Origin of the sequence: Alteromonas hispanica (assembly GCF_010500915.1) — a bacterium.
Classification (GTDB): domain Bacteria; phylum Pseudomonadota; class Gammaproteobacteria; order Enterobacterales; family Alteromonadaceae; genus Alteromonas; species Alteromonas hispanica.
Genome location: NZ_JAAAWP010000007.1, coordinates 57,672 through 263,720 on the forward strand (window position 1 = coordinate 57,672; position 206,049 = coordinate 263,720).

173 protein-coding genes, 3 tRNA genes, 1 other RNA gene and 1 pseudogene (1 of these 178 cut by a window edge) are annotated in these 206,049 nt (G+C 44.1%); 97 read left to right on the forward strand and 81 right to left on the reverse strand.

Annotated elements, in window-relative coordinates; all coding sequences use genetic code 11:
• Positions 1–608, reverse strand: the 5' portion of a protein-coding gene (locus GTW09_RS11865) for a DUF2989 domain-containing protein (RefSeq protein WP_420809553.1). It extends 319 nt beyond the left edge of the window; the window shows 608 of its 927 coding nt (coding positions 1–608); the start codon lies at positions 606–608; its stop codon lies off the left edge, out of view.
• Between the two features lie 90 nt (positions 609–698).
• On the opposite strand from GTW09_RS11865, the gene GTW09_RS11870 reads away from it, so the two are divergent.
• The 7 genes from GTW09_RS11870 to GTW09_RS11900 all read left to right on the forward strand — a co-directional run bounded on the left by GTW09_RS11870 (position 699) and on the right by GTW09_RS11900 (position 9,155).
• On the forward strand, positions 699–2,144 hold the full coding sequence (locus GTW09_RS11870) for a glyceraldehyde-3-phosphate dehydrogenase (RefSeq protein ID WP_163112188.1): 1,446 nt from the start codon (positions 699–701) through the stop codon (positions 2,142–2,144).
• Positions 2,145–2,329: 185 nt separating this feature from the next.
• The gene (locus tag GTW09_RS11875) at positions 2,330–3,463 is read left to right on the forward strand and encodes a M14 family metallopeptidase (protein WP_163112063.1); all 1,134 of its coding nucleotides are present in this window, start codon (positions 2,330–2,332) and stop codon (positions 3,461–3,463) included.
• 105 nt (positions 3,464–3,568) lie between these two features.
• Positions 3,569–5,227 carry an alanine/glycine:cation symporter family protein gene (locus GTW09_RS11880; RefSeq protein ID WP_163112064.1) on the forward strand — a complete coding sequence of 553 codons (1,659 nt, stop codon included), beginning with the start codon at positions 3,569–3,571 and terminating at the stop codon, positions 5,225–5,227.
• Positions 5,228–5,482: 255 nt separating this feature from the next.
• The gene (locus GTW09_RS11885) at positions 5,483–5,809 is read left to right on the forward strand and encodes a zinc ribbon domain-containing protein (protein ID WP_163112065.1); all 327 of its coding nucleotides are present in this window, start codon (positions 5,483–5,485) and stop codon (positions 5,807–5,809) included.
• Entirely contained in the window at positions 5,810–6,103 is a 294-nt protein-coding gene (locus tag GTW09_RS11890; RefSeq protein WP_071979884.1) for a YeaC family protein, read from the forward strand.
• Positions 6,093–8,936, forward strand: a complete 2,844-nt coding sequence (locus GTW09_RS11895) for a DUF349 domain-containing protein (protein WP_163112066.1) — start codon at positions 6,093–6,095, stop codon at positions 8,934–8,936. The genes GTW09_RS11890 and GTW09_RS11895 overlap by 11 nt, the downstream gene beginning before the upstream one ends.
• On the forward strand, positions 8,937–9,155 hold the full coding sequence (locus tag GTW09_RS11900) for a hypothetical protein (RefSeq protein WP_163112067.1): 219 nt from the start codon (positions 8,937–8,939) through the stop codon (positions 9,153–9,155).
• A 154-nt stretch (positions 9,156–9,309) separates the two neighbouring features.
• On the opposite strand, the gene GTW09_RS11905 is transcribed toward GTW09_RS11900, so the two are convergent.
• Together GTW09_RS11905 and GTW09_RS11910 are read right to left on the reverse strand one after the other, a co-directional pair.
• Positions 9,310–9,558 (reverse strand): hypothetical protein, encoded by a 249-nt coding sequence (locus GTW09_RS11905; RefSeq protein ID WP_071979881.1) that lies wholly within the window; start codon positions 9,556–9,558, stop codon positions 9,310–9,312.
• 54 nt (positions 9,559–9,612) lie between these two features.
• Positions 9,613–9,789: a DUF1328 domain-containing protein gene (locus GTW09_RS11910; RefSeq protein WP_071979880.1), complete on the reverse strand. Its 177-nt coding sequence runs from the start codon at positions 9,787–9,789 to the stop codon at positions 9,613–9,615.
• 260 nt (positions 9,790–10,049) lie between these two features.
• Between GTW09_RS11910 and yfbR the strand changes: the two genes are divergently transcribed.
• Positions 10,050–10,700, forward strand: coding sequence for a 5'-deoxynucleotidase (yfbR, locus tag GTW09_RS11915; RefSeq protein ID WP_071979879.1), 651 nt, complete (start codon positions 10,050–10,052; stop codon positions 10,698–10,700).
• Between the two features lie 101 nt (positions 10,701–10,801).
• On the opposite strand, the gene GTW09_RS11920 is transcribed toward yfbR, so the two are convergent.
• From GTW09_RS11920 to GTW09_RS11975, 12 genes are all read right to left on the reverse strand, one after another.
• Positions 10,802–11,446 carry a phosphoribosyl-AMP cyclohydrolase gene (locus tag GTW09_RS11920; RefSeq protein WP_163112068.1) on the reverse strand — a complete coding sequence of 215 codons (645 nt, stop codon included), beginning with the start codon at positions 11,444–11,446 and terminating at the stop codon, positions 10,802–10,804.
• 220 nt (positions 11,447–11,666) lie between these two features.
• Entirely contained in the window at positions 11,667–12,245 is a 579-nt protein-coding gene (locus GTW09_RS11925) for a CC0125/CC1285 family lipoprotein (RefSeq protein WP_163112069.1), read from the reverse strand.
• A gap of 25 nt (positions 12,246–12,270) precedes the next feature.
• Positions 12,271–12,555, reverse strand: a complete 285-nt coding sequence (locus GTW09_RS11930) for a hypothetical protein (RefSeq protein WP_239059370.1) — start codon at positions 12,553–12,555, stop codon at positions 12,271–12,273.
• Positions 12,556–12,632: 77 nt separating this feature from the next.
• On the reverse strand, positions 12,633–13,151 hold the full coding sequence (locus tag GTW09_RS11935) for a hypothetical protein (protein WP_163112070.1): 519 nt from the start codon (positions 13,149–13,151) through the stop codon (positions 12,633–12,635).
• 12 nt (positions 13,152–13,163) lie between these two features.
• Entirely contained in the window at positions 13,164–13,496 is a 333-nt protein-coding gene (locus GTW09_RS11940; protein ID WP_071979875.1) for a DUF883 domain-containing protein, read from the reverse strand.
• A gap of 161 nt (positions 13,497–13,657) precedes the next feature.
• Positions 13,658–15,793 (reverse strand): response regulator, encoded by a 2,136-nt coding sequence (locus GTW09_RS11945; RefSeq protein ID WP_163112071.1) that lies wholly within the window; start codon positions 15,791–15,793, stop codon positions 13,658–13,660.
• Positions 15,794–15,804: 11 nt separating this feature from the next.
• Positions 15,805–16,257 (reverse strand): response regulator, encoded by a 453-nt coding sequence (locus GTW09_RS11950; RefSeq protein WP_071979873.1) that lies wholly within the window; start codon positions 16,255–16,257, stop codon positions 15,805–15,807.
• Positions 16,247–17,773, reverse strand: a complete 1,527-nt coding sequence (locus GTW09_RS11955; protein WP_163112072.1) for a sensor histidine kinase — start codon at positions 17,771–17,773, stop codon at positions 16,247–16,249. Before GTW09_RS11955 ends, GTW09_RS11950 begins: the two co-directional genes overlap by 11 nt.
• Complete coding sequence (locus tag GTW09_RS11960) at positions 17,770–18,003, reverse strand: hypothetical protein (protein WP_163112073.1); 234 nt, start codon at positions 18,001–18,003, stop codon at positions 17,770–17,772. The genes GTW09_RS11955 and GTW09_RS11960 overlap by 4 nt, the downstream gene beginning before the upstream one ends.
• A 14-nt stretch (positions 18,004–18,017) precedes the next feature.
• Positions 18,018–19,352 carry a sigma 54-interacting transcriptional regulator gene (locus GTW09_RS11965; protein ID WP_163112074.1) on the reverse strand — a complete coding sequence of 445 codons (1,335 nt, stop codon included), beginning with the start codon at positions 19,350–19,352 and terminating at the stop codon, positions 18,018–18,020.
• A 628-nt stretch (positions 19,353–19,980) separates the two neighbouring features.
• Positions 19,981–20,913 carry a LysR family transcriptional regulator gene (locus GTW09_RS11970; protein ID WP_071979869.1) on the reverse strand — a complete coding sequence of 311 codons (933 nt, stop codon included), beginning with the start codon at positions 20,911–20,913 and terminating at the stop codon, positions 19,981–19,983.
• 96 nt (positions 20,914–21,009) lie between these two features.
• On the reverse strand, positions 21,010–21,360 hold the full coding sequence (locus GTW09_RS11975; RefSeq protein ID WP_071979868.1) for a rhodanese-like domain-containing protein: 351 nt from the start codon (positions 21,358–21,360) through the stop codon (positions 21,010–21,012).
• A gap of 174 nt (positions 21,361–21,534) precedes the next feature.
• On the opposite strand from GTW09_RS11975, the gene GTW09_RS11980 reads away from it, so the two are divergent.
• Complete coding sequence (locus GTW09_RS11980; RefSeq protein WP_163112075.1) at positions 21,535–21,846, forward strand: ArsR/SmtB family transcription factor; 312 nt, start codon at positions 21,535–21,537, stop codon at positions 21,844–21,846.
• 61 nt (positions 21,847–21,907) lie between these two features.
• Here the strand turns inward: GTW09_RS11980 and GTW09_RS11985 are convergent, their stop codons facing one another.
• Together GTW09_RS11985 and maoP are read right to left on the reverse strand one after the other, a co-directional pair.
• Positions 21,908–22,651 (reverse strand): PRC-barrel domain-containing protein, encoded by a 744-nt coding sequence (locus GTW09_RS11985; RefSeq protein ID WP_163112076.1) that lies wholly within the window; start codon positions 22,649–22,651, stop codon positions 21,908–21,910.
• Positions 22,652–22,863: 212 nt separating this feature from the next.
• The gene (gene maoP / locus GTW09_RS11990; RefSeq protein WP_163112077.1) at positions 22,864–23,217 is read right to left on the reverse strand and encodes a DUF413 domain-containing protein; all 354 of its coding nucleotides are present in this window, start codon (positions 23,215–23,217) and stop codon (positions 22,864–22,866) included.
• 363 nt (positions 23,218–23,580) lie between these two features.
• On the opposite strand from maoP, the gene GTW09_RS17480 reads away from it, so the two are divergent.
• The 6 genes from GTW09_RS17480 (at position 23,581) to GTW09_RS12015 (ending at position 32,937) form a co-directional block, all read left to right on the forward strand.
• Positions 23,581–23,748 (forward strand): hypothetical protein, encoded by a 168-nt coding sequence (locus tag GTW09_RS17480; RefSeq protein WP_198033554.1) that lies wholly within the window; start codon positions 23,581–23,583, stop codon positions 23,746–23,748.
• A 125-nt stretch (positions 23,749–23,873) separates the two neighbouring features.
• On the forward strand, positions 23,874–24,713 hold the full coding sequence (locus tag GTW09_RS11995; RefSeq protein ID WP_163112078.1) for a LysR family transcriptional regulator: 840 nt from the start codon (positions 23,874–23,876) through the stop codon (positions 24,711–24,713).
• A 10-nt stretch (positions 24,714–24,723) separates the two neighbouring features.
• Entirely contained in the window at positions 24,724–25,074 is a 351-nt protein-coding gene (locus tag GTW09_RS12000) for a DUF2750 domain-containing protein (protein WP_071979863.1), read from the forward strand.
• A gap of 221 nt (positions 25,075–25,295) precedes the next feature.
• The gene (locus tag GTW09_RS12005) at positions 25,296–26,669 is read left to right on the forward strand and encodes an MBL fold metallo-hydrolase (protein WP_163112079.1); all 1,374 of its coding nucleotides are present in this window, start codon (positions 25,296–25,298) and stop codon (positions 26,667–26,669) included.
• A gap of 187 nt (positions 26,670–26,856) precedes the next feature.
• Positions 26,857–31,038, forward strand: coding sequence for an EAL domain-containing protein (locus GTW09_RS12010; protein WP_163112080.1), 4,182 nt, complete (start codon positions 26,857–26,859; stop codon positions 31,036–31,038).
• A 219-nt stretch (positions 31,039–31,257) separates the two neighbouring features.
• Positions 31,258–32,937 (forward strand): AMP-binding protein, encoded by a 1,680-nt coding sequence (locus tag GTW09_RS12015; RefSeq protein ID WP_163112081.1) that lies wholly within the window; start codon positions 31,258–31,260, stop codon positions 32,935–32,937.
• 216 nt (positions 32,938–33,153) lie between these two features.
• Here the strand turns inward: GTW09_RS12015 and GTW09_RS12020 are convergent, their stop codons facing one another.
• Positions 33,154–33,813 carry a dUTP diphosphatase gene (locus GTW09_RS12020; protein WP_163112082.1) on the reverse strand — a complete coding sequence of 220 codons (660 nt, stop codon included), beginning with the start codon at positions 33,811–33,813 and terminating at the stop codon, positions 33,154–33,156.
• Between the two features lie 539 nt (positions 33,814–34,352).
• Here GTW09_RS12020 and recC point away from each other — a divergent pair.
• From recC to GTW09_RS12040, 4 genes are all read left to right on the forward strand, one after another.
• Positions 34,353–37,988: an exodeoxyribonuclease V subunit gamma gene (recC, locus tag GTW09_RS12025; RefSeq protein ID WP_163112083.1), complete on the forward strand. Its 3,636-nt coding sequence runs from the start codon at positions 34,353–34,355 to the stop codon at positions 37,986–37,988.
• Positions 37,985–41,869 (forward strand): exodeoxyribonuclease V subunit beta, encoded by a 3,885-nt coding sequence (gene recB, locus GTW09_RS12030; RefSeq protein WP_163112084.1) that lies wholly within the window; start codon positions 37,985–37,987, stop codon positions 41,867–41,869. Before recC ends, recB begins: the two co-directional genes overlap by 4 nt.
• A gap of 1 nt (position 41,870) precedes the next feature.
• Positions 41,871–43,862 (forward strand): exodeoxyribonuclease V subunit alpha, encoded by a 1,992-nt coding sequence (gene recD, locus GTW09_RS12035; RefSeq protein ID WP_163112085.1) that lies wholly within the window; start codon positions 41,871–41,873, stop codon positions 43,860–43,862.
• 65 nt (positions 43,863–43,927) lie between these two features.
• Positions 43,928–44,344, forward strand: coding sequence for an energy transducer TonB (locus GTW09_RS12040; RefSeq protein WP_163112086.1), 417 nt, complete (start codon positions 43,928–43,930; stop codon positions 44,342–44,344).
• A gap of 89 nt (positions 44,345–44,433) precedes the next feature.
• On the opposite strand, the gene GTW09_RS12045 is transcribed toward GTW09_RS12040, so the two are convergent.
• On the reverse strand, positions 44,434–44,820 hold the full coding sequence (locus GTW09_RS12045) for a hypothetical protein (RefSeq protein WP_239059371.1): 387 nt from the start codon (positions 44,818–44,820) through the stop codon (positions 44,434–44,436).
• Between the two features lie 156 nt (positions 44,821–44,976).
• Here GTW09_RS12045 and GTW09_RS12050 point away from each other — a divergent pair, with 156 nt between their 5' ends.
• From GTW09_RS12050 to GTW09_RS12060, 3 genes are all read left to right on the forward strand, one after another.
• Positions 44,977–45,381 carry a hypothetical protein gene (locus GTW09_RS12050; RefSeq protein ID WP_338024954.1) on the forward strand — a complete coding sequence of 135 codons (405 nt, stop codon included), beginning with the start codon at positions 44,977–44,979 and terminating at the stop codon, positions 45,379–45,381.
• Positions 45,382–45,568: 187 nt separating this feature from the next.
• Positions 45,569–45,790 (forward strand): TIGR02450 family Trp-rich protein, encoded by a 222-nt coding sequence (locus GTW09_RS12055; RefSeq protein WP_163112088.1) that lies wholly within the window; start codon positions 45,569–45,571, stop codon positions 45,788–45,790.
• A 63-nt stretch (positions 45,791–45,853) separates the two neighbouring features.
• Positions 45,854–47,389, forward strand: coding sequence for a BCCT family transporter (locus tag GTW09_RS12060; RefSeq protein WP_163112089.1), 1,536 nt, complete (start codon positions 45,854–45,856; stop codon positions 47,387–47,389).
• 107 nt (positions 47,390–47,496) lie between these two features.
• On the opposite strand, the gene GTW09_RS12065 is transcribed toward GTW09_RS12060, so the two are convergent.
• Complete coding sequence (locus tag GTW09_RS12065; RefSeq protein WP_163112090.1) at positions 47,497–48,672, reverse strand: saccharopine dehydrogenase family protein; 1,176 nt, start codon at positions 48,670–48,672, stop codon at positions 47,497–47,499.
• Between the two features lie 168 nt (positions 48,673–48,840).
• Positions 48,841–50,043 (reverse strand): aminotransferase class I/II-fold pyridoxal phosphate-dependent enzyme, encoded by a 1,203-nt coding sequence (locus GTW09_RS12070; protein ID WP_163112091.1) that lies wholly within the window; start codon positions 50,041–50,043, stop codon positions 48,841–48,843.
• Positions 50,044–50,373: 330 nt separating this feature from the next.
• On the opposite strand from GTW09_RS12070, the gene GTW09_RS12075 reads away from it, so the two are divergent.
• A complete protein-coding gene (locus tag GTW09_RS12075) occupies positions 50,374–52,737 on the forward strand; it encodes a zinc-dependent metalloprotease (protein WP_239059382.1) in 2,364 nt (787 codons plus the stop codon).
• A gap of 221 nt (positions 52,738–52,958) precedes the next feature.
• The gene (locus GTW09_RS12080; protein ID WP_163112093.1) at positions 52,959–54,116 is read left to right on the forward strand and encodes a M14 family metallopeptidase; all 1,158 of its coding nucleotides are present in this window, start codon (positions 52,959–52,961) and stop codon (positions 54,114–54,116) included.
• Between the two features lie 21 nt (positions 54,117–54,137).
• On the opposite strand, the gene GTW09_RS12085 is transcribed toward GTW09_RS12080, so the two are convergent.
• Together GTW09_RS12085 and GTW09_RS12090 are read right to left on the reverse strand one after the other, a co-directional pair.
• Complete coding sequence (locus GTW09_RS12085; protein ID WP_163112094.1) at positions 54,138–54,332, reverse strand: hypothetical protein; 195 nt, start codon at positions 54,330–54,332, stop codon at positions 54,138–54,140.
• A complete protein-coding gene (locus GTW09_RS12090; protein ID WP_163112095.1) occupies positions 54,304–54,621 on the reverse strand; it encodes a DUF2834 domain-containing protein in 318 nt (105 codons plus the stop codon). Before GTW09_RS12090 ends, GTW09_RS12085 begins: the two co-directional genes overlap by 29 nt.
• A 144-nt stretch (positions 54,622–54,765) precedes the next feature.
• Here GTW09_RS12090 and GTW09_RS12095 point away from each other — a divergent pair, with 144 nt between their 5' ends.
• From GTW09_RS12095 to GTW09_RS12110, 4 genes are all read left to right on the forward strand, one after another.
• The gene (locus tag GTW09_RS12095) at positions 54,766–55,578 is read left to right on the forward strand and encodes a helix-turn-helix transcriptional regulator (protein WP_163112096.1); all 813 of its coding nucleotides are present in this window, start codon (positions 54,766–54,768) and stop codon (positions 55,576–55,578) included.
• 67 nt (positions 55,579–55,645) lie between these two features.
• Positions 55,646–56,062, forward strand: coding sequence for a hypothetical protein (locus tag GTW09_RS12100; protein ID WP_163112097.1), 417 nt, complete (start codon positions 55,646–55,648; stop codon positions 56,060–56,062).
• Positions 56,063–56,463: 401 nt separating this feature from the next.
• Positions 56,464–57,513: an ADP-ribosylglycohydrolase family protein gene (locus tag GTW09_RS12105; RefSeq protein ID WP_239059383.1), complete on the forward strand. Its 1,050-nt coding sequence runs from the start codon at positions 56,464–56,466 to the stop codon at positions 57,511–57,513.
• Positions 57,514–57,796: 283 nt separating this feature from the next.
• Positions 57,797–60,391 carry a zinc-dependent metalloprotease gene (locus GTW09_RS12110; RefSeq protein ID WP_163112098.1) on the forward strand — a complete coding sequence of 865 codons (2,595 nt, stop codon included), beginning with the start codon at positions 57,797–57,799 and terminating at the stop codon, positions 60,389–60,391.
• Between the two features lie 65 nt (positions 60,392–60,456).
• Here the strand turns inward: GTW09_RS12110 and GTW09_RS12115 are convergent, their stop codons facing one another.
• Positions 60,457–61,212, reverse strand: coding sequence for a HesA/MoeB/ThiF family protein (locus GTW09_RS12115; RefSeq protein WP_163112099.1), 756 nt, complete (start codon positions 61,210–61,212; stop codon positions 60,457–60,459).
• A 139-nt stretch (positions 61,213–61,351) separates the two neighbouring features.
• On the opposite strand from GTW09_RS12115, the gene moaB reads away from it, so the two are divergent.
• The 7 genes from moaB (at position 61,352) to GTW09_RS12150 (ending at position 66,449) form a co-directional block, all read left to right on the forward strand.
• On the forward strand, positions 61,352–61,858 hold the full coding sequence (gene moaB / locus GTW09_RS12120; protein WP_071979846.1) for a molybdenum cofactor biosynthesis protein B: 507 nt from the start codon (positions 61,352–61,354) through the stop codon (positions 61,856–61,858).
• Positions 61,855–62,343 carry a cyclic pyranopterin monophosphate synthase MoaC gene (moaC, locus tag GTW09_RS12125; RefSeq protein ID WP_163112100.1) on the forward strand — a complete coding sequence of 163 codons (489 nt, stop codon included), beginning with the start codon at positions 61,855–61,857 and terminating at the stop codon, positions 62,341–62,343. The genes moaB and moaC overlap by 4 nt, the downstream gene beginning before the upstream one ends.
• Positions 62,344–62,428: 85 nt before the next feature.
• Positions 62,429–62,665, forward strand: coding sequence for a MoaD/ThiS family protein (locus GTW09_RS12130; protein ID WP_232230475.1), 237 nt, complete (start codon positions 62,429–62,431; stop codon positions 62,663–62,665).
• A gap of 2 nt (positions 62,666–62,667) precedes the next feature.
• A complete protein-coding gene (locus tag GTW09_RS12135; RefSeq protein WP_163112101.1) occupies positions 62,668–63,141 on the forward strand; it encodes a molybdenum cofactor biosynthesis protein MoaE in 474 nt (157 codons plus the stop codon).
• A gap of 10 nt (positions 63,142–63,151) precedes the next feature.
• On the forward strand, positions 63,152–64,528 hold the full coding sequence (modA, locus tag GTW09_RS12140) for a molybdate ABC transporter substrate-binding protein (protein ID WP_163112102.1): 1,377 nt from the start codon (positions 63,152–63,154) through the stop codon (positions 64,526–64,528).
• Positions 64,516–65,223, forward strand: coding sequence for a molybdate ABC transporter permease subunit (modB, locus tag GTW09_RS12145; RefSeq protein WP_163112103.1), 708 nt, complete (start codon positions 64,516–64,518; stop codon positions 65,221–65,223). The genes modA and modB overlap by 13 nt, the downstream gene beginning before the upstream one ends.
• Positions 65,223–66,449, forward strand: a complete 1,227-nt coding sequence (locus GTW09_RS12150) for an ATP-binding cassette domain-containing protein (protein WP_239059372.1) — start codon at positions 65,223–65,225, stop codon at positions 66,447–66,449. The genes modB and GTW09_RS12150 overlap by 1 nt, the downstream gene beginning before the upstream one ends.
• Here GTW09_RS12150 and hemN read toward each other — a convergent pair.
• Positions 66,436–67,845 (reverse strand): oxygen-independent coproporphyrinogen III oxidase, encoded by a 1,410-nt coding sequence (gene hemN, locus GTW09_RS12155; RefSeq protein WP_163112104.1) that lies wholly within the window; start codon positions 67,843–67,845, stop codon positions 66,436–66,438. The genes GTW09_RS12150 and hemN overlap by 14 nt on opposite strands.
• 145 nt (positions 67,846–67,990) lie before the next feature.
• Here hemN and GTW09_RS12160 point away from each other — a divergent pair, with 145 nt between their 5' ends.
• The 6 genes from GTW09_RS12160 (at position 67,991) to GTW09_RS12185 (ending at position 73,775) form a co-directional block, all read left to right on the forward strand.
• On the forward strand, positions 67,991–68,749 hold the full coding sequence (locus GTW09_RS12160; RefSeq protein WP_163112105.1) for an SGNH/GDSL hydrolase family protein: 759 nt from the start codon (positions 67,991–67,993) through the stop codon (positions 68,747–68,749).
• A gap of 160 nt (positions 68,750–68,909) precedes the next feature.
• Entirely contained in the window at positions 68,910–69,560 is a 651-nt protein-coding gene (locus tag GTW09_RS12165; RefSeq protein ID WP_163112106.1) for a DsbA family oxidoreductase, read from the forward strand.
• 212 nt (positions 69,561–69,772) lie between these two features.
• The gene (locus GTW09_RS12170) at positions 69,773–70,459 is read left to right on the forward strand and encodes a histidine phosphatase family protein (protein ID WP_163112193.1); all 687 of its coding nucleotides are present in this window, start codon (positions 69,773–69,775) and stop codon (positions 70,457–70,459) included.
• Positions 70,460–70,470: 11 nt separating this feature from the next.
• Complete coding sequence (locus tag GTW09_RS12175; RefSeq protein WP_163112107.1) at positions 70,471–71,685, forward strand: acyl-CoA dehydrogenase family protein; 1,215 nt, start codon at positions 70,471–70,473, stop codon at positions 71,683–71,685.
• A 9-nt stretch (positions 71,686–71,694) separates the two neighbouring features.
• Complete coding sequence (locus GTW09_RS12180) at positions 71,695–72,756, forward strand: phosphotransferase (RefSeq protein ID WP_163112108.1); 1,062 nt, start codon at positions 71,695–71,697, stop codon at positions 72,754–72,756.
• A gap of 44 nt (positions 72,757–72,800) precedes the next feature.
• Entirely contained in the window at positions 72,801–73,775 is a 975-nt protein-coding gene (locus GTW09_RS12185; RefSeq protein WP_100972083.1) for an NADPH:quinone oxidoreductase family protein, read from the forward strand.
• A gap of 695 nt (positions 73,776–74,470) precedes the next feature.
• On the opposite strand, the gene GTW09_RS12190 is transcribed toward GTW09_RS12185, so the two are convergent.
• Both GTW09_RS12190 and GTW09_RS12195 read right to left on the reverse strand, forming a co-directional pair.
• Complete coding sequence (locus GTW09_RS12190; RefSeq protein WP_071981276.1) at positions 74,471–75,235, reverse strand: SDR family NAD(P)-dependent oxidoreductase; 765 nt, start codon at positions 75,233–75,235, stop codon at positions 74,471–74,473.
• A gap of 38 nt (positions 75,236–75,273) precedes the next feature.
• Positions 75,274–76,182, reverse strand: coding sequence for a haloalkane dehalogenase (locus tag GTW09_RS12195; RefSeq protein WP_163112109.1), 909 nt, complete (start codon positions 76,180–76,182; stop codon positions 75,274–75,276).
• A gap of 244 nt (positions 76,183–76,426) precedes the next feature.
• Here GTW09_RS12195 and GTW09_RS12200 point away from each other — a divergent pair, with 244 nt between their 5' ends.
• From GTW09_RS12200 to GTW09_RS12215, 4 genes are all read left to right on the forward strand, one after another.
• The gene (locus GTW09_RS12200) at positions 76,427–78,565 is read left to right on the forward strand and encodes a 3-hydroxyacyl-CoA dehydrogenase NAD-binding domain-containing protein (protein ID WP_163112110.1); all 2,139 of its coding nucleotides are present in this window, start codon (positions 76,427–76,429) and stop codon (positions 78,563–78,565) included.
• Positions 78,558–79,739: an acetyl-CoA C-acyltransferase gene (locus GTW09_RS12205; RefSeq protein WP_163112111.1), complete on the forward strand. Its 1,182-nt coding sequence runs from the start codon at positions 78,558–78,560 to the stop codon at positions 79,737–79,739. The genes GTW09_RS12200 and GTW09_RS12205 overlap by 8 nt, the downstream gene beginning before the upstream one ends.
• Before the next feature lie 9 nt (positions 79,740–79,748).
• Positions 79,749–81,548, forward strand: coding sequence for an acyl-CoA dehydrogenase C-terminal domain-containing protein (locus GTW09_RS12210; protein WP_163112112.1), 1,800 nt, complete (start codon positions 79,749–79,751; stop codon positions 81,546–81,548).
• A gap of 92 nt (positions 81,549–81,640) precedes the next feature.
• Complete coding sequence (locus GTW09_RS12215) at positions 81,641–82,555, forward strand: alpha/beta fold hydrolase (protein WP_163112113.1); 915 nt, start codon at positions 81,641–81,643, stop codon at positions 82,553–82,555.
• A gap of 82 nt (positions 82,556–82,637) precedes the next feature.
• Here GTW09_RS12215 and GTW09_RS12220 read toward each other — a convergent pair whose 3' ends face one another.
• Both GTW09_RS12220 and GTW09_RS12225 read right to left on the reverse strand, forming a co-directional pair.
• Entirely contained in the window at positions 82,638–83,036 is a 399-nt protein-coding gene (locus tag GTW09_RS12220; protein ID WP_071979830.1) for a DUF3718 domain-containing protein, read from the reverse strand.
• Positions 83,037–83,329: 293 nt separating this feature from the next.
• On the reverse strand, positions 83,330–84,232 hold the full coding sequence (locus GTW09_RS12225) for a LysR family transcriptional regulator (protein ID WP_100972075.1): 903 nt from the start codon (positions 84,230–84,232) through the stop codon (positions 83,330–83,332).
• Positions 84,233–84,441: 209 nt separating this feature from the next.
• Between GTW09_RS12225 and GTW09_RS12230 the strand changes: the two genes are divergently transcribed.
• Positions 84,442–84,888 (forward strand): MaoC family dehydratase, encoded by a 447-nt coding sequence (locus GTW09_RS12230; protein WP_071979828.1) that lies wholly within the window; start codon positions 84,442–84,444, stop codon positions 84,886–84,888.
• 122 nt (positions 84,889–85,010) lie between these two features.
• Here GTW09_RS12230 and GTW09_RS12235 read toward each other — a convergent pair whose 3' ends face one another.
• Both GTW09_RS12235 and GTW09_RS12240 read right to left on the reverse strand, forming a co-directional pair.
• Entirely contained in the window at positions 85,011–85,169 is a 159-nt protein-coding gene (locus tag GTW09_RS12235) for an entericidin A/B family lipoprotein (protein WP_071979827.1), read from the reverse strand.
• Positions 85,170–85,228: 59 nt separating this feature from the next.
• Positions 85,229–86,134, reverse strand: a complete 906-nt coding sequence (locus tag GTW09_RS12240; RefSeq protein ID WP_163112114.1) for a mechanosensitive ion channel family protein — start codon at positions 86,132–86,134, stop codon at positions 85,229–85,231.
• A 409-nt stretch (positions 86,135–86,543) separates the two neighbouring features.
• Here GTW09_RS12240 and GTW09_RS12245 point away from each other — a divergent pair, with 409 nt between their 5' ends.
• The 12 genes from GTW09_RS12245 (at position 86,544) to rpsO (ending at position 101,766) form a co-directional block, all read left to right on the forward strand.
• A complete protein-coding gene (locus tag GTW09_RS12245) occupies positions 86,544–89,258 on the forward strand; it encodes a TonB-dependent receptor domain-containing protein (RefSeq protein WP_163112115.1) in 2,715 nt (904 codons plus the stop codon).
• 203 nt (positions 89,259–89,461) lie between these two features.
• On the forward strand, positions 89,462–89,764 hold the full coding sequence (locus GTW09_RS12250) for a 4a-hydroxytetrahydrobiopterin dehydratase (RefSeq protein WP_163112116.1): 303 nt from the start codon (positions 89,462–89,464) through the stop codon (positions 89,762–89,764).
• 193 nt (positions 89,765–89,957) lie between these two features.
• A tRNA-Met gene (locus GTW09_RS12255) sits at positions 89,958–90,034 on the forward strand.
• Between the two features lie 54 nt (positions 90,035–90,088).
• Positions 90,089–90,165, forward strand: a tRNA-Met gene (locus tag GTW09_RS12260).
• Between the two features lie 346 nt (positions 90,166–90,511).
• Positions 90,512–93,952, forward strand: coding sequence for an MHYT domain-containing protein (locus GTW09_RS12265; RefSeq protein WP_163112117.1), 3,441 nt, complete (start codon positions 90,512–90,514; stop codon positions 93,950–93,952).
• A 12-nt stretch (positions 93,953–93,964) separates the two neighbouring features.
• Positions 93,965–94,969: a response regulator gene (locus tag GTW09_RS12270; RefSeq protein WP_163112118.1), complete on the forward strand. Its 1,005-nt coding sequence runs from the start codon at positions 93,965–93,967 to the stop codon at positions 94,967–94,969.
• Positions 94,970–95,310: 341 nt separating this feature from the next.
• Positions 95,311–95,769 carry a ribosome maturation factor RimP gene (rimP, locus tag GTW09_RS12275; protein WP_163112119.1) on the forward strand — a complete coding sequence of 153 codons (459 nt, stop codon included), beginning with the start codon at positions 95,311–95,313 and terminating at the stop codon, positions 95,767–95,769.
• Between the two features lie 45 nt (positions 95,770–95,814).
• Entirely contained in the window at positions 95,815–97,311 is a 1,497-nt protein-coding gene (gene nusA, locus GTW09_RS12280; RefSeq protein WP_163112120.1) for a transcription termination factor NusA, read from the forward strand.
• A gap of 24 nt (positions 97,312–97,335) precedes the next feature.
• A complete protein-coding gene (gene infB / locus GTW09_RS12285; protein ID WP_163112121.1) occupies positions 97,336–99,918 on the forward strand; it encodes a translation initiation factor IF-2 in 2,583 nt (860 codons plus the stop codon).
• 90 nt (positions 99,919–100,008) lie between these two features.
• A complete protein-coding gene (rbfA, locus tag GTW09_RS12290; protein ID WP_071979820.1) occupies positions 100,009–100,410 on the forward strand; it encodes a 30S ribosome-binding factor RbfA in 402 nt (133 codons plus the stop codon).
• Positions 100,411–101,382: a tRNA pseudouridine(55) synthase TruB gene (gene truB, locus GTW09_RS12295; protein WP_163112122.1), complete on the forward strand. Its 972-nt coding sequence runs from the start codon at positions 100,411–100,413 to the stop codon at positions 101,380–101,382. It abuts the gene before it with no gap.
• Between the two features lie 114 nt (positions 101,383–101,496).
• Entirely contained in the window at positions 101,497–101,766 is a 270-nt protein-coding gene (gene rpsO / locus GTW09_RS12300) for a 30S ribosomal protein S15 (protein ID WP_032096567.1), read from the forward strand.
• 166 nt (positions 101,767–101,932) lie between these two features.
• Here the strand turns inward: rpsO and rluF are convergent, their stop codons facing one another.
• The 3 genes from rluF to GTW09_RS12315 form a co-directional block, all read right to left on the reverse strand.
• Positions 101,933–102,679: a 23S rRNA pseudouridine(2604) synthase RluF gene (rluF, locus tag GTW09_RS12305; RefSeq protein WP_071979818.1), complete on the reverse strand. Its 747-nt coding sequence runs from the start codon at positions 102,677–102,679 to the stop codon at positions 101,933–101,935.
• A gap of 26 nt (positions 102,680–102,705) precedes the next feature.
• On the reverse strand, positions 102,706–103,521 hold the full coding sequence (locus GTW09_RS12310) for an AAA family ATPase (RefSeq protein ID WP_163112123.1): 816 nt from the start codon (positions 103,519–103,521) through the stop codon (positions 102,706–102,708).
• A 230-nt stretch (positions 103,522–103,751) separates the two neighbouring features.
• A complete protein-coding gene (locus tag GTW09_RS12315; protein WP_071979816.1) occupies positions 103,752–105,305 on the reverse strand; it encodes a bifunctional GNAT family N-acetyltransferase/carbon-nitrogen hydrolase family protein in 1,554 nt (517 codons plus the stop codon).
• A 216-nt stretch (positions 105,306–105,521) separates the two neighbouring features.
• Between GTW09_RS12315 and GTW09_RS12320 the strand changes: the two genes are divergently transcribed.
• Together GTW09_RS12320 and GTW09_RS12325 are read left to right on the forward strand one after the other, a co-directional pair.
• Complete coding sequence (locus GTW09_RS12320; protein WP_163112194.1) at positions 105,522–106,211, forward strand: 2OG-Fe(II) oxygenase; 690 nt, start codon at positions 105,522–105,524, stop codon at positions 106,209–106,211.
• A gap of 292 nt (positions 106,212–106,503) precedes the next feature.
• Positions 106,504–108,258 carry a response regulator gene (locus GTW09_RS12325; protein WP_163112124.1) on the forward strand — a complete coding sequence of 585 codons (1,755 nt, stop codon included), beginning with the start codon at positions 106,504–106,506 and terminating at the stop codon, positions 108,256–108,258.
• A 95-nt stretch (positions 108,259–108,353) separates the two neighbouring features.
• On the opposite strand, the gene GTW09_RS12330 is transcribed toward GTW09_RS12325, so the two are convergent.
• Positions 108,354–110,960 (reverse strand): ExeM/NucH family extracellular endonuclease, encoded by a 2,607-nt coding sequence (locus GTW09_RS12330; protein ID WP_163112125.1) that lies wholly within the window; start codon positions 110,958–110,960, stop codon positions 108,354–108,356.
• A gap of 283 nt (positions 110,961–111,243) precedes the next feature.
• Positions 111,244–112,563 carry a DUF2252 family protein gene (locus tag GTW09_RS12335; RefSeq protein WP_239059373.1) on the reverse strand — a complete coding sequence of 440 codons (1,320 nt, stop codon included), beginning with the start codon at positions 112,561–112,563 and terminating at the stop codon, positions 111,244–111,246.
• Between the two features lie 280 nt (positions 112,564–112,843).
• Here GTW09_RS12335 and ahpC point away from each other — a divergent pair, with 280 nt between their 5' ends.
• On the forward strand, positions 112,844–113,401 hold the full coding sequence (gene ahpC / locus GTW09_RS12340) for an alkyl hydroperoxide reductase subunit C (RefSeq protein ID WP_442855912.1): 558 nt from the start codon (positions 112,844–112,846) through the stop codon (positions 113,399–113,401).
• 137 nt (positions 113,402–113,538) lie between these two features.
• Positions 113,539–115,128, forward strand: a complete 1,590-nt coding sequence (ahpF, locus tag GTW09_RS12345) for an alkyl hydroperoxide reductase subunit F (RefSeq protein WP_163112126.1) — start codon at positions 113,539–113,541, stop codon at positions 115,126–115,128.
• A gap of 134 nt (positions 115,129–115,262) precedes the next feature.
• Here the strand turns inward: ahpF and efpL are convergent, their stop codons facing one another.
• The 3 genes from efpL to GTW09_RS12360 all read right to left on the reverse strand — a co-directional run bounded on the left by efpL (position 115,263) and on the right by GTW09_RS12360 (position 117,292).
• Positions 115,263–115,829, reverse strand: a complete 567-nt coding sequence (gene efpL, locus GTW09_RS12350; RefSeq protein WP_163112127.1) for an elongation factor P-like protein EfpL — start codon at positions 115,827–115,829, stop codon at positions 115,263–115,265.
• Between the two features lie 444 nt (positions 115,830–116,273).
• Complete coding sequence (locus tag GTW09_RS12355; protein ID WP_239059374.1) at positions 116,274–116,876, reverse strand: demethoxyubiquinone hydroxylase family protein; 603 nt, start codon at positions 116,874–116,876, stop codon at positions 116,274–116,276.
• Positions 116,876–117,292 (reverse strand): DUF4149 domain-containing protein, encoded by a 417-nt coding sequence (locus GTW09_RS12360; RefSeq protein WP_163112128.1) that lies wholly within the window; start codon positions 117,290–117,292, stop codon positions 116,876–116,878. Before GTW09_RS12360 ends, GTW09_RS12355 begins: the two co-directional genes overlap by 1 nt.
• A 239-nt stretch (positions 117,293–117,531) precedes the next feature.
• Here GTW09_RS12360 and GTW09_RS12365 point away from each other — a divergent pair, with 239 nt between their 5' ends.
• The 3 genes from GTW09_RS12365 to GTW09_RS12375 all read left to right on the forward strand — a co-directional run bounded on the left by GTW09_RS12365 (position 117,532) and on the right by GTW09_RS12375 (position 121,088).
• A complete protein-coding gene (locus GTW09_RS12365) occupies positions 117,532–118,617 on the forward strand; it encodes an SMP-30/gluconolactonase/LRE family protein (protein ID WP_239059375.1) in 1,086 nt (361 codons plus the stop codon).
• A gap of 246 nt (positions 118,618–118,863) precedes the next feature.
• Positions 118,864–120,534 carry a S41 family peptidase gene (locus GTW09_RS12370; RefSeq protein WP_163112129.1) on the forward strand — a complete coding sequence of 557 codons (1,671 nt, stop codon included), beginning with the start codon at positions 118,864–118,866 and terminating at the stop codon, positions 120,532–120,534.
• A gap of 173 nt (positions 120,535–120,707) precedes the next feature.
• Positions 120,708–121,088 carry a hypothetical protein gene (locus tag GTW09_RS12375; RefSeq protein WP_163112130.1) on the forward strand — a complete coding sequence of 127 codons (381 nt, stop codon included), beginning with the start codon at positions 120,708–120,710 and terminating at the stop codon, positions 121,086–121,088.
• Positions 121,089–121,225: 137 nt separating this feature from the next.
• On the opposite strand, the gene GTW09_RS12380 is transcribed toward GTW09_RS12375, so the two are convergent.
• Positions 121,226–123,514 carry a YgiQ family radical SAM protein gene (locus GTW09_RS12380; RefSeq protein WP_163112131.1) on the reverse strand — a complete coding sequence of 763 codons (2,289 nt, stop codon included), beginning with the start codon at positions 123,512–123,514 and terminating at the stop codon, positions 121,226–121,228.
• 169 nt (positions 123,515–123,683) lie between these two features.
• Here GTW09_RS12380 and GTW09_RS12385 point away from each other — a divergent pair, with 169 nt between their 5' ends.
• Positions 123,684–124,154: an EVE domain-containing protein gene (locus GTW09_RS12385; protein ID WP_163112132.1), complete on the forward strand. Its 471-nt coding sequence runs from the start codon at positions 123,684–123,686 to the stop codon at positions 124,152–124,154.
• 14 nt (positions 124,155–124,168) lie between these two features.
• Here GTW09_RS12385 and GTW09_RS12390 read toward each other — a convergent pair whose 3' ends face one another.
• Positions 124,169–124,636 carry a hypothetical protein gene (locus GTW09_RS12390; protein WP_239059376.1) on the reverse strand — a complete coding sequence of 156 codons (468 nt, stop codon included), beginning with the start codon at positions 124,634–124,636 and terminating at the stop codon, positions 124,169–124,171.
• Between the two features lie 155 nt (positions 124,637–124,791).
• On the opposite strand from GTW09_RS12390, the gene GTW09_RS12395 reads away from it, so the two are divergent.
• From GTW09_RS12395 to GTW09_RS12435, 9 genes are all read left to right on the forward strand, one after another.
• The gene (locus tag GTW09_RS12395) at positions 124,792–127,152 is read left to right on the forward strand and encodes a TonB-dependent receptor (RefSeq protein ID WP_163112133.1); all 2,361 of its coding nucleotides are present in this window, start codon (positions 124,792–124,794) and stop codon (positions 127,150–127,152) included.
• A 19-nt stretch (positions 127,153–127,171) separates the two neighbouring features.
• Complete coding sequence (locus GTW09_RS12400; RefSeq protein WP_163112134.1) at positions 127,172–129,325, forward strand: FAD-dependent oxidoreductase; 2,154 nt, start codon at positions 127,172–127,174, stop codon at positions 129,323–129,325.
• Between the two features lie 47 nt (positions 129,326–129,372).
• On the forward strand, positions 129,373–130,287 hold the full coding sequence (locus tag GTW09_RS12405; protein ID WP_239059377.1) for a DUF547 domain-containing protein: 915 nt from the start codon (positions 129,373–129,375) through the stop codon (positions 130,285–130,287).
• A 119-nt stretch (positions 130,288–130,406) separates the two neighbouring features.
• Entirely contained in the window at positions 130,407–131,531 is a 1,125-nt protein-coding gene (locus GTW09_RS12410; protein WP_239059378.1) for an ABC transporter substrate-binding protein, read from the forward strand.
• Positions 131,531–133,321: an ABC transporter permease gene (locus GTW09_RS12415; protein WP_163112137.1), complete on the forward strand. Its 1,791-nt coding sequence runs from the start codon at positions 131,531–131,533 to the stop codon at positions 133,319–133,321. The genes GTW09_RS12410 and GTW09_RS12415 overlap by 1 nt, the downstream gene beginning before the upstream one ends.
• Positions 133,322–133,960 carry an ATP-binding cassette domain-containing protein gene (locus GTW09_RS12420; RefSeq protein WP_420809554.1) on the forward strand — a complete coding sequence of 213 codons (639 nt, stop codon included), beginning with the start codon at positions 133,322–133,324 and terminating at the stop codon, positions 133,958–133,960. It abuts the gene before it with no gap.
• The gene (locus GTW09_RS12425; protein ID WP_163112138.1) at positions 133,954–134,589 is read left to right on the forward strand and encodes a CDP-alcohol phosphatidyltransferase family protein; all 636 of its coding nucleotides are present in this window, start codon (positions 133,954–133,956) and stop codon (positions 134,587–134,589) included. Before GTW09_RS12420 ends, GTW09_RS12425 begins: the two co-directional genes overlap by 7 nt.
• Before the next feature lie 44 nt (positions 134,590–134,633).
• Entirely contained in the window at positions 134,634–135,455 is an 822-nt protein-coding gene (locus tag GTW09_RS12430) for a sterol desaturase family protein (protein WP_163112139.1), read from the forward strand.
• A gap of 141 nt (positions 135,456–135,596) precedes the next feature.
• On the forward strand, positions 135,597–137,057 hold the full coding sequence (locus tag GTW09_RS12435) for a diguanylate cyclase domain-containing protein (protein ID WP_163112140.1): 1,461 nt from the start codon (positions 135,597–135,599) through the stop codon (positions 137,055–137,057).
• Positions 137,058–137,096: 39 nt separating this feature from the next.
• On the opposite strand, the gene GTW09_RS12440 is transcribed toward GTW09_RS12435, so the two are convergent.
• The 3 genes from GTW09_RS12440 to ssrA form a co-directional block, all read right to left on the reverse strand.
• Complete coding sequence (locus tag GTW09_RS12440; RefSeq protein WP_163112141.1) at positions 137,097–139,559, reverse strand: TonB-dependent receptor; 2,463 nt, start codon at positions 139,557–139,559, stop codon at positions 137,097–137,099.
• 275 nt (positions 139,560–139,834) lie between these two features.
• The gene (locus GTW09_RS12445; protein ID WP_163112142.1) at positions 139,835–141,028 is read right to left on the reverse strand and encodes an MFS transporter; all 1,194 of its coding nucleotides are present in this window, start codon (positions 141,026–141,028) and stop codon (positions 139,835–139,837) included.
• 449 nt (positions 141,029–141,477) lie between these two features.
• Positions 141,478–141,834, reverse strand: a transfer-messenger RNA (tmRNA) gene (ssrA, locus tag GTW09_RS12450).
• 131 nt (positions 141,835–141,965) lie between these two features.
• On the opposite strand from ssrA, the gene GTW09_RS12455 reads away from it, so the two are divergent.
• Complete coding sequence (locus tag GTW09_RS12455; protein ID WP_163112143.1) at positions 141,966–143,204, forward strand: NADH:flavin oxidoreductase/NADH oxidase family protein; 1,239 nt, start codon at positions 141,966–141,968, stop codon at positions 143,202–143,204.
• A gap of 23 nt (positions 143,205–143,227) precedes the next feature.
• Here GTW09_RS12455 and smpB read toward each other — a convergent pair whose 3' ends face one another.
• Positions 143,228–143,707, reverse strand: coding sequence for an SsrA-binding protein SmpB (gene smpB / locus GTW09_RS12460; RefSeq protein ID WP_163112144.1), 480 nt, complete (start codon positions 143,705–143,707; stop codon positions 143,228–143,230).
• A gap of 210 nt (positions 143,708–143,917) precedes the next feature.
• On the opposite strand from smpB, the gene GTW09_RS12465 reads away from it, so the two are divergent.
• Entirely contained in the window at positions 143,918–144,349 is a 432-nt protein-coding gene (locus tag GTW09_RS12465; protein WP_071979789.1) for a type II toxin-antitoxin system RatA family toxin, read from the forward strand.
• On the forward strand, positions 144,346–144,690 hold the full coding sequence (locus tag GTW09_RS12470) for an RnfH family protein (protein WP_163112145.1): 345 nt from the start codon (positions 144,346–144,348) through the stop codon (positions 144,688–144,690). Before GTW09_RS12465 ends, GTW09_RS12470 begins: the two co-directional genes overlap by 4 nt.
• 5 nt (positions 144,691–144,695) lie before the next feature.
• Here GTW09_RS12470 and GTW09_RS12475 read toward each other — a convergent pair whose 3' ends face one another.
• Together GTW09_RS12475 and GTW09_RS12480 are read right to left on the reverse strand one after the other, a co-directional pair.
• On the reverse strand, positions 144,696–145,175 hold the full coding sequence (locus tag GTW09_RS12475) for a MarR family winged helix-turn-helix transcriptional regulator (RefSeq protein ID WP_071979787.1): 480 nt from the start codon (positions 145,173–145,175) through the stop codon (positions 144,696–144,698).
• A 41-nt stretch (positions 145,176–145,216) separates the two neighbouring features.
• The gene (locus GTW09_RS12480; RefSeq protein ID WP_338024955.1) at positions 145,217–147,184 is read right to left on the reverse strand and encodes a BCCT family transporter; all 1,968 of its coding nucleotides are present in this window, start codon (positions 147,182–147,184) and stop codon (positions 145,217–145,219) included.
• A gap of 338 nt (positions 147,185–147,522) precedes the next feature.
• Between GTW09_RS12480 and GTW09_RS12485 the strand changes: the two genes are divergently transcribed.
• On the forward strand, positions 147,523–150,225 hold the full coding sequence (locus GTW09_RS12485) for a TonB-dependent receptor (RefSeq protein WP_163112147.1): 2,703 nt from the start codon (positions 147,523–147,525) through the stop codon (positions 150,223–150,225).
• Positions 150,226–150,328: 103 nt separating this feature from the next.
• The gene (locus GTW09_RS12490) at positions 150,329–152,314 is read left to right on the forward strand and encodes a tetratricopeptide repeat-containing sulfotransferase family protein (protein WP_163112148.1); all 1,986 of its coding nucleotides are present in this window, start codon (positions 150,329–150,331) and stop codon (positions 152,312–152,314) included.
• Positions 152,315–152,394: 80 nt separating this feature from the next.
• On the opposite strand, the gene ppsR is transcribed toward GTW09_RS12490, so the two are convergent.
• Positions 152,395–153,207 carry a posphoenolpyruvate synthetase regulatory kinase/phosphorylase PpsR gene (gene ppsR, locus GTW09_RS12495; RefSeq protein WP_071979168.1) on the reverse strand — a complete coding sequence of 271 codons (813 nt, stop codon included), beginning with the start codon at positions 153,205–153,207 and terminating at the stop codon, positions 152,395–152,397.
• Positions 153,208–153,469: 262 nt separating this feature from the next.
• Here ppsR and ppsA point away from each other — a divergent pair, with 262 nt between their 5' ends.
• Positions 153,470–155,842: a phosphoenolpyruvate synthase gene (gene ppsA, locus GTW09_RS12500; protein ID WP_163112149.1), complete on the forward strand. Its 2,373-nt coding sequence runs from the start codon at positions 153,470–153,472 to the stop codon at positions 155,840–155,842.
• A gap of 126 nt (positions 155,843–155,968) precedes the next feature.
• Here the strand turns inward: ppsA and GTW09_RS12505 are convergent, their stop codons facing one another.
• The 7 genes from GTW09_RS12505 to GTW09_RS12535 all read right to left on the reverse strand — a co-directional run bounded on the left by GTW09_RS12505 (position 155,969) and on the right by GTW09_RS12535 (position 162,033).
• Entirely contained in the window at positions 155,969–156,190 is a 222-nt protein-coding gene (locus GTW09_RS12505) for a PGPGW domain-containing protein (protein WP_163112150.1), read from the reverse strand.
• A gap of 170 nt (positions 156,191–156,360) precedes the next feature.
• On the reverse strand, positions 156,361–156,819 hold the full coding sequence (locus GTW09_RS12510; RefSeq protein WP_163112151.1) for a GNAT family N-acetyltransferase: 459 nt from the start codon (positions 156,817–156,819) through the stop codon (positions 156,361–156,363).
• A gap of 21 nt (positions 156,820–156,840) precedes the next feature.
• Positions 156,841–157,953, reverse strand: a complete 1,113-nt coding sequence (locus tag GTW09_RS12515; protein ID WP_163112152.1) for a cupin domain-containing protein — start codon at positions 157,951–157,953, stop codon at positions 156,841–156,843.
• A gap of 108 nt (positions 157,954–158,061) precedes the next feature.
• On the reverse strand, positions 158,062–159,429 hold the full coding sequence (gene purB, locus GTW09_RS12520) for an adenylosuccinate lyase (protein WP_163112153.1): 1,368 nt from the start codon (positions 159,427–159,429) through the stop codon (positions 158,062–158,064).
• 43 nt (positions 159,430–159,472) lie between these two features.
• Positions 159,473–160,099, reverse strand: a complete 627-nt coding sequence (gene hflD, locus GTW09_RS12525; protein WP_163112154.1) for a high frequency lysogenization protein HflD — start codon at positions 160,097–160,099, stop codon at positions 159,473–159,475.
• Positions 160,099–161,220, reverse strand: coding sequence for a tRNA 2-thiouridine(34) synthase MnmA (gene mnmA, locus GTW09_RS12530; protein WP_338024956.1), 1,122 nt, complete (start codon positions 161,218–161,220; stop codon positions 160,099–160,101). The genes hflD and mnmA overlap by 1 nt, the downstream gene beginning before the upstream one ends.
• Positions 161,221–161,484: 264 nt before the next feature.
• The gene (locus tag GTW09_RS12535; protein ID WP_163112156.1) at positions 161,485–162,033 is read right to left on the reverse strand and encodes an rRNA large subunit pseudouridine synthase E; all 549 of its coding nucleotides are present in this window, start codon (positions 162,031–162,033) and stop codon (positions 161,485–161,487) included.
• Between the two features lie 656 nt (positions 162,034–162,689).
• Here GTW09_RS12535 and GTW09_RS12540 point away from each other — a divergent pair.
• Positions 162,690–164,909 (forward strand): NADP-dependent isocitrate dehydrogenase, encoded by a 2,220-nt coding sequence (locus GTW09_RS12540; RefSeq protein WP_163112157.1) that lies wholly within the window; start codon positions 162,690–162,692, stop codon positions 164,907–164,909.
• Positions 164,910–165,141: 232 nt separating this feature from the next.
• On the forward strand, positions 165,142–166,002 hold the full coding sequence (locus tag GTW09_RS12545) for a polyphosphate kinase 2 family protein (RefSeq protein ID WP_163112158.1): 861 nt from the start codon (positions 165,142–165,144) through the stop codon (positions 166,000–166,002).
• 197 nt (positions 166,003–166,199) lie between these two features.
• On the opposite strand, the gene cspD is transcribed toward GTW09_RS12545, so the two are convergent.
• Positions 166,200–166,418, reverse strand: coding sequence for a cold shock domain-containing protein CspD (gene cspD, locus GTW09_RS12550; protein WP_032096523.1), 219 nt, complete (start codon positions 166,416–166,418; stop codon positions 166,200–166,202).
• Positions 166,419–166,626: 208 nt separating this feature from the next.
• Between cspD and clpS the strand changes: the two genes are divergently transcribed.
• Together clpS and clpA are read left to right on the forward strand one after the other, a co-directional pair.
• A complete protein-coding gene (clpS, locus tag GTW09_RS12555; RefSeq protein WP_071979158.1) occupies positions 166,627–166,947 on the forward strand; it encodes an ATP-dependent Clp protease adapter ClpS in 321 nt (106 codons plus the stop codon).
• Positions 166,948–166,971: 24 nt separating this feature from the next.
• Positions 166,972–169,248, forward strand: a complete 2,277-nt coding sequence (gene clpA / locus GTW09_RS12560; RefSeq protein WP_163112159.1) for an ATP-dependent Clp protease ATP-binding subunit ClpA — start codon at positions 166,972–166,974, stop codon at positions 169,246–169,248.
• 72 nt (positions 169,249–169,320) lie between these two features.
• Here the strand turns inward: clpA and infA are convergent, their stop codons facing one another.
• From infA to trxB, 4 genes are all read right to left on the reverse strand, one after another.
• Positions 169,321–169,539: a translation initiation factor IF-1 gene (gene infA / locus GTW09_RS12565; protein WP_008844395.1), complete on the reverse strand. Its 219-nt coding sequence runs from the start codon at positions 169,537–169,539 to the stop codon at positions 169,321–169,323.
• Positions 169,540–169,614: 75 nt separating this feature from the next.
• Positions 169,615–170,352, reverse strand: a complete 738-nt coding sequence (locus GTW09_RS12570) for an arginyltransferase (protein WP_071979156.1) — start codon at positions 170,350–170,352, stop codon at positions 169,615–169,617.
• Between the two features lie 65 nt (positions 170,353–170,417).
• Positions 170,418–171,164, reverse strand: coding sequence for a leucyl/phenylalanyl-tRNA--protein transferase (aat, locus tag GTW09_RS12575; protein ID WP_163112160.1), 747 nt, complete (start codon positions 171,162–171,164; stop codon positions 170,418–170,420).
• 39 nt (positions 171,165–171,203) lie between these two features.
• Positions 171,204–172,169, reverse strand: a complete 966-nt coding sequence (gene trxB / locus GTW09_RS12580) for a thioredoxin-disulfide reductase (protein WP_163112161.1) — start codon at positions 172,167–172,169, stop codon at positions 171,204–171,206.
• 376 nt (positions 172,170–172,545) lie between these two features.
• On the opposite strand from trxB, the gene yfbV reads away from it, so the two are divergent.
• Entirely contained in the window at positions 172,546–172,995 is a 450-nt protein-coding gene (yfbV, locus tag GTW09_RS12585) for a terminus macrodomain insulation protein YfbV (RefSeq protein WP_163112162.1), read from the forward strand.
• Between the two features lie 23 nt (positions 172,996–173,018).
• Here yfbV and GTW09_RS12590 read toward each other — a convergent pair whose 3' ends face one another.
• The 3 genes from GTW09_RS12590 to GTW09_RS12600 all read right to left on the reverse strand — a co-directional run bounded on the left by GTW09_RS12590 (position 173,019) and on the right by GTW09_RS12600 (position 175,766).
• Positions 173,019–173,513: a SprT family zinc-dependent metalloprotease gene (locus GTW09_RS12590; protein ID WP_163112200.1), complete on the reverse strand. Its 495-nt coding sequence runs from the start codon at positions 173,511–173,513 to the stop codon at positions 173,019–173,021.
• A 76-nt stretch (positions 173,514–173,589) separates the two neighbouring features.
• Entirely contained in the window at positions 173,590–175,455 is a 1,866-nt protein-coding gene (sppA, locus tag GTW09_RS12595; protein WP_071979151.1) for a signal peptide peptidase SppA, read from the reverse strand.
• A gap of 134 nt (positions 175,456–175,589) precedes the next feature.
• Positions 175,590–175,766, reverse strand: coding sequence for a hypothetical protein (locus tag GTW09_RS12600; RefSeq protein ID WP_239059379.1), 177 nt, complete (start codon positions 175,764–175,766; stop codon positions 175,590–175,592).
• 219 nt (positions 175,767–175,985) lie between these two features.
• On the opposite strand from GTW09_RS12600, the gene GTW09_RS12605 reads away from it, so the two are divergent.
• Positions 175,986–176,540 (forward strand): NAD(P)H nitroreductase, encoded by a 555-nt coding sequence (locus GTW09_RS12605; protein WP_071981190.1) that lies wholly within the window; start codon positions 175,986–175,988, stop codon positions 176,538–176,540.
• Between the two features lie 183 nt (positions 176,541–176,723).
• On the opposite strand, the gene GTW09_RS12610 is transcribed toward GTW09_RS12605, so the two are convergent.
• From GTW09_RS12610 to leuS, 15 genes are all read right to left on the reverse strand, one after another.
• Positions 176,724–177,566: a DUF2797 domain-containing protein gene (locus GTW09_RS12610; protein ID WP_163112164.1), complete on the reverse strand. Its 843-nt coding sequence runs from the start codon at positions 177,564–177,566 to the stop codon at positions 176,724–176,726.
• Between the two features lie 11 nt (positions 177,567–177,577).
• Positions 177,578–178,585, reverse strand: coding sequence for an asparaginase (gene ansA, locus GTW09_RS12615; protein ID WP_163112165.1), 1,008 nt, complete (start codon positions 178,583–178,585; stop codon positions 177,578–177,580).
• Positions 178,586–178,710: 125 nt separating this feature from the next.
• Positions 178,711–179,673, reverse strand: a complete 963-nt coding sequence (lipA, locus tag GTW09_RS12620) for a lipoyl synthase (RefSeq protein ID WP_071979146.1) — start codon at positions 179,671–179,673, stop codon at positions 178,711–178,713.
• Complete coding sequence (gene lipB, locus GTW09_RS12625) at positions 179,666–180,250, reverse strand: lipoyl(octanoyl) transferase LipB (protein WP_232230634.1); 585 nt, start codon at positions 180,248–180,250, stop codon at positions 179,666–179,668. Before lipB ends, lipA begins: the two co-directional genes overlap by 8 nt.
• Before the next feature lie 84 nt (positions 180,251–180,334).
• A complete protein-coding gene (gene ybeD, locus GTW09_RS12630; RefSeq protein WP_071979144.1) occupies positions 180,335–180,598 on the reverse strand; it encodes a DUF493 family protein YbeD in 264 nt (87 codons plus the stop codon).
• Between the two features lie 89 nt (positions 180,599–180,687).
• The gene (locus GTW09_RS12635; protein WP_163112167.1) at positions 180,688–181,872 is read right to left on the reverse strand and encodes a serine hydrolase; all 1,185 of its coding nucleotides are present in this window, start codon (positions 181,870–181,872) and stop codon (positions 180,688–180,690) included.
• A gap of 232 nt (positions 181,873–182,104) precedes the next feature.
• On the reverse strand, positions 182,105–183,058 hold the full coding sequence (locus tag GTW09_RS12640; protein ID WP_163112168.1) for a septal ring lytic transglycosylase RlpA family protein: 954 nt from the start codon (positions 183,056–183,058) through the stop codon (positions 182,105–182,107).
• Positions 183,055–184,170, reverse strand: coding sequence for a rod shape-determining protein RodA (gene rodA, locus GTW09_RS12645; protein ID WP_163112169.1), 1,116 nt, complete (start codon positions 184,168–184,170; stop codon positions 183,055–183,057). The genes GTW09_RS12640 and rodA overlap by 4 nt, the downstream gene beginning before the upstream one ends.
• Positions 184,170–186,065, reverse strand: coding sequence for a penicillin-binding protein 2 (mrdA, locus tag GTW09_RS12650; protein ID WP_163112170.1), 1,896 nt, complete (start codon positions 186,063–186,065; stop codon positions 184,170–184,172). Before mrdA ends, rodA begins: the two co-directional genes overlap by 1 nt.
• Before the next feature lie 27 nt (positions 186,066–186,092).
• Entirely contained in the window at positions 186,093–186,563 is a 471-nt protein-coding gene (rlmH, locus tag GTW09_RS12655; protein ID WP_163112171.1) for a 23S rRNA (pseudouridine(1915)-N(3))-methyltransferase RlmH, read from the reverse strand.
• 94 nt (positions 186,564–186,657) lie between these two features.
• Positions 186,658–186,975, reverse strand: coding sequence for a ribosome silencing factor (rsfS, locus tag GTW09_RS12660; RefSeq protein WP_071979139.1), 318 nt, complete (start codon positions 186,973–186,975; stop codon positions 186,658–186,660).
• Between the two features lie 17 nt (positions 186,976–186,992).
• A complete protein-coding gene (gene nadD, locus GTW09_RS12665; RefSeq protein WP_338024957.1) occupies positions 186,993–187,652 on the reverse strand; it encodes a nicotinate (nicotinamide) nucleotide adenylyltransferase in 660 nt (219 codons plus the stop codon).
• 2 nt (positions 187,653–187,654) lie between these two features.
• Positions 187,655–188,683 (reverse strand): DNA polymerase III subunit delta, encoded by a 1,029-nt coding sequence (gene holA / locus GTW09_RS12670; RefSeq protein ID WP_163112172.1) that lies wholly within the window; start codon positions 188,681–188,683, stop codon positions 187,655–187,657.
• Positions 188,684–188,699: 16 nt separating this feature from the next.
• Positions 188,700–189,224, reverse strand: a complete 525-nt coding sequence (locus GTW09_RS12675; protein WP_163112173.1) for an LPS-assembly lipoprotein LptE — start codon at positions 189,222–189,224, stop codon at positions 188,700–188,702.
• Positions 189,225–189,238: 14 nt separating this feature from the next.
• Positions 189,239–191,842: a leucine--tRNA ligase gene (gene leuS, locus GTW09_RS12680; RefSeq protein WP_163112174.1), complete on the reverse strand. Its 2,604-nt coding sequence runs from the start codon at positions 191,840–191,842 to the stop codon at positions 189,239–189,241.
• A 484-nt stretch (positions 191,843–192,326) separates the two neighbouring features.
• Between leuS and GTW09_RS12685 the strand changes: the two genes are divergently transcribed.
• Positions 192,327–194,723, forward strand: a complete 2,397-nt coding sequence (locus GTW09_RS12685; protein ID WP_163112175.1) for a Lon protease family protein — start codon at positions 192,327–192,329, stop codon at positions 194,721–194,723.
• Between the two features lie 56 nt (positions 194,724–194,779).
• Here the strand turns inward: GTW09_RS12685 and GTW09_RS12690 are convergent, their stop codons facing one another.
• On the reverse strand, positions 194,780–195,556 hold the full coding sequence (locus GTW09_RS12690) for a 3-hydroxyacyl-CoA dehydrogenase (RefSeq protein WP_071979134.1): 777 nt from the start codon (positions 195,554–195,556) through the stop codon (positions 194,780–194,782).
• 103 nt (positions 195,557–195,659) lie between these two features.
• Complete coding sequence (yhbY, locus tag GTW09_RS12695; protein ID WP_163112176.1) at positions 195,660–195,953, reverse strand: ribosome assembly RNA-binding protein YhbY; 294 nt, start codon at positions 195,951–195,953, stop codon at positions 195,660–195,662.
• Between the two features lie 95 nt (positions 195,954–196,048).
• Between yhbY and rlmE the strand changes: the two genes are divergently transcribed.
• From rlmE to GTW09_RS12740, 9 genes are all read left to right on the forward strand, one after another.
• On the forward strand, positions 196,049–196,678 hold the full coding sequence (gene rlmE / locus GTW09_RS12700) for a 23S rRNA (uridine(2552)-2'-O)-methyltransferase RlmE (RefSeq protein WP_163112177.1): 630 nt from the start codon (positions 196,049–196,051) through the stop codon (positions 196,676–196,678).
• 101 nt (positions 196,679–196,779) lie between these two features.
• The gene (gene ftsH, locus GTW09_RS12705) at positions 196,780–198,726 is read left to right on the forward strand and encodes an ATP-dependent zinc metalloprotease FtsH (protein WP_163112178.1); all 1,947 of its coding nucleotides are present in this window, start codon (positions 196,780–196,782) and stop codon (positions 198,724–198,726) included.
• A gap of 108 nt (positions 198,727–198,834) precedes the next feature.
• Positions 198,835–199,656: a dihydropteroate synthase gene (gene folP / locus GTW09_RS12710; RefSeq protein WP_163112179.1), complete on the forward strand. Its 822-nt coding sequence runs from the start codon at positions 198,835–198,837 to the stop codon at positions 199,654–199,656.
• Positions 199,657–199,668: 12 nt separating this feature from the next.
• Positions 199,669–201,012 carry a phosphoglucosamine mutase gene (gene glmM, locus GTW09_RS12715; protein ID WP_163112180.1) on the forward strand — a complete coding sequence of 448 codons (1,344 nt, stop codon included), beginning with the start codon at positions 199,669–199,671 and terminating at the stop codon, positions 201,010–201,012.
• 95 nt (positions 201,013–201,107) lie between these two features.
• A complete protein-coding gene (tpiA, locus tag GTW09_RS12720) occupies positions 201,108–201,851 on the forward strand; it encodes a triose-phosphate isomerase (RefSeq protein ID WP_163112181.1) in 744 nt (247 codons plus the stop codon).
• Positions 201,852–201,861: 10 nt separating this feature from the next.
• The gene (secG, locus tag GTW09_RS12725) at positions 201,862–202,314 is read left to right on the forward strand and encodes a preprotein translocase subunit SecG (RefSeq protein ID WP_163112182.1); all 453 of its coding nucleotides are present in this window, start codon (positions 201,862–201,864) and stop codon (positions 202,312–202,314) included.
• Between the two features lie 9 nt (positions 202,315–202,323).
• Positions 202,324–202,409 (forward strand) — tRNA-Leu (locus GTW09_RS12730).
• Positions 202,410–202,710: 301 nt separating this feature from the next.
• Positions 202,711–205,071, forward strand: a complete 2,361-nt coding sequence (locus GTW09_RS12735) for an EAL domain-containing protein (RefSeq protein WP_163112183.1) — start codon at positions 202,711–202,713, stop codon at positions 205,069–205,071.
• Positions 205,072–205,255: 184 nt separating this feature from the next.
• Entirely contained in the window at positions 205,256–205,414 is a 159-nt protein-coding gene (locus tag GTW09_RS12740; protein ID WP_032096492.1) for a YqaE/Pmp3 family membrane protein, read from the forward strand.
• A gap of 81 nt (positions 205,415–205,495) precedes the next feature.
• Here the strand turns inward: GTW09_RS12740 and GTW09_RS12745 are convergent.
• Positions 205,496–205,921, reverse strand: a pseudogene (locus GTW09_RS12745) (hemerythrin domain-containing protein); the annotation flags it as partial.
• Positions 205,922–206,049 lie beyond the last annotated feature (128 nt).

The window sequence follows — 206,049 nt, forward strand, 5'->3', positions numbered from 1 at the left end:
TGCACAGAAGCTAGAGACACAAGTAACTCAGGATCACTCACTCGGTCGCTTGCAACATAGCGCTCAAAGCGATGGAAAGCTTCTTTGTCATTGAAACGAGTCCAATGATAATAGCTAAGGTAAGGGTCTAAGGAAGCTTTAGTTTCACGGGCTAAGCGTTCTAGTTCTCGTCTTGCGGTAATAACGCCTTTTAGGCGAGTCGCTTCTTTGCCTTTTCGTTTGACGTGCTCGATGTGCTGAACTTCTTGAACACACTCAAGATACGATTCAAAAGCAAGTAGAAGGGGGTACTTGAAGGCGTCGTTAGCCGGTTCTTGGTTGTAATAACGAAGTCGTATGATTTCTGCTCGCTGAGGTGTGCATCGTGCATCAAGGCTTAAGTCTGTACACATCTCACTCTTTTCACTGCATATTTCTTTTATGGTGGGCTCGAACCAATCACTACAACTTGGTACAAACAATATCAGTAAAGTAAAAAAGCAAGCTTTAGGTAAGAGTGTTGGAAATTTACTAAATAATGGGTGTCTATTCATATAAAGTACTGCAATTTTGAAATTTATCGACAATTTGGTCTTCCCTGCGTGATTAATTAAGATATGCGCCATCATCGTCAGACAGAACCTCACCTACGTGTACCCTAAGAATAATAAAAAGCTGACGTGAAACCAACGTTAATTTATATCGATGAAGGCTTAAGAATGAATCAACAGTACGAGCAGGAGTTACAAAGTAGCTGGCAAGAGCGTCAAGAGTACGCGGAAATCATGTTGCCATTAGTAGGGAAGCTTTACCGCAACAAAGCGGTGGAAATTTCTGTATATGGTCGCTCTCTTCTTAATGCGAGCGCTATCGACATTATAAAGGCACACCGTAAAGTGCGCTTACACGAGGGTATTAAACTTCGTTTGCGTGAAAGTTATCCCATACTAGAAGCCTTAAGCGAGATGGAAATTGCGCCAGCGCAAATCGACATCGGCAAACTGGCTTTCGATTTTCATTATGGCTCTGCGGTAGATAATGACGACCTTAAAGGCTACTTGACTGAAAAGCTCAGCGAAGTTGTTAATAAAGAAGACAACCAGCAGCCTCAAGACGTCGTGCTTTATGGTTTTGGTCGCATTGGTCGTTTACTTGCTCGCCTTCTTATCGAGCGCCAGGGTAAAAATAATAAGCTTCGCCTGAGAGCAATCGTTGTGCGCGGTGGACGCGACGGCGACCTAGAGAAGCGCGCCAGCCTGCTACGTAGAGACTCGGTACACGGACCTTTCAACGGCAGCATTACGATTGATCATGAACGCAATGCACTTAAAGCCAATGGCTCTTTTATTCAAGTTATCTATGCCAACAGCCCGGATGAAGTGGATTACACCCAGTATGGCATTGACAACGCTATTATTATCGACAACACGGGGATTTGGCGTGACCGCGAAGGTCTAGGTCTTCACCTCAAGGCAAAAGGAGCGGCTAAAGCGATTCTTACTGCACCTGGCAAGGGCGACATCAAGAATATCGTTTACGGTGTTAACGATAGTGAAGTGACGTTAGACGATACTATCGTTTCAGCTGCGAGCTGCACTACAAACGCTATTACCCCGGTGTTAAAAGCGTTAGACGAAGAGTACGGTATTAAAAACGGCCATGTCGAAACCGTTCACTCTTATACTAACGATCAAAACCTTATTGATAACTACCACAAAGGTGACCGTCGCGGTCGCAGCGCGCCACTCAACATGGTTATTACGGAGACGGGAGCAGCAAAAGCGGTTGCCAAAGCATATCCTAAGCTAGGTGGAAAACTTACGGGTAATGCTATTCGTGTTCCTACACCTAACGTTTCCATGGCAATATTGAACCTGAACTTAGAAAAGGCTACAGACAAGCTTTCAGTGAACGAGTTTTTGCGCGACACCGCGCTGTTCTCTAAGCTTCAGCACCAAATTGACTACACAGCCAGCAAAGAAATCGTGTCTACCGATTTGGTAGGCTCTAGAGCCGCGTCGGTTGTTGATTCGCAGGCCACAATCGTGTCTGAAGACCGCTTAACGCTTTATGTTTGGTACGACAACGAGTTCGGCTATAGCTGCCAGGTACTTCGCGTTGTTCGTGATATGGCAAACTTGAGCTTTCCAACGCTGCCGCTTTAACACTTGATGTCGTAAGCGTTTAAATACAGCACTAAAAATGTATAAAAACCGACCTATGGGTCGGTTTTTTTATAAGTGTAAAGAAAATCTATACTGTAGCGCTGGTAAAACCAGCCTATTCACATGGTATTTGTGTTAATGACTATGCTAAATTAGCGCACAAATAATAAGGGAAACGACAGTCTATGCATATTTCCAGTCAGTTCGACAGTGGCAACATTAACGTTGTTCACGCCAAATCTCCTGAAGACATTCTTCTTAGCATCCCTAAAGACAACCAATCAGAGTTTGCTCAATGGTTTCATTTTCGTTTGATGGGTGAAACCTTTGTAACGCATAAAATGACGATTCAGGGGCTAGCAACATCTGCATACCCAGAAGGTTGGAAGGACTATAAGGTATTGGCCTCTTACGATAGGCAAACCTGGTTTCGAGTGCCAACCTCTTTCGACGGTGACAACTTAACTTTCTCACTAACACTCGAGCAATCGAGCGTTTACTTTGCCTACTTCATTCCGTACAGCTACGAACGTCATCTAGACCTTATCTGCGATGCGCAGATGTCATTATTATGTGAGCATCGTTTTCTTGGACTCACGCTAGACGGTCGCGATATGTCTTTGTTGGTTATAGGTGAAGAAGCACCTAATAAAAAGAAAGTGTGGATTACGGCAAGACAACACCCTGGTGAAACCATGGCAGAGTGGTGCGCTGAAGGTATCATTTACCGGTTACTTGATGAGCAAGACGGTTTGGCGCGACAGTTGCTTGATAACGCCGTGTTTTACATTGTTCCGAATATGAATCCAGATGGTGGTGCGAGAGGACATTTGCGTACTAACGCTGTGGGTACCAACTTGAATCGAGAGTGGGCGACACCTTCAGCAGAAAAAAGCCCTGAAGTACTTTACGTGCTAAATGCGATGGAAGAGACAGGTGTCGACATGTACCTAGATTTGCACGGTGATGAGGCGCTTCCGTACAATTTTGTGGCAGGCGGTGAAGGAAACCCCAGTTACAATGATGAAATTAAAGATTTAGAAAACACCTTTAAGACAGCGCTATTGAATGCCACCCCTGAATTTCAGGATGAATTTGGTTACGAGAAAGATGCACCCGGTGAAGCAAATCTAACCGTAGCGTCAAACGCTGTAGGTGAAAAATTTACCTGCATGGCGTACACCGTTGAAATGCCATTTAAAGACAACGCGAATGTGCCAGATGACGTTTATGGTTGGTCTGTTCAGCGCAGTCGCCAATTTGGTGAAGATATACTTATTGCTGTAAATGCAGTGGTAAATAAGCAAAATAATAAGTAAAACGACAAGTTCGATTTTACACATTAGACCTCGCCTGGATGAGGTCTTGGCCATACATTGTTGGCAACACATTACAAAACAACAAAATAATAAAGGGGAATTACCTTGGAAGGGTTATACGGTTTACTTATCACGCTTGATAGCTTTTTAGGAGGAGCGCGCTGGTTTCCTTTCGTGCTTCTTGGCGTGGGCTTATTTTTCACGATTTATTTAAAATTTCCGCAAATTCGCTTCTTTAAGCACGCGTGGCAGGTAATAACAGGAAAGTTCGACAAAGAAAGCGATCCTGGTGACACCACTCACTTTAGGGCGCTTACCACTGCACTTTCTGGAACTGTAGGAACGGGTAACATATCTGGGGTGGCATTCGCTATCTTTTTGGGTGGTCCAGCGGCCTTATTTTGGATGTGGGTGACCGCATTTTTAGGTATGACGACTAAATTCGTCGAGGTTACGCTTTCACATAAATATCGCGTAAAAACCGAAGACGGTACTATGGCGGGTGGCCCCATGTATTACATGGATCGTCGCCTTAACATGAAATGGTTAGCTGTAGCGTTTGCTATTGCAACAGTTGTTAGCTCTTTTGGCACCGGTAACTTGCCGCAAAGTAACGGTATTGCACAGAGTATTGAAGCGACATTTGGATTTGAACCATGGCTAGTGGGTAGTGTACTTGGCATATTGCTGGCACTGGTTATATTAGGCGGAATTCAACGTATCGCTGCTTTCACGGCCCGCGTTGTGCCTGTTATGGCGGTAATTTACCTCATTGGGGCAATGGCCGTAATATTCGCTAACTTAGAGAATATTATACCGTCTTTTATGTCTGTTATTGGTGATGCCTTTACCGGTTCGGCAGCGGCTGGCGGGTTTTTAGGAGCGTCGCTTGCGTACGCCTTCAACCGTGGCGTAAACAGGGGCTTATTTTCAAACGAGGCGGGGCAAGGTTCTGCGCCTATCGCTCACGCGGCAGCGAAAACAAAGGAGCCGGCTTCGGAGGGAATGGTGTCGTTGCTAGAACCCTTCATCGACACAATTTTGATTTGTACTATTACCGGGCTTGTTATCCTCTCTTCTGGTGTTTGGAAAGAGAAGCATGAAAATGTTTTCGACCGCTCAGATATGTTCTTCGTAGACGGCCAGTACGACGATAGCGAGAAGAAAGATGTGGAATCGCTGTATGGCTTTTTGAACGATGTCGAAGGTAATGAGATTAAGCCTTACACGGGTACAATCACAGTGGTAAACGGAACGGCAGTAAGCGGTGATTTTACGCTTATTAACTCGCGCTCTGTGGCGGAAGACGTTAAATATTCTGTGGGCAGCGAAGACCTCTTTACTGGCACACTGAAAATAGAAGACGGAAAACCACTTAAAGATAACTTAGAAGTAAGTGGTAAGTCGTTAGTACATTCAGCCGCACTTACCACTATTGCATTCACGCGAGGCTTCTTCGGTGACTTTGGGCAGTACATTGTTTCTATTGGTCTGTTGTTGTTTGCGTTCTCAACCGCTATTGCGTGGTCTTATTACGGTGACCGTGCTATGACCTACCTTTTAGGCCCCCGTTCTGTTATGCCTTATCGTGTAATCTACGTTGCCGGTTTCGTATGGGCTGCTTTCTCAGATACAACCCTTGTATGGGCGCTGTCGGCGGTAGCAATTGTGGTTATGACACTGCCTAACTTGTTTGGCATATTGCTATTGAGCAAAGAAATGAAAGAAACGGTCAATGACTACTGGTCGAGAGCCAAGAAATAATTTGATGCAACGACTTCAGGATTAATTATTATTTAGGTAATGGATTAGTCTTAATACTGTTGCAATAAGTAAAAAGTGCGAGCGCAGGCATTGCTTAGTTGGTGGCAATGCAATTCTCGCATTTTTTGTTTGTGAAGTAGGTAATCCGACTTCATTGTTGCAACCAACTTCAGTATGATACCCGTCCGCGAGACAGAGAGGCTAAGACGTATTCTCTGTTGTTTTTTACTCGCAGCGTATTAACAGGAGCAACGCATGGCATTAGTTGACTGCCCGTCGTGTAAGAAAAAAACCTCTGACAAGGCGAAGGAGTGTCCTCATTGTGGATTTAAGGTGGGTGACGCAACGTCTGAAGACGTTGAAAGAAAGCAAAGCCTACACAGATTTCAAAAACTCCAAAGCATTCAAAATCAGTCTTTACTTGCTATGCTAATTTTCGTGGCGAGTTTTGGTTTTATGTATTGGGGAGGGACTAGGCCAGGAGACCTTCAGCACAACCTTGCTATTTTAGGAGCGGTTGTCGGGTTTGTTTGGTACCTAGTGAATAGAGCACGTATTGTAATGATAAAGCGTTTTTCTTAGATGAATATAGATGCATTAGTAAGCAGTATGACGCCAGAGGTTTATGAACGCTTGCGTCAAGCAGTAGAGACAGGTAAGTGGATAGATGGAACGCCACTTAACGAAGAGCAAAAAGCCAGCAGTATGCAGGCGGTTATGTTGTATCAGGCGAAAATAGAAAAATCCTCTGAACACATGACAGTAGGCGAGAGCGGTGAAATCGTGCATAAAAGCAAAGCCGATTTTAAACGTTCTCTTTCGGACCAAAATAATGATAACAACACGATAGCGCGGTTCAAACAGGATGATATTTAGTCGTATATTTGCTCCTTCTCACACCAGTCCAAAGTCAGAAAAAAGACTGGAAGCCATTAAAAATCTCTCACCGGAAAAACAACAAGAAAAAACAATACTGCACGAGTTGGCCTTCAATGATGAAAGCGCTGATGTGAGCCTTGCTGCGCTAGAGAAACTTAATAGCTTTGTTCTTTGGCTTAAAATGGCGCAGATTGCAAAATCATCAAACGTGAAAAAAGCCGCGCAGCAGCGTGTAAATGACGCTATTGCTGGAAAAGGCTCACTAGCGTTATCTCGCGAAGAAAAAGCGACTTTTCTATCAGAAACCGCAAGCCCAGACTTAATCATTGAAGTAGTGCAACAAGATGTGGCCAATCAGGATTTCGCGCTACTCAGTGAACCTTCACTTGCGCACACTTTACTGGAGAAGGTCGATAAACCGTCTTTTACCCAGTTTGTATTTTTAAACTGTAATAACCCTCTATTACAGCAGCAACTGATTAATGCACAGTCGCAGATCTCATTGTTGCAGAAGTGGGCTAAAAAGGCAGGTGATGACAAACTATTAGCTGACTTAAATGCACGTATAGATGCAATCAGAGAGGCTGAGCAAAAACCTGTCGAGCTGAAAAAGCAGCTTACGTTGTGTTTGTCAAAATACCGCGCTTTGTTAGACAAAACAGATGTGGAGCAAATTGTAGATTTGCAATCTGTGTATGAAAGTGAGTTAACCGGCTTATTCGCCAACGTTGAAATTCTCAACGCTGATGATCGCGAGGAATACCAGGAAAAACACAGTAAGATAGCGGAGCAAGTTTCTCGCTATCTAGATAGAATTCGTCCGGCGTGGGAAGAAAAACAACAGCAGTCGCTACTTGCCAATACGCAAGCCCTATGCGAGCAGCAACTAACCCATGCCAAGCAGCAAGTTAACTGGCTTTATAATACCCGTCTTTGTGAGGCGACATTAGCAGATGTCGCTACAGTCAACGAGAGCGTTCGTGGTGTTGAAGCCACTATTGAGCATTTAAATCAGCTCGATAATAGCAACAAAAGAATGAAAGAAGTTCAGCTAGCTGTTGACGAACTCAACGCAAAGCTAGAGGCCTTTTCTCTTCAGCAGCAGTATGGGCAGAAGCTGTTATCCCGCTTGCACACTGTTGAAGATATCGCGCAAAAGCTCACTGATGATGCGTTAGAGGAAGTAGAGCTTCGAGACATTAGAAGTGCTTTTGATACGGCGGTGGAGGAATACACCGAGCTTAGCAAAGAGCTCATTATGCAACCGCAGGTTATTTTACAACGTTTTAAAGCCGCTACTAAACAAGTTAGAGCAGAGCAAAAGGCATTGAAATCGAAGCATCTCGATGAGTTACGTCAAGTAAGAAAGCAAATCAGCATTGTCGATAACCTGGTGTCTCAAGGTAAATTTCGCGCTGCAATGTCAAAGTTTAAAAAGCTTTCAGAAGAGGTACAAGGCCTACCTGCTGATATAAAAAGAGACATTGAAAAGCGCTATCAAAAAACCGCTGATGATATTGCTCGCCTTGAAGGTTGGCAGAGCTACATTGCAGAACCGCGTAAGCCCGCGCTGGTTGAAGAAGCACAAACTCTTGCAGCGACGCCAGCCGAAAACATCAAGCAGCGAAGCGAAGCCATTAAATATCTCCGCAGCCAATGGCTGTCATTGAGTGCACCTGCACTGTCTGACTCACAAAATAGTACTGGCGAGCAGACAGAGGAGCTACAGAAAGCTTTTGATACTGCGCTTGAAAAGGCCTTTGAGCCATGCAGAGAGCATTATGCCAAACTTGATGCAGAGCGAGCTGCAGCACTAGAGCTGCGTCGCTCAATTATTGTCAAAGCAAAAGATATCGACCCAGACACGCCGCCATCGGAGCTAAGCAAAATACTCGACAGGCTTGCCAAACAGTGGCGAGCCTGTGGTCAAGTTGAAAAGCAAGACTACGAGCAGCTAAAGCAAGAGTGGAAGGCTGTAAACTCACCACTTCAAAAAACTGTTCGCGAATGGCAGAGTCAAAATCAAGCGCTTAAGCAAGCCTTAGTAGATAAGGTAGATGCATTGCAAAGTGCTGAAGATATGGAAGCTGCTGCCCAATCCGCTCAGACATTACAGCAAGAGTGGAAGCAAATTGGACATGCAGGAAAACGCGAAGAAAGCAGATTATGGGCAGAATTTAAAAAGCGCAATGACGAAGTATTTGAACGTATTAAAAGTCAGCGCAAAGCCCAAAATAATGCTTTTGCTCAGCGTGCGGAAGCACTGGTTGCTATTTTAGCCTCCATTGCCGTAGAGGCTGATGAAGATACCTATAGCAGCGCTCTCAAACCAGTGGAAGATGGGTTAGCAGAACTTACAGGTGCCAACCGCACAAAAGTTGAACGCAAAATCAGTGAGCTAAATCGAAAGAGAGAAAATTATCTGCGCGAAAACCTCAATGAGCGGAAAACAGCACGTGCGCAGGCGTTAATATCACTATTACAAAATAATGAACCCGGTGAGCGAGAAGCGCATCTAGAAATTTTAGGTAAGCGCTGGTCGAGTATATACACCAATGCAAGCAACTCAGACACTTCGCGTCATGATAGACAATGGCTAACCGTGGCACTAGAAGTAGCGTGTGAGATGCCAAGTCCAGAGGCAGATTCGTCAACTCGTTCAAGCGTACAGCTTCAAATGATGACCGCGAAGCTGGAAAGTGGCGAGGCTCCGTCTCCTGCCGACATTCTGGGAGATTGGTTATCTCATGGTGAGGTGAAAAGCAGTGAGCACGGGTTACTGCAGCGAGTTATCAGTGTTATCGATAACAAACCAGGTGTGCTTGCGTAGATGGAAAATAGTGTTGAGTTTGAATTTGGTTCCGAGATGTCAGCCTATCGGTTTCTCAATACTGTGAAGCATATTGATGCTGAAGGTCTTCGGGTTAAGTTTGGGCAGACAGATCACCATGTGAGCGTCAAATACACATATATCTTGGGAGAGTTTGATCAAACTCTCTCAACGCTAGACGATTTAGCGCGAGAAATGGGCGGTATTGAAGTGTCTTAACCGATCCTAAGTGGCGTTGTATCGCTAGGTGACAAACGTAAAAAAATAGCCGGTAACGTCTACCGGCTATTTTTTATTTTTTCACATAGCGATTCTCATGTGGCGAGAGAGAGTTGTTACTAACAATCCATCCCGCTAGTGAGTCACCTAGTGGTTAGCAATCGTCGTCTTCTGCATCTACGCCTTCTTTGACGTCTTCACAAGCGTCTTCAACGGCGTTTCCTGCGTCATCGGCCATATCACCGATTTCTTCGCCACCGTCTTCGAGAGCGTTACCCGCGTCGGTGACCATTTCATCAAGTTCTTCACCTGCGCTTTCAGCGTCGTTTTCACTGCATGCTGCTACAGACAATACAAATATTGATGCCGCTGCTACCTTTGCTAAATCTTTAAATGAAATCATATCCTTACTCCTTTTCTTTAACTATCTAATTTAACTGCTTAATTTGAGGGCGTGTTACGCTTTTGGCGCTTTGCCACGAAGAGCGTTTGCGATTAGCGAGATGACAAGAAACGCTACAAATACGAAAAATAATATTTGTGCAATTCCTGTTGCCGCACCTGCTATGCCCGAGAAGCCAAAAACTGCTGCAATAATGGCGATAATAAAAAATGTGATTGCCCAGCCTAACATAGTAAGTTCCTCTTGTTGCTTCCGTTTCGTTCAGTAAAGGTGATGCTATGTTAGTGCCATATTTTTAAGTGTATGTTATTAATGATAAAAATTTAATTTTTATCATTCTGGACAGTAATTATTGTGCGTCTCAACAATAATAATTACAGGTGATTTGCAGTTTTTACAGTCGACAAACTGCGAGAGAGATAATTTACATTGTGTTAATGGGCAGCCAAAAGGTAAGATCGGAAACTTAAAATATGTGAAGGAACAGACTAATGGCAAATACACACTCGGCGTTTATCGGACTAATGCAGCGGGCTCGTAACGTAAAGCGATGGCCATTAATGGCTCAGTTTCAAGACGAAATGCTTTCTACTCACATTTACGAGGCTTCTGTTGTTGGACATATGCTAGGCGCTATAGCGTGCGATATCTTTAAAGAAGATATTGATCCAGATAGGGTGGCCGCCATGGCGATTTTCCACGAGGGTAGTGAAATTGCAGGGATGAGCGATATACCTAGCCCGGTAAAGTATCACGATCCCGAGACAACATCGGCAATCAAGAAGCTTGAACGCCGTTTTGAGGCCATGTTAATCAAAACGTTACCTGAAGCGCTGCAGCATCGCTATCAATCATTAATAGAGCAAGACAAGGAAGACGCACATGTGACCCTTGCGAAAGCGGCCGACGTTCTATGCGCTTATCTAAAATGTGATTATGAGCTATCCAAATCAAATTCTGAGTTTGCTAATGCGATGCAGGAAATGGAAGTGCAACTAAAACGCTACAAAGAAAAGCTGCCCGCTGTGAGCTATTTTTGCCAGATTTTTCTTGAAGATGCTAAAGGTACTCTTGATGAACAAACAAAGGATTTAGAGTGGATAGAGCGAGCTAATACGCTTCATTTAGATAGCGATGATTAGATAATTTGCGCTAAAAAAGCCGGGGTAAAACACGAGTTGTTGTTTTACCCTAGCTGGCTATCTAGTTTGCTTCTTGAGCTATATAGGTCACTGGCTCTTAATTAGCTGCCCGAGGGGTTGTAGGGCAGCGAAGATTGGTGAGCGACAATGCGTAACTTATTATCACTGTCTTTTACGTAAGCAAAGGTATATTCCACTTTGGTTTCATCGCCTTTTGTGTCAGTAAAATAATAGTTTCCCATTGCCACAGCCATTCTGCAGCTATTGTTGATAATGCCCACGTTATCAAACTTCACATTTGTGTAAGGTTTAATGGCAAAGCCTTTATCTTCCGCATAAGCATCATTTCCGCCAACAAAGTAAGACAGAGCAGCATCAAAACTAGATCTAAACTGATCGTTGGCTGCAAGTGTGGGTTTGAAAAGCACACTGCTCAAATCGTACCCATACATGTCTTGGATGAAGTCGGCAGCTTCATTAGAATAATCGCCGTTATTGGAATATACCGAGCCTATTTCAACAATACCGTCGCCCCACATTTTTTGTGCGGCAATAACTTCGCGCTCAGTAATACATGAGTTTGAATAGAGTAGCGAATTATCCAGTGCTTGTGCTGTAAGGGAAGGCGATGCGCTTGTTGTGCTACCTGCTTTCTGAGGGTTTGCAACCGCACTGCATCCCGAAGCAAGTAGTATCACGGCTGTTGTAGCGATAGTTTTTGAGCTAATGACGTTTAATTTATTCATCTCATAAATCCTTCATCTTGTGTCAGTGAGTCACAATTGCAATTTCAGGTTTATTGCATTGCTTACTGTCAAGCATATAGCGAAGTGATTACGGCTACTTTTGTAGCAGATTAAAAACAGATGAACATGGAATTAAGAGCAGATTCACGAGGAATAAAGTAAGTTTACGCCTCGTAAAGACGGTGTTTTAGTTAAGCCAATATCGGCTTAACCGTTTGTATTAATAGTTCTGATTTTTTTCTTCTAGGGGTTGTGCAAGCAACTCGCTAACCGAAAATGCGTTATTGCCAAGACTAACTTTGTCATTCGACATCTCGGCGACAATTGAAAAATAAATATCTTTCATCGCTTTCTTTTCAATATCGCTGGGATTTGGCAATGTTGAAGGTTGTGCAACGTTTGAACATCCAGACATGGTGCACTGTTTATCAGAGGGAAAAGTGACCTGGTCGTTTTTGGTCATTGATATTTCGCGGGCTATAACCCGTTTCTTTTCAATGTTTGTAGATGCGACAGCAACAAAATCAAATCCATTAGTCTGCGCGATTTCTGCTGCCCTTCTCAGTGCATACTGCTGCACCTTATCAGCAGGCGTCTTGTCAGAAGCTTTAAACAGAATTCGGTATTCTGCGTCGCTTATTTTTTCACTTGAATAACCGTAGCTTTGCTCTGATTTGGCCGATTTATAAGGTGTAGGCGATGCTACTGGAACCGACGCACAACCGGCTAAAATGTTGCTTGTGATAATTGTGGCACCTACGACAGCGTGAATATTTCTTATTTTAAATTTATGACGCATCAATAACTTCCTTTTGCCATATTAATTACATTTTAAATAGCGATAGCAACGCGGTTCTGCCTATCGTTGTTAGTGCTGTTTTACGATTCTTTTTCACTTTTGGTTTCGCGTCAGATGCACCTTTACAGGCGCCTAAACCCACAATAGAAAGAATAACTTCAGGTTTGCCAAATAAAAAACTGCACTGCAATTTGGCGTTTTCTTCCGCTAACGATGCGTGATGCTTTTGGGCATACAGATCTCTTTCTCTTTTCTCGATATCAAGCAACTGTTCTTTCAGTAAAACGTTTTTCATCAGTGCGTTAATCATAACGTTTATCCTATACTATAGCGTAGTTTCAGACTAATGACGTCTTATGGGAGTCTTATGAAAATATTATGCAAATTTTATGAAAGAAGGCTGCGTTTTATTAACCCTATCACCCTTTCAAAGCTAACTAGTTGAGATGCATTTTTTGCCAGTCTAAACAACAATATTGCTGCAGCTACATTAATGCACAGAAGTATGCAAATAATGACAAACACGCTGAGGTTTACAGAATACAGCGCTATGCTCAAGCCAACATTGAGAATTACCCAGCACACCATAGATATGACGAAAACAGCCATCGAGGCCACTATAGTAATGAGAAGAGAGCGCTTGATGAGCATTAATTCACTGTTGAAAAGGCTTAAAAAGGCTGTCCCTTGCTTTGTACGCTGCTTAACGGCATTTTTTAGCGCGTCGAAAACGTCTTCATATTCAGGGTTGGGGTAGGGATGGGACGCGTTACGGCCCGATGATGCCCTCTTACTGGCGTCGGCAACATTATCGAAATTCGCCTGATCCCTTGGGGGAGTCAGGCGAAACGGATTTTCATCGCTCACGGTAAAATGAGCATGCCGAAAATCAGGTAATTCACTCATAGTGGCGAGCTACTACTTTTTACGAAATAGCGAAGTCACTAACACGCCCGCCGCAAATGCGAGTCCCGCTGTTGCCACTGGATTTTCAATCGCGTAATTACGCACTTTTGACGATTGCCACTTTTGTTCGGCAAGACGCTTGCGTTCTGACATGTTTTCTGCAGACGCTGTTGCTGTGCGACGTATATTTTCCTCAGCCACGCTAGCATTATCTGCAAGCTTATCTACAGACTCATGGAGTGATTCTTTTAGTTGGTCCGTAACGGGGTGGCTAGGTTCTGATGTTGCTTTACCATTTGCCGATGTATTTTTCGCCGCTGTGGTTTTCGCAGTTTGTGTAGCCATAGTAGTCTCCTTGATTTTACTAGGTTCAAATAGATAGGAGCAACTGTTATGCCATAGGTTAGGTAATTGATTTTGCTGGCTTTTAGATATTTTGATTTAGAAAGTTAAGTAGAATGCACACAGATTTGTGAGCACTCTGTAAGAATTGCGCAGTTGGTCAGTTATACTAGTATGCTCTCTAGATCGTTTTTAGTAACCGGTTTAAGCAAAGCATTGTCTATACCAATAGACCGCATAGTGCTTTCATCAGCTTGGTGCCCACTGACTATGGTTAATTTACATGATGTCTGCTGCAGTTTAATTTTTTTGGCCAATTCATAACCATCGTAGTCCGGTAGGGTTAAATCCATCAGAATATGATCGAAACTTTGTTCATCAACAGCGTCTAGTGCATCACTACCACACAAACTCTTCACTACCTCGCATCCCAAGTGAGTAAGAAATAATTGCAGTAACTCCGCAGCATCTTCATCATCCTCAACAACAAGCACTCTTTTGGCACTCGGCTGAGTTTGCTTTTCCTCATGTTCAGCGCGCTTAACCTTTGAGGTAGGTAGTTTTTCTTGCTGAGACTTCAGCGGGCTAGGCACATCTAGCTTAACCCTAGGCTCTGGGCGCTCAGGTGCAAAAGGTTTGTTGATTGGCATACCTGAAACTTGCGTCTCGACATTTGAAAACGTCACTGGGTTATCTTCAGGTAAATAAAGTGTCAATAAGCTTGCCAGGGCAAACCTATCAATGGGTTTCCCAATAACGTCGTTAAAACCTTCGCGAATGAGAGATTCTTTTAATCCTTTACGGCTCGCCGCAGTAACTGCAATAACGGGTAGGTCTTTGCCGTGACGCCTTATGGCATGTAGTGCCTCTATGCCATTCATAACTGGCATATGGATATCCATGAGAACTAGGTTAAAAGGAGCATTTTGTTCATCTGCTTGTAATACTGCCTCGAGGGCTTTTACGCCATTCTCGGCGTAACTGATATCGGCTTTAGACTGGCTCACTAAGTGTCCGGTAAGCCTTCTGATTTCGCGCAAGTCATCCACAATAAGTACTTTGCCGGTGAGCTGCATGTTCAGGTTACTGGGCTCAACAGGAGCAACTTGCCCAAGTGAGAGCTCATCAAATGTTTGATCGCTGAGACTTCCGGGGTTGATGAAAAAACTAAAGCTGCTGCCTTCACCCATTTTAGAAGAGACAGATATATCGCCTTCCAGCTTACAAACCAGTTCTTTACATATGGCAAGCCCAAGACCCGCGCCACCATGATTAGCACGCATAACATCTTCAATTTGTTCAAACGGGTGGAAGATGTTGTCCAACTTATCCGGCGCCATTCCAATACCAGTATCATCAACAGTAAATCTTAACACGCTCTCTAGCGCTTTAGACTCTGCGTAGTTTTCGCTCTGCTGACTTACCTTCGATGGCTCCATTTCTATGGTAAGCGTAATGCTGCCTTTGTCTGTGAATTTCACAGCGTTGGTTATCAAATTGATTAAAATTTGACGCAGACGAGTGGGATCGGTTCGAATAAACTCTGGCAACTTCGTCTTAGGCACGACATTTAAACTCAGTCCCTTATCCTTAGCATTCAATTGCATCAACGAGTGTATATCAGTAAGAAACGCAGCTAAGTTAATTTCTTTCATATTCAACTCAAGCTTATCGGCCATTATGCGCGACATGTCGAGCAAGTCATTTAGCAGACTCAACAGGTGTTTACCGTTTGAATGAATGATAGAAAGTTCTTGTTGAAACGGGCTATTTCTGGCGTCGTCTATCAATAGTTCCGTATATCCTAGAATGGAGGTGAGCGGCGTTCTTAATTCGTGTCCCAAATGAGCAAGAAATTTATCCTTCGCCTTGTTTTTTTGTTCTACCTTATTGCGTTCCATTCGTTCGTTTTCGATATCTCGACGAACGAGTGCGTAACGAATAGTTCGCATGAAACGCGGCGATTCAATTTCAGATTTTTGAAGATAATCGGCAGCGCCTGCGCGCATCACCATCTCATCGACAGTTGAGTCAGATTGACCTGTAAGGATCACAACGGGTAAGTTGTACTGATTTGCTTTTAATTTGTCTATGACGTCAAGGGCGTTTTCGGCGCCCAGCAAAAAGTCTAGAAGGCACAAGTCAAATGTGTCTTGTTTTAGTGCCTCGATGGCCGAGTCACTGTCGGTAGCCCACGTGAGCAGGAACTTAGGAGAGTCGCAACGCTCTAGATAATCAGAGGTAAGGAAGTAGTCATCTTCATCATCCTCTATCAATAGAATTTTTATTACCTCTGTCATCTAGTACTCCGCTACTCGTGTGGTAGTTCTACAAATTCAATCCAATACCGACCGAGTGCCCGCATTAGGTCTACTAAACCTTCAAAGTTAACAGGTTTAGTAATATAAGAAGCGCAACCCAAGTCGTAGCCTCGAAGCATGTCTTCTTCTTCCTTTGAAGTGGTTAAAATAACCACAGGAATGCTGCGCAATTTCGGATCATTCTTTAACTCTTGTAGCGCTTCACGACCGTCTTTACGAGGCATGTTGAGGTCTAGCAAAATAAGACTGGGGCGAGGGTATTTTTCAGCATCGCTATATTTCCCCTCGTGACGAAGAAATTCGAGCAACTCAACACCGTCTTCGACGCAAAAAAGCGTATTTAAAACCCGCGACTCTTTCAGCGCGTCAACAGTGAGTAAACGATCATCCTCATCGTCATCGGCCATTAAAATATTAATTGATTGTGCTTGCTTACGCGTCATGCGAAGGATCTCCATTATCGTTATTAGAGCCGAAAGGCTCGCTATCTAGGGGCAAAATAATTTCAAACTTAGCGCCATTGCCGGGCTCACTGCTTGCGGCTATTGTACCGTTATGTCGCTCTACAATGCGCCGGCATACGGCAAGACCTATCCCAGTGCCTTTGTATTCGCTTCTGCCGTGCAATCGTTGGAACGGCGCAAATATTTTCTCAGAGAAGGTTTGATCAAAACCGATACCGTTATCTTCAACGGTAATTTTTATCCATTGGTATTCATCAGACTTGAGTATGTTTTCAAGCTCTACGCTATCTGAATCTGGGTCCAGCTTGGCGCAATTTACCTGCACTTTTGGCACGATATCCGCTGGCTGAAACTTCAGTGCATTAGACAGTAGATTCAAAAACAATTGCTCTAACTGTGATTTATCACCGCGTATCTTTGGCATATCCGAAACGGTTATTTCAGCCGATTTTTCTTCAATGGCAATTTCTAAATCGCTCAATACTGAGTTGAGTACAGTGTTTAGCTCTACCTCTGAAAAATCTTTTCCACGGGTTGATACACGAGAGAAAGAGAGCAAATCAGAAATTAGCATTGACATTCGCTCTGCTGCATTTAGCATGCGGGCAAGAAAGTCTTTACCTCTTTCATCTATCACATCACCATAGCCAGATTCTATTCTGTTGCCGAAGGCGCGAATTTTTCTAAGTGGTTCTTGAAGGTCGTGGGAGGCAACAAATGCAAAGTCTTCTAACTCTCTATTACTCCTAGCAAGTTCATCAGAATACACACTTAACTCTTGAGTACGCTCTTCAATTTTCACTTCTAATTCTTCATTGATTGCCTCAAGCTCGGCCTGGTGTTTTTCGTTTTCTCTGGTATTGATTTTAAGTAACAGAAAAATAGTAACGATGAGCAGAAGGGTGGTCGCCGATGAAATGATCAGGGTATTCACCGAGTCGCGGCGTAGCTTCATCAAGTTTGCTAAATGGGTACCCTGTATATTCCGTTCTGAACTATCTACCTCTTCGAAAATCTTCTCGAATTGGTTGTATAACTCAAGACCTCGGTCAGATTTAAGTAAGCTTAATGCTTCTCTTTTATTGTTTTCGCGAGCGAGTTCTACAACCTCGACCATGCGGTTTATTTTTTCTTTTGTCAGTGCCAGCAAGTCGTTGACGCGTTTGCTTTGCTCTGGCGAATCTGATGCAAATACACTTACCTCCACTTCATCTGCAAGGGCGGCAAACGTATTCAGGGTTTGCGTATATTCGTTTAAGTAGGCTTCGTCTTCTGTCAACAAATAGCCCCGTTGCCCAGATTCAGCGCGCAATAGCGCAACATGGAGTTTGTTTACCGCACCAATAATACGATTTGTGCTAAACAGTTTAGCTTCTAACGCAGACAGGTCATCTAGTGTATCTACTACGTAAAAAGAATTGGCTGTGATAACAACGATCACAAGCACGACCATCAGGATCCAGCTGTAAAGCGAAGATAAAACTTTATTTATCATTTAGCTGAATCCGATACTGTCTCGCTTAACTCTGAAGTCATTTCAGAAAGGGTGTTACTGCAATCTTTAGAGCTCGCAATAATTTTATCCAATGCATCCACAGCTTTTTGTGTAGGAATATCGCCGTTCAAAGCCATTTTTATCAACTCTGCTTGCATGGATATTCTATTTAACGGTTTACGTGCATCGTGAACATACACACTCATTTTTGAAAATTCTTCATTGGTCATAACTTCGCCTTTAATTACTGCTCGTCTTTACTTAAATCGCCATAGGCATGAAGACGGTTGTAAAGCGTTTTTGTGCTAATCCCTAGCATCTCAGCAGCCATGGTTTTATTACCGTTCACTTTTTCAAGAGTCGCATAAATAAGCTCTTTCTCTACATCTTCTATTGTGCGGCCTGCTTGAAGAGAAGGTGTTGTACTCTGCTTTTGAGCGAATGGCGATTCGATAGTTTTAGGAAGCTCTAAAGCGTTGCTTTCCGGATCGCTCATAATTGCCGCGCGGTGAACGAAATGACGGAGTTCCCGCACATTCCCTGGCCAGTCATATGCTTTTAAGGTTTCAAGTTGTGCTTCATCCCACTCAAAACTGGCGTTATTGTCTTTATTAAACTCTTCAATAAACGTCTTTGCTAATAAAGTAATATCTTCTTTTCTATCGCGAAGGGGAGGAATAGTGATAGGAAAAACGGCTAGTCGAAAGTATATGTCTTCCCGTAATACTTTGCTTTGAGCGATTTCTTCCATTGTTCTGTTTGTAGCAGATACCACACGGCAGTTAACAGGAATTGTTTTGGTACCGCCTACTCGAATTACCACTTTGTTTTCGAGCACCCGCAGCAGGTTAGGCTGCATATCGATGGGCATCTCTGTAATTTCGTCTAAAAAGAGCGTACCGCTTTCGGCTTGCTCAAATACGCCTTCTTTACGTCCCACAGCGCCGGTAAATGCCCCTTTTTCGTGGCCAAATAGCTCGCTGGCAATTAATTCTTTCGAGAAAGCACCGCAGTTTGTCGCAATATAATTACCTTCGCTGTCTGAGGCTTTATGAATAGCCGCAGCTACGACTTCTTTACCAACTCCGCTTTCGCCCAATAACATGACGTTGGCACTGGTTTTACTTACTCGAGAAATTAATTTATACAGCTCCTGCATGGCAGGCGACTCACCAATAAGTAAGTCAAAGTGCTTTTCAATTTTGTCTCGCTTGGGGGCTGCTTTTTCGGGTTTTCTGCTAAGAACGGCTTCAATATCTTCTCGTTGAATAGGTTTAACAAGATAGTCTATATTCGGTCCGCACAAACCTTTGATGACACTTTTCACTGATGGGTGGCCGGTAATAAGCGTCACCCGTGGACGCTTTGGCAACATGTCTAGCTCATCGAACAAGTGAGCTCCACTACCGTCTGGCAGCATAAAATCAAGCAGAATATGATCAAAAGTTTCTTTTTGTAACCAGTCTCTCGCCTCTTGAAGTGTGGCGGCTGTTAAAACGTCGTGCCCTAAAAATTCAATAATGGTACAAGCTACTTCAGTAAATTCAGCATCGTCGTCGACAAGTAATACGGTAAGCACGTGGGATTCCTTCTCTATCTAATCCGTTGATATAAAAATTAGAACAATATCAATAATATAAATTCCTACTTATACAAAAGTCTATCATTAAGTTAAGCAAATGTAGCTTTTATATTTCTACTTTTTTAAGCGTGTTCAAATCTTGAAAACTATACGGGGGCTGTGGTGATGAATTTTAACCCTGCGTTAATTCAGCATTCTTTTAGTGCTTATCCAATATTTATATAAGCGCATAGAATTAACCATTACTCAGGTCACAAGTGTTAAACGTTAACATGTTGCGCCTTTTTTCTTATGGTCTGTATAGCCTGTTTATGTTTTCGCGCCGTAGAGTATTGGAAAAGCCGTTGCAAAATTCATTCCTTCAATTTGCCGGCTTTTTTCTGCGCAATTGGCTTCCATTCACTCCTTGCAATACGAGCCAGAGAGAGAGGATCGCAATCTTTAGCGGATGCAATACGCGCTGTCTTAGCAACATCATATTTTGCGTTGTCATGACAAATTTACTTGATTGTCTGCAAATATTACTCGGTGGGTACTTTTTATGACTTGTACTTTACTCTCATATTACCCGCTCGCATCGGGAAATATTTTACTTAATAGGGTTTGTGAAGCACTAAGGAGAACTTTAGGGATCACATGCACCATTTTCCATGGCGATGAAGTCAGAAGACGGTAAGCTCATCGCCTGATAGCGAAGCTCCCCAATAAATGAACGTGCTGCCGGGCCGAGTGCGTCACCATCTTCAAAAGACAAATAAAGTAAGGTTTTTCGTAGCGCTGCATTATTATTTAGCGGGAGTGGTTTTAATGTGCCACTTTCCAATTCTTTTTTGATAATGGCAATGGGGAGCCATGCGAAGCCAAGCCCTTGAGCGATAATATCGAGGGACGTTCTTACATGGCTGACAGTCCAGCGCTGGTCAGCACCTAACCAACCTGCATCGGCTTTACGTTCAGCAGACGAATCCCGTACTACAATTTGTCTGTGAGATTTTAAATCTTCCAACGTAAGCACTCTGTCAAGTTGATGCAGAGGGTGATCTTTATGGGCGACAGCTGCAAATTCTATTTCACATAGGTCTTCGCTAAATCCACTGGGATAAGGGAAGGGAGAAATGCCGATATCAACATTGCCGCTTGAGAGCATAGAGTTTGTTCCGCTCAGCACGGTCTCTTCAAGCTCTACCCGTAATAAAGGAAACTCTTGAGATACTTTGTTGAGAACATTATAAAGAAGCTGAGAGGGGAAGATAATATCTGCCGCTACTCTAAGCGTTGTTTCTGTGCCATACCGAAGACTATTGGCCACCGATTCTAACTTTTGGGCCTCGTCGAGCAAAAATGACGCTCGACGGTACATGAGCTCTCCTTGCGGCGATAGCTTTACCTTGCGGCCACTATTTTCAAACAGCACCACGCCAATAGCATTCTCGAGCTTCTGTACGGCATGATGAACGCTAGACTGGCTTTTATGGACGACTGCCGACGCCTGATTAAAACCTCCAGCGTCTACTACCGCTTTAAACATTCTCCATTGTTCTAATGTAGATTTCAGCATATATCGTCCACTGTAATTTCAAGACTAACCTAACCGAATAAACGATTTAGTAATATGGAATGAGAGCTAACGCTACAGTGCGTAGGTCGCATTTTACTAAGCTCGATGAACTTGCTTTATGGTTGCCAATGAACACGTTACTACAGAAACATTCTCATAACCCATCTTTATAAGCTGTTCGGCGGACAGTTTCGCTCTTGCACCAGAAGCACAGTGCAGATAAATCGGTGTGGATGGATCTTTTGCCTTTTCTAGCATCTGCATCTCCAATACGCCTCTTGGAATATGCAGCGAGGCTTCGACATGATTTTCTGCTACCTCTGCTGGCTCTCTCACGTCAATCAACATACCCTGATTGCTTTCAATTTCTTGTGCAGCTTGCTTTGCTGACACTGTTCTAATATCCACGTCGATATTTTCTAGGCGTGTTTTTAAATCAATAAGCATATGATTATTCCAAATTTTATAATATAAGTTTAAACTAATGTATATTTGAGATTATTCAAACGCAAGATAATATAACTCATCGAATCCTGATTTTAGGTAATTTATGAAAAAAATCTTATACTTTAGTATAATATTGAAGTACTTTGTCACTTTCAGCAAAAGCAGGGATTCATAATGTCTGAGGAAATGTTGCTAAGCCCCACCGAAATGATGGAGCATTCTGCAGAAGCAGAGTTATTTTTAAAGCAGTTTGCTAACAAAACGCGACTTATGATTCTTTGCTCTTTATTAAAGCAAGAAAAGTCGGTTTCTGAGCTGTTGCAAGTAGTTACCGTCTCACAGCCTGTGATTTCGCAACATTTAGCCCTTTTGCGAGAATCGAATATGGTTGCAACACGAAGGGAAGGGCAAACCATTTATTATCGGCTATCCGATGAGAGGGTAAAGCGGCTAATTGGATTAATGTATGAGTTTTTCTGTGAGTAAATAAAAACGTCCGCAGAGGTGCGGACGTTCTCATTAAACCTTTGTCTCAATTAGCATTAAGCTACATATCATTGATTTGGGCGGCCAGAGCAGCAATGTAATGGCCATCGCCCAATCGCTCCTCATCTACTTCTGGTCGCTTCATAAGGGCATCGTGACTTAAATTCACGGCTATATGATGAGCAGCCCAATCAATTTCTTTTATATCAGTAGGTAGAAGTGCTAAATGCTTTCCTCCAGGTAGCCAATTATTTGTATCTACCACGAGCATTACCAATTTCCATGTTTCTGTATCAATCAGAAAATCACTAATATGACCTACATTGTCATCGGTAGTTGCAACTTCGTAACCATCAATCTCACCGCAGGCCCGTAAATGGTTAGTTGACTCTGGCGGTAAATCACCTTCTTTGGCTTCATCGGTAGGTACGCTTACCAATTCGTTCGGATAGGCATATTCGCCCCACGCCCCTGGACCTATCCAATAATATCCGTAACCAAAATACTTAAATAGATGCTCTTCATATTCACGGGATACGGGTTTGTGTTCGTCGATAGAGGGGCTGTTTTTAAGCGTTTCTACTGTCATGTCCACATGAACAGAACTATCGTCTACATCAACTTGCGTTACCGAGACAGGTGAAATAACCACTTTTCGGCTAAGCGGAAGCCACGTATTTGTATCGGCCACTAAATAACGCGTAGTGTAGGTTTCATCGTCAAAGAGTATGTCTTTAACACCACCAATTTTGTCGTCTGTGGCGTGGATTGAATACTGTGTGAGTTTCTTTGAACTTAAAATCATCTTTGCGCCTCCTTTGCTTGGCAGATAGTGATAAAAAGTCTGAGCCAACGTAATGTTAGTTTAGGCTTATTACCTTGCATTAAGTGTAGTTCCTAAATGCTAAAAAACATCATGTTTTCAATTTGTTCTGCCTATAGATTGATTGAGATCAGTTCAGAATAAACAAAAAAGCCCGCATTCAGCGGGCCTGTTTCTAAATAGACTGTAACCTGTTAAGCCACGTCAAATTCGTCGTCTGAATAGGAATCGTCGTAATCTGCCTGGTTACTCGCGCTGCTATGCAGGGTGTAAAAGTGTTTTTTTCCCCTGGCAAGCTGAACGTACTTCGACCACGCTTTTTCGATACTTGAAGATGCTTCTGCCTTGCCTTTAGTGAAGTCGACAAAATGCATCTCTTCAGCATTTTCAGGGTCTAAATCTCCACGCTCTAGCGATAATAATGTGAGGCCGTATGTGGTAAGTAGATTTGCTTCGGAAATACTAAAGTCTCCCGACTTTTTAAAGCCATAAGGAAATTTTTGGCGATCAATAAATGGTTTTGTTGACGGACGAATCGTTGTGCTCATAAGGAAATTTCCAACGTTGTTTATTCCACGTCGCACTTTTAAATGAAGTTTGCGTTTAGATAAAGCAAAAGATTTTTTTCTTATCAATAAAAAAAATTTATCTAATTATTCATAGACCTGTTACATACCTATGTTTTTAAACCGTCTTTCACTGAGTGTTTAGTTTTGTTCGCGCAACGCGGTGTAGCGGCGGCTTTCAGTACTGAAATGCTTCCATTTAGCCCGAAATTCGCAAAGCAAAGATCACCACGCCCTAAAGTAAAAATTATTATCGATACGATAATTAAATTTCATTTCCAATTCCCCCCACTCAAGCAATAATCAAAGGGTAGTTATACTTTCTAGAAAATTTTTGAGATTGTAATGAGTAAAGATTATCGTTTTCAAAGTGAGGAGTGGGATGCGTCGGATGACGGAGAGTTTCACTCTAAGAAACCGAATTCACTGAGAGAAAAAAGTGTAAAAGCGATGCGAAAACGCGCTATGTTGCGCCGAGACAAGCAGCGTCGCTCGCACGAAGAAGCTCACTAAAACAAGCTTTCGGTTAAAAAATCATCGTGCGCTATCTATTGATAGCGCATTGCTGTGCTTTTTGCTGCAATTGACGTATTATTTAAGCCTCTCAGATCTTAAATTACGCTGGTTGTACTGCAAGTATGGATATACGCTTTCTCACCACATTCATTGAGGTGACTAAAACTCGTCATTTCGGCAAAGCCGCTGAAAATCTTTATCTTACGCAATCGGCGGTGAGCGCCAGAATTAAACTTCTTGAAGAATATTTTCATACTACGCTATTCATCCGTCAGCGAAATAGTATTCAGCTTACTCAGTCCGGTGAGAAGCTGCTGCCTTACGCGCGTCAGTTATGTAACACACTGAGCGATGCAAAGCAGGAACTCCAAGTGCAAAGCTCTGAATACGCGGTTTGTGGTGCCACGCAACTAGCCAGCGATCTTTTTTTACCCCATGTACTGGCAAACTTGCACACGCATTTTCCAGATTGGTCTGTAAAAGCCGATGTTTTAACACTCGACACCCTTTCGCGGCAGCTTCACGAGCGTGTTACTGACCTTGCATTTTCTACTGAACCATTGAAGTCTGAAGACGTAAACAGTGTCGTTCTATTCGAGCAACCACTGGGGTTGTACAGAGTCGGCAAATCATCTGACTCTATTAATGCTGAAGAGTTTGTTGCTATTGATTGGGGGGCAAAGGCAAGAGATTGGTTACTCACGGCCTACCCACAGCTTAGAGATGCAAAATTGAGAACAAACTCTTTGTCGCTTGCACTCAATAACTTGTGCGAGGAAGGCGGAATCGCGGTTTTACCGGCAAATATAGAGACACAATTACGCGGGCGTGCAGAAGTCACTCTCATCGCTTCTATCGATAATACGTCGTTGAAAGTATATCTTCACACCATGAAACAAATTAGACGGGTAGGGTTAGCTGACATCATAGCGAGTGTCTCTTCCATCGCCTCAATTACATAGCGAGAAAAAAATGTCATCAATACACCCAATGTTAGAGAAAAATACATTTCAACGATTGGAGGCAAGCCTTGCTTCCATAAAAGAACAAAAGAAACTTTTCATTCTCACCGACGAGCATGGCTGCGTCATGCTAACTACCGATGAGGACGACGGCGTGCCAGTATGGCCAGAGGCTGAACTAGCACTTCTTTGGGCCACAGACGATTGGTCGCATTGTGAGGCTATGGCGCTGACTACCGATGAATTTTTGACGAAATGGGTACCAGGCATGTCTCAAGACAACTTAATGGTAATTGTATGTCCAGTGCCAGAGGAAGAAGGAGAGGTGATAACACCGCAAGAGTTCGCTCAGTCTCTGTAGAGTGATCTAAGCATTGAGAACTGCGTTTACAAGATATCATCTGCATGCGGGTAAAAATGTGGTTATTCAGGGCTTATTCCAGTACAAACGAGCTCGCCTCAGCACCTAAGACGTGCCAGCAGCACATACTCGTAGCGAAGTGTTAAAAAAGCCATCCTTTGTCAGGCTGAGCTTAAATGGGTCGAATTTTATAATAGCGTTACATTATTGAGGTAAATAACGTGTTAGAGCCGGGCATTGATGATCTGTGGTTTGCTCCGCTAGGAGGAACCGGTGAGATAGGAATGAACCTAAACTTATATGGTCATAATGGACAGTGGCTGATGGTTGATTGTGGCGTTTCTTTTGACGAACCTCTCGTTGCTCCCTATAAAAAAAATTCGACTCAGTCTAGCAAGACAACCCACAGAGTTGTGGCACCAGATCCCGCTTTTATTGCCGGCCAAAAAGACGCACTGGCGGGAATTGTTATTACTCATGCACATGAAGATCATGTGGGTGCAATTCCCTATTTGTGGCAACGCTTTAGAAAGCCAATTTATACCACGTCTTTTACTGCGGAAGTGCTAAGACGCAAATTATCAAAAAGTAAGCTCGCAAATAAAATACCTATTGTTGAGGTTTCTGCGGGCGATTCAGTGAACATTGGTGTGTTTACAGTGAAGTGGTTAGAAATAACCCATTCATTACCCGAGCCTTTCGCATTAAAAATAGAAACCCCGGCAGGCGCTGTCCTGCACACCGCTGACTGGAAAATAGATGCCGCGCCGATAACAGGGAAGCCTTTCGAACCCAAACTTTACAAACAACTTGGGAATGAGAATATTCTTGCGTTAGTTGGTGACTCAACGAATGCGAACAAGCCAGGTTTTTCTGTTTCTGAGCGCAATTGTTACGACGGTCTTCTCAGTACAATTCTACCGCTAAAAGGACGTGTGGTAGTTGGGTGTTTTGCCAGCAATATAGCGCGACTTATCACTCTTGCTAAAATTGCACGAAAAACCGGTCGTTACATGGGACTTTACGGAAGGTCATTAATGAACATGTATGGCATTGCTCGTCAGCAAGGCATCTGGCCCGACGATTTGCCTGTAGCAGATGCTCATCACCTCGGTTATCTTCCTCCCAAGGAAGTTTTGGTGGTAGCCACAGGAAGCCAAGGAGAGAAAAACGCCGCTCTTGCTCGCTTTGCCCATGATACGCATCCACACTTACAACTAGAAAAAGGCGATACGGTTATTTTTTCTAGTATCGTTATACCGGGTAATGAAGAGACGGTAGCGCGCCTAGACAAAGCATTTAAAGGTAAAGGAATATCAACTGTTCACAGTGAGTCCAGTCCACTGCCTATTCACGCGAGTGGCCACCCCTGCGCGGAAGAGCTCAAGTTAATGTATAGTTGGGTAAAGCCTCAAATAGCCATTCCAGTTCACGGAGAGCAGACTCATTTACTCGCACACGCTGAAATTGCAAAGTCTGTCGGTGTTATGAAAACTTATGTTGGCGAAAACGGTGATCTCTATCGATTGGCACCACAGCCGAGTATACGTAGAAATGTTATTCCTGTTGGACGATTACCGGTTCAACAAGAGTGACGATCAGTAAACGGCCAAAGTTATCGCGCATTCGGCTAAAAAATAATGCCGCTAATAAAACTCTGCGGTGAATCAAAGGCTTAACTTTTATATACTTTATTACTAATGTATATTTTATAGTCTGCCCAAAAGACTTTCCTTCTGTTACACTCCTCCTGAATCATTTCTGCCTACAACGACCTCGGGTATGCATCGGTATATATACATCAGTTTATGTTTCGTTTTGTTCAGCACGCTAGCTGCGGCTGAGCCGAAAATACAAAACCCGGTTTTCCAACCGCTGTCCACAAAAAATGGCCTTCCTCAGGATGTGGTTAACGATATTGTAGTCGATAACGAGGGCTTTGTTTGGATTGCGACAGACGGAGGATTAGTTCGATGGGATGGTGTAGAGACAAAAGAAATTGATAATAGCGACAATCTTTTTTCAAACAGCTACATCTCACGCCTAACCATTCAAGAGGGGGAGGCGCTCTTTGTTAGTGTGTACGGCAAAGGAATTTATCGCGTCGACCTTGATACCCAAGCGATTGAGCAGTTAACGCCTACGCCCTATAAATATTACCAAGACTACATACAATTTGCCGATGCCTTTCACTGGCAAGACAGCACACACCTTATTATTACTTTATCGGAAAACGTTCAGCGTCTGAATACGCAAACCGGTGAGATTGAAAACCTAGCCACGCTTCCGGATGACCTCATCCAGCTTTCTCAAGGTATTCGTTATGCCATCACTGTTGATGAGATACTTTTAGTGGCAACTTCGGCGGGCGTTTTCACTCTGGACACATCCAAAACCTCTGCAACGCTTGAAAAGCTTGATTACCTAAACGGTATCGCTGCCACCGAAGATAACCAAAACGCAAAGTTTCTTATGCAAGACGATAGCGATAGAGTTTGGATTGCCACAGTTAACGGCGTTTTTACAACTGATAAAGAGAGTTTTCTGGCGCAGGTTCGCGAAGGAAAAAATAGCCGATTTGAACAAGCCATATCAGGCCCTAACGTATGGACGATGGAGCAGTCGAAGGAGAATGCGTTCTGGCTAGGTACAAACAGGGGCTTGTACGAGCTGAGTAAAAAAGAAGGCAGGTGGACTTACGAGCATATTCTTGAGCCCAACAACGGTCGCTCGGCATTGTCAGATAAGAAAATTGCTGCAATAGCAACAACCAGTGATGGGAACCTTTGGCTTAGCAGCATATTTGGTGGAGCTTTGCATTTTGTAGTGCAAAGCTCTGAGATTTACACTATTCAAAATGAAAGACAAGCCAAGACCGATAAGCTTAGCGACAATGTGGTATGGGCGCTTGCAGAAACCACACCAGGTAAACTGTGGATAGGAACTGCTAACGGCCTAACTCACCATGATTTGTCTACGGGAACGTCTACGCATTATTTTAAAAAGGCCGTTGAAGATTCTTTGCTTGGGTTGAATAACATCGACCGAATAGCCCCCGCACCTGACGATAAACTCGTTATCCAAAGATATGAAGGCATGAGTTTATTTGATCCAAAAACCGGTCTGGCGAGCTCATTACCGACAAAGGATAGCAGTGATAAAAATTTACTGGATGCGTGGAACGCGGGCTTCTCGATAACCTCAGATGGGCAACTGTATTTCATCGGAGAAAACGAGTTTTACAAGTATGATTTTGCTAATCAGACGCTGACAGCACTGCCCTTTGATCCCGCCATCTTAGATGTAAAATTTGCGAGTAGGTTTCTGGGAGAGTCTGAATATCACAACAATGATATGTTTTTGGCTATGGAAGGAGGGCTCTGGTTAATCAACAGGAAAACCAACGAGCCAAAACTTGTATATCGGTTTTCTGAAGGTGACCGATTGAATGAACAGTCTGTAAATTCTTGGGTGATTGATAATACCGGTGTTTTATGGCTAGCCCACAGCGGGATTGGTTTAATTGGGCTTGATGCTGATACGTTTGAACCTTTGTATAAGTTGAACGATACCAATCTGTTAAAGACCAATATTGCCTATGGGTTGCAAAAAGATCGCGACGGTAATATTTGGTTTAGCTCTCACAAGGGTCTTCATCGCTACGACCCTTATGCCGGTAAAATACAGAATTTTATCTATGGAAGAGAACTGTCGGTATCAGAATTTAACGAGGGGGCATCCATTCTCTTAGAAGATGGGCGTTTGGCGTTTGGTTCTACCAGTGGGGTTATTATATTTGCTCCAGAGCAATTAGACACTGCCGAGGCTGGGCGAAGTTTATCGGCGCGGCAAACCGCTATTACAGAAGTTTCTCTTGGTCAGCGCCAACTGCCCCAAGCGCTTAAAAATTTAAATGGCCAGCATTTTGAGTTGGCCCATGATGATTATGGCTTAACCATTCACTTCTCATCGCTGGTTACATCAGGTGTCGGCGAGATAGAGTACTATTACAAACTCCTCAGTGGTAACAAACTTATCTCAGAGGGTATCACCGAGGACGCTAAGATAACCTTAGCCAATTTAGACCCAGGAAAGTACAGTTTCTCAGTCGCACCCACGCCCAGCAGTTTTGAAACTAGCTACAGACCAGCGCAAATAACACTGACTGTTCCTTATGCACCGTATCGCTCCCCAGCAGCCTACACTGTGTATGCTGTCTTGATTTTAGCGTTGGTGGCGTCGTATTTATTCTCTCGTCACAAGGCATTGGTTACGCTACGCAAAGCGCAGCAGCAAGTATCACTCTTTAGTGACGCATTTAAGCAAACGCGTGATTGGGTTCTTATCTTTGATGAAAACAAAGAACTTGTAGCGGCCAACCCGGCCTTTGAGCAGGTGTTTGGATTTAATCAAAAAGAACCGTTGAAGAAGCAGTTAAATCGACTTTATCTTCGTTACCCAAATTTAGCTCGGCATCTCTCTGACAAACTGGTTAACATGCAGGGTGGAGATTTTTGGAAGGATGAAGGCGTCATCGACGGAGCCGACGGCAAACGTTACGACGTCCTCATAGACATCAGTGCCATAAGCAGAAGCGGTCATGTGCCAGGACACTATTTAATTGTTATTTCAGATATTTCAGAACAAAAGCAAGCTGAGCGGAAGCTTCTGAAAATTGCAACCTACGACAGTTTGACCGGCTTGGTGAATAGAACACTATTGCTAGACCGTCTAGAGCACGCCATTGCCCTTGCTCGTCATCACGGCCATCGAGTGTCTGTCATGTTTGTTGATTTAGATAGGTTTAAAGGAATAAACGACTCTTTAGGGCACGACTATGGTGATAAGCTGCTTCGCATTGTGGCCAATAGAATGCGCAATTTGGTTGCAGATTCCGGCACAGTTGCCCGCTTAGGGGGGGACGAATTTGTTATTGTTATTGAAGAGGTAGAAAACGATGATGATTTAAGCCCATTTGTTGGGCAGATTATCGAAGCCGTGGAAACCCCTATATCCCTATCAAGTGAAGTACTGCGAGTGTCTTGCAGTATCGGAGTTGCGTTTTACCCTGACGATGCTCATGAGCCTGCGGAACTCATCAAGCAGGCTGACGTAGCAATGTATACGGCGAAAAAAGACACCCTCAATGGTTTTGCCTATTTCACCAATGATATGAATGAAAAGGCGAAATCACGGCTGCTGTTAGAGAATAGGGTAAAACGCGCCTATTCTGATGATTGTTTCTTCAACTACTATCAACCCATTATAAATGCGCAAACCAACCAAACCGTTGGCGTGGAGCTGCTGCTGCGAGGAAAGTTAGACGACAAGCCTTTGTTCCCAGACCAGTTCATTCCCGTGCTAGAAGAGCTAAGATACATTATAGAAGTCACGCGAAAGGCAATGCGCAGAGCGGCGTCGGATTTGTCTGAATGGTATCAAGACGGATTTACTGGATATGTTTCTATAAACCTTTCTGCTCTGCATTTTAAAACTGAATTTGACCTAAACAGTGTCTTTGATCTGCTAAAGGAGTTCGATTTACCTGAACAGGCATTCCGTTTTGAAATAACGGAAGGGGTATTGATAGATTATACAGACAATGCACTTCTCCAAATTCAACGTTTTGTCGATGCCGGATTTGTACTGGCCCTTGATGATTTTGGTACAGGTTTTTCGTCTTTGAGTTACCTTAAGCGTTATCCTCTCTCGGTACTAAAAATTGATAAGAGTTTTGTGAATGAAATGGCGCCTGGAAATGCCAACGAGGCTTTGGTGTCTACCACTATTTCACTTGCCAGCAATCTGAAGATGAAATGCATAGCAGAGGGGGTAGAAACAGGCGGCCAAGCTACGGCATTACTCAATAGAGGATGTATATTCCACCAGGGCTATTATTATGCGAAACCGGCATCTGCTAAAGAGATAAAACCGTTATTATTTAAACAGTGGAAAAAACATTGAGGTTAATGATTTCGCTCAATGTTTCAGCAATCCCTTCATAATAAAACTATAGCGGCGACTATAAAAAAACTAAATTGTGCTCGCCATCCCACGGTCTGTGCAGGTTGTAAAGTAAACGCCAGTTTAAAAAGCTTGTCATTCTATAAAAAATAAGGCTTATTATACTTCTGTGAAATCATTGTAAAAATGAGCTACATTATAACAACAAATGAGTGAACTATGCCGCTAGATATGACAGCAAATGCAAAAAGCACGGAAGTAATCGAATCGCCATTAAGTATGTTGTACCACTGGGAAAAGAGCCGTGGGGATGACGTATTCCTTACTCAGCCTATCAAGGGCGAATACCATGATTTTACATGGAAGCAAGTAGCCAATCTTGCAAGACGAGTGGCCACCAGACTCTGCGAAATGTCGCTACCACCAGGTAGTCGAATTGGCATATTTTCTAAAAACTGTGCCGAATGGTTTATCACAGATTTAGGTATCATGATGGCAGGGCACATTTCGGTGCCTATATTTTCTACCGCGGGTCCAGATACCGTTCAGTACGTACTTCAGCATGCTGACGTACAGCTTCTGTTTGTCGGTAAATTGGATAATACAGAGCAACAGGTGGCTTCTATTCCGTCAACCTATAAAACGGTGGCGTTCCCATATCCTAATATCCCAGCGACTCAGCAGTGGAACGAATTTATTGATTGTGAGCCGTTGCAAGCTTCACCGGTGCACGACATGAACGATGTAATGACTATCATTTACACGTCTGGCAGTACGGGGCAGCCGAAAGGGGTGGTTCACAGTTACAATACAGCCTGTTGGGCAGCGAGACGCTCGCTAGATCAGCTAGGTATTAATGAAAACGATAGAACACTCAGCTACCTTCCTCTTGCGCATATTACAGAGCGGGTGCTGGTTGAATTGTCGAGCTATTACAGCGGTGGAAAAATCCACTTTGTAGAAGACCTGGCGACGTTTCAGCGCGATGTGGCACATTGTCAGCCTACGCTGTTTATCTCGGTGCCTCGCTTGTGGACTAAGTTCCAAATGGGCGTGCTCGCTAAAATGCCACAGAAGAAACTCGATACACTTCTCAAAATTCCTATCTTAAATAAAATCGTGGCGAAGAAAATTCGCAATGGACTAGGTATTAATAATGCTAGGCTGTGGGCAAGTGGTTCCGCGCCGTTAGCCCCTGCTGTTATCGAATGGTTTGCAAAAATCGGCATCAATATCTCTGAAGGGTGGGGCATGACCGAAAATAGCGCTTACGGTACGGGCAGTGTGCCTTTCAGGCACGACAAAATTGGCTGTATTGGCAAGCCCTATGAAGGCGTAGACATTCGAACGTCAGACGAAGGTGAAATTCAGGTTCTGTCGCCGTGCAATATGATTGAGTACTACCGAGAGCCAGAGAAAACTGCAGAGGTATTTACCGAAGACGGGTACCTGCGCACCGGGGATAAGGGCGTGATAGATAGCGATGGTTACGTGAAAATCACCGGTCGTCTCAAAGATATCTTCAAAACAGCGAAAGGGAAGTATGTAACGCCAGCGCCTATTGAAGCGAAGTTTATGGAAAACCCTGTGGTAGAACAGGTGTGTGTGACCGGTACAAACCTTCCTCAACCTGTTGCGCTTCTGGTGCTTAGTGAAGAGGCGCAGAAAAAAGACAAAGCGGCTATTGAAGCAAGCCTGACGAAAACTTTCGAGAATATTAACGCCAAGCTAGAAAGCCACCAAGTTATGGACAGGGTGGTGATTATGCGTAATGAGTGGAGCATTGAAAACGACCTTCTTACACCGACACTCAAGGTGAAACGTCATGTTCTAGAAGAACGTTTTGTTGATGTAATTCAAGGCAATTACACTAAAAAGTTAGTTTGGGTAGATGCTTAGCGCAAAGTGCAAAGTAAAGAGCGGCTAAATTAGGGTTTAGCCCTCGACCAAAAATTGTAAGAGAAAAGCGAAAGCAAAGTATAAAACGAAAAAGAAACGGGGCTTCTTATCAAAAGAGCCCCGTTTTTATATGCAGTGTTTGTCTAAAAAGCTTGCAGGTGGCAGTGCTAATGCATAGCTAATTGTGTACTTATAATGTCAAAATATTGGATATGATTACTGCGTTTCTTCGTAGCGCTGCTGAAGACCTTGATACACCAAATCGCTGAAATTGGGTTTTGATAAATCAAGCGAGTTCATTACTTCTACCAAGTGTTCGTTATCTTCTCTACCGCCCCATAATTTAATATAGGTACCCTCTTTGTATCCGTTATCTTGTCGGAAAAAGTTAAGTACATTTTTTCCAACGTATTGCCGATAAAGTTCATCAGGCGACATCTCGCATTGCGCGACAATATGCATAAATAGCGGTACGCTAAATCGCTTGGCGGCACACAAACCCGTCATTAGTTCTAAATTGTCTAATAACGACTGGTTGGCGACGTCGTAGTTGGTATTGTCGAAGGTTACATTAAGATTGCCGGCTGCTAACTCTGCCGCAATGCTCTCTGCCGACGCAGAAATATCGCCTTTAAAATCGATAATGCAGGCGCTTAGCGCAAAATGCCAAATGTCGACTAGTTCCATTTGCAGCTGTGGCAGGTCTTTTTGCTGCGCTTTCCACCATTTCCAGCCGTGATGCTCTATGGCTTCTACCGATTCTACCATAGCAGCTCTTAAATAACCGTAGCCAGCATTCAGCCAGTCGGGATTTACTTTTGCATTCATTTTATCTTGAAGTGAAAGCATGGTGGCTAGCTGTTGTGCGCTTAACATTGAGGCTCCTGTTAATCAGTTTTTGCGATAGGAATCGCCATTCGTCTATTGCGGTGATTATGTGGTTGTGAAGTTTACTGGAAGGGCGCCTTGGTATAAATACTTTTTGCATATCAATGGTGCATTTGCACCAAAGAAAAACTAGGGTTTCATTTATTATCGATTGCAAAGTTTTTATGTTATTGATAATTAGAGGTTTTAAAGTTGGCATCTTACCTGCTAAAGCTATTGTGTTAACTGAGCTGCGTAATTGCAGATAATCTGACTGGGTGCCAGGCAACACGCATTCAGATGGTAATTATGTGGTCCGTAAACCTTACCCATACAGAATTTTCGTGTCCTGAGGTCTGTATGGGTTTTTTTATTCTCTGCACATTTTCCCTCCTTTCGTCTTCATACCTAGCCGTTGCCACAAAAAATAAATCACTTAACACCGAGTTGAATTGCGATACACTAAAATATCTCACTACAAAAAGGGCTCAGTCATTTTATGCTCTGCATGAAATGGACTAAATGCTGATAACAAAAGGATTTTTAGAGTGCTTGCGCTATATCCATCAAACAAATTAGAGCATCTTAGCTTTCTGCTAACGTCCCTGCTAAAACAACAGCCTTCAGGTGTTTTTTCTCCTGAAACCATTCTTGTTGAAAGTCCCGGAATGCAACACTGGATTAGTATGCAGCTTGCCCGTGAGCAGGGCATAGCTATGAACCTCGATTTTCCTCTGCCTGTAAGATTTATGTGGAACACTGCAAGAGTGGTGCTAGGCAGCGAAAAGGTTCCTCGTCAGTCTCCTTATCGACGTGAAGTTCTCACGTGGCGAATCGATAACATTTTGCAAGATGATGAGCTGATGCAGTCCGATGCGTTCGAGCAGGTTCGTCGTTATTGGATCGGTGCAGGTAGTGAACAAGAACAGGGTGTCCAGCGATTACAACTCGCAACTGCGCTTGCAGACGTTTATGAACAATATTTGCTTTATCGACCAGACTGGCTATTTGCTTGGGAGCAAAGTGAGCGAATTGTGTTTGACGATATGGAGTTGTGGCAAAGCGAAATATGGCGAATGCTTACAAAAAATCAGCCGCTACATCCCGCTAGACTTCACAAAATGACGCTTGAGGCGCTTGAAGCCGGTCAGATACCTGCTGACTTACCGTCGCGTATTGTCGTGTTCGCCATTAATACCATGGCGCCGCAGCTAATTGCGTTTTTTGATGCGTTGGCTCAGCATATCGATATCCATATCTTCCATTTGAATCCTAGCGTCAATTACTGGGGAGACGCAAAAAGTGATAATGAACTTGCTAGACAGCTTCGTATGGAAGGGCTTGAAAAGTGGATGTCACAAGAACAAAGCAACCCCTTGCTTGGTAATTTGGGTAAACAAGGTAGAGAACTGTTTAATTTACTTACCGATTTAGACACTTTCGAGATAAGTGCTTTTGATGCTCCTGAACTAGACGACTTAGGCGCTAACATACTAGGCGATACCTTACTAGACGATAATACAGACGCAAACGGCGAAAAAGCACGCAATACCTCTAATTTGCTCACCCGCATTCACAACGACATATTGCATGCTGCGCCTGCAGAGCCTATAAACGAGTTCGAAGTCGCAGAGCAAGACGATAGCGTGACTATTATGTGCACTCACTCAGCCCTGCGAGAGGTGCAGGTGCTGCACGACCACCTTTTACACTGGCTTTCTCAAGACAGTGCGCGTACTCCGTCAGATATTTTAGTTATGTGCCCTGCTATAGAAAACTACGCACCCTTTGTAGATGCTGTTTTTCATAGAGTGGGAACTAAGCCGCAACGCAGGGAGGGAACCACACGCTTACCCTGTTCGATAGCAGATAGAAGCCCTATGGACACCGAGCCGTTAATTGCAGCCTACATGGCGCTATTGCAGCTGCCAGATAGTCGGTTTGGCGTGTCGGATATTATGGACTATTTACAGCTAGACTCTGTGCAAAAGCGCTTTAACGTTTCCCAAAGTGATATTGATCAAATGATCGTGTGGTTAGAGCAGGCGCATATTCACTGGGGGCTTAACGCTAAGCATAAATCTGCCGTTTCCGAAGGTGTCACAAAAGAAAATACGTACAGCTGGTGGTGGGGCATTCGCCGTTTATTGATGGGAATGTTAGCCCCAGACAGTGAAGTAGTGATTGATGAAACACTCACAATTCCTGATGTAGAGGGCCAAAGTGCGTTGATCCTAGGCAAATTAGTGCAAGTTATCGAGTTACTTGGACGGTTTGCCAATGAGCTCACCACTCCACGCACACCTAAAAAATGGGCCGAGGATTTATTAACACTGCGAGACGCGTGTTTCGTATCTACTAAAGAGCAGGAGCAAAGTTGGGATTTAATCGCCAAAGTATCAGCCGATTTATACGCACGCTGCCAAGAAGCGGATTACGAGCATGAACTTAGTTTGCGCCAAATTAAAGATCTGTTGCTTAGCCGCTTCTCCTCACCTGATGCGGGAAATCACTTTATGACGGGGCAGGTAACGGTTTGCTCCATGCTTCCGATGCGCAGCATACCGTTTAAGAAAGTATGTATTTTAGGTTTGAACGACAGTGAGTTTCCGCGAAAAGCAACCCCGCTAGGACTCGATTTAATGGCGGGGCCAGCGAGACGATTGGGCGATCGCTCTCGACGTTTAGAAGACAGGTACCTTTTCCTAGAAGCCATTATCTCTACTAGAGACAGCCTATACTTGAGCTATCAAGGTAATGACGTAAAAAATAACAGCGAGCGTCAGCCCAGCTTAGTGCTGGCTGAATTTATAGATATGTTAGAGAACGGCTATGAACTCGATGTATCTCTGTACACAAAATTTGCACCGCTGCACCCCTTTAGTGAGTCTGCATTTACGGGGGCTTTACCCAGTTATGAAACCGGTTGGTTACGCTTGGCAGATGCATTACAGCAAGCAAAGATAGCAGCAGACGAAAAGAGTAAAGCATCAGAAGAGAATGCAAATTCATCAGCTAACGAAAACAGCGCAATTGCGCAGAATAGTGCTTCTGAACTTAGTGCTACATTAGATGACGCTCATAGTGCTACAGACACCCGGCTGTCCACAATGCAGGTTGCAAGGGCATTTAAAGATCCTTTGGCGTACTTTTCACAGCAACGTTTGGGTGTCAATCTTTCGCATTCTTTTACATTACTTGAAAATAGTGAACCCTTCGAAACTAACGCTCTTGTGCGATACCAAGTGTTAGACGCTATTTTCTCGGTGCCCACAAGTCAGGAGCAGCCAACAAGCTATGATAATGTCGGCGAGCAAATAGCGAAATTTGCGATGTTGCGTGGCGATATTCCAAATAACCCGGTAGCCCACGAAGAACTTCAAGTGTGGAAGGACGGTGCGCTGGCCCTGAACCAAGCCATTGGGCCCCATGACGCTGAAGCCAAAACGGCCTCTTTTACAGGTCAATATATCACCTTCACAACAACTGCTTTTGAGGCTGCTGATAGCCTAGTTCAGCGTTGTGCAGGTAAAATTAATGATACAAGAGCGCTGTCGTATTTCATGTCTCAGCTGGTTTTTAGTGCCAATACCGACACTCATACCTATAGCGGCTACCCACTGGATATTTATTATTGCAGTTGGGAAAAGGGTGAAACCACATTAATTAAGCGACGGTATGCTCCGTTTGATACCAGCACAGCGCAGAATATTCTGCTGTTTATTGAGCAACTGTACATTTCAATTTTCACGGCTCCCACACCGCTTTATGCCAGTCAGTTTAATGATTTGGTGCCAGGAAAGCGAAACTCTGAAAGTAAAGCATTGGTAAGTGACATTACGCCGGCAATATTTAATGAAGTTGTTCAAGCGCTACAGCGCTACTCACAACTACCTGGAGCACGTTTACGCGTTAAGAATGGTTGTGCATTTGAAGAAGATATAGGCTCAGAGAAACCTGAGCAGATAATACAACGCACAATCGATTTGTTTGAAAGTTCAACGGCGCAGCGGTTGTTGCGAAGCTGGGAACAGTCTACGTCTCAGTACGGACCAAAAATGGCTGACGATCCCTACTTAAAATGGCTATTCCCCGATGGTATATCGTGGCAAAGTTTGCCCTGTGTTGAGGGGTTTATTTTGTTTGCCATGGTGGCCAATTCAGCTGAGGAGGAAAAGCTATGAGCAATGCAAATCACAACGCTGCAGTATCTCAACTTCTCGATGTACCAAACATGCCGCTCTACGGGCGTCACCTCATTGAAGCCAGTGCAGGAACCGGTAAAACATTCAATATCACTCGCTTGTATTTACGGCTGCTGCTAGAGAAAAAGCTTACGGTAAAAGAAATTTTGGTCATGACTTTTACCAAAGCGGCAACCGAAGAAATTAAGGGAAGAGTTGCAGCCACGCTTCGCGATGCAACGGCTGTGTTTCAGCAGGTGAGTAGCAACGAAGGTGATATTCCCGAAGGACTCGATCCCGTCTATGAGCATCTTCTAAAACTCGGTGATATAGAAGAGAGTTTAGGTCGCTTAAAAGCAGCACAGCTCGAACTCGACGAAGCCTCGGTGTTTACAATACACGGATTCTGTCAGCATGTTATTGGACAACTTGCCTTTAACAGCGGCTTTGCGATGTCGCTAAACTTGAGTAAAGACACGAGTGAGCTTTACCTGCAGGCATGTGAAGACTGGATACGAAAAGTAAGTAGTGGTGTTGATAATTATACAGAGAATGATTTTTTGCTATTAGCCTCGTCGAGCTGGCATGTGCCTGAACGTTTACTCAGTGAGTTCTACACCAGTTTACACAGTAATTTAACCCCGCTGTTGCTTGATGAGGAGTCCGTCGAGACTTCGTTTCAACATAATTTAAATAGTCACCCTGATACGCATCAGGCTCAATTCAGCGTATTTTTAAACAGTATTGAAGAAAACGAGTCACTGATTTATCAAGAACTGATAAAAACACCTGCGCATAAAAAGACACGACCGACTGAACTTGAGGCTCTCAAAGTATGGTTGAGAGGAGGGGAGTTTACAGACGCTCCAGATGAGGCGAAAGCGTTTCTAGATAAGAGACGCTATTCACGCAATTCATCGGGCATAAAAGACATTCTCAGTCCGATAAAAGATTTCACTAAAGCAATTGAGCTAGAGATTGCTGAAAGAGATAAAACGTTGGCTCAGCTACCGGTTTTCACGCTCATTAATGAAGCTATTTCATTTGTTAAGTCAACGGTAGCAAAACAGAAAAAACAGCGGGGTATTATTGATTTCGATGACCTTATCAATATGTTAGCGGCAGAAGTTGCTAGGCCAGGCAACTCGCTGGTAGGTGAACTTCGCAAAAAATTTCCAGTGGCGCTGATTGATGAGTTCCAGGATACGGATGCCAATCAATATGCCATCTTAGATGCGGTTTACCCAAATATCCGTAAGCAGAAAGACGCCATAGAGCCAAATGCAGAGCCAACTATTGAAGGCGATTATGTAAATGAGAGAAATACTTATGCGCTGTTGATGATTGGTGATCCAAAACAGGCAATCTATCGCTTTCGAGGAGGCGATATCTTTACCTATTTAAAAGCAGGTAAACAAGCAGACTTTCGCTGGGTAATGAATACAAATTGGCGTTCTGTCGAAGGTATGGTGAGTGCTTATAATCGCCTATTTTACGGTGCTCCCCTTGCCTCTGAAGAGCCAACCGATGTTTTTGGCTTCGGCATTAACTATACGCAGGTTGAATTTACGCAAAAAGCCGCCGCGGCTAAACATCCGCTGTATGATCCCTGTGAGCATCGTCGTGCGATGAATTACGTCAGCATGTTTTTAGATGACAAACAGGATGCCGACACCATGCGTCGTCAAATGGCACTGTGGATTGCACAAGAAATTTATCGTTTATTGAATGAGGCGAAGTTTGACGAGGCGTCGTCCCGTCGTCCCGTGAAACCAGCAGATATAGCGATTTTGGTGAAAGACCGAAACGAAGCAAGTGTTATAAAATACGTGCTACAACAGCACGGGTTAGCCTGCGTTTATTTAAGCGACAGAAGTAACTTATTTCTTACTCCAGAGGCAAAAGACGTACTGCGTTTACTCAACGGTATTTGGCACGCCAGTGATAGTGACAAAGTTGCGGCGTGTCTAGCGTCGCCATTATGGGGATACACCCCCAAGCTTTTAGTTGATTTACTGTTTCACGAAGATGACGGCCTGTGGGATATTGCGTATGACCGCGTGCTTACATTGCGTGAGCTATGGCTGCAAAAGGGGTGTATGAGTGTATTACTGCAGCTAATGCAAGAGAGTTATACGCCCTTTGGAAACGACGTAGAGAGAGCGCTCACAAATTACCAGCATCTTGCTGAAGTACTTGAAAAAGCAAGTACCACGCATCAAAGGCCAGAACAGTTGCTCGATTGGCTAAATAAACAAATCCATCAGCCTGAGTCTGACGAGGAAATGACCCTTCGCTTAGAAAGCGACAGTGAACTTATTCGCCTTATCACCCAGCACGGCTCTAAAGGATTAGAATATCCCATTGTATTTGTTCCTTTTGCAACCGGATATAAAGATCCTGCTAAAAATGGCAAATCCATGTCTCAAATTTTCACCTATTACGATGAAGACAAGCAAGGGCTGCAGCTGCAACTAGGTCAAACCAAACAAGCCATTGCGAGAGTGCGAGATGAAGGGGCTGCCGAAGATATGCGACTGGCCTATGTGGCTGTTACTCGAGCAGCCCATCGCTGTTACATGGGCGTGATCCCGCTAGATGGAAATGAGAAAAGCGCATTAGCGCGTGCTCTTGGTATTACTAAAGAAACTGACGCAAAAGATAATACTGCTGCGTCAGAGGGCGACAACGCATGGATAAACGCGCTTAACAGTGTGAGCGCGGAGACGGATGCTCACAGCTGCCATATTAGCGCAGATGAAATTGATATTACGTATTCCAGTTTCAATCGCGAAGACGCTGTACCTCAGCTTTACACGCTTCAATTCACTGGTACTGAAAGCGAAAACTGGCGACTGTATTCCTTTTCAGCGTTGAGCCGACTTACTACTCAGGGCAATATTCCTATAGCTAATAATAACGTGCAAACGATTCCCGTTATCCAAACCGCCCGTGACGAGGAGTTTTCTACTTTTGCTGACGGTCGCAGTGAAAGTTCAGATTTGAATCAATACGATGCGGCTAATGCCGCGTTGACCCCTCACGTTGAGGCGGCTAACCAGTTGCGATTTACGCTTACTAAAGGGGCAAGTGCGGGCAATCTTTTACATGATCTGCTAGAGCTCAATGACTTTAGCGCACCTGAGTGGGAAGAGCATGGCCCTGAATTACTAAATCGATTTGGTCTTGAGGAAGACAAAGCCGACTTTTTATATGAGTGGTTAAATGAAGCGCTTGAAACGCCGCTTTATCCTCAAGAGAATTTGACCTTGAGCACTCTTCAACTGGGGCAAACGCTAAGAGAAGCTGAGTTCTATTTTCCTATGAATGAGAGTAAGTGGTCGAAGCTAAGCCGAGTTTTACAAGAGCACAGAGCAGATCTTGCCAGCCACTTTAATGTGCAAGCTCTCACGGTCCCCCGGCTTATGACAGCAAGTCTAGCGGGCATGATGCACGGCTTTATCGATTTATTGTTCGAGCATGAAGGTAAATATTATGTGGCAGATTATAAATCTACTTGGTTAGGTGACGAGATTGCCAATTATAATCCTGGTGCACTTTTTGAGAACAATCAGCATCATTTGTACGATTTGCAGTACCTTATTTATAGCCTTGCACTGCATCGCTATTTGAAAAATACGCTAGTGGGCTACCAACCAGAGCAACATTTTGGCGGCGTGTATTACTTATATTTGCGAGGAATGCACCCAGAGAATCGAGAGGGAGAAGGGGTATTTTTCACGCCAATTTCAAAGCATGCTTTGCACGCGTTAGATAGTCTTTTTGATGGCGAAGACTTTCAGTCTACCCCATCACCCCAGACATCAGACGCAGGGCATCAGCATTCCTTTGGCTTTTCTGACGAAGAAGGGGAAGAGTGATATGGACTCAACCTTAACCAGCACCGACTCTGTGGTAATTGACAAGAACGCTTTGTTCGAACAACTGCACGGTATTGAAGCCATTGATAAATTTATTGCTTCAGAGTTTTCTCCACTACCTGCACTAAGTGAAAAAGAAAACATTGTTTGGCTGCACGTGCTTGTGGCGCTTTCGTTTATGCAAAGGCATGGCCACAGCTGTATTTTGCTCAGTGATATAGCCAGCAAGCTTCTTTTCAACCGCTCAGAGCCGACGTTAGACAGTTCAGATACTGCAAAAAAAGGTTATATGTTCGATGAGCTTACTCCGCTTATTGGTGTGGTGAAGAAGGCGTTGAAAGACGAACGAATTACTCAGCTTTTTGTGTACAGCAATGGGCTCTTTTACAGCCGCAGATACTATGAATTTGAACAAGAAATTGCCCATGGCATAGTGGCCAGAACAGCGTTTTCTCCCCTTACTGACGAGGCGTCTTTGAAGGTTAAAGCCCTGTGGCCCGCGATGTTCCAATTAGCATCTGCAAACACCGTTCACAACCAGACCAGCGGAGTGCAAGACTGGCAGCAGATAGCGGTGGCAAAAAGTCTTGTACAACGATTTAGCGTAATTAACGGCGGGCCTGGCACCGGGAAGACTTACACGGTTTTGCGCTTGCTACTGGCCCTTCAGGCCTGTGAAGAGAATGTCAATATTGTACTTGCCGCTCCGACGGGTAAAGCGCAGCAGAGAATGACAGAATCTATTTCAGACAGTATTTCTGCCCTTAGAGGTAAAATCGATGATGCGTTGCTAAACCGGGTTCCTACCCATGCGGTGACAATTCATCGACTGTTAGGTTTACGGGAACACACAGTTTCAACTAAGTACAACACGCAGAATCAACTCGCCCTTGATGTGTTAATAGTAGATGAAGCCAGCATGGTAGATCTAGCGCTTATGGCACGAATAATACGAGCGCTTCCACCTCATGCTAGGCTGTATTTCATTGGCGATGCTGAGCAGCTACCCGCGGTAGAGCTTGGCAATGTACTAGAGCAACTGGTAGACACCAGTGATGAACTCGATGGTTTTGATGAGGAAAGAATAGGGGCTGTACCCAGTGCTTTGCGACAGCATATTGCGACCTTATGTCCGCACCTTCCGCTGTTACCTGTGGATGAAGAGGCAAAAACATGGGTACATACGTTACAAGCACCACAGCGATTTAAAGGTCAAGTGGCAGCTGTGGCAAGTGCCATTCAAAAGGGTGAGGCAACGACTGCGTTAAGTGCTATCAATAAGGAAGATCATAAAGAAATTGCAGAGCAAGAGCCTGATATTAAGACATTGCGAGAGGGCGTTTATTTGTGGTCTGAAAATAGCGTGTCCGAAAAGTTATTACGCAAAATGGCAACTCAGTGCTTTGCACCCATTTTTGATGCATCAGATGCAAAATCAGCATTAAAGCAATTAAACGCAGTGCGATGGTTAACGCCAGTACGTAAAGGTAATATGGGTGTTGAACGATTAAACGCGCTTGTCTTCGACGCTATCAAAAGCAAAATAACACGTCGAGAAGGAGCATTTTATCAGGGCCAGCCAATTATGATTGTGAAGAACAATCATCCTCAGCGATTATCAAATGGTGAGGTAGGCATTATCTGGCCAGATAGTAACGGAAAACTATTTGCTTGGTTTGAAGCTTCTAACGGAGAGTTACGTCATATCTCGTTATCTAGGGTCCCGCAGTTTGACACTGTTTATGCCATGACAATTCACAAGTCTCAGGGTTCTGAATTCTCTCATGTTGTATTGATACTACCAAAACCAGAAACAGAAAAGTCGGCAGCACTATTTCATAGAGGGTTAGTGTATACGGGCTTAACAAGAGCCAAAAAAGGCTGCTTGATTGTGTCAAATACCACCACCTTTAGTGACATGGTTTCTAAAGTAGACAGGCGCTACTCAGGCTTATCCGGTGCCATTCGCGATGCCGCTATCGATAGTATGTGAACATTATTTATATTGGTTGTGACATGCAACCCACAAATTCGAGTCATTAAAATTTAAGGAAGAATATGAAAAAAATACTTTTATTTGCAACCACTATGCTTGTGATAGGTTGTTCATCGACAGACAAGAATGCTGTCGCCCCACTAGATTTAACGAGCAGTGAAGAGTTGGTCAAAGACTATTGGGTTCTATCGGAGAGAGCTTATCCAAGTTATCCCGTATCAGCCGCAAAGCGAAAGTTAAATGGTTGTGTTGTTTTTCAATATGTAATAGACAGCGAAGGTGAACCACAAAATATAAAAACGATTAAATTTTTACCCGATAATACTTTTGTACCTGAAGGCAAGAAAGCGCTTAAAAAACTCCGTTGGAAACCATCAGAATCAAATACATCAGCTCAGCCTGTGTTAACCACCGTAGAATGGAGCTTTACCCTAGATGATGTAGCGGGGACACCTGACTGTAAGCTTGAAAGCTTATAAAAAGCGGCTTGTAAGTTGAGGTGTCACGTTAGTATGTCCAGTTGTTTTTAGTGTTGGCAAGACACTATCAAAAATTATCAGTCACAAACTCACATTGGTGTGAAATAAAAGGCGCCGTGTTTGAGAGCCTCAGATGAGGTCTTTGCTATTGGATAAAAGCGTGTTGGTGTATTAACCCGTAAAATCCCGCCGTCACAGTGTAAAAACTGAGACGGTAGAAAAGGCGGCGCTGTCTCATCCTGGTTGAACTGAATACCCTCTTCAACGCACAAATAGGCAAGCCCTCCTAGATCTAGCCAACCAATTACGCTATCTGGGTTGGCAATAAAGCTTGCATGCTCGATAATGTCACTGTGTAGGGTAACATTGGCACCGAAAACAGGTTTTGTTTGAATAGCCAAGTTTACCGACGGTTTTAACGTAAGCTTGTAAAGGCCATGCACCATGGGTGTAATAGCGTTGCTTGGCTTATTCATCGTTTTTAACGTATGCATTCTCATTAACGCGACAAAGTGTGATTAATTGTAGTGTGGCGTATCGTTGAAGAAGATGCGTTGATGTGGATCAACGGGATGTTTTGTTAGTAAATCATTGGCTAATAGTCATTTCAGTAATACAACTTTGAGAGTTCTGTGAGTGAATTAAATACCAACCCGTTTAGTGCAAATGATGCAAGTGAGAGCACGACGGCCAGCTTTAGATTTTTACGTCTAGATCGAATGCAAGCATATACGCTTAAAAGAGAAATCGCGGAAGCATCGTTTTACGAAAACACCGACACCGGTGATTTTGTAGGGCTGCTGCCGCTAAAAGAGCCTGTTTTCGATGCGTTAAACGACTTCTTAATTCGTCAGCAAATTAGTTATGACGCGTGTGATCTTTTTGTACAGACTAAACTAGCAAGCGCGGGCGCTGAGGTTAGTTCAGGGTCCAGAACACTCTGTAAATCAGAGCACAAACCAGAAGTTAGTATTCCTCGTGAAGTGAATAAAATTCTGAAATATATTGATTGTAGAATTACCGTTGCTGTTCAATAGCATTACAGATAAACAACTACTACATATCGACAAACGAGATTCTGCCGCATTTATTATCTGAATTTGTGCCAAACAGCTATTTTTTCAAGCCGTTATTTAACTAAGCTTTTATTAAACAAGCTGTTATTAAACAAGTGCAATGCTGTGGCATTCACGACTTACAACCCCATCAAGTAAGAGTTCTCTTATGTCATCACATCAAATCAATCCAAAAAAGTTACATCATAGTAAATGGACATCAACATCGCCCGTGAACAAAGAAAAGCATTTTATGGTTACAGAAGTTAACTTTGACGAAGACGGTTTAATTACTGCATGCCTATTAGAATCGGTGATGTCAGAAACTGAGTATTCAATTGACTGGCGAGAGCTAAAAGACACAACAAAGTGGCGACAGGGCTGGAAGTAGCTCGAGTAAAACTGTTGGCACACCGTCTAAATTTTAAAACGCAAAAGGCGCTTCACAGATAGCATGAATTTTGAAAATAATGTAAACCCTAGACCTAAAATAAACATTCCGCTTTTCGCTATTACTGCGGGCTTTATTACCCTGTTTTGTCTAATGGCATTGATAGATGTTAAAACACTCGCTCAATGGGTAGACAGCAGTTTTGATTGGTCGGTAAGGCATTTTGGGCTGTACTGGCAGTTGCTTTTACTTGCCACGTTTTTAATTGGCATTGTAATGGCCTGCATGCCTGGGGCTCGCTCAGTCATGGGGAATATAGACAAGCCCGAGTTCTCAAACTTTCAGTGGGGCTCCATGATCATGAGTACGCTGCTAGCCGGCGGCGGTGTATTTTGGGCTGCGGGCGAGCCCATGGCCCATTTCTTGAGCGTTCCTCCGGTATTTGGCGATGTCAAAGCGGGTACTGAAGAGGCCACCGTCTATGCGTTGGCGCAATCTTATCTTCATTGGGGGTTTCTCGCGTGGGCTATTTTAGGCAGTCTTACTACCATCATGTTAATGCACTATCACTATGAAAAAGGTTTACCATTAGCCCCTAGAACTCTGCTTTATCCGGTGTTCAAGCACCGGGCAATCGAAGGACCTATTGGTACAGTCACAGATGCGGTATGCATTATCGCAGTGGTTGCAGGAACCGTTGGGCCAATTGGCTTTCTGGGGTTACAAGTAAGCTATGGTTTAAACTCCTTGTTTGATATAGCCGATAATGCAACTACACAAACTATTGTGATTGGTGTACTTACGGTAATTTACGTTGCCTCGGCCATAACAGGTGTTACCAAAGGAATACAATTATTGAGTCGGCTAAATATGATTTTAGCGGTGGTTTTGCTGGCCTTTTTAATGATCTCCACCAGTGCGTTGGTGATTCTATCTAGCTTTTTCGATGCCTTAGTGATTCACGTTACAAACTTTTTTCAAATGGCGCTATACCGAGGAGACGCTGGCGTTTTTGGTGATGCAGGCTGGCTTGGCTGGTGGACAGTGTTTTTTTGGGGGTGGTTTATTGGCTACGGCCCTATGATGGCTATTTTCATTGCGCGTATAAGTAAGGGCCGTTCTATCCGCGCTATTATTTTCATGCTGTCTATCATTGCACCGCTTATTACTATGTTCTGGTTTACCATTGTTGGGGGAACTGGGCTGTCTTTAGAGTTATCTTCACCCGGCACTATCTCAACGGCATTTGAGGGCTTTAATCTGCCTGCGGCGTTGCTTGCTATTACACAGGCGCTGCCTCTAGGTGCCATTGTGTCGTTCATGTTTTTATTACTTACCATGACCTTTGTAGCCACCACAGGTGACTCTATGACTTATGTGTTGTCTGTATCTATGTCGAATTCCGACCAGCCAGCCACCTTTGTAAGGGTATTTTGGGGCATTGCAATGGGACTAATGGCAGCTATTCTTATCATGATTGGCTCTGGCGGTATCGATAAACTACAGGCATTTATTGTGGTGAGCGCTGTACCTGTATCGCTTATTTTACTTCCTTCGCTGTGGGATGCTCCGCGAATTGTAAAATCTAAAAAGCCGTGAAAACGGCTTGCGCCTTTCTCACGGCTTTAATGTATTTATGTTTCAGCGCCAGCGATATTGCTAATGCAAGTCGCTAGCACATCGGTCATCGCAAATGCGGGAAAACGTTACTTTTCAATGGTAAACGTAAGGCCTGCATTTGCTTCCAACCTGCTTATAAGGTGATCACCTAGCGCAGAGGCTGGCGTGAAAAACCCGCCTGAAAGGCTAACGTCTTTACACAAGCACAGCGCAGATTCGGAAATCATTTTACTGGTAGAACCATAGCCTGGGTCTTTGTCACCCTTAACTGATACAGCAAGCATATCGCCACTGGTTGCAGTGCCTACAAACATAACGTCATAAAAGCCGTTTTCACGCTCTTCTTTACTTGGGCCTTCTCCGGGTTTTGGGCCATCATCACTGGCTAACGATTTATCATTGGCTACGTGTTTGGCCATCGCTTCACCTTTTTCACCCGGTCCGGTCATTAGCATTTCATCGTATTTGAAAGCTTTGCCATATGCATAGTTGCTAAGATAGTTAGCGCGGTGAACATTTTTCGTATTGATGGCAGCCATGATAAAAGGTGCTACCCAGGTCCCTAACTCTTCATCGAAATAGGGCTTATTGCCATCTGGCTGCTCTGTAGCCACATTGGTGTCGGCAAGTGAAAAAGGATTGATAAGTGCAGCCATTATTGATTTGTCTTTTTTCGCTGCAACCATGGTGGCCTTTAGGCTAGCAGCAGTGCCGCCAGAAAAGGTTCCCTGCATCTTGCGTACTCGGCCTTTCACATATTCAATCGGGTTACCAGTTTGTTTTTTAGCGTGTTGCTGAAGGTAATGCACACCAAGGTCGAAAGGTACAGAGTCGAAGCCACATGAAAAGACGATGTTTGCGCCTGTCTCTTTTGCTTTATCATTGTACTTATTGATCATTTGGTGCATCCACGCTGGTTCACCGCATAAGTCTGTATATCCGGTGCCGTTATCAACACAGGCAGAGAGCAGTTTTTCACCGTAAATTTGATATGGGCCAACAGTGGTGAGTACAACTTGTGTTCTTTGTGCAAGGGCGTTTAATGCCGTTTCGTCATCGCCGTCTGCAACAATGGTTTCAATTTCATCACTAATACCTAACTCTTGCTTTACATCGTTGAGTTTTTGCTCGTTCCGACCCGCAATGGCCCACTTAACGCTACTGTCGTTTCCGTATTGTGACTGGAAATATTCTGCAACTAACTTTCCTGTAAACCCTGTGGCACCAAAAATAACCACATCAAAATCTCGTTCAATACTCATAATTGCGTCCTGTTGTCTGATAGTTCTAATTTCTGTAACTCAAATATACCTATCTCGTACTCGTACCATTATTTTTTTGCATAATATTTGTATATTCATGAAACCGCTGAACCGTTTTCTTACCAATTTAGCGACAGCTTATTAAGCGAAAGATTCTTTAGCAAAAGATCATTCAGCAGCAGAGCACTCAGCGACAAATCGCGCCAGTCTCTCAAGCCCCTTAATTAAGTCACTTTCATTAGTGGCAAACGATAAACGAACATAGTTGTCTGCGTTATGCTCTCCAAAATCGTTACCCGGAGTTAGAGCGACATGGTATTTCTCTAATAATTTGTCGCAAAACTCGATAGCTGTAAGACCGGTTATTTGAATGTTGATATACGCATAAAAGGCACCGTCTGGATTAGCATCAACAGGTAGTCCCATAGTGGTTAATGCTGAAAATACCAAGCTGGCCCGTTTGCTCAGTGTTTGTCTATTTTCCTCACATTGCGCCAGTGCCTCTGGCGTAAAGCACGCAAGCGCTGCCTTTTGAGAGAGTGTAGATGGGCATATAAAAAGATTTTGAGCTAGTCGCTCTACAATGGCGGTCATTTCTGCTGGCACTACACACCAGCCTAGGCGCCAACCCGTCATACCAAAATATTTAGAAAAGCTATTTATCACAATGACGGTATCTTGTAACTGCGCATTTTTCAGCACAGTGGTGGCTGCGTTGATGTCACTGTTATCTTCATTGTTTAAAAGTAAATCTAAATAGATTTCATCGACAATTAAAAAGCCATTGCGCTGCTTACACAGCTGACCAATTGCAAGCAGTTCAGCAGCATCAATTGCCGTTCCAGTGGGGTTTGCCGGCGTAGCAATGAGTACGCCCTTAGTATTTTGTGACCAGTGCTTTTCAACATCGTTGGCGGTAAGTTGAAAATTATGTTCGCTCACCGTTGGCACTAAACTAACGTCGGCACCAAAGGCATTAAGGAAGCGTCGGTTACAAGGGTAAGAAGGGTCTCCCAAAATTACGTTATCGCCAGGCTCAACTAATGCCGCGCTAGCTAACAGCAACGCGGCGCTTGCGCCTGCGGTTACAACAATACGGCTAGGCTCAATATCGATTTTGTGTTTTTGGTGATAAAAATTTGCGATGGCGGCCCGCAACTCTGGTGTGCCTAATGCCGAAGTGTACGGATAGTGTGGGGCGTCTAATGAAGATTTCATCGCTTCTATAACTGGTTTAGGGGCACCAAAATCGGGTTCTCCTAAGTTAAGGCGTATAACATCGTGGCCATTCTCTAGCAGAGCCGTTGCTTTTTCACCGTAAGCCATGGCGAGGAAGGGGGAAATGGCAGTTGCTCGATTAGTAAATTTCAAAATACAAACCTTAGTGTGGGAAGCAATAAGCTATTGCTTGAAAAAAATTCCATACGATACCAGCACGTTACCAAAAGCCGACAATCTCTTACAGTCTTTTGCTTATTCCCGCAGTGTGATGGGGTGTGATTTCAGTCTATTCAACAAATCGTCGTATTTTTGCGACCGCGATGATAGGCAAAGATAGGCAAACAGGATTGCTTGGGGTAGGCTAACCTAAAGCACCCACTCAGAAGGAATTTACAAATGCAGCGTTCCACTTGGTTTAAAAAGTACAAGCAACGCGTACTTTCTATCAGACAACCCCTCACAATTTTGTTTGCGCTTTTAATGACAAGCTCTTCACTGGCTTGGGCTGCTGTGCCCAGTATTAGTGAATTTACTCAGGGGATGACGAAAAAAAGTGGTTTAATACCCATGTATTATGATGATACTGCGGGAAAGGTATTCTTGGCTATTCCGGCATCTGATGAACAATATCTGTTCCAGAGTAGTCTGCCTTACGGTGTTGGTTCCAACGATATTGGGTTAGATAGAGGGCAGCTAGGCCGCACGCGACTCGTTTCTTTTGAGCGCTTTGGTAATAAGTTAATGCTTACCCAGCACAATACTAAATACCGTGCAGCACATGGCTCTGCCGCTGAAAAGCAAAGTATCAACGAAGCCTTTGCAAGTTCTGTTATCGCGGGTTTTACTATAGTGGCAAAAAACGATGCCACGAACCTGATTGATTACACCGATTATTTGCTAAGTGATGTTCACGGCATAGGCAATCGTTTGTCTGGGCGTGATCAAGGCAGCTATAGCGTTGATAAAATGCGAAGTGGTGTTTACCTGCCTCGCACAAAAGGTTTTGAAAAAAACACAGAGCTTGAAGCACTGGTAACATTTAAAGGGAAGAACCCGGGGGGCTATGTTCAGCAGGTCACTCCAGATGCCGAAAGCTTAAGTGTTCATTTACATCATTCATTTGTAGCTCTGCCTGAACCAGGATATACCCCTCGCGTTTATCACCCGTACTCGGGCTATTGGAAATTCAATTATTACGATTATTCCACTGCTATTACGGAGGCAACAGAGCAGCGATTTATTACTCGCCACCGCTTAGAAAAGAAAACTCCCCACGCAGCAATGAGCGAAGCGATAGAGCCTATTGTTTACTATTTAGATCCGGGTATTCCCGAGCCGGTAATGTCTTCGCTTAAAGAAGGAGCAAGTTGGTGGAATCAGGCTTTCGAAGCTGCCGGTTTTAAAAACGCATTTCAGGTTAAAGTGTTGCCTGAAGGTGCAGACCCCATGGACGTGCGCTATAACGTTATAAACTGGGTCCACAGAGCAACACGAGGATGGTCTTATGGTTCGTCTGTCGTTGACCCAAGAACTGGCGAAATTATAAAAGGCCACGTTACGCTAGGCTCGCTTAGGGTGCGACAAGACTATTTAATAGCGCTTGGACTCACTAGCCCGTTTACTGACGGCAATGCCGACACAAGCGCCCAGCAAGAAATGGCGCTAGACAGAATAAAACAGCTTTCAGCTCATGAAGTAGGGCATACATTGGGAATTGCTCATAACTTTGCAGCCAGTGAAAACAGCCGCGCCTCGGTTATGGACTATCCACACCCGCGCATAACGCTAGTCGATGGTAATATAAGTTTGGAAAACGCCTATGACAAAGGAATAGGTGATTGGGATAAACATGCAGTAACCTATGGCTACGCCACCTTTGCAAACGATAAGGAAGAGGTCGAGGCGTTATCAAAAATTATTGTTAAGGCTAGAAACGCTGGCTTAGCCTTTAAATCTGATTCAGATACACGCAGCTCTCGTCATGGTTCAGCAAATGGGCACATGTGGGAAAATGGTGACGACCCGCTAGATGCTTTCGATGATATTTCTAATATTCGCAATGTGGCGCTGAAAAACCTCGGCATCAACACGCTAGCGGAGAATGCCAGTTTATCCTCACTTGAAAATAGCTTAGTGCCTATTTATTTGCTTCACAGGTACCAGCTAGAAGCTGTTGCTAAGCAGGTAGGTGGTTTGCATTATGAATATGAACGAAAGGGGGATTATGTCACACCACAAGGCCAGACATTTGTGGCGCCTCAGGTACAACAGCGTGCAATGCAGCAGTTAATTAAGGCCTCTACTACAAGCTACTTGGCGATGCCAGATAGCGTGTTATCGCTTATTCCTCCTACGGCTTATGGTGATGATGTTACCCGAGAGCAGTTTAAGGGCAAGATGGGACTAATGTTAGATCCGGTTTCAGCTGCTGCTTCGGCTGCTGACTTTTCGCTGTCACTTTTGCTTCACCCTGAGCGTTTAAACCGTTTAGAGTGGCAAGCAACAAGTAGCAAAGACAGACGCAAAAAAGTAGGTGTTAAGTTACTGCTTAAACAAATACTCAATGTTCATTGGTACAAAAACGACAGCGACGGCCCATTAGCTAAACGCCTGCAATTAGTTGCGCTTAATGCCATCATGAAGGCAGTAACTAACGACAGTCTTGCCCCTGAAGTTAAATTGGCGGCTGACGAAACTCTTCTGGAGTTTGCTGAGTGGCTAGACGACAACGCAGACGATGATAAGTATGAAATTCTGCATGGCTATTTTGATACTTACTTCGCTAGTGGCTCTTGGCCTGCAGCGTTTGAAGTAATGCCATTGCCGCCGGGCTCTCCTATTTAAGCAAGGTGCTAAACTGAGACGGCGAAAAATCGGCCGCACACACTATTATGTAATTGCACAGGTTAAAACCGCTTTTGTTATCAAGGGCGGTTTTTTTATACCTGTGCGGACGGGCATAAAGCCAGTTTAGGTACAGTCTCAATAGCAACAAATGTATATAGTTGAAAAATACTGCTTTGTTGATACTCTTCGTCCCATATTATTAAGTTATAGAAGTGAATATGTCGCTAAACCAATTTCATTCAACAAAGCATCAGTCTGAAAAAGTACAGCTAAAAAAAGATTATTTAGTTGTGGCTCAAAATGCGTCAGGCCGTAATTTAAACGTACCTATTTATACGTTTACCGGCAGCAAACCGGGACCTACGGTTTACATACAGTCTTCTATCCACGGGGCCGAGGTTCAAGGCAACGTAGTGATTTATCACTTAATAAAAACGCTTAAAGACACTGAAATAAAGGGTAAAGTAATACTTGTACCCAACTGTAATCCCGTGGGAACGAATATAAAGTCTGGCGAGTACACGCTTGGTCGCTTTGACCCAGTAAACGGCACCAATTGGAACCGCGGTTACTTTTATGATCAGCAGGCCGTAGAACAATTCGCTAAAACCGTGACCCCGGAAGAGCCTGTTGAGGTTATTAAACAGCGGTTTCGCGCTCATTTATTGGCGTCTATTGCTAACAAACTGGCTGAGCCTTGGGGGCTTGGACTTGCACAACAGCTGAATTTGAAACTTCAGCAGCTAGCGGTAAATGCAGACTACGTGTTGGACTTACACAATGGCCCTGTGTCTACTAGACACATCTATGTTCCTGAATATGCCAAAGATAGCGCCCGTTTGTTTAATATTCCGCACAATATTTTTATTCCAAATGTGTTCGCGGGTGCCTTAGACGAAGCAACGTTTTGCCCGTGGTGGACATTACATGACTCAGTAAAGCAGCATCTTGGCCGCGACATACAGTTTGATGTAGAAGCATTTACTCTTGAAATGGGCAGCCAAGAGGTTATTAACTTTGATGAGGGGCTTGTAGACGCTATCAGCATTTTAAGTTATCTCAATCAAAAAGGTGTGTTGTTAAATAGCGATTTTTCACCAGCTGAAATGGTGCGTTTAGGCGTATATTTGAAAGATTATAAGACGTTATATACTGATTTTGGCGGAATGGTGGAATACATCGCCAAACCGGGACAAAAAGTAAAGAAAGGCGAGGCACTGGCACAGGTCCTTAATATTGACGAGTTAGACAACAGTAATGGAAGTAGGGTGCTTTATGCCCCGTGCGACCTTATTCCTATGCTTAACTTCCCATCTGCATCGGCTCTAAGCGGTACTCAGCTATTTAAATGTTTTACTAACTACTTTGAGCTTTAGCGAAAAACCTGACGGGGTTGCTTAGTAACAAAACCCGTCGGGGAGAGCAAAAGGCACTCGCACCGATGCTTTGGGTTGCGGCTTAATAGGAGATTTATCCCCTTTAAGCTCAGCCAAACCCACTGCAATGGCTTTGTCGAGTTGAGGGTCTTCGCCTTTTACTGTTTTGTTGGTCCATTGCCCCACATCAATGTCTAGATTGATGTCTGGTGCCATTTTTTATGGTGTCAGTTTCTGTAGCCAAATATAGTAAGGGGCCAATTGAACCCATGCAAATGGTTGCAATTACCCACGGCCAAGGGTTTCGATTATTTTTTCTCGCATCTGGAATTAGCCAGATTAAAACGATGATGAGCGCTACAACTAAGTCAGTAAAAACTTGCCAACCCGCTGGGCTACGCAAATGGTAGGTAAAAATTTCGACAATTCCTACTCGAACTACCGCATAAGCAGTGAGTATCGAAAAAGGAATTAACAGTGTAATTGCAACAGTTTTACGAGACATACGTGTACCTTATTTGGAACAACTGATGGTGTAAAATGTTAACTCCTTGTGTACTGAAATCAATAACCTCGCAGGTTATAGACATAACGCATCCTTTGATAGAACATAAAAACGAACTTTCCATTTACCAAAATGAGTTAACAATTGATTTTAACGTTAGGAACTGAGCTGATACGCTGGCGCAATCACCGTAACTTGTCTCAATTAGCGCTCGCAAACGAAGCCAACGTGTCGCAGCGCCATATTAGCTATATCGAAAACGGTCGTTCGAAGCCAAGCCGTGAGATGTTGATGCGATTATGTGAAGCTATGTTTATCCCTTTACGTGAGAGAAATAGCTTGTTGGCACTAGCTGGATTTTCAGCTGCTTATCAAGAGACAGGGTTAGATGAACCTGTAATGCGACCTCTTCTCGATGCCTTGGAAAGCATGTTACAAACTCATAACCCTCTGCCAGCGCTTGCTGTGGACCGATTCTGGAATATAGTAAAACAAAATTCGGCGAGTAATATCTTCTTTGCAAGGCTTTTTGATACTGAGGAAATTAAATTAATTAACAGACAGGAGGGTGTTGTAAATTTGGCGCTGTTGACGATGCATCCTCAAGGGCTTAGGCAGTATATAAAAAACTGGGATGAAGTTTATCCGTTATTCGTTACGCGTTTGAGTAACGAAGTCAACTCGTCGGGAGACATTGAAGTTCGCCAAAAGCTGGCTTCATACCTAAAAATTTCAGAGCTTGCAACTAAGGATTTGGTTGACTTAAAAACTGGATTAATGCCAGTAGTGCCACTTAGACTTTGTGTTGATGGAAAAGAATTGAGCCTGTTTTCAATAATATCAACGGTGGGAACACCGCAAGATATCACTGCTGACGAGCTGCGCGTTGAATGCTTCTATCCGACGGATGAAAGTACCAGAGACTATTTCACTTGCGCTTCATTTAATGCGCAATAGAGTCGCCTTAGTCATTTGTTAATTACTTAGCCTGATTATTTTGAGCGGAATGTAACGGAGTGGTCCAGTGAAATTCAAACCCAGTTATTGGTACTATTTTATTTTTGCGTTATGTTTCGCCGGCTTTCAGTTTCTTGAAGACTCGATCAGAAAAAATTATATTGGTACTTCAGAGCTTGTAACCTATGTTTTAGGATTTATCCCGAACTTCTTACCCGCCATTGGGATACCGTGCTTACTTTACGCCGCTTTACCTCATTTGGTTGGCAAGAGTCGAACGCAGTTTATTGCGCCTAAAGCTCACATTTACGCGTTGATAGTGAGTCAATTTGGGCTTATTTCATGGGAGTGTGCACAGTTGTTACTGGACGGTGGAACTTTTGATATGCACGATATTCTCTGGACTATCATCGGTGGAGTGGCTTTTTATTCAATATGGTATCTCCATTCAGCAAGATATGGAGACGTCGCTAAATTCACTTAGGCAGGCGATATTGTATTCAACAAGTCTTACACAATTTTATTGGGGTTTGCACATAGCGATTGCTGTGAGGCGGCTGTCTGCCGACGGTTAACATTGGCTAATAATTAGCGTATTAGGGTTATTAACCACACTTCATTCGGCTAAAAAATTTACAAAGATCATTCTCTTTTACTCTGGCGTATATATTTAAAATCTAAAAACCGTTCAGTCTTCATACTTTCTTGCAATCATTTGAGTGAACGACAAAGAAAGTAGGGGGAAGAGGAGAATACGCCTTGAGTTCACATTTATCGAATTTAGAGACTGGAAGCAGTTCGCACGGCGAGGCAGCTAAAAGCCATGCGCCAAAGCATACGGAAAACCAAGTTGAAAGCCATGTAGAAAAACGTGCTGAAGCGGCATTGAAAAATGCATTTATTGGCGACGCTTTAGCCATGCCCGTGCATTGGTACTACAACCCAGCAGATATCTACAAAGCGTTTAAAGGCGGGATTACACAATTTGAGGATGCGCCGTCTTTTCATCCCTCCTCCATTATGTCCCTGCACTCGACAAGCGAAGGGGGACGAGCACGGTCGTCGAACAGCAATAAAAAGGAAATCGTTGGCGATGTTATCCTTAAGGGCAAACGCCAGTATTGGAAAGGGGCCAACCAGCATTACCATCAGGGCATGAAAGCAGGAGAAAACACGCTTAATGCACATTGCGCAAGAGTGATGTTGAGATGTTTGTCTGAGGGTTATCAGCGAGATGATTTCTTAGATAGCTATATCAGATTGCTTTGTGCATCAACACCTGCCCATCCTGACACCTATGCTGAATCGTATCATCGTGGATTTTTTGCCAACCTTGAGGCGGGAAGGCCTGCCCACAAATGCGGAGCAGTTACCCATGATACTGCCTCTATAGGTGGCTTCGTCACCATTGGTCCGCTGGCGCTTTGTTGTGCTAAACGAGGCGATGCACTAGAAGAGATACAAAAACTTTGCAGAGACCATCTAATGTTGACTCATCCAGATGATTCTCTGGCCATGGTGTGCGATTTCTATGTGGAACTTTTGTTTCGACTGCTGCATCGAGATGGTAAGCACCCCACAGACAGTGCAAAAGAAATATTAGAAGACATCGCCAGTCGCTCGATGGGGTTATCTTTACCCAAGCTTGTAGCCAAGAAAAAAAGCAATATAGAAGTAGTGGGACATCAGTATTCCCCCGCTTGCTACATATCTGGCGCGTGGCCAAGTATTTTGTACTTCGCATATCGCTATGCAGAAGACGGTAGAAAAGCATTGATAGCCAATACTAATGTAGGTGGAGATAACGTCCATCGTGGGTTTGTGCTAGGCACAATAATAGGGCTGATTACCGAAACGCCCATTTCTGCCCTCTATAGCAAATTATGCGATGAAAAGGAGTTAACTGCAGAAATTTCTAATGCGCTAAAACCATGAGCGCTAAAACCATTTGACTAAGTCATAACAGTTCGCTTTTTGTTTTTAAAATCTAAAGCATTGGTCATACCGGTTTTGTCTTTGCTTAGTTCTTACTTCAAACATTATCGAAGACACAATTTGCAACATTTTGCGCGTTAAACATACGGTTAAACAAGATAACTAGCAGAAATAACACCGCTTAATGTTACACACTATGAATGTTAAAAATTTGAAAACCCAAAATAAAAATAATAACTCAGGCAGTCGCTCTTGCATTAGGGCACTAACAACAGGAAAAGTTATGAGATTCAACAAAATCAAAAAGGCCTTAATGATGGGCCTGCTCGGCGTGTCTGTAATAAGTGTGCAGGTTCACGCTCAAGACGAGAAGCAAGATGCGAGTGAAGCATCAAAAGCTGAAGCATCTAAAGAAGAAAAAACATTTTCTCAGTTATTAGAAGATAAAACCCCATTTGAGGGTTATCTGCCGGTCTACCAAAATAGTGAAGATGGCTCGGCCCTTATGGTGATTGATGAAAGCCAGCTTAATAAACCTTTTTTATATTTTGCTAAAACCGTTGACGGGGTTGTAGACGCGGGTCATTACCGCGGTAGTTTTCGTCAGCATAGACTAATTGAAATGCGTCGGGTTTTTGATCGCATCGAAATTGTTGCTATGACTCCGCGATATTACTTCGACCCAGATACAGCAATTAGTAAGGCGGCAGACGCCAATATCAGCGAAGCGGTGTTGGTTTCGGCGAAAATTGTTAACGAGGAAGGCTCGCGCGTCGCTATAAAGCTTGATGAAGTAGTTGAGAATGAAAAACTTCATCGCATAGCGCCTATGCCTGCAACAAAGCCAGAGGTAGAGAAAAAGCGTTACAAATTAGGTAAGCTCAGCGCCGATAAAACTAAAATTGCGGCCATTGACAACTTTCCGGCTAATACCCACATTGTTGTAGATTACGTGTTTGAGAATGATACGCCGAAAGTACGCGGCGGTAACTACATCACCGACCCGCGATACACAACAATAAGTTTACAGCACGCTTTCATTGAATTGCCAGAAAATGACTTTAAGCCCCGTCGCGACGACCCGCGTATTGGCTACTTTGGCAAGCAATTTGACGATTTAACCACCGACCAAACTTTCATTGGCCGCGACGTAATCAACCGTTGGCACTTGGAAAAGAAAGATCCTACGGCAGAAGTATCAGATCCCGTTGAGCCTATTGTTTGGTGGATTGAAAATACAACTCCGTTAGAGTGGCGAGATACTATTCGTGACGCTACGTTGAGCTGGAATTCTGCATTTGAGAAAGCCGGTATTAGCAATGCTATTGAAGTGAAAATTCAGCCTGACGATGCAGATTGGAAAGCAGAAGATGTGCGTTATAACGTATTGCGTTGGACCTCTTCACCGCGACCACCGTTTGGTGGCTATGGGCCAAGCGTAGCTAATCCGTTAACGGGTCAAATCATCGCGTCAGACATTATGCTTGAGTACAGCTTTATGAAAGGGCGCTGGATAGCGGGAGAAATGTTCACTGATGGCGCAACGTCACTTGCGTCAGCAATGCCTGAATCCTTAAGTGATGAAGAAGCGCAGTATTGTTCGTTGGGGCATCAATTAAATGCAGGTCTGCTGTTTGGTCAATATGCTTCTTTAGCAAAGGGGATGGGGGATGTTGAAAAAGACAAGCTACTCCGTCAAGCAATGCATTACCTGATTTTACACGAAGTGGGCCACACACTAGGGCTTAATCACAATATGAAAGCTTCGCAATTGCATGGTCATGACGAAGCGCACAATGTTGAGGTTACTCAAGGGATCTTGGCTGGCTCTGTTATGGATTATCCGGCAGTTAACTTTGCGCCAGATGGTGTTGAGCAAGGGGACTTTTACACTGAAAAGCCAGGCCCCTACGACGATTGGGCCATTGAGTACGGTTACTCCATTGCATTAGACAATCCGGAAGCTGAAGAAGAGCGCTTGCAGGCTATTTTATCGCGCAGTGCCGAGCCAGAGTTAGCATTTGGCAACGACGCAGATGACATGCGTGCACCAGGGCGTCACCTCGACCCTCGTATCAATATATTTGATATGTCTGGCGATGCGGTTGAGTACGCACGAGATCGTTTCGATCTGGTTAAATCCACAGCAACTGAAATAAAGGATAAAACGCTGGCGGATAATCGCTCGCATAACGACCTAGCAGTTGGTGTTAACGCTGTATTTGGTGAGTTTGCACGTCAGGCTAGCGTGGTATCACGGTATGTAGGCGGCGTTTATGTCGACCGTACTTTTGTTGGGCAAGAGGGGTATGAGCAACCTTTTACACCGGTCCCTAAAGCGCTTCAGCGTAGAGCCATGGAAACCCTTAATGAGTATGTATTTGCACCAGATGCCATTGATACGATGGAACCTTTGTTCGCGTACATTCAGCGCCAGCGTCGTGGCTTCGACAACTTTGGTAAGAACGAAGATCCTAAACCCCATAAAATGCTTCTTGGGGCGCAGAAAAATGTGCTGAGTCACTTACTCCATCCTGCAGTTCAAATGCGTATGAGCGATACTGCATTGTATGGCAATGAATATAGCCTTGAGCAAATGATGGGAGAGTTAACCAAAGGTATTTTTGAAGCCGATATCAAGCGTGATGTAAATAGCTATCGTCGCAACTTGCAAACAGAATATGTTGAGCAGTTGATAAAAATTAGCGGCCTAGAAAAAGCCAGTGCTTATGATCACCTTGCCAAGGCTGCAGCGCTGTATGAGTTGAACAGGATTAAAGACATGGTAGATAACTCAAGAGGCGACAGAGCCAGTAAGGTACACAAATTTTATCTTACCGATAGGATTGAGCGAGCATTTTACAAAAGTAAAAGTTAAGCCTTCGCTATTTTAACGAAAAACAAACCGGTATTGTTGATTAACATTACCGGTTTTTTTACGCCCTAGTTACAAATTTCGCAGGTCTTATTATTGGGAAGTTGCCAGCGTTGCCATTCGTGGGTAAGTGCATCAAACGTGAGAAGTGTATTTAAGGGAATATCTTTGAATTCCATCATTATTTGCATTGCCAGCATCGCTTGGTAAGTGCCAATGATATTAGCAACGGGCGAAAATATCCCAGATTCAACGCAGCTTAAGTCAGGGGCAGTAAATAACTTTCTCAAGCATCCATAGCATTTGCTTTTACCCGGAATGGCCACAAACAATTGCCCTTCAAAGCGAATGGCAGCACCGGATACCAAGGGGGTGTTATTGGCATAGCACAAGGTGTTAATAAGGTCACGAGAGTCGGCATTATCAGTACAATCTAGCACAATGTCACAGCGTTTGATTAACGCCTCATGTTCTAAAGAAAATGCTTCTTCTATGGCATTAATAGCGCAATGAGAGTTCATTTTTACCAATTGCTCACGGGCTGCTTTCACCTTGCTTGAACCTGCCGAGGTTTCGTTAAACAGGGTTTGGCGATGCAGATTAGTCACGTCTACTTTATCAAAATCAACCAGCGTAATTTCGCCCACACCGCTCGCACATAGGCTCGTTGCCGCCGCGTTACCTAAACCGCCCATTCCAACAATAAGTACACGTGCGTTTAACAGTGACTCTTGTCCACCCAAGTCGATATTTGGGAGCACAATATGGCGGTTGTATCGCATAGCATCTTCGTTGGAAATTGTGTTACGGCTAATTTTAGGCATTGGTTAAGTTAACTTAAGTGTTGAATTCATGGCGCACACCCTTATAAAGTGTCTACTCATAAAATGATTGTACTAGTTGCACGTAATTCTACACTTTATCAAAACCAGACGAGATGTCGCACGCAAAATAGGATTTTATATGTCTGTTGTTAGCCAGCCGCTAAACATTGCCGTACTCACTATTTCAGATACCAGGTCGCTGGATAATGACAAATCTGGAGATTTTTTAACTCAGGCTCTCACTCAAGCGGGCCATTCGCTTGCCGACCGCGCTATAGTAAAAGACGATATCTATCAGCAGCGTGCAGTTGTGTCTGGTTGGATTGCCGATGCAAATATTCATGCAGTGTTGATAACCGGTGGTACGGGCTTTACTCATAGAGACTCAACGCCTGAAGCAATAAGCGTATTGTTTGATAAAGAAGTCGATGGCTTTGGTGAGCTATTTCGTCAGCTTAGCTATGAGGAGATAGGAACCTCTACTATCCAGTCGAGAGCGCTTGCAGGCTTTGCAAATAATACCGTAATATTTTGTTTACCGGGCTCTACTGGGGCTTGTCGTACCGGGTGGGAGAAAATTATTGCCAGCCAACTTAACGCAGACTTTAAACCCTGTAATTTTGTTAAACACCTGGTACAAGCATGACTACATCTGAAAATAAATTTAGCCATATCGATGCTGGCGGCCAGGCAAATATGGTTGATGTAAGTGACAAAAGTGAAACTAAGCGAGAAGCCGTTGCCGAAGGCTTTTTGTATGTAAACGATAGCGTTATTAAGCAAATCAGCGAAGCGAAGATAGCCAAAGGCGACGTGTTTGCTGTAGCACGGGTAGCCGGTATCCAGGGTGCAAAACGCTGTAGCGACCTCATTCCACTATGTCACCCGTTAGCTCTGTCGAAAGTTGACGTAGACTTCGAAATTCAAGCTTCGCAACAACGCATAAGAGCAAGCTGTTACTGTAAGCTCAGTGGAAAAACAGGCGTTGAAATGGAGGCGCTTACTGGCGTGAACGTTGCTCTACTCACCTTATTTGACATGTGTAAGGCCATCGATCCTGCCATGTATATGAATGGCGTGCGAGTTGTTGAGAAAAAAGGCGGAAAAACCGGTCATTGGACCTATCCATGATAAAAGCACTTCATGGTCTCGTGTTGAGCTTTTCGCTCAGTACTACTTTGCAATTTTTAGAGATAGCTCACTCATGCAGATAACAGTGAAAACATTCGCACAGACTCGCGAACTTTCAAAAACTCCTAGCTTACATCTTGAAATTGAAGAGGGCGAAACGGTAGCTAACGTTACATCGCGTTTAAAAAATATGGACAGCAACTGGGCGCTTGCCTTAGAGGGAAGTGTTTTGACCGCCCGAAATCAGCAGCTATGCGACAGTAAAACAGTACTGGGTGCCAACGATGAATTGGCCTACTTTCCGCCCGTCACGGGAGGCTAGGGGTGTTTTCTTTTATTCAAGAGCACGATTTCAACCAAGCTGAACTTTACACAAAACTTCAGCAAGATGCTCAGCACCGAGCACCAGGTAACACAGGCGCAATCGTAACGTTTACTGGTTTGGTTCGAGACTTTAATATGGCTGGGGACATTGATGGTATAACGCTGGAGCATTACCCAGAAATGACAAAGAAAGCGCTTGATCTGTTAGTAGAAAAAGCAGTTACTCGATTTTCTCTAACAAGTGCCGCGGCTGTTCACAGAGTGGGGCGAATTTATAATAACGAGCAAATAGTTTGGGTGGGTTGTGCTGGAGCTCACCGACAAGAGGCGTTCGATGGGGCCTGTTTTTTGATGGATATGCTAAAACAATCGGTTCCTCTTTGGAAAAAAGAGTTCAAGGGCAACACATCGAAATGGGTAGAGGCAAAGCGCTCTGACGATGCTGCCGCTTTAAAATGGATGACTAAACCTTGATACAAGTACGATGAAGTATTTCAATATTCACCTCATCGGTATCTTACTCTTACAGGTAATGCTGATAGCGCCCTCAACGAATGCCGCTGCCTTGGCTCAAAATAAAGCAGCTCAAAATAAAGCAGCTGAAAATAAAGCAGCTGAAAACAAAGTAGTTGAAAATATAGCAGCTGCAAATGCACTACGAAACATTGAAAAGAGCACGGAAAACGGTACTGAAAAAGGCACCGAAAACAGCCTCAGCAACGATAAACATTCACTCAGCACAACTGATTTGTTAAATACATTGCGAATGAGGTTTTCCGAATCACCGCCGTTAAAAATTGCTGTAGCGGCTAACTTTTCAGAGCCATTGCATGCTCTTGCATCTTCGTTTACCGAGCTCACAGGTATTCAAGTATCGATTACCACCTCCTCTAGCGGTACTCTTTATGCGCAAGTTCTTCACGGCGCAGGTTTTGATATTTTTATGTCTGCAGATTCAGCAAGACCAGTAGCTCTAGCTGAGAATGAAAAAGTGCATATAAATAATGTAGTGAACTATGCACAAGGACGGTTAGCATTGGTCTCCTCAGTTTTATCTGCTGAAAACAAGGCGTTTAATGCAGCTGCCATTCAACGAATTCTAGATAAGCCAAACGAAAAGCTTGCTATCGCTAACCCTAAACTTGCACCCTACGGGGTGGCAGCAAAACAAGTGTTGCAGAGTCTATCGCTTTATAGCGCAATAGAGCGTCGATTAGTGAAAGGGAAAAACGTATTGCAGACTTATCAATATTTAAGCTCTGGTAATGTCAGCCACGCCCTTGTTGCCTATTCTACAGTGCTTTCCCAATACGGAGGGCTTGAGCAAGAGCTTTTAAATCAGAAGCCACAAAAACAGGAGCTTCTCAAACAAGGTCGACAGTTACAACACGGTGATTTTTCAAAGCAACCAAATGGAGAAGCTGGCAAAGATAGCAATAACGCTGGAAATTGGGTGCTAATAGATAAATCGCTGCATGAACCTATCATTCAGTCTCTTGTTATCAACAGCAAAAAAGCGGCATCACTGAGTCCCAATCTGTTCGATAACGAAGCCGTTTATAACACGCCCTTTAATTATAAAAACGCTAAAAGCAAAAGCAGAGAAAATAAGGTAAGTCGAAAAGACAGCGTAACTCACGTAGATCTTGAGCAGGTAATGTTAGCGAAGCTAACCACGGCGAGTGTGTTTGTTCAGTACCTAATGTCGAGTAACGTGCAGATGTCTCTTAAACGCTGGGGTTATGAACCGGCGATAAATGCTAAAAATAAAAGTTCTTCGGAAATAGCCGTGTATATAAATAAGGCAAATGAGGCGAATTGTGCAAATGGAGCAAATGGAGCAAACGCATGGAGTATGTGAATACTGATATGCTAAATGCGGTGTCTCTAACGTTTAAACTTGCGCTAGTAACGAGCGTATTGCTTTTGCTCATCGTAATGCCATTAGCTTGGTTCTTAGCAAATTGGCGTCATAGCGCAAAATCATTCGTTCTTTCTATTTTTGCACTACCTTTGGTGCTGCCACCCACGGTGCTTGGCTTTTATTTGCTCATCGCTTTTTCGCCTGAAAGTGCGCTAGGTGCGTGGTGGTTGGACTTGTTTGGAAGCACGTTGGCGTTCAGTTTTGAAGGCCTTGTGCTGGGGTCGCTTATCTATTCTCTGCCATTCGCATTGCAACCACTTTACAGTGGCTTTACTCAGCTCAATAAGGGCTATTTAGAAGTAGCAACTTCTCTTGGCTTTTCACCTTTAGAAACTTTTTTTCGCATTGTATTACCTCAGTGCAAGGCCGCTGTTATTGTCGCGTTTGGTTTAAGCTTCGCTCATACTGTTGGTGAGTTCGGCGTTGTGCTTATGATTGGCGGTAATATACCCACCGAAACTCAGGTGCTTTCTATTGCATTATATGAGCAGGTGGAGGCGCTAGAATATGAACGCGCGCACGTTATGTCACTAGGGTTGCTCGTGTTTTCATTCGTCGCGCTGGCGCTGTTATATCGATTTGATGGAAATAAGCGCCACTCTGCGGTATCCCAGCATCGGGTGGATTCTTGATGAATTACTCGATGAATTTGTCGTTGAATGTGGCTTTACATGGCAGAATAGAAGGCGAAGCGACGTTTTGTGAAACTTCACGCTTTATTGGCATAACAGGGCCTTCAGGGGCAGGCAAAAGCAGCTTCTTGCGCTGTATTGCTGGCTTTGAAAAAGAGGCAAAGGTTCGGGCTTCGTGGCCAAGCCAGATAGCCTCAAAAGAAGCACAGCTAAAAATTGGGATCGTTTTCCAACAGCCCTTATTGTTTCCCCATGTTAATGTGCAAGGTAATTTAGGGCTTGCTCGACGCCATGCAAGTAAAAATGCTATTTCTATTGAAGAAGCGCTGACTGGATGCTGTTGCTCGCACTTAGTCCATAAATCGATAGATTCCCTATCAGGCGGGGAGGCACAGCGAGTAGCTATTGCTAGAGCCTTGGTGAACGGGCCAGATATTCTTTTACTCGATGAGTCGTTAAGCGCTATTGATAGCCAAACCCGCCGAAAAATCTATAGGTTTTTGCATAAACTTTGCGCATCGAGTTTACTCACCTGTTTAGTTGTTTCTCACGATATTGATGATCTTTTACTGTTTAGCGATGAACTTGTTTACATTCACAACGGCAACATTGCAGCGGTAGGCGAGGTCAATAATGTGATACAAGCCATGTTCCAATATGGTGGCATGGAAAGTATGGAAACACCCTCTGCGGTTATAGACGCTGTTGTGGAGCATTTGATTGAGCCTGAGGCTGGCAAAATCGCTGAGCCAGATTCTTCGCTAAACATAGCCAACAAGGTTTATAGCGTAATGGCACTCGGGCAGCGCCTGTATGTTTCAGAAAAATCGCTTACTCCTGTATCTGCATATTCACACACAAGCTCAGAAAGTAAAGACGCCGAAAATAAGCCCCTCACAAATGGCCAGCCAGTGCGAATATCGATAAAAGCGAGTGATGTGAGTATAGACACAAACGTTTCTGGGACCAGCGAGCAAACTACATCGAGTATTTTAAATGCACTGACATGCCATATTGGCGATATAACATTCTTTGATAGTCATCAGCAGGGAAGAGTGTTGTTAACGCTAGGTATTCAAGACACTAGCGCACAGGGATCAGATAATGACAAAAACGGTTCCCAAATACACCAGGAACCGCTTTATGCTGTTATTAGCGCATTATCTTTTCATCGATTAGCGCTAGAGCGCAACATGCCAGTAGTTGCGCGCTTTAAATTGCTTTAGAGAAACGCGGTATTGTTTTGTTGTCTTTTGCCTGAGCGTTTGAATGAGCTTCCATATGTCCGTCTAAGTAAGCGTCGAAGGTTGCACATATCGCTCTAATAAATATTCTTGCATGTTCTGGAACCACAATGCCATGTTCCATATGCAAAACTAATCCGTCTTTTTGTAATAAGCGAAGCGCGTTAAGTTCGCTGGCAAAATAGTCATTAAAGATAATATTGTGCTTTCTCTCGATGTTATTTATGTCCAGCGATAAATTACACATTAAGCTTGATATTACGTCTCTTCTAATGAGGTCATCACTGGTTAACGACAGCCCTATTGTGGCAACAGGTTCGTTGTTATCTATCTTAGTGTAATAGTCTTTTAATTGTTTAGGGTTTTGCGCGAAGGCATTTCCTATTGTGCTTATTGCAGACACGCCAAAACCGATTAAATCGGTGTTGCCATGCAGCGTGTAACCCTGAAAATTTCTATGTAGTTTGCCCGCTTTTTTTGCCAACGCCAGGTTATCTGATTTTTTAGCAAAATGATCTAGCCCTATCATTTCATATCCAATCTTTTTGAATTCTTTTACCGCCAAGTCATAAAGTTCTGCTTTAAGCTCCGCATTAGGTAAAATGTCGTCGGCGAACTTACGTTGCGCGGCAAAACGCTCCGGTAAATGTGCATAACTAAATAGCGATATTCTGTCTGGTGAAATCGCTTTTGTTGCAGCTATGGTTGTCCTGAACGTGTGGATAGACTGGTGGGGGAGGCCGTAAATAAGATCCAAGTTAATAGAGTTGAACCCTAGGTTTCGGGCTTCGAACACTAAATCTGAAATATGCAGCGTACTTTGCACACGGTTTATGGTTTGCTGAACTTGAAAGTCTGTATCTTGTAGCCCAAAGCTTAGCCTGTTGTAACCTAAGTCTTTTAGCGTATTGAGGTAATGCAAATCTACATTGCGCGGATCGAGTTCAATAGACATTTCAGCGTCTTCATCAAACGATATGTATTTTTTTAGCAATGCCATTAAGGTAGTTTGTTGCTCAGCACTGAGAAAGCTCGGCGACCCGCCGCCAAGGTGCAGCGACACAGCCATTTTATCCTTATACAAGTTTGATTTAGCGACTATCTCTTTTTCAATATACGCGAGATACTCATCTGCTTTGCTGTTGTGTCGAGTCACAATTTTGTTACAACCGCAGTAATAGCAAAGAGTTTTACAAAAAGGGATGTGAATATACAGGCTTATGCTATCAGCTTTAGTGGCTTTATTTGCAATGCTAAGAATGTCATTGTTTACTGGCGAAAAGTTTAGAGCAGTAGGGTAGGAAGTATAACGTGGCGCATGCTTGGCGTATTTCTCAATGGTAGTGGTGCGAGCCTGGCTCACCTGTTTCACTGTCATGACATTTCTTCTTGTTGAGGGTTTTGAGTAGACATGGGTATGTTATCGAGTAACAAAGGATGATGAGTTGATCTGGTTCAATATTTTGTATTTTTACTGCTGTTTTTTTGCGCTTTTTCCTGTGATTTCCTTTCAGGCACTTTGGGTGAGAAAAAAGGCACTTAGGCTGCCCGAACCCGTGGGTGCACGAGAAATACCTAGCGAAGTAGAGGTAGAGAGTGAGAAGCAAGAAGCTGAACAAGAAGCCATACAAGAGGCTATACAAAAACCCATAAAAATACTACTTACAGGTGATTCAGCAGCGGCAGGCGTGGGAGTTGAGACACAAAACGATGCTTTGCTAGGCAATCTTCAACAGCAGCTATTAAGTGAAGATAATATCGCGGCATCTATCTGTTTATTAGCAAAAGGGGGGCTTGCTACTCAGGGGTTACTGGAGTTGCTTCAAAAAGAAAACCCGCGGCGTTTCGACATTGCCGTAGTTTCTATTGGTGTTAATGATGTCACTCGGTTTACGTCACTGAAAGCGTGGAATACTAACGTGAGTCTTATCTACCAATTGCTCGTACAAAAGTTTGGGTGCAAATTAGTGATTTTCTCGGGTTTACCTCCGATGGCTGAATTTCCTGCGATACCTCAACCTTTGCGATATGTATTGGGGCTGCGTGCGGCTATGCTCAATAACGCACTAGAAAAAAGCCTGATTTCACTGCCGTTTGGCCGTTTATTGACAGTGAACTTATTGAACAATAATTTTCACACTTATAGTCATTTAGTTAAAAGAAAGCCTCTGCTAAATGCAAACATGATGGCCATTGATGGTTTTCATCCGTCATCTGCAGGCTACGCAATTTGGGCAAAGCAAATTGTTACTCTTATCAGAGAAAATAACACGCCCTGGTAAAGAAATATGAACTGTTCGTTGTCTCGCTAATTTGCATACCTGGTATAAACCATTTACGGTGATTGTGGTCACTAAATATTCGGGGCGATAAATTTTGGTTTGTAGCCCCAAAAATTCTTTTTTTTATTGCGTTTATTTTACGAACGTTAAACGAGGCCAAATGCGAACAATAACAATTGATATGGTGTCTGACGTAGTGTGCCCTTGGTGCATTGTAGGTTATAAACATTTACAGCAGGCCATCGATTCACTGGCGCAGGAAAATATAACGGTTGACGTAAAGTTTCACCCTTCTGAACTAAACCCTGCTATGACAGAAGAAGGCCAAAATTTACGTGAGCACGTGATGGAAAAATATGGCATCACCGAGCAGCAAAGTGGTGCGAACAGACAGAGGTTAGTGGAGGCAGGTAAAGCCATTGGGTTTGAGTTTAACCTTGCCGATGATGCAACAATGCAAAACACCTTTAAAGCTCACCAACTTATCCACTATGCAGAGGAAGCAGGGTTGGCGCTAGCAATGAAGATGCGTTTATTCGAAGCTTATTTTTCAGAGGGAAAAAACATTAATAATTTAGATGTTTTAGTTCAGGAAGGCGGTATTGTCGGTTTAGATAAGCTGGGCATTACAGAGGCGCTTGAGAGTGAACGCTATGCAGATATTGTTCGGCAAAAGGAGTCGGCTTGGATGCAGCGTGGTATTCAGAGCGTGCCAACATTCGTTATTGGAAATCAGGGAGTTGCTGGTGCGCAAGAACCCGCAACGTTAGCAGCATTTATAAAGGACGCTGCAAATAGCGCTAACGCCTAGCTTTCCTCTGCTAGTTTTACCAACCCCGGCTAACACCACCTCTAACGCTGCTGCAGCTTCTCTGCTTACAGCCTTGCTTATTTTGGGAGAGTCAGCATCACTGACATTCTCCCAATAGCTTCACATGATGAACCCCCATTCAAAATATCAATTAAACTTATGCAAGTAGTTTTCTTAGTATGTTTAACATATTAGTAACATACGAGCATGAAATGACAGATATCTATTTAGTTCGTCACGGACAAGCGTCTTTTGGCAAGGCTAATTACGACAAACTAAGCGAGCTTGGGGCGCAGCAAGCCATATGGCTGGGCGACTATTTTCATCATCGCGATATACATTTCGATTCTGTATTTATGGGAGACATGGTAAGGCATCGAGAAACTAACGAGGGGATTGCAAAAGGATTGTCTGCAGGGGGGAAATCACTTCCTGAGGCGACACGAGATAGCTCACTCAATGAATTCAACTTCCAAGCGGTTGCCGCTGCCTATCTCAATCTCTTTCCCGAAGACAGAGTGCCTGAGGGATCGTCACCCGCCGAATTTTATCGTTTATTAAAAAAAGCCATGCTTGCTTGGTCGCAAGACAAACTTCCTCATGAACTTCTAGACGAAACATGGGCACAGTTCGAGGGACGGGTAAGTAATATGCTCACGCACCTGCAAAATATGGATGCCAAACGTGTATTGGTTGTAAGCTCGGGCGGAGCCATTGCCATGATGCTAAAACACATTTTGGGCTACGACTCCGCCACAGTTATCAATATGAATTTGCAGATACGCAATGCTAGCTTTTCACAATGCTTCGCCAACAAGCGGGGTGTTCATCTAAATAACTTCAACAGCGTACCTCACCTGGATGTGATCGACAGGTTGCACGCCATTACCTACAGCTAAACGGGACAGCTATGAACTTTGAATATAATGAAAAAACACAGGCGCTTTTGGAAAAATTAAGAGCCTTCATGAAAGAAGAAGTGTACCCCATAGAACAGGAGTACATTCACGCGGTAGAAAATGGTGAGAACCGATGGAAGACACCAGAGTTGATGCAAACGCTCAAGCAAAAGGCTCGAGATGCAGGCTTGTGGAATCTGTTTTTGCCAGAAGAATACAAGCCTTACGGCGCAGGGCTTACTAATGCCGAGTATGCGCCATTATGTGAAGAGATGGGGCGAGTACTATTTAGTTCTGAAATATTCAACTGCAGCGCGCCAGATACAGGCAATATGGAAGTGTTGGCAAAATACGGAAACGAAGAACAAAAAGAAAAGTGGTTGGTTCCGCTGTTAAACGGCGAAATTCGTTCTGCTTTTGCAATGACCGAGCCAGCGGTAGCATCTAGCGATGCAACAAATATTGAGACGTCTATTACACGCGAAGGTGATGAATACGTTATTAACGGTAAAAAGTGGTATACCAGTGGTGCCATGAATGAAAACTGCAAAATCATGATAGTGATGGGGAAAACCGATTTTGATGCTCCTCGTCATCAGCAGCAATCGCAGATATTAGTTCCTGTCGATACTAAAGGCGTGACGATTGTAAGACCTATGGCAGCGATGGGCTTTTATGATGAGCCTATTGGTCACGCTGAAGTTCTGTTTGAGAATGTTAGAGTGCCTGCCGAAAACTTGCTTGTGGGCGAGGGTAAAGGCTTTGAAATTGCCCAAGGTCGTCTAGGCCCAGGCAGAATACATCACTGCATGCGTTTAATTGGTTGTGCTCAACGCGCCCTCGATATGGCGTGCGAGCGTGTGGAAGCACGTGTAGCCTTTGGCAAGCCTCTAGCAAAACAGCAATCGGTTCGCGAAAGCATTGCTAAAATGCATTGTGACATTGAGCAAGCTCGATTACTCACATTGAAAGCTGCGGACAAAATGGACAGGTATGGAAATAAAGTATCTAGAGATCTTATCGCAGCCATAAAAATTGTTGCACCTACTATGGCATGTAACGTTATTGACGAGTCTATTCAAATGCACGGTGCGGCCGGGACTAGCCAAGATTTCGTGCTATCTGCAATGTATGCCTACGCGCGTACAATTAAGCTAGCAGACGGTCCAGATCAAGTGCATATGATGCAGCTGGGCCGCAATTTAATTGCTGATAAAAACGCATAGGGAATTAGTGTGAGTGAAGAAAAAGCAACAGCGCCTCATGCGTTAGATTTAGAAGTTCTTAATCACTATTTAGCCGCTGCATGCGCCGAAATTGGGCATGTAAGCAGCGCTGATAAGTTTTCCGGTGGTCAGTCAAATCCTACCTTTAAGCTGAGTTCTGAAAAGGGAACGTTTGTACTGCGAAGACAGCCGCCTGGCAAATTATTAAAATCTGCCCATGCAGTAGATAGAGAATTTAGAGTTATAAACGCCTTGCAAGAAAGCAACGTGCCGGTTCCTAAAGCATACCACCTGTGCGAAGACACCAGCGTAATAGGCAGTATGTTTTACATTATGGCTTACGTAGAGGGTGAGATTTTTTGGAACAGTGCGTTACCTGAAATAGCGTCGGCAAAAACTCGCGGTGCAATGTACGACGAAATGAACAGAGTGTTAGCGTCTTTGCACAGCGTGGACATTCAAGCGGCGGGTCTAAGCGATTACGGTAAACCTGGCAGTTATTTTGAGCGACAATTGAGCCGGTGGACCAAGCAGTATCGCGCGTCAGAGCTAGAGCATATCGAAGAAATTGAACAGCTTATTAGTTATCTTGAAGCAAATTTACCGGAGGATGATGGTCAGACATCACTAGTTCATGGAGATTTCAGGCTCGACAATATGATGTTTGATATGAGTGATAGCGACAACCCAAGAGTGATTGCGGTGCTCGACTGGGAGTTATCGACTTTAGGGCACCCCTATGCAGACTTAGCATATCAATGTATGCAGCTTAGACTACCCTCTGATATTGCACACGCGGCAGGATTAGGCGGGCTAGATCGGGAAGCCTTGGGTATTCCGTCAGAGCAGGCCTATGTGAATGCCTACTGTCAGCGTCGAAATATTGAGAAAATAAACAATTGGACCTTCTATCTAGCTTTTAGCTTTTTCCGCTTAGCAGCCATTTTGCAGGGCGTGGTAAAACGTGCTCACGACGGCAATGCGTCGAGCGAAAAAGCAATGCAGTTAGGCGCCATGGTGCGTCCATTAGCACAAATAGCTAACCAAACCATACATCAAGATAGCGAATAAAATGCAAAACGAGCGTTTGGTGTAAAACAGAATACGGAGTAAACATGAAAGCCATAGTATGCGAAGCCTTTGGGCCTGTAGAGGATTTACGAGTACAAGACGTTGCTGACCCAGTAGCGAAACCCGGCTATGTAGTGGTTGACGTTCAAGCCGCAGGAGTGAATTTCCCCGATGGACTTTTGGTTCAGGGGTTATATCAAATGCAGCCAGATTTTCCGTTTATTCCAGGGAACGAGGTGGCTGGTGTGATTTGTGAAGTGGGTGAGGGTGTTAGTCACGTTAAGAAAGGGCAGCGAGTCATTGCACTGTCTAACTTAGGTGGTTACGCAGAAAAAGTTGCGGTACAAGCCAGCCATGTTATGCCACTGCCAGACTCGATTGATGTGAATGAAGGAGCGGCGCTAGTGACCGCCCACGCCACTGCACATCACGCCTTAAAACAGCGTGCTAAGCTGCAGCCCGGTGAGACACTAGTTGTTACGGGCGCTGCGGGGGGTACTGGTCTGGCGGCGGTGCAAATTGGCAAAACCATGGGGGCTAAGGTTATTGCTGTGTGCTCAACAGACGAAAAGCTTGCCTTAGCTAAAGAGCACGGCGCTGATATTCTTATTAATTATAAAGAGAAAGACTTAAAAGAAACGTTAAAAGAAGTGACTGAAGGTAAAGGTGCTGACGTCATTTATGAGTGCGTCGGTGGTGATACTTTTCACGCATGTAGCAGAAGTATGGCGTGGGAAGGTCGGTTGTTAGTTGTCGGGTTTGCTGGTGGCGAGATACCAAAGTTCCCTGTTAATTTGGCGTTGGTAAAAGGCTACTCGGTAATGGGCGTATTTTGGGGGTCCTTCACCCAGCACGATCCAAAAGGGTTTGCAGCAAATATGCAAGAGCTTCTTACTTGGTATGTTCAGGGCAAAGTGAAGGTGGTGGTCGATGAAGCTCTTCCGTTAGAACAAGCTACAAAGGCAATGACCAAAGTGATGAATAGAGAAGTTAAAGGGAAAATGGTGATTGTTCCTTAATTCAGGCTTCGTTCAAGAGAAGTAAATTTTTGTGCTGAAAAGTGCCTAAGGTTCTAGAGTGCAAAAACCAAGAGCCGCATAATGAAACGTTATGCGGTTTTTTTATGGATGGTATTCGCTTCCATTGAGAATGGGCGCTATGCGGACTAATGGTATAAAGAGCGAGTAAAGAGTCAAAAACGAACTAACAGGTGAGATTATCAAGAGAGCGCTTTCACGTCTAATTTGTCCATAGCTGTTAGCCCAAAAACAATTAATCAGACTTTTGATTGACGTTTTGAAGTAAAGGATGGATAAACGGTGTGCTATGGTTTTTTTGACCGCTTTTTGCCGTGACCGATAACAGTTTCAATATGGTACTTGGCGATGTTTGGGTAATACGGCGCACCTTCTTGGTGGTCGAATGCGCTTGCAACGTCGATACCCCAGCCGAAACGCTAGTCTTATTTTCAGCAGCGTGGGCGTTCAAAGGGGAAACCAAAGTAACGAAGCAAAAGACAGAGCAAATAGTAGATATGTTGTACACGAACCGTGTTGTCATAAGTTGATGTCTCTGCGATACGAAAGGAGAGGAACGTCGGAGGCGGTTGCACGCGCCTCGTCAGTCACACTTTGTTTGTTCCTCTCTATTAAAACTAAAGCCCTAACAAAACAAAATAGATAAGCTTATACCTAGGTATAAAAAGCTATACTCATTACCAGGCAGTTACACCACCGTCTACGGCAACTGTTTGTCCGTTCATATAGCTGTTGCCTGGAGACAGCATCAACAGCATGGTATTTACTATTTCCTGAGGTTCGCCCAAACGCTTCATTGGGCTGCCTTGCCCCAGCTGAGCTTGGGCCTCTGGCGTATTGTAGCCATCAACATTTAGAATGTTTGTGGGGCTGTAAAACGGGCAAATGGCATTTACACGTACATTTTTCCTTCCATATTCAACAGCAGCGGTGCGCGTAACGCCTGCAACGGCGTGTTTAGCGGCGGCATAGGCAGCGCCTTTAGGGGCTCCACCAAGCCCTGCGAGAGAACTCACATTCAGCACATGTCCCTTCTTTTGCGACAGCATGGCTGGAATTTGGTATTTCATACCAAACATCACTCCTTTAACGTTTACTGCAAACTGACTGTCCATAATTGCTTCTGTCATTTCATGAACTGGCGCAGGGGTATGGGCAATACCGGCATTATTTACGGCAATATCTAGGCGTCCAAATTTTTCTATGGCTAATTCTACCAGCGCCTTATTTAGTGTCTCTTCCGCAATGTTACCCGCGATCACTTCTACAGCAGTCAGCGGCTGCAATTCAGTTTGCACTTCTTCAAGGGCCGTTTCATTTATATCACTGAGTACTAATTTTGCTCCTCGCTCAGCTAGCCCTTTTGCTAAAAGACGTCCAAAACCGCTTGCTGCGCCAGTTATAAGTGCCACTTGTCCGGTGAAATTAAGAAGTGGATCCATAGTCATGTTATTTTCCTTTTATAATTTGTGTGATTTAGTTATTGGTAGCTGCGTATGAAAGAGATAAGCAACTGAGCCAACTCTTCCCCTTTGTCCTCTTGCACAAAGTGCCCGCCGGATTTTATCGAAGCGTGTTTTAGTCCTTTGCAGCCAGGTATTTGCTTTTGTAAATACTTTTCGCCGCCAGCAGTGACAGGGTCTCCGTCACTAAATGCCGTCATAAAGGGTTTATTAAACTGTTTTAAAGACTGCCATGCGTTTCGGTTAGCCTGTGAATCTGGGCTATCTGGTTCGGTAGGTACAAGTAGCGGAAACATTCGCGCGCCCATTTTATAACTCTCATCGGGAAAGGGCGCGTCGTAAGCCGCCAAGGCATGTTCATCTATGCCGGAAAGGGTACCGTTGTTAATAATGTTTGAGGTTGGGAACTCTTCAACATCTTGTGAAAAGCGACGCCACCGTGTGAATGCTTCCGTTGGCTTCACATCGCCAGTGGGTAGCCCAGTATTTGATGCCATCACACCCGCGAAACGTGTCGGCATGTCTGCCACCATTCTAAGGCCTAAGAGGCCGCCCCAATCTTGACAAAACAAGGTTGCAGGCCCTTTGACTACCTGATTGAACCAGTCTTTTAGCCAAATTAAATGCCTGCCATAGGTGTAGTCGCTTTTCAATGTCGGTTTATCTGAGCGACCAAAACCAATTAAGTCAGGGACAAAAACACAAAAACCCGCTTCGGCAAGTAGCGGCATCATTTTTCTATACAAATATGCCCACGTGGGTTCTCCATGCAGAAGTACAACGGGATGACCTTCTGTTGGCCCCAGTTGATAATAAGCCATACACAGTTCACTACTCACCGTATCGGTAACTTCAATAAAATGTGCCGGATAGGGAAAATCAGAAATATCGGCAAAGGCATTTTCGGGTGTTTTAAGTACTTTCATGACATAACGCTCCTTGTAAAAATGATGATCAAAGCATTAACGTTAGCGTAACAAAAGCGCTCGCAGATAATTCTGTCAATCGATCTGTATCTAGCGCGATACGTGCTCTTTAGCCAAATGTGAAGAAGAAAAAGGCTTTCAACCCCGTATTCAATATTGTGATAAATGTCTATAACACCAATAAACTTGGATGATTGACAACACTGCAATAACATCCGATTAACGTGATAAACAGGAAATGGTTATGACTCAGACGGAAAATAACGCAGTAGCGTATGAAGTAACGCAGGGTGTTGCCACTCTCACGATGCAAAGCGCGCCGGTAAATGCACTATCAAGAGCGCTTCGCATAGGCCTGATTGAGGGTGTCGACAATGCGATTAAAGACGACAGCGTAAGTGCAATCGTTATCACTTCATCGCTTCCCATATTCTCAGGCGGTGCTGACATCAGCGAGTTCTCTGGTGGCGACTTATCACCAATGCTACCTGAAGTTCTCGACAAAATTGAGAACGCATCGAAGCCTGTTATTGCCGTTCTTCCTGGGCCGGCTTTTGGCGGCGGTTTGGAAGTTGCACTTGCATGTCACCATCGGGTGACATTTGCCGATAACAAGGTTGGTCTCCCAGAAGTCAATCTTGGTATCTTACCTGGGGCAGGTGGCACACAGCGCCTACCTAGACTTGCCGACGCTCAAACAGCTCTTACCATGATAGTTACGGGTAAACCCACATCGGTACTCAAGTTACCGGGTGTATTCGATAAAATATCAGACAAACCTGAACACCTTTTAGAAGACACCAAAGCCTATTTAGCATCGCTTAGCGGACCAAACGCCGTTAAGCGTGCTTGTGACATTACACTTTCCATGTCTGAGGAAACTCAGGGAGTGTTTGAAGCAGTCACTGCTCAGACCAAAAAAGCATCAAAAGGCTTTTTCGCACCGCTTAAATGTATAGAGGCGGTTCGTGGCGCTTATACCTTATCGTTTGAGGATGGCCTTAAAAACGAAGGCAAGCTATTTATGGAGTGTATGAATACACCCCAGGCGAGAGCTCAGCAGCACTTCTTCTTTGCAGAGCGCGCAGCCGGTCACGTAAAAGACTTCGATAAAACAACGCCAGAACGCAATATCGAGAAAGTTGCAATCATTGGTGCAGGCACTATGGGCGGTGGTATAGCGATGAACTTCGCCAATGCCGGTATTCCAGTAACTATGCTTGAGCTAAAAGAGGAAGCACTGGAAAAGGGCTTGGCACTTATTCGTAAGAATTACGAAAACAGCGCTAAAAAGGGCAAGCTGACTCAAGAACAAGTAGAAACGCGAATGGCATTGCTTTCAGGCACTACCACTTACGACGATTTAAGCGACGTAGATTTAGTGATTGAAGCCGTTTTTGAAAAAATGGAAGTCAAGAAGGCCGTTTTTTCAACCCTCGACAAAGTATGTAAGCCAGGTGCCATATTAGCGTCTAATACATCGACGCTTGATATTGATGAAATTGCGACAGCAACGTCTCGTCCTGAAGACGTCATTGGCCTTCATTTCTTCTCTCCAGCAAACGTTATGCGTCTGCTAGAGGTTGTTAAGGCCGATAAGACATCACCTGAAGTAATCAAAACCTGCATGAAAATGGCCAAGCGTATTAAAAAGGTCGCCGTGTTAGTGGGTGTATGTTTTGGATTCGTTGGTAATCGAATGATTGAGCCATATGGTCGCGAGGCTAATCGTTTGCTATTAGAAGGGGCGTCACCTGAGCAAGTAGACAAAGTGCTTACTGACTTTGGTATGCCAATGGGGCCATTTACGATGGGTGATATGGCTGGGTTAGATATTGGCTACTATGTTCGCCAGTCTCGTCAAGAGCACATTGCTCATGATCCAGCATATGGCGCTGTTGCCGACCGTCTTGTTGAAATGGGACGCAATGGTCTTAAAACAGGCCGCGGTACTTATAACTACGAACCCGGTAGTCGAGTTCCCATTCCAGATCCCGAAGTGTTAGAGATTGCCAAAAAAGAAGCCGAACGTTTAGGGGTTCAGCAACGTTCAGACATAAGCGATGAAGAGATTTTAGTTCGCGTGATGTTTTCTCTGATAAACGAAGGCGCGATTATTCTTGAAGAAGGTATTGCGGCTAAATCAAGCGATATTGACGTGATTTACGTCTATGGTTACGGCTTCCCAGTGTTCCGTGGTGGCCCTATGCAATATGCAGATGAAGTGGGATTGAAAACCATATTAGACAAGCTGACAACGTATCGTGACCAGCTTGGCGATTACGGCAAAATGTGGTTAGAGCCAAGCGATCTACTAGTCAAACTGACGCAAGAAGGCGGCAGTTTCAAAAGTTACAAAAATAAGGAACAATACAATGCGTGATGCAGTAATTGTTAGCACAGCAAGAACGCCTATAGGGCGTGCCTACAAAGGCGTCTTAAATAACTTGCCTGCGCCTTCGCTTGGTGGCCACGCCATCAAAAATGCGGTTGAGCGTGCAGGTATAAATCCAGCCTCTGTTGATGATGTCATTATGGGCTCTGCGCTCACCCAAGGGAGTGGCGGAATGAACATCGGTCGTTTAGCAGCACTTGCTGGCGATTTACCTGTTTCGGTTGCGGGAATGACCCTCGACAGGCAGTGCAGCTCGGGGATGTATGCCATTGCTACCGCGGCTAATACTATCCGCTCCGGCGAAACAAACATTATGGTTGCGGGTGGGCTAGATTCAATCTCGTTAGTGCAGAATAAAAATATGAACACCTACCGTGCGGTAGACCCAGCACTAGTGGCTAAACACAACGATATTTACATGCCAATGCTGCAAACAGCAGAAGTGGTGGCTAAGCGCTATAACATTAGCCGCGATGCACAAGACGAATACGGATATCAAAGCCAGATGCGTACTGCGGCAGCGCAATCTGCAGGCAAATTTGATGATGAAATTGTACCTATCACTGCCACACAGCAACTGTTCAACAAAGAAACAGGCGAAACCAGTGAAAGGGAAGCTACGTTGTCGAAAGATGAAGGTAACCGTCCTGAAACTTCATTAGAAGGGCTGCAAGGCCTTAAACCGGTCATTGAAGGCGGTTGCATAACAGCGGGTAACGCCAGTCAGTTGTCTGACGGTGCCAGCGCTACCGTAATTATGGATGAAAACACAGCCGCAAAAGGAAGCACACAGCCTCTTGGCGTTTATCGCGGCATTGCGGTTGCGGGTTGTGAACCTGATGAAATGGGAATAGGCCCTGTTTTTGCCATTCCTAAGCTATTAAAGCAGCATGGATTGACCATGGATGATATAGGTCTATGGGAACTCAACGAGGCGTTTGCGGTACAAGTTTTATACTGTCGCGATAAATTGGGCATTCCAGACGAATTATTAAATGTAAACGGCGGTGCCATTTCTATTGGTCACCCCTATGGCATGAGCGGTGCTCGTATGGTGGGTCACGCACTCATCGAAGGTAAAAGACGTGGTGCGAAATTTGTCGTTTGCACTATGTGTATCGGTGGCGGCATGGGCGCTGCTGGTTTATTTGAAGTTCTATAGGTATTTAGTATGGAAGGTTATAAAGCTCCACAACGCGACGCCATGTTTGTAACACATGAGCTACTCGACTTTCAAAGTCACTATCAAAAGTTAGGTTTCGACGAAGCCTCCGAAGACTTGGTTTCAGCAATCTTTGCAGAGGCGGCTAAGTTTTCAGAAAACACGCTTGCACCTATTAACCAATCTGGTGATGAAGAAGGTTGTAAGTGGGACAACGGTGTGGTTACTACACCTAAAGGTTTCAAAGAAGCTTATCAGACCTATGTTGAAGGCGGATGGCCAAGTATGGCGCACCCAGAAGAGTTTGGCGGACAAAACCTTCCTTACTCACTTGCTTCAATAATTGCTGAATGGTTTTCTGGTGCAAACCACTCGTGGGCTATGTATCCAGGTCTAAGCCAAGGTTGTATGGAAACACTTAAAGCGCACGGCACGAAAGAACAGCAAGATATGTTTCTTCATAAGCTAATCAGCGGAGAATGGACAGGCACAATGTGTTTAACAGAGGCACACTGTGGATCTGACCTTGGTATGCTGAAATGCCGCGCAGAACCGCAAGAAGATGGTAGTTACAGCCTAACCGGCACGAAGATCTTCATCTCTGCCGGTGAGCATGACATGTCTGAAAACATCGTGCATATCGTATTGGCTCGCCTGCCTGACGCGCCTGAGGGCACCAAAGGTATTTCTCTTTTTGTTGTGCCAAAATACAACGTGTCGCAAGACGGTGAGAAGCAAGATCGCAATGCGGTAAATTGCGGCAGTATAGAACACAAGATGGGTATCAAAGCTAGCGCAACTTGCGTAATTAACTTTGATGGCGCTAAAGGGTTCCTTATTGGTCCTCCTAACCGCGGCCTTAACTGTATGTTTACCTTTATGAACACTGCACGGATAGGCACTGGCCTTGAAGGTCTGGCAGCGTCAGAAACGGCATTCCAAGGTGCGCTTAAGTACGCGAAAGACCGAGTGCAGTTTCGCTCAATGACAGGGCGTAAGAACCCAGACGGTCCTGCTGATCCCATTATTGTGCACCCAGACGTGCGTCGTATGTTGTTAACGCAAAAAGCATTTGCCGAAGGCAATCGTGCATTAGCCGCATACTGTATGCAAATGGTAGATGTAACCTTATATGGCGAGGATGAAGTTGCTAAGCAAACAGCAGAAGCAAAACTTGCATTCTTGACGCCGATTGTTAAAGCGTTTTTGACTGAAACTGCTCAAGAAACCACAAGCTACGGTATGCAGGTATACGGCGGCCACGGTTTCATTAAAGAGTGGGGCATGGAGCAGCTTGCACGTGATACACGTATTTGTACCATGTACGAAGGCACTACGGGTATTCAGGCAGTGGATTTACTTGGCCGTAAGGTGATGGGATCTAACGGTGAATTGCTCAATGTATTTGTGCAGGAAGTTCGCGATTACTGTAACTCTCTTCGCGACAATGCACAGTTTAGCGCATGGACAAATGCACTAAACTCGCATTTAGATGAGTGGCAGCAAGTAACCATGGATATTGGCAAAGCGGCTGCGTCTAACCCAGACGAAATCGGTGCGGCTTCCGTTGATTACCTTATGTACTCAGGTTACGTGACTGTTGCATATTTCTGGTTACGTATGGCAGTTAAGGCACAAGAACAGCTTGATGCCGGAAGCACAGAAACGGAATTCTACAAGAGTAAAATACTGACTACAGGGTTCTACTTTGATCGTTTGCTTACGCGCACGCGTTCACTGGTTTCTGCAATGCAGTCTGGTTCGGACAACCTGATGTCTATGCCTGAAAGTATGTTTGCTGTTGAATAATTAGCTTTTAGCAAACCTAGTGTGCCGGGTAACGAGAGTGTGTGAATCAATCGCCACTTTTGTTACTCGGCTTTTTTATTGGTGCTTACATAATGTTAGATTCACGATATGTCTCCATTGATGGCAAGAAAATTCATTATCTCAGCCGAGAATCACAGCGCGGAACTAACGCGCCTGAGTCTGAAAGTGACGAACAAAAAACACTGTTAATTTTGTTTCACGGCTTCCCTGAAAATTCTCACGCATGGGAGCCGTTTATACGCTGCACTCCCGAACATGTTGATGTTATTGCCCCTGACTTACCCGGTTATCACTTGTCTGAGGTATTGCCCTCCCAGCGAGACTATGAAGTGCCTGCGTTGATAAAGCGCATGGTTTTATTTATTGAATCAGTTAAAAAGGGCAGAAAAATTGTGTTAATAGGGCACGACTGGGGCGGTGCTATTGCATGGCCACTTGCGGCTTTTCACAGTGAGTTAATTGATAAACTTGTTATTCTCAATGCTGCGCACCCTTCAACATTTACACAGTCGTTAATAACAAGCAAAACCCAGCGTGAAAAGAGTCAATATATTGATGCGCTTCGAGATAACGGCGCTGAGAACATGTTGGCAGACACAAATTTTAGCCTATTGAGGGAAATGCTGGGCGCCAGCTTTTTCAAACGAGAACATGAATATGCCAACTCACTTTTAAATGACTGGCAAGATAAAAATAAACTCAATGCTATGTTGAGTTACTACAGAAATATGCCACAAAAAATACCCGGTATTAACGCATCGCCAGATGAGTTAGCGAACATACACGTTCCCAATATCAACATTTCTCTGGAAACTTTGGTTCTGTGGGGTAGAGAAGATAAAGCTTTTGATACTGCTGTACTTCAAGGTATTGAACACTATGTTCCGCACTGCAAGGTGATTTACCACGATACGGCAAGCCACTGGATCCACCGAGAATATTCAGACTGGGCAGCTATAAACGTCATCGAATTTATAGAGGCGTAAAAAGCGTTAGAGGCATTCAGAAATAGCAGAGGCTCCATAAAAGAGCCTCAGATATTAAGATGGTATTGTTATGCTATTGAAATTAAATACGGCTGGCTAACTCTTCAGATATCGGTGAGTTCTGTAGCCCTTTTTCAGCAATCCAAGCTTGCAGTGTTTTACCGTCTGCCTCTGGCTGCTTTAGATCCTTACTTGGCATTTTCTTTACCAAAAGCGTGCCCACTTCCACAGCATTACTTTCAAGAGCGGTACGAATTAAGCTCTGTCCACCACAAGACACACCAGTGTAATAATCTCTAAGCTTTAATCTGAAGTCAGACTGTACGCGACGCATTTTCTTGCGCAATTCATCTTTGTCATCTGCCTGAACAATAGTGCAGATATTCGCAAGTGCATCGTTGATGTCGTCTGCTTGCGCCGCATGTGAGAACGCTAGTGTAGATGCAGCAATAACTAACGAAGATTTAACTATTTTCAACATGGTTAAAGTTCCCGATAAGTTTGATTGGTGTTTTTGTGTTCGGTTTTATTAAACGCATTACATTGGGCATCAAAAACATGCTGAAAAATAACTTAGTATGAATATACATACGTTAGACTAAAGTTTAGTCTGTCGTTTAATCAAAATTAGTCTTTTGTATTAGGTGCTTGCATGGAGATTTAGAAAATTTTTGTGCATTTGTCACGGCTACAAAAAAGTCTCAATGTACCGTGCTCGGGCATATTGAGACTTCAAAAGTTGGTTAACGTTTACTGAAGATGTGCGCAGGCGCGTTAATGAGGTTTGAAATTGCTCGCCACTTCCATAATTTGTTCGCGCATCCACATATGTGCATAGTCATGATCGGCACTCACATGCCAATACAGGTAATACTCTACTGGAGGTAAGTCAAAAGGCACTTCGTATATAGCTAAATCGTAATGTTTAGCTAGGTGAAATGGTAAACAAGCAATAAGGTCGGTTTTTACGATAGTGCTTGGAACTGTGAGAAAGTGTTGGCCTCGCATGACTTCTTTTCTGCGTTTTCCCATTTTGTCTAAAGCAATATCAATGGGCCCAGCCCCTGACTTTCTTTGCGATACATTGATATGACCTAGGCGTAAGAATGTTTCTAAATCGAGTCCATTCTTTAGTGCAGGGTGATTCTTTCTCGCCAGCACAACAAAACGGTCTTGCGCTATTTTCTCTTTGCACAAATGAGGGTCGGTAAAGGTAGATGCGTCTGCAAAGAAATCAAGAGTGCCGCTCGCCATCGCGGACACAACCTGACTGCGCGGAATTTCGTAGTTTGTTATGCCAATGTTTGGCGCCAAATTCTGAAGGCGAGCAACAAGGCGAGGCATAATACTGGCCTCTAGCAAATCTCTACTTGCAAAGTTAAATGACTTCTCTGCGGTAAGTGGGTCGAAGGTGTGACTCTCTTGAACACTCTTGCGCAGTAAAGCTAGTGCTTGCCTTGCAGGAACGATAATATTTTGCGCCACGGGAGTGGGCGTCATGCTATGACCCGTGCGAACAAATAGAGGGTCGTTCAGCATTTCTCTTAGCCTGGCAAGTGAATTACTTACCGCAGGTTGCGTAATACATAGAACATCGGCGGCTTTCGTTAAGCTGCCTGCGGTATAAATAGCATCAAACACCGCGAAAAGGTTCAAGTCGACTCTATTGAGATTCATAATTAATCCTTCAGTGGGGCGAGTGCCCAGAAAAAGCCAATAGATAATAACAGGCTACAATGTCACAATTGTGTACATAGTAACCACGCATTGTTAACGATAGTGTAACAAGAATACTTATAAATACCTATTATTAAAAGTTAATTGAAACATTCAGATTGCTAATAGTAGTGTAGTAAAATTAAAAATAAGTCAGGGAATTTAGAAAAATGAAATCACTCATTGATTTAGCTGTAGGTGACACGCTTGAGCAGGCCGACTGGACGACCGTTTCGCAAGATATGATAAACCGGTTTGCCGATGCTACGGGTGACCATCAGTGGATTCACTTAGATGAAGAACGGTGTGCTAAAGAGAGCCCTTTTAAAACCACTATTGCCCATGGCTTTTTATCGGCGTCACTTATGCCTCAAGCGTTCTCACAAGTTATTGCTGCCAGCGAAAAAGTGGCTTCCACAATTAATTATGGAATAGATAAACTTCGCTTTTTAGAGCCTGTGAAAAGTGGCGATGCTATTCGATATCAATTCAAGGTTATTGATGTGACAGACAAGCCTCAAGGGAAACTTTACAAAGTAGAAGCCAGCTGCATGTTGAAGTCGAGTGGGAACCCCGCACTGGTAGGAAGCTTTCTAATGCTTGCTGTAATTGTCTAAGGCCGAGCTTTCCCTATTGTGAAAAGAAGGTAGTTCACCACAAAACAAATAAACCCTTTCGACGCGAGTTTGCACTTGCGTGGAAAGGGTGTTTTGTTTTTAACAGCTATGTGGTTTAACGATTAATTTGACGCATCTTCAGCGGTATCTTCAATAGCATCGCCCGCACTTTCAATGTCTTCGCCTGCGCCTTCAATTGTAGCGCAGCCACCGAGCGAAGCGCCCATTACCAATGCAACAAATAGGGCTCTTACTGTTTTTGACTCTATTAAAGTATTCATAGATTTCTCCATTTTCTGTGATGAATATTGCAACGTTTACTTATTTAAACGGCAACGGTTTACTGCGTTTCTTTGGAATCTTTTAACATCGTGTTTAAGTTATCGCTTCCTTTCGAGTTGAAATCGAGAGTGCGAATAGGGAACGGTATGAGAATATCATTATCTTCAAGTACCGTTTTAACTGTACTTACTGCGTCGTGACGCACTTGCATAAATGAATGTTCACCAGGATATTTAATCCAAAACCATAAAAGTAAGTTAATACTCGAGTCGCCGAAGGACTCTGCATACACAGAGGTATCTTCCTTCATGATTACGTAATCTTTTTCTTTCATCGCATCGACAATGACTGACACTGCTTTTTCGATATCGTCTGCATATGAAATTCCGACTGGCACTTCAATTCGTCGATGTCCGAGTGTGGAATAATTTGTAAGAATATTTCTAAACAAAATCTTATTTGGAATAACTTCCAGTTGGCCGTAAAAAGTTTCTACAAGCGTATTGCGCAGGTTGATGCCTTTTACGTTGCCAAACACACCTTCTGCTTCAATAACATCACCAATCTCAAAGGGCTTGCGAATACCCATCGCGATACCGGCAATTAAGTTTTCGGTCATATCCTGAAATGCAAAGCCTATGGCCAAGCCCACGATCCCCGCTCCGGCTAATAAAGAGGTGACCGTACCCTTCAAGCCAACAAAATCGAGGGCTATAAATATGCCGGCTATTAATACCAGTGACTTAACAATTGAAGTGAGTAACCCTGCTATTTGGCGAGATTCAAACGTGCGGCGCATTACTCTGCCAACCACATTACCCACAACACGAGCTAAAACGCCAAATGCAATGGCAATTAAAATTGCGACGACGATATTTGGGAGGATGGTTATTGCACCTTCCATCCATGACTCAAGTTTATCGCTTAATAGTTTATAGATATCGTCAATTTGCGGTATTTCCATGGCGAATAGTGCAACTCTCGTTTGTTTTGTAATTGACTTGGGAGTTACAAGAAATGTTCCGTTTTGTGAGTTTTTTAAAGTATTGAAAGATATAAGCTTTTTATTTTCTGAGGTTTCCGAGCAACAAGGTTTGTGAATCAATTTCACAGGTGATCAGCAATTTATACTCACAAGCGTCTGAGTTAACCAAATAATACTTAAGTATAACTGGTAAGACCATGTGTAAAATTAATGTAAACATATTATTCACAATAAATTTACAAACTTAGGATTCAGGCATAGTATCAAATTGTGGCCATAGGTTGTTTATGGTTGCACACAAAAATAACAGAAAATCGAATAGCAGGTCGCTAGCGGAAAGCGAGAATACACATACCGGTAGTGAAACGCCCAGATTTGGAATCACACTATGAAATTGAACACGCGTAAAACGGCAGTTGCCGCCTTTGTAGGCGCTGCATTGCTTTGCTCACCAATTATTGCAACAGCTCAAGAAACTCAAGAGACTCAAGAGACTGGGGCCGAAAGCGAGAAAGAAGCAAAAAGGGATGTTGAGCTAATTCTTGTTACAGGTAGTTTTGTACGCCGAAGCGAAAACTTCGAATCTCCTTCTCCGCTAGCAGTAGTCGATAGTGTGGCAATTGATGCGATTGGTGCCAAGAATATTGCTGACATCACGCAAACGCTAACCATTAACACAGGCGCGGAAAATAATCCAGACGCCTTTACTCAAAATGCCACAGCAGGTACCTCGAATATTAACCTCCGTGGTCTTGGCGTTGCGTCTACGCTAGTACTGCTTAATAACAAGCGCCAAGTTGTTACTGCACAACCTACAAACCAAGGTCTCAACTTTGTTGATACCAGCTCACTCGTGCCAATGATAGCCATCGACAGAATGGAAGTAGTGAAAGATGGTGCGTCGGCTTTATACGGTTCAGATGCTGTTGCTGGTGTTGTTAACTTTATAACAAAGCGCAATTATGACGGCGCAATGATAACTGCTGATTATCAAGACGGTGCACATGGAGACAACAGCGAGTATGTACTTCAGGGTCTTTGGGGAGCATCAGGAGACAATGGTAATGTAATGGCGGCGATAAGCTTTACAAACCGTTCACCGCTGTTCATTGCTGACAGACGACTCAGCCGACCACAAGACGATACCAGTGCATTAGGTAACCCGGGGTCGTATTTCTTACCTACTGGAACGCCAATAATTGACCCGTATGGGTGTGAAGAATTTGGTGGTTCAGAAAGGTTATTAGCGCCGAGTGGCACTGCGCCAGGTGGTCTTGAGGTGGGTTTCTGCCAATTTGACTTCGGTAAGTTTTATTCTTACGTTCCTGATGAAAGCCGATTGAATACTTACGTTAGTGCTAATTATGAGTTTGATAATGACATAACATGGTCTGCCGAATTCGGTATGGCGAGAAACCGCGCTGAGCGTGGCGGGGCACCGAGCTTCCCTATTCTTACTTCGCCTATTGTTCCAGATTACCACCCACAAAACCCATTCGGCACAGGCGTTGCGTTCTTCGGTCGTGCAGAGGGTAATGGTTTCGCTGGCGACCCTGCAAATACCGAATCAGATACGTTTAGATTTAGCACGAACCTTCAGGGCGTAACAGACACCGGTTTCTGGGAAGTCAGTTACACCAGAGCGGTTAACGACTTTATGTTCCAAGTACCAGACGTTCTTAACACAGAGTTTCAGTTAGCCTTGTTTGGTTTTGGTGGTTCAGATTGTAATCCGGTTACAGGCACACCAGGCGCAGGCAGCTGTGAGTTCTTTAATCCGTTTTCAACGTCTTACACATCGGCGCCAAACTCTGATTACGTAGTCGACTCTTTCACGGCAAAGCAAGTTATTGACTCGAAATCTGATTTAGAGGTTATAGAAGCGTTTACTTCGTTTGATGTTTTTGAGATGGGAGGCGGTTTTGCAGCGCTTGCTCTAGGTCTACAGTATCGAGACCAGCAGCTAAGCATGGATTACGACGCACTATCTAATCAAGATAGCTTTACCTTTGTCATTGGTAACCCTGATATTGACGGAAGCCAAGATGTTTGGGCTGCGTTTGGTGAATTAGCGTTACCAGTAAACGATAATTTAGATGTTCAGGTAGCCCTTCGATACGAAGACTACGGTGGCACAATTGGTAGTACAGTTGACCCTAAATTAGCGGTTTCGTATCGCGCTAGCGATGAGTTCTCTCTTCGTGGTTCGATTTCAACATCATTTAGAGCGCCAACGGTTTTCTTAGCTCAGGGTGGTGCTACCACATTGCAGCAACTTCAAGATCCTGTGCAGGGGGCAACGGCATTCGTTGCGGTGAGAACAGAGGGTAATGAAGATCTTAAGCCAGAAGAGTCAACGGCTTATAATATCGGTTTCTCGTACGAGCCATTCCGAGATTTATCAGTAGAAGTCGATTACTGGAACTTTGAATTTGAAGACCTCATTATTCAAGAAAATGCGCAAGCCGTATTAAATGCCGATCCGACGAACACAGATAGAGTTATTCGCGCAGGAGACCCGGTATCAGGGCCAGTTCTGCAAATCAACAACACCTATGTTAACGCGAGTTCGCTAGAAACATCCGGTATTGATTTTGTTACTAGCTATAAGATTGAATCTGATGCGGGTATCTTTACGCCTACGCTAAACGCCACATACATCACCAAGTATGACTTGTCTGACCCTCAGGCAGGGAATATTGATGGTGCGGGAAGACGTAACTTTAACAATATTGGTACATCGTCACCCGAACTGCGTATGAATTTAGGCTTGGCATGGAAACATGACGTCCATGCGGCAAATATATTTGTTCGCTATATCTCGTCTTACGATGATGACCAGAACTGTGCTGACGGAACTGCCAATGCAGGCGGCTGTGCAAATGGTTTCTTCGAGGTTGATAGCCAAGTTACTGTAGATGCCCAATACAATATCGATATTGGTAGCTTGTACGATACGGAACAAAGATACGTCCTTACAATTGGTGGTATCAACTTGTTCGACGAAGAGCCACCTAGATTGTTCACAAACAGTGGTTTCGACTCGAAGGTTCATGACCCAAGAGGACGTCAGATATACGCAAGACTGGCGGTTGAGTTCTAATTGCGTTTGACGTAAAACAATTATACTAGCACCTGACAGCCGGCCCTTAATTTTAAGGGCCGGCTTTTTTGTAAACATATATCACCACTAAAGAGTGGGCCTTCTTTGCCTAATTGCAGCAACAGCTTTTCTTTATTGCTCAAACTTCTTTAAAGTCTTCTATGTTGTCGATAGTAAAAGATAGATAAATCAGGAGTTCGATTATGACCACTAAATTAGATGATAACGCCATTGAGGCCAAATTAACTGCACTAAACGAGTTAGTTGTTGATGGTGACTCTTGGATAAGGGAAGGCGATGCCATTACCAAAACGTTTTCTTTTAAGAGTTTTATTCGTGCATTTGGGTGGATGTCGCAAATCGCCATCTGGGCTGAGAAACTTAAGCATCACCCTGAATGGTTTAATGTTTATAACAAAGTGGAAGTGAAGTTAACTACCCACGATGTTGACGGATTGAGTGAATTGGACTTTTCGCTTGCCGAAAAAATGGAAAAATTTAAATAAAATAAAGAGATATTGACGTTAAAAGCATGCGCTTTGTATTAAGTTTGCACAATTTGTTTAATTAACCTGCGAACGATAAGAAAAATGCAATATTTCGATGATAGGGACTTGTGTTAGTAAAGTCCCTATGTATAATACGCACCACGTTGAGGCGAGGAAGAAAAGCCAAGCAATCTCAACGGGTATTTTCTGGCGCGGGATGGAGCAGTCTGGTAGCTCGTCGGGCTCATAACCCGAAGGTCGTAGGTTCAAATCCTGCTCCCGCAACCACAGAAAATAGTCCAGAATTTAAAATTGTGACGCAGTCATGATTTACCGTACAGACGCGGGATGGAGCAGTCTGGTAGCTCGTCGGGCTCATAACCCGAAGGTCGTAGGTTCAAATCCTGCTCCCGCAACCACCTTAAAAAGCCTAGCATTTGCTAGGCTTTTTAGTTTTTTCCGCCTTTTCATCGTTATTGTAAAAAACTCGCTCTTAATTAAGCGCTAAATCAGTACAACACGCCTACATTTTGCTTCGTAAAGTACCCCTATATTCTCAACTGGCTTTGTTAAACAGAATTTCATTTGCGCTGTTAAGCCTTTTTCATGTCTTACGTTAAATTAATACTAAAGATATGGATTTTGTTGTGGTTAGACCTATTTGGGACATCAATTAGTCTAGTTTTTTGTAATGCGCGTCACGGGCATTTCAAGATGTGCTATTTTGCAAAAGTAGTAACATGACTTTGCGGTTTAATTTTTAAAATGTCGTTTTTTAATATTTTCGCTTTTGACAATGATGCCTCATTGCTTGAAAGCTCATATCACTTTCCTCTTATTCTTTTATCTCTGCTGATTGCAGTGTTTGCGTCTTTTATGGCTTTCAACGTAGCAAGCCAAGCTGCGGTAACCAAACACAAATTAAGAAAAAATATTTTGCTCGCCACAGGAAGCTTTGCCCTAGGGGGCGGTGTGTGGTCTATGCACTTCCTAGGCATGTTGGCTTTAGAGCTTTGTACGCAAGTAAATTACGACGTTTCAACAACTATGGTATCTGCTATACCCGGGGTGGCGGCGTCTTGGGTTGCATTACATCTGTTAACAAAGAGGAGGGTTTCTGCTGTTGAAATTATGCAGGGCGGAGTGTTAATGGGCTCGGGTATCGGTAGTATGCACTACATTGGCATGGGGGCGATGGATATGGCGCCCTTGTTACGTTATGACCTACCTATGTTTCTATTTTCCATTGCTGTAGCCGTTGTCTTGGCAATGCTCTCTTTGTGGATAAAGTTTGGCATTCGAGCCAGCGTCAACAACACACGGGTATCATTGAGGCATGTCAGTTTGGCCAGTGTCGTTATGGGGTTTGCTATTGCGGGTATGCATTACACTGGCATGGCTGCAGCACGGTTTGTACTCCCACCTGGGTTTGAAATGACTTCTCAGCCATCGGGTATCACAACATATTTAGCTGTGGCAACCGCGGTAGTGACTACTGTGCTGATTGCATCGGCGCTAGGCGTGAGTCTATTGTTTAAATATCGAGATACAATGACGCGAGCTATTGAAAGTGAGCGAGTACAGAGAGCTATTACAGACACTGCCGTAGATGCCATTATTACCTTTGGCGACGACGGGATTATTCGCACTGCTAATCCTGCGGCAGAGAACGTTTACGGATACAAAGTCTCAGAGCTAATTGGCATGCACGCTAATGAGTTAGTTACGCCGGAGCGCAGACATCTCTACGGGCCAGACTTTTTCAAAAAAACTTCCTTTGAAGAAGAGCGGGCAATTGGCAGAGGGATTGAAGCTGAGGTGCTGAGAAAAAGTGGAGAAAGGATCCCTATAAGAGCAGGGATTGGACACACTCGAATTAATGGGCGCGCCATCTTTGTCTCCCTTGCCTCAGACTTGAGAAAGCGAAAAGCGATTGAGAACAAGTTAAGAGAGAGTGAGGCTAAATTTAGAAGTTTAATTGCTAACATACCCGGTATGGCCTATCGCAAACTTGCGGGTCCGAAACGGCAGATGATTTTCTTAAGCGACGCTGTAAAAGATCTCACAGGATATGATGCAGAAGAGTTTATGCTACCTGACCCTAAGCGCACCTTCGCTTCTCTTTATCATCCAGAGGATAGAAAATATATTGAAGAAAAAAGAGCAGGCGAAGGCACTTTTACTCTTGAGTATCGAATAATTACCAAGTGTGAAGAGGTTAAATGGGTTATTGAGCAGGGGGTCTTCGTTGATAACGAGCATGATGAAGTGAAATATATAGATGGTTTTATTTCAGATATCACGCCTAGAAAAAATATGGAGAACGCGCTTAAGGCTGCTCGGGATAAGGCGCAAGGAGCAGCAGCTGCTAGAGCTGCGTTCCTCGCCAACATGAGTCACGAAATTCGAACCCCCATGAACGCCATAATTGGTTTTAGTGACTTGATGTTAAGCGAAGCTACAAATCAAGATCAAAAAGGACATCTTACTACTATCAATCGCTCTGCTCGGTCTTTGTTGCATTTACTCAACGACATTCTTGATAGCGCCAAACTCGATAAAGGCAAGCTCGATATTGAGCTCAGAGAGTTTTCTTTACGAGAGGAGTTAGACCTGGTTGTTTCCACCTTTTGGTTAGAGGCAAAGCGAAAGCAAGTTGATTTGCGCTTATCGGTAGATGCTCAAATAGGTGACGCTTTTATTGGCGCTCCAGAGCGAATAAGACAAGTACTCAATAATCTCATTGGCAATGCAGTTAAGTTCACGCATGAAGGAAAGGTTGTCATCTCTGTTTATGAGCATGGTGATGATATTATTTTTGAGGTAAGTGATACCGGTATCGGTATGACCAAAGAGCAAGTAGAGCGTGTGTTCGATCCTTTTTCTCAGGCAGATGCCTCAATGAGCAGAAAATATGGAGGCACTGGGCTAGGCACAACAATATCAAAACAGTTGGTTGAGTTAATGGGAGGTTCAATATCTGTTTCTAGTGAAAAGAACGAAGGATCTTCTTTCATTTTTTCTTTGCCACTTAAGCCTGCTGATGTTTCGGTAAAGACAAAATCTTCGCACACCTCTCATTCGAACATAATACGGGCTTTGAAAGTTTTGGTTGCCGATGATGTCCAACAAAATATAGAGCTTCTTACTCTATTCCTTACTCGCGCTGGTCATGACGTAACGTCAGCTGAGGACGGAGAGGAAGCGCTGAAAAAGATGAAGGAGCATGATTTCGATATTGTGCTTATGGACTTACAAATGCCTAAGTTAGATGGGCTTAGTGCAGCAAAACAGCGTCGTCAATTTGAAAAAGACAACAAATTAGACCATGTACCCATGATAGCACTCACTGCTAGCGTTCTCGTACAAGATAAATTGGCAGCTGAACATGCTGGCATGGAAGGTTTTGCGAACAAGCCTGTCGACTTTACTTCACTAATGCACGAGGTAGCGAGAGTTCTAAAAGCAGACACTAAAGACGTTCTTTCAAAAGCGTTTGATAACGCATTGTTGTCAGATGCAAAAGAACCACTGGTTAGTGAGGTTTTGTCCAGTCGAACAATTGGCGTTCTTCAAAATCGAGACATTATTGATTTGGAGCGAGCTATCTTAATGTGGGGTGACGAAAAGATTGTACTCTCTGAATTAACCAAATTTTTAAATCTTGCGCGTACTAAATTAATTGCGCTTGGTAATGCTGTATCAAACAATCACACAAACGATGCGATTGCCGCTTTACATGCGCTAAAGGGAACCTCTGGAAACCTATGTTTAACTACGTTCTATCGGCATGTTAAAACCATCGAATCGCAAGCGCTTAAGCAGCAAATAGACGACCACCAATTAGCGTTGTTGAAGCACGATCTAGACGATGTCGCTTCTTTCATAGCTGCCCTAAACAATGCAGAAAAACACGTTCACACCTTTCCTGAAGGTTCAAATAATGGCACCAAGGCAGATAGCCTTAAAGATAAAAGCGCAGACAGCATCATGGCAAACAATGCAGTGCTGACTGAGCATCTTGTTAAGTTAAAGCAAAGCCTGCTTCAAAACATGATAGATGAGAGTGAGTTGGTTTTTCTGCGTAACGAGGCCGCCTCTCTACACGAGGACGCCATATCTCAAGTGCTGCTCCATATTGATAACTTCGATTTCAAATCGGCGTTAAAATATGTAGATGAACTGCTAAAAACGTTAGAAACATAGTAGAGGCTGACTATGCTTGATACTAAAATTGCCGATCCGGTTTTGTTACTTGTTGATGATGAACCTGCTAATTTGCGGGTTCTAAAGCAACTTCTATCTAGTCAATATCAATTAGTTTTTGCTCGTGATGGTCATGAGGCACTTGAGATTGCCTCATCTCGTAAGCCCGACCTCATTTTACTGGATGTCATGATGCCTGGAATGACGGGATTCGAGGTTTGTGAGTCACTTAAAAACAATGAAGTTACTGAACATATTCCTGTTATCTTTGTTACCGCTCTCAACGACGATATGGATGAAGCGAGGGGCTTTGAAGTTGGTGCAGTAGATTACATTACTAAACCTATATCACCTGCTGTGGTTAAAGCACGAGTAAAAACCCATTTAAGTTTGGTTCGTGCTGAGGCGCTTATGGAGAGTCGACTGCATGTGGTTCAGCGGCTTGGCCGCGCAGCTGAGTATAAAGACAACGAGACTGGCATGCACGTAATGCGTATGAGTCATTTCTCAAAAGAGTTAGCGTTGGCTTATGGGTTATCTGAAGAGCAAGCCACAACTTTACTCCATGCTGCTCCTATGCACGATATAGGGAAAATAGGTATTGCTGATAGCATTATGCTCAAACCTGGAAAGCTGACGGATGAAGAATTTAAAGATATGCAGCGACATCCGGAGATTGGGGCAGAAATTATTGGTGATTGCGGCGATTCATTACTTTTGAAGGTTGCCAAATCCGTTTCAATGACGCACCACGAAAAATGGGATGGCACGGGTTATCCAAAAGGTTTGAAGGGGGAAGAGATTCCTATAGAGGGTCGCATCTGTGCGCTTGCTGATGTTTTCGATGCTTTAACAAGCAAAAGGCCTTATAAAGAGGCGTGGAGCATAGAAAAGGCGGTAGAGTTTATTCAAAGTCAGAAAGGCAAACACTTTGAACCAAAGCTTGTCGATCTTCTTATTGCAATGCTGCCAAAGATTATTGAAATTAAAGAGACGTTTAAAGAAGAAGGGGAGTAATACCACTTTGCATAGATACTTAGCCACACAGCGAGACTTAAAATGTTGTCCCGCTGTTGCTAAATGAGGCAGCTGCCAGTATAATGCTTGAATTAAGTAATAAGAGCGGGCTCCCTCAAATTTTCAGGAAAGTAACGCACTTATTCATAGTAAGCTATCACCTAACGGTGTTTTTACCTACATAGATGTCGCTTTCTAAGACGTTATGTATGGGTTCAGAATTACAACAAAAAGCCCCGCTAGTCCGGGGCTTTTTGTTGTATTAAAACCTAGAGAAATTCGTTTTTCTTAGGTGATGACAGGTGGGCTTTATGCCCTTTTTTTGTTTTTGGAGGTTTGGATTGGCAAAACTTGAAGATAAGCTGACCGAAATGCTTAACCCTGGTGTTGAGGCCTTGGGTTTTGAATTGGTTGGTGTCGAGTTTGTACGTGCGGGGAAACATTCGATTCTTCGCGTTTTTATTGATCACGAAAACGGTATAACCGTAGATGATTGTGCAGATGTTAGTCATCAAGTGAGCGCAATATTAGACGTAGAAGATCCGATCAGCACCGAATATAACTTAGAAGTGTCATCACCGGGAATGGATAGACCGCTTTTCAAGGAAAAGCACTATCAAGATTCTGTAGGTGAAGTAATTCAAGTTCGTTTGTCTATGCCAATGGATGACAGACGTAATTTCAAAGGCAAATTACTTGCGTGCGAAGACGGCATAGTAAGTATTGAAGTGGATGGCCAGCAGTTCCAGTTAGCTGTGGCGAATATCGAAAAAGGTAACGTTGTTCCCACGTTCGATTAACGGAACAGCTCTGCTTTCATCGAAGAAAGCAAAAGTGAGGCGAAAATGAATAAAGAAATTTTGTTAGTGGCGGAAGCCGTTTCAAATGAAAAACAAGTGCCTAGAGAAAAGATTTTTGAAGCGCTGGAGTTCGCAATTGCAAGCGCAACAAAAAAGAAAAACGAAGGCGAAATTGAAGTTCGTGTAAGCATTGACAGAACGTCAGGCGACTTCGATACATTTAGACGCTGGCTAGTCATTCCTGATGATCAAGAACAGGAAAATCCGTATGCCGAAATTACGATTTCTGCGGCGCAGATTGACGAGCCGGAAATTGAACTTGGTGAATTTGTTGAAGAACAAATCGAATCCATTAAGTTCGACCGCATAACAACGCAAACGGCGAAACAAGTTATCGTACAAAAAGTTCGCGAGGCAGAACGTCAGCAAATGATTGCTGAGTACGAAGATAGAGTCGGCGAGTTGGTAACGGGTACAGTTAAGAAAGTTAACCGCGACAATATCATTATTGACCTAGGTAATAACGCAGAAGGTGTTATCTACCGTGACGATATGCTCCCAAGAGAGACATTCCGTCCAGGAGATAGAGTGCGTGGTCTACTTTATGTTATTCGTCCTGAGGCTCGTGGTGCACAGTTATTTATCAGCCGTACGCACCCAGATATGCTTGTTGAGTTGTTTAGACTAGAAGTTCCAGAAATTGCGGAAGAGACTTTAGAAATAAAGTCTGCGGCACGAGATCCAGGTTCACGCGCGAAGATTGCCGTTAAGACTAACGACAAGCGTTTAGACCCAGTAGGTGCCTGTGTTGGTATGCGTGGTTCACGCGTACAAGCAGTATCTGGTGAATTAGGCGGTGAGCGTGTTGATATTGTGCTTTGGGATGAAAACCCAGCTCAATTTGTTATCAATGCCATGGCACCAGCAGAGGTTGCATCGATTGTTGTTGATGAAGATAACAATACGATGGATGTGGCGGTTGAGGCTGATAACCTTGCGCAAGCAATTGGAAGAAGCGGCCAAAACGTACGCCTAGCCAGCCAATTAAGTGGCTGGGAGCTTAACGTGATGACGGTTGACGATCTCAACAAGAAGCACGAAGAAGAAAATGCGAAGGTACTTAACCTATTCACAACTGGATTGGATATTGACGAAGATTTTGCGTTAGTACTTGTCGATGAAGGCTTTACCACACTAGAAGAGGTAGCCTACGTTCCAGTGAGTGAACTTTTAGCGGTTGAAGGATTAGACGAAGACACCGTTGAAGAATTGCGCACAAGAGCGCGTGCCTTCCTAACAACGCGAGCACTTGCAGACGAAGAGTCTCTTGAAGGTGCAGAACCAACAGAAGCCTTATTAAATCTTGAAGGTATGAGTAAACACGTGGCTTATGTGTTGGCCAGCCGCGGTATTACCGACCTAGAAGAGTTAGCAGAACAAGGTACCGATGATATCAATGATATCGATGAACTTAACGATGAGTCGGCGGGTGCATTAATCATGGCTGCTCGAAATATCGTTTGGTTCAGTGAAGAAGAGTAAGGTCAACAGGGGGATAATTACGTAATGGCAGATGTATCTATAGAAAAGCTCGCCAGCGACATTGGTACGACCGTTGACCGATTGGTTGGCCAATTTAAAGACGCGGGTATTGTTAAAAGTGCCGGCGCTCAAATTAACGAAGAAGAGAAACAAAAACTGTTGGATCATTTAAGTAAGCAACACGGTAGCTCCGCAGAGCCCACGCGCATGACATTAAAGCGCAAGACGACCAGTACACTAAGCGTTGGAAAGTCGAAAGAAGTAAAAGTTGAAGTACGCAAAAAACGTACTTACATAAAACGTACTGACATTGAAGAAGAAGCGAAGCGTCAGGAAGAAGAACGTCTGAAGCGCGAGGCTGAAGAAAAAGCGGCTGCAGAAGCGAAGAAAGCAGCAGAAGAGAAAGCGCGAAAAGCCGCAGAAGCAAAGAAAGCGGCTGATGAAGAGCGTGCTCGTCGAGCGGAACAAGCGAAGAAAGAAGCTGAAGCGCGTAAGAAGAACGAGCCTGAGTTATCTGAAGCTGAAAAAGCTAAGCAAGAAGAAGCGCGCCAAGAAGAAGAGCGTTTGCGTAAGGCTCAAGAAGAAGAGTCTCAGAAAAAGCTTGAAGAAGATGCTAAGAAAGCAGCTGAAGAAGCGCGTAAGCTAGCTGAAGAAAATGAGCGTCGCTGGAAGGAAGAAGAAGAGCGTCGCAAGAAAGCTGAGGCCGAAGAAGTTCACTTGCACTCAAATCGTTATGCTCAAGAAGCAGAAGACGAAGAAGACATGCAAGTAGAGCGCTCGTCACGCCGTCGTCGCAAGTCTAAAAAGCATGCTGGCGAACATCTTAAGCAAGGCTTTAACAAGCCAGCACAACCTGTGGAGCGCGTAGTTAAACTTGGCGCAACCATTACGGTTGGTGAGTTAGCGAGCAAACTTGCAATAAAATCTAACGAAGTTATCAAAGCCATGATGAAAATGGGTGAGATGGCTACAATTAACCAAGTACTTGACCAAGATACAGCAGTTCTCGTTGTTGAAGAAATGGGTCACAAGTACGAGCTAGTTAACGACAATGCGTTAGAAGATGAATTACTAGCAGAAGGCATGGACGGGGTTAAAACCACTCGTGCTCCAGTAGTGACTATCATGGGTCACGTTGACCATGGTAAAACATCATTACTCGATTTCATTCGTCGTGCGAAAGTTGCTGACGGAGAAGCAGGTGGTATTACTCAGCATATCGGTGCATACAAAGTAGAAACTGATAACGGCGAGATTACGTTCCTTGATACACCAGGACACGCGGCATTTACAGCAATGCGTGCACGTGGTGCAACTGCTACTGATATTGTTATCTTGGTTGTTGCTGCAGATGACGGCGTTATGCCGCAAACAAAAGAAGCGGTTCAGCATGCTAAAGCGGCTGGCGTACCTTTGATTGTTGCAGTGAACAAAATGGATAAAGAGTCTGCAGACCCTGATCGCGTTAAGAGCGAACTTCTGCAACTTGAAGTTATTCCTGAAGAATACGGCGGTGATCACCAGTTCTGTAACGTATCAGCGAAAACTGGTATGGGTGTTGAAGAGTTACTAGAAGCCATCGTGCTTCAAGCAGAACTACTTGACCTGAAAGCAGTGCCAGAAGGTCCATGTCGCGGTATCGTTATTGAATCACGTCTAGATAAGGGCCGTGGTCCTGTTGCGTCTGTATTGGTTCAAGAAGGCCAACTTCGCCCAGGTGATATTTTGCTATGTGGTGAAGAGTACGGTCGTGTTCGTGCAATGCGCGACGAAAACGCCAAGGAAATGAAATTTGCTGGTCCATCAACACCGGTGGAAGTACTCGGTTTATCTGGTGTACCGGTTGCTGGTGAAGATGCAGCGGTCGTTCAAGACGAGCGTAAAGCTCGTGAAGTAGCGGCCAAGCGTCATCAGAAGAAACGTGAGCTTAAACTAGCACGTCAGCAAAAAGCGAAACTTGAAAACATGTTTGCGAACATGGCATCAGGGGACGTGAGCGAATTGAACATCGTACTTAAAGCTGATGTACAGGGCTCTGTCGAAGCGATTGCTGAATCACTGATTAAACTTTCTACATCAGAAGTAAAAGTGAATATCGTTGGTAGCGGCGTTGGTGGTATTACTGAAACTGACGCTACACTTGCAGCGGCATCTGGTGCAATTGTTGTTGGCTTTAACGTTCGTGCCGATGCATCTGCCCGTAAAGTGCTAGAAGCGGAAGAAATTGATTTGCGCTACTACAGCGTAATCTACAGTCTTATCGACGAAGTGAAAGCGGCCATGAGCGGTATGCTTGCACCTGAGTTCAAACAAGAAATTATTGGTTTGGCTGAAGTGCGCGACGTATTCAAATCGCCTAAGTTGGGTGCGATTGCCGGTTGTATGGTTACCGAAGGTAACATCAAGCGCAGCAATCCAATCCGCGTTCTACGTGATAACGTCGTGATATACGAAGGCGAACTAGAATCGCTACGTCGCTTTAAAGATGACGTCCAAGAAGTTCGTAACGGCATGGAATGTGGTATCGGCGTGAAAAACTACAACGATGTGAAAGTAGGTGACCAAATTGAGGTCTTCGAAGTCGTTGAGGTTAAACGCGAAATTTAATTGCCTGTTCTAATTGGCATTTAAAAAGCGGGGGCCGAGTGCTCCCGCTTTTGTCTATACGCTATTTATAATTAGGTTAAGGAGTTTACAATGGCTCGTGAATTTTCACGTACCGATAGGGTTGCTCAGCAAGTTCATAAAGAAGTAGCGAGTATCCTTCAAAACGAATACAAACACAGAGTAGGCGACATGCCGCTTATTACGGTGTCTGAAGTTGAGGTGTCACGAGATTTAGCTCATGCAAAAATCTACGTCACTATTTACAACAGCACTGAAGAAGAAGGTAAAGCACAGGTTAAGCAACTTAAAGAATTAAAAGGCTTCATTCGCAGCATTTTAGCTAAGCGCTTACGCATGCGTTCTGTGCCTGATCTTCACTTCTTTGAAGATAAGTCGATTATCGAAGGTATGCGCATTTCAAATTTGGTCTCACAGACCATTGCTACCGATGAGTCAAAGCGCGACCTTGATGACGAACAAGAGTCGGAGTAAATGGCAAGACGACGTAAAGGCCGTGATATTAACGGCATAGTATTACTTGATAAGCCGCTGGGCGGGTCATCTAACCAGCTGCTTCAAAAGGTTAGATGGCTGTATAAAGCGGTGAAAGCAGGGCACACCGGGGCACTAGACCCTCTAGCTAGCGGTATGTTGCCATTGTGTCTAGGCGAAGCAACTAAGTTTTCTCAGTTCCTACTCGACGCCGAAAAAACCTATGAAGTCACTGCTAAGCTTGGTGTTCGCACCACCACTTCAGATGCCGATGGTGAGGTAGTAGAAGAAAAGCCCGTTGACGTTACTGATGCACAGGTAAACGAAGCTTGCCTCGCCTTTTTAGGAAAAAGTAAGCAAATTCCTTCCATGTTTTCAGCGCTTAAGCATCAAGGAAAACCGCTTTATCACTACGCCCGTCAGGGTATAGAAATAGAGCGAGAACCCCGCGATATAGAAGTTTATGAGCTAGAGGTTTTACGCATCGAATTGCCTTACGTGGATATGCGGATAAAGTGCAGCAAAGGAACCTACATACGTTCTATTGTTGACGACTTAGGTCAAAACTTGGGTTGCGGCGCGTATGTAACACGTCTGCATCGCACCGAGGTTGCAGATTATCCGACGGATAAAATGGTGTCACTAGATACCCTTATCAGCACGCAAGAATCACTTGCTGAGGGCGATTTTGCAGCCCTAGACGCTTTTCTCATACCTATGGATACGGCTGTAAGCCGCTTGCCTCGCGTCGTGATTAATGATGAAGAGCGCAGTCGCTTTGACCATGGACAAAGCGTTAAAGGGGTATGTGAAGCAGAGCTTATCGCTGGAGTTTCCTATCGCGTTTATCATCAGCAGGCAGACGACTGTTTGTTTTTAGGCGTAGGTGAGGGGGTAAAAGACCCAAGAGATCAGGGGCAGCCAAAGGACGAAATCTTTGTTAATCCCAAGCGACGCGTGGTTTATTCGTAAATTGGCCAAATTACTGCGTTCGACCCTTGCTAACTGAGCAAACGTCATTATAATACGCGCTTCATTCCGTTCTGCTGAATTAGTGATCGGCGGGACATAATTTAGGAGAATGTTATGTCACTAACTAAAGAACAAACTGCAAAAATCATTGCTGAGTACGGCGTTAAAGAAGGCGACACTGGTTCACCAGAAGTTCAAGTAGCTTTGCTTACTCACAACATCAACAAGCTTCAAGGTCACTTTGCTGATCATAAGAAAGATCACCACTCACGTCGTGGTCTTCTTCGTATGGTTAGCCAGCGTCGTAAGCTTCTAGACTACCTTAAAGGCAAGAACGCTCAGCGTTACCTTGACCTTATCAAGCGTCTAGGCCTTCGTCGATAAGACTTGGGTTAAACGAAAAAAGCGTCCTCTGGACGCTTTTTTTGTGCCTTGAATTTGCCGACGTTTAATACAGGGGTAGAGTGCACTTAGTCGCACAATGCACTCGGCCGGAAAATGAACGAAAGAAGAGCGAGGTCACGCCTCGAACTCATCTGGTACCAAGGCTTTATTTCTCTTGCGATGTTTTTGTTGAGTGTTTTACCGCATTATTTAGCGTTGTTAGTTCGCGAGCCGTAAGTTCTCGCCATTGCCCAGGACGAAGGTTACTCAACGCTAAGTGCATAATTCTTGTGCGCTTTAACTTTGTTACTTCATAACCCAAAAATTCACACATTCTGCGAATTTGTCTATTTAAGCCCTGAGTTAAGATAATTGTGAATTTATTTCTACCGGTTTGCTTTACGGTACATGGTTTTGTGACAGTACCTAGAATAGGCACACCACGGGCCATTTTGTTTAAGAATTTATCGCTAACAGGCTGGTCTACAGTAACTTCGTACTCTTTATCGTGGGCATTTTCAGCGCGCAATATTTTATTCACAATATCACCGTCGCTGGTTAAGATAATAAGCCCTTCTGATGGTTTATCTAGGCGACCAACAGGGAAAATACGCTCTTTGTGACCAATGGCATCAATGATGTTTCCTCTAACATGACGTTCGGTGGTACACGTAATACCTATGGGTTTGTTGTAAACAATGTAGACCCGATCAGACTTGTCTTTTGCCACAGCGCCAATACGTGTTCCATCAACTTCAACGGTGTCGTTAGGGGCAACTTTGGTGCCCAGTTCAGGCACTTTACCGTTAATAGTGACCCTATTTTGCTCAATCAGTTTGTCTGCTTCTCGACGAGAGCAGAGCCCGGTATCGCTAATAAATTTATTTAAGCGTTTAAGCGTCTGCTCGCTCATTTAACTAACTTTCCTTTGCTTTTATATTAGCCTGCGTTAGGAGCTGCTGCTGAGCTTGAACCCACATTTGGTGTAGAGCTTGTGGTATTAGCGCTACCACCAGAGACCACTTTAGTTGCAATCTCTCTAATTTCGTCTTCAAGATTATTAATTCTGCCAGACAGGGAAGCGTTGCGCTTTTCAAGCACAGACAGTGTATCCGTTAAGTTTTTTACCTGCTGTTGGGCGCTAGCCTTTTCTTCTGATGTCTGTTCTAACCGAACATTAACTGCAAGTAGCTCGTCGGCCACCGAGGCTAACTGGTTTTTTAACGAGCCTAATGTGGCAGACTGTGCGTCAACGTCTTCAGATACCGCGTTGATATCTTTGTTAACACTGGTTTGCACTTTTCCAACACGTTCGCCTAAATCTGCAATTTCTTTTTGATTACGACGCCACGCAGAAGCCCAAAGCTTATCCATCTGCTCCCAAAGTTCACTGGTTTTATCATTTAACTCATTCACTTTAACTTGAAGCGCAACGGTAGATTCGCCCATCTCTTCGCCCGTAGCGGATAGCTTATTCTCAAGAGACATAATTCGTTGTTCTGCTCTTTCGGCTATATTTTTTTGTTGTTCTAATAAGGTGAACAAGTAATAGCAACCGCCACATGCTGCTAGCGCAATAAGTGCAATCAGGGTTATCCACAGCCCGTTGCCGCCAGAATTCGATGAAGGAGCTGAAGAAGAGGTGGGTGCTGATGTTGGACCAGAAGAAGGTTGTCGCTTAGTTTGATAATCGCGACGGTCCTCATCATCTAACCGGATAGTTGGAAATTCATCATTCTTAGAGTTGTTAGACATAATTTAATTACATTCTCATACTGATTGTTTTTTGGCACCTAGGCCAAACCTAACCCAATAAACTACCTAACCCAATAAACTGGGGTGCCGTATAGGTCAACACGTTGTTGGCATGTTATCGCTAATTTAAAAAAATTGCCATGGCTTATGGGGTTAACAGCTTTATAAGAAAAGAAATCTAAGACTGGCGAGCAATCCCTTGCTCGCCCTACGAGAACTGTAGTGTGAGACTAGGTATCGCCCATCCATTCAACGCGGTAAAGATCTCTGCGTCTATCTAGATAATTTCTCACTGAGCCTTCGTTTTGCAGCTTGGTGAGCTTGTCTAAATCTAGGTCGACAATGAGGGTCATTTCCGTGTTAGGTGTTGTCTCAGACACAATGGCATCGTGAGGAAACGCGAAGTCACTGGGAGAGAAGACGGCAGTTTGGCCGTACTGAATGTCAACATTATCTACTTTCGGTAAATTACCTACGCTGCCTGCAATAGCCACGTAACACTCGTTTTCGATTGCCCTTGCCTGGGCACAGCGTCTCACTCGAAGGTAGCCGTTCTTTGTGTCTGTCCAAAATGGCACGAATAAGATTTGCATTTCTTGGTCGGCAAGAATGCGCGCCAACTCTGGAAACTCAACGTCGTAACAAATTAATACACCAATCTTACCAAAGTCGGTATCAAATGTTTTTAGGCTGTTTCCGCCCTTCATGATCCAGTCTTCTTTTTCATGAGGGGTGGGGTGCAGTTTGTACTGGCTTTCAATGGTGCCATCACGCTTACAGATGTAGCTTACGTTGTACAGTAAGTCATCTTCCACCACGGGCATGGAACCCGCAATAATCGTGATGTTGTAAGATACGGCTAAATGTGACACAGAAGTCAGGATCTCATCGGTATAGGTAGCAAGATGCCATATTGCATCAATAGATGACTCTGTAGGGCATAAACCCATTAGCGGTGCATTGAAAAATTCTGGGAAAAGCGCCACATCACAGGAGTAATCAGAGAGCGCATCGACAAAGTATTCTACTTGTTGAAGTAATTCTTCCACGTTATTGAAGTAGCGCATCTGCCACTGTATGCAGCCAATTCGAGCACTCGACTTTCTGCTTGCGATTAATGATGGCGTATTTGGCTCATAGTATATGTTGTGCCACTGAAGCAAGGTGGCATAACCCTGAGAGGCCTCGTCTTCAGGTAGATAAGCGGTCATTACCTGCTTAACTTCAAAGCCGTTAGATAGCTGGAAAGTTAAAATAGGATCGTAAATATCTTTCAGTTTTACCTGCTCGATATACTCATAGGGCGTTAATTCATGTGCATAGTTACGATAGTTGGGAATACGACCACCGGCCATAATCGACTTTAAGTTTAGATTGCGGCACAGTTCTTTTCGTGCTTCGTATAAACGTCTACCGAGACGTAACCCCCTGTACTCAGGACATACAATAACTTCTACGCCGTAAAGTACATCGCCGTTTGGATCGTGGGTAGTAAGATAGGCGTCGCCTGTTATTTCATCGTAGCTATGCTTATCGCCAAACTGGTCGTAATCAACGATGACAGATATCGCGAAAGCGACTACCTTACCCTTATCTTCAATACAAATCTGGCCGTCAGGAAAGGTAGTTACCTGTGCTTTGTAATTAGAATAAGGCCAAGCACCACCAACGTTAGCGTAAACTTTATCCATAAGGTCTTTAACGTCACTATAATCGTCCAACCTTAAATTTCGTAGGTCGAGATGGTGTTCGGTCTCTTCTATTTGCGTTTGATCTTGACTCATTAACTACTCTCTTTTGCGTAACTTCTCATTAAGGGTCTTCCTTAGCGTATTCAATCATACATTTAAATAGAAATAAGCAAAAATTGTGCTTTTAGTTTGTCCATGAAAAATTTTATTTTTCACAACAAAAATATAGCGTACCCACACGACGCATTATTAGTTGCCTACCCAGTAAAAAGCCCTTATAAACCCATTTTATTTTTAGCCGCTAACATTATGAACATTACACCCGTTAATGAAGCGTCACCTCTTATCACCCTAGATGACGCCATTTTTGAATCTGTCGTTAACGACCTCGTCAAACAGGGCTTTAGTATTCAGCCCAATAGACTACCAGTTGCAGTAGTAGACGCATTATTAACTTGTCAGCGCTCGATGAAAGATAGCGAATACCAAAAAGCAGGAATAGGGCGGGCTACTCAATTTCAGCAGAAAGACGATATACGCAGTGATGAAATTAGCTGGATTACAGGTAGCACAGTAGAAGGGCAAATTTGGCTGTCATGGTGTGATGCATTAAAAACGTATATCAATAGAAGTTTATTTATGGGGCTTTTCTCGTTTGAAAGTCATTTTGCTTGTTATGACGTGGGGGCATTTTATAAGCGCCATCTAGATGCTTTTAAAGAACAGCGAGTTTTAAAAAACCAAACCAACAGAGTATTGTCGCTAGTAGCCTACCTGAACGAAGACTGGAAAGAGGGCGACGGCGGTGAACTGGTGTTGTATCAAAATAATGAGGATATAAAAGGATTAAAGATTGAGCCCACACGAGGCACATTTGTTGTGTTTTTAAGTGAGGAGTTTCCCCACGAAGTGCTAATGTCAAACCGCGAGCGTCATTCAGTGGCGGGTTGGTTTAGAGTTAACGGTAGCATAAATGCACAAATAGACCCGCCGATATAAGCCTTGCTAGCGTTTTGTGTGGTGTAAGTGCTAATATTCGTTGAGGTGATGTCTGCTGCTTCGAGTATTGCGCTATCAGCAACCTATTTTCTAGCTGCTGCATTCAATTTTGATGCATTCTTCTGCCGTGATCTGGTATCGACATCACTTATACATATGCAATATTATGCATGCTAGCCCACAGAGTCGATATTTAAGGTGTTTTACATTGTGCTTTAAACCGTGCTCTAAACCGCAAGTTCATGCTCAATACTGTGTTGCTTAAGGAAAAGACGTGAGAAGTGATTGCTAAATGTTGGAAAAAATTCCTGCCCCCGTACCAAGAGAAGAACTTCATGTATTGGTTATCGACAACCAAGGATTGGTACACGACGTAGTAGCGTCTGCGCTGCATGACGTGGGAATTAAGCACGTCAGTAGCGCATTTAATGCGTTTCATGCTAAACGCCTTTGTGAAAAGAGACAGTTTGACTTTGTTTTACTTGCTTTTAACGTTAGTCACGACAAAGACGGCTTTCATCTTTTTGAAGAATTAAAACACCTCAACTATATCAACGACACGACAACAGTTATCTTTTTAAGCGCTGAGACGTCATCCGAGCTGGTAAACTGTATAGTTGAACTGCAACCCGATGATTTCTGGGTAAAGCCTCTTCAGCGTACAGCCGTTATTGGGCGTCTTCAGTATCTCCTTCAAATTCGTTACAAGTTGCATAAAATGCTGCATTGTATGCAGCTAGGTGACTATTCCACCGCGATGTACTACGCAGAGCGCCAATTAAAAGACGCATCCTTGGCTGAATATCACACTAGAATTAAACGCTTAATTGGTGATTGCCTGTTACAGCTGCGGGACTTTGAAACGGCAGAGAATTATTTTCGCGAGCTGCTGCAAAGTATGGATCACGCCTGGGTACACATTGGTTTAACACGCGCTCTGCTACGACAGGATGAGTTAGAAGAGGCACAACTTATTGTTGATGATTTACTTCAGCGTGCAGATACACGATTTTTAACCTTCGATTTGCTAGCACAATATTTTATTGAAAAAGAACAGTTCGACATTGCTTACGAACAGATGAAAGAAGCGAGTCGATTGGCACCGAGGAATATTGAGCGCAATAAACGCCTGTGGGACTTGGCGAGATTAAATCATGACAAAGTTGGCCAACTCTCTGCTGTGCAGAATATGGCAAAGTTTGCCAAGAACTCTATTCACGACTCTCCACAGCTCTCACTTAACGTCATTCGTAGCACTATTGACCTCGCTACCAGCCTAACTGGTCCCGAAGCTATTAAGTATATTCAGCGGGCCGAGCACGATATCGATGCTGTGTCGCAACAAAAGGGCGTTCAATCTGCACTTAACGATCAGGTTGATGTAATTAAAGCTCGGGTGCTTTGTTTGAAAGATGATAAAAAAGGCGCAGAGCAGGTAATGAAGCGAAGCTCTGTAGACATTGAAGGTCTATCGATGGAAGACAGCCTTGACAAGATGAAGGCATTTCATGAGCTTGGTATGCGTGAACATTGTGTCAAAATTCTAGACAAGTTAAGAAAGCAAATTGAGGGTGATACCTTCTCTTCTCAGGTCGTTGATGAATACTTGAAGCAAGAGTCAATTGAGCGCAACGAAATTCAGTTTACGCCGAAAGAGCTGAAACATATGGCTGCGGTGAACTACAAAGAAAATAGGTTGTTGCCCGCTTACAACAACCTAAGACAAGCCCTCACAATATCTCCTAGCGATAAGCAGGTGGCCCTTAGCCTGTTAAAAATAGTGTCGCAAATACACGTGGGTGAAGATTTAAGCGATGAGCAGATGGAAGTCGCTCACAAAGCGGCAAAGCTTCTTCTTGAAGGGAAATTATCGCCTACTCAAATGGAGAAGCGCGATATGTATATTCAACGACTCGGGTTGGAAGTTGACGATGTAAGCGCCTCAGATTTTGTGGGCGTGTTGGCCAAGGAGAGCGCAAAGGAAGGCGCAAAAAATGATGCCAAAGGCAGCACCACAAACGCTGAAGAAATAACTGAGAAAGGCTAAAAAAACTTATTAACGCCCTAATTAAACAAAAAAATAAGGCCCTTTAAGTGATTAAAGGGCCTTTATTTATCAATCCAACTTACTAGTGACGTTTTTTACGCCTTATTAGTATCCACGCGAGAGAAGCGGCGAAAACCAACCATTGCAGCAAGCAATGTTAATAAACCTCCCATAGAGCCGCCCGAGCTATCTTCCTCTTCAACAGGCACTGGTAGTGGAGCAGGATCGTCTGCAACCAAGTTAAACGTAGCAATGAACGGGTCGTGGTCTGAGCTTCTAAACGGACCTACATCGGTAAACGCATAACCTTCTTCGTCTGGATAGAAGCGAAGAGCTTGGTTGTATTGCAGTTGATAAGCTTCAACAGAGTTGATATTCCAATGCGTCCCATCTACAGCATCTGCAAGCATGGCATCACTAGCTAAAACATGGTCTAGGCTTCCCACTTGTTCTGTACCAAAGAACCAGTAAGAGAAGCCGTCTTCGTCGAATGTTTCTGCAAGATTATGGTATCCATAGCTTGTATCTACTTCTACCGATTCACCCTCATCCATTCCAGTGCTGACCGCAGTTTTAATGGTGTATCCGCGCTCTTCTGGCGTATAGTGAGTCAGTACCGCAACAGGGTCTTCTGCGCTGTATGCGTTCAAATCACCTAGTATAATTTTACGTTCAGGCAGAGTTTCATCGTTAAGAGCGTTGCCCAGCGTAATAGCAGCTGACACTCTAAGCGCGTTACAGCTACCCTGAATGGTATCTATTTCTGATGGCGCCTCAGCGATGTCTTCCGCACACTGCGATCCCTTCGATTTGAAGTGGTTCACAGCAACCGCAAAGGTCTCACCGCTTTCGATGTGTTCAAATGTTTGCACCAATGACGGACGCATTCTCGCAAGTCTATCTTCAGATATCTGTTGTTCAGGCATTGCCACTATCACTGCATCGCCTTGTGGTGTAACAACAGTGCCGCGATACAATAATCCAACGGTGATAGCATCAGTGCCGATTTGAGTGTTATCAGCCGTGCTGATAAACGCGTACTGCTCTGCCTCGCCAAGCTGTGCATTAATTGCGTTGAGTAATGACTGAATGGCACTGTCATCACCAAATCCATCGTTTTCGATCTCCATTAGGCCAACAACATCGGCATTTAAATCAACGATAGCTTCAACTATTCGACCTTCCTGGAGTGCGAATGCCTCTTCACTTTCAGCACCACGATTATTGTCGTAGTCGAAAGTCAGCTCACCATTCTCATCTTCATCACCGTTGAAGTAGTTCAAAACGTTGAACGTAGCAACCGACAAATTGCCTTCACTTACCATAGGTGTATCTTCACGGGTTGAAGTAACGGTAATCACCTCGGTAGGATTGATACGGTAAGTTCCAAAGCTGAAATTCAGTGGGCCCGAAGCAGACACAGTGTCGCCAATTCGGATGGCGTTTGCGTAGCTAAAATTAGGGAAAAAGCTTATAGCGTCTGGGTATTGTGAACCGCTGTTATCTTCAATCGTCAAAAGACTGGCTTCGCTTTCTGCTTGTGCAGCTGCGTAGGCGTCAGATAATGGGGCGGCTACATCGCTTGGTTGGCGTTTTACACTATCACTCACCACAACTTCACCGAAACGCCAAAGAGAGTTAGTACTGGTCACTGTGGCATCGGTAACGCTTACTAACATACCTTCATAGGCTTCTAAGTCCTCTTCGTAAGGCATAGATATATTAATAGTAGTGATATCATCGCTTGTACCGCAATCAGCAGGTACAACGTCACTATCCATCTCTAAGGTTGTCATACCGAAGTTCTCGGCTACATTCCCATACAAACGAACAATGTTGCCAACGGCGATGTCCGTTTCGCCTTCCACAATAATTGCCTCAGACGTCATAGCGTCATTGTCGCTATCAGCGTTTTCTTCTTGAATAAAGAAACCACCTTGGCGTTTACCGGTAATGATGCCTTCGACAATATGATTGTTACCCAGTTCTTCAGATGCGGTGCCAGCGCCTTGAATTGTGCTTAAAAGTGTTGCATCGTCGCCACAAACGCCTAAAGCAACTGGAGGTTCTACAGGTGGCTGCTCTACATCACCACCGCCTTCTGTAGTAAATGTGCCTAAAGGGAACGGGGTAGACGCTTCGTCGTTTGTATTTGCGCCGTCAAGTGCATTAGCTCCGCTATAAGCCCAATTTTCGTCATTGAAAGCACCAGCGTTTGCGGTTTGTCCATTAGTGCGATATGCCCAACCATCAAGGTATTCCCAAGCAGTGCCATTGCCATCAACATTAATGTCGCCAAACGTATCTACCACATTGCCGTCTTTAAAAAGCTCTACGGCATCGTCGCCATTTATTGCCATTGCCGAGCTGTCAAAATCCGGTGCAGTACCAAAAAATGCGGTAAAGCCATCGATGTCTGATGCAACATACAGATAGGTACCTGCTGAAACACTTTGAGATGGAAAAGTGAACTCTTCACCGTCGCTTCCGCCTCCGTTATTGGCACTTCCAATACCATAGGTAGATAGATCTGCTACATCATTAATCACATAGAGCTCAACAGCCTTTGGCACACCGCCTGAAAGAGGGCCATCAATAACGCCGCTAATAACAATGTCGTTGGCATATACAGCATGACTTGCCGCAGCAAGCGATAGTGCGGAAAGAATGCCGGCACTGAGTTTAGAGAGTGATGTTCTCACGTGTTTTTTCCCTTTTGTAGTAATCTTTTTTATCATTAAGTGCCTGTAAAGGCCGCAACTTTTGTGTTGCTATGATTACCGTATAGGGCTTTTGTTAGCGTAAATATGACTAGTTCTTATTCAACCTGATTTTAAAAATATACAGTAAAATCAGTTGTTAAGGTGGTTTGAGTAAGTTTACTTAAAAGATTAATTGCGTAATATGAGGCGCGTTACCCGTATAAGTAACGCTATCGTGAATATCTTTTGGAGGTTTTATCCTCCAAGTGAGCTTAAACCCAGTCTAGGCTTTAGCGATTGTTTCGCAAAACCATGTGTAGTCGCTTTGAACTAGTTCTGCATATTGATTAGCAATTGCGACAAGGTTGTCACGTTCTTCTGTTAGCACGCTAGCTGCAGCATTGGCAAACCGAGTACTGCGTCTGTCTCCCCGACAGTGGGCTAGGGCAAGCGTGTATCCACAGAGCTCGGCAACATAGTTAAAGCCTCCATTTACCGCTTTATTGCCCATAGCGACATCTTCAGGGGTAATGCCTACTTTTGCATGATGGCGAGAGCGAATGAGAAAATGTTTATCATTGTAAATGGCTTCATCGAGAATAAGGTCGGCGTGACGCTGCATTCTTCGTTGGCTTCGTGCCGTTAGATGCGCAGGGTTAAGCAGGTTGACCGGGCAAAGAGATTTAAAGTGATGTAGCGGGGCAGCTTCGCGCTGCTGTTTTACTTCAACAATGTGACATTTAGAAAAGCTTTCTGCGGTATGCGGCTTTCTGGGGCCGACTAAAAAATAAAATCGGTCCATATTCACAGAACCCGTGCCCGCGTTCTCTCTTTTAACTATATCTACAACAGTATCATCCATAAAAGGCGCAAATGCATTATAGAGTTCTTGATACTCCTTAGCGTTTAAAGGTGTGAATTTACCTCTATTGGCTTTAAATGCTAGCGTGTCGTCGTTGAAGGTAACCGCCCTAGCTAAAGCACTTTTAGTGGTAAACGCATCGCCGCCAGCGCTTCGCATAGCAGCCTTGTCGTATAATTTAGCAATTTTAGATGGGCTTTTATCTGGGCGGTAATCAACAGCATCGTAGATAACGCTAGCATCTGCTGTGACATTCTCGCAGGTGTTAATATAAGTAGATAGCAACGTTTGCTGCGCCTCAGTAACAGCATTTTTGCTTATAACCGGTTTACTAGTATCAATGTCGTCAAAACGATAGGTACCGTTTGCAACTCCCTCGCAGTGAACTTGTGTTAGAGACAGCGAGGTAAGTAAACGCAAAATATCCCATTCAGCTCGCCCAACACAGGCGTCGTCAAAATCGTTGGGAGAAAAAATGACTGTATCGCCATGAGAGCCTTCCTCGGTAAGAAAACCAAAGTTGGATAGGTGGCAGTCGCCAACAACACTGGTCAAAGGAATATTTTGTAGGTTGTCTGGCGTCGATATGACCCCATTATAGACGTCGGAGTAAAATAGCTGGGCAGTGCCACGGAAAAAAACAAATGGACTAGACGCCATTTTGAGGTGTTTTCCAATTGACCTTGATGGAGATGAACCATCAACTCTGGCTATTTCTTTTGCTAATTGCGAATGTCGCATCAGGCTACTCCACTGTTATCGCGTTGTTTTTAAACAAATTTGATAAATTTTAGTCGTTCGATTCAATATCTTGATTAGGCGATTCACATTTACCAATTAGTAATTTATAAAATGGCGCGTTATTCTTTACACCAAGTTGAAGGGCACCTGCAAAAAGCCATTAAGCGGCAAAACCAAGTGCTCGATATATACGTAAAGATTACTCTCGTATGCCATAGGCCTACGAATCTAATTTAAAACCACTCTTATTTAAAAAGACAATGGAGAATGTAACATGGCAATGATTAATACTGCTATAAAGCCTTTTAAAGCAACTGCGTTTAAAGACGGCGAATTTATTGACGTAAGTAGTGAAGACATCAAAGGCAAATGGGCAGTTTTCGTATTTTATCCAGCGGACTTCACATTTGTATGCCCAACTGAACTTGGTGACATCGCTGATAAATATGAAGAGCTTCAAGCTCGCGGTGTAGAAGTATTCTCAGTATCTACGGATACTCACTTCACACACAAAGCATGGCATGATTCTTCAGACACTATCAACAAGATCAAGTTTGCTATGATTGGCGACCCAACAGGTGAAATCACTCGCAACTTCGATTGTATGCGTGAAACAATGGGCCTAGCTGACCGTGCAACATTCGTTGTTGACCCAGAAGGTATCGTACAAGCAATGGAAATCACGTCTGAAGGTATTGGCCGTGACGCTGACGACCTAGTGCGCAAAATCAAAGCTGCACAATACGTTGCTGCTAACCCAGGTGAAGTTTGCCCAGCTAAATGGAAAGAAGGTGAAGCAACACTAGCTCCTTCTCTAGACTTAGTAGGCAAAATCTAAGCATCAACGCTACTTTTTAAGTAGTCGTAAGGGAGCGAACTCTCGCTCCCTCTATTTAACTTACCCATTTCCGCTCACGTGTTAGTCATAAATTTGATTAGCGGGGATCGGCGTGTCGAAAATAAGGCAGGATAACCGTGTTAACTAAAGAAATTTTACAAGCATTGAAGGGGTACACCGAATCAATGCAGAAAAACGTAACCTTCGTCGTACAGACCGGTGAACATAGCAAGCGCGAAGAGCTTGTTAGCTTTCTGTCCGACATTGCAGGTGTAAGCGAAAAATTAAGCGTTGAAGAACGCGAAACCAATGGCGAGCTTCGCAGTTCAATCAGCTTTTTACTAGAGGCTGACGGCGAAGACACCGGGATCAGGTTTTCAGGAATTCCTGGCGGCCATGAGTTTAACTCACTGATCCTAGCAATGCTTCATGCATCAGGCACTGCATTAAAGCTAGATGATAGTGTGGCTTCAATTGTAAAAGCAGTAGATGAGCCACTGAACTTTGAAGTGTTTATAAGCTTAAGCTGTCACAACTGTCCAGACGTTGTACAGGCACTTAATCAGTTTGCATTGATTAATCCCAATATCACATCAGAAATGATTGATGGCGGTCTGTATCAGAACATTATTGAAGAGCGTGACATTCAAGGCGTACCTAGCGTTTATTTAAACGGTGAATTGTTTGCCAACGGCAAGGTAGATGCGTCGGTTCTTATCGATAAGCTGCTTGAGCGTAACCCCGGTCTAAAAGAGGCAAATAAAGGGGAAACCTTACCGTTACAAGACGTAACCGTGATCGGTGGCGGCCCGGCAGGCGTTGCTTCGGCAATATACAGCGCTCGAAAAGGCTTGAAAGTAGCTGTTGTTGCAGAGACGTTCGGTGGACAGGTTAAAGACACTATGGGTATTGAGAACCTTATCTCAGTGCCAAAAACCACAGGACCAGAGCTGGTTGGTAACCTGATGGAACACGTACGCGATTATGATATTACGTTAAAAGAGCACGTGCGTGTAGATAACATCGAAAAGGGCAATGTTAAAACCATTACCTTGTCCTCTGGAGAGCAAATTCGCACTCGCAGTATTATTGTTGCTACAGGCGCACGCTGGAGAGAGCTTGGAGTGCCAGGCGAAAGAGAAAATGTAGGTAATGGCGTGGCATATTGCCCGCATTGCGACGGCCCGTTCTTTAAGGGCAAAGACGTAGCAGTGATTGGCGGTGGTAACTCTGGTATAGAGGCTGCGTTAGACTTGGCGGGCATCGTTAAATCGGTAACGGTATTTGAATTTATGCCAGAGTTAAAGGCCGACCAAGTACTTGTAGATCAAGCAAACAAGCGCGATAACATCAACATTGTTAAAAACGCTGCAACGCGACAAATTACTGCGGAAAATGGCAAAGTAAACGCTATTGAGTATCAGGATCGCAGCACGAACGAAATCCATACTCAGGAGTTGTCGGGCGTCTTTATTCAAATTGGTCTAGTGCCAAACAGCCAGTTTATGAAAGATACGGTAGAAATGTCACAATATGGCGAAATTGTTATTGACGACAAATGCCATACGTCTGAGCCAGGCATTTTTGCTGCGGGCGATGTAACAACTGTGCCTTACAAGCAAATTGTTATCTCGATGGGCGAGGGCGCAAAAGCATCACTAGCGGCTTTTGAATATCTGCTTAGCCACGAGGTGGTAGAAACTGAAGAAGAGAGTGTAGCAGCTTAAAAACTGAGTTTTCTCAATCGATAGAAAGTCAAAACCGGATAAGCAATCGCTTATCCGGTTTTTTTATGCCTTTCATCTGTAACTTTTCAGCCGTAACGAATGCAGGCTGATCAAAGGATAGTTTTACTCAAACGTTAGGCGCGACTTTGAAATTTACGCTCTTCCGTGTTTACCTTTATCCACTCACCTGTGCTGATGTACTCGGGAACTTGCACAACAAGACCTGTTGATAAGGTGGCAGGTTTAGTTCGCGATGTTGCAGACGCCCCTTTAATTGACGGGTCTGTTTCCACCACTTCAAGCTCTACACTCATAGGTAGGTCGAGGGCCACGGGAACGTCGCTTACAATTAAGACTTGGATAGATTCAGTCTTTTCATTAATAAACAACGCTTCATCGGCAATGCTTTCTTTATTTAAGTGGTAAGGAGTGTAATCTTCATCATCAAGAAAAACATACTCATCGCCATCCATGTAAGAAAACATCACCGGACGGCGCACTAAGTCAGCCATTTCTAGCATATCTGAATCTTTAAAAGTTTCGTCGAATTTAGCGCCGCTTACCACGTCATACATGCGCATGCGGTAAATACTGCCGCCGGCTCTGCCTTGGGGAACAGAGCGTTCAATATCTCTCACAATACATGTTTTGCCACCATAAACGATGGTGTGATTCTTTTTAATTTCACTTGCCTTTGGCATTGTCTTACCTTGTTTTCGATGGCCTTCAAGCAAAAACTGATATAAGCGTGCTTGGGCCATGTTGCGTTATGCGTATATCTTCCGCTATTTTCATTCTTTGCGGAAGTACAATTAGTCGAAAAGTGGCAAGAGTGTGTAAATTAAACACGTTATTTGGTTGATAAAGCTGGTCGGTAAAGATGGTCGGTAACGCTAGAAGGCATATTTAGCAGGCATAGCTAATTTGCTATCAATGTCGCTTTTTACGTTTCCATGTACCGCCATACATGTAATCAGATGCATCAGAAGCTTCCAGCTGACACTGCTTACATACAATGTGCCACTTGTCTTCAAACCAAACACGAAATTGAATGTCGGCTTCAACATTGCACTTATCACATTGTCTTGGTTCTCGTAGCCTATTTCGCTTTCCCATGCCTACCGTGTGTATTAATACTGTTCAAATTAGATGAGCTTTGCGACAGCGACTGCCGCTGCTGAGCCTTTACCCACAATCTTACCCCACAGCTTCATCGTAAAGGAAGGTGTTGATGTCATTGCTTGATAGGCCTCGTCTCGATGACTTTGTTCGTCTTGTTGGCACTGCCTGAATTTTCGTAGTACTTCGCTTGGCAAAGGGTCAACATTCTCAAGTAAACAGCACTGCGCCTCGTAATGCTGGTCGACAAAATATTCAACACAGTAAATTGTGTAGAAGAACCAGTTATGCCCCAATATGCGAGGAATAAAGCCGGTTAGGAAACCCGCAATCATCCATAGCAACAGCATATAACTGCCGCGAAACGTGGGCATTTCGTTCTCGAATATGCTTAGGTGCGTTTTCTCTGTTTGCAGATGTTCGCTGGCAAATGCCTTAACGCTAAGCGCTTTGTTATTTTTATGGGGGGAGCGAGAGAAACTCACCAAACTAACCAGAAATTCTGCGGTTAGGGCGCCGCGATAAATCCACACCGCACCTGTTTCTCCGGCGTGGCTTGCTCGCAACTCTTTATCTACCTTTGCGCTAGTGCGAGATAACACGCTTTTACTGATTGACGACATAATCATTACCCTCCATACGCGAGCGGCGACGGAATGAGCCAGTACATACACAGCGCTAGCGCAACAAGCTGCACCGTGTTAATCAACACAGTTAAACGATGATAAAGCTGAAATTTACTGTTTTGTTGACTATCAGTGGCTTCGTTTGCCAACGGCATGAGTATTTGCCGGCTTATAACAAAACCCAGTGTAACTGGAACAAGAATGAATACCTGTTCCCATCGTGTATCAACCGCAGCGGCAACGGTCGCTATAGCGGAAAGTGCGCCGAAGTATAAATAGTAAAACGGAAAAAATTTTCGTATGAAGGGACGTGCTACATCACTCGGTAATTTGATAAACACAAGAGGGGCGAAAAGTGCCTGAAAGGTCACCATTCCCCCCAATATAACTACAAGGGTGCTAAACAGTAAGAAATACATATAGAACTACACAAACCTTTCGGCACAGATTATGGTTAGTGTTAATACATAGCTTGGTACTGCAAAAGATTGATACTTAATGAATTGTAATTTTACTTGCGATTTCTATGCGTAGCCATCTAAACGCTGGTTAAACTTAAGGCAAAGAGTGGGCTTAGTGAATAACAGCTTATAATCAAAAAAAAGCGGTTACTGTTGATTAAGTTGATAAGCTCTAAAAAAACAGTCGGAGAAACCTTTTGCGCGCATTATTTTTATTGTTTCTTTTTTTATTACTTTTCACTGTGGTTTACCTTTTGTTTTGGCCGGTTTCAATTGACCCGGTTTCTTGGCAAGCGCCCTCAAGTCAAGGGTTGGTTAAAACACTCAAGACTAACAATAAACTCGATAAAGTTCAGCGTATTGACATGGGAAGCGATTATGGACCTGAGGACTTTGCCATCAATAGCAAAGGAGTTATTGCTGTTTCCAGTCACTCAGGGAATATTTTGCTCAAGGGACCAAGCGATACAGTGTTTAAACCATGGGTAAATACTGGCGGCAGACCACTTGGGCTGGCCTATGATAGTGCCGACAATTTGTATGTGGCAGATGCTCATATGGGGTTGCTAAAAATAGATAAAACAGGAAACATTACCGTTGAACTAGACGAGCAAGAAAGCGCAGATATTGTTTATGCAGACGACGTCGATGTAGCCGAAAATGGCGTAATTTATTTAACGGATGCCACCTCAAAATTTTCTGCCCAGCGCTTCGAGGGCACCTTAAATGCAAGCTTGCTGGAAATTATGGAGCATAGAGGTAACGGAAAGCTTATTGAATTTAACCCAGCAACCAAAGTGAGCCGGGTACTTATAAGCGGGCTTGTTTTTGCCAATGGCGTAGCGGTGTCGAATAATGGAGATTGCGTATTTGTTAATGAGACCGGAAGTTACCGTATTCTGCGTTATTGGTTGCAAGGTCCCAAAGCCGGTTCGGTTGAAACTTTTGTCGATAACTTGCCAGGTTTTCCCGACAATCTGAGTATTACCAGCGAGGGAAGTCTTTGGGTTGGGCTGGCAACACCCCGAAATAAGTTAATCGATTACCTGTCAAACAAACCCTTGTTGCGAACTATCATCCAGAGGTTTCCTGCTGCACTTAGGCCAAAAGCAGTAAAATACGGTCACGTTATAAAAGTAGGCCCAACAGGAGAAATAATAGAAAGCCTTCAATCACCTTCTGGAGAATACTCTTTTACCACAGGAGTACTTCAAACAGCCGAGGGACTTTATCTTTCAAGCTTGACCGAGACAGATGTGGGCTTTTTACCCATTAGAAAATGATTTTTTCGCTTGTGCTTGCTTTGCATTTGTTTACAAAAATTTAAACTCAATAAATGTTAAACACGAAAGCCTTGTGGCAATATCTTGGTAATAGGTAATGTTAGAACGAGTGCGAACTAGGCGTGTTGAGCAAACCTCTCGGTTAAATCAGTGGTTTGATACTGAGCTATACAATCAATGCCGAGTTAATATGGTCTCGTAAAACTCATGAGCAGATATAGCTGCTTTATAGAAGGAAGCGAATTAATGAAAGTCGTAGATGTAAAGAGCTGGTTTTCTCTCGCCTGTATTGTCACCGCACTCTCTGCCTGTGGTGGAAGTGGCTCATCCTCAACTACACCAGATCCCATATCCGTTGCTCCTCCTGCAGCAGAAACTCCCAGCGAGCCTGTTTGGCAAGCGGGAGTTTATGAACCTGAGTCTGAGTTTATCAATCAATGCGTAGCACCTAGAAGTGGTATCGATCCTTTTTCTGGAAACGCGTATCCAGATGAGCAGGGCACAGCTATGGATGAAAAGCTGTGGATGCGTTCATGGACCAATGACACTTACCTCTGGTATGACGAAGTTGAAGATAACGACCCGGCAAATTTCACAATTGCGGGTTACTTCGATCAACTTAAAACAACGGAGTTAACCCCAACCGGAACACTCAAAGATAATTTTCACTTCTCTCGGGCAACAGATGAATATAATACGCTTACCCAAACCGGCGTCTCATCGGGATATGGTTTTGAATGGGAATTTGTCAGTTTAGTGACCCCGCGCGAGCTTATTGTGCAGTACACAGAACCCAATTCACCTGCTGCTCAGGCAGGTATTCCACGTGGCGCATCATTAAAAACTGTGGATGGTGTTGACTTCGTTAACGCGAATACGCAAGAAGCGGTTGATGTGATAAACGCAGGCTTGTTTCCTTCTGAAAGTGGAAAAACAACTAACTTTACCTTCGACTTAGTTGATGGCAGTGAACTGACGGTGAGCGTTACCTCGGCAAATATTGAAGTCTCTCCGGTGCAAAATGTTCGGATCCTCGATACTGACATAGGTAAGGTAGGGTACTTCCAATTTAATACTTTCATTCGCACAGCCCAAGATTCATTAATTTCCACCTTCGAGCAATTTATTGATAATAATGTGACTGAGCTGGTCATTGACTTGCGTTACAACGGAGGAGGGCTGTTAGCGTTAGCGTCACAGTTGTCTTATATGGTGGCGGGGCCAAACCAGACGAACAACGCAATATTTGAAACATTGCAATTTAATGATAAGTACCCAACAACCAACCCCGTTACTGGCGGTACCATTAGACCGACGCCATTTTATTCTAACGAAATAGATTATAACGAGGGAGTCCTTACCAATAGGTTACTACCTAGCTTGTCGGTGAGTACGGTTTACGTCATTACTACCGGCTCGACTTGCTCAGCGAGCGAAGCTGTTATCAACTCATTACGAGGCATTGATGTTGAGGTGGTACAAATAGGCTCTCCTACTTGCGGTAAACCGTATGGTTTTTATCCTACCGACAACTGCGGCACTACGTATTTTACTATTCAATTTCAAGGCGTAAATAATAAAGGGTTCGGTGATTTTGCAGATGGATTCATTCCTACTTCTACACCCAACTTTGCCTTTGAGTTACCAGGCTGCTCAGTGGCAGATGACTTCACGAATCCGTTAGGTGACGCTAATGAAGGTATGTTAGCCGCGGCCCTTGCGTACGCTCAAACTGGTTCATGTCCAGCAAGTGCTGCTGGTACAGAAGGCACAGCAGTTGCAGAACAAAGTCAGCAAGTGCAGTCGAGTTTCGGTACAGCGAAAACATCGTTGGCAATTAAAGCTCCTCATAGAGAACGCGATGCGTTAATTTTGCACAATAAAATTAACGAGCCTATTTTAAGAGAAAAACAATAATGGTTATGAGGCAAAGGGGTCTGGGACTGTGCTATCTGGGACGATGGTGTCTTGGGCGATTAAATCTTGGGCAAGGCAGGACAATTTCTGCAACGTTTATAGTGGGCACGGTTTTGCTTATCGCTGGTTGCGCCGAGCTTTCAGCGAAATCAGCGAAATCAGAGCAAACACAAATGCCAAGCACCGATTTGCCATTTCAGCCTGCGCTGTTGTCAAAAACTTCTGCCAAGCAAGTGTCAAAACAACTGGCTGAAATAAAAGCAGCGATGAGTGCGCAATTAAGCGGGCAATCAATAACCCTGGCTAGTAACGCTTTTACTACATCGTCCACGGTAACTATTGAGCGCAAAGCTATACAAGACAATCGAGGGCTACCCATTCAGGGACGGCATAATAATCCCGCTTTTGTATTTACCCTGTTAAAACAGGGCGATAGTTGCTTTCTTCGCTATGAAAACAAGGTAAGTAAAGTGAGTGCTAGTGATGAGGCGAGTGACACAAGCGCAAACCTAACTGCCCTTGCTGGTGTTACGTGTGTCGCCTCTGCCGAATAGGGTTAAAGCGTAAAGGCCTCTTACTGCTCTAATTAGCATTTAAGAGTAAGAGGCCTCCTCATTTTTATTAAGCTTTCTTCGTATTCAGCGTTATTCGCTTGTTAAGAGCAATCCACTACGCTTTGACAAAGGTGCAGTTAACGTTTGCTGGTTGGTTGCTGACGCTGACCGCGAGACTTTGGTGGTCTGTTACCTGATGCCTTTCCTGCGTTACTTTTTGTAGTATCGCCGCTGCTTTTGCCTTGGCTATTCACACGGTTAGACTTTTTGCCATTAGATTCGCGCTGGAATGATGGTGGCAAACCTGTGTGTTTAGTTAACGCGCGCTCTCCGCGACGGCCTTTTTGGGCTTTCTGGCGTTTTTCGTTGGCGCTCTCAGGTGGCACAAGGTGCTGTGGTCCTCTACCAATCAAATCCTCTCTGCCCATTTTGACTAGCGCTTGGCGAATTTGAGCAAAGTTCTTAGGGTCGTGATAACGCAGCATAGCCTTGTGCAGGCGGCGGTGAATTTCACCTTTTGCTGATGGCACCTCTTCACTGTCTTTCGTCACTTTGCGCAGAGAATTTACCTCTGTGTGATACATGGTTGTTGCAGTAGCCATGGGTGACGGGTAAAAGTTTTGCACTTGATCTAGCTTAAATTTATTTTCTTTAAGCCATATTGCAAGACTAAGCATGTCTTCGTCGGTAGTACCCGGGTGCGAGGCAATAAAATACGGAATTAAGTACTGTTTTTTGCCTGCTTCTTCAGAGTACTTGTCAAAAAGCGCTTTAAACCTGTCGTATGTGCCCATGCCCGGCTTCATCATTTTGGACAAAGGGCCTTCTTCGGTATGTTCAGGAGCAATTTTTAGATAGCCACCTACATGGTGTAAGGCCAGCTCTTTAATGTACTCAGGATCTTCAATGGCTAAGTCGTAACGAACACCTGAAGCAATAAGTATTTTCTTAATGCCCGGTAAATTACGCGCCCGGCGATATAAATCGATAGTGGGTTTGTGATCGGTGTCCATATGGGCACAAATACTCGGGTACACGCAAGAGGGGCGACGACAGGTTGCCTCAGCTTTAGGGCTTTTACAGCGCAGACGATACATGTTGGCGGTGGGACCACCTAAATCGGATATCACACCGGTAAAGCCTGGAACGGTATCGCGAATCTGCTCTATTTCTCGAATGATGGAGTCTTCTGAGCGGCTTTGTATAATTCGGCCTTCGTGCTCGGTGATAGAGCAAAAAGTGCAGCCGCCGTAACAACCACGCATAATGTTAATACTAAAACGTATCATGTCGTAGGCAGGAATTTTCGCATCGCCGTACGCAGGGTGAGGAACTCGTTGATAGGGCAAATCGAAAACCGCATCCATCTCCTCAGTTTCAAGAGGCATTGCGGGTGGGTTTATCCAAATGTGTCTGTCGCCGTGTCGCTGCATGAGCGCACGAGCACAACCAGGGTTAGTTTCTTGGTGAAGAATACGGGATGTATGCGCATACAACGTTTTGTTATCTTTTACTGTTTCATATGCCGGTAGTTTTACGTACACATTTTCCCAAGGTTTGCGCTTTTCCTTTTCCTTTTGCGGCGGCTGAATAACAATCGGTGATGCATCGGGCGCTTCACTGCTTTTACTATCCTTCTCCTGTGAATCGCATTCTGGCTCCATTATGTAGGGGCTTGGAATTGGGTCTATTTTTCCCGGGCGATCAAGTGAGGTGGAGTCGACGCCTTGCCATTCTGGTAACGCCTCTTTAACGATAATAGCGGTACCGCGTATATCGCGCATGTCTGCAATGCTCTCTCCAGCCGCTAAACGGTGAGTAACCTCAACAAGCGGGCGCTCAGCATTTCCAAAGAAAAGCATGTCGGCTTTTGAGTCAAAAAGCACAGAGCGGCGTACTTTTTCACTCCAGTAATCATAATGAGCAATTCGACGTAAGCTTGCTTCAATACCACCAGCGATAACTGGTACGCCTTTAAACGCTTCTCTACAGCGCTGTGCATATACGGTTACCGCTCTGTCGGGGCGCTTACCGCCCACATTGCCGGGTGTGTAAGCATCGTCGTGGCGTAGCTTTTTATCTGAGGTGTAGCGGTTGATCATGGAATCCATGTTGCCCGCAGTGACACCGAAATACAGATTGGGCTTGCCCAACTTCATAAAGTCGTCTTTGCTCTTCCAATCTGGCTGGGCAATGATCCCTACGCGAAATCCGTGGGCTTCTAAAACACGCCCAATAACAGCCATACCAAAGCTTGGGTGATCAACATAAGCATCGCCGGTTACTAATATAACGTCACAGCTGTCCCATCCTAGTGCGTCCATCTCTTCTCTCGACATAGGAAGAAACGGCGCTGTACCAAGACAGTGGGGCCAGTATTTAGGGTAGGAAAACAGACTGCGGTCGGCTTTAATGGTGGCTTGCATAATGATCACATTTTGAATAAACAGAATTTGCCTGAAAAGCGCTTAGGCAAATTTTCAGAATTGAGCGGCGATTATAGCAGTGTTGGGGCATGGGCGGTATAGCGCTGTCATTAAATAACCGAGCTTTGTATACTCAACTTCATAGTTCCATAGCAATGAGATGTTCACCATGGCCTTCTGGTTATTTAAAACCGAACCCGACGCATTTTCCATTAGTGATTTAGCCCGCCGACCTCAGCAAACTGAGCCTTGGGACGGCGTGAGAAACTTTCAAGCAAGAAACTTTTTACGCGACGGCGTACAGCGAGGAGATAAGGTATTCATATACCATTCAAGCTGCAAATCTGTAGGCATTGCTGGCGTTGCTGAAGTGGTAAAAGAGGGCTATCCAGACGTTAGTCAGTTTAACCCTGAATCTCCGTATTACGATGCTAGGTCAACATTGGAAAACCCTAAATGGTTTTGTGTTGACGTAAAATATGTTGAGGCTTTCGACAAGGTTTTGCCGCTAGCGAAGATAAAAGCTATGCCTGATATCACTGAAATTGCGTTGGTTAAAAAAGGTGGGCGGCTTTCAATTATGCCGGTTACAGAACAAGAGTGGCAGCACCTTTACCGAGCTGCCACAGCTCAATCTTAACATTAAACCCTCGATTAAGACGCCTGAGTTTTTCTGAGGGTAAATTTGGTGTCTGCATCACGCAATAAATAAAGTGCAAAGCATGCTCCCCACATCGGCCAGGCAGCGAAGAAAAGCAGGTGATTGAACGCGTCAATGTACTGTGGAAACGACGATAACGTAGAGCCGCCGTGGAGTAGAAAAATAAGTCCGTACGTGTAGCGTTTTGCTAAACCAAAAACAAAGGCAAAAACAAGGACTAACTGAAAAGCTCCCATGATATATACTGCAAGTTCCGGCACGCCACCTATGCCGTAAAATTTTTCGAATATCGCCATGCCATGGGCAGGATTGACAAATTTATCCAATGTCCACACAAACATTACGATAAACACGGTAATACGCAGGGATAGCAGTACCCAAGGCAGTCGAGCAGCAATAACATCGCCAGCGGTTGAGGCAGACGCGGTTGAGGTAGAGGGAGTAACGCTAGATAGACCCATTGATGGTCTCCAAGGATAAAATTAAAAGTATGGCTAATGAAGAACGGTATTTGCGGGTAAATATTTCAAAACTAATAAAAAAGAAAATGTGCTCTGAAATTTTTTTAATATCGTATCGGTCTTGTCACATAATATAAAAACATCGGAAAACAGACATGAAAATTGTAGTAAACCTCGCCATCAGTGCCCTCGCGTTAGCCGTTAGTCAGGGCGTATATGGGCAACAATCTCAAGAACAAGATATGCAAGAAAAAGACATAGAGGTTGTAGAGGTTAAAGGAAACGCATCGTTAATAGGCAATTTAAATCCCGGCGATAATCAGCTAAAAGGTATTTTTGGTGCTGGCATGTCTGTGGCTGACACTCCTCGCTCTGTAACATCTTTGTCTAGTGAGGCACTAGAAAGATTTAATATTGATGATTTACACGACATTGTAAAAGCTGCGCCTAATGCCTATGCATCCAGTGGCTTTGGTACGCCAAGTTTGCCAAGTATTAGAGGCCAGTTAGGTGAGCTTTTTCAAGATGGTATTCGTCGTCAGGCAGGGAACAATGGTTTTGGCCTGCCGCTGTCATTTAATGGCGTAGAGCAAGTAGACGTGGTGAAAGGTCCATCGCCGGTATTGTTTGGCAGTACGCAGCGCAATGGCGGATTTGTTAATTTACAAACCAAGGTGGCATCTACCGACGAAACAAGAGGTAAGGCTACCTTGCGTGCTGGTCGCTGGGATCAATATTCTGCGCAGCTAGACGTAAGCACTGCCATTGACGAGGGCGTTAGCGGTATTCGCGTGAGTGCAGAGTATTTAGACCACGGTAGTTTTTACGATTTTGCCGAACGCGACAGCGTTAATTTGTTTATTGCCTACCGATACACACCAAGTGATGCCTTAACGTGGGATATAAGCGCGGAATATTACGACACAGACTATCCAGACAACGCGGGTATAAATAGGCCCACGCAAGCGCTTATCGACGAAGGGCTTTATATTACAGGGCAGGGCACACAGCCTAACGGCAGCACAGTGCCTGGAGCCGGAGCCGTTATTTCACCAACCGGCGAAGTAGTGATCCCTCGCAATAGAGTATTTACCAACCCAAACGACATTAACGGTGCAAAAACTACGGTTATTCGAAGTGGTCTTGAATATCAATACGCCGAAAATATCGCTATTAGAAATCTGTCGTATTACCAATATCTTGAGCGTGAAGAAATTGCTCAAAATAGTTTTGTAGAAATCATTGATGGTGCAGATACTTTTGAAAACAGAACTGAAGTTGACGTAGCTTGGTCCGATACGCAAACCACTACGTTTGGCCTGGCAATTCGATACAACGATGTGCTCGGTTACAGCCAGTTTACCACCGAAGCCGACAACCCAATTGATTTAACTGGGCCTATTTCTAACCGTGTTATTCCCCTTACCGATGAACAAAAAGCAAGACTGGTTCAATTGCGCCCCGGACTATTTGTTTCTCCCGGTGCACAATACGATGTAGACGGTGACGGGGCTGGTGATTTTAATTTATCTGATACCACCGACTCGACGTCATGGCAAACCGGTTTGGCGGTTCAGCAGCAGTCTACATGGACCGACAAGCTCACCACCATTGCAGGTTTGCGCTTAGACTACTACCACGTTGAAGCCCGAGACCCATTGGCTCCACAGGGTGTTGATGCTGCCTCGGATACTTTCAGCGATACCTTAACCAGCTATCAATTTAGCGCTGTGTATAAACTAACAAACGCGATAAATGCCTATGGCGCGGTTTCGCAAAACGACGCCACGTCTAACAGCATGGCTGGCGGTACGGCACTTGGTGGCAACAATCAAATAGATCCACAAAATTTTGCAACAGAAAATACGTTGTACGAAATAGGTTTGAAGTATGCGCCAAGCGAGGCATGGTATGCCGAGGCTTCTGTGTTTGATCAAACCCGCAGCTTGCGCAACCGGGACGGCAGCAACAGCGGCGTTAAAACAAAGGGTGCGGAATTACAAGTGTTCTATCAGTTAGATGATGTTTGGGTAAATGCAGCTTACAGCTATCTAGATGCAAGGTTTGATAACTCGGCCGCGTTTCAGGGTACAGCACAGGTCATTGATGCCTTTGATAACAGCCGTCCAGATATTATCAACGGCACAGGCGTTGGCTCTCCCTCATTTGCAGCTTTCGCACCATCAGATAGTCGGGTGCAGGGAATCCCCCCACAAATGGTGTCGATGAATGCAGGCTGGCAGGTTAATGACAAATTTGCCGTTGGCGCTAGCGCACTTTATACAAAATCGTTTCCACTCGATTTTTTGCAAACCGTTAAAATTCGAGATCAATACACCCTCGATCTGAATGCAGATTATCAAATTAACGAGCAGCTGAGATTACGTGCCGACGTAATTAACGTTACCGACCAAGAGAATTGGCAGCCACTGTTCGAAGGCGGCTTTTTTGGCGCAACACTCGTGATGCCAAATGTACCCCGTCACGTTCAGTTCACCATGCAATATGCGTTTTAAGCGCAAATAAGGAATTACGATGTTTAAGAAAATTGCGCTGCTTGCGCTTATGGCTGCGGCTGCTTATGGTTTTTTCTATTTCGATTTGAACACGTACTTAACGCTTGAGGGAATGAAAGGGTCGTTAGACACGTTTAAAACACAAATAGCAGAAAACCCAGTGCTCAGCATTGCTATTTTCTTTGCTGTGTATGTAGCGGTAACGGCACTTTCGTTACCGGGAGCCGCTATTCTTACGCTGGCTGCCGGAGCACTTTTTGGGTTGTTTCAGGGGCTTATTATTGTCTCGTTTGCGTCAAGCATTGGTGCAACGCTAGCCTTTCTCGTAGCCCGTTTTGTGCTTCGTGACACGGTGCGAAATAAGTTTAAAGAAAAGCTCAAGAAAATTGATGAAGGCGTTGAAAAGCAAGGGGCTTTTTATCTATTTACCCTAAGGTTAGTACCGGTATTTCCTTTTTTCCTGATTAACTTATTGATGGGGCTAACCGCATTAAAAACGTGGACATTCTATTGGGTCAGTCAGGTAGGGATGCTTGCTGGCACTATTGTATATGTTAACGCTGGTACCCAGCTTGCACAAATTGATAGCCTTTCCGGAATTTTATCGCCTGGGTTGCTTTTATCTTTTGTTTTGCTTGGCGTCTTCCCTTGGATTGCTAAAGGTATTGTTGCTGTTGTAAATAGACGCCGCGTCTATAAAGGCTACACCAAACCTTCTAGCTTCGATCGAAATCTTGTGGTGATTGGAGCTGGCGCTGGTGGTCTGGTAACCAGCTATATTGCCGCGGCAGTGAAAGCCAAAGTAACCCTTGTCGAAGCCGGTGAAATGGGAGGTGACTGCCTTAATTACGGTTGTGTTCCAAGTAAAGCCATAATAAAAACTGCGAAAGTGGCCCACCAAATGCGCAATGCAGATAATTACGGACTAGATAGCGTTACACCCACCATGTCGTTTAAACGCGTGATTAAGCGGGTACATGAAATCATAGCCACAATCGCCCCGAACGACAGTGTTGAACGTTACACTAATTTAGGTGTAGACGTAGTAAAGGGCTATGCCACTATCATCGACCCGTGGACGGTAGAAATAAAAACCAATGACGGTGAAACACAGCGTCTTACGACAAAGACGATTGTTGTTGCCACTGGGGCCCGACCTTTTGTGCCGCCACTGCCGGGTATTGAAGAAAGTGGTTACGTTACCTCAGACACCCTTTGGACAAAATTTGCTGACCTAGATGAAGCCCCCAAAAGGCTAATCGTCCTTGGCGGAGGGCCCATTGGCTGTGAGTTATCACAGGCGTTTGCCCGTTTGGGAAGCCGTGTGACTCAGGTTGAAAAGGCACCTAGTTTAATGGGGCGCGAAGATAGCGATGTGGCCGAATATGTCGAGTCTGTGTTGAAAGACAGCGATGTCAATGTATTAACTGAGTATGATGCGTTGCGTTTTGAAAAGCGCGGTGTAGAAAAAGTGTTAGTTGTTGCCAAAAATGGTACCGAAATAGACATCGCTTATGACGAAGTAATTATTGCAGTGGGACGCAAAGCGAGACTTAACGGCTTTGGTTTAGAAAATCTAGGCATACAGTTTGATAAAACCATAGACACCGATGAGTACCTACAAACGCTAATGCCCAACATTTTTGCAGCGGGGGACGTCGTTGGTCCATACCAGTTCACCCACGTGGCGGCTCATCAAGCGTGGTATGCCGCGGTAAATGCTTTATTCGGCACATTTAAAAAGTTTAAAGTGGACTATAGCGTGATCCCTTGGACTACCTTTGTCGACCCCGAAGTAGCCCGAGTAGGGCTAAGTGAAAGGGACGCCAGTGAGCAAGATATTGATGTAGAGGTAACCCGCTACGAGTTTGCTGAGTTAGACAGAGCGGTAACAGAGAGTTCGCGCAAAGGGTTTATTAAAGTACTAACACCGCCGGGTAAAGATAAAATACTGGGCGTCACCATAGTATCTGAACACGCGGGTGATTTATTGGCAGAGTTCGTTATAGCTATGAAGCACGATTTAGGGCTTAACAAAATCTTGGGCACTATTCATACGTATCCAACATGGGCTGAAGGAGCAAAGTATGCAGCGGGTAACTGGAAAAGAGCGAATGCGCCAGAAAAGCTGCTTAGCTATGTTGAAAAATTCCATACTTGGCGCAGAGGTTAATACCGGTTTCTACATTTTTTGCGGCTAATAAAACCATGGTAAATAAAATGAAGAGTTTATTAATGAGTGCGTTTATTACACGGGTTTGCGGCAATGTATATGTTGCGGCCTTAATTAACGCGAGAAGCAGCGTTTTGCGTTTAGGGTGTAAGTTACTAAATAAGTCACTATATAAGTTACTAATTGGTATTCTCGCCGTTACTTCAGTACAGGCATTGGCCGACAGTAAATTGCACGATAAATATAATTCGTTGCTCAACAAGCATGTTGTCACTATAAACGACGGCGCCAGTACTCAAGTTAACTATGAAGGTTTTAAGCGCGATCAGAAAGCACTGAGCGATTATCTTAATCAACTCGCTGCCGTGCCGCCTAAAACCTTTGGCAGTTGGGATGAGAATACTCAGCTTGCCTTTCTAATCAACGCGTACAACGCCTACACCATAAACCTGATCCTTACTGAGTACCCGTCTCTTGACTCTATTCGCGACCTAGGTGGTTTCTTTTCTTCCCCTTGGAAAAAAGACATAGCCCCGCTTTTAGGCAAGTCGCGCTCTTTAGATGATATAGAGCACAACCTTATCCGGGGTGACAATAAATACAGCGAGCCACGAATTCACTTTGCAGTAAATTGCGCAAGTGTCGGTTGCCCAGCACTTCGGGAAGAGGCATATATTGGCGAGCAACTTGATAAACAACTTGAAGATCAAACCAAACGTTTTCTGGGTGACAGCACTAGAAACACTATGAAAGGCAATACCCTTTACCTGTCGAAAATTTTCACTTGGTACGAAGGCGATTTCGAAAAAAATTGGAAAGGAACATCAACGGTAAAAGAGTTTATTGTTTTATATCGTGAAGCAATGTCTTTAAATCAGTCGCAAGTTGACGCTATAACTAGCGGTGAAGTAGAAGTGGACTATCTTGATTACGACTGGTCACTGAACGATGTTAAACCTTAAATAAATAGGTAAGAGAGTGTATTAGTGACTTTTGCAGTGAATATACAATCAATATGCGCATAAAAACGTGCCTTTACGCTTTAGTGGTATTTATAGGTATTTTTACCAGTAGATATGCCATGTCAGAGGCAGTAGTGCGACTGCACGCATGGGGAGGTAGTGCACAGGTAAACAGCTATTTGCAATGGGTAGCTCAACAAGTTGAAAGCAAATACGGTATTCGGTTGCAGCACGTGAAGTTGGCAGATACCAGTGATGCCGTTTCTCGGGTACTTGCTGAAAAAGCGGCGGGAAATAACTCTAATGGCAGTGTTGATTTAATTTGGATTAATGGCGAGAACTTTGCGGCCATGAAAAAGCACGGCCTGCTTGTTCAAAATTGGGTAAACGATATCGATAATTTCGCCCTCACCAATCCAGAAGATAACCCCGCGATGATAACTGACTTTGGCGAGCCAACCGAGGGAATGGAGGCTCCGTGGGGCAAGGCGTCGATGGTGTTTTATTATCGTAAGACGCACCTTGAAAAGCTCAATCTCACTGTTCCGAAAAATATTCATGAGCTGATGCAGTTCGCTCAACAAGCCCCAGGACGCTTCACCTATCCGGTACCCACAGATTACCTGGGTATAAGTTTTGTTAAGTATGTTGCTATTGCACTAAACCAAGCGCAAAGCGAACTCTTTTATGCGCCGGTAACGCCATCGGCTCTGAGCCAAATTACCCCCGCATTATGGCAGTACCTCGATCAGTTACACCCTAACTTATGGCAAAAGGGGGAATATTTTGTGCGCCAAGCGTCGAAGCTGCAAAGAATGGTTGGCAGCGGCGAGTTATCGTTAGCGTTTTCATTTACTGCGGCTGAAATTCCAAGTGCCGTTGAACGATTCGACTTGCCATTAGATATCCGCACCTATTCAATGTCGGACGGAAGTTTGGCCAATGTTCATTTTATTGGGTTAACGTTTAATTCTGCCAACAAAGCAGAGGCAAAAGCTGTGGTCAATTTTCTTTTGTCGCCAGAAGCTCAGGCAAAAAAGCAGCGCGTGCAGGTGTGGGGCGATGACACAGTATTAGCGATGTCTAAGCTCTCGCAAGCAGAACAGGCACTGTTTAGTACTACGCAATCGCACCCCTCCGCATTGGATAAAACCCAGTCCACTTTGCTCTTTGCAGAGCCGCATACCAGCTGGACAGATGCCCTTAGACAGGCCTGGGAAGAACGATATGGTGCGCGTTACTGATGATAGGTTATAGCAATTACTTTTATCGTGTAACAATACTAGCAAGGTGGTTGCTACTGATATTGCTAACCGTGCCGGTACTGGCCGGGGTAGTAGGTGTGGTATTGCCCGCATTTGGGTATTTTCCCGCCATTGGTGCCAATGCAGTAAGTATGGATGTGTTTGCACGATTGTTTGCGCTCGATGATGCAGCAGAAATGATCGCGCTGTCTTTAACTACTGGGGCGGCATCTACGCTTATTGCATGCTTGTGCGCGTTTAGCCTGTTAGCGGTATTTTATCGCACAAGAGTGTTGTCTTGGTTGCAGGGGTTATTTAGTCCGTTTTTGGTGCTACCACATGCTGCGGCGTCCATTTCACTTCTGTTTTTACTCAGTCCATCGGGCTTTTTCGCTCGGCTCTTTACCTTTGATTCTGATGCAATTCCCTCTTCAAGTCAGTCATATTTTCTCTTTGATGAACTGGGTTTGGGCATTGTACTGGCTTTGATAGTAAAGGAAGTGCCATTTATATTGCTTATGGCGCTTAGTGTTATGTCTCAGCCGCTAATTAAAGAAAAAATAAACGGGTATTTCAATGTGGGTGTTTCACTTGGCTACTCGTCAATATCTGTCTTTTTTAAACTGATTTTACCCGTGCTGTACCCGCAAATTCGACTTCCACTGCTTGCTGTTTTAGTTTTTGCCGTATCAAACGTAGAAATTCCTTTAATACTTGGCCCCAATAACCCAAGTACGTTGGCGGTAGCTGTACTGCATTGGTTTAATCACATCGATTTATCTATGCGCTTAATGGCTTCTGCCGCGGCAGTTGTGCAGGTGGGCGTTGCAGCCGTTGCTATTGGGTTAGTAATACTTATCGAGAACATCTTAGCCTGGTTAGGTGAGCGCAGTTGGCTTTCGGGAAAGCGAACCTTTGGCGATGATGGGCTAAAACTACTTTCGTTATTCGTTGTTGCTGGCTATGCCGTGCTTGTTGCGGGCACGCTTTTTAATTTGGTGTTGTTTTCTGTTGCACAACACTGGCCTTTCCCCCAAGTGCTTCCCTCTGGGTTAACGGTACTTCACTGGCAAAGTGTTCTTGAAGCGGCGTTAGAACCTATCATTAATACTTTAATATTAGGAGGCATGGTAAGCTTGACTGCATTGGTGTTAGTGCTACTAGCATTAGAAAATGAGGTGCTTGGTTCTTTTAATCGAGCTCCTGATAAAGCACATTCCTACCAATCAAACGCTGGAGCGCTGTTGAATATTGCCTTATTTCTGCCTTTACTTGTACCCGGTGTGGCGTTTTTGTATGGGTTAGTGTGGTTTCAACAAATTGCGCTTAAAAATGCCGTGTGGTTTCACGTCTACATTGCACATATCGTTTACGTCATGCCTTATGTGTTCTTATCGCTGGCCATAGCCTATCGTAAGCTAGATAGTCGCTACGCAATGGTGGCGCAGAGCCTTGGAAAGTCGCCTATACGCGTTTTCTTATCTATTAAATTGCCGCTGTTGGCTGGACCAATAATGGTGGCATTTGCCTTGGGGTTAGCCATTAGCTTTAGTCAATATTTACCGACATTACTTGCTACCGGCGGCGCTATATCCACAGTGACTACTGAGGCTGTTGCAGCAGCATCGGGTAGCAGTATGCGGCTTAGTGCTGCCTATGTCATTATTCAAGCTGTATTGCCACTTGTCGGATTTTTACTCGCATGGTGGTTGCCCGGTGTGCTTTTCACGCCTCGGAAAGTACAAATCAATAATAAAACCACTTCACCGCAACCATTTAGGGGGTCTTAATTGGCACTTCATCTAAAGCAGCTCAATATTTTTAAAGACGGCTCGCTTATGCTTTCTCTCGACGCAACTGTTAATAAAGGGGAAGTGTTATCGGTGATGGGCCCAAGTGGTTCGGGCAAGTCGACGCTGCTTCAAGCCATTGCCGGTCACCTTGCTACACCATTTTCTATGACAGGAAAGATACTGATAGATAATCAATCTATAGACGATAAGCCGCCTCATTTAAGAGGTATCGGCATTATGTTTCAAGATGCGCTTTTGTTTGAACATATGACGGTAGAACAAAACATTATTTTTGCTATGCCTAAGACCAAAAGATATTCGGTAAGTAAGAAGCGGGAGTCGGTATCGAACATGCTCGAGGCCGTAGGTTTAGAAGGGATGCAAAATAGAGCGGTAACGACACTCTCTGGCGGACAACAAGCCCGCATTTCTTTGTTGCGTTCGTTGGCTGCAGAGCCACGAGCGGTGTTGCTCGACGAGCCATTTAGCAAGCTTGATACCGCGCTGCGGGATCAAATTCGTACGTGGACTCTTGAGCAGCTGCGCTGTCGAGGAATTCCAGCTCTATTAGTCACTCACGATAGTGACGACGCTGTAGCGGCTGGCGGACAAACCTTTGAGTTATTGCCATGTTAGACGCCAAAGTTACCCCATTCATAAAACCACTCCTTAAGCCTATTGTTCGAGCATTAGATAAACGCTGTATTACGCCAAATCACGTTACCGTAGCGGGTTTCTTGATAGGTTTATTAGCGGTGCCTTTAATAATTCTTAACTGGTGGATGGCTGCGCTGGCATGCATTATCGCAAATAGAATATTTGATGGAATTGATGGCGAGCTTGCTCGTTATCAGAAAAGCAGCAGTAGCGCGGGCGGGTATTTGGATATCTGTCTGGATTTTCTTTTTTATGCGGCGGTTCCCCTTGCTTTTGGTATTGCTAACACCGCAGAGTGGGGCATCCCTGCCATGCTGCTTATGGCTACATTCATTGGTACTGGCAGCAGCTTTTTAGCCTTCGCGGTAGCCGCAGAAAAGTTTCAAATTGAGCGCCCGCAATTTTCCAATAAAAGTTTCTACTATATGCAGGGGCTTACTGAGGGTACAGAAACTATTCTGGTTTTCCTTGCGTTTTGTATATGGCCACAGCATTTTGCTGTTATTGCGTATTGTTTTGCCGCTGCGTGTGCTGTCACCGTGGTGACAAGAGTAGCGGGTGGTTTTACGACTTTGCAAAACGAAGAACTTCGACAGAAAAATACATAGCGTATGAGACTAAATAATCTAACAAAATGTGAAGGCATACTTTGATGGAAAACGAATCAATCATCAGAGTTTCAGTGTTCTTGACTATTTTTGTTGTCATGGCCACGTTGGAAGCACTTCTCCCAGCGAGGAAAGCCGTGTTAGCGCGCAAAGAAAGGTGGGTTGGCAACCTAAGCATGGTTGTTCTCGGCGCAGTGGTTTCTCGTCTTCTAGTACCTGCCTCATTGGCCGGAATTTCGCTGTGGGCGAGTGCAAATAATGTTGGCCTTTTCAACATGGTCTCGGCAAACGAGAGTGCTGTTGCAGTGTTTGTCGCTGTAGCGACCAGCGTTGTGTTATTCGACATCATCATTTACTGGCAGCACAGGCTTTTTCATACCGTTCCCATACTGTGGAAAGTTCACAAGATGCATCATGCAGACAGTCATGTAGACACGACTACAGGGTTGCGATTTCACCCAATCGAAATTGTCATTAGCTTAGCAGTTAAAGCGGCAGCTGTAGCAATACTTGGGGCCCCGGTAATGGCAATCGTGATATTTGAAGTAGCACTAAACGGTTTTTCATTATTCAACCACGCTAACATTCGAATTCCTCAAAAATGGGATGACAAGTTGTCTTGGTTCATTATTACCCAGCGCCTGCATAGAATTCATCACAGTCAGGCAAAAGATGAATCTAACTCAAATTTTGGTTTTAGCGTTTCATGGTGGGACAAAATATTCAGAAGCTTTAAAGCGCGAGCCAGCGACAGTGATGAAAATCTGCTTATTGGGCAAAGTGATGTGCCGCCTACCAAAAAAAATGCCAGCGTGCTATCGCTGCTTTTACAGCCTTTTTCAAAAGCGCGGTCTGTAAACGAATAACTTCGTCTTTTTCGTGCACTGATCTTATTTGCCCAAGTTTCCGTTTTATAAAAAATTATCCACTTACTAGTTTGCTCTGCTAAAGTAATAGAGAAGACCATGGTTCCAAGTTAGCGTATTACTTACTAAAGGGCTTTCTATTTGCAGAGTATCAAAGGATTGGCATTGCTTCAGCAACTGCCCACTGCACTTATGTACAAGCGTCGAGGTGAAGAGCAGTTTCATTTAAATGACGCGTTTATAAAGTTGTTTGGTATAAGTAGCGAACAACTCAATGGTGTGCCCAACTTTTCTTTTTTTGACCCTATCAACAAATCACAGCTTACCGATACTCAGTGTCCCTTCGAAAAAATAGAGAAAGAGGCTTTTCCTACCGCTTGGGTAAGACTTCAAACTCCAGCTCGCTCATTGCATTGTTTTATTACTGGCAGTGTCATTGCCGATGGCGATGGCGAGTGGCTCATTATCAATGTAGAGAACAATGCGCATTATGCAATGGCTGAGAGCGAGGAAGGAGCGCATGCTCAGCGTCATATTACTTTCAATCAGCTGCTGACCAAGTTTTCATCAAAGTTGATTAAGGCAAGTGCAGACGAACTAGACGTTATTATTGGCCAAAGTTTGGCTGCTTTTGGCGAATTTTGTGATGTAGACAGATGTTATTTATTTGAATTTAGTCAGGAACTTTCATTAATGTCGAACACCCATGAATGGGTTGCTGCCGGCGTTACACCTTACATCGATGACTTGCAGAATATGCCTACCAGTGACATGCCTTTTTTGATGGAACACATTAACGAGGGTATGTTTAAAGTCGACGATGTAAAAGACATCCCCGACTCTGCGATTGCAGAGAGAGAGGAGTTTCAAAAAGAGGGGATTTGTTCAATTTTGTGCATGAGAATAACCGTTGACGGTAACCCCTATGGATTTATTGGCTGCGATATTATTGGAAGCCCTTATACATGGTGTGCGTCAGACATAGAATACCTAAAGAGAATAGGCGATATGCTGGGCAATACTCTGCAAAATATTTACAACCGCAGGGCAATTTATGCCATGCAGCAAGAGTTGGTAGAGGCCAATAAGCAGTTACAGAAGCTTGCCAATATCGATGGGTTAACGGGAATCGCTAACAGACGACTATTTAATACAACGCTAGAAAAAGACCTGTCGCAAAGCTGCCGAAGAAATGAATCAATATCGCTTCTTCTTATCGATGTGGATTTTTTCAAATTATACAACGATAACTATGGTCACGTTGCCGGAGACCATGTTTTACAACAGGTAGCCCTGACAATATCTGAAAGCTGTATTGGTACCGACGACCTAGTAGCGCGTTATGGAGGTGAGGAGTTCGCCATAATTCTGCCGGCCACCACCACTGATGACGCAGAAGCTTTGGCAAAACGTATTCTCGACAATGTTAAGCGGCTTGGCATCGAACATGAGCGATCTCCCCACAATAAATTGCTCACCGTAAGTGTTGGTGTAGCCACTCAAGACTTAGCGTGCGATGAAACCTGTTCCGATTTGGTCAATAAAGCAGACCAAGCGCTCTATCGCGCTAAAGCAGCAGGTAGAAACTGCGTTAGTCAGTAACGCAGCTTCTAGCCCCTAGCAGGTTACCGACACTTTCTGTTAAAACTCATAGGATACCGTTGCACCAAACGTTCTAGGTTGGTTAGGGTAAGCGTTAAAACTGCCGCTTTGAATAGGGGGTGGGAATGCAGATAAGAAATATTCATCGTTATTCAAGTTACGCACCCATATCTTCACGCTTACACCATTATCCATAGATAAGCCCGCGCTTGCGTTCAGTGTACCTACTTCTCGTGTCAACTCCGGCGGAACGTTTTCAACAATTTGCGCTTCACTTTCGTAAATATAGTCGGTACGGATGAAGCCATACATTCCTTCGCCAAGATCAACATTATAGGTTAACCCACCCACAAAGCTCCGCTCGTGAATACCGGCAGGCATTGTGCCAGATAAATCTACTGGGCCATCCACGCCGTTAGCACCTACGAAAGAGTCATAAACGGGGTCTAATATGGTCCCGCCAAGCGATAGCACTAAGTTATCGGTTAAATTGAAACTTGAGTCGAATTCAATACCCTGCGTAGACTGTTCACCAGCGTTAGCTAGCACAAATCCGGTACCCACAAATATACTCGATTGAAAACCTTCGATAGTTTGGTCGAACAAAGTGATATTAAATGCACCGCGTTTAAACCTGGCTTTTACACCTAGCTCGTAAACTGTCGATTCTTCTGGGCCTGCGTATCGTGTTCCATAACTTTGATTTGCCCGTGTAAGGTTGGCAGTTTCAAGCGCGCTTTGATCGCTAGCAAAAGGGCGTGTATCTCGTGATAAATTCCATGAAGACGCTTTAAAGCCTGTTGCGGCAGTAGCGAAAATATTAAAGTTTTGGTTTACCTCGTAAGCTAATCTTACGCTCCACGTTGTTTTGCTATCGCTAGTATTGCCATTTTCAACTTCATTCGGAAAGACTAGTTGGGGTGGAAGAAACTGCACGCCTTTCAGTGTTGGTACAAACGGCTGTAAGTCTGGAATGAAAGACAAGGGCACACCAAACACAGTAGGATCGGTGTCGAAATCAATAGCCGATAGTGTTTCATTATGAATTTGAGCCACAGATACGTCTTTTTCATCGTCGGTATAAGAAAGGCCAACGGTGGCGGTTAACCTATCGCTAAGGTCGTAATCTACAGTGGCAAAAAGACTAAACGCATCGTTTTCTTGCAAGAAATCGGTGGCCAGAAAGTTATTAGCTGCAAAGAACGCATTGCGAGGGAACGCATATAAATCTTCGGCGGTTTCAAGCAAGGGCTGCAAACCTAACAGGTTGAAGAAAGGTCGTGTTCCGTCTCCGTAATAGAGCACATCGCCAGTGTCTACTTCTTCAGAAAAGTAAAAGCCCCCAATCATCCAGTCAAATTCATTATCACCGGTAGAGGTTAATCGAAACTCTTGCGTAAAGGTTTCAATGTCAGTCGCGCCGGTCTCTGTCAGAATATCTAGCGACGTGTAATCAACATCAGAGTCGTAACTGCTGGTGTTTTTTCTAAACGCGGTAATAGAGGTTAAGGCAAATGAGCCGTAGTCGACATCAACTTGAACCGAAATGCCGCCATCCTCAACCGTGTTATTAGGATCTTGATTTAGAGCAGATTTAAATTCAAATTGGTCTTCAACGTCTAATACCGTTCCGCCAAGTGCTCTAACAGCGGCTGTAGTAGGGCCGTTTATAACATCGGCAACGGTACAGCAACGTTCATCAATTTCGCTGTAATCGGCAATAAATCTAATGCTGGTATCTTCGGTAGGTTGATATAAAGCTTGACCGCGAATGTTCCAGCGATCCCGGTTGTTCATGTCGTCAAGCCCAACCACACTCTCGGTATAACCATCTCGTTTGTTTAAACCGCCAGAGACACTAAAAGCAAGTTCTTCGGTAATGCTGTTGGTGTAGTAACCTTTAAGTAAACGCTGATTAAAATTACCAATACCTAGCTCTACTTTTGCTTGCTCAACAAACGATGGGCCCGCGGTTCTTACGCTTATTACACCCGCAGACGCGTTTTTACCAAACAAGGTGCTCTGCGGACCGCTTAATACTTCAACCTGTTGAAGGCGAGGTAAGTCACCTATTTGAGCAGCCGCGCGGGAGCGATAGACGCCATCAATAAACACGCCTACTGAGGGTTCGATGCCGGTGTTGTTGCTACCGTTGCCAAAGCCTCTAATAGAAAAGTTGGTATTTGTAGAGCGCTGCAGCGGGGTAACGCGCAACGTAGGCACTAAAGCTTGTAGGTCTTGAATATCGAGTACTTGCGTTTGTTCAATATCTTCGCCGCTGGTAACGGTAACAGCAATGGGAGTTTCTTGTAATCCCGTTTGTCTTTTTGAAGCGGTGATCAGAATTTGCTCATATAAATCGTCTTCAGACTGTGCCGTTTCTTGCGCTGATGTGTTTGCCGACTGTTGACCAAAGGCAGCCTGTGCTCCCATTCCCAGTGTAAGGGCGATCATTAACGTAAGTGGTTTGCGTTTGAAAAATGGAAGGAAGCGTTTGTCCATAGTGCGTTCTCTGTGTTTGCGTTATTTTTTATTATTCACTCATCAAACCATCATTTTTGTAGTGATTTTAATGACGAGCAGCATTAGCGTATTGCTTTTTAATACGTTAACGCAAAAATAAGCAATGTAAACGCAATGTTATCATTTAGTTAAATGATATTGCTTCTTAGGTTTGGGTGATATTTGTACAATGAGCGAAAGAGTACGATAAAAACGCGCCACACATAGCCCTGGCGCGTTTTTATGTAGTTGGGAAACGAATATACTGGAAAAAGTTACGAGGTGGCGGGTACAAGCGCCTTGTGCCGCATTTGTATGTAACTTAACGCCCACATGATAAATCCGCCAAAAAACAGCATGGCAGACGCATAGCCGGTTTGATTAAAACTTGCACCGCTGGCCAACATTGCTCCTCCAACCATAGGACCTATCGCGTTAGCCGTATTAAACGCACATTGAACAAGTGCCCCTATCATGGCATGACCTGTGGGTGAAACATCAAGCAGCATCGATTGAATAACTGCCGCTAGACCCACGCTTGCACCGAGTAAGAAAACTGTAATGTAAAGCCACCAAATATTGCTCGCTGCAAACACATACATAATAGATACACCAACGCTGCACATAAGTGCGATACCTGTAGTGGTGAGAGGTGACTTATCGGCCAGTTTGCTTATCAACCAATTGCCAATAGTGGTACCGATACCAAACATCATCATAGCTATAGATATAGTGACTTCAGGCGTTTGCGTGACGTTAATTATGGTATCGGCGAGGTAAGTGTAAATACAAAATACACCGCCAAAACCCACAAATATGATGCCTGATATTGACCAAACTAATTTGTTTTTTAGCACCCCAAATTCTTCACGCAATTTCGACGGTTGGGTAACTGGGCAGCTGGGTACTAAAAAGTAAATAAGTAGGATAGTGAAAAGGGCAAGGGCCGCGACTATGCCCATACACACTCGCCAACTCATGTTCTGACCAATCAGTGTAGCCATGGGCACGCCGACAATAGTGGCTATAGTCAGGCCAGCAAATACCATTGACATATAACTTGCTCGTTTGCCCTCTGGCGCCATACTGGCTGCAACCAACAGCGCGGTGCCGAAATATGCACCATGGGGTAAACCCGATAAAACGCGATAAAAAACAAGCTCTGGCAGACTAGATGCGATAGCGCTCAAGCCGTTGGCTACAAAAATCATAACCACAAAAATAATGAGCGAAGTTCGCCTATTTGTTTTATTGGTTAGCAGCATAAACAGGGGCGCGCCTATTACTACTCCAATGGCATAGCCGCTTATAACATTACCGGCCATTGAGGGCGATACGCTATAGGTTTCAGCAATAAGGGGCAGCATCGACATAGATGAAAATTCTGTTAGCCCTAACACAAAAGTGCCAAGTGCCATAACCAAAATGGGCCAAACTACCGCGCCTCGGTGAGATTGTGAAGCAGACATAAAAAACCTTATCAATTTGATGAAGCCATACTCCTTGGCGTCATCACCAAAAAATACGTTACGTAAAACCGTTTACTCAATAACAGCAAACACGATTAAAGCAACGTTGACGAAAATAACTGTTTGTAGGAGATGCAGACATTTGAAACAAAGGAGGCCTAGAAAATGAATAACCGGACGCTACGCTAGGCGCAAATATTGAACAATGTTCTATTATTTGAGCCATAACTATACGCTACATGTAGCCTAAAGTTCTATTGTTAACGCCACGGGAAGCTGAATTTTATCGATTATGGGTTAACGTTTACCCAATGTTTGCGTTTCATTTACTTAATGCAACATTTCTACTGCTGTAGTAGGCATTAGATATGCTTAATTGATTGAAGTCAGTGCATGTGAATTGAAAGCTTAAAATGCAAAAAGCCCCTAAAAAGGGGCTTTTTGCGAATTGGTGGAGCTGGCGGGATTTGAACCCGCGTCCAGAAAATGTCTACCTTTGGTACTACATGCTTAGTTTGTCTTTTCTTTAACTACTTTAGACCCCGACAAACAGGGTTCCTGGTAGCTGTCCTAATACTATTTCGCGGTTCAACCTTAGGAAAGTTTCCCTCGCTAGTTTGCTTATATGACCTTCCAAACCCACGCTAGCAAACTAAGCTGTGGTGGAAGGGCCTATACCGGTTATTAAGCGGCTAGTGCGTAGTTTTCGTCGTTTGCGACTATTTAAAGCGGCTTTTTTAAGAGGCCAGCCGCACCTCTGCATGCACCTCCGGCTTCCTAGATCCTGTCGAATCCTAATCAGCCCCGAGTGTGGTTGCAGAGTATAACATAACTAGAATGAGGTTAAACGCTTCTTTTATAAAATCGCTTTCAAAAGATGCATTTATAATCGATAAGCTTTAATATGCCATTCTAATAATCTTCATTTGTGTTGTGCATGCCTTCAAACTCAATTCTATATTCACCTTATACATTGCCCTGCGGTAAAACAGTTAGAAATAGACTGGTTAAAGCGGCAATGGAAGAAAATATGTCGAGCTATGGTTGTCTTCCGGGGGAATCGCTGTTTTCTCTTTACCGCTATTGGGCTCACGGCGACTTGGGAATGGTCATAACCGGCAATGTTATGGTAGACAAAGAAGCCATGACCGGCCCTGGTGGCGTGGTATTAGAAAAAGATACGCCCTTAGCACCGTTTGAGAGATGGGCAAAGATTATAAAGTCCAATGGTGCCCTGGCTGTTATGCAAATTAATCATCCTGGGCGACAAGTATTTAAAGCAATGCAGGGCAAAGCAATTGCTCCATCTGCCATTCCTTTAGATATGGGTAAGCATTCCAAGCTTTTTGCCGAGCCCAGAGAAATGACGTGCCAAGATATCCACGACGTATGCAAGCGCTTCGTTGAAACCGCAAAACAAGCTGAAAAGGCTGGCTTCGATGGGGTTGAGGTGCATGCGGCGCACGGCTATTTACTTACTCAGTTTCTATCACCGCTCACAAATCAACGACAAGACGAATGGGGTGGGTCTATTATTAATCGTGCTCGTCTACTTATTAATATAGTGAGCCAAATTAGAGCAGTGTGCGCCAAAGACTTTATTGTGATGGTGAAGCTTAATTCAGCAGATTTCCAAAAAAATGGATTCTCTTTCGATGATGCCAGCGAAGTAGTAAACCGATTAGAAGCGCTGGGTGTCGATGTTGTTGAGCTATCAGGGGGCAGTTACGAAGCTCCGGCTATGCAGGGACAAACAAAAGACAATACAACACTCGCGCGAGAGGCCTATTTTTTAGAGTTTGCCAAAACCCTTGAAAGCCAAACTCAAATTCCTTTGATGACAACAGGTGGTATTAAGCGAGCGGAAATTGCCGAACGAGTTATTCAAGAGGGATGTGAGCTTGTTGGGTTGGCCAGTGCGTTAGCTATCACGCCCAATTTGGCGAAAAAGTGGCAGCAAGAGTGGACTTACTCTGGCGTTATTCCACACTGTACGTGGAAAGATAAATCATTAGCAAGCTTGGCCAATATGGCTATTGTTAGACGGCAATTGCGCCGGCTAGGTAACGATTTAACCACGTTAAGAACTCCATCACCGCTGTGGAGCTTAGTGTTAGATTTAATACATCGTAAGAAAATGACTAAGCGAGATGTGGCTTATCGAAGTGAGAAGTAACAGATGAAATGACAAACACAGCGTTAAACGCTGTGTTTCATCATTCTTTCTTTCTGGCGCTGCCAATCTTTGTCTTTCAATGAGTCGCGCTTATCGTGAGCATGTTTACCTTTCGCAAGGTGAATCTCTAGTTTTACCCAGCACTTTTTCCAGTACATAGATGTGGCGACAATAGAGTAACCCTGCCTGTCTCTCGCGCCCATTAAGCGCTCTATTTCTCGTTTGTTCAGCAACAGCTTACGCGCTCTTTCAGGCGCGGCAATAACGTGGGTAGACGCTTGGCTTAGCGGACTAATTCTACACCCAACAAGATATGCCTCAGCATTTTGTATAATGATGTAGGCATCGGTAATATTCACCTTACCAGCGCGTATACTCTTTATCTCCCAACCCTGAAGCTCTAAGCCAGCTTCAAATTTGTCTTCTAAAAAGTAATCGTGACGCGCTTTTTTGTTCTGCGCGATATTTCCGGTGGTATTTTTGTTTGCTTTATTCTTTTTCATGAGCGCTATTATACTGATAGTGTGAATAAATGTCTTTAAATGTGTCGCACAAATTTGTGCTCGTGTGGCGTTTTAGATTTCAAAGCTTCGGGCAATGAATACGAACAATGTTTTAATGTTTTATTCATGGGGAAATGTCGTTTGGGATCTAAAAAGATAAAAAATAACTGTGATATAATTCTCAAATTAATCATAGTGTCAGATAAATAAATGCCAAGTATTCACCGAAGCGCGCTGGTAGCACATAGCGCAGAAGCCATGTTTGAACTTGTGAATGACGTTGAATCTTATCCAGCGTTTTTACCAGGTTGCGCAGACAGCAAAATTCTAAACAGTGACGAACAAGCCATGAGCGCGTCGTTGCTGGTATCAAAAGCGGGTATTAAACAGTGGTTCACCACTGAAAACACCTTGTTTCCTAATGAGCGTATTGAAATGCGTCTTGTAGACGGTCCATTTCGTTCACTTTCTGGCGGCTGGACATTTTCTGCGCTTTCAGATGAAGCGTGTAAAATTGAATTAAACCTACAGTTTGAATTTGCCAATAAGCTAGCAGAGATGGCGTTTGGAAAAGTGTTTAATAGTTTAGCCTCTAGCATGGTTTCAGCGTTTACCGAGCGAGCAAGGACTGTTTACGCATGAGCAACTCGCTAATCACTATAGAAGTTGCTTACGCACTGCCTACTAAGCAATCGTTAGTCAGTATTGCAATAGATAAAGATGCAACAGTGGAGGAGGCAATTAACGCCTCTAACATTCTAAATGAGTACCCTGATATTGATTTAACAAAAACGAAAGTAGGAGTGTGGAGCCGCGTTGTCAGGCTAAAAGACACCTTAGTAGACGGCGATAGAATTGAAATTTACAGACCGTTAATTGCCGACCCGAAAGAAATTAGAAAACGACGTGCAGAAAAAGCTAAGGAAGAGGGAAGAGCTGACAAAATTACCGGCGGTAAACCCAACCCTCTCAAAGCAAAGTAACGCTATTACAAGGTTTTATCTGAAATGCTTCCCAATTCAAGGAATGGTGAAGCATCAATGTTTTCAGCATCCATCATGGTTGCTATGCGTTGCATAGTGGCTACCATCTGGCTTTGTTCCCACTCTTTTAGCTGAGAGAAGCGCTCAACGAAATGCTCTTGCAGAGGACGTGGTGCGTCTTTTACCGCCTCTTTGCCACGCTCGGTAAGAAACACGCCCACCTTGCGCTTATCTTTGGTGCTTCTAATTCTTGTAGCAAGGTCTCGAGATTCAAGTCTGTCTAAGATATTTGTGATTGTAGCTGGGCTTAAATTTATATTTTCTGCAATCTCGCGAACCATAATGCCAGGCCGCTCTTCAATATTTTGCATAACAAGCAGTTGTGGACCTGTTAGGCCCACGTGCTTGCTCAGTTGTTTGCTGCGCAGGTCAACGGCGCGGATAACGCGCCGTAGTGCCACAAGCAATTCTTCTTCTTTTCGCATATTTTTTCCAACAAATGCGTAACGTTAGCGAATAGCTTCAGTTACTTAAGCAAATGAATAAAGTGCTGGTGTTTGTGATAATGATCGATAACGTCATTAATTACAGACAGCTTCGACCAACCCATAATATCGTAGTTCTGACCGCCTTCACTAAGGTGAACTTCCGCGCGATAATACGTTTGTTGTGCCCTACCGTCTACTTCTTCTTCTGACGGTGCAAACTCAGGCTGCTCTGTAGATGTGGGATAAACCGCATAAATAAAGTCTGGGTCAGTACCCATGGTCACTCTAAGGATAAGTGCTTCATCGGTATCTTCCAAACTTACATCAAAATGCTGTTCTTTAAACTCTTTACCAACTTCTTCCATGGCAGGTTTCGCAACTTTACGAAGGAAACGGCGAACAGCCTCTTCATCAGGAAACGTAACGATATTTTCTAAACGCTCTTTCCAGTTTTTATCACCGTCGCTGTGTTGCGGTGTTCCGGCGAGAACTTGCAAGCTTTCTCGCTTGTATCCTTCAACTCGAAGCGCTTTAAGTAACCCAAACATCGCAATAAGAAGCACAATAGCAAAAGGCAGTGCTGCAGCAATAGTCATGGTTTGAAGCGCACCAAGACCGCCAGCGTAGAGCAGTACCGCACTTACTACACCAACGCCTATAGCCCAATAGATACGTTGCCAAATAGGCGTGTCGTTACGGCCGTGAGAGCAAAGCATATCAACAACCATTGCGCCGGAGTCGCAAGAGGTGACGAAGAACACAATTACCATGAGTACGGCAATAAAGTTAAGCACACTAGAGAACGGGAATTGCTCTAAGAACACAAACAGTGCAACAGCACTATCTTCGTTCACCATAGTCGCCAGTACTTCTTGGCCTTGCGACATAACTTGGTCTATTGCGCTGTTACCAAACACGGTCATCCAAAACAGAGTGAATACCGAAGGGATAAGAAGTACACCTAAGATGAATTCTCGAATTGTTCTACCGTAAGAAATTCGGGCAATAAATAGTCCCACAAACGGAGCCCATGCTAGCCACCAGCCCCAATAGAAAATAGTCCAACCACCAATCCAGTCGGTTTTGTCATAGGCAAACAAATTAAATGTATTTCTTACAATGTCTGCAAGATAAGCGCCGGTGTTTTGCATGAAGGCTTGTAGCAAGAACACGGTCGGCCCAAGGATAAGCACTATCAATAACAGCGCTATCGCTAAAACCATGTTGGTTTCTGACAGTCTGCGAATTCCTTTATCGAGACCGGTTGTAACGGATATAACAGCTAAGCCAACTACACCCGCCATAATGGCAATTTGAACACCTGTATTCGAGGGAAGACCAAACAGATAGTTAAAACCAGCATTTACCTGCGAAGCACCTAAGCCTAGAGAAGTCGATACACCGAACACTGTCGATGTAACAGCAAAGATATCTACAATGTGACCGGGCCAGCCGTAAATCTTGTCGCCAATTATTGGGTATAATGCAGAACGAAGAGTAAGTGGTAAATTTTGTCTGTACGCAAAGTAGCCTAGGATCAAAGCAACAATGGCATAAATAGCCCAAGCGTGAATACCCCAATGGAAGAAAGTCATTTTCATCGACTCTCTCACCGCATCTATTGTGCCTGGATCTGCTGTTGGCGGCGCAAGATAGTGCATGAGAGGCTCTGCAACACCAAAGAACATTAGACCTATGCCCATACCTGCGGCAAATAACATACTCAGCCACGTTGGGAATCCAAACTCAGGCACAGCATGGTCTGGGCCTAGTTTTATTTCTCCATAGCGTGACATACCTAGATAAACCACAAAGATAACAATAACAGCTACCGCAAAAACGTAAAACCAACTGCCGTTGGACACGATCAGCGCTTGCGTCGCTTGGAATACTGTATCTGCAAGAGAAGGCGCCAATGCTGCGAACGCTAAGAGGCAAAGTATTATCGCAGACGATGAATAGAACACCGCTTTGTTTAAGGGAGATTTGTTTTCTTCTTTAATCACGCAGACTAAATCCTTCCACATCTAATTTAATTATAATTAATACTGACAAATATACCGCAAAGTACACTTTTTATAAACATGTGTTTAAATAATTAGCTTTGAATGCATATGCTTCCTGTTCTTCAATTTTCACTGTCTTTTTATCCGCAATAGTCTGCTAAAAACCGTATTTTATTAGCCATTAGTTTATATTTGCCGTGTTTTTGCGTGAAAATTAATCGTTAGAGTAGAAATTATTTGTCGTTTGTGGGTTAATAGATATGATCTTTTTGATATGTGTTTCAAGTAAACACTATCCGAAGAAAAAAAACCAATATACTCAAAGGGAAAACACAAATATGCGAAAAACTCAGCTTAGCTGTGCGATCGTCGCTGCATTGGCATCAACATCTATAGCCGCGCAGGAGTCGGAAGCACCCGCAAAACTCGAAACTATTGAAGTAACGGCAACAAAACGAGCAGAGTCTATTCAAGACGTGCCTGTAGCGGTGTCTGCACTCAATGGTAAAGCGCTTGAAAATTTAGGCATCGACAACTTCCAAGAGTACGTTGAGTTCTTACCTAACGTCGTGTTCCAAGGCACAGGTCCTGGACAAAACGAAATATATATTCGCGGTGCAGCGACAACACAATCAAACATCATGTTGTCATCAGTACAAGCACTGCAACCGTCTGTAGCGTTTTATTTAGACGAGATGCCGGTTTCAATGGCTGGCCGTAACCTTGACGTTTACGCCACTGACGTAGAGCGCGTAGAGGTTCTTCCTGGGCCACAAGGCACACTATTTGGTGCTAGCTCACAGGCTGGTACTATTCGACTTATCACTAATAAACCAGATCACGCAGGCTTCGCTGCGGGTTTTGACACCAACATCGGTTTCACCAAAGACGGTGAAATGAGTAACTCTGTTGAAGCCTACTTCAACATGTCACTTACCGACGATTTAGCGGTTCGCGTAGCTGCATACAACGACCAGCAAGGTGGTTGGATTGATAACGTGAGAAACGTTCCAGGCGAAGGCGGCTATATTGGAAGTGCGGTAGTTGTTGACCGTATTTCAGGTGGCGTACTTGCCGATCCAGTTGGGATGGATGCAAACCGCATCACTAATCCAAATATCAATTCAAATTCTGAAGCTTCAGTAGTATCACCACAAAACGATGCTCTAGTTGAAGAAGACTTCAACGATGCAGTGTACTCTGGTGCGCGCTTTGGTCTGTCGTATCACATTAATGACGACTGGGATTTATTGGTACAGCATACTCAGCAAACGCTAGATACTGAAGGTGTATTTGCTTACGACCCAACGCTAGAAGGCGAATCTTCTGCTATTCGCTTCCAGCCAGAGGAAAACAGAGACGAGTTTGGCCTTACAACGTGGACAGTTGAAGGACGTTTAGACAAGCTTGATGTTGTCTACACCGGTGGCTATTTAGACCGTGAAATCGACACGTTAGCTGACTACACTGGCTACACAAACGGTGGTTTGTTCTCAGCATATTACTTGTGTAACCACTATGACACGCCAGATAACGCTGCTGACGAACGTTGTTTAGACCCTACTAAGTATTATGCGGAAGATACTTCTTCAACTCGTAATACCCACGAACTGCGCTTCAACACTACTATGGATACTCCATGGCGTGTAACTGCTGGTTTATTTTATGATGAACAGGAAGTAGCGACTGTTGGCCAGTTTAAAATTGCTAACACGGAAATGAGCACGTTTGGTTTTGATAATCTTCAGCGTACGCTAGTAGGTAACGAAGGTATCAACAGTGATGGCGGCCCGTTCCCTGGCGAGATTAGTTTTGTAAACGACATTACTCATACTATTGAGCAAATTGCCGTTTTCGGTCAGCTTGAATACGACCTTACTGAAAAGCTAACGGCCAGCCTAGGTGCTCGCTGGTATCAAATTGATGACATTTACGTGGGCTCAACGTCTACCGTTGATGTAACTCGTAGAATTCGTGCTTTTGGTACGCAAGATCCTGACGAACTTGCAGCTGTTGGTCTAGACCCTGATGCGGTAAACGCAGCGATTCAGAGCGGTCAATTAGAGACAGAACTTCTTGATAGCAATGGTGTGCTTACCGTTGACGATACTATCTTTAAGTTTTCACTAGATTATAAAGTGAATAAAGATGTGCTTGTTTTTGCAAACTACTCTGAAGGTTTCCGTCCGCCAGTTACCAACCGTGTTGGTGGTGGTTTAGCAACTAACCAGAACGGTAAGTTTGAAAACTTCCGGATTCCAGTTTATTCAACAACCGATACTCTGGACAACTATGAGCTCGGTATGAAAGGTGACTTTTTCGACGGTCTATTCCGTGTTAATGCCACTGCGTACTACTCAGAAATTACTGACTTGCAAACGTCGCGTTTCGACCCGACCAATATTTCATTCTTAGTATTTACCGACAACGTGGGTGATGCAGAGATTAAAGGTCTAGATGCAGACCTAACTTGGCTTGCCACTGACGATTTAGTTATTAATGCTGCATTCAGCTTATTGGATACTGAACTTACTAGTATTAATTCTGAGCTTGAAGGAATAGCTGCTGGCGTTGGTTCACAACTGCCTTACTCTGCAGAATTCTCAGGTAATATTAACGCGCGTTATTTCTTCGAGTTAGAAGGCGGTAAACGTGGTTATGTTAATGGCTCTGTAAGCTACACTGGCGACCGTTTTGCTGGCATGATCATGGACGCTTTTGTAATGGAAGACGCTACTCAAAACATTTATGGCACAGGTTCTGGTCTTAAAATAGAACAAGAAGCAGCCGTATATGAAGGTGTAACGTACGGAGATTCAAACGGCGAAACCTTCCGTGGCGGCCGCTATGTTCAAGAGTCTTACTTCCTTGCTAACTTGGCAGTTGGTGTAACTAACGATGTTTGGAAAGCTGAACTGTACATTGATAATCTATTCGATGAGCGAGCAGTGTTAAACATTGATACACAACAATTTACGCCGAAAGTAGTAACGAATAGACCTCGTACTATCGGAATGCGTTTCTCATACGACTATTATTAAGATAGTTAGCGTTTGATACATTGGTTGCAAAACCATAGGTAAAATTTAAAACGGCAAACTTTTTGAGTTTGCCGTTTTTTGCGTTTTTAGGCATGCTGTATAAATGAAAATAGAAGAACAACAATTATTCTCCAACATTAAAAAAAGCCTGATGCAGTCACAGCATCAGTCTGTAATCACTCAGTGCAGCAGTTTACTCAGCCCCAGCGCAGACGAAAGCGGTGCGAATTCAGACACTGGCTTGAGTGCTGAGGCAAAGCGTGAGGCGTTGTATCTACTTGCCGTGGCTTATCGATTGTCTGGAAGTACTCAAAATGCTATTTCGACACTTGATAACTTAGTGGCTTTATTCCCAGATTACGGAAGGGCATTCCAAGAGTTGGGTTACTGTTATTTAAAGGTTGATGATAAAAAAGCTGCTCATAGCTTTTATCAAGCAACGCGTTTTAACCCCGCGCTACTTGCGTCGTGGCAGCAGCTAGAAAAGGTGTACAAAAAAGACAAGCAAGAACAAGCGCTTTTACTCTGTCAGCAGCAAATTCAATTTTTATCCTCATTACCCAAGCCGCTGCTTGGTGCTACTGATTTAATGCATGAAGGCCAGCTTCACAAAGCTGAGCAAGTATGCCGTCAATTTCTTTCTGCCAACAAACATCATCCAGAAGCAATGATGCTGCTAGCAGAGTTAGGTATTCAGTTAAAAGTGTATAGCGATGCAGAATTCTTATTAGAAAGCTGTGTAGAGATGTACCCAGAAAATGATAGAGCAGCCGCTTCGTTTCAAAGTCTTTTGTCTAAACTTGGTAAGTTTCCACAAGCCGTTGAACTTGCTAAGAAACGCCTAGCCCAAAGCCCTGATAACTTTACTGTACAGGTATCGCTAGCCCATGCGTTAGTAGGTGTAGGTAAGTTAGATGATGCGATAGCAATATATCGGGAATTATTGGCTAAAAATGACGACCGCCCCGCATTATGGGTGGCACTAGGCCATGCATTTAAGGCAAAAGGCGATATGCAAGAGGCTGTTTCAGCTTACGAAAAATCTACTCGCTATGCGGCAGATTTTGGCGATGCCTATTGGAGTTTAGCAAATACCAAAACCTATCGTTTCGATGATGAAACTATAGAGAAAATGGTGGACCAAGAATCTTTAGAGTCGACTAAACTGGATGATAAAATTCATTTATGCTTTGCCCTTGGCAAAGGCTATGAAGACAGAAAAGATGCAAAAACTGCTTTTCATTATTACCAAAAAGGTAACTCACTCAAAAAGCGCACCATTCAGTTTGATATAGGCAGAACCGAGGCTGCATTAGACGCTCAGAAGCGTGCGTTTTCTCGAAGTAGCTTCAACAATACTCAGGGGTGCCAAGCCCAAGATCCTATTTTTATCGTCGGCCTTCCTCGTGCAGGTTCAACCTTACTTGAACAAATACTTGCGTCGCATTCCATGGTAGATGGCACTATGGAGCTTCACGATATCTTAGGAATAGCGTCGTCGTTGAGTCACAAGAAAACGCCTTATCCATTTAATGTCACAGAATTAGACGATGATGCCTGCAGAGCCTTAGGGCAGAAGTACATAGAACAGACACGTGCTTACCGACAAGGAGCGCCGTTCTTTATTGATAAAATGCCGAATAACTTTATTCATATCGGGCTAATCAAAAAGATTCTGCCTAATGCTAAGATTATTGATGCGCGCAGAGCGCCAATGGACTGCTGTTTTAGCGGCTTTAAACAGCTATTTGGCGAAGGGCAGGAGTTTAGTTACGGTCAAGAGGATATCGGTCGTTATTACGTGGCTTACGAATCGTTAATGGACCATTGGAAAGCAGTATTGCCTAATCAGGTTTTAACGGTTCAACATGAGGATGTACTTGAAGATTTGGAAGGGCAAGTAAAAAGGCTGCTATCGTTTTGTGGGCTGCCCTTTGAAGAAGCGTGTCTATCGTTTTACGAGACAAAACGTGTGATAAAAACTCCAAGTTCTGAGCAAGTTCGTCAGCCAATCTATAAAACTGGAATGCAGCAGTGGAAGCCTTTCGAAACTTATCTTGATGAGCTTAAGCAGGCGCTTTCGAGTTAACCTTTTAGGCTAACGTTTGTCGGTTAACGCAATAGATAACAGTATTAGAGCGCGCGTTAACCGACGATAAAAACCTTATATTAATATTTACGACGTTTTAATCCTGTCTCGGCCAAGATTTTGGCCGAGATTTCTTCTATTGAATACTTTGTACTATTGAGAAACGGGATCTTTTCTTTCCGGTACAAGTTTTCAACTTCTCTTAGTTCCATACGGCATTGCTGCATTGATGCGTATTTACTATTTGCTCTTCGCTCAGAACGTATTTGGTGTAATCGCTCTGGCTGTATAGTTAAACCAAATAGCTTGTTTTTATATCGCCTTAAAGCGGGCGGTAACTTAAGCATATCCCCCATATCCTCTTCGGTAAAAGGGTAGTTGGCAGCTTTTATCCCAAACTGAAGGGCTAAATACAAACTTGTGGGCGTTTTACCCGAGCGAGATACGCCGGTAAGAATAATGTCGGCCTCATCATAATCTTTTAAATTAGAGCCATCGTCGTTAGCAAGTGCATAATTTACCGCTTCGATACGAATATCGTAGGTGGTTTCATGAATACTGTGGGTGCGATGTTTTTCCGGTTTAGACGGTACTCCGAGCACTTTTTCGAGTGGCGCGACAAATTGGTCTAGAAAATTGTAATTGATACCCACTGATTTCGAGATGATTTTGCGAATATCTACATTCACAATTGTATAAAAAACGAGCGGCCTTTCTCCGGTATCTTGAAAACTTTCAGAAATTTTCTCTAAAACTTTGTAAGCGTGTTCCTCAGTTTCAACGAATGGAATGGTGTTGTGGTTAAACTCGACCGGAAATAATGAGAGCAGGGCGTGTCCAAACACCTCTGACGTTATGGCTGTACCATCTGAAATATAAAAAGCTGTTCGCACAACATATCCTTAACATTGTCGTAATTTAATTACAGAATTAATAAAGAGTTTACATTCTTAATAACCCCATTCTATGATGATTTCATCGAAAAGCCAGATGCTTATCGCGAATGACGTTTATAAGTTGAATATATCTGTCGGCGCGTTTATTACTCTGCCAATTAACTTTCGATTAACGAATTGATTCATTCCAGATAATAAAAGCAATAAAATCTGGAATTAACCTCATACCCTACACATAAAAAAGCGGGAGGCTTGGGCTGTGCAAGATTACGTACTTTGGTATCAAGAACTGGGCATGCACGATGTGGGGCGCGTAGGCGGCAAAAATGCATCATTGGGCGAGATGATTTCAAACCTTTCAAACGCCGGTGTGCAGGTGCCAGGTGGCTTTGCAACGACCGCTGAAGCATTTAATGCATTTTTAGAACAAAGTGGATTGGAAGCTAGAATACACGAAACGCTTGATGCGTTAGATGTAGATGACATTGGTGCACTTACTGAAGCTGGCAAGAATATTCGCCAGTGGATTATCGATACGCCGTTCCAACCTGAACTGGAAGAAGCAATTCGCGAAGCCTTCGTTACGCTCCAAGGCGATGCGGGTGACGAAGCCTCTTTTGCAGTGCGTTCATCTGCAACAGCAGAAGATATGCCAGACGCTTCGTTTGCGGGCCAGCAAGAAACCTTTCTAAACGTGAAAGGTTACGACTCGGTAATGATTGCGATAAAGCATGTATTTGCCTCGCTATTCAACGACCGTGCTATTTCTTATCGCGTTCACCAAGGCTACGATCACAAGGGCGTTGCGCTCTCTGCGGGTATCCAACGCATGGTGCGCAGTGACATAGCCTCTTCAGGCGTTATGTTCACCATCGATACCGAGTCTGGTTTTGAAGACGTTGTATTTATCACAAGCTCTTACGGCTTAGGTGAAATGGTAGTGCAGGGTGCGGTTAACCCAGACGAGTTCTATGTTCACAAGCCAACCCTTGATAAGGGATTGCCTGCCATTGTGCGTCGTAACATTGGTAGCAAACTGACTAAAATGATTTATTCCGATGACGAAGCTCACGGTAAACAAGTCTCAATTGTCGATATCGAGCCAAGCCAAAGCAAAACATTTTCTTTGTCAGACGACGAAGTGATGGAGCTTGCTAAACAAGCGCAAATTATTGAAAAGCACTACAAACGTCCTATGGATATTGAGTGGGCCAAAGACGGTGTTGACGGAAAGCTGTATATCGTTCAAGCACGTCCGGAGACTGTTCGTAGCCGCGAAGACTCTCAAAGCATTGAGCGCTTCCAACTCAAGGGGCAAAGCAACATCGTTTGTGAAGGCCGAGCCATTGGTCACAAAATAGGCGCAGGCGTTGCCAAGGTACTTGGCTCTATTGAAGAAATGGATAAGATCCAGGCCGGAGACGTTTTAGTTACCGACATGACTGACCCAGACTGGGAACCAATCATGAAAAAAGCCTCGGCCATTGTAACCAATCGCGGTGGACGTACATGTCACGCAGCTATTATTGCCCGAGAGCTTGGTATTCCTGCTGTTGTAGGCTGTACCAATGCAACAGATAGCATTGCTAACGGAGACAAAATTACGGTGTCTTGCGCCGAAGGCGATACAGGATACATTTACGGTGACGAGCTTGAGTTCGATGTAGTGACTTCACGCATTGATTCAATGCCAGATTTACCGCTTAAGGTGATGATGAATGTAGGTAATCCAGATCGTGCCTTCGATTTTGCACGTCTTCCTCACGCAGGTGTTGGTCTTGCTCGTTTAGAGTTTATTATTAACCGCATGATTGGTGTACACCCTAAGGCACTGCTGAATTTTGACAGCCAGCCTGAAGAGTTGAAAGAAGAAATAACCGACATGATTGCGGGTTATGAATCACCTACTGAATATTACATTGAAAAACTAGTTGAAGGGATTTCTTCGATTGGTGCCGCTTTTGCACCTGAAAAAGTAATTGTACGCATGTCAGACTTTAAGTCGAATGAGTATTTCAACCTTGTGGGCGGTTATCAATATGAGCCAGATGAAGAAAACCCAATGCTTGGTTTCCGTGGCGCTAGCCGTTATATTTCTGAAGATTTCAGAGATTGCTTCGCGCTAGAGTGTGAAGCGATAAAACGCGTTCGAAACAAAATGGACCTGACAAATGTGGAAATTATGATCCCATTTGTGAGAACGGTGGAAGAAGGACGCAAAGTCATTGAGTTGCTTGAAGAGCAGGGGCTTAAGAAGGGCGATAAAGGCCTGCGCATTATCATGATGTGCGAATTACCCTCTAATGCACTTCTTGCCGATCAGTTCTTGGATATTTTTGACGGCTTCTCTATCGGTTCCAACGACCTTACACAGTTAACGTTAGGTCTCGACCGTGACAGTGGACTTATTGCTCATTTATTTGATGAGCGTGATGAAGCAGTAAAAGCCTTGCTGTCAATGGCCATAGGAGCTGCCAAGAAACGTGGTAAATACGTCGGAATTTGTGGTCAAGGGCCATCAGATCACGAAGATTTTGCCGCATGGCTAGTGGCCGAAGGCATTGACTCTGTATCATTAAACCAAGATTCAGTTGTTGAAACCTGGCTATACCTTGCTGAAAAGCATGGTTAAAAGCACATCTACAAAAGTATTTGCTTAATACGTTATGAAAGCCGCTCTGAAAGAGCGGCTTTTTTGATTGCTCTATTTTTGACCCCAGTGAGCAAAGCTCAGTATCTACTGGCTGACTTTAGTGTTTTAAAACTTTTTGAGTTTTCTCATAAGCATAAAGCGGTCTAGTTTTTTGGCACCATAGGCCATGGACTTCTGGCTTATTTTCAGCCAACCTCGTGCTCGAGGCCAATCGTAACTTAGAAGAACCAGCCCTGAAATCACTAGGAGTATAGAGCCTGGCAATAGTGTAAGGATAATGCCACTAACGAGTAGCAAGGCACCAAATGTGAGACGTAAAGCTTTCATTTTTGCGATGTCCTCAAGAAAACGCGCACTTAAACGCGCCAAGCTTTATATACTGTGTCTATTCGCGCCAGTTGCCAAGGCTTAATATGTAACCATTTGTACGCGATGCATACGATGCGCAAGAAATACATGAGTATAAACGTGCGGCTAATGCAGTCATTGAATTGTATTCAGTGTATTTGTTCTACGTCGGGAAATGGGAATTGCTTTGCTTCGCATTGCAGACGCTGGCGGGGAACGCCGGCGTCCATAAAAACTCTACCGTATGGCTTGAACCCTAGGGAGCGGTGGTAAGAAACGCTGTCGAGGTTACACACTACGTTTATCTTCGGAAAAGACTGCTTTTTAGCACAGTCAATCAACGTTGCAAACAAGGTTTTATATACCAGAAGTGTACGATAGTTGCGATTTACCGCTATTCGTCCAAGCTCTCCAGTTTGAGTAAGCCTGCCGGTAGCTATTGCCTTGTCGGCATCATCAAACATAACGACATGCGTAGCCGTTTCGTCCTTCGAATCAAATTCAGTGGTTTGCGGAATTCGCCACTCTACAACAAAAACGCTTTCTCGCAGTGATTGAACAAGTGTCTTTCCTTGTTCCCAATCGACGGACTGTACCGTAAACGTCATAGCTTAGAGTACCTCGTGTGGCTATTCCCAATATCCATTATTAATAAGTGTAGCCAATGTCTGTAAAAACGCAAAAGAGGGGGCATCTTGGCACGAAGTGGCGTTGAAATTGGCACCAGACGCTAATAGCCGATACCACTCTGCATCATTCTCACCAATATCAAAACGACTGCCGTTCACGTAAAGGGCATAGGGCAAACCGTCTTTTCCGTCACATAGAAGTGCTCTTACGCCGGGTGCTGGTTGAAAGCCAATTCCCGATGCGAGGTCGTTTGATACTTGTTCTATGGTTACTTCTTGTTCTAAAGGAAATTCAGGTATACCTTGCTCACTCATAGCCTCTAATAATGCTTGGGTAAAGTGATCAGATTGAATTGCATCGATAAGCTGTTGCTTCAATGCTTTTACGTCTGAAGATGCTACGGCTGCTGGAGATGAAGCCGCCAACCTGCTTGGATCGCTGAAGCGATGGTTTGCAAAGCCTTTATCTAACATCATGGCGAGACTTTCCGCCAACTGCAGGTTGTCAGGGGCACGATACCCAACGGAGTAGGTGAGGCTATCTTCTATTGTCATACCGTCGTGAGGCCAGCCTGGTGGAACATAAAGCACATCACCCGGCATAAGGACTTCATCGATGATGGGCGAAAAGCCCTCTATTTGCCTAAGTTTCGGGTGGGGCAGTACTTCTGCGTAGTCGCCGGGCTCGCCCACTCGCCACCGTCTAGAGCCTTTACCTTGTATTAAGAATACATCGTATTGGTCTATGTGGGCACCAACCCCTGCATCTTGAGTGGCAAAGCTCACCATAAGATCATCTAAACGCCAGTGGGGAATAAATGAGAAAGGAGAGAGCAGTGGTTGAACATCGGCGATGTATTTATCCACGCCCTGTACCAGAAGAGTCCACTGGCCTTGGCACGCTTTTTCAAAATCGGCAATTGGGCCTGTCTCTACCTGCCATTTGTTGTTCTTGCGACTTATTACTCTACTGTCTATCTCACTTTCTTGAGCAAGCCCAGCCAGGTCGTTCTCATCGATAGGATCGACAAACTCAGTAAAAAAGCCTTTTAAAACGACAGGCTTTTTCTGCCAGTATTCGCTAAGAAACGTGTCGATATTGAATGATTGCATTGCGGCCTAACCTTAAAAAAAGAAAGAATATGAAAAATAAAGCACAAGAAAAGCAAAGAAAAAAGCGCGGTAAAAGACCGCGCTTGTTTTCAAACTATTAAAGAGAAACTACAGCTGATCAACAAGTATTATGGCATCACCAATGTAGTTGGCAGGCGTTAAGGCTTTCAACTCATCTTTTGCAGACTCTGGCATATCAAGGTTGTCGATGAAGGCAGCGATACCTTGTGCATCTACCTTTTTGCCGCGAGTAAGCTCTTTTAGCTTTTCATAAGGCTTTTCGATGCCGTAACGACGCATAACAGTTTGAATTGGCTCTGCAAGCAATTCCCAGTTATTGTCTAGCTCATTAGCAAGGCTCTTTTCATTCACTTCTAGCTTGCTAATACCTTTTAGTGTGGCCTGATATGCGATAACTGCATAACCTACACCTACGCCAAGGTTGCGAAGTACTGTAGAGTCTGTCAGGTCACGCTGCCAACGTGAAATAGGAAGCTTTGCTGCTAAGTGATCGAAAATAGCATTAGCCAAGCCTAAATTGCCCTCTGAATTTTCGAAGTCAATAGGGTTAACTTTGTGAGGCATTGTGGACGAACCAATTTCGCCGGCTACTGTTTTCTGTTTAAAGTGGCCAAGAGCAATATAACCCCATACGTCGCGATCGAAATCGATAAGAATAGTGTTGAAGCGAGCAACGGCGTCAAACATTTCGGCAATGTAGTCGTGAGGTTCAATTTGTGTGGTAAACGGGTTCCACGACAAGCCTAGCGAGGTTACAAACTGCTCTGACACATTGTGCCAGTCAACGTCTTTGTAAGCCGACAAGTGTGCGTTGTAGTTACCTACGGCACCATTTATCTTACCAAGTAACTCAACATTGGCTATTTGCGTACGCTGGCGTTTAAGTCGAATAGCCACGTTCGCCATTTCTTTACCCATAGTCGTGGGTGAAGCAGGTTGCCCATGTGTTCTTGCCATCATAGGCACCGATTGGTACTTTTTCGCCAGAGAAATTAAGGCGTCAATGAGCTTATCGCAGTACGGAAGAATAACGCTATCGCGAGCTTCCTTTAGCATTAAGCCGTGAGAAAGGTTGTTAATATCTTCTGACGTACAGGCAAAGTGGATGAATTCACTTACCGCATTTAGCTCTTCGTTAGCTGCTACTTTTTCTTTAAGGAAATACTCAACTGCTTTAACATCGTGATTTGTAGTGCGTTCGATGTCTTTTATTTGTGTAGCATCTTCTACACTGAAGTTTGCAACAATGCTGTCTAACAATGCATTGGCAGATTCTGAAAAAGCAGGAACTTCTTCAATATGCGCATTGCTCGCTAGCATTTGCAGCCAGCGAACTTCAACTTCTACGCGGTATTTTAATAATCCATACTCGCTAAAAATACTGCGCAATTCAGCGCTTTTGCCAGCATATCGACCATCGACAGGGGAAATTGCAGTTAACTGACTCAGTTCCACCTTGAGCTCCTCACTAGTTATTAGTTTGAGCGCCTTTACGGCACTAGTTAATTAATCTAAGTGCCTTTACGGCACTGTTTAAGATTTGCTTTCGCTTAAACAAAATATTACGTCGCCTCCCACCCATTTGTCGCCACATCACGGCGGCTCTAACACCGGCAAGTAGTAATGCACGCACCTTATGCTGTGTGGCGGGTTGACCTAAGTAATCTGGGTTTCCCGCCACTTGAATGCGCGGTGCTAGCGGACTAACAACATCACTATAAATACTGGCCAGAGAAGATACTATTTGAGGGTTTTGAAAATCGACGTGGGCTAATTGCCGTTGAACATGAGAAATGCGTTCGCCAAGTTCTTGCATGGCTTTTGGCTTCTTCGCTAGCTTGCGTTCAAGGCCTAGAATACTGGCAATATATCGCGTTAACTCAGTATCTTTTGTTGCCTGTTTGTCTGATATCTGTGACACCAAAGTGGCATAGCCAACGTGTAAGTTACCTAATTTGCCGAATACATGCTGCGGTGTCTCTGGGTCGGTTACAAGAATACTGGAGAGGCTTGCCTCTACTGCTTCGTTGTCAGCTGTACCTTTTCGAGCAAGTTGCTGCACTAACGCTGCGGCTTGGCAAACACCAGCCAGTGCTAAGTTATTCTCTATATCTGCATCTAACATTATCGAATGTAACTCTCAATAATACCGCCGCCCAGACAAACTTCGTCAAGGTAAAATACGGCTGATTGCCCAGGAGTAACGGCCTTTTGAGGCTCTTTAAATATGACTTCAATGGTGTCGTCATCTTTTGGGGTAATAGTGCAAGGGATATCGGTTTGGCGATATCGGGTTTTCACGACAGCTTCAAACGGCTCCGTGATGGTTTTGCGATCTACCCAGTGAAGCTGTTTGGCGATTAATCCTTTCGAGTAGAGGCGAGGATGATCAGCACCTTGACCCACAATTAACACATTGCGAGCGACGTCTTTGTCAACAACGTACCACGGCTCTTCACCAAACTTTGCAAGTCCGCCTATATGCAGACCCTTGCGCTGACCAAGAGTGTGATACATCAAACCTTCGTGCTTGCCTATTTCTTCGCCCTCTGCAGTTTCAATCACACCGGGCTGCGCAGGCAAATACTGGGCAAGAAAATCTTTAAACTTACGTTCGCCAATAAAGCAAATGCCGGTTGAATCTTTTTTATCGTGGGTAACTAAACCTTGTTCTTCTGCAATTTTTCTTACCAGCGGCTTTTCGATATCGCCTACAGGAAATAGTGTCTTCGCAATGTGTTCTTCACCCAGTGTGTAAAGAAAATAGCTCTGGTCTTTGTTGTTATCTAAACCACGAAGCATTTCCCATTTACCATTAACTTCACGACGACGCACATAATGACCCGTTGCGATATAGTCGGCACCGAGATCTTCTGCTGCAAACTCTAAAAACGCCTTAAATTTGATTTCCTTATTACACATGATGTCTGGGTTTGGCGTTCTTCCAGCTTTATATTCTTCAAGAAAATATTCAAAAACATTGTCCCAATATTCGGCGGCGAAATTAATAGTGTGAAGTTCCATTCCCAGCTTATCGGCTACAGCTTGTGCATCTTTCAGATCTTCTGCCGCTGCGCAATATTCGTCATTATCATCTTCTTCCCAGTTTTTCATGAAAAGACCTTCAACCTGATATCCCTGCTGTTGAAGCAGGTAAGCTGAAACGGATGAATCTACTCCGCCGGACATGCCGACGATAACTTTTTTGCTGGCGTTCGAATTTTTGTCAATCACTACGTCTTGCACACTCTTTTTCAGAAATTTGCATTCGCTGCCCAATATTTGATTACGGGGCGCATAATGGGTTTGTTGCGGTCGTCGCTAAAGGTCGCGGATTTTACCAGAATACTCAGCTTAATTCACACTAATATCTTGTGATATTCGAACTCGAAGTTTTTGCTCCTCGTGAAGGCCACTCGCTCAGCATTTTCGGCTTACTGCCTGTGACGTCTAACTTCCCGAGCCGTCTAATTACCTGCGCCACCCTCAAAGGGCGGATGAGCGGTAGCCCTATGCATTTATGCTGACTAACTTGCCGTTTGGTATGCCGTCTATTGTCCAATTTCCTACTCGGTAACGAATAAGTCGCAGGGTAGGGAAACCTACGTGTGCTGTCATACGCCTTACCTGTCTATTTCGACCTTCGCTTATAGTGATTTCAAGCCATGACGTGGGGATTGATTGTCGAAATCGTACAGGAGGATGCCTTTCCCAAACGTTTGGCTCTGATATCAATCGCACTTTTGCAGGTTTAGTCATTCCATCTTTGAGCTCTACACCCCGTTGAAGTGATTGGATTGCTACTTCGTCTGGAACACCCTCAACCTGCACCCAATAGGTTTTACTGGTTTTCGCTTTAGGGTGAGCCAGCTTATGTTGCAACTTGCCATTGTTCGTAAGTACTAAAAGCCCCTCAGAATCTCTATCTAATCTACCTGCGGCATAGACGCCTGGAACGTCAATGTAGTCTTTTAATGTCTCGCGACCGTCGGCATCGGTAAACTGAGAAAGTACCTGAAACGGTTTGTTAAAAAGAATGACTTTAGTTTCTGTCTGCATGAAAAACCTGTTCAATAAACGGTAAGTAAAGAAGTCGACAACAAGCGCTATTTAATAGATTAAAGTGGTATTGCTTATTCTTGAACTAATAATCAGCTATTGATCGTAGCACGGTTTAAACCTTCAGTTCCAAAAATGCTGGCTATCCACATTTTTCAAAGCTTTGCGCCACGCAGTAGGCTGTTTGTATGCTTTTGAACGATATCGGGTTAGCACGATACCTTCAGAGAATGTTAATACCTAAATGGCACGTTCTTGCTGAAAAACTGCTCAATTAGGTCAACATATAGCCGCTATTTTCAACGATTGATTTATTGATCTTTGTCACTAAGACAATGGTATGACTTGTAACTCAAACTTTCGACCCTATACTAATGTACGCGGTTAGTTGTATAGGCCGTGCATTCGTTTGTTTGTTGCAAAATAATTCCACTCCAATGAATAAGAAGCTGTCGCGACATGCGACGCTCGTCGGTGGATGAATAGAGGGACGTGCGGCAAAAAGCGAAGACGAAAGCTAACTTGCTCACATGTGATGGGCGAGGAGAAACGTATTTACGTATCGCAATGGCCGTGGGCGCTGCATTTTGCAGCGGGTCGTTACGACAAAATGGACTAAAAAAGGCAGTGCTCTGCCGACTAAATAGAGGTATATAATGACCAAGTCTAAGATCATCTATACGAAGACGGACGAAGCGCCAATGTTGGCAACGTATTCGTTACTTCCAATTATCAAGAAGTTTGCCGCAGCTGCAGACATCGATGTCGAACTCAGTGACATCTCACTAGCTGCTCGGGTTCTTGCTAATTTTCCAGATTACCTAGAAGAAGAGCAGAAAGTACCAGATGCATTATCTGAACTTGGTAACCTGACACAAGATCCAAATGTAAACATCATCAAACTTCCTAATATCAGTGCCTCTATCCCTCAGCTTCGAGCTACAATCAAAGAACTTAATGACAAAGGCTTTAATGTTCCTGCATTCCCTGACTCTCCTAAAACTGATGAAGAAAAAGAAATTCGCGAGCGCTATAGTAAAGTGCTTGGAAGCGCGGTAAACCCTGTATTGCGCGAGGGTAACTCTGACCGTCGTGCTCCTACAGCTGTGAAGAATTTTGCACGTAAATACCCTCATTCAATGGGGGAGTGGTCTCAGGCTTCTCGTTCACATGTTGCACACATGCGCGGTGGCGATTTCTACTCTGCTGAAAAGTCGGTAACGGTAGAAAAAGATGGCTACGTGAGTATTGAATTTACAGGTAAAGACGGCAGTAAGAAAACACTTAAGCCACGTGTAGATTTGCTAGCTGGCGAAGTTATCGACGGTATGTTTATGAGCAAGAAGGCGCTTTGCGAATTCTTCGAAGAGCAAATTGAAGATGCGAAGAACACTGGCGTATTGTTCTCATTACACGTTAAAGCAACAATGATGAAAGTGTCGCATCCTATTGTGTTCGGACACTGCGTTAAGGTTTTTTACAAAGACCTATTTAACAAATACGGCGATCTCTTCGAAGAGTTAGGTGTTAATCCTAATAACGGTTTAGGTAGTGTTTATGACAAGATAGCGACCCTACCGGAAAGCCAGCGCTCTGAAATTCAAAAAGATATCAATGCGTGTTATGCAGACAGACCGCCGATGGCAATGGTTAACTCTGATAAAGGTATTTCAAACCTTCACGTACCAAGCGACGTTATCGTTGATGCTTCAATGCCTGCAATGATCCGTAACTCTGGTCAAATGTGGGGACCAGATGGAAAGGCACACGATACAAAAGCGGTTATTCCTGAAAGTACTTACGCAACTATTTATCAAGAAGTCATTAACTTCTGTAAAACTCACGGTGCATTCGACCCAACTACAATGGGTACAGTGCCGAATGTTGGCCTAATGGCACAGAAAGCAGAAGAGTACGGCTCTCATGATAAAACATTCGAGCTGGAAGCTGATGGTACAGTGTCTATCGTAGATCAAGACGGCAACGTGCTTATCTCTCACGACGTAGAGGAAGGCGATATCTGGCGTATGTGTCAGGTGAAAGATGCGCCTATTCAAGATTGGGTTAAGCTAGCAGTTACTCGTTCACGTCAATCAGGTATGCCTGCGGTATTTTGGCTAGACGATGAGCGTGCGCACGATGCCCAGCTTATTGAAAAAGTAAACACCTATTTGAAAGACCACGACACGTCCGGTTTAGACATTCAAATTATGTCTCCAGTACGTGCAATCCGTTACAGCATGGAGCGCGCAATTCGCGGGTTAGATACAATTTCTGTAACTGGCAACGTACTTCGTGACTACCTAACAGATTTGTTCCCAATCCTTGAGCTTGGTACGAGTGCCAAAATGCTATCTATTGTTCCACTGATGGCTGGTGGTGGTCTTTATGAGACTGGTGCAGGTGGTTCAGCGCCGAAGCATGTTCAGCAGTTCGTTGAGGAAGGTCATTTACGTTGGGACTCACTAGGTGAATTCCTAGCATTGGCGGTTTCGCTAGAAGATGTTGCTATTAAGCATAAGAATCCAAAAGCAAAAATCCTTGCGGATGCGTTGGATAAAGCGACAGAAGCGCTGCTTAATAACGGCAAGTCTCCACAGCGTAAAGCTGGTCAGCTTGATAACCGTGGCAGCCATGTTTATCTTGGCCTTTACTGGGCGCAAGAAGTTGCAAATCAAACTGAAGACGCAGAGTTGGCTGCACAGTTTAAAGCTGTGTACGATGAGCTGTCGGCAAAAATGGATGACATTATTGCAGAGATTGATGCGACGCAAGGCAAAGCGCAGGAGATTGGTGGTTACTACTACCCGGATGAAGACAAGGTCTTCGCTGCAATGTCACCAAGCGAAACGCTTAAAGCTATTATGGGCGCTTAAACAAGCGGCATAGGCATCGGTTTATAAACGCGTTTGTGTTTATTCTCGATGTATTGAGCCCCTAAAACGGCACAACCATTATTATTTAAAAAGCAAAAAACCAGAAGCTCGGCTTCTGGTTTTTTTTTGCCTCTTTAATAATGATGGTTAATGACGCCTTACCCAGGTTTTATAATTTCTCTCGCTTACGCTAGGCTATAGGATAAGTGAAGATAAATAGGGAATGTTGTTTATGATTGACGAGAGCAAAACATTGGCAAACGAAACATCGCAAGGAAGTTCTCGAGTGCAAAATTCGGTGAATTTGCAGCTAAACACCACATTTAATCCCTCCCGTTACACTGATAAAGATACCTATAAAGCAGAAGAAAAAGCATGGCAAGAAAATTTATTCCATGTTCAACAAGCCTACTTTCACCAAAATCGTCGCGCAATAATTATATTTGAAGGCTGGGATGCCTCTGGTAAAGGTGGGGCAATTCGCCGGGTTACGGAAAAGTTAGATCCTCGAGGTATTCATGTTATTCCCATCTCAAAACCTGAAAAAGTAGAGCAGGCCAAACATTTTTTATATCGATTTTGGCGTCATGTGCCTGCTCCTGGTCATATTACATTGTTCGACCGTTCTCACTACGGGCGAGTTTTGGTTGAAAGAGTCGATAGTTTCGCCACTCGGGAAGAATGGCAGCGGGGATATGAAGAAATAAACGAATTTGAGCGCACGCTTCACAACAGTGGCGTTCGCATAATTAAATTATTTATGCATATTTCATCGCAAGAGCAACGGAAACGGTTTGAGGAGCGCCTTCACAACCCTTATAAGCGCTGGAAGCTTACCGCCGAAGACTTGCATAACCGGAACCAACGCCATCATTATATCGACGCTATCAATGATATGTTTGCTAAAACAAATACTGACTATGCACCGTGGAAAATTATTCAGGGTGAACACAAATGGCAGGCAAGGGTAGATGTACTTCGCTGTATTGTTGAAGGCTTAAGCGACGGAGTCGATATTGAGCCTCCAAAACTTGATGAAGACCTCATTAAAATGGCATCAAAGCAATTAGATGTGTCACCGGATATAGAATAACCGGATATAGAATAACCGGATATAGAATAATCAGTGCAAAGAGTTTCCATACTCATTAATGAGTGAAAGCTGCATTTTGTAAGCCCAAGCAATCGAAAGGTAGAACTAACACAATATGCTTAAAATGCTAGCAAAAGACTGGCTTGAACAGCAAAAAGAGAAGCGCCCGACCTTGATGCCGGGCAGCTTAGAAATTTTTAACGCTCTGGTTCTTCGACGAACCCAATGTTCTCGGCATGCAAACCCTTAGGCCCTTGCTGCACTTCGAACTGCACTTCTTGACCCGCCTTCAATGAGCGATAGCCTTCCATTTGGATAGTTGAGTAGTGTGCAAAAATGTCGTCACCACCTTCCTCTGGAACTATAAACCCAAAACCTTTCGCGTTGTTAAACCATTTAACTTTGCCAACCGCCATACTTCGACTTCCTCTTAATCCTTGAACTCACACGTTTATGCCCCCATTATAGATCCGGAAGCATAGTGAATTGAGTATCGATATAGACAGATACTCAATGTCACAATTAAAATGTAGATTTTTTAACCATATTATGTCAAGAGCAAATGTGAATTAATTTTATCCAAAAGTTTAAAGACATCTGCCGGTAACACACTATTATTAAGTTATGAGTAAAGACAACGCTATTAGTATCGACAAGGAAAAACAAAAAGACGCGCAGCGACAAAAGCCGCAGCCGCCTCCCATGTATAAAGTGTTGTTGAATAATGACGATTATACACCGATGGATTTTGTTATAGAGGTTCTCACGCAGTTCTTCAATATGGATGCTGAGAAAGCCAACCAACTTATGCTTACCGTTCATTATCAGGGGAAAGCGGTTTGTGGTGTTTTTACCGCTGAAATTGCAGAGACCAAAGTCATGCAGGTAAATCAATATGCACGCAAACATCAACATCCATTGATGTGCACCATGGAGCAGGCATAAGGCAATTTGTAGAGGGCGAGCAATATGTTAAATAAAGAATTAGAACAAACGCTGAACAGCGCGTTTGTATTTGCCAGAGAGCACCGCCATGAGTTTATGACGGTGGAGCACTTGCTGTTGGCATTGCTTGACAACACAGCAGCTCGCGATGCTCTAAAGGCGTGTGGTGCTGATATTGAAGCCGTCAAAAGTGAATTGCTCTCTTTTGTTAAAGACACAACGCCACTTATATTAGATGAGCAACTCAACGAAAGAGAAACTCAGCCAACGCTAGGTTTTCAGCGAGTTTTACAACGAGCAGTATTTCACGTTCAATCTTCAGGCAAAGATGAAGTAACCGGTGCCAATGTGCTGGTGGCTATATTTAGCGAGCAAGAATCGCAAGCTGTCTTTATTCTCAAAAAGGCAGACGTAACGCGTCTAGACGTTGTGAATTACATTAGCCACGGCGTTAGCAAAGCGGAAGACGATGAATCTATTAATTCCGAAACGCCAGAAGAATCTGAAGGTGGCGAAGAAAATGGTACTGCGCTTAGTAAATACGCAAGCGATTTAAACCGCCAGGCGAAAGACGGCAAGATAGACCCGCTTATCGGGCGCGATTCCGAAGTGGAACGGACCATACAAATACTGTGCCGTAGACGCAAAAATAACCCGTTATTGGTTGGGGAGGCTGGCGTTGGTAAAACAGCGATTGCGGAAGGTTTAGCCTACCGCATTGTGAATGACGATGTGCCAGAGGTTATAGCTGAAAGTACAGTTTACTCTCTCGATCTTGGTGGTTTGTTGGCGGGCACTAAGTATCGCGGCGACTTTGAAAAACGTCTGAAAGCGATATTGAAAGAGCTGAGCAAAGACGAGCACGCAATCTTGTTCATCGATGAGATCCACACCATTATCGGTGCAGGCGCGGCCTCAGGCGGCGTTATGGATGCATCGAATTTACTTAAGCCTAAGCTTTCGAGTGGTGAGCTACGCTGTATAGGTTCGACAACGTATCAAGAATACCAAGGTATTTTCGAGAAAGATCGTGCCCTAGCGCGTCGTTTCCAAAAAGTTGATGTGACCGAGCCAAGCGTCAGCGACACCACAAAGATTCTACTCGGACTGAAAAGCCGTTATGAGGATCACCACAACGTACGGTTTACGCAAAAAGCAATTCAGGCTGCGGCTGAATTGTCTGCCAAGTACATCAATGAAAGGCATCTTCCAGACAAAGCCATTGATGTGATGGACGAGGCGGGCGCAAGTCAACGACTTCTAGCGCCATCTAAGCGTAAGAAAACTATCAACGTGGGTGATATCGAGCAAATTATTGCCAAAATGGCTCGCATTCCTGAGAAGTCTGTATCCGCCTCTGACAAAGAAGTACTTAAGAACCTTGGCCGCAACCTTAAAATGGTGGTATTTGGACAAGACAAGGCGATTGAAACCCTTAACGACGCCATCCTACTGTCGCGTTCTGGTCTTGGTGCTGAAACCAAACCCATTGGAAGTTTCTTGTTCGCAGGCCCAACGGGCGTAGGTAAAACAGAAGTTACACAGCAGCTTTCTAATATTATGGGCGTAGAGCTAGTGCGTTTCGATATGTCTGAATATATGGAACGTCATGCGGTAAGTCGCTTGATAGGTGCTCCTCCGGGCTATGTTGGCTTCGATCAAGGTGGTTTGTTAACTGATGCGGTTATTAAAAATCCTTATTCGGTAGTATTACTTGACGAAATTGAGAAAGCACACAGCGATATATACAACATTCTGCTGCAAGTGATGGATCACGGTACGCTAACCGACAACAATGGGCGTAAAGTTGATTTCAGAAATGTAGTATTGGTAATGACCACAAATGCTGGCGTACAGGAGACTGTTCGTAAGTCTATTGGCTTTAAACAGCAAGATCATAGCCACGATGCTCTAAGTGAAATCAACAAGGTGTTTACACCAGAATTCAGAAACCGTTTGGACGGTATCATCTGGTTCAATCATTTAGATTCTGAAGTGATTTTACAGGTAGTCGATAAGTTTATTATTGAACTGCAAGCGCAACTAGACGTTAAGGGAGTGTCGTTAGAAGTCACTGCCGAAGCACGTGCTTATATGGCTGAAAAGGGTTACGACAGGTCAATGGGTGCAAGACCTATGTCACGCTTGATCAAAGACGAACTGAAGAAAGAACTCGCCAACGAGTTATTGTTCGGTGAATTGTCTAAAGGCGGCAACGTGAAAGTCGATTATGTAGGCGACAAGCTGACATTCGAATATAGCGGTGTGGACACAAAGTCTGAGCAGGCTGAAACTAGCTAGTGTAATAGCACAAATGAAAAAGCCCGATAAAGTTATCGGGCTTTTTTTATGCGTTACCGCTTCAATGGCTCATTATCTCGCGCGATAAATGATACGACCTTTAGTCAAATCATAAGGAGTCATCTCAACAGTGACCTTATCGCCAGTAAGAATTCGGATGTAGTTCTTGCGCATTTTACCAGAAATATGAGCAGTCACTACGTGGCCGTTCTCTAGTTCTACGCGGAACATAGTATTAGGTAGTGTGTCTAACACAGTACCTTCCATTTCAATACAATCTTCTTTTGCCATGTAAAGCAGTTACCTCAGTAATTCAAAATTTTTGCCGCGCAGACATTAACCAATCTTGCGCGCAGTGTAAAGCGATTAAGCGGGTTTTTTAGTAAATAGGCACCATTGGTTGTCTATAAACTGTTCAAAGGGATAAAATTTGTGCTTGTAGGACATTTTTTGACACCCTTCAACGTAATACCCCAAATAGACATATTGATGCTCGGCTAACTTAGCTTGCTCAATTTGCATTAGTATCATCCATGTTCCCAAGGACGAAGCGGAGTAGTCTGGATCAAAAAAGGTGTATAGAGCAGATAATGCAGAATGCCGCACAGTACCTAATGTGTCCGGGGACGTATTGTCCTCTAGTACGTCAGTGACTGCAACCGCTACGAGCTTATCTCCGTCATATGCTTCCAAATAAAAGGGAGACATCCACGTACATTTAATAAAGTTGTCAAATTGCACCTGAGAAGGTGGGTACATCGAACCGTCAGAATGCCTTTCGGTGATATATCTTTCATAGAGCGGGTAATATTCTGCGCTAATTGTGTTGGTAAAGCGGACGGAAAGCGAAGAGTTCTGTTTAAGCACGCGTTTTTGACTGCGCGATGGCACAAACACATCTACCGGTATGCGAACAGATTGACACTTGCTGCAGTTCACGCAGTGCGGGCGGTAAATTTGTTCTCCGCTACGTCTAAAACCGGCCTGTATAAGTTGAGAATATCGAGAGCTTAAAAATGGATCCTCCTCGGCATAAACGAGAAGTCTTTCCTCTTCATCTGGAAGATAGCTGCATGAAAATGATTGAGTAATTCCAAACTTCACGGTGTTACCTCTTTCATGACGTCAGTATTCTCATTGGATTCACACTCTTTATCAGTTCTTTACTCTTATAAATTTAGCACTTGGGGCTGCCATTGCGTTACATAATTGGTACAAAGTTCGCCTTCACTATTCAACGTGTGGTTGTTGGCCTGAAGCTTTTCGATAAATTGCTTTCTACTTAATGTAATAGCCCCTAAAGAAGATAAATGGTCAGTAGGTAGTTGGCAATCAATAAAAGCCATATTCTGTTTTTGCATATGCTTTACCAATGCATACATGGCTAACTTTGACGTATTACTTTTGGTGTGGAACATAGACTCTCCACAGTAAACCTTGCCTATGCCAACGCCATACAAGCCGCCTACTAATTCATCTTCCTCCCATACCTCAACAGAATGGGCGAGGCCAAGTCCATGGAGCTGTGAATAAGCGTTCTTCATGTCTTCTGTGATCCAAGTTTCGTTAGAAACATCGTCACCTGAAGGTGTGGCCCTCGGTATGGAAGAGCAGGCATTGATTACTCTCTCGAAAGCACGGTTTAACGTAACAACATACCTTTGTTGCCTTGCGAGTTTTCTCAGGCTTTTAGACGCACAAAAACTGTCTAATTCAATAATGGCTCGGGGATCTGGTGACCACCACAAGAGTGGTTCATCATCACTAAACCAAGGGAAAATTCCCTGAGAATAAGCAGAAAATAATCTTCGGGGACTGAGGTCTGCGCCAAATGCAAGCAAACCATTTGGTTCGCTTAAGGCTTCATCTATCGGAGGGAAGGGGGCACCGTTCTCGATGTAGTGCAGTGCTAACATGAGAAGCGCCCCTTCGAATAAAAGGGGCGATGGACCCACTTAGCCTTGTTCAGAAGCCATTCCATCAAGGAATTTTTCCGCATCAAGAGCAGCCATACAGCCGGTTCCAGCTGAGGTAATTGCTTGACGATATACATGGTCACTCACATCACCTGCAGCAAATATGCCTTCCACACTTGTTTGTGTAGCGTTACCGTGTAGTCCGCTATTTACAACAATATAGCCATCTTTCATTTCAAGCTGGCCACTAAAAATATCGGTATTTGGCTTGTGCCCAATAGCAATGAAAAGGCCCATTACATCCAACTCTTCCGTTCCATCGCCATCGGTATCTTTGATGCGAATTTTGGTTACACCCATTTCGTCGCCGAGTACTTCATCAAGCGTTTTATTGAGGTGCAGCACAACGTTACCGTTTTCGGCTTTATCGCGCAGACGCTGCTCTAGAATTTTTTCGCTCCTAAAGGTGTCTCTTCGGTGGATTACGTGCACTTCAGAAGCGATATTTGATAAGTACAGAGCTTCCTCTACCGCTGTATTACCGCCGCCCACTACGGCTACTTTCTGGTTGCGATAGAAGAAACCATCGCAGGTAGCACAGGCCGATACACCTTTACCCATAAACGCTTGCTCTGATTCAAGACCTAAGTACTTTGCAGATGCACCCGTTGATATGATCAATGCGTCACAGATGTAAGTCCCGCTATCACCATATAACGTGAAAGGACGCTTGGTAAGGTCTGTCTTGTTAATGTGGTCGAAAATGATCTCGGTATCGAATTTTTCTGCGTGCTTTTGCATACGAACCATTAAATCAGGCCCGGTTAAACCTTCAGGATCGCCCGGCCAGTTTTCTACTTCTGTGGTGGTAGTAAGCTGTCCGCCTTGTTGGATCCCTGTAAGTAATACAGGATTTAGGTTTGCGCGTGCTGCGTAAACTGCAGCTGAGTAACCCGCAGGACCCGAACCTAGAATAAGAAGACGGACGTGTCTGCTTTCTGCCATTTTAATCTCCAATAAAACCGTTTGCGGTTTGTGTTATTTAATTCGTCTAATATCGATAAAGTGAGGCCATTTGCGGGTAAATCAACCGCTAGCCACACTCTCTTTAACTAAATTTGCACCGAACGCTAAATGTTGACACAACGTTTAGCATCCAAACCATAATTTTGCTCGTAAGGATATCAATATTATACGAGTGGCGTTGATAAAATTTGTCGATATCTTGCCATAAAAAATTAAGATTCGGCAATCTGATGGAAAAACATCCATTACGGGTGATAAGACCTCACGCGAGTCTTGTATTAACGTAAAAGAGGATTACAATCTAGAGAGTTGAGGATTTAGTCCGTTGTGCTGTAGGTACTTCGAGAGGTGTAGCATGTCACAAACTGTTTTGACCATGTTAAAAGATGGCCAGCATTACATGAAAACTTGGCCTATGAGAAAAGAGTTGTACAGCTTTTTTCCAGAGTGTCGAGTTGTGGCTGCTACAAAATTCGCGGTGAAGACTATGCCTCCAGCAGCTATGGTAACGTGTCTTTTGCTTATCCAGAATTTAGGAACGGATTACATTCCTCAAACCATCGCAATGGCGTTGTTTTTCCTCAGCCTTCCCATTCAGGGCTTACTGTGGCTCGGTCATCGTTCAGAGCAGTATTTACCGCCTCAGCTAAACAGTTGGTATCAGGATGTACATTCTAAGATGCGCTCTCATGGTTGTCATTTAGCGGCTGTAAAAACGAAGCCTAAATACAAAGAGCTTGCACAGCTTTTGAAAACTGCTTTCAACGACCTTGATAACGCACTTACAAAACACTGGTTTAACTAATTCGTTCGCAATAGCACATATATTTAGACAGCCACCAGTTCACCGCTGCATTTACGGCACCGATACTGAGCCTTTCCTGATAATACGTTTTTATGCCTGCGCAGTGAAATAGCGTGTTCACTGCAGTTACAGCGGTACGCGACGGTATTAACTACGCCTTTCGTGTCAAAGCTGTGTGTTGTGCTTGGTGAACGGTTAAACACTTCTATCATAATAGACTGCCATTCTCTTCCATGGGGCTTAGTGCGGCCGAACAAATTCCATACCAGCAAATGGCTTACTTCATGAGGGATAACGTCGTGAATAAATTCCTCCTGATTTTCTGAAAATAATAATGGATGAATGTTTATCCTATTTTGCTGAAGAAAAGCAGTGCCGGCATTCTTTCCGGAGCGCCGATAAGAAAGGAGAGGGCGCTCGAATACTTTTTTAAAGTAGCGCTCTGCTTTTAAGTAGCAGCTTTCAACTTCAGCTTGTATCTGCTGACGCTGTTGCTCAGTTAAGTCACGTGAAGCGATGGTGCAATTTCCTAAGTTGTATGACGCTCAATAAAAAACGCCGTATAAAACGGCGTTTTTTGCTAGCCCGCGTGTGCTATCTCACGTCACAAGGCAAGCATAAGATGTAAGTGCCTTTTGGATCGTTAAGCTCGTTAATGGCATTGAACTCACCAAGGACACGTTTGAATTCACCTATTAGTGCAGAGTTGCTGTTCGCAAACTGCCATTTGCCTACAAAAGTCATGGCTTGGCCAAAGAACTCTTTCCAGAACAACTCTTGTGCAGAAAGGCTTCGTTCAACATAAACTTTATCGTAACTTTCTAACTCAGCAAATTCAGCCGCCGCAATTACCGCATCGTCAAGTTCACCGAGTTCATCGACAAGGCCCAGTTCAAGGGCATCTTCACCAATCCAAACTCTGCCTTGTGCAATTTTATCGACCGCTTCCACAGACATGTCTCTAGCGTTAGCAACTAACGATAAGAAATTGCCATAGGTGTTTTCAACATTGCGCTGCAGAATTTGACCAAATTCTGGCGCGAGAGGGCGCGCTGGAGACAGGCCTGCAATATCAGTAGAGCCTACACCATCGCTGTGCACACCAATATAATCGAGTGAGTTTTCATAGGTCATGAACATACCGAATACGCCGATAGAGCCTGTGATTGTGCTTGGGCTTGCGATAATCTTATCGGTACTTGCCGCTATCCAGTAACCGCCAGATGCTGCGTAGGTGCTCATAGATGCCACAACCGGTTTGCCTGCTTGGCGCAACTGTAGGATTTCTTGGCGAATAACTTCTGAAGCAAATGCACTGCCACCAGGGGAGTCTATTTGCAACACAACCGCTTTGATATTGTCATCTAGTCGAGCCTTGCGTAGTAATCTTGCTGTACTATCACCGCCAATGGCACCAGCTTTTTGGTTTCCGTCCAAAATAGTACCTTTCGCGACAACAATGGCTACCTTGTCCATATCATTGTTTACTTTAGGCATCGGTGGATTAATCACTTTCAAATACGTGTTGAATGCAGTGATATTCACGCCCAGCTTATTGTCGTCTTCACCCACCAACTCTATGAGCTCTTGTCTTACCTCCTCGCGAGTTTTTAAGGCGTCAACCCAATTGTTATCTAACGCATACTTAGCAAAGTCGCCGCCTGCCGCTTCAAACTTGGAAAGTAATTCACTAGCAGTCTCGTCGAAATTTGTAACATCTATACCGCGTGCTGCAGCCACGTCTTCTTTGTACTGCTTCCAGTAGCCGTCTAACCACTGTTTTTCCGCTTCCTTAGCTTCGTCAGACATATCGTTACGCATAACGGGCTCTACAGCAGATTTATAGGTGCCTACTCTAAAGATATGAGTAGTTACTTTTAGCTTATCTAACAGGTCTTTGAAATAAATGCCGTACCGGCTATAGCCTTCAAGCAGTAGTCCACCCATTGGGTTTAAGTAAACGTGGTCGGCGTGGGCAGCCAAGTAGTATTGGTCTTGCGAATAGTAATCGCCTATAGCATAAACCGGTTTCTCTGATGCTTTAAACGATTGGATAGCGTTAGCAACAACGCGCAGTTTATCCAGCCCGCCACCGGTCAAACCTTTTAAGTCCAATACAAGTGCTTTAATTCGTCTGTCTTTTGCGGCGTTTTCAAGAACATCCACAACATCGCGTACAAGGACTTCAGGATTTTCTGGCTCGCTGCCTAAAGATTCTTGTAAGAACTGCTCAAAGGGATCGACGCTTTCCTTCTCAATCACCAGCTGCCCATTCAGCGAAAGATACAGCGCACTGTTTGATTTCACTGTCAGCTTATCACCATCCTGGTTGAATATGGCAATTGCCAGGCCAACAAAAATGACAATAAATATTACGTTGAAGAAAAGTTTGCGGGTGAAGTTAAGTACCGTCCACAAGCCAATAAATAAGGATTTAGTCCAATTTCCTTTGGCCGCCATATTTCACTACCTTTTTAGAATTTTAGTTAACGCGAGTAATGGAACGCCCATTAACGCTTTATGTATTATGTTACCTTGTTAGTCTAAGATCGCTAACTTAATTGTAATTTTTTGTTACCACTTTCAATATAAAACTACTTATCGCCTTCCAGCCATTTCGAGATAAGCAGCGCTATTCGTTTGTGATCGTTTTCACTAAGTTGCATAAGCAGCTTACCTGATGAAGGCTTGTATCGCGTTTTGGCCTGACCCTTTGCCATCATGCGAGAAAGAGTAGAAGACTGTGGTTTTGTGTTTTTTGGCTTGTTCACCGGCATATCCTCTTTTTTCTCACTATTTTATATTTCAACATTCTATTACGATACAGCGAGATTTACAGGTCAATACGCCCTAGGTAAAACGAATAACAATCTGGTCTTTTATAAACGTCATCCGTAATATGACCATAAGATTTTAAGAAATGACAATGCCGATGAGCCAATAGGCTAATAAGCTAATTCCCATTGGTATTTGAAGAAGGAGGCCCAAAAGTGGATGCATTAACGTTACTACTCAATCGAAGTTCTCAACCGCGACTAAAGGAGCCTGCACCTAGCGGTGAAGCTCTGGAGAATATCATGCAAGCAGCACTGCGTGCACCAGACCATGCTTGTCTCACTCCATGGCGGTTTGTTGTGTGTCAGGGTAAAGGATTAGATAAGCTTGGTTCGCTTTTTGAACAATCTGCAATAGAAAACGATAAAAGCCAAAAAGAAATAGATAGGGCACCGCAACTTCCTTTGCGTGCGCCTATGGTGATTGTTGCTATTGCACAATACAAAGAACATGAAAAAGTGCCACGGGTTGAGCAAATTGCTTCAGCGAGTTGTGGCGTTATGGCTATGCAAATGGCTGCGGTAGCGCAAGGTTTTAACGGAATGTGGCGCACAGGTAGCTATGCACAATGTCCAATAGTGAAAGACGGCTTAGGCATGGCTGAAGAAGATGAACTGGTTGGTTTTTTATATCTTGGTACGCCTGCTTTTGAACCCGCTTCTAAGCCAGAAAGGGACACGAGTGCGTATTTCGAGCACTGGAACTCATAAGCCGACCGCTACTAAGAACGCGTTTATCTTTGCCTCAAAAAGGTACGTACCGCTAGTGGCAACTCGCTTTAGTCCTCAAACGTTTTTATGAGGTAGGGTTCAGCGGACTGTGATTTAAAATAGGGCGCACAAGAGTGCGCCTATTGTTTTGAAAATAACTGCTTTCAAAGGCTCAGCTGTAGGTTAAAGCACCTGAAGAGTAACATTGTAGCCAGCAAACTTGCGAATATTAATCACTCGGTCGCCGTCTAACATCCAATACTGCCCTTTAATTCCCTGCAAAACGCCAGAAAAGTCTGGTGTTTTATCAAGGTTAATAGACTTTATTTTGTCAGGGTATGTCTCTACGGGAAAATTGATGTGATGAACTTTTGATTCCACTTCTGATACTGCTTGAAGGCCTTTTTCCTGCTGAATCTCAGCAAGCTCCGCAGATATTTTCTCCATAAGTTCGTGTTTTACATCAATCAGATTAACGTCTTCAGGTTTGCCTTTCAGCATAGTTCGCCAATTCGTTTTGTCACCGATATGCTTCTTGCACAGGGTCTCTACTAATCCGCTGGTAAGCCTGTCTGGCACACGAAGCATGACAGTAGCTTGGGTTGCGCCCTGATCCATCCACCGGGGAGAAATGGTATCGCTAACCTGTCGCGTTATGCCTACCTTCACGTTACCTGTATTGGCCAGATAAACAAAGTGCTCATTAAAGCAGTGCGCTTCTCCCCATTCTGGCTCTCTGCACGTCCCCTCGTGATAATGACATTTTTCAGGCTTGATAATACAGCTGTCGCACTGTGCAAGTGAAATAAGGCATGGATAACAATAACCCTGATTAAAGCTTTTCTTGGTTTTGCGATTGCAGTGAACGCAATGAATGTCATTACTGAACGACAGAGCAATCTCACTACCTATGAGAGCATTAACGTCCACAGCGCTCTCTCCGATGGGAAGCTCGTAGCAAACTTCATTATTTTCGTTAGCGTGTGTACGCATTTTTCGCAATGCACCTGAATAACTTTGTGTCAAAACTTCAACCCTTATTCGCTGAGTTCACCGCGTAAATTAGCGGTGAGCAATAAATTTATTTGTTCAAATGAAAGATCTTTACTAAGCAGGTAATGCAATTTTGCTAGCGCGGCCTCTGGTGTCATATCGCTGCCCGATAACACGCCGACCTCTTGTAAGCCATGGCCCGTTGCATATCCGCCCATATTTACACGTCCTCGTAAGCACTGAGTACAGTTAACCACGGGGATCTCTCTCGACTTAGCATATTGTAACTGTTCTATAAGCCTTGGATTTTGCGGGGCGTTACCCACGCCATAACTGAGAAGTATTAGCGCGTTGACCGGTTGTTGCAGCGTATTTTTGATCACTTCAGACGCAATACCGGGATATAGGCTTACCATACCAATGGGTTGGGCGGTCACGTTAGACACTGTGAGCTTGCCTTCAGAATGTTTGGTTAACTCGCCCGCCTTTAATCTAATATTGATCCCTGCCTCTAGTAAAGGTGGAAAATTAGGTGAGTCAAACGCGTTAAATCCGTCAGCATCAACTTTGCGACTGCGATTTCCCCGCAATAGGCGATTGTTGAAAAACAAACCGACTTCTGCAATGGGATAGTTTGCTGCAATGAACAGTGAGTTCAACAAATTTACCTGTCCATCAGAACGCAACTCCGCCAGAGGTATTTGAGACCCAGTTACAATAACTGGTTTTGAAAGGTCCTCCAGCATAAAACTTAGGGCTGAGGCGGTATACGCCATGGTGTCAGTGCCATGAAGGATGATAAAGCCATCGTAATCATCGTAGTTATTAGCGATATCGTCGGCAATCCGCTGCCAATCGGAGGGATCCATATCCGACGAGTCGATTAGATTATCGTACTCATGAATGGTAAAAAGTGGCATTTCGCTGCGATTAAACTCGGGCATTTTAGCCAGCGTTTCGGTTAAAAAACCTGCTGCTGGCACATAGCCTTGATTAGACGGCTTCATACCGATTGTGCCGCCCGTGTAGGCGATATAAATATGTTTACGCATTGCTGACCTTATATCTGATAAGGTTAAGATTTGAGAGGCATTCTAGCAGTCGCATCAATTTTGTCACTGCCTAAACAAAAAAGGCGGCCCGCGTTACGCGGCCGCCTTGTAAAGAATAGCGTGTACTATTTTACTTCTACGCCTGCCGCCTGCTGATCGGCATGGTAGCTTGAACGAACCATAGGACCACATGCAGCATGGGTGAAACCAATTTGTTTTGCGTATTCACCCAGGGCATCAAACTCCGTAGGATGAACATAACGCTTAACAGGGAAATGGTGACGACTAGGCTGTAAGTATTGACCCAGTGTAAGCATATCTACGTCATGTGCACGCAAATCTCTAAGTACGCCTTCAATTTCCTCGTTTTCTTCGCCCATACCCATCATCAAACCAGACTTGGTTTTTATGTCAGGATGTTGAGCTTTAAACTTTTTAAGTAAATCTAAAGACCACTGATAGTTCGCACCCGGACGGCATTCGCGATAAAGGCGAGGAATGGTTTCAAGGTTGTGATTAAACACGTCAGGAACACCATTTTTAAATATTTCTAGTGCACGGTCCATTCGACCTCGGAAGTCTGGTACTAGCACTTCTATCGTTGTGGTAGGGCTGTGCTCTCGAATAGCATTAATACAGTCTACAAAGTGCTGTGCGCCGCCGTCACGTAAATCGTCGCGGTCAACAGACGTTATCACGACGTAACGAAGATTCATCTCAGCGATAGTTTTCGCTAACTTTTCGGGCTCTTCCGCACTAGGGGGCAATGGCTTTCCGTGAGCAACGTCACAGAATGGACAGCGACGGGTACAGATATCACCCAAAATCATAAAAGTAGCTGTGCCGTGGTTGAAGCACTCTGCTAGGTTAGGGCAGCTCGCTTCTTCACATACCGAGTGCAGGTTGTTTTTTCTCAGCGTTTTCTTTATGTGATCAATCTTATCTGTTGTGCGAGGCAGCTTAATTTTAATCCACTCAGGCTTCCTCAGCATTTCTTCCTTTTCAGTAGGAACAATAGTGACGGGAATATGTTTTACTTTTTCATCATCGCGGAGTTTAACCCCCGCCTTAGGTCGTGCGTTACTCATCAAAACCTTCTTTATATGTTGTTTCCGTAAAGGAAAGCGCATCTAACAATAAGCGTGTTAGCTCATTGCCTGCCAGTTCAAGTGAATCCGGACCGTTAAGTCGCGCGGTATCCGTCATTTCCATGCCCGCGTACCCGCATGGGTTTATGCGCTGAAATGGTGATAAGTCCATATTAACATTTAACGCCAGCCCATGAAATGAGCAACCATTACGTATTCTTAAGCCAAGAGAACAAACTTTTTGCTCGTTTACATACACACCCGGTGCATCTGGCTTTGGGTAAGCCACAACATCATATTGGGCTAGTAGGCCAACTACCGCTTCTTCCATAGCGGTTACAAGATGTCTTACCCCTAATTTTCTGCGCTTGATATTAAGCAACAAGTATATCACTTGTTGCCCTGGGCCGTGGTAGGTAACCTGCCCACCTCTGTCAACTTGTACAACAGGGATGTCACCCGGTACAAGTATGTGTTCCGCTTTACCCGCTTGGCCTTGGGTGAAAACGGGGTCGTGCTCAACTAGCCATATTTCATCAATGGTGTCGCTATCGCGATCATCGGTAAAGCGCTGCATTGCCTGCCATATAGGCTGATAGGGCTGACGGCCTAGCTGTCGAATAATGACCTTGCCAGCGGCAGACTTTTCTTGGTTATTCACTTACAGTACAACCCTGACCAACTCAAGCTTTGCAAGCTCAGTGTAAATGGTTTCCATATGCTCTTTGCTGGTAACTCTCACACTTATCGACACCGAGTGATAATTACCCTTACTACTCGGTTTAATAGCGGGAACATAATCACCAGGAGCATGCTCCTGCAAGCATGTAATAACTTGCTGAGGAAGTTCCTCATGAGCGACGCCCATCACCTTGAAGGTTTGGTGAGTTGGAAAATCTAATAGTTCGTCGAAACGGGTATCCATGCGATATTCTCGGTATGTTGAATCTTTAAAAAAAACGGCCAGATTGTAACAAATCTGGCCGCTTCATAACTAGGGATTAACGCAAATATTTATTCGTCGTTAAATCCAATTTGAAGCATTATGTAATCTTTTAGGCGGTTAAACATACTGCCTTCATTCACTTCTTGAAGGGTTACCAACGGGTAGCTTGCCACGTCTTCACCGTCGAGCTGTAAGTACAGCTTGCCAACAACTTGTCCTTTCGCCAGCGGAGCCTCAAGCTTCTTATCCAGCTCAAAGTTGGCTTCAAGGTTTTCAGTTTGCCCTCTTGGGATGGTAATGGGGGTGGATTGATTAATTCCAAGGTCTACGGTTTCTCTGTCACCCATGTAAATTCTGTGAGCAACAAAGCTTTGTCCCGCTTGGTAGGGCGTCACCGTTTCAAAGAAGCGGAAGCCGTACTTAAGTAGCTTTTTATTTTCTACTTTACGCGCGCGCTCGCTGTCTGTACCCATTACTACTGAAATAAGACGCATATCACCTTGTTCAGCTGAGGTAATTAAGCTGTAGCCAGCGTCTGAAGTATGGCCAGTTTTAATACCATCTACGTTTAGGCTCTTGTCCCACAATAAGCTATTACGGTTGTATTGCTTAATACCGTTAAATGTAAATTCCTTTTCACTGTATATCGCATACATTTCAGGAGTTTCTGCAATAAGCGCTCTTGAAAGTACAGCCATGTCGCGAGGTGTTGTGTAATGGTCTGGGTCGTGCAGGCCGTGAGCGTTTACCCAGTTAGAACCAGACATACCTAACGCTTGAGAGTGTGCGTTCATCATGCTGGCGAAGGCAGATTCAGAGCCCGCAACGTGTTCAGCCATTGCAACACAAGCGTCGTTACCCGATTGGACAACAATACCGCGAAGCAGATCGCTTACAGAAACTTGCGTTCCTACTTCAATAAACATCTTCGAAGAGTCGGGGAATTTTTTCGCCCAGGCGTTTTCAGAAATAGTGACTTCATCATCAAGGCTGATATTGCCAGCTTGAAGTTCCTTACCAATAACATAGATAGTCATGATTTTGGTTAAGCTTGCCGGTGCAAGCTGCATGTCTGCATTTTTTTCTGCAATAACATGACCTGTTTCAAAGTCTGTGAGTAGAAAACCTTCGGCAGCTACCGTGGGAGCGGGAGGTATGACAACCGCGGCATGCGCAACATGAAAAAATACGCCAAGCAGTAAAAAGGCAAATGAAAGTGGAAGCGCTTTTGCGCGTGTAATTATTTTGAGCATGGTTTTATTTTCTTTTACCAAGTTATATCCGAGTGAGTTTACAGCTACTCTTAGACCGACGTTACCGACGCTAAGACTACCCATCCTATAGCGAATAGTCATTGTACTTTAAGATTACAATAGTGACGAAGTCTATCGTAAGGCTGCATTTAGGACTAGGGTTTACCAAAAAAGTTTCGATTAAAGTAGAACTTACAGGACGAATCACAGGCTCATAAGTGTAAACACATCATTAATGCGGTTGTTTTACTGCATAGGCATTAGGGTAACCATTTTGCTTAAGCTGCCGAAGCACGTCTTCGAGAGTTTTTTCATCTTCTACAGGGCCTAGCTGCAGTTTATACACATTGTTACTGCTAGGAAGGTGAGCGGGTAATTGATAAAGCGCCGAAAGAACATGGGATATTGATTTTGCTTTTTCAGCATTGGAAAGTGCCGCCACTTGAATAAAAGTGCCGTGATTTCTTTCATTGGTGTTTTGAGGAATGGTGGTGTTGACAGCAGGCGAGTTGTTCGTAGTTGTGCTAGCTATTGTTTCTTCAAAATCTACGCTACTATCCATGTCCTCAATAGCGTTAGATGCTACCGCAATGCCTAAATACTCGTCATAGCTTACCGTAGGGCTACTGCCAACGGTAACGTTATTGTCTTCATCGAAATGAATGACTTCTAACTTCACTTTCGCCGTACCCTTGCTGTGATAGCCCAGTTTTACTGCAGCAGCGTAAGACAAATCTATTATTCTATTATCGTGAAATGGGCCGCGATCGTTTACGCGAACAATCGCCTGTTTGTTATTTTCTAAGTTTGTCACCCTCACAAAGGAAGGCAAAGGAAGAGTTTTATGTGCCGCGCTCATGGCGAACATGTTGTAGGTTTCACCATTGGACGTAAGGTGGCCGTGAAACTTTTGCCCATACCAACTGGCATACCCTGTGGCCTCATAGCCTTTTCCTGTGCGCATGGGCGTATAACGCTTGCCTAATACTTCGTATGGTCTGTGATTGAAAGATCTGTACGCCTCATATTTAGGCACAGCATCTAGCGTCTCGGGAACTTTTGCCACATGTTTGGGGGCTGAGTCTTGAGATTGTGAATAGCGACCAGAGGGCATTTGCTGGCAGCCCGACACTACAAGTATTGCGAGACACATGCAGAAAAAAGTGTTGCCAGAAAAGCCAGTCATCGGGAAATTAACCGTTTTTGAGTTGCAATTGACATTAGAATGCCGAAACCCGCCATTAATGTCACCATAGAAGTCCCCCCATAGCTTACAAGCGGTAGAGGCACTCCTACCACGGGTAACAAGCCTGACACCATTCCCATATTCACAAAAACATAAACAAAGAAGGTGAGGGTAATACTACCGCCAAGCAATTTAGAAAAAGCGTCTTGGGCTCGGCTAGAGATAATTAGACCACGCATAATTATATACAGATAAATCGCTAATAAAACGATGACTCCCGTGAGTCCAAACTCCTCACTGAACACTGAAAATATAAAATCGGTGTGACGCTCGGGTAGAAACTCGAGCTGAGACTGGGTGCCTTGTAGCCAGCCTTTTCCATCAACTCCGCCAGAACCTATCGCTATTTGAGATTGAATAATGTGATAGCCAGAACCAAGGGGATCGCTCTCTGGGTTTAAAAACGTAAGTACGCGCTGTTTTTGATAATCCTTCATTAGGAAGAACCACATAATAGGGGCGAATGCGCCAACGAGCGCACCTACCAGTGAGATAAGTTTCCAACTCATACCGGCAAGAAAAATGGCAAAAACCCCTGAGCTTGCAATTAACAGCGACGTTCCCAAATCGGGCTGTTTCGCAATCAAAACCGTTGGCACAACCACCATAATAAATCCCAAAGCGATGTGGTGTGTACGGGGTGGCAACGTAAATTTGCTGATGTACCAGGCTACCATCATGGGCACAGCCAGCTTCATCAGTTCCGAGGGTTGAAATCGGATGAAACCTAAATCAAGCCAGCGCTGAGCTCCCTTGCCCATATCGCCAAAAAGCAATACTGCAACCAGCATAAGTAGCCCGCCGACAAAAGCGATAGGGGAAAGGCGCCGATAAAACCCGGGAGGCAGCTGTGCAAGTACCGCCATAACAACAAAGCTAACGGCTAAGCGGGTAAATTGGCGCTGCATCTGGCCCATATCTTGTCCAGAGGCCGAGTAAAGGGTTACCAAGCCCACGCCACTTAGTACCAGTAGACCCAGCAGAAGCCAGCCATCAATATGAACTCGCTGAAGAAAGCTTATTTTATCCGGCGTGATGGCGGTTCTTTTCATTATTCTTCGCTCTCACTGTCTACATTAACGGTTTCAAAAGTACGACCCCGAAAATAAAAGTCCATAAGCTTACGGGCAACAGGAGCAGCATTTGAACTACCACCTCCTGCGTTTTCCAGTACTACTGTTATTGAAATTTCTGGATTATCAAACGGGGCAAAACCGACATAGAGTGCATTGTCGCGCAGCCTTTCATCAACTTCATCTTCGTCGTATTTTTCGTCTTGAGCTACCGTAAAGAGTTGGGCAGTACCTGTTTTACCCGCAGACTCATAGGGCGTATCGGCAAAAGCAAAGCGCGCTGTTCCTTCTTCGCCGTGCACCACGTCGTGCATGGCATTTAAGACGATGTCGAGATTTTTAGGATCGTTTATTTGAATAGGCCGAGACGTTTTCAGTGGAATAAGATCATCAACACCGTTGGATTCTTTGTAGCCGCGAATAATTTGAGGAATATAGCGCTCTCCTCTATTCACCAGGGTATTAATTGAGTGTGTTAATTGAATAGGTGTGGCTGTCCAAAAGCTTTGTCCAATTCCTACCGGAATGGTATCACCAATGTACCAGGGTTGGTTAAACCGAGCCCGTTTCCAGCCTCTACTTGGCATATTCGCGTTTGATTCTTCGTACAAGTCTATACCTGTGTAGTCGCCAAAACCAAACTCCTGCATTGCCTCACTGATTTTGTCGATACCCAAGTTGTAGGCAAGGTCGTAATAGTAAATATCGCAAGACACTTCGATAGCTTTTGCAATATCTACTTCACCGTGTCCCCAACGCTTCCAGTCTCTCCAAACATGGGAAACATTAGGCAAGCGGTAACGCCCATTGTCTTTAATAGAGTAATCTTCTGTTACCACACCGTCTTCAAGACCTAGTAGGGCAAGGTGAGGCTTTACGGTGGATGCGGGAGAGTATTGGCCTTGAGTGGCACGGTTTATCAATGGTCGGTCGGGCGAATTTAATAGCGCTGAATAATTTTTACTGCTAATGCCGTGAACAAATAGGTTGGGGTCGTAGCTAGGATTTGAATAAAGGGCTAGCACGCCGCCGGTTTTAACTTCTGTGATAACCACTGCGCCTCGAGTGTCTTCAAGAATGCGCTGGGCCTCCTGCTGTAACGAAAGGTCTATATTAAGAACAATATCTTTTCCAGGTGTGGGAGGGTCTACGTTAAGCACACGAATAATACGGCCCTGATTATTCACTTCTACTTGTTGATAACCCACAGTGCCGTGCAGCGTTTCTTCGTGATATTTCTCAATGCCTAATTTACCGATATCGTATGTGGCGGCATAATTATCTTCTTGCCCTGCTTCAACCAGTTTCTGTAAGTCCCGCTTATTAATTCGCGCTACGTATCCAAGTACATGGGTTAAGGTTTCTTTGTAAGGGTAGTGGCGGGCTAGGCGAGCTTCAATCTGCACCCCTTTGAACTTGTGCTTACTGGCTGAAAAGGTGGCTACTTCTTTTTCAGACAGTTCCGTTCTCAAAACAACGGGTTTAAAGCGCCGGGTTCCCTTCAAATTAGACTCAAAGCGAGTGAGTTCTTCTTCGGTAATCGCCATCAGGGAGGTAAGTCTGGCAAGTGTGTCCTCTATGTCATCGACCTTTTCAGGAATGACTTCTAGGCTGAATACGGGACGATTCTCCGCCAACAACACGCCGTTTCTGTCGTAAATAAGACCGCGGTTTGGTGCAACAGGCAATACTTTAATACGGTTGCCGTTAGAGCGGGTTTGGTAGTCGTCGTGTTGGGTCACCTGAAGAGAATACAAATTGTTTAATACAATGCCTAGCATGGCAGTAACAATAATGAAGGCAATGGTGGCGCGACGAGCAAATAAATTCGCTTCCGCGGTGTGGTCGCGAATAGCCTGGCGCTTACGGTGCATTGACTTCCTTTGCATTAGATGTGACTTCTACTCTCTGTGATAAGGATGATTTTGCGTAACCGACCACGCTCGATAAACGCTTTCAACCAGTATAATTCGCACTAATGGGTGAGGGAGTGTGAGCGCAGAGAGTGACCATTTTTGTTCAGAGGCTTCAATGCAAGAAGGCGCAAGTCCCTCAGGGCCGCCAATGAGTAAGCTGACGTCTCTGCCATCCATTTTCCAGTTGTCTAATTGTTTGGCTAGCGTGGGGGTATCCCAAGGCTTGCCGGTTACCTCAAGAGTGACAATGCGGTTTCCTTTGGGAATAGCTGCCAACATTTGTTCACCCTCTTTTTCTAGAATGCGTTTAATGTCAGCATTTTTCCCGCGCTTTCCCGCAGGTATTTCGGTTATGTTTACCGGCATGTCGCTTGGGAATCGACGAATAAATTCATCGACCCCAGCAGATACCCATGAGGGCATTTTTGTTCCCACAGCAACAATTTGAATTCTCAACGTACTGTCCTTGATTGATGCTGTGCATTACTCAAAAGCATATTCACGGAGTTAACCATTTATAAAGTGGCTCTTCGTTTGGTGAAGTGGTGATTTAAGCCCAAAGCTTTTCAAGTTGGTAAAAGTCGCGAGTTTCATCCTGCATTACATGCAAAATAACATCGCCGAAATCTACCAAAACCCACTCTCCAGAGTCTTTACCATCAACATTGCCTGGCGCATGGCCTGCGTTTTTTGCTTCAACCATCACGTTTTCTGCAATCGAAGAAACGTGTCGCTTTGAATTACCAGAGCAAATGATCATGGTATCTGTAATGGTCGACTTACCTCGAACATCGAGTTCAATGATATCACGGCCTTTCATATCGTCTATTTTGTCTTTAACAAACTGCTTAAGTTGTAGACTCTCCAAGTGTTTTCCTCTTGTGTTTATTCGCTGTATAACTGGTTGTCATTGATGTATTCAATAACGTTACGGGGTACCCAGCTTTCAATAGTATCAGGAGCGGCATGGTCTAGCGTATCTGCATTTTCACTTGCTATTTCATTACGCAATTGCGTGGAAGAAATTGTTTTAAGTGGCGTATTTAACAGTAAAACGTGACCACTTTTACGCTGATGTAACCGTTCGATGTCTTGTATGGCGTTTCGCCTGAGCCACTTGGCTATTGCCGGTGGCGGTGAAAATGTTTCACTGTCTCGCCTCATTACAATAAGGTGGCAATAGTTAAGCAAGCTTTCCCACTCATACCATTTATCGAGATTATACAGTGAATCTGCTCCAATGAGAAAACAGATTGTATCATCGTGCTTTGAATTTAATGCACGCAGCGTTTTCACTGTATAAGAGGGAGAAGGCAGTGAGAGTTCTATGAGTTCGGCACGCAAGCGAGAGTGGGTATCGCAACACCGATGTATCATATTTACCCTGTGGGTTTCAGAAACACTTACCGACTTATGAGGAGCTAGTTTACAGGGCATCAAATCTACATGTTCTACACCCAATAAATCTGCGGCATACAGCGCTGGAGTAATGTGCCCGTAGTGAGGAGGATTAAATGTGCCCCCTAGAATAACTCTCAATGCCACGGCTAACTGTCCAGTAGCGGAATGTTTGTTAAGTTAACGCCCATAAACATCATGCATAAATGACAAAGCTTAACGTAAGGGCGAGATATAACCTGCTGCTTAAAAGCAAGGTCTGCCTGAGATAAAGCGTGTTGAATGTCTTCAAGTTGCTTTAACGAAAGACGCTGCAGTGCGGCTTGATACATACCTTGCTTATTGCGCCAGATGCCAAATTTTTGCCACTGAATTGGCTGGCCCTGCTGTTCTGCGTTCTTTAAATTCCAAAGCTGTTCCCATTCTCGAATGAGTGCCCAAATGATAATGTTAGGCTCTAGGCCTTCGCTTTCTAGACGGTAAAGCATTTTTATACAGCGAGTGCTTTCTCCGTTAAGCATGACATCAACGAGTTGAAACGCATTGTAACGAGACTGATCAACCATTGCCCGCTCTAGCTGCTCGTCGCTAATGGTTTGTTGAGGATGCAGTAAAGCCAGCTTATCAATTTCTTGTTTTGCTGCTAAAAGATTTCCCTCGCAAAAGTCAGCAATGATTTTTGCCCCAGTAGCCGATACCGATAGCTGATGAGAGGAAAGCTGCTGGTTAATCCATGCGTTTAGCTGGCGGCCCTCAAGGGGGTAACACAAGGTTGATGCCCCCAGCTCATCGAGCACTTTAAACCACTTTCCACGCTGAACATCTTTTCCAATTTTGGGACCATGAATTAATAGCAGCATGTCTGGGTTGAGTTTGGCAGCTACCTCTTGAAGCATTTTACTTCCTTCGGTACCGGGCTTCCCAGTGGGGAGCTCGAGCTCTATAAATTGCTGGCTAGAAAACAAAGACATACTTTGGGTGGCTTCTAGCAGCTGGTTCCAAGAGAACCCAGTTTCAGCCACTAATGTGGTTCTTTCATCAAATCCCTTCGCTTTTGCGTGACGTCTGATTTGTTCTATGACATCAAACTTTTGCTGAGGTTCGTCGCCAAAAACGAGGTAACAAGGACGCAATCCTTTCTGGATATCTTGGTGAAATTGATTGGGATAAATTTGCATGAAGGTTATGCGACGCCTATTCGCTTTCGTCTAGCGCGGCAACAGCCTGGCTAGATAAACGTCTAATAATAATATCTGCCGCTTCCGCTCGCATCTCATCAAGCATTAGATCGAGTTCTCGTGACTTCGCAAGAACCTGGTCGGGGTCATCTTGATAATCTCGCACCACCTCAAACTGAGCCATCAACGGCTGTTTATTGGGAAACGAGACTCTGTAACGCACCACATAAATTAAGTCGTATTCTGCAACCTGACCTGAAGGGTAGACCGACAACAATTGACGGTCTAGTTTTTCGGGCAGTAAGTAAATATTAATATTTTCGCTTGTTTGTTTAGCACCTTCGCCAGACGCCGATGCCAAGCCATAAATATTCAATCTACTGTCAAGCGCTCGCGCCAAAGGCGCGTGCGCTCTGGCACTTTCTATCACTACAGTATTTACATTTTCAGGTAGGCTTGGTGCCCCTCGCAAATGAAAACCGCAGCTGCTAAGGACGCCTACAAGCGTTGCTATACCAATAACTTTTAAAAGTGCATTCATTATTTCATTGTCGCCTAGTTCGCTACAATATTGACAAGTTTACCTGGCACCACAATGACTTTGCGGATGGTTTTGCCTTCGATAAACTGTTGCACATTCGCTTGCGCCAATGCCTGTGCCTCAACCTCGTCTTTACTCGCATCGGCAGCAACCGTCATTTTAGCGCGTACTTTTCCGTTTACCTGAACAATAATGAGCTTTTCGTCTTCGACTAGCGCATCTTTATCTACTGCAGGCCAAGGCGCCACATCAATATCTTCGCTGTGGCCCAGAACTTTCCACAACTCGTGAGCGATATGCGGCGTAATAGGGTTAAGCAATAGCAATACAGACTCCACGGCTTCGCGCATAATAGCGATGTCTTGCGCACTTTCTTGCGGGGCCTTTTGTAAGTGATTTAGCAGCTCCATAATTGCCGCTACTGCTGTATTGAACGTTTGGCGGCGGCCTAAATCATCGGTAACCTTTTGGATCGTTTTGTGCACTTCACGGCGAAGCGCTTGCTGTTCTTTCGAAAGAGATTTTACATCAAGCTTTACTGCATCGCCTTTTTCTACGTGCTCAGTAACCAGTTTCCAAATTCGACGAAGGAAGCGGTTTGCACCTTCAACACCAGAATCAACCCACTCTAGTGTTTGCTCGGGTGGCGCAGCAAACATAGTAAATAGTCGTACTGTATCGGCGCCGTACTGGTCGATAACTTCTTGCGGGTCGATACCGTTGTTTTTCGACTTCGACATTTTCGTCATGCCGCCGTGGGTTACCGGGGTATTGTCGCTAGTAAGCCAAGCGTTAACAATACGGCCTTTTTCATCTTTTTCGGTGGTGACTTCTGTTGGCGAATACCAGGTTTTCTTACCTTTCTCGTCTTCACGATAATAAGAATCTGCCAACACCATTCCTTGACATAATAAACGCTTGAACGGTTCATCAGAGTCTACCAAACCTTCATCACGTAACAATTTGTGGAAGAAACGAGAGTAAAGTAGGTGCAAGATAGCGTGTTCAATACCACCAATATATTGGTCGACAGGCAGCCAGTAGTTAGCGGCTTTCGGATCTAGCATAGCGTCGGGATTTGTTGCGCTTGTGTATCGAGCGTAGTACCACGACGATTCCATAAAGGTATCGAAGGTGTCTGTTTCTCTTAGCGCAGGTTCTCCTTTGTAAGTGGTTTTCGCCCACTCAGGGTCTGCTTTAATCGGAGAAATCACGCCATCCATTTCTACGTCTTCAGGTAACTCAACCGGAAGTTGGTCTGAGGGTACAGGCGCAGATTCACCGTTTTCCAATTTGAGCATAGGAATAGGTGTGCCCCAGTAACGCTGGCGACTAACGCCCCAGTCACGAAGTCGATAGTTGACCTTTCGCTGACCACAACCTTTAACCTCAAGTGCTTCGGCAATACCATTGAATGCTGCGTCAAAATCAAGGCCGTTAAATTTATCGGAATTAATTAAGCTACCTTTTTCCGTGTATGCAGCTTTTGATAGGTCGCATTTATCTTCGTCACCGGCTTTTGCGGCTATAACTTGTTGAATAGGCAGGTTGTATTTTGTGGCAAATTCCCAGTCGCGCTGATCGTGCCCAGGTACCGCCATAACCGCGCCAGAGCCGTATTCCATAAGAACAAAGTTGGCAATCCAAATAGGCAGTTTCTCGCCCGTTAGTGGATGAATAACTTCTAAGCCGGTGGCACAGCCTTTTTTGTCCATGGTGGCCATTTCAGCTTCGGCAACCTTAGTATTTTTGCACTCGTCAATAAACTGAGCGATATCAGGGTTAGATTGCGCAGCAAATTCTGCAAGAGGGTGCTGTGCTGCTACTGCCACGTACGTCACGCCGTAGAAAGTGTCGGGGCGTGTTGTATAAACCGTCAGGTCGGCAATATCGTTTACCGGTGATGCTAAATCAAAGGTAATGTCGACACCTTCAGAACGCCCGATCCAATTAGCTTGCATGGCGCGAACTTGGTCTGGCCACTCTTCTAGTTGTTCAAGGTCGTTAAGCAATTCTTCGGCATAATCGGTAATTTTGATAAACCATTGTGGAATTTCTTTTTGCTCTACCAATGCACCAGAACGCCAGCCTCGACCATCTATAACCTGTTCGTTAGCGAGTACCGTTTGGTCTACTGGATCCCAATTTACCGTTGAGTTTTTCTTATACACTAAGCCTTTTTCATACAAGCGTGTAAAGAACCATTGCTCCCAGCGATAGTAATCGGATTTACAGGTAGTAACTTCACGATCCCAGTCATAACCAAAGCCTAAAGAGCGGAGCTGGGTTTTCATGTAATCGATGTTTTCGTAAGTCCACTTCGCTGGTGCAGTGTTATTGTTTATCGCTGCATTTTCAGCAGGCAGACCAAAGGCGTCCCATCCCATAGGTTGCATAACATTTTTGCCCTGCATGCGCTGATAGCGGCTGATTACATCACCGATAGTGTAGTTACGCACGTGTCCCATGTGGAGTCGACCACTAGGATAAGGAAACATAGACAGGCAATAAAACTTTTCTTTATCTTCGTTATCGCTTGCCTTGAAAGATTGATTGTCTTCCCAGTATTGCTGAACACGTTGTTCTATATCTTTTGGGTTGTACTGATTATCGGCCATGAAACTTAGGCTTCCGCATTTAGAGTTAAAACGTTTATATTTGGGTCATCTGCTCGTGCCGATAGAATTAAAACCATCACGCACGAATAAAAAAATAACCGATTGAACATATATATAGCCTTATAGAATACCCCAGCGTTAAGCCATGCCTCAATAGCTTAACACTTAACTTGGCGATATTTATTGCTGCTTGCACGAAAAGTGAGCATTTATGCATAGGTTAATGCTTTACAAAGAGGGGAGACCTTCCTTGTCGCTTGAATGATTTCACATCACGGCTGAGCGCTTTGTTGGGATGATAGTTATTACGCTATTCGATATGCATGATAAGTGGTGCAATATCAAAAACAAAATATACCGTACCCTTACAAACGTGGTTGTTTGTTGCGCAATTGTTAGTGTAAAACCGCTTTATTGAAGATAAGGGTTTGACACTAATGTTAATAAGGGTTTCACTTAGGAAAAGTAACGAATATAGAACAACATGTCTGTAGACAGTAAATCATTTGCGTTAGATGTAGACGCGTTATCACCTACCATAAACCGCCGCGCAATCAACAGTGCCTTAAAAGATGAGGAAGCGCTCAATGCAACTTTTATAGGGCAAGAGCGTGCGCGTGAAGCGCTTACCTTTGGGTTAGGTATAAATACCAAAGGGTACAACCTTTATGTGATGGGCGAGCCTGCTACCGGTCGCTTCTCTTTGGTAAAAGATTATATCGAAAGGCAAGTCGCCCAATCTGTTGCGCCAGACGACTGGTGTTACATCAACAACTTTGATGTGGAACGAGAGCCCGTTGCCCTTAGATTTCCTCCCGGGGGAGGCAAAGCCTTTCAAAAGGATATGGCGAACCTAATCGACGACGTGCTCGACTCATTACCTGTAGCATTTGACAATCCTGGCTATCAGCGCCGTCGCGCCTCTATTCTACGTGACTTCGAGCAGAAGTATGATGCTGCTATTGATGCCGTAGAGCGTTATGCTCAGGCTAATGACGTTGCTCTGTTTGAAGAAGGTGGCTCAATCACGTTTTCACCCATAATCAATGGTAAACCTATTAGTGATAGTGAGTTTTCCACCTTTGATGAAAGTCAGCGAGAACGTTTTTATGTACTTATCGATGAGTTGGAAAACCGTCTTAGTGAGAGTTTACTCAGTCTACCCGCGTGGAAGCGAGAGAACTCGGAGCGTTTACGTGCATTAGATAAAAACACGGCTGAACAGGGCATAAAGCCACTGATTAAAGTGCTCGAGCACAAGTATTCATCTCAACTCGGTGTAGTAAAATATTTAAAGCAACTGAGAACCGCGCTGGTGGACGCTATTTTAGTGATTCACAGTGAAGAGCAAAAAGAAGAAAAGACAGAGGACTTTGATAAAAAAGTATTCCTCGAGGAACAGTTTTTACCTAACGTGCTTGTCTCCAACAGGCTTGAAGATTCTGCTCCCGTAATTTATGAGCCAAATCCTACCTATCAAAATTTGTTCGGTAAAATTGAATATACCAACATTCATGGCAGTGTATTCACTAACTACAGGATGATTCAGCCGGGCGCGCTGCACCGTGCAAACGGTGGGTATTTATTACTGGATGTGGACCAGCTTATAGAACAGCCCTATGTGTGGGATACCTTAAAATTAGCCATCAAGTCTATGCGTTTACGAATGGACCTACCGCAACAAGACGTGGGTATGGTTAACAATATTACGTTAAATCCGCAGCCTATTGATTTAAGCGTAAAGATTGTATTACTGGGCTCGAGAGACCTTTATTACACCCTGCAAGACTACGATGATGAGTTTGATGAATTATTCCGAGTACTGGTCGATTTTGATTTAGAAATTCCCATGACTCGTCAGGCGCTGTTCGATTTTGTTGGTAAAGTACGTGCGCATACACGCGGGCTTGGTCTAGAGGATATTACGGCTAACGCCATGTGTCGGCTAGTCGAATACTCGCTTCGCATGGCTGAGCACAAAGAAAAGCTATCAGCGCATTTTGCCGAAGTGATTGAACTGGTTAACGAGGCTTTTTACTTCTGTCAAAAGAGTAATAGCACTAGCCTAGAGCTTAATCATTTAAAAATTGCATTAAGCGCCAAAAAACGAAGAACGGGCAGGGTAAGCCAGGCGCTTCTTAACGATATAAAGGAAGGCCACGTACTTATCGCAACCGAAGGTAAGGCCGTTGGCAAGGTGAATGGCCTTACCGTACTAGATATTGGTGATACAGCGTTTGGCACACCAGCACGCATTACGGCAACAGTATTCGCCGGTGCTAGCGGTGTAATTGATATTGAGCGGGAAGTAGAATTGGGCCAACCCATTCATTCAAAAGGTGTCATGCTGTTAAATGGTTACTTAGGCAACAAGTATGCCCAGCATTTTCCGTTAACGCTGTCGGCCAATATTGCGCTTGAGCAGTCATATGGCCATATTGATGGCGACAGTGCATCGTTAGGCGAATTGGTCGCGCTTATATCTGCACTTACAGAAATTCCATGCGTTCAAACGCTAGCGATTACCGGCTCAATCAACCAATATGGCGAGGTTCAGGCTGTGGGCGGCGTGAATGAAAAAATTGAGGGTTTTTTCGACCTCTGCCAATACCGCGGCTTTACGGGAACTCAAGGTGTCATCATTCCAAAATCCAATGCTATTAATTTAGTGTTAGATAGCACTGTAATAGAGGCAGTCAAAAAAGGTCTATTTCACATCTATACCGTTGAAACTGTTGATGACGCACTCACTATATTGATGGAACAAGAAGCGGGTAAGATAAGTTCTAAGGGGCGTTACCCTAAAAACTCTATTAACTATCATGCAGTAAATCGATTGTATAACCTTGCATTAATTGTAAGCGGCGGTGATGGAGAATAAAAAAAGGGAGTCAACGCTCCCTTTTCATTACGGTGTTTAATTAACCTACCAATTTATTACTTTGGCGGCATACGCAGGCCGCCATCTAAGCGGATGGTTTCGCCGTTCAGGTAAGTGTTGTTTGCCATATGAACAACAAGCTTGCCGAATTCCTCAGGTAGGCCTAGGCGTTTAGGAAATTGAACGTTAGCAGACAGAGCTTCTTGTACTTTTTCAGGCATGGCTAGCAGCATAGGCGTTCCCATCACACCTGGTGCTATCGTATTCACCCGAATTCCAAGTGGGGCTAAGTCACGCGCCATTGGAAGGGTAAGCCCGATAATGCCGCCTTTACTGGCCGCGTAAGCAGTTTGGCCAATTTGACCCTCATAGCCCGCTACCGAAGCGGTATTGATAATAAGGCCGCGTTCGCCCTCATCGTTTATAGGCGATTGTTTTGCCATGGTGGCAGCAACCAATCGGGCTACGTTAAAGCTGCCTACCAGGTTTATGTCGATGGTGGTTTGAAAATCGCCCAATGGCGCTGGGTTTGCTTCTCTATCAAGCAAACGTTTCGCAGGTGCGATGCCGGCACAGTTAACTACAAGAGAGATAGCGCCGAAAGTATCTGTTGTGGCGTCGATTGCCGCTTGAACTTGTGCTTCATCGCGCACATCCACTTTCGTAAAAAGGGTTTTGTCTTTACCTAGCTCTTCTACGCGCTTGGCACCTTGTTCTTCGTTTAAGTCGAAAAGGCTGACCTTTGCACCTGCTTCGCGAAGCGCAATAGCGGTAGCGTGACCAAGACCCGAGCATCCGCCCGTAACAATTGCAGTAAGGTTAGTTAGCAACATGGAGTTCCCGTTAATCTGGTTATTTTCATAATATTAACGAGATGTTAACGGTATTTGATGGTAAAAACTATGGTGTCAGAGTGGACTGACACCAAAAGCGTCTTTATTTTGGCAACTGAATTTTACAGTCTTCACTAGGACGGTAAATAATAAGTGTATGACCAATTACCTGAAGTTTTTCCGCATTTGTTTCGCGTACAATGGCATCCATAATCAGCGATTTTTCTTCGCGATCGTCAGAAGGAACCTTAACTTTGATCAATTCGTGGTGATTTAGTGCATTGTCAATCTCTGCGACAACGCCCTCGGTGAGACCATTCGCGCCTAGCTGCACTATTGGCTTAAGTGGGTGGGCTAGACCTTTAAGGAATTGTTTCTGTTTATTTGAAAGTTTCATTTAATAAATATTCTTACAATTAATCTGTTAGTTTATGCTTGAAATAACGTATTCTAACGCCATCTCTTCTACAATCCTAATAACATTGTAATTGAATGACAAAAAAGAAACACTCCGCCAGCAGTAAACGTTGGCTAAAAGAACATTTCGACGACCATTATGTGCAGAAAGCACAAAAAGATGGTTGGCGCTCTCGCGCCATTTATAAACTCGAAGAGATACAAAAGAAAGACAAACTGATTAAGCCTGGTATGACCCTTGTTGATCTTGGCGCTGCCCCCGGTGGTTGGTCTCAGCTTTCAGCAAAGCTAGTAGGGGATAGCGGTCAGGTTATCGCCTGCGATATTTTGCCCATGGATTCTATCGTGGGCGTAGACTTTCTGCAGGGTGATTTCCGTGAAGAAGAAGTTTTACACGCACTTTTGAACAGAATCGGTGGGAACACCGTAGATATAGTATTGTCGGATATGGCACCTAATCTTGCTGGTAATTCGGCAGTTGACCAGTCTCGTTCCATGTATCTTTGCGAACTTGCGCTGGACATGTGTCATCAAGTGCTGAAACCCGGTGGCTCGTTTGTCATTAAGGTGTTTCAGGGTGAAGGGTTTGTTGAGTTTATGAATGCACTTAAGCAATCTTTTACCACGATAAAAACGCGTAAGCCTGACTCGTCGAGATCACGTTCTCGTGAGGTGTATTTGGTGGCTTGTGGGTATAAAGTGTAGTACGCTTTATTGTAAGCGATTTTAGTTGCGAATTGCGTTGTGTGCAAAACAACCAAGTTGTTCATTTTCACACCGGTTCGGATTTATAGAGGTTAGTAGCATTGAGCGACATGGCAAAAAATTTAATCTTATGGTTGGTTATCGCCGTTGTATTGATGTCGGTTTTCCAGAGCTTTTCACCGAGTGAAACTGCTCGTTCACAAACTGACTACACAACATTCCTAAGAGAAGCGGAACAGGGCAATATCCGTGAAGTTCGTATCAATAATGATGGCGAAATTCGCGGGACCAAGCGCTCTGGCGAATCTTTTCAAACCTTCGTACCTTACTTCGATGACAAACTAGTTTCGGACCTAGTTAAAAACGATGTAAGAGTTTATGGTGAACCACCTGAGGAGCAATCACTTCTCGCGTCGATTTTCATATCGTGGTTCCCAATGTTACTGCTTATTGGTGTGTGGATTTTCTTCATGCGTCAGATGCAAGGCGGCGGTGGCAAAGGCGCCATGTCGTTTGGCAAGAGCAAGGCGCGCTTACTGGGCGAAGACCAAATAAAAACTACGTTTGCTGACGTTGCTGGCTGCGACGAAGCAAAAGAAGACGTGTCTGAACTGGTTGATTTCCTTCGCGACCCATCTAAGTTCCAAAAGCTTGGCGGTAAAATTCCTAAAGGCGTGTTAATGGTAGGTCCACCGGGAACGGGTAAAACGCTGTTAGCAAAAGCCATCGCTGGTGAAGCAAAAGTGCCATTCTTCAGTATCTCGGGCTCTGATTTCGTGGAAATGTTTGTGGGTGTAGGTGCGTCTCGCGTTCGAGATATGTTCGAGCAAGCAAAGAAAGCCGCACCGTGCATCATCTTCATTGACGAAATTGACGCGGTTGGTCGCAAGCGTGGCGCAGGTCTAGGCGGTGGTCATGATGAGCGTGAGCAAACTCTTAACCAGATGCTAGTTGAAATGGATGGCTTTGAAGGTCATGAAGGGATCATCGTTATTGCGGCAACTAACCGCCCAGACGTACTTGACCCTGCATTACTTCGCCCAGGTCGTTTTGACCGTCAGGTTATCGTTGGCCTTCCAGACATTCGTGGTAGAGAGCAAATTCTTAAAGTGCATATGCGCAAGGTACCAATTGCAGACAACGTTGAAGCATCACTAATTGCTCGAGGCACGCCTGGTTTCTCAGGTGCCGATCTAGCAAACTTAGTTAACGAAGCTGCGCTATTTGCAGCTCGTGGTAACAAGCGTGTTGTTGCAATGGAAGAGTTTGAGAAAGCGAAAGACAAGATCATGATGGGCTCTGAGCGCAAGTCAATGGTGATGTCTGAGTCTGAAAAAGAAATGACGGCATATCATGAAGCAGGTCACGCTATCGTTGGTCGCTTGGTGCCAGAACACGATCCGGTATATAAGGTATCTATCATACCTCGTGGACGTGCCCTCGGTGTAACCATGTATTTGCCTGAGAAAGATCGCGTAAGTCATTCTAAACAGCACCTAGAAAGTATGATTTCGAGCCTGTTTGGTGGTCGAATTGCAGAGCAGATAATTTACGGCGATGACAAAGTGACTACTGGTGCATCAAACGATATTGAGCGTGCTACTGATATTGCTCGTAAAATGGTAACGCAATGGGGACTATCTACGAAGATGGGACCAATGTTGTACGCAGAAGAAGAAGGCGAAGTATTCCTTGGTAATTCAATGTCGAGAGCGTCAAGTATGTCTGATGATACGGCTCGTGCTATCGATGCTGAAATCAAGTCACTTATCGACCGCAATTACGAAAGAGCGCAGCAAATTCTAGAAGACAACAAAGATATTCTTCACACGATGAAAGACGCGCTGATGAAGTATGAAACTATCGATGCTAAGCAGATTGATGATTTGATGAACCGTACGGAAGTGCGTCCTCCCGCAGACTGGGACGACAGCAAGCCATCGGGTGGTGATAAGCCAAGTGGCGGTTCTCCTGTGAAGGAAGGCGAAATTAAAAACGATGGCGTCGACAAGCCATCGGTTGGAAAACCAGGTGACATTCCGAGTTAAGGCTTGAGGCTAAATTAATTCCTCCTTTAATTTAGCCGCAATGTTAGGATTAAAAAAACGCCAGTTAATCTGGCGTTTTTTATTTACATTATAAAAAAGAGTTGATGTATGCAGTTTGCCAATCATTTTATTGACCTTAATCAGCCTCGCGTTATGGGGATCTTAAATGTTACCCCTGATTCCTTTTCCGATGGCGGTCGACACGCATCTGCCCAGCAGGCAGTAGAACACGCACTTTGTATGGTAGAGCAGGGCGCTACTTTTATCGACATTGGTGGCGAATCGACCCGTCCCGGTGCTAAAGATGTTGCGCTTCAAGAAGAGCTTGATAGAACTATTCCAGTAATTGAGGCGCTGTCTGCAAGAAGCGATTGTGTTATATCAATTGATACCAGCAAGCCACAGGTAATGACTGAGGCAGTGAACGCAGGTGCTAAGCTAATTAATGATGTTCGCGCGTTGAGAGAACCTGGCGCGCTGAAAGCCGCTGCTGAAGCCAAGGTACCGGTTTGCCTTATGCATATGAAGGGCGAGCCAAGAACAATGCAAGCGAACCCGCAATATGATGATGTTATCAGTGATGTAAAGGATTTCTTAGTTGAGCGGACAGCAGCATGTGAACAAGCTGGTATCGATAAGTCATCCATTTTACTGGACCCAGGCTACGGCTTTGGAAAGTCTCTCGAGCATAACTATGCGTTAGTCAAATATTTACCTGATATTATGGCATTAGGGTTGCCCGTGCTTGTTGGTATGTCGAGAAAGTCAATGATAGGTAAGCTTTTAAACAGAAATGTTGAAGAACGCTTGGCTGGAAGTATTGCGCTCGCTACAATTACGGCCCAAATGGGAGCACATATAATACGTGTTCACGATGTACAAGAAACTGCTGATGCGGTTAACATCGTTAAAATGCTGAAAAAAGTGTAATAAGGAATAATAATGAGTCAGCGTAAATATTTTGGTACCGACGGTATTCGGGGTAAAGTGGGCGAAAGTCATATTAACCCTGAGTTTTGTATTAAGTTAGGGTGGGCAGCAGGAAAAGTCCTCGCAGGTAGAGGAACAAATAAAGTACTTATTGGAAAAGACACGCGTATCTCGGGTTACATGCTCGAGTCTTCTCTTGAAGCTGGTCTTTCTGCCGCAGGTATAAATATAGGCTTGTTAGGACCTATGCCTACCCCAGCAATAGCCTACCTCACCAAAACATTTCGTTCTGAAGCCGGTATTGTTATTAGCGCTTCTCACAACCCTTATTACGATAACGGAATAAAGTTTTTCTCTTCTCAGGGATTTAAGTTAGACGATGACATTGAACTAGCCATTGAAGAAATGCTTGAGCGCCCTATGACTTGCGTAGCCTCAGACAAGCTTGGTAAAGCAACGCGTATAGATGACGCTGCCGGTCGTTACATTGAATTCTGTAAAGGTACTTTCCCTTCTGAGCTATCCCTCACAGGCTTAACCATTGTTGTAGATTGTGCTCATGGTGCCACTTATCACATTGCTCCTAACGTATTACGAGAGCTTGGCGCGAACGTTATAGAATTAGGCACTGCACCAAACGGACTTAACATCAACGATAAGGTTGGTGCGACGTCTATGGATGCTGTTGTTGAGAAAGTAAAAGAAACAGGCGCCGATCTAGGTTTTGCCCTAGATGGTGATGGCGACAGGCTGATGATGGTAGACCATCTCGGCAATGTGCTCGATGGTGACCAAATTGTCTATATTATTGCGCGCGATGCACTGAAGAACGGACAAATGCAGGGCGGCGTAGTGGGTACGTTGATGAGCAACCTTGGGTTGGAAAATGCGCTAAGTAAACTAGGGGTACCCTTTGCGAGAAGTAAAGTAGGCGATCGTTACGTGATGGAGTTGCTACAGCAGAAAGGCTGGTCTATTGGTGGTGAGAACTCTGGTCATGTTTTAAATCTGTCTATGTGTTCAACGGGTGACGGAATTGTGGCGGGCCTTCAGGTGTTGGCTGCCATGTTGCGTTCTCAACTAGACTTACACGATTTATCTAGTGGTTTTGAGATGTATCCTCAAACGCTGGTGAACGTGCGCTATACAGCGCAGAATGTTGATTACCTATCGCATCAAGATGTTCAACGTGCAAAGCAAGAAGCCGAAGCAGCACTCGGTAAAACAGGACGTGTTTTACTGCGTAAAAGTGGAACTGAACCACTGATACGGGTTATGGTGGAATCGAATGAAGAACAGAAGTCGATGAAATGGGCAGAGCATATTGCTGAAACTGTTCGTAATCTCGCCAATTAGTTGGCGTAGCAGGAAATTTCGCTTTTTATACTTGTATCTTACGTTGTAAATAGTTAATATCACGCCCGCTAAAAGACAGGGCTAAGGTCGAGCTAGTGAGTAACAAAATACGTCAGCCATTAGTTGCTGGAAATTGGAAAATGAATGGTAATTCGGCATTAGTTGCTGAATTTAATGAGAAGCTAGAAGCATTAAATTGCGACGCCGAAACGGTTGTTTGTCCGCCGGCTACGTTGATGCACCTTTTCAGAGCGAATTCATTTTCCCTAGGTGCTCAAAACGTGAGCCACCTCAACAACGGTGCTCATACAGGTGAGTTATCTGTTGAAATGCTTAAAGACGCAGGATGTACCTACTCAATAGTAGGTCACTCTGAGAGAAGAGAAGATCAGCAAGAGTCTAGTGGTCTTGTCGCTTTAAAAGCAAAGCAATGTATTGAAGCCGGCTTAACACCCATTATTTGTGTTGGTGAGTCTTTAACAGTAAGAGAAGCGGGTAACGTTGAGAAATTTGTTGGCGAGCAGTTAGACGCATTAACAGCGACGTTGTCGGTTGACGATTTATCAAAAGCAGTTATTGCATATGAGCCAATATGGGCCATAGGCACAGGGAAGACGGCAACGCCTGAGCAAGCTCAGGAAGTGCACGAATTCATTCGCGGTTACTTTACTAAAGTGGACGCAGACTTAGCTGGTAAGCTTCGCATTTTATACGGCGGCAGCGTTAAACCAGATAATGCTAAAACGTTATTTTCACAAAAAGACGTTGATGGCGGCTTAATTGGCGGCGCCAGTTTAAAAGCTGAAGATTTTATTTCAATTTGCCAAGCGGCAAACTGACGAGGTATTTATGATATACGAAGTGCTTTTAATAGCATATCTAGTTGTAGCACTCTTATTAATTGGGTTTGTTTTGATCCAGCAAGGTAAAGGGGCTGATATGGGCGCTTCTTTTGGCTCAGGTGGTTCAAATACCGTGTTTGGTTCGTCAGGTTCTGGTAACTTTATGACTCGCACAACGTCAATTTTAGCGGGTTTGTTCTTCTTCATTAGCTTGTCGCTAGGCGCGATGACAGCGAATAGAGAAAGTGCCGAAGACGAGTGGAATAACTTGGAAGTACCTGCTGCGGTTGAGACACCGGCAGAAGTGCCTGCAGATGCAGACGTGCCAGTTATTGAAGATGCACCTGCACAGAGCGATGTTCCGGTAAGTGGTTCAGACGTTCCGGCAATGCAGGACACTCAGGGTAACGTGCCAGCTGGCGATGATGTTCCAGCTGATGACGGCAATACCCCAGATTAAGTTTTATTTGCGGAAGTGGTGGAATTGGTAGACACGCCATCTTGAGGGGGTGGTGAGCATAGCTCGTGCGGGTTCAAGTCCCGCTTTCCGCACCATATTGAAAGGCCAGCAATCGCTGGCCTTTTTTATTGTTTTGATTTTCATGCCAAGCCTTTATATTCAAATTTTGTTACAACTATGTTTTCGTGGCAGCAAAAACGTCCAAGCTTTGCTGTAACCCTTCAAATCCCTGATCATAAAACGATGACCTGAGGATTGTTAAAACCTAAAAAATACAATAAATCTCATTTAAATGAGATTACTCGGTCTTTCCCCTGTTTTGCTTGGCGTAAGTCAGCTATTATTTTGCCATAACTTATTAAATTTCATGCAGTAGCATTCATCAGAGGCGTTCTCGTGCAAACAAGTCTTCGCCAATCATTGATTTTACTTAGTTTTCTAGGTGTGACAGTTGCGACCATAATTGTTGTGGTATCGCTGTGGTTGTCGTTTAGTTCAATGATAAAAAGCCATGTAGACAAAGAGGTAGTTCTTGTTGAAAAGCTACTTAATAATGTGCTGGCTGAGAAAGAGTCGCGCACAGAGCGCAACATTGCGTCTTCACTTAACGCCATTAATTCAGATGCTGTGCTTGATAATAAAGATATCGAGAAGCTCTCTCATGCTTTTTTAGGCTCTTTGAGCCAGTCTATTGAGGGTTCGGCGAATGCTAGCGAATCTTATGTTTCAAGTTCTTATGTTTCAAGTTCTGATGCGTGCTCTCTGGATATAGCGCTTATTAATTTAGATCATACTGTTATTTCGTCAACCTCAAACTCTTACGAAAAAGGTGCTCAGTCTTTGCAAAGTGTTGCTATGGCGGCAATGGGGTTAAACCACGTCCTGTCTGTAGAAAATGGCGTATTGACACACCTTAGCCTTAAGTCGGTGGTGCTGAATAACGAGCGTTATTACGTGTTAATGGCAAGGGATATACAAAGAGAAGTACTTGAAACTGTTAGTGCGCTGTCTGAAGCCGACATAAGTATTATCGACAGAACAGCACAAGTGTTACTCGCTTCGACGCTATCAACCCGTTTAGCTGAGGAGTATCATCCGAGCATAGCAGGTTTCAATTGGCAAGACGTCACGTTTTCAGAAGCCGTCAGTTACATTGAATATAATATTCCTGTTTCTACATTGAACACCAGTCCGGCAAAAATAACTGTTCTCATTGATGTAGCAAATTATGTGCAAAGTTTTAGAGAAATGCAGAATATGCTTTTCTCGCTTTATCTTTTGGCGTTATTGATCATCTCACTTTTTTTCATGGTGTGGACCAAGAGAATTACATCACCGCTAAATTCCGTCATTACCGTTATTGATAGTGTTTCTTCAGGACGCTATAAAAATAAGCTCAACAGTACTTCGCGCTTTAGAGAAATTAACGAACTTGAGTCTGCTATAGGCCAAATGCAAAGCAAAATCTTTCGTCGCGAAGAGAGAATTAAGTATCAGGCACAGCATGATGATCTAACAGGGCTATACAACAGAAACTTTTTAGAAGAGTTTTTTGTAACGCAAATGCGTGACGGTAAATCTATTCAGGTTATTGCGATAACGGTTATTGGATTTCGAACCATTAATGATTTGTACGGATACTCAAATGGTGACAATACATTGAAGTCATTGGCTTGGCGACTGTTACAATGGCCTGGAACTTCAGCAAGGTTAGCGGGCGGTGAAGTGATTTACATCACTGACGAGCCACTGAATGAGCTGCAGTTAGAGACCCTGAAGTACATTCTTGAGCAACCCGTTGAGAGCAACCTTATAACAATACCGGTAAAAGTGGCCATGGCTGTATTGGAATGCCCTGAAGACGCGTCTGACACAGAAGAGTTGTTTAGAAAACTCAATATTGTTTCTGATAACGCAATTCGCTCAGGCGCTGCCTTAACCTATTACAGTGAGGCGTTAGAGCAGGGCTACAATAGACGTCTTCTAATCACTACCGAACTAAAGCGTGTACTTGCCACACAGCAACACGAACTTTCTGTCGTGTATCAACCCAAAATAGACCTGAAAACGATGAAAGTGTGTAGCATGGAGGTGCTGCTTAGGTGGAATAACAGTCGTTTAGGACAAGTATCGCCGGATGAGTTTATTTCTGTGGCGGAACAAGCTGGGTTGATAGAACAAGTGACTAAGTGGGTAATGAAAACCACTATTACCGATCTTGCTTATTTTAGAAGCAAGCGTTACGACTTTTCTGTTGCTATGAACTTGTCCACACATGATATCCAAAATAAAACGCTATTAAATGAACTGGTGGCATTACTTACAGAAAAAGGCCTGTCTCCTGCTTCACTGCAGTTAGAAATTACAGAAAGTGATTTGGTTGCTGATGCGTCTCTGGCAGTAGAAAACCTTTCATCACTTAAGTCGTTAGGATTTCGTTTTGCCATCGACGACTTTGGTACCGGCTATTCTTCTCTAGCGTATTTGAAAAACTTACCCGTAGAGACAATCAAAATAGATAAAAGCTTTATATTAAATTTGTCTACCGATGAAAATGACCAGCAGATTGTCCATACAATACTCAGTCTGGCCGGTATTTTTGAACTTAATGTAGTTGCCGAAGGGGTAGAGGATGCAGAGTCTCTTAACATTTTAAAAGAGTGGGGCTGTGATGTTGCACAAGGCTATTACATTAGCAGGCCGTTAAAAAGAGAAGACCTAGAAGCCTGGCTACTTACTACGCCTTACCACGAGTAAAAATACCCAAACTGAAAGCCAGAAGCATGAAATCTGACGTTTGTAATTTTTGGAATACATTATGCTTTGTTAACAGTGTGGTTTTGAAAAAGCCTATTTTTGATTGTTAGTAAAGTCAAAACACCCACAATTTTACACATGCTCTCAATGTTGAGTGATATTGAATAAAAACAAGGATTTTATTATGGATATTATACGCGTACTTCTGTCAATTTTACTTCCACCACTAGGCGTATTTCTGCAAGTTGGAATTGGCGCTCACTTTTGGATAAACATTCTGCTGACTATTCTCGGATACTTTCCAGGAGTGATCCATGCAGTCTATATTATTGCGAAGAAGTAACGATTTCTTATGATTGGCTACAAGAAAGCCAGTAACAGATTATGCTGTTACTGGCTTTTTTCGTTATCGAGGTTGTTTAATTTATGCAGACTTTAGTTCTTGCTGCATTTCTTTTTTGTAACCCGACGCCAATTCTGTTTTTTGATGTTCGTTAAGTACCCTTCCAGCAACGTTGAAAAATTCTTGCTCCTCATCTGCTAGGTGATGCTCTACCTTCTCTTTAAGTACTTTAAGGTGATGTAGCCATGCCGGCGAACTCATGTCGGTATTGTCTAATTTATCTATCAACTCATCAATTTCATGATGTTCCGCAATACCATGGCGGGTTAAATCCACTGTTGCATCTTTTTCTAAGAGGTGAGTGTAAAAGTGGCGTTCCTCTGCTATGGCGTGACTTTCAAGCTGTTGCTTCAATTCTTCAAAGTACTCTTGACGAGCAGCAGTGTTCCCACTGGTTTCAGCTAATATTTTCAATAGAAGACGTTGTTTTTCGTGGTCTTGGCGTAATTGTCCACTTCCCCATTAATGACACAGTTCTAAACTAGAGTTTTCCAGTTTTTCTCGGTAAGCTGCCGGAGGCAGGTTACCGAGACTTTCATGTGTTCTTTCTTCGTTATAATCCAGTCGCCAGAACC

What these genes read in the sequence shown, in the direction of transcription:
- GTW09_RS12250 (WP_163112116.1), top strand. Translation starts at nt 89,462, where the DNA reads ATGACCACTAAATTAGATGATAACGCCATTGAGGCCAAATTAACTGCA.
- rodA (WP_163112169.1), bottom strand. Translation starts at nt 184,170, where the DNA reads ATGAAAAGAACCGCCATCACGCCGGATAAAATAAGCTTTCTTCAGCGA.
- yfbV (WP_163112162.1), top strand. Translation starts at nt 172,546, where the DNA reads ATGTCACAAACTGTTTTGACCATGTTAAAAGATGGCCAGCATTACATG.
- moaC (WP_163112100.1), top strand. Translation starts at nt 61,855, where the DNA reads ATGACTACATCTGAAAATAAATTTAGCCATATCGATGCTGGCGGCCAG.
- GTW09_RS12240 (WP_163112114.1), bottom strand. Translation starts at nt 86,134, where the DNA reads ATGGAAATACCGCAAATTGACGATATCTATAAACTATTAAGCGATAAA.
- GTW09_RS12205 (WP_163112111.1), top strand. Translation starts at nt 78,558, where the DNA reads ATGCGTGATGCAGTAATTGTTAGCACAGCAAGAACGCCTATAGGGCGT.
- GTW09_RS12515 (WP_163112152.1), bottom strand. Translation starts at nt 157,953, where the DNA reads ATGCAATCATTCAATATCGACACGTTTCTTAGCGAATACTGGCAGAAA.
- infA (WP_008844395.1), bottom strand. Translation starts at nt 169,539, where the DNA reads ATGGCAAAAGAAGATTGTATTGAAATGGAAGGTACTGTGTTAGACACA.
- GTW09_RS12410 (WP_239059378.1), top strand. Translation starts at nt 130,407, where the DNA reads ATGTCAGAGGCAGTAGTGCGACTGCACGCATGGGGAGGTAGTGCACAG.
- GTW09_RS12425 (WP_163112138.1), top strand. Translation starts at nt 133,954, where the DNA reads ATGTTAGACGCCAAAGTTACCCCATTCATAAAACCACTCCTTAAGCCT.
- GTW09_RS11960 (WP_163112073.1), bottom strand. Translation starts at nt 18,003, where the DNA reads ATGACCAATGAAGAATTTTCAAAAATGAGTGTGTATGTTCACGATGCA.
- trxB (WP_163112161.1), bottom strand. Translation starts at nt 172,169, where the DNA reads ATGGCAGAAAGCAGACACGTCCGTCTTCTTATTCTAGGTTCGGGTCCT.
- GTW09_RS12455 (WP_163112143.1), top strand. Translation starts at nt 141,966, where the DNA reads ATGCCTTCAAACTCAATTCTATATTCACCTTATACATTGCCCTGCGGT.
- holA (WP_163112172.1), bottom strand. Translation starts at nt 188,683, where the DNA reads ATGCAAATTTATCCCAATCAATTTCACCAAGATATCCAGAAAGGATTG.
- GTW09_RS12225 (WP_100972075.1), bottom strand. Translation starts at nt 84,232, where the DNA reads ATGAATCTCAATAGAGTCGACTTGAACCTTTTCGCGGTGTTTGATGCT.
- GTW09_RS12485 (WP_163112147.1), top strand. Translation starts at nt 147,523, where the DNA reads ATGCGAAAAACTCAGCTTAGCTGTGCGATCGTCGCTGCATTGGCATCA.
- GTW09_RS12315 (WP_071979816.1), bottom strand. Translation starts at nt 105,305, where the DNA reads ATGAGTCAAGATCAAACGCAAATAGAAGAGACCGAACACCATCTCGAC.
- GTW09_RS12150 (WP_239059372.1), top strand. Translation starts at nt 65,223, where the DNA reads ATGAATTACTCGATGAATTTGTCGTTGAATGTGGCTTTACATGGCAGA.
- infB (WP_163112121.1), top strand. Translation starts at nt 97,336, where the DNA reads ATGGCAGATGTATCTATAGAAAAGCTCGCCAGCGACATTGGTACGACC.
- hemN (WP_163112104.1), bottom strand. Translation starts at nt 67,845, where the DNA reads ATGACAGTGAAACAGGTGAGCCAGGCTCGCACCACTACCATTGAGAAA.
- GTW09_RS12395 (WP_163112133.1), top strand. Translation starts at nt 124,792, where the DNA reads ATGAAAATTGTAGTAAACCTCGCCATCAGTGCCCTCGCGTTAGCCGTT.
- GTW09_RS11975 (WP_071979868.1), bottom strand. Translation starts at nt 21,360, where the DNA reads ATGCTTATTGATTTAAAAACACGCCTAGAAAATATCGACGTGGATATT.
- GTW09_RS12230 (WP_071979828.1), top strand. Translation starts at nt 84,442, where the DNA reads ATGAAATCACTCATTGATTTAGCTGTAGGTGACACGCTTGAGCAGGCC.
- GTW09_RS12215 (WP_163112113.1), top strand. Translation starts at nt 81,641, where the DNA reads ATGTTAGATTCACGATATGTCTCCATTGATGGCAAGAAAATTCATTAT.
- GTW09_RS11875 (WP_163112063.1), top strand. Translation starts at nt 2,330, where the DNA reads ATGCATATTTCCAGTCAGTTCGACAGTGGCAACATTAACGTTGTTCAC.
- GTW09_RS12200 (WP_163112110.1), top strand. Translation starts at nt 76,427, where the DNA reads ATGACTCAGACGGAAAATAACGCAGTAGCGTATGAAGTAACGCAGGGT.
- modB (WP_163112103.1), top strand. Translation starts at nt 64,516, where the DNA reads ATGGAGTATGTGAATACTGATATGCTAAATGCGGTGTCTCTAACGTTT.
- GTW09_RS11980 (WP_163112075.1), top strand. Translation starts at nt 21,535, where the DNA reads ATGTCTGAGGAAATGTTGCTAAGCCCCACCGAAATGATGGAGCATTCT.
- GTW09_RS11925 (WP_163112069.1), bottom strand. Translation starts at nt 12,245, where the DNA reads ATGCGTCATAAATTTAAAATAAGAAATATTCACGCTGTCGTAGGTGCC.
- rlmE (WP_163112177.1), top strand. Translation starts at nt 196,049, where the DNA reads ATGACAAAAAAGAAACACTCCGCCAGCAGTAAACGTTGGCTAAAAGAA.
- GTW09_RS12510 (WP_163112151.1), bottom strand. Translation starts at nt 156,819, where the DNA reads ATGACGTTTACGGTACAGTCCGTCGATTGGGAACAAGGAAAGACACTT.
- GTW09_RS12375 (WP_163112130.1), top strand. Translation starts at nt 120,708, where the DNA reads ATGCCAAGCACCGATTTGCCATTTCAGCCTGCGCTGTTGTCAAAAACT.
- glmM (WP_163112180.1), top strand. Translation starts at nt 199,669, where the DNA reads ATGAGTCAGCGTAAATATTTTGGTACCGACGGTATTCGGGGTAAAGTG.
- GTW09_RS11935 (WP_163112070.1), bottom strand. Translation starts at nt 13,151, where the DNA reads ATGAGTGAATTACCTGATTTTCGGCATGCTCATTTTACCGTGAGCGAT.
- GTW09_RS12060 (WP_163112089.1), top strand. Translation starts at nt 45,854, where the DNA reads ATGAATTTTGAAAATAATGTAAACCCTAGACCTAAAATAAACATTCCG.
- GTW09_RS12535 (WP_163112156.1), bottom strand. Translation starts at nt 162,033, where the DNA reads ATGCAGACAGAAACTAAAGTCATTCTTTTTAACAAACCGTTTCAGGTA.
- efpL (WP_163112127.1), bottom strand. Translation starts at nt 115,829, where the DNA reads ATGCCAAAGGCAAGTGAAATTAAAAAGAATCACACCATCGTTTATGGT.
- GTW09_RS12080 (WP_163112093.1), top strand. Translation starts at nt 52,959, where the DNA reads ATGTCGCTAAACCAATTTCATTCAACAAAGCATCAGTCTGAAAAAGTA.
- GTW09_RS11910 (WP_071979880.1), bottom strand. Translation starts at nt 9,789, where the DNA reads ATGTTAGGCTGGGCAATCACATTTTTTATTATCGCCATTATTGCAGCA.
- GTW09_RS11950 (WP_071979873.1), bottom strand. Translation starts at nt 16,257, where the DNA reads ATGACGCGTAAGCAAGCACAATCAATTAATATTTTAATGGCCGATGAC.
- moaB (WP_071979846.1), top strand. Translation starts at nt 61,352, where the DNA reads ATGTCTGTTGTTAGCCAGCCGCTAAACATTGCCGTACTCACTATTTCA.
- GTW09_RS11920 (WP_163112068.1), bottom strand. Translation starts at nt 11,446, where the DNA reads ATGAATAAATTAAACGTCATTAGCTCAAAAACTATCGCTACAACAGCC.
- GTW09_RS12040 (WP_163112086.1), top strand. Translation starts at nt 43,928, where the DNA reads ATGAAAAAAATACTTTTATTTGCAACCACTATGCTTGTGATAGGTTGT.
- smpB (WP_163112144.1), bottom strand. Translation starts at nt 143,707, where the DNA reads ATGAAAAAGAATAAAGCAAACAAAAATACCACCGGAAATATCGCGCAG.
- recB (WP_163112084.1), top strand. Translation starts at nt 37,985, where the DNA reads ATGAGCAATGCAAATCACAACGCTGCAGTATCTCAACTTCTCGATGTA.
- clpS (WP_071979158.1), top strand. Translation starts at nt 166,627, where the DNA reads ATGAGTAAAGACAACGCTATTAGTATCGACAAGGAAAAACAAAAAGAC.
- GTW09_RS11885 (WP_163112065.1), top strand. Translation starts at nt 5,483, where the DNA reads ATGGCATTAGTTGACTGCCCGTCGTGTAAGAAAAAAACCTCTGACAAG.
- GTW09_RS12415 (WP_163112137.1), top strand. Translation starts at nt 131,531, where the DNA reads ATGATAGGTTATAGCAATTACTTTTATCGTGTAACAATACTAGCAAGG.
- clpA (WP_163112159.1), top strand. Translation starts at nt 166,972, where the DNA reads ATGTTAAATAAAGAATTAGAACAAACGCTGAACAGCGCGTTTGTATTT.
- GTW09_RS12675 (WP_163112173.1), bottom strand. Translation starts at nt 189,224, where the DNA reads ATGAATGCACTTTTAAAAGTTATTGGTATAGCAACGCTTGTAGGCGTC.
- GTW09_RS11900 (WP_163112067.1), top strand. Translation starts at nt 8,937, where the DNA reads ATGGAAAATAGTGTTGAGTTTGAATTTGGTTCCGAGATGTCAGCCTAT.
- GTW09_RS12170 (WP_163112193.1), top strand. Translation starts at nt 69,773, where the DNA reads ATGACAGATATCTATTTAGTTCGTCACGGACAAGCGTCTTTTGGCAAG.
- aat (WP_163112160.1), bottom strand. Translation starts at nt 171,164, where the DNA reads ATGTTAGCACTGCACTACATCGAGAACGGTGCCCCCTTCCCTCCGATA.
- GTW09_RS12540 (WP_163112157.1), top strand. Translation starts at nt 162,690, where the DNA reads ATGACCAAGTCTAAGATCATCTATACGAAGACGGACGAAGCGCCAATG.
- rpsO (WP_032096567.1), top strand. Translation starts at nt 101,497, where the DNA reads ATGTCACTAACTAAAGAACAAACTGCAAAAATCATTGCTGAGTACGGC.
- GTW09_RS11985 (WP_163112076.1), bottom strand. Translation starts at nt 22,651, where the DNA reads ATGATTTTAAGTTCAAAGAAACTCACACAGTATTCAATCCACGCCACA.
- GTW09_RS12055 (WP_163112088.1), top strand. Translation starts at nt 45,569, where the DNA reads ATGTCATCACATCAAATCAATCCAAAAAAGTTACATCATAGTAAATGG.
- cspD (WP_032096523.1), bottom strand. Translation starts at nt 166,418, where the DNA reads ATGGCGGTTGGCAAAGTTAAATGGTTTAACAACGCGAAAGGTTTTGGG.
- GTW09_RS12465 (WP_071979789.1), top strand. Translation starts at nt 143,918, where the DNA reads ATGCCAAGTATTCACCGAAGCGCGCTGGTAGCACATAGCGCAGAAGCC.
- GTW09_RS12475 (WP_071979787.1), bottom strand. Translation starts at nt 145,175, where the DNA reads ATGCGAAAAGAAGAAGAATTGCTTGTGGCACTACGGCGCGTTATCCGC.
- mrdA (WP_163112170.1), bottom strand. Translation starts at nt 186,065, where the DNA reads ATGCACCGTAAGCGCCAGGCTATTCGCGACCACACCGCGGAAGCGAAT.
- GTW09_RS12430 (WP_163112139.1), top strand. Translation starts at nt 134,634, where the DNA reads ATGGAAAACGAATCAATCATCAGAGTTTCAGTGTTCTTGACTATTTTT.
- recD (WP_163112085.1), top strand. Translation starts at nt 41,871, where the DNA reads ATGGACTCAACCTTAACCAGCACCGACTCTGTGGTAATTGACAAGAAC.
- GTW09_RS12065 (WP_163112090.1), bottom strand. Translation starts at nt 48,672, where the DNA reads ATGAGTATTGAACGAGATTTTGATGTGGTTATTTTTGGTGCCACAGGG.
- GTW09_RS11940 (WP_071979875.1), bottom strand. Translation starts at nt 13,496, where the DNA reads ATGGCTACACAAACTGCGAAAACCACAGCGGCGAAAAATACATCGGCA.
- GTW09_RS12545 (WP_163112158.1), top strand. Translation starts at nt 165,142, where the DNA reads ATGATTGACGAGAGCAAAACATTGGCAAACGAAACATCGCAAGGAAGT.
- modA (WP_163112102.1), top strand. Translation starts at nt 63,152, where the DNA reads ATGAAGTATTTCAATATTCACCTCATCGGTATCTTACTCTTACAGGTA.
- GTW09_RS12270 (WP_163112118.1), top strand. Translation starts at nt 93,965, where the DNA reads ATGCTTGATACTAAAATTGCCGATCCGGTTTTGTTACTTGTTGATGAT.
- GTW09_RS12440 (WP_163112141.1), bottom strand. Translation starts at nt 139,559, where the DNA reads ATGGACAAACGCTTCCTTCCATTTTTCAAACGCAAACCACTTACGTTA.
- GTW09_RS12335 (WP_239059373.1), bottom strand. Translation starts at nt 112,563, where the DNA reads ATGCGACATTCGCAATTAGCAAAAGAAATAGCCAGAGTTGATGGTTCA.
- GTW09_RS12390 (WP_239059376.1), bottom strand. Translation starts at nt 124,636, where the DNA reads ATGGGTCTATCTAGCGTTACTCCCTCTACCTCAACCGCGTCTGCCTCA.
- GTW09_RS12640 (WP_163112168.1), bottom strand. Translation starts at nt 183,058, where the DNA reads ATGACTGGCTTTTCTGGCAACACTTTTTTCTGCATGTGTCTCGCAATA.
- rluF (WP_071979818.1), bottom strand. Translation starts at nt 102,679, where the DNA reads ATGAGCGAGCAGACGCTTAAACGCTTAAATAAATTTATTAGCGATACC.
- GTW09_RS12690 (WP_071979134.1), bottom strand. Translation starts at nt 195,556, where the DNA reads ATGTTGCTAACTAACCTTACTGCAATTGTTACGGGCGGATGCTCGGGT.
- yfbR (WP_071979879.1), top strand. Translation starts at nt 10,050, where the DNA reads ATGGCAAATACACACTCGGCGTTTATCGGACTAATGCAGCGGGCTCGT.
- leuS (WP_163112174.1), bottom strand. Translation starts at nt 191,842, where the DNA reads ATGGCCGATAATCAGTACAACCCAAAAGATATAGAACAACGTGTTCAG.
- GTW09_RS12165 (WP_163112106.1), top strand. Translation starts at nt 68,910, where the DNA reads ATGCGAACAATAACAATTGATATGGTGTCTGACGTAGTGTGCCCTTGG.
- GTW09_RS12310 (WP_163112123.1), bottom strand. Translation starts at nt 103,521, where the DNA reads ATGTCTAACAACTCTAAGAATGATGAATTTCCAACTATCCGGTTAGAT.
- hflD (WP_163112154.1), bottom strand. Translation starts at nt 160,099, where the DNA reads ATGTTAGATGCAGATATAGAGAATAACTTAGCACTGGCTGGTGTTTGC.
- GTW09_RS12110 (WP_163112098.1), top strand. Translation starts at nt 57,797, where the DNA reads ATGAGATTCAACAAAATCAAAAAGGCCTTAATGATGGGCCTGCTCGGC.
- GTW09_RS12325 (WP_163112124.1), top strand. Translation starts at nt 106,504, where the DNA reads ATGTTGGAAAAAATTCCTGCCCCCGTACCAAGAGAAGAACTTCATGTA.
- GTW09_RS12740 (WP_032096492.1), top strand. Translation starts at nt 205,256, where the DNA reads ATGGATATTATACGCGTACTTCTGTCAATTTTACTTCCACCACTAGGC.
- GTW09_RS12210 (WP_163112112.1), top strand. Translation starts at nt 79,749, where the DNA reads ATGGAAGGTTATAAAGCTCCACAACGCGACGCCATGTTTGTAACACAT.
- GTW09_RS17480 (WP_198033554.1), top strand. Translation starts at nt 23,581, where the DNA reads ATGAGTAAAGATTATCGTTTTCAAAGTGAGGAGTGGGATGCGTCGGAT.
- sppA (WP_071979151.1), bottom strand. Translation starts at nt 175,455, where the DNA reads ATGGCGGCCAAAGGAAATTGGACTAAATCCTTATTTATTGGCTTGTGG.
- GTW09_RS12010 (WP_163112080.1), top strand. Translation starts at nt 26,857, where the DNA reads ATGCATCGGTATATATACATCAGTTTATGTTTCGTTTTGTTCAGCACG.
- rbfA (WP_071979820.1), top strand. Translation starts at nt 100,009, where the DNA reads ATGGCTCGTGAATTTTCACGTACCGATAGGGTTGCTCAGCAAGTTCAT.
- ahpC (WP_442855912.1), top strand. Translation starts at nt 112,844, where the DNA reads ATGATTAATACTGCTATAAAGCCTTTTAAAGCAACTGCGTTTAAAGAC.
- GTW09_RS12265 (WP_163112117.1), top strand. Translation starts at nt 90,512, where the DNA reads ATGTCGTTTTTTAATATTTTCGCTTTTGACAATGATGCCTCATTGCTT.
- GTW09_RS11995 (WP_163112078.1), top strand. Translation starts at nt 23,874, where the DNA reads ATGGATATACGCTTTCTCACCACATTCATTGAGGTGACTAAAACTCGT.
- GTW09_RS12020 (WP_163112082.1), bottom strand. Translation starts at nt 33,813, where the DNA reads ATGTTAAGCGCACAACAGCTAGCCACCATGCTTTCACTTCAAGATAAA.
- GTW09_RS12175 (WP_163112107.1), top strand. Translation starts at nt 70,471, where the DNA reads ATGAACTTTGAATATAATGAAAAAACACAGGCGCTTTTGGAAAAATTA.
- GTW09_RS12355 (WP_239059374.1), bottom strand. Translation starts at nt 116,876, where the DNA reads ATGATTATGTCGTCAATCAGTAAAAGCGTGTTATCTCGCACTAGCGCA.
- yhbY (WP_163112176.1), bottom strand. Translation starts at nt 195,953, where the DNA reads ATGAAACTTTCAAATAAACAGAAACAATTCCTTAAAGGTCTAGCCCAC.
- GTW09_RS12235 (WP_071979827.1), bottom strand. Translation starts at nt 85,169, where the DNA reads ATGAATACTTTAATAGAGTCAAAAACAGTAAGAGCCCTATTTGTTGCA.
- GTW09_RS12685 (WP_163112175.1), top strand. Translation starts at nt 192,327, where the DNA reads ATGTCTGTAGACAGTAAATCATTTGCGTTAGATGTAGACGCGTTATCA.
- GTW09_RS12505 (WP_163112150.1), bottom strand. Translation starts at nt 156,190, where the DNA reads ATGAAAGCTTTACGTCTCACATTTGGTGCCTTGCTACTCGTTAGTGGC.
- GTW09_RS12245 (WP_163112115.1), top strand. Translation starts at nt 86,544, where the DNA reads ATGAAATTGAACACGCGTAAAACGGCAGTTGCCGCCTTTGTAGGCGCT.
- GTW09_RS12380 (WP_163112131.1), bottom strand. Translation starts at nt 123,514, where the DNA reads ATGCAAGCCACCATTAAAGCCGACCGCAGTCTGTTTTCCTACCCTAAA.
- GTW09_RS12400 (WP_163112134.1), top strand. Translation starts at nt 127,172, where the DNA reads ATGTTTAAGAAAATTGCGCTGCTTGCGCTTATGGCTGCGGCTGCTTAT.
- GTW09_RS12075 (WP_239059382.1), top strand. Translation starts at nt 50,374, where the DNA reads ATGACAAGCTCTTCACTGGCTTGGGCTGCTGTGCCCAGTATTAGTGAA.
- GTW09_RS12000 (WP_071979863.1), top strand. Translation starts at nt 24,724, where the DNA reads ATGTCATCAATACACCCAATGTTAGAGAAAAATACATTTCAACGATTG.
- lipA (WP_071979146.1), bottom strand. Translation starts at nt 179,673, where the DNA reads ATGAGTAACGCACGACCTAAGGCGGGGGTTAAACTCCGCGATGATGAA.
- GTW09_RS11890 (WP_071979884.1), top strand. Translation starts at nt 5,810, where the DNA reads ATGAATATAGATGCATTAGTAAGCAGTATGACGCCAGAGGTTTATGAA.
- GTW09_RS12115 (WP_163112099.1), bottom strand. Translation starts at nt 61,212, where the DNA reads ATGCCTAAAATTAGCCGTAACACAATTTCCAACGAAGATGCTATGCGA.
- GTW09_RS12185 (WP_100972083.1), top strand. Translation starts at nt 72,801, where the DNA reads ATGAAAGCCATAGTATGCGAAGCCTTTGGGCCTGTAGAGGATTTACGA.
- GTW09_RS11945 (WP_163112071.1), bottom strand. Translation starts at nt 15,793, where the DNA reads ATGACAGAGGTAATAAAAATTCTATTGATAGAGGATGATGAAGATGAC.
- GTW09_RS12190 (WP_071981276.1), bottom strand. Translation starts at nt 75,235, where the DNA reads ATGGATCCACTTCTTAATTTCACCGGACAAGTGGCACTTATAACTGGC.
- GTW09_RS12015 (WP_163112081.1), top strand. Translation starts at nt 31,258, where the DNA reads ATGCCGCTAGATATGACAGCAAATGCAAAAAGCACGGAAGTAATCGAA.
- GTW09_RS11955 (WP_163112072.1), bottom strand. Translation starts at nt 17,773, where the DNA reads ATGATAAATAAAGTTTTATCTTCGCTTTACAGCTGGATCCTGATGGTC.
- GTW09_RS12220 (WP_071979830.1), bottom strand. Translation starts at nt 83,036, where the DNA reads ATGTTGAAAATAGTTAAATCTTCGTTAGTTATTGCTGCATCTACACTA.
- GTW09_RS12320 (WP_163112194.1), top strand. Translation starts at nt 105,522, where the DNA reads ATGAACATTACACCCGTTAATGAAGCGTCACCTCTTATCACCCTAGAT.
- GTW09_RS12360 (WP_163112128.1), bottom strand. Translation starts at nt 117,292, where the DNA reads ATGTATTTCTTACTGTTTAGCACCCTTGTAGTTATATTGGGGGGAATG.
- GTW09_RS12085 (WP_163112094.1), bottom strand. Translation starts at nt 54,332, where the DNA reads ATGGCACCAGACATCAATCTAGACATTGATGTGGGGCAATGGACCAAC.
- GTW09_RS11970 (WP_071979869.1), bottom strand. Translation starts at nt 20,913, where the DNA reads ATGCTGAAATCTACATTAGAACAATGGAGAATGTTTAAAGCGGTAGTA.
- nusA (WP_163112120.1), top strand. Translation starts at nt 95,815, where the DNA reads ATGAATAAAGAAATTTTGTTAGTGGCGGAAGCCGTTTCAAATGAAAAA.
- secG (WP_163112182.1), top strand. Translation starts at nt 201,862, where the DNA reads ATGATATACGAAGTGCTTTTAATAGCATATCTAGTTGTAGCACTCTTA.
- GTW09_RS12370 (WP_163112129.1), top strand. Translation starts at nt 118,864, where the DNA reads ATGAAAGTCGTAGATGTAAAGAGCTGGTTTTCTCTCGCCTGTATTGTC.
- GTW09_RS11905 (WP_071979881.1), bottom strand. Translation starts at nt 9,558, where the DNA reads ATGATTTCATTTAAAGATTTAGCAAAGGTAGCAGCGGCATCAATATTT.
- maoP (WP_163112077.1), bottom strand. Translation starts at nt 23,217, where the DNA reads ATGAGCACAACGATTCGTCCGTCAACAAAACCATTTATTGATCGCCAA.
- GTW09_RS12490 (WP_163112148.1), top strand. Translation starts at nt 150,329, where the DNA reads ATGAAAATAGAAGAACAACAATTATTCTCCAACATTAAAAAAAGCCTG.
- GTW09_RS12090 (WP_163112095.1), bottom strand. Translation starts at nt 54,621, where the DNA reads ATGTCTCGTAAAACTGTTGCAATTACACTGTTAATTCCTTTTTCGATA.
- lipB (WP_232230634.1), bottom strand. Translation starts at nt 180,250, where the DNA reads ATGCAGCGCTTTACCGATGATCGCGATAGCGACACCATTGATGAAATA.
- GTW09_RS12470 (WP_163112145.1), top strand. Translation starts at nt 144,346, where the DNA reads ATGAGCAACTCGCTAATCACTATAGAAGTTGCTTACGCACTGCCTACT.
- GTW09_RS11930 (WP_239059370.1), bottom strand. Translation starts at nt 12,555, where the DNA reads ATGATTAACGCACTGATGAAAAACGTTTTACTGAAAGAACAGTTGCTT.
- GTW09_RS12195 (WP_163112109.1), bottom strand. Translation starts at nt 76,182, where the DNA reads ATGAAAGTACTTAAAACACCCGAAAATGCCTTTGCCGATATTTCTGAT.
- GTW09_RS12445 (WP_163112142.1), bottom strand. Translation starts at nt 141,028, where the DNA reads ATGTCTGCTTCACAATCTCACCGAGGCGCGGTAGTTTGGCCCATTTTG.
- GTW09_RS12635 (WP_163112167.1), bottom strand. Translation starts at nt 181,872, where the DNA reads ATGCTCAAAATAATTACACGCGCAAAAGCGCTTCCACTTTCATTTGCC.
- GTW09_RS11870 (WP_163112188.1), top strand. Translation starts at nt 699, where the DNA reads ATGAATCAACAGTACGAGCAGGAGTTACAAAGTAGCTGGCAAGAGCGT.
- truB (WP_163112122.1), top strand. Translation starts at nt 100,411, where the DNA reads ATGGCAAGACGACGTAAAGGCCGTGATATTAACGGCATAGTATTACTT.
- ybeD (WP_071979144.1), bottom strand. Translation starts at nt 180,598, where the DNA reads ATGGATACCCGTTTCGACGAACTATTAGATTTTCCAACTCACCAAACC.
- GTW09_RS12045 (WP_239059371.1), bottom strand. Translation starts at nt 44,820, where the DNA reads ATGAATAAGCCAAGCAACGCTATTACACCCATGGTGCATGGCCTTTAC.
- GTW09_RS12405 (WP_239059377.1), top strand. Translation starts at nt 129,373, where the DNA reads ATGAAGAGTTTATTAATGAGTGCGTTTATTACACGGGTTTGCGGCAAT.
- GTW09_RS11895 (WP_163112066.1), top strand. Translation starts at nt 6,093, where the DNA reads ATGATATTTAGTCGTATATTTGCTCCTTCTCACACCAGTCCAAAGTCA.
- folP (WP_163112179.1), top strand. Translation starts at nt 198,835, where the DNA reads ATGCAGTTTGCCAATCATTTTATTGACCTTAATCAGCCTCGCGTTATG.
- GTW09_RS12385 (WP_163112132.1), top strand. Translation starts at nt 123,684, where the DNA reads ATGGCCTTCTGGTTATTTAAAACCGAACCCGACGCATTTTCCATTAGT.
- ansA (WP_163112165.1), bottom strand. Translation starts at nt 178,585, where the DNA reads ATGCGTAAACATATTTATATCGCCTACACGGGCGGCACAATCGGTATG.